This is a genomic window from Cohnella silvisoli, from assembly GCF_021190915.1.
Taxonomy (GTDB): Bacteria; Bacillota; Bacilli; order Paenibacillales; family Paenibacillaceae; genus Cohnella; species Cohnella silvisoli.
On sequence record NZ_JAIOAP010000003.1, the window covers coordinates 115,343 to 346,028 of the forward strand.

The 230,686-nt window shown below is 49.9% G+C and carries 170 protein-coding genes and 1 pseudogene (2 of these 171 cut by a window edge); 134 read left to right on the forward strand and 37 right to left on the reverse strand.

The window, feature by feature from the left end; all coding sequences use genetic code 11:
* Positions 1-828, forward strand: the 3' portion of a protein-coding gene (locus K7P76_RS07355) for a M24 family metallopeptidase (protein ID WP_232184577.1). It extends 345 nt beyond the left edge of the window; 828 of the gene's 1,173 nt are visible here — the last part of the coding sequence; its start codon lies off the left edge, out of view; the stop codon is at positions 826-828.
* A 31-nt stretch (positions 829-859) separates the two neighbouring features.
* Positions 860-2,359 (forward strand): M81 family metallopeptidase, encoded by a 1,500-nt coding sequence (locus tag K7P76_RS07360; protein ID WP_232184578.1) that lies wholly within the window; start codon positions 860-862, stop codon positions 2,357-2,359.
* 565 nt (positions 2,360-2,924) lie between these two features.
* Here the strand turns inward: K7P76_RS07360 and K7P76_RS07365 are convergent.
* Positions 2,925-3,851, reverse strand: coding sequence for a transposase (locus K7P76_RS07365; RefSeq protein WP_232184579.1), 927 nt, complete (start codon positions 3,849-3,851; stop codon positions 2,925-2,927).
* A 614-nt stretch (positions 3,852-4,465) separates the two neighbouring features.
* Here K7P76_RS07365 and K7P76_RS07370 point away from each other — a divergent pair.
* Entirely contained in the window at positions 4,466-5,494 is a 1,029-nt protein-coding gene (locus K7P76_RS07370; protein WP_232184580.1) for a LacI family DNA-binding transcriptional regulator, read from the forward strand.
* A 56-nt stretch (positions 5,495-5,550) separates the two neighbouring features.
* Positions 5,551-6,420 (forward strand): SMP-30/gluconolactonase/LRE family protein, encoded by an 870-nt coding sequence (locus tag K7P76_RS07375; RefSeq protein ID WP_232184960.1) that lies wholly within the window; start codon positions 5,551-5,553, stop codon positions 6,418-6,420.
* A 93-nt stretch (positions 6,421-6,513) separates the two neighbouring features.
* On the opposite strand, the gene K7P76_RS07380 is transcribed toward K7P76_RS07375, so the two are convergent.
* Positions 6,514-8,295: a PhoX family protein gene (locus K7P76_RS07380; protein WP_232184581.1), complete on the reverse strand. Its 1,782-nt coding sequence runs from the start codon at positions 8,293-8,295 to the stop codon at positions 6,514-6,516.
* 376 nt (positions 8,296-8,671) lie between these two features.
* Between K7P76_RS07380 and K7P76_RS07385 the strand changes: the two genes are divergently transcribed.
* Positions 8,672-10,225 (forward strand): bifunctional metallophosphatase/5'-nucleotidase, encoded by a 1,554-nt coding sequence (locus tag K7P76_RS07385; RefSeq protein WP_232184961.1) that lies wholly within the window; start codon positions 8,672-8,674, stop codon positions 10,223-10,225.
* Between the two features lie 497 nt (positions 10,226-10,722).
* Here the strand turns inward: K7P76_RS07385 and K7P76_RS07390 are convergent, their stop codons facing one another.
* Positions 10,723-11,079 carry a hypothetical protein gene (locus K7P76_RS07390; RefSeq protein WP_232184582.1) on the reverse strand — a complete coding sequence of 119 codons (357 nt, stop codon included), beginning with the start codon at positions 11,077-11,079 and terminating at the stop codon, positions 10,723-10,725.
* A 207-nt stretch (positions 11,080-11,286) separates the two neighbouring features.
* Here K7P76_RS07390 and K7P76_RS07395 point away from each other — a divergent pair, with 207 nt between their 5' ends.
* Both K7P76_RS07395 and K7P76_RS07400 read left to right on the forward strand, forming a co-directional pair.
* Positions 11,287-12,246 carry an alpha/beta fold hydrolase gene (locus K7P76_RS07395; protein ID WP_232184583.1) on the forward strand — a complete coding sequence of 320 codons (960 nt, stop codon included), beginning with the start codon at positions 11,287-11,289 and terminating at the stop codon, positions 12,244-12,246.
* Positions 12,247-12,294: 48 nt separating this feature from the next.
* The gene (locus K7P76_RS07400) at positions 12,295-12,885 is read left to right on the forward strand and encodes a Uma2 family endonuclease (protein ID WP_232184584.1); all 591 of its coding nucleotides are present in this window, start codon (positions 12,295-12,297) and stop codon (positions 12,883-12,885) included.
* Between the two features lie 81 nt (positions 12,886-12,966).
* Here K7P76_RS07400 and K7P76_RS07405 read toward each other — a convergent pair whose 3' ends face one another.
* The 3 genes from K7P76_RS07405 to K7P76_RS07415 form a co-directional block, all read right to left on the reverse strand.
* Complete coding sequence (locus K7P76_RS07405) at positions 12,967-15,498, reverse strand: discoidin domain-containing protein (protein ID WP_232184585.1); 2,532 nt, start codon at positions 15,496-15,498, stop codon at positions 12,967-12,969.
* Between the two features lie 29 nt (positions 15,499-15,527).
* Complete coding sequence (locus K7P76_RS07410) at positions 15,528-18,089, reverse strand: discoidin domain-containing protein (RefSeq protein ID WP_232184586.1); 2,562 nt, start codon at positions 18,087-18,089, stop codon at positions 15,528-15,530.
* Positions 18,090-18,165: 76 nt separating this feature from the next.
* Positions 18,166-19,080 (reverse strand): AraC family transcriptional regulator, encoded by a 915-nt coding sequence (locus K7P76_RS07415; protein ID WP_232184587.1) that lies wholly within the window; start codon positions 19,078-19,080, stop codon positions 18,166-18,168.
* A gap of 399 nt (positions 19,081-19,479) precedes the next feature.
* On the opposite strand from K7P76_RS07415, the gene K7P76_RS07420 reads away from it, so the two are divergent.
* Positions 19,480-21,096 carry a copper amine oxidase N-terminal domain-containing protein gene (locus K7P76_RS07420; RefSeq protein WP_232184588.1) on the forward strand — a complete coding sequence of 539 codons (1,617 nt, stop codon included), beginning with the start codon at positions 19,480-19,482 and terminating at the stop codon, positions 21,094-21,096.
* Positions 21,097-21,208: 112 nt separating this feature from the next.
* Here the strand turns inward: K7P76_RS07420 and K7P76_RS07425 are convergent, their stop codons facing one another.
* Positions 21,209-22,315: an aminotransferase class V-fold PLP-dependent enzyme gene (locus K7P76_RS07425; RefSeq protein ID WP_232184589.1), complete on the reverse strand. Its 1,107-nt coding sequence runs from the start codon at positions 22,313-22,315 to the stop codon at positions 21,209-21,211.
* A 142-nt stretch (positions 22,316-22,457) separates the two neighbouring features.
* Between K7P76_RS07425 and K7P76_RS07430 the strand changes: the two genes are divergently transcribed.
* The 6 genes from K7P76_RS07430 to K7P76_RS07455 all read left to right on the forward strand — a co-directional run bounded on the left by K7P76_RS07430 (position 22,458) and on the right by K7P76_RS07455 (position 31,630).
* Entirely contained in the window at positions 22,458-23,111 is a 654-nt protein-coding gene (locus tag K7P76_RS07430) for a GntR family transcriptional regulator (protein WP_232184591.1), read from the forward strand.
* Between the two features lie 103 nt (positions 23,112-23,214).
* The gene (locus K7P76_RS07435) at positions 23,215-23,982 is read left to right on the forward strand and encodes an SDR family NAD(P)-dependent oxidoreductase (RefSeq protein ID WP_232184592.1); all 768 of its coding nucleotides are present in this window, start codon (positions 23,215-23,217) and stop codon (positions 23,980-23,982) included.
* 35 nt (positions 23,983-24,017) lie between these two features.
* Entirely contained in the window at positions 24,018-25,115 is a 1,098-nt protein-coding gene (locus K7P76_RS07440; RefSeq protein ID WP_232184593.1) for a mandelate racemase/muconate lactonizing enzyme family protein, read from the forward strand.
* A 111-nt stretch (positions 25,116-25,226) separates the two neighbouring features.
* Positions 25,227-27,533: a glycoside hydrolase family 95 protein gene (locus K7P76_RS07445; RefSeq protein WP_232184594.1), complete on the forward strand. Its 2,307-nt coding sequence runs from the start codon at positions 25,227-25,229 to the stop codon at positions 27,531-27,533.
* Between the two features lie 142 nt (positions 27,534-27,675).
* Entirely contained in the window at positions 27,676-29,976 is a 2,301-nt protein-coding gene (locus tag K7P76_RS07450; protein WP_232184596.1) for a helix-turn-helix domain-containing protein, read from the forward strand.
* Positions 29,977-29,992: 16 nt separating this feature from the next.
* The gene (locus tag K7P76_RS07455; protein WP_232184597.1) at positions 29,993-31,630 is read left to right on the forward strand and encodes an extracellular solute-binding protein; all 1,638 of its coding nucleotides are present in this window, start codon (positions 29,993-29,995) and stop codon (positions 31,628-31,630) included.
* 447 nt (positions 31,631-32,077) lie between these two features.
* On the opposite strand, the gene K7P76_RS07460 is transcribed toward K7P76_RS07455, so the two are convergent.
* Positions 32,078-33,004 (reverse strand): transposase, encoded by a 927-nt coding sequence (locus tag K7P76_RS07460; protein WP_232184598.1) that lies wholly within the window; start codon positions 33,002-33,004, stop codon positions 32,078-32,080.
* A 557-nt stretch (positions 33,005-33,561) separates the two neighbouring features.
* Between K7P76_RS07460 and K7P76_RS07465 the strand changes: the two genes are divergently transcribed.
* From K7P76_RS07465 to K7P76_RS07585, 25 genes are all read left to right on the forward strand, one after another.
* A complete protein-coding gene (locus K7P76_RS07465) occupies positions 33,562-35,241 on the forward strand; it encodes an extracellular solute-binding protein (RefSeq protein WP_232184599.1) in 1,680 nt (559 codons plus the stop codon).
* Between the two features lie 238 nt (positions 35,242-35,479).
* Positions 35,480-36,433, forward strand: a complete 954-nt coding sequence (locus tag K7P76_RS07470; RefSeq protein WP_232184600.1) for an ABC transporter permease — start codon at positions 35,480-35,482, stop codon at positions 36,431-36,433.
* Between the two features lie 15 nt (positions 36,434-36,448).
* The gene (locus K7P76_RS07475) at positions 36,449-37,345 is read left to right on the forward strand and encodes a carbohydrate ABC transporter permease (protein WP_232184601.1); all 897 of its coding nucleotides are present in this window, start codon (positions 36,449-36,451) and stop codon (positions 37,343-37,345) included.
* 106 nt (positions 37,346-37,451) lie between these two features.
* Positions 37,452-39,137, forward strand: coding sequence for an extracellular solute-binding protein (locus tag K7P76_RS07480; protein WP_232184602.1), 1,686 nt, complete (start codon positions 37,452-37,454; stop codon positions 39,135-39,137).
* An 81-nt stretch (positions 39,138-39,218) separates the two neighbouring features.
* Positions 39,219-44,474 (forward strand): X2-like carbohydrate binding domain-containing protein, encoded by a 5,256-nt coding sequence (locus tag K7P76_RS07485; RefSeq protein ID WP_232184603.1) that lies wholly within the window; start codon positions 39,219-39,221, stop codon positions 44,472-44,474.
* Between the two features lie 121 nt (positions 44,475-44,595).
* Positions 44,596-45,429, forward strand: coding sequence for an amidohydrolase family protein (locus tag K7P76_RS07490; protein ID WP_232184605.1), 834 nt, complete (start codon positions 44,596-44,598; stop codon positions 45,427-45,429).
* A gap of 27 nt (positions 45,430-45,456) precedes the next feature.
* Positions 45,457-47,823 (forward strand): glycosyl hydrolase family 95 catalytic domain-containing protein, encoded by a 2,367-nt coding sequence (locus tag K7P76_RS07495; protein WP_232184607.1) that lies wholly within the window; start codon positions 45,457-45,459, stop codon positions 47,821-47,823.
* A 15-nt stretch (positions 47,824-47,838) separates the two neighbouring features.
* The gene (locus K7P76_RS07500; protein WP_232184608.1) at positions 47,839-50,289 is read left to right on the forward strand and encodes a glycoside hydrolase family 27 protein; all 2,451 of its coding nucleotides are present in this window, start codon (positions 47,839-47,841) and stop codon (positions 50,287-50,289) included.
* A 57-nt stretch (positions 50,290-50,346) separates the two neighbouring features.
* Positions 50,347-51,465, forward strand: a complete 1,119-nt coding sequence (locus K7P76_RS07505; RefSeq protein WP_232184610.1) for an SGNH/GDSL hydrolase family protein — start codon at positions 50,347-50,349, stop codon at positions 51,463-51,465.
* A gap of 158 nt (positions 51,466-51,623) precedes the next feature.
* Complete coding sequence (locus tag K7P76_RS07510) at positions 51,624-52,580, forward strand: ABC transporter permease (protein ID WP_373692346.1); 957 nt, start codon at positions 51,624-51,626, stop codon at positions 52,578-52,580.
* 15 nt (positions 52,581-52,595) lie between these two features.
* Positions 52,596-53,477, forward strand: coding sequence for a carbohydrate ABC transporter permease (locus K7P76_RS07515; protein WP_232184611.1), 882 nt, complete (start codon positions 52,596-52,598; stop codon positions 53,475-53,477).
* A 59-nt stretch (positions 53,478-53,536) separates the two neighbouring features.
* Complete coding sequence (locus K7P76_RS07520) at positions 53,537-55,147, forward strand: extracellular solute-binding protein (RefSeq protein ID WP_232184612.1); 1,611 nt, start codon at positions 53,537-53,539, stop codon at positions 55,145-55,147.
* A gap of 264 nt (positions 55,148-55,411) precedes the next feature.
* Positions 55,412-57,337 (forward strand): DUF4838 domain-containing protein, encoded by a 1,926-nt coding sequence (locus K7P76_RS07525; protein ID WP_232184613.1) that lies wholly within the window; start codon positions 55,412-55,414, stop codon positions 57,335-57,337.
* 28 nt (positions 57,338-57,365) lie between these two features.
* Positions 57,366-58,229: a sugar phosphate isomerase/epimerase family protein gene (locus tag K7P76_RS07530; RefSeq protein WP_232184614.1), complete on the forward strand. Its 864-nt coding sequence runs from the start codon at positions 57,366-57,368 to the stop codon at positions 58,227-58,229.
* A gap of 51 nt (positions 58,230-58,280) precedes the next feature.
* Positions 58,281-59,342 carry a Gfo/Idh/MocA family protein gene (locus K7P76_RS07535; protein WP_232184615.1) on the forward strand — a complete coding sequence of 354 codons (1,062 nt, stop codon included), beginning with the start codon at positions 58,281-58,283 and terminating at the stop codon, positions 59,340-59,342.
* Between the two features lie 65 nt (positions 59,343-59,407).
* Positions 59,408-60,604, forward strand: coding sequence for an N-acetylglucosamine-6-phosphate deacetylase (nagA, locus tag K7P76_RS07540; protein ID WP_232184616.1), 1,197 nt, complete (start codon positions 59,408-59,410; stop codon positions 60,602-60,604).
* 34 nt (positions 60,605-60,638) lie between these two features.
* Positions 60,639-62,372 (forward strand): sensor histidine kinase, encoded by a 1,734-nt coding sequence (locus K7P76_RS07545; protein WP_232184617.1) that lies wholly within the window; start codon positions 60,639-60,641, stop codon positions 62,370-62,372.
* Positions 62,365-63,975 (forward strand): response regulator transcription factor, encoded by a 1,611-nt coding sequence (locus tag K7P76_RS07550; RefSeq protein ID WP_232184618.1) that lies wholly within the window; start codon positions 62,365-62,367, stop codon positions 63,973-63,975. Before K7P76_RS07545 ends, K7P76_RS07550 begins: the two co-directional genes overlap by 8 nt.
* A gap of 156 nt (positions 63,976-64,131) precedes the next feature.
* Complete coding sequence (locus K7P76_RS33415; protein ID WP_232184619.1) at positions 64,132-68,715, forward strand: galactose-binding domain-containing protein; 4,584 nt, start codon at positions 64,132-64,134, stop codon at positions 68,713-68,715.
* A gap of 37 nt (positions 68,716-68,752) precedes the next feature.
* Entirely contained in the window at positions 68,753-68,965 is a 213-nt protein-coding gene (locus K7P76_RS07560) for a twin-arginine translocase TatA/TatE family subunit (RefSeq protein ID WP_232184620.1), read from the forward strand.
* A gap of 5 nt (positions 68,966-68,970) precedes the next feature.
* Positions 68,971-69,693, forward strand: coding sequence for a twin-arginine translocase subunit TatC (gene tatC, locus K7P76_RS07565; RefSeq protein WP_232184621.1), 723 nt, complete (start codon positions 68,971-68,973; stop codon positions 69,691-69,693).
* 29 nt (positions 69,694-69,722) lie between these two features.
* Positions 69,723-70,034, forward strand: coding sequence for a hypothetical protein (locus tag K7P76_RS07570; RefSeq protein ID WP_232184622.1), 312 nt, complete (start codon positions 69,723-69,725; stop codon positions 70,032-70,034).
* Positions 70,035-70,163: 129 nt separating this feature from the next.
* Entirely contained in the window at positions 70,164-70,742 is a 579-nt protein-coding gene (locus tag K7P76_RS07575) for a Uma2 family endonuclease (RefSeq protein ID WP_232184623.1), read from the forward strand.
* A gap of 35 nt (positions 70,743-70,777) precedes the next feature.
* Positions 70,778-70,942 carry a hypothetical protein gene (locus K7P76_RS07580; RefSeq protein WP_232184624.1) on the forward strand — a complete coding sequence of 55 codons (165 nt, stop codon included), beginning with the start codon at positions 70,778-70,780 and terminating at the stop codon, positions 70,940-70,942.
* 15 nt (positions 70,943-70,957) lie between these two features.
* Positions 70,958-71,380, forward strand: coding sequence for a Uma2 family endonuclease (locus K7P76_RS07585; protein ID WP_255678405.1), 423 nt, complete (start codon positions 70,958-70,960; stop codon positions 71,378-71,380).
* Positions 71,381-71,466: 86 nt separating this feature from the next.
* Here K7P76_RS07585 and K7P76_RS07590 read toward each other — a convergent pair whose 3' ends face one another.
* Positions 71,467-73,140, reverse strand: coding sequence for a glycoside hydrolase family protein (locus tag K7P76_RS07590; RefSeq protein WP_232184627.1), 1,674 nt, complete (start codon positions 73,138-73,140; stop codon positions 71,467-71,469).
* Between the two features lie 124 nt (positions 73,141-73,264).
* On the opposite strand from K7P76_RS07590, the gene K7P76_RS07595 reads away from it, so the two are divergent.
* From K7P76_RS07595 to K7P76_RS07800, 42 genes are all read left to right on the forward strand, one after another.
* Positions 73,265-74,161, forward strand: a complete 897-nt coding sequence (locus tag K7P76_RS07595; RefSeq protein ID WP_232184628.1) for a helix-turn-helix domain-containing protein — start codon at positions 73,265-73,267, stop codon at positions 74,159-74,161.
* Between the two features lie 4 nt (positions 74,162-74,165).
* Positions 74,166-75,917 carry a sensor histidine kinase gene (locus tag K7P76_RS07600; protein ID WP_232184629.1) on the forward strand — a complete coding sequence of 584 codons (1,752 nt, stop codon included), beginning with the start codon at positions 74,166-74,168 and terminating at the stop codon, positions 75,915-75,917.
* Positions 75,918-75,949: 32 nt separating this feature from the next.
* Entirely contained in the window at positions 75,950-77,569 is a 1,620-nt protein-coding gene (locus K7P76_RS07605; RefSeq protein WP_232184630.1) for a response regulator, read from the forward strand.
* Between the two features lie 140 nt (positions 77,570-77,709).
* Complete coding sequence (locus K7P76_RS07610) at positions 77,710-79,506, forward strand: type 2 periplasmic-binding domain-containing protein (RefSeq protein ID WP_232184631.1); 1,797 nt, start codon at positions 77,710-77,712, stop codon at positions 79,504-79,506.
* Positions 79,507-79,610: 104 nt separating this feature from the next.
* Positions 79,611-80,561 carry an ABC transporter permease gene (locus tag K7P76_RS07615; protein WP_232184632.1) on the forward strand — a complete coding sequence of 317 codons (951 nt, stop codon included), beginning with the start codon at positions 79,611-79,613 and terminating at the stop codon, positions 80,559-80,561.
* Between the two features lie 19 nt (positions 80,562-80,580).
* Positions 80,581-81,465: a carbohydrate ABC transporter permease gene (locus tag K7P76_RS07620; protein WP_232184633.1), complete on the forward strand. Its 885-nt coding sequence runs from the start codon at positions 80,581-80,583 to the stop codon at positions 81,463-81,465.
* Between the two features lie 37 nt (positions 81,466-81,502).
* The gene (locus K7P76_RS07625) at positions 81,503-82,597 is read left to right on the forward strand and encodes a hypothetical protein (RefSeq protein ID WP_232184634.1); all 1,095 of its coding nucleotides are present in this window, start codon (positions 81,503-81,505) and stop codon (positions 82,595-82,597) included.
* A gap of 46 nt (positions 82,598-82,643) precedes the next feature.
* Positions 82,644-85,094, forward strand: coding sequence for an FG-GAP-like repeat-containing protein (locus K7P76_RS07630; protein WP_232184635.1), 2,451 nt, complete (start codon positions 82,644-82,646; stop codon positions 85,092-85,094).
* Between the two features lie 189 nt (positions 85,095-85,283).
* Positions 85,284-89,882 (forward strand): glutamate synthase large subunit, encoded by a 4,599-nt coding sequence (gene gltB / locus K7P76_RS07635; RefSeq protein WP_232184637.1) that lies wholly within the window; start codon positions 85,284-85,286, stop codon positions 89,880-89,882.
* Between the two features lie 22 nt (positions 89,883-89,904).
* The gene (locus K7P76_RS07640; protein ID WP_232184638.1) at positions 89,905-91,389 is read left to right on the forward strand and encodes a glutamate synthase subunit beta; all 1,485 of its coding nucleotides are present in this window, start codon (positions 89,905-89,907) and stop codon (positions 91,387-91,389) included.
* A 783-nt stretch (positions 91,390-92,172) separates the two neighbouring features.
* Positions 92,173-93,147, forward strand: coding sequence for a glycoside hydrolase family 88 protein (locus K7P76_RS07645; RefSeq protein WP_232184639.1), 975 nt, complete (start codon positions 92,173-92,175; stop codon positions 93,145-93,147).
* Positions 93,144-94,112, forward strand: a complete 969-nt coding sequence (locus tag K7P76_RS07650) for a PfkB family carbohydrate kinase (protein ID WP_232184640.1) — start codon at positions 93,144-93,146, stop codon at positions 94,110-94,112. Before K7P76_RS07645 ends, K7P76_RS07650 begins: the two co-directional genes overlap by 4 nt.
* A gap of 22 nt (positions 94,113-94,134) precedes the next feature.
* Complete coding sequence (locus K7P76_RS07655; RefSeq protein WP_232184642.1) at positions 94,135-95,178, forward strand: zinc-dependent alcohol dehydrogenase; 1,044 nt, start codon at positions 94,135-94,137, stop codon at positions 95,176-95,178.
* Between the two features lie 58 nt (positions 95,179-95,236).
* Entirely contained in the window at positions 95,237-96,223 is a 987-nt protein-coding gene (locus tag K7P76_RS07660) for an SMP-30/gluconolactonase/LRE family protein (protein ID WP_232184643.1), read from the forward strand.
* Positions 96,224-96,235: 12 nt separating this feature from the next.
* The gene (locus K7P76_RS07665) at positions 96,236-97,222 is read left to right on the forward strand and encodes a phosphoglycerate dehydrogenase (protein WP_232184644.1); all 987 of its coding nucleotides are present in this window, start codon (positions 96,236-96,238) and stop codon (positions 97,220-97,222) included.
* Position 97,223: 1 nt separating this feature from the next.
* Complete coding sequence (locus tag K7P76_RS07670; protein ID WP_232184645.1) at positions 97,224-98,162, forward strand: shikimate dehydrogenase family protein; 939 nt, start codon at positions 97,224-97,226, stop codon at positions 98,160-98,162.
* Positions 98,163-98,203: 41 nt separating this feature from the next.
* Complete coding sequence (locus tag K7P76_RS07675; protein WP_232184646.1) at positions 98,204-98,815, forward strand: glucose-6-phosphate isomerase; 612 nt, start codon at positions 98,204-98,206, stop codon at positions 98,813-98,815.
* 12 nt (positions 98,816-98,827) lie between these two features.
* Positions 98,828-99,808, forward strand: coding sequence for an aldo/keto reductase (locus tag K7P76_RS07680; protein WP_232184647.1), 981 nt, complete (start codon positions 98,828-98,830; stop codon positions 99,806-99,808).
* Between the two features lie 152 nt (positions 99,809-99,960).
* Positions 99,961-101,739 (forward strand): cache domain-containing sensor histidine kinase, encoded by a 1,779-nt coding sequence (locus tag K7P76_RS07685; protein ID WP_232184648.1) that lies wholly within the window; start codon positions 99,961-99,963, stop codon positions 101,737-101,739.
* Positions 101,740-101,755: 16 nt separating this feature from the next.
* Positions 101,756-103,078: a response regulator gene (locus tag K7P76_RS07690; protein WP_232184649.1), complete on the forward strand. Its 1,323-nt coding sequence runs from the start codon at positions 101,756-101,758 to the stop codon at positions 103,076-103,078.
* Positions 103,079-103,087: 9 nt separating this feature from the next.
* Positions 103,088-103,381, forward strand: coding sequence for a helix-turn-helix transcriptional regulator (locus K7P76_RS07695; RefSeq protein WP_232184650.1), 294 nt, complete (start codon positions 103,088-103,090; stop codon positions 103,379-103,381).
* A 108-nt stretch (positions 103,382-103,489) separates the two neighbouring features.
* Positions 103,490-104,881: an ABC transporter substrate-binding protein gene (locus K7P76_RS07700; protein WP_232184651.1), complete on the forward strand. Its 1,392-nt coding sequence runs from the start codon at positions 103,490-103,492 to the stop codon at positions 104,879-104,881.
* Positions 104,882-104,959: 78 nt separating this feature from the next.
* A complete protein-coding gene (locus K7P76_RS07705) occupies positions 104,960-105,841 on the forward strand; it encodes a carbohydrate ABC transporter permease (protein WP_232184652.1) in 882 nt (293 codons plus the stop codon).
* Entirely contained in the window at positions 105,841-106,686 is an 846-nt protein-coding gene (locus K7P76_RS07710) for a carbohydrate ABC transporter permease (RefSeq protein WP_232184653.1), read from the forward strand. Before K7P76_RS07705 ends, K7P76_RS07710 begins: the two co-directional genes overlap by 1 nt.
* Positions 106,687-107,006: 320 nt before the next feature.
* The gene (locus tag K7P76_RS07715) at positions 107,007-108,116 is read left to right on the forward strand and encodes a glycoside hydrolase family 172 protein (protein ID WP_232184655.1); all 1,110 of its coding nucleotides are present in this window, start codon (positions 107,007-107,009) and stop codon (positions 108,114-108,116) included.
* Between the two features lie 32 nt (positions 108,117-108,148).
* Positions 108,149-109,270 carry a glycoside hydrolase family 183 protein gene (locus K7P76_RS07720; RefSeq protein ID WP_232184657.1) on the forward strand — a complete coding sequence of 374 codons (1,122 nt, stop codon included), beginning with the start codon at positions 108,149-108,151 and terminating at the stop codon, positions 109,268-109,270.
* A gap of 87 nt (positions 109,271-109,357) precedes the next feature.
* Positions 109,358-110,797: an ABC transporter substrate-binding protein gene (locus tag K7P76_RS07725; protein ID WP_232184658.1), complete on the forward strand. Its 1,440-nt coding sequence runs from the start codon at positions 109,358-109,360 to the stop codon at positions 110,795-110,797.
* Between the two features lie 74 nt (positions 110,798-110,871).
* Positions 110,872-111,759, forward strand: coding sequence for a carbohydrate ABC transporter permease (locus tag K7P76_RS07730; RefSeq protein WP_232184659.1), 888 nt, complete (start codon positions 110,872-110,874; stop codon positions 111,757-111,759).
* 23 nt (positions 111,760-111,782) lie between these two features.
* Complete coding sequence (locus tag K7P76_RS07735; protein ID WP_232184660.1) at positions 111,783-112,610, forward strand: carbohydrate ABC transporter permease; 828 nt, start codon at positions 111,783-111,785, stop codon at positions 112,608-112,610.
* A gap of 29 nt (positions 112,611-112,639) precedes the next feature.
* Positions 112,640-114,889: a DUF6259 domain-containing protein gene (locus K7P76_RS07740; RefSeq protein ID WP_232184661.1), complete on the forward strand. Its 2,250-nt coding sequence runs from the start codon at positions 112,640-112,642 to the stop codon at positions 114,887-114,889.
* A 67-nt stretch (positions 114,890-114,956) separates the two neighbouring features.
* Positions 114,957-115,949, forward strand: a complete 993-nt coding sequence (locus tag K7P76_RS07745) for a zinc-dependent alcohol dehydrogenase family protein (protein WP_232184662.1) — start codon at positions 114,957-114,959, stop codon at positions 115,947-115,949.
* Between the two features lie 147 nt (positions 115,950-116,096).
* Entirely contained in the window at positions 116,097-116,684 is a 588-nt protein-coding gene (locus K7P76_RS07750) for a Uma2 family endonuclease (RefSeq protein ID WP_232184663.1), read from the forward strand.
* Between the two features lie 107 nt (positions 116,685-116,791).
* Positions 116,792-116,944: a hypothetical protein gene (locus K7P76_RS07755; RefSeq protein WP_232184664.1), complete on the forward strand. Its 153-nt coding sequence runs from the start codon at positions 116,792-116,794 to the stop codon at positions 116,942-116,944.
* A 137-nt stretch (positions 116,945-117,081) separates the two neighbouring features.
* Positions 117,082-117,324, forward strand: coding sequence for a sugar phosphate isomerase family (locus K7P76_RS07760; protein WP_232184666.1), 243 nt, complete (start codon positions 117,082-117,084; stop codon positions 117,322-117,324).
* A gap of 258 nt (positions 117,325-117,582) precedes the next feature.
* A complete protein-coding gene (locus K7P76_RS07765; protein ID WP_232184667.1) occupies positions 117,583-118,599 on the forward strand; it encodes a LacI family DNA-binding transcriptional regulator in 1,017 nt (338 codons plus the stop codon).
* A 112-nt stretch (positions 118,600-118,711) separates the two neighbouring features.
* Entirely contained in the window at positions 118,712-119,299 is a 588-nt protein-coding gene (locus tag K7P76_RS07770; RefSeq protein ID WP_232184668.1) for a Uma2 family endonuclease, read from the forward strand.
* 88 nt (positions 119,300-119,387) lie between these two features.
* Positions 119,388-120,182, forward strand: a complete 795-nt coding sequence (locus K7P76_RS07775; RefSeq protein WP_232184669.1) for a phosphodiester glycosidase family protein — start codon at positions 119,388-119,390, stop codon at positions 120,180-120,182.
* Positions 120,183-120,828: 646 nt separating this feature from the next.
* The gene (locus K7P76_RS07780) at positions 120,829-122,604 is read left to right on the forward strand and encodes a sensor histidine kinase (RefSeq protein ID WP_232184670.1); all 1,776 of its coding nucleotides are present in this window, start codon (positions 120,829-120,831) and stop codon (positions 122,602-122,604) included.
* 33 nt (positions 122,605-122,637) lie between these two features.
* Positions 122,638-124,293, forward strand: coding sequence for a response regulator (locus tag K7P76_RS07785; RefSeq protein WP_232184671.1), 1,656 nt, complete (start codon positions 122,638-122,640; stop codon positions 124,291-124,293).
* Positions 124,294-124,400: 107 nt separating this feature from the next.
* A complete protein-coding gene (locus tag K7P76_RS07790; RefSeq protein ID WP_232184672.1) occupies positions 124,401-126,116 on the forward strand; it encodes an extracellular solute-binding protein in 1,716 nt (571 codons plus the stop codon).
* Positions 126,117-126,202: 86 nt separating this feature from the next.
* Positions 126,203-127,117 (forward strand): ABC transporter permease, encoded by a 915-nt coding sequence (locus K7P76_RS07795; protein WP_232184674.1) that lies wholly within the window; start codon positions 126,203-126,205, stop codon positions 127,115-127,117.
* Positions 127,118-127,134: 17 nt separating this feature from the next.
* Positions 127,135-128,022: a carbohydrate ABC transporter permease gene (locus K7P76_RS07800; protein WP_232184676.1), complete on the forward strand. Its 888-nt coding sequence runs from the start codon at positions 127,135-127,137 to the stop codon at positions 128,020-128,022.
* A 32-nt stretch (positions 128,023-128,054) separates the two neighbouring features.
* Here the strand turns inward: K7P76_RS07800 and K7P76_RS07805 are convergent, their stop codons facing one another.
* The 9 genes from K7P76_RS07805 to K7P76_RS07845 form a co-directional block, all read right to left on the reverse strand.
* Positions 128,055-128,390 (reverse strand): type II toxin-antitoxin system PemK/MazF family toxin, encoded by a 336-nt coding sequence (locus K7P76_RS07805; RefSeq protein WP_232184678.1) that lies wholly within the window; start codon positions 128,388-128,390, stop codon positions 128,055-128,057.
* On the reverse strand, positions 128,387-128,656 hold the full coding sequence (locus tag K7P76_RS07810; protein ID WP_309244738.1) for an AbrB/MazE/SpoVT family DNA-binding domain-containing protein: 270 nt from the start codon (positions 128,654-128,656) through the stop codon (positions 128,387-128,389). The genes K7P76_RS07805 and K7P76_RS07810 overlap by 4 nt, the downstream gene beginning before the upstream one ends.
* A 402-nt stretch (positions 128,657-129,058) precedes the next feature.
* Positions 129,059-129,901, reverse strand: coding sequence for a phytanoyl-CoA dioxygenase family protein (locus K7P76_RS07815; RefSeq protein WP_232184681.1), 843 nt, complete (start codon positions 129,899-129,901; stop codon positions 129,059-129,061).
* 63 nt (positions 129,902-129,964) lie between these two features.
* Positions 129,965-130,813 (reverse strand): phytanoyl-CoA dioxygenase family protein, encoded by an 849-nt coding sequence (locus K7P76_RS07820; RefSeq protein ID WP_232184682.1) that lies wholly within the window; start codon positions 130,811-130,813, stop codon positions 129,965-129,967.
* 27 nt (positions 130,814-130,840) lie between these two features.
* Positions 130,841-131,674, reverse strand: coding sequence for a carbohydrate ABC transporter permease (locus tag K7P76_RS07825; protein ID WP_232184683.1), 834 nt, complete (start codon positions 131,672-131,674; stop codon positions 130,841-130,843).
* Positions 131,675-131,679: 5 nt separating this feature from the next.
* Positions 131,680-132,570, reverse strand: coding sequence for a carbohydrate ABC transporter permease (locus tag K7P76_RS07830; RefSeq protein WP_232184684.1), 891 nt, complete (start codon positions 132,568-132,570; stop codon positions 131,680-131,682).
* 68 nt (positions 132,571-132,638) lie between these two features.
* Positions 132,639-133,952 carry an ABC transporter substrate-binding protein gene (locus tag K7P76_RS07835; RefSeq protein ID WP_232184685.1) on the reverse strand — a complete coding sequence of 438 codons (1,314 nt, stop codon included), beginning with the start codon at positions 133,950-133,952 and terminating at the stop codon, positions 132,639-132,641.
* A gap of 172 nt (positions 133,953-134,124) precedes the next feature.
* Positions 134,125-135,936: a cache domain-containing sensor histidine kinase gene (locus K7P76_RS07840; protein ID WP_232184686.1), complete on the reverse strand. Its 1,812-nt coding sequence runs from the start codon at positions 135,934-135,936 to the stop codon at positions 134,125-134,127.
* Positions 135,933-137,549, reverse strand: a complete 1,617-nt coding sequence (locus K7P76_RS07845; protein WP_232184687.1) for a response regulator — start codon at positions 137,547-137,549, stop codon at positions 135,933-135,935. Before K7P76_RS07845 ends, K7P76_RS07840 begins: the two co-directional genes overlap by 4 nt.
* Before the next feature lie 203 nt (positions 137,550-137,752).
* Between K7P76_RS07845 and K7P76_RS07850 the strand changes: the two genes are divergently transcribed.
* Positions 137,753-140,479 carry a discoidin domain-containing protein gene (locus tag K7P76_RS07850; RefSeq protein ID WP_232184689.1) on the forward strand — a complete coding sequence of 909 codons (2,727 nt, stop codon included), beginning with the start codon at positions 137,753-137,755 and terminating at the stop codon, positions 140,477-140,479.
* Between the two features lie 90 nt (positions 140,480-140,569).
* Entirely contained in the window at positions 140,570-141,529 is a 960-nt protein-coding gene (locus tag K7P76_RS07855) for a helix-turn-helix transcriptional regulator (protein WP_232184691.1), read from the forward strand.
* Here K7P76_RS07855 and K7P76_RS07860 read toward each other — a convergent pair.
* Positions 141,526-142,509 carry an NAD-dependent epimerase/dehydratase family protein gene (locus K7P76_RS07860; RefSeq protein WP_232184693.1) on the reverse strand — a complete coding sequence of 328 codons (984 nt, stop codon included), beginning with the start codon at positions 142,507-142,509 and terminating at the stop codon, positions 141,526-141,528. The genes K7P76_RS07855 and K7P76_RS07860 overlap by 4 nt on opposite strands.
* A gap of 117 nt (positions 142,510-142,626) precedes the next feature.
* Here K7P76_RS07860 and K7P76_RS07865 point away from each other — a divergent pair, with 117 nt between their 5' ends.
* From K7P76_RS07865 to K7P76_RS07905, 9 genes are all read left to right on the forward strand, one after another.
* A complete protein-coding gene (locus K7P76_RS07865) occupies positions 142,627-142,824 on the forward strand; it encodes a hypothetical protein (protein WP_232184694.1) in 198 nt (65 codons plus the stop codon).
* 443 nt (positions 142,825-143,267) lie between these two features.
* Positions 143,268-145,070, forward strand: coding sequence for a cache domain-containing sensor histidine kinase (locus tag K7P76_RS07870; protein ID WP_232184695.1), 1,803 nt, complete (start codon positions 143,268-143,270; stop codon positions 145,068-145,070).
* 31 nt (positions 145,071-145,101) lie between these two features.
* Positions 145,102-146,172 (forward strand): response regulator, encoded by a 1,071-nt coding sequence (locus K7P76_RS07875; RefSeq protein WP_232184696.1) that lies wholly within the window; start codon positions 145,102-145,104, stop codon positions 146,170-146,172.
* A 43-nt stretch (positions 146,173-146,215) separates the two neighbouring features.
* Positions 146,216-146,617: a helix-turn-helix domain-containing protein gene (locus tag K7P76_RS07880; RefSeq protein WP_232184697.1), complete on the forward strand. Its 402-nt coding sequence runs from the start codon at positions 146,216-146,218 to the stop codon at positions 146,615-146,617.
* 100 nt (positions 146,618-146,717) lie between these two features.
* Entirely contained in the window at positions 146,718-148,016 is a 1,299-nt protein-coding gene (locus K7P76_RS07885) for an ABC transporter substrate-binding protein (RefSeq protein ID WP_232184698.1), read from the forward strand.
* 62 nt (positions 148,017-148,078) lie between these two features.
* Positions 148,079-148,963, forward strand: coding sequence for a carbohydrate ABC transporter permease (locus tag K7P76_RS07890; RefSeq protein ID WP_232184699.1), 885 nt, complete (start codon positions 148,079-148,081; stop codon positions 148,961-148,963).
* On the forward strand, positions 148,960-149,784 hold the full coding sequence (locus tag K7P76_RS07895; protein ID WP_232184700.1) for a carbohydrate ABC transporter permease: 825 nt from the start codon (positions 148,960-148,962) through the stop codon (positions 149,782-149,784). The genes K7P76_RS07890 and K7P76_RS07895 overlap by 4 nt, the downstream gene beginning before the upstream one ends.
* Before the next feature lie 12 nt (positions 149,785-149,796).
* Positions 149,797-150,735 (forward strand): glycoside hydrolase family protein, encoded by a 939-nt coding sequence (locus K7P76_RS07900; protein WP_232184701.1) that lies wholly within the window; start codon positions 149,797-149,799, stop codon positions 150,733-150,735.
* 563 nt (positions 150,736-151,298) lie between these two features.
* Entirely contained in the window at positions 151,299-152,534 is a 1,236-nt protein-coding gene (locus K7P76_RS07905; protein WP_232184702.1) for an IS110 family RNA-guided transposase, read from the forward strand.
* 152 nt (positions 152,535-152,686) lie between these two features.
* On the opposite strand, the gene K7P76_RS07910 is transcribed toward K7P76_RS07905, so the two are convergent.
* The gene (locus K7P76_RS07910) at positions 152,687-153,898 is read right to left on the reverse strand and encodes an MFS transporter (RefSeq protein ID WP_232184703.1); all 1,212 of its coding nucleotides are present in this window, start codon (positions 153,896-153,898) and stop codon (positions 152,687-152,689) included.
* A 24-nt stretch (positions 153,899-153,922) separates the two neighbouring features.
* On the reverse strand, positions 153,923-154,612 hold the full coding sequence (locus K7P76_RS07915) for a response regulator transcription factor (RefSeq protein WP_232184704.1): 690 nt from the start codon (positions 154,610-154,612) through the stop codon (positions 153,923-153,925).
* 154 nt (positions 154,613-154,766) lie between these two features.
* Between K7P76_RS07915 and K7P76_RS07920 the strand changes: the two genes are divergently transcribed.
* The 9 genes from K7P76_RS07920 (at position 154,767) to K7P76_RS07960 (ending at position 176,292) form a co-directional block, all read left to right on the forward strand.
* On the forward strand, positions 154,767-155,807 hold the full coding sequence (locus K7P76_RS07920) for a hypothetical protein (protein WP_232184706.1): 1,041 nt from the start codon (positions 154,767-154,769) through the stop codon (positions 155,805-155,807).
* 94 nt (positions 155,808-155,901) lie between these two features.
* Positions 155,902-156,489: a hypothetical protein gene (locus K7P76_RS07925; RefSeq protein ID WP_232184707.1), complete on the forward strand. Its 588-nt coding sequence runs from the start codon at positions 155,902-155,904 to the stop codon at positions 156,487-156,489.
* Positions 156,490-156,791: 302 nt separating this feature from the next.
* On the forward strand, positions 156,792-157,886 hold the full coding sequence (locus K7P76_RS07930) for a substrate-binding domain-containing protein (protein WP_232184708.1): 1,095 nt from the start codon (positions 156,792-156,794) through the stop codon (positions 157,884-157,886).
* A gap of 128 nt (positions 157,887-158,014) precedes the next feature.
* The gene (locus tag K7P76_RS07935) at positions 158,015-159,700 is read left to right on the forward strand and encodes an ABC transporter substrate-binding protein (protein ID WP_232184709.1); all 1,686 of its coding nucleotides are present in this window, start codon (positions 158,015-158,017) and stop codon (positions 159,698-159,700) included.
* 70 nt (positions 159,701-159,770) lie between these two features.
* Positions 159,771-161,690: an ABC transporter permease subunit gene (locus tag K7P76_RS07940; protein WP_232184710.1), complete on the forward strand. Its 1,920-nt coding sequence runs from the start codon at positions 159,771-159,773 to the stop codon at positions 161,688-161,690.
* Positions 161,691-161,705: 15 nt separating this feature from the next.
* Positions 161,706-162,563, forward strand: a complete 858-nt coding sequence (locus K7P76_RS07945) for a carbohydrate ABC transporter permease (protein WP_232184711.1) — start codon at positions 161,706-161,708, stop codon at positions 162,561-162,563.
* Positions 162,564-162,575: 12 nt separating this feature from the next.
* Complete coding sequence (locus K7P76_RS07950; protein ID WP_232184712.1) at positions 162,576-165,788, forward strand: glycosyl hydrolase; 3,213 nt, start codon at positions 162,576-162,578, stop codon at positions 165,786-165,788.
* A 348-nt stretch (positions 165,789-166,136) separates the two neighbouring features.
* The gene (locus K7P76_RS07955; protein WP_232184713.1) at positions 166,137-173,399 is read left to right on the forward strand and encodes a DUF5722 domain-containing protein; all 7,263 of its coding nucleotides are present in this window, start codon (positions 166,137-166,139) and stop codon (positions 173,397-173,399) included.
* A gap of 211 nt (positions 173,400-173,610) precedes the next feature.
* Complete coding sequence (locus K7P76_RS07960) at positions 173,611-176,292, forward strand: DUF5722 domain-containing protein (RefSeq protein ID WP_232184714.1); 2,682 nt, start codon at positions 173,611-173,613, stop codon at positions 176,290-176,292.
* A gap of 122 nt (positions 176,293-176,414) precedes the next feature.
* Here K7P76_RS07960 and K7P76_RS07965 read toward each other — a convergent pair whose 3' ends face one another.
* The gene (locus tag K7P76_RS07965) at positions 176,415-177,272 is read right to left on the reverse strand and encodes a sugar phosphate isomerase/epimerase family protein (protein ID WP_232184715.1); all 858 of its coding nucleotides are present in this window, start codon (positions 177,270-177,272) and stop codon (positions 176,415-176,417) included.
* Between the two features lie 2 nt (positions 177,273-177,274).
* Positions 177,275-178,075: a PPK2 family polyphosphate kinase gene (locus K7P76_RS07970; RefSeq protein WP_232184717.1), complete on the reverse strand. Its 801-nt coding sequence runs from the start codon at positions 178,073-178,075 to the stop codon at positions 177,275-177,277.
* 155 nt (positions 178,076-178,230) lie between these two features.
* Between K7P76_RS07970 and K7P76_RS07975 the strand changes: the two genes are divergently transcribed.
* The 3 genes from K7P76_RS07975 to K7P76_RS07985 all read left to right on the forward strand — a co-directional run bounded on the left by K7P76_RS07975 (position 178,231) and on the right by K7P76_RS07985 (position 181,574).
* Entirely contained in the window at positions 178,231-179,184 is a 954-nt protein-coding gene (locus tag K7P76_RS07975) for a TRM11 family SAM-dependent methyltransferase (RefSeq protein ID WP_232184718.1), read from the forward strand.
* A gap of 75 nt (positions 179,185-179,259) precedes the next feature.
* The gene (gene thrC / locus K7P76_RS07980) at positions 179,260-180,663 is read left to right on the forward strand and encodes a threonine synthase (RefSeq protein ID WP_232184719.1); all 1,404 of its coding nucleotides are present in this window, start codon (positions 179,260-179,262) and stop codon (positions 180,661-180,663) included.
* 29 nt (positions 180,664-180,692) lie between these two features.
* Positions 180,693-181,574: an ROK family protein gene (locus tag K7P76_RS07985; RefSeq protein ID WP_232184720.1), complete on the forward strand. Its 882-nt coding sequence runs from the start codon at positions 180,693-180,695 to the stop codon at positions 181,572-181,574.
* A 241-nt stretch (positions 181,575-181,815) separates the two neighbouring features.
* Here K7P76_RS07985 and K7P76_RS07990 read toward each other — a convergent pair whose 3' ends face one another.
* Genes K7P76_RS07990 through K7P76_RS08005 form a run of 4 tightly spaced genes read right to left on the reverse strand, consistent with a single transcriptional unit; the run spans position 181,816 to position 184,720 of the window.
* Entirely contained in the window at positions 181,816-182,550 is a 735-nt protein-coding gene (locus K7P76_RS07990; RefSeq protein ID WP_373692362.1) for a GTP cyclohydrolase II, read from the reverse strand.
* Positions 182,551-182,589: 39 nt separating this feature from the next.
* Positions 182,590-182,967, reverse strand: a complete 378-nt coding sequence (locus K7P76_RS07995; RefSeq protein ID WP_232184721.1) for a 6-pyruvoyl trahydropterin synthase family protein — start codon at positions 182,965-182,967, stop codon at positions 182,590-182,592.
* Between the two features lie 24 nt (positions 182,968-182,991).
* Positions 182,992-184,020 (reverse strand): zinc-dependent alcohol dehydrogenase, encoded by a 1,029-nt coding sequence (locus K7P76_RS08000; protein WP_232184722.1) that lies wholly within the window; start codon positions 184,018-184,020, stop codon positions 182,992-182,994.
* A complete protein-coding gene (locus tag K7P76_RS08005; protein WP_232184963.1) occupies positions 184,010-184,720 on the reverse strand; it encodes a RibD family protein in 711 nt (236 codons plus the stop codon). Before K7P76_RS08005 ends, K7P76_RS08000 begins: the two co-directional genes overlap by 11 nt.
* Before the next feature lie 102 nt (positions 184,721-184,822).
* Between K7P76_RS08005 and K7P76_RS08010 the strand changes: the two genes are divergently transcribed.
* Together K7P76_RS08010 and K7P76_RS08015 are read left to right on the forward strand one after the other, a co-directional pair.
* Complete coding sequence (locus tag K7P76_RS08010) at positions 184,823-186,130, forward strand: condensation domain-containing protein (RefSeq protein WP_232184723.1); 1,308 nt, start codon at positions 184,823-184,825, stop codon at positions 186,128-186,130.
* 635 nt (positions 186,131-186,765) lie between these two features.
* Positions 186,766-187,095 carry a class I SAM-dependent methyltransferase gene (locus K7P76_RS08015; protein ID WP_232184724.1) on the forward strand — a complete coding sequence of 110 codons (330 nt, stop codon included), beginning with the start codon at positions 186,766-186,768 and terminating at the stop codon, positions 187,093-187,095.
* Positions 187,096-187,441: 346 nt separating this feature from the next.
* Here K7P76_RS08015 and K7P76_RS08020 read toward each other — a convergent pair whose 3' ends face one another.
* The gene (locus K7P76_RS08020; RefSeq protein WP_232184725.1) at positions 187,442-188,611 is read right to left on the reverse strand and encodes an RNA-guided endonuclease InsQ/TnpB family protein; all 1,170 of its coding nucleotides are present in this window, start codon (positions 188,609-188,611) and stop codon (positions 187,442-187,444) included.
* A gap of 333 nt (positions 188,612-188,944) precedes the next feature.
* Here K7P76_RS08020 and K7P76_RS08025 point away from each other — a divergent pair, with 333 nt between their 5' ends.
* The 7 genes from K7P76_RS08025 (at position 188,945) to K7P76_RS08060 (ending at position 198,499) form a co-directional block, all read left to right on the forward strand.
* Positions 188,945-189,826, forward strand: coding sequence for a glycerophosphodiester phosphodiesterase (locus K7P76_RS08025; RefSeq protein WP_232184726.1), 882 nt, complete (start codon positions 188,945-188,947; stop codon positions 189,824-189,826).
* Between the two features lie 13 nt (positions 189,827-189,839).
* Entirely contained in the window at positions 189,840-190,094 is a 255-nt protein-coding gene (locus tag K7P76_RS08030) for a PIG-L deacetylase family protein (RefSeq protein WP_232184727.1), read from the forward strand.
* A 27-nt stretch (positions 190,095-190,121) separates the two neighbouring features.
* The gene (locus K7P76_RS08035; protein WP_232184728.1) at positions 190,122-190,490 is read left to right on the forward strand and encodes a PIG-L deacetylase family protein; all 369 of its coding nucleotides are present in this window, start codon (positions 190,122-190,124) and stop codon (positions 190,488-190,490) included.
* Positions 190,491-190,506: 16 nt separating this feature from the next.
* Positions 190,507-190,788, forward strand: coding sequence for a YqkE family protein (locus K7P76_RS08040; protein WP_232184729.1), 282 nt, complete (start codon positions 190,507-190,509; stop codon positions 190,786-190,788).
* 326 nt (positions 190,789-191,114) lie between these two features.
* On the forward strand, positions 191,115-191,366 hold the full coding sequence (locus K7P76_RS08050) for a GlsB/YeaQ/YmgE family stress response membrane protein (RefSeq protein ID WP_232184731.1): 252 nt from the start codon (positions 191,115-191,117) through the stop codon (positions 191,364-191,366).
* 204 nt (positions 191,367-191,570) lie between these two features.
* Positions 191,571-192,755 (forward strand): hybrid sensor histidine kinase/response regulator, encoded by a 1,185-nt coding sequence (locus K7P76_RS08055; protein ID WP_232184732.1) that lies wholly within the window; start codon positions 191,571-191,573, stop codon positions 192,753-192,755.
* Between the two features lie 38 nt (positions 192,756-192,793).
* Positions 192,794-198,499, forward strand: a complete 5,706-nt coding sequence (locus tag K7P76_RS08060) for a HAMP domain-containing protein (RefSeq protein WP_232184733.1) — start codon at positions 192,794-192,796, stop codon at positions 198,497-198,499.
* Positions 198,500-199,022: 523 nt separating this feature from the next.
* Here K7P76_RS08060 and K7P76_RS08065 read toward each other — a convergent pair.
* A complete protein-coding gene (locus tag K7P76_RS08065) occupies positions 199,023-199,736 on the reverse strand; it encodes a hypothetical protein (protein ID WP_232184735.1) in 714 nt (237 codons plus the stop codon).
* 36 nt (positions 199,737-199,772) lie between these two features.
* Positions 199,773-199,877: pseudogene (locus K7P76_RS33640) on the reverse strand (transposase); the annotation flags it as partial.
* 669 nt (positions 199,878-200,546) lie between these two features.
* On the opposite strand from K7P76_RS33640, the gene K7P76_RS08070 reads away from it, so the two are divergent.
* Genes K7P76_RS08070 through K7P76_RS08090 form a run of 5 tightly spaced genes read left to right on the forward strand, consistent with a single transcriptional unit; the run spans position 200,547 to position 204,750 of the window.
* Positions 200,547-201,212 (forward strand): Crp/Fnr family transcriptional regulator, encoded by a 666-nt coding sequence (locus K7P76_RS08070; RefSeq protein WP_232184736.1) that lies wholly within the window; start codon positions 200,547-200,549, stop codon positions 201,210-201,212.
* Between the two features lie 26 nt (positions 201,213-201,238).
* On the forward strand, positions 201,239-202,078 hold the full coding sequence (locus K7P76_RS08075; RefSeq protein WP_232184737.1) for an ABC transporter ATP-binding protein: 840 nt from the start codon (positions 201,239-201,241) through the stop codon (positions 202,076-202,078).
* Entirely contained in the window at positions 202,011-202,766 is a 756-nt protein-coding gene (locus tag K7P76_RS08080; RefSeq protein ID WP_232184738.1) for an ABC transporter permease, read from the forward strand. The genes K7P76_RS08075 and K7P76_RS08080 overlap by 68 nt, the downstream gene beginning before the upstream one ends.
* Positions 202,767-202,779: 13 nt before the next feature.
* Positions 202,780-203,811, forward strand: coding sequence for an ABC transporter substrate-binding protein (locus tag K7P76_RS08085; protein ID WP_232184739.1), 1,032 nt, complete (start codon positions 202,780-202,782; stop codon positions 203,809-203,811).
* A gap of 21 nt (positions 203,812-203,832) precedes the next feature.
* Complete coding sequence (locus tag K7P76_RS08090; RefSeq protein WP_232184740.1) at positions 203,833-204,750, forward strand: MBL fold metallo-hydrolase; 918 nt, start codon at positions 203,833-203,835, stop codon at positions 204,748-204,750.
* A 28-nt stretch (positions 204,751-204,778) separates the two neighbouring features.
* Here the strand turns inward: K7P76_RS08090 and K7P76_RS08095 are convergent, their stop codons facing one another.
* Entirely contained in the window at positions 204,779-205,693 is a 915-nt protein-coding gene (locus tag K7P76_RS08095) for a serine hydrolase domain-containing protein (RefSeq protein ID WP_232184741.1), read from the reverse strand.
* A gap of 32 nt (positions 205,694-205,725) precedes the next feature.
* Complete coding sequence (locus K7P76_RS08100; RefSeq protein WP_232184742.1) at positions 205,726-206,238, reverse strand: hypothetical protein; 513 nt, start codon at positions 206,236-206,238, stop codon at positions 205,726-205,728.
* A gap of 147 nt (positions 206,239-206,385) precedes the next feature.
* Between K7P76_RS08100 and K7P76_RS08105 the strand changes: the two genes are divergently transcribed.
* From K7P76_RS08105 to K7P76_RS08135, 7 genes are all read left to right on the forward strand, one after another.
* The gene (locus K7P76_RS08105; protein ID WP_232184743.1) at positions 206,386-206,910 is read left to right on the forward strand and encodes an ADP-heptose synthase; all 525 of its coding nucleotides are present in this window, start codon (positions 206,386-206,388) and stop codon (positions 206,908-206,910) included.
* A 51-nt stretch (positions 206,911-206,961) separates the two neighbouring features.
* A complete protein-coding gene (locus tag K7P76_RS08110; protein ID WP_232184744.1) occupies positions 206,962-208,926 on the forward strand; it encodes a tetratricopeptide repeat protein in 1,965 nt (654 codons plus the stop codon).
* A 69-nt stretch (positions 208,927-208,995) separates the two neighbouring features.
* Positions 208,996-209,313 carry a YbjQ family protein gene (locus tag K7P76_RS08115; protein ID WP_232184745.1) on the forward strand — a complete coding sequence of 106 codons (318 nt, stop codon included), beginning with the start codon at positions 208,996-208,998 and terminating at the stop codon, positions 209,311-209,313.
* A gap of 18 nt (positions 209,314-209,331) precedes the next feature.
* Positions 209,332-210,243, forward strand: coding sequence for an aldo/keto reductase (locus tag K7P76_RS08120; protein ID WP_232184746.1), 912 nt, complete (start codon positions 209,332-209,334; stop codon positions 210,241-210,243).
* 120 nt (positions 210,244-210,363) lie between these two features.
* Positions 210,364-211,254, forward strand: a complete 891-nt coding sequence (locus tag K7P76_RS08125) for a sigma-70 family RNA polymerase sigma factor (protein ID WP_232184747.1) — start codon at positions 210,364-210,366, stop codon at positions 211,252-211,254.
* Positions 211,255-211,303: 49 nt separating this feature from the next.
* A complete protein-coding gene (locus tag K7P76_RS08130) occupies positions 211,304-211,747 on the forward strand; it encodes a carboxymuconolactone decarboxylase family protein (RefSeq protein WP_232184748.1) in 444 nt (147 codons plus the stop codon).
* Between the two features lie 19 nt (positions 211,748-211,766).
* Positions 211,767-212,774: a CobW family GTP-binding protein gene (locus K7P76_RS08135; RefSeq protein ID WP_232184749.1), complete on the forward strand. Its 1,008-nt coding sequence runs from the start codon at positions 211,767-211,769 to the stop codon at positions 212,772-212,774.
* 14 nt (positions 212,775-212,788) lie between these two features.
* Here the strand turns inward: K7P76_RS08135 and K7P76_RS08140 are convergent, their stop codons facing one another.
* Genes K7P76_RS08140 through K7P76_RS08150 form a run of 3 tightly spaced genes read right to left on the reverse strand, consistent with a single transcriptional unit; the run spans position 212,789 to position 216,586 of the window.
* Positions 212,789-213,949, reverse strand: coding sequence for a Ger(x)C family spore germination protein (locus K7P76_RS08140; protein ID WP_232184750.1), 1,161 nt, complete (start codon positions 213,947-213,949; stop codon positions 212,789-212,791).
* Positions 213,949-215,505 carry a spore germination protein gene (locus K7P76_RS08145; RefSeq protein ID WP_232184751.1) on the reverse strand — a complete coding sequence of 519 codons (1,557 nt, stop codon included), beginning with the start codon at positions 215,503-215,505 and terminating at the stop codon, positions 213,949-213,951. Before K7P76_RS08145 ends, K7P76_RS08140 begins: the two co-directional genes overlap by 1 nt.
* On the reverse strand, positions 215,492-216,586 hold the full coding sequence (locus tag K7P76_RS08150; protein ID WP_232184752.1) for an endospore germination permease: 1,095 nt from the start codon (positions 216,584-216,586) through the stop codon (positions 215,492-215,494). Before K7P76_RS08150 ends, K7P76_RS08145 begins: the two co-directional genes overlap by 14 nt.
* Positions 216,587-216,661: 75 nt before the next feature.
* On the opposite strand from K7P76_RS08150, the gene K7P76_RS08155 reads away from it, so the two are divergent.
* On the forward strand, positions 216,662-217,108 hold the full coding sequence (locus K7P76_RS08155; RefSeq protein WP_232184753.1) for a GNAT family N-acetyltransferase: 447 nt from the start codon (positions 216,662-216,664) through the stop codon (positions 217,106-217,108).
* A gap of 155 nt (positions 217,109-217,263) precedes the next feature.
* Positions 217,264-219,252, forward strand: coding sequence for a stalk domain-containing protein (locus tag K7P76_RS08160; protein WP_232184754.1), 1,989 nt, complete (start codon positions 217,264-217,266; stop codon positions 219,250-219,252).
* Positions 219,253-219,261: 9 nt separating this feature from the next.
* Here the strand turns inward: K7P76_RS08160 and K7P76_RS08165 are convergent, their stop codons facing one another.
* Positions 219,262-220,704, reverse strand: a complete 1,443-nt coding sequence (locus tag K7P76_RS08165; RefSeq protein ID WP_232184755.1) for a sensor histidine kinase — start codon at positions 220,702-220,704, stop codon at positions 219,262-219,264.
* Positions 220,701-221,384, reverse strand: coding sequence for a response regulator transcription factor (locus K7P76_RS08170; protein ID WP_232184964.1), 684 nt, complete (start codon positions 221,382-221,384; stop codon positions 220,701-220,703). Before K7P76_RS08170 ends, K7P76_RS08165 begins: the two co-directional genes overlap by 4 nt.
* Positions 221,385-221,622: 238 nt before the next feature.
* Here K7P76_RS08170 and K7P76_RS08175 point away from each other — a divergent pair, with 238 nt between their 5' ends.
* The 7 genes from K7P76_RS08175 to K7P76_RS08205 all read left to right on the forward strand — a co-directional run.
* Complete coding sequence (locus tag K7P76_RS08175; RefSeq protein WP_232184756.1) at positions 221,623-223,065, forward strand: efflux RND transporter periplasmic adaptor subunit; 1,443 nt, start codon at positions 221,623-221,625, stop codon at positions 223,063-223,065.
* Positions 223,065-223,784, forward strand: coding sequence for an ABC transporter ATP-binding protein (locus K7P76_RS08180; RefSeq protein ID WP_255678407.1), 720 nt, complete (start codon positions 223,065-223,067; stop codon positions 223,782-223,784). The genes K7P76_RS08175 and K7P76_RS08180 overlap by 1 nt, the downstream gene beginning before the upstream one ends.
* Complete coding sequence (locus K7P76_RS08185) at positions 223,762-224,937, forward strand: ABC transporter permease (protein WP_232184757.1); 1,176 nt, start codon at positions 223,762-223,764, stop codon at positions 224,935-224,937. Before K7P76_RS08180 ends, K7P76_RS08185 begins: the two co-directional genes overlap by 23 nt.
* 48 nt (positions 224,938-224,985) lie before the next feature.
* Positions 224,986-225,549 (forward strand): RNA polymerase sigma factor, encoded by a 564-nt coding sequence (locus K7P76_RS08190; RefSeq protein ID WP_232184758.1) that lies wholly within the window; start codon positions 224,986-224,988, stop codon positions 225,547-225,549.
* Between the two features lie 68 nt (positions 225,550-225,617).
* Positions 225,618-226,295, forward strand: a complete 678-nt coding sequence (locus tag K7P76_RS08195; RefSeq protein ID WP_232184759.1) for a response regulator transcription factor — start codon at positions 225,618-225,620, stop codon at positions 226,293-226,295.
* On the forward strand, positions 226,292-227,668 hold the full coding sequence (locus tag K7P76_RS08200) for a sensor histidine kinase (protein ID WP_232184760.1): 1,377 nt from the start codon (positions 226,292-226,294) through the stop codon (positions 227,666-227,668). The genes K7P76_RS08195 and K7P76_RS08200 overlap by 4 nt, the downstream gene beginning before the upstream one ends.
* Before the next feature lie 314 nt (positions 227,669-227,982).
* Positions 227,983-230,686, forward strand: the 5' portion of a protein-coding gene (locus K7P76_RS08205; RefSeq protein WP_232184761.1) for an efflux RND transporter permease subunit. The gene runs 395 nt beyond the window's last position; the window shows 2,704 of its 3,099 coding nt (coding positions 1-2,704); the start codon lies at positions 227,983-227,985; the stop codon falls past the right edge of the window.

The following is a 230,686-nucleotide window of genomic DNA, read 5'->3' on the forward strand; positions in this document are numbered from 1 at the left end:
TTAGGCGTTAACGGCTCGAAGCTCAGGATCGGCGTTGCCAGCTTCCTGGATACGACAGTGATCATGATGGAAGGCCTGAAAAATAGCTTTCCGGATGCTGAGATCGTACGCGCGGATCCGATCATGGTGAAGTTGCGTTCGATTAAATCCGAGAATGAGCTCAACTGTATGCGCGAAGGCTTCCGCATAACGGAGCTTGCGACGCGTGAAGTCATCCGCACGATTCGTCCCGGCATGACGGAGTGCCAGATGGTCGGCGTAGCCCAACGAGTTATTTATGAAAACGGAGCGGAGTACGAAGGGCTGCCGATGTATATTTTCAGCGAGAAATCGACGCGCCATGCGATCTCCCGCTCATCTCACCGCATAATTAACAAGGGCGATATCGTGCAACTGAATTTGTCCGCGAAGGTGGACGGGTATTCTCCGAGTATCGGCATGCCGATCAGTTTGGGTAAACTGACAGCCGAGCGCCGGGAAATCATCGAGTTTGGGCTGAAGGCTCATGAGTGGACCCAGGCTAACCTGAAAGCAGGCGTATTGTCCAGTTCCGTTGCCGAAGGATTTCTGCAATTTTATAAGGATAACGGGTATGAGAAAAATTATTTGTACGGACCTTGCCATGGAACGGGCATGATCGAAGTTGAGGCCCCTTGGATGGAAACCTCCTCTAACTATATCCTTCAGCCTAATATGACCTTCCAAGTCGATACATTCGTAACGACGGATACGTTCGGAATTCGTTGGGAGAAGGGCGTCGTCATTCGAGAAGGCGGATGCGAAGTGCTCTGCAGCCCGATCGGCCAAATTCATGAGCTTGAATTCTAATCCGCAACTAGATTGATGGGAGAGCGACCGAATGTCTTCAAGGAAGCGGAAAATTGCCGTCGGAGGTATTTTCCATGAAACGAATACGTTTGCGCCGGGATTGACGGAGCTTGATGCATTCCGGGGTGAATGGATCAGTGGAATGGATGCTTTTCTAGAGCGTTATGAGGGTACAAGAACCTCAATGGGCGGTGTTATTGAAGCGGTCGCCGCTCTCGGAGCCGAGTTGGCTCCGGGTCTTTACGCGGCGGCAACGCCAAGCGGTATGGTCGCTTCGGCAGCAGCCGAACAGCTCTTGGTTGAGTTTATTGACTCTATCGATGCGGAGGCCGACGGTTTAGTCATCATCATGCATGGGGCTATGGTAGCGGAAGGTTATCCGGATCTGGAGGGCGAGTGTCTGCGGCGACTGCGCGCCCGGTTCGGGGACGGCTTTCCCATAGCGATGACATTGGACTTGCATGGCAATATTAGTCCGGACATGGCGGAACTTGCCGATTTTATCGTGGGCTACGATACTTATCCTCATATCGATATGTTCGAGCGGGCAGTTGATGCAGTGGGATTGCTTGTTCATTTAATAGAAGGCGACATTGCTCCGGTCCGATCTTACGTGCATACGGGGATGCTGATTACTCCGCAAGCGATGCTGACGACGGACGGTTTTATGAAGGAGCTCATGGAGGCCGCGTTTTCTTTGAAATCGGATCCACGCGTATTAAACGTTACGGTGGTGGGAGGGTTTCCGTACAGCGATGTCGCCGACGCCGGCATGACGTTCGTCGTGACAACAGACGGCGATCCGGATTTGGCTGAACGGTGCGCATCTAAGTTGGCAGGGATGGCGATTGGGCGTAAAGACGAGTTTAAGGTCGATTATCTGCCTCCTAATGAAGCCATCCAGGCTGCCCTTGCCTTTGAAGAAGGCCGCGTTATTCTCGCCGAAGGCTCCGATAATGTAGGAGGCGGCGCGCCTGCGGATGCGACGCACGTGCTCGCGCTGCTAGTCGGAGTTCCCAAGCAAGCACTGATCGTCATTCGGGATGCCGATGCGATCAACTCAGCAATTACGGCGGGAATCGGCGGGCAATTCAGCAAAACGATCGGCGGTAAAAGCGGACATATGCACGGTGAGCCGGTAGCGGTGCAGGGTATTGTACGTCATTTGTTTGACGGCAACTATCGTCATCGGGGAGCTTACATGACCGGACATCAAGCGTTCATGGGGCGGACCGCGGTCATCGAATGCGGTAAGCTTACGATCATATTAACCGAGAAGCGTGTCGCACCATGGGATCCGGGCCATATTTTATCGGTCGGGCTTGATCCTAAGGATTTCCATTTGATCGTCGTTAAGTCGGCGATTGCTTGGCAGACGGCGTTCGGTACCTATCCGCGGAAAGTTATTCACGTGGATTCGCCCGGTTGCTGCAGCGCGAATTTGAGCCATTTTCAGTACGGAAATATTCTGAGGCCGATCTATCCGTTCGATTCGGAGCCGCTTCCCAGATACCGCGTCTATGAATCTTGAGTTCAAGGCAATCAGAGTACGACAAGCCGAAGTATCCTTACTGGACTTCGGTTTTTTTTACACGCTAGAAAGTATAGAATCCCAGCAACCCGGTAACTCGGCAGCCCCAGCGTTTTATTATTCTAAGCGGGAAACAAGGCGTTAGTTTATAGGATAAAATCATCTTTTCCCGTCTAGGTGGAAGCTCTACTTAGTAGTCAACATGGCCCCCAACCCCACCAAACATGCCCCTAGGCACCTACACATCTGGGGAAAATAGGGAAAACCGGACCTAGTTTCCGTGCCATTTCGGAGAAATCGTACCATTATCCCCTTGCCTCAGAAGTGTGTTGCCCATCAGAGGATATTCGAACGCCATGATTTGAGAGAAAGTTGCAATCAACGGATTTTCGAATGTCATGACTTGAGTAGGCAGTTGCCAATCAGTGGATATTCGAATGCCATGACTTGAGTGGGGAGTTGCGATCAACGGATTCCCGGATACCACGCACAAATTTGCCGTTTCGTGAATTGAATTGGGATGGAACGGATTATCGGCAACTTAAAAAAGCAGGCATCCCAAGCATCAAGCGTTCCATAGGGTGAGATATTTTCCTTTCCACTTCGCTTTGCTCCCCCAGACCACCCAGGGAACGGTGAGAACCGGTTTGCTGCGGGTCAGATCTTTGTAAGTCAAGGTTGGCGTCACAGCGCACCAATGGAGCAGTTGGCTGAAGACGGGGATATTGCGGAGTTTTAAGTTCAACCGGAAACAAAACTCGTCTAAATAAGCCTGCAAATGTTTGGCTCCGATGCCTTGAAACGTATTGTTTAGCCACTGGGTCACCTTCCACTTGATGGGGTTCAAAGCAGGGTGAAGTTTGCCGCGCCCCAAAACGGTCACTGCCTGTCCATCTATATGATTGTCAACGAACGCTTGGACGCCAGGTTTTTCAATCCACCTCAACGCGTTATTCACATGGCTGGGATCTGGTTGTTTGATTTTGACTTGCTTAGGCTCGTCTCGCTCGTCGAGGGATCCGCCGATCAACAGCGGCTGCTGGGCCTCGCTATAATACGTATAACCGTAAGAGATAGGGTCAACTCGCACAACACCCGTGAGCGGGTCGGCTTCATCGGCTTGTTGCAGGGCATGGCGGATTTTTCTTGCGATGAGCCACGCGGTCTTATAGGTGACCTGAATCACTTGGGACAGGCGGGAGGCGCTGATGCCGGAGGGCCGGGAGATGAGAAACATCGCTTGGAACCAGCGGGTCAACAAAGTGGAGCTACCTTCCATGATGGTGCCGGCGATGACAGACGTCTGATGGCGACAGGAGCGGCATTCGTAGAGAGGCAGTCTGCGCGTTTGGATAAGATAAAAGTGAGGATGACGACAAGTCGGGCAACGGAAGCCGTCCGGCCATCTGGCTTCGAACAGCGCCTCGGCGCAAGTCTGCTCAGAGTTGAACTGCTGGCAAAATGCCTCGAAGGTCAGATGATCTGGAAACATAGACTTCCCTCCCGAAATAGAACGCTTGTTCGTATTCATATCATACCAAACATACGTTCTATTTTCAAGAGATATCGGGTAAAATTTCAACGTTTCAGGTTTGTTTTCAAAAGCATGAACAAGGATTCCTCCCCCTCCCCCCTGATCGGAAGGGATAATGGTACGTTTTCGCGAAAAGGAGGTAGGGAAGATGCGGTGGTCCTATTCTCCTTCTGATGCGAGGGGATAATGGTTCGTTTCGCGGAAAGGAGGTAGGGAAAGCTGCGATGGGCCTATTCTGCTTCTGATGCGAAGGGATAATGATACGTTTTCGCGAACAGCGCTGGCATGCACAGGAATGTCGGACCGGTCGACCTCCATAGTAACAAGGGAGTTCATGGGTACGATTGCTTTATTACGGAAATCCGCTAAAAGAATGAGGGGTAGATTTCCGTAATAAAGCATAGGCTTCGCGCGTATCCGCTCCTGAATTGACAATCCTAATAGGCAAGAATATACTTTGAGAAAACGTTGTACCCACTTAATACCGCTATTTGAGTCGATAAATTTAGTAGAATTACTTCATATAAAGAATACAGATGAGAAAACGTTATTTCTTGATATAACAGGGGGTTATGACGATTCAACTCAAGGATATCGCAAAGCAATTGAACGTATCTGTGTCCACGGTGTCCAAAACCATTAATGGTACCGGCAGGGTGGGAAAGGAGACACGAGAACGTATATTGGCCGCAATCAAGGAGTCGGGTTATCAGCCGAATGAGGTCGCCCGGAGCCTAAAGCGCAAGAGCACCCGTTCGTTGGGTGTTATTGTAGCGGATATTTCCAATAGCTTCTACGCCAAGGTTATTAAAGGCGTGGAGAAGGTAGCCAGCGCAAACGATCATAATGTGTTCGTCTGTAACACGGACGAGAAGATAGGTAAAGAAGAGGAATACGTGCGGGTTCTGCTGCAGAATCAGGTGAGCGGACTGGTGATTGCCACCGTTGGCGGGGATCCCAACCTGTTTCAGCCCTATATTAAATCGGGAATCCCCTTCGTCTTTATTGATAACTTGCCGGACACGGATGACAACTTCGATCTGGTCACGATCGACAATGCCAAAGCGAGCCACAGCATTGCTCAGCACCTTATCGATCAGGGGCATCGCAAGCTGGCGCTTATTACGGGACCGCTGAATCAATCAACGGCTTCGGAACGGAAAAAAGGCTTTCAGAAATGCCTCGAGGACAATGGCATTCCGCTGCAGGATGAATGGATCGGAGTCGGCGAGTTCAAAAGCGAAAGCGGTTATCAGATCATGACGGAATGGCTAAAGCGGGATGAGCGGCCATCCGCCTTGTTCGCCGCCAACGATTTTCTGTTGTACGGAGCAATCAAGGCAATCTATGAGAAGGGGTTAAAGATTCCCGAAGACATTGCCGTAGCCTGCTTCGATGCGCACGACGAAACGGGGCTTCTTCGGCCTAGAATCACCTCTATCATACAGCCCGCCTTTGAAATCGGTTCGATCGCCGCCGAGATTATTATGCGCAAGGAGCGAAACAAAGAGCGGAAGCTTTTCGAGAAAATCGTGCTGGAGCCGACCTTATTAATGAACGAATCGAGCCTTGGCGTTGTAGACAAGGATGAGAGCTTTTAGATAGTATAAAGGGGAGAAAGTTTGGAGAAACGATTGGGGGCAAAAGAGTGATCGAGATGCAAGCCGAATTGGCGGTAGATTGCACGTGTGAATTGGGAGAAGGACCGGTTTGGGACGCTGCCGAAGGTTCTCTTATTTGGGTGGACATAGATGGACGCGCCATCTATCGGTATTGGCCGGACAGCGGAAAAGTTCATAAAGCCGAAACACGCGTTTCTATTGGAGCGTTTGCTTTGCGCGAGCAAGGAGGGGCTGTCGCAGCGGGAGCTGGAGGGTTTTACTTCCTGGATATCGACACAGGAGAACTGCAGCCGATCGCGGATCCCGAAGCCCATCTGCAGCATAATCGGTTTAACGACGGGAAATGCGATCCTGCCGGGCGGTTCCTTGCGGGAACGTTATCTAAGCGAGATGAGCCGGAAGCGGCTTTCTACACGCTTGACCCGGATCTTCACGTTCGAAAAAATTTCGATCAGGTCAAGTGCTCCAACGGGATCGCTTGGTCACCGGATGGCCGTACGATGTACTATATCGATTCAATGACACGTAAGGTTGCAGCATACGATTACGACATGGCAACCGGCGAATTATCGGCACAGCGGATAGTCATACATTTCGAGGATGGCCCTGAGCTGCCGGACGGAATGACTGTGGATCGGGAAGGCATGCTGTGGATTGCGGAATGGGACGGATGGGGCGTCTCCCGCTGGAACCCGAACACGGGAAAACGCTTGGCTAGAATCAAAGTGCCTTCACAATTCGTGACCTCTTGCGCTTTTGCCGGGGAAGGTTCCGACCTGCTCTACATTACAACCGCGCGCCAAGGCTTGTCCGGAAGCGAACTATCCGAACAGCCGCACAGCGGCGGGCTGTTTCGCGTGAGAACCGGCGTTGAAGGTACGGCTTCTTTCTTATTTCGCGGCTAATACTTAGTAAAATAATAGGACAAAAAGCGCCCGGCTGCCGATTCAAAGGCGGACGGGCGCTTTTTGCGTTCATTTGTCCATAATTACTTGCATTTACTTCTTCACGTCATTCGAAACTGCGGGAATACCAGCCAAATAACCGACATAGCCGGGGTTTTGCGCGCTTAGCATCAAGTAGGCATATCCCTCTACATTTTCCAGCACCTGCAGGCCGGTCGCTTCACCGCCGCCCGGAACGGAAACGAGACGAGACAGCTTATGTGTGTCGATGTTGTACGCCCAAGTATAACAATTTTTATGAAGGCTGGAATCTTCCGCAATAAAGATCGTTCGCATTCCTTCCGAATAAACGACGTTGTCGGCATTGGCGATTTTGTTCACATTGGCTTTATTGCCGTCGGCATCGGGAACCGCCAAATCTTCGCCCATCAGCATGCCGGCCATCGATACCGGAACGTAATGGCTCTCGATTTTTTCGCCGTCTCTCGTTTTCCGGTTCGGCTGGAAGTTCACCTCGTAAATGCCGCCCGCGCTAATTTGTGGAAGCTGAATGTCGTCGGCGGGAGCACCAGGTTCGGCGAGCATCGTGTTCTCGAGATAGGAAATGACAACATAGGCCTTATTGTCTTTCTCGTTGAAATCGAGTCCTTCCATCTTGTTGAATTCAACCGTCGCGCCGACGTAAGCCGCATAACGGTGCGTTTCCAAGAAGGCGGCCGCTTTTTCCATCCCCGGTTTCACTTTCAGCCACTCGACTTTTTTGCCGTTAGCAGGCGTTTTCACCGGTGTGTAGCCTTCGGCTTTCCCTTTGACCGCATCGTTAGTAGAATCGAAAATATCGCTGAATTTGAGCGTGTCCGCCAATTGCCCGATTTCCGCATCCGTGGCATGGCCGAGCTTGATCCATTCGAGATTGGCCGACCCGCCGTCTGTCGTACCGGTCTGAATCCATTTGGCTGCGTAGAGTGTTCCGGCGGACAAATCGCCGGCCCGATCTGCGACGTAAATGAAGAAGCCGCCGGGATTGCTGTCAACGCCGTAAATGACGGTTTTATTGTCAGGCATCACTTTCGCGATTTCGAAAGCCATACGCCCCATGCTGTAATGTTTGACGACCTGGGTCGAACCGTCCGCGTTTACCGAGACTTCGGGTACATGGCCATAATAATAAGGGTTGCCGATCAATGTCGGGTCTTGATAGTAGTTTCTCATGAATTTCGTCGTGGCTGATGTTTCTGGATTCGCTTCATGCGCTCTTGCGTCAGGATCGGTTTCCTCCGAGCCGAGATGTGTGTTCCACGGCGACAGAGTGCCGGCGCAAGGTTTCCAAATGCCATGCACGGCGGAGAAATCGATCGGTTTCACGTCGGTTGCGGTAAGCTTGCCCGCAGCGGGATCCAATACGACTGTGCTGAGGCCCATCGAGCCGGGATTATCCGCGCCGTTTTCGTTTTTCGGGAAAGATTCGTAATGGTTAATCAAATAGTAAGTGTGATCCGGCATGCCCGGCACGCGGAGCAGACTGTTCATATCTGGAGCGGAGGACACGTAGGGGGTTCCGTTCGATTTCGTCACCACGTTTCCGTTGGCGTATGTCGTCACAGCCGTCGTCTTGCCCCCGATTATGTCGCCGGGGCGGTAGAGCGTTTCATAGCTCAGGGGGAACATTTGTTTGCTGTTATTGTTGTAAGTGATTTCCACAGATGCCGTCGAATACATCAGATTGTTTTTCTGCTCAGGAGTTTGCGGCGCGTCCATCCCGAAAAACTCCACCGACTTTACCTTAACTTTGTCATTACCGGCTGCAACCACTGGGGTTACCACCGAAAACAGCAGGGATACGGCAACGACGGGGGCTGTCCACTTTTTCATCATCCATCACTCCATCATTCAGATTTTTGAATCACTTAGACACTACAAAACGATTGTTTGCCGAACGTCAGCGCTGGGATCATCATTTGTAAAAAAGGCAGAGATGAATAGAAATGGTCATATGGATGCAGGATCAGACGCCTAATTCGACATCATCCCAATAGGCTCATGGTCGCGAAAATTGGATTTTAAGGAGGCTTTATAGAGATTTAATATAGTTTTAATGAAGAAATGACATACCGGCGCTAATCTACGAGTGGCAAGTCCAATCTAAATCGATAAGAGGAGGAAATGGATGATGATCAAAATTAGATGGTGGAGCAAGCTGAGGAAAGTCGGGCCTTCCGTCGCGTTGGCGGTTACTTTGCCTTTTGGATGCATGGCGGCGGCACAGCCTGCAGAACCGGACGTTTCCGCAAAAAACGGCGCTTATCAGAACCGCTATATCGATGTTCAGCTTCTAGGCGTCAACGACCTGCACGGACAGCTTAACGTCACAAGAAAAGTCGCCGGACAGGATGTGGGGCGCGCAGATTATTTGGCTGCCTATTTGAAACAAAGGGAAGCGGACAACAAAAATACACTGCTCGTGCATGCCGGAGACATGGTGGGAGCAAGCGCGCCGGTGTCGGCCTTGCTGCAGGACGAGCCCACAATCGAAATTCTGAACGAGCTCGGCTTCGACGTGGGAGCACCGGGGAATCACGAATTCGACGAAGGCGTGGATGAAATGCTCCGTCTCATTAATGGGGGCTATCACCCCGTTACCGGCGATTTTGAAGGCGCCGATTTCCCGTATGTTTCTGCCAATGTAATTGACAAGGAAACCGGTAAGCCTGTGCTAAAGCCGTATATCGTGAAAAAAGTAAACGGAATGCCGATCGGTTTTATCGGGGTGACGCTCTCCGATACGCCGAGCATCGTGATGCCGAGCGGCGTTGCATCCGTAATGTTCATCGACGAAGTGGAAGCGATCAACCAAGCGGCTGCGGAATTGAAAGTGCAGGGCGTAAAAGCGATCGTCGTCCTTGCGCACAATCCGGCCTCATCCAAAACGGACGGAACGAATGCAAGCGGTGAACTGGTCGAGATCGCGAAAGCAGTCGACGACGAAGTGGATGTGCTGATCGGCGGTCATAACCACGGTTATCTAAACGCCACGGTTGACGGAAAGCTGCTGGTCGAATCTTATTCGTACGGGACGGCTTTTTCCGATATCGATCTGAAAATCGACCCGCGGACGAAAGATATCGTTTCGAAGAAAGCGGAAATTGTCACGACTTATCATAACGGCATTGAACCGGATGCCACGATTAAAGCCATGATCGATAAATACGAAGCGAAAGTCGCGCCTATTGTGAACGCGGTGGTCGGAACGGCGGCGAATGACATTGCTGCGGCACAAAACGCCAGCGGGGAATCGGAAATGGGGAATTTGATCGCCGATGCCCAACGTGCAGCCATGGAAACCAATTTTGCGTTCATGAATCCGGGCGGGATACGGGCGGATCTCGAGCGCGGGGAAGTGACATGGGGCGAACTGTATACGGTGCAGCCTTTTAGCAACGATCTCGTGAAAATGACGCTGACCGGCGAACAGATCCGCCGTTTGCTGAACCAGCAATGGGACAAACAGCCGTATCCCCGTATATTGCAAATATCCGGACTGAAATACACATGGGACGGCAATCGTCCTGCCAATGACCGAGTGGTGGACATTTTCCTCCCGGACGGATCGATTATCGATCCAGGCACGGACTATACCGTTACCGTAAATAGTTTTATCGCTTCGGGAGGCGACAATTTTTCGGTATTGCTAGATGGCAGAAATCCGGAGACCGGTTCGTCCGATATCGAGGCGCTTGTCGATTACGTGAAGCAGATTCCACAACCGTTTAACTCTTCTATCGAAGGACGTATTACATCACTTTAGTAATCTTGTTAACTGAGTTAATAAAAGTGTTTAACTCAGTTAACAGCTGGTTAATATAAAAGTAGAGGAGCTCTTCACTATACAATGGTTTTACTCAGTTTCAGGCGTTAAGAGGGTGAAAAGGACGTTCACCGACGGTGGACATTTCACCAATAGCTTAGCTATTCGCCTTAAACTGATTAAAATAAATTCCATGACGGAAGGGGATAGTCCATTGGAATAGGTTAGCGAAGCATGCCGGAAGCAGCTTACAACCAAGAAAAAGCGGGTGACAACTTTTTCGTAGACTGCGGGTATGCGGGAACTCACCGGCAAGGAAAGTGAAACACGATTAGAAACATGAAGAGAAATACTAGAAATACCGATTAATATAGCATTGTGAAAGGGTAGGGAAGTTCTTAAATGAATAGCCGAAGTCGAAAATAGCCTCCGTTTATAACGCACATAAACGGGGGCTATTTATTTGCACGGAAGTTCGGGTGTTTGCCCACGGATCGTTACTTGATTCTTCTCAGTTCCGCAATGTCGGCCTCATGTGAGATCGAACGCACGGATAGGCGCTCCAGAATCTTCTGTTGTTCCTGCTGAATGTTGAGTATGGTCTGCTGATTCGTTTTGAGGATGTTAACATCTTCCTTTACGATAGACAGATCATCCTTGACCTGCTGCACGTCTTCCTTTACGATAGACAGTTCATCCTTGACCTGCTGCACGTCTTCTGTTAGTTCCTCCAGCTTGGCATTAGTTGCTCCGACAATCTGAATGAGTTGCTGGATATGTTCGCCTTGGCTGTTTTGAAGAGCCTCCATCGTATCTAACTTCTTCAATATGAGATCCATTTTTTTGTCGCTCATGATTGTCCATCCTTTCCAAGGTCAACCCACGTTCGTTTAATTTGAGTATACTTTGCACTTTGCAAATTGTGAATAAAACAAAATCAATACAAAATCAATTCTTTGCAAAATGCGTTGAAAAAAGCATGATTCTATTGCTTTCCGATGTGGTACGATGAGGATGCGTCTTTCTGTTTTCTAAATTACTTTCGAAAGGAATGTTAGTTAATGCCGTTAGTCGATATGCCGCTTGAGAAGTTGAAGGAGTATCAGGGAATTAACCCGCGTCCAGCCGATTTCGATGCTTATTGGGATCGGGCGATCGCGGAAATGCGCGCGGTGGACCCGAAAGTCGAGCTTGTGCCTAGCTCCTTCCAAACTCCGCAAGCCGAATGCTTCGATCTTTATTTTACCGGGGTACGCGGGGCACGCATTCATGCGAAATACGTTCGTCCGAAAAATGTACCAGAGCCGCATCCCGCAGTCGTGCTATTCCACGGCTATTCGGGTAATGCAGGCGATTGGAGCGACAAACTGGCTTACGCTTCACTAGGCTTCTCGGTATTGGCTATGGACTGCCGCGGCCAAGCCGGTACATCCGAAGATTCGGGAAATGTGAAAGGAAATACGCTTAACGGTCATATTATCCGCGGTTTGGATGACCATCCGGATAACCTGTTGTTCCGGCATATATTCCTGGACACGGCCCAATTGGCAGGAATCGCGCTAGAACTTCCCGAAGTCGATTCGGAACGCGTTTACGCGGCTGGCGGCTCGCAGGGCGGTGCTTTAACGATTTCTTGCGCGGCGCTTGAGCCTAGAGTGAAGAAGCTTGCGCCGGTCTTTCCTTTTCTATGCGACTATAAGAGGGTATGGGAGATAGACTTGGCGAAGGATGCGTATCAAGAATTGCGTACATACTTCCGTAATTTCGATCCCCTGCATGAGCGCGAGGATGAAATCTTCGAGACACTCGGTTATATCGACCTGCAACATCTTGCGAACAGGATCCGCGGAGACGTATTAATGTTCGTTGGCCTAATGGATACCGTTTGTCCGCCTTCCACGCAGTTCGCAGCGTATAACAAGATAACCTCTCCGAAGCAGCTCGCCATCTATCCGGACTTCGGTCATGAGGGTTTGCCCGGCTCGACGGATCGGACTCTTCAATTTTTCTTGGAGTCTTAAAATATTTTTGATAAATTTGAAGAAATCGACTTGGTAGGAGGAGACGGCTTGAAGAAAGCGCGCGAGGATCAACCCATCATTCGGGAACAGCCAGTCACTTATAACGAATATGCGCGGCTGCCTGATGACGGCATGCGTTACGAGGTGGCCGACGGCGTGCTGGAATTGATGTCTCCCGCTCCGTCTCCCAAGCACCAAGTGATTAGCAATCAAATACAAAACCTGCTTACGAACAGCTGCCAATCGGAGTATATCATAATTGCATCTCCGGTTGACCTTATATTGTCTGCGACAGAAGTCCGTCAACCGGATCTCGTTATGGTTCATCGCAGCAGAATGGAAATCATCACACGCAGAGGGATTGAAGGAATTCCTGATCTGGTAGCGGAAATTTTATCGCCCCATTCCGTCAAACGGGATAAACAAAAGAAGCTGAAAGCCTACGCCGCTTATCATATTCCCGAGTATTGGATTGTCGATCCCGCCAATGAAGCCTTGGAACAATTTATTTTGACAGACGGCAGGTATGAGCTTTTTAATCTCTATGACAGAGAGGAGCAGGTCCGATCAGACCGACTCCCGTGCGTGTCCTTCACCATGGGACAAATCGTTGATGCTGCTGCCGATTTGCCAGGGTAACTATCTTTAGTTAAATGAAAAATGGTTGAGCAGCGGACTTGGCTGCTCAACCATTTTTGCTTTAATAGTTAGAAAGCGGCTTTACCTCCATATCGTAATCTTCGTGCCATTCGTTAACGCTTCTGTGACGGTCAGCGTACCGCTTGCGCTGCTGGTCGCGGTCCGCGACATCGTCGTACCGGCCGAGATGTTCAGCTTGTCGATCGTATAGGTCGTATTGGCCGCCAGATTGCCGATCAAATAGGTCACCGTCGGGGTGCCCGCATTCGGCGTCGTAATTTCCACGCGATCGTCCCATACCTGAATCGTATAATCCCGGCCTTTGTAAGCCAGCGTGCTGACGGTCGCCGTCGTCATTCCGGTCGGAATGCTAGGCGCGATCGTCAAGCCGTCCTTCGAGGCGTCGATGCCCGCTACCGTGTACAGGAACGCTGCCGGGACAAGGCCTGATTCGGGGAATTCGCCGGTTACCCCGATTCGCCATGCCGCGCCGTACGAATTTGCCGGATCGCGGCGCAGCTCGTCTATGGCGAATTCGCCGGCTACCGTCTTCATCCTCGCATAGGCGTTGTCGATTCCCTTATATGCCGCGCGCGCCAGGATGTCGTAGAACTCCGTGTAGAAAATAAACCCGCCGTTCTCCAGATGCTGATCCCAGCTGGCCGATCCGGTTACGGATATGCCGCCCGGATCCTGCCACCAGTACGGACTGCCGGTGCTCTCGATCGCGAGCGTATTCGCCCGGGGAGCGACCGTATAGTAATAAATATCGCTGCCCGTCGATGTATCGCCGCTTATCGTCCGTGTACCGTCGAGCCAGTCTATAATGTCGTTCGCCTTCGTCGTTGTGTCGGCCAAGCCATAGGCGAGCGCCTCGAGATTAAGGAAGGCGAGGCCGAAGTCGCGAGAAACATTATTAATGTCGATCGTCGTTTTGTACCGTTTTTTCGTGCTGTCCCAGAACGTGGTATTGAAGTTGGTCTTAACCGTAGCCGCCAGCGTGGCGTAGTTGACCGCTTCGGTCGCGTTCCCTTTCATCGCGTAAAGCTCGCTCATCGCTTTGCAAGCCGCGTAGAAATACAAGTTCGTGTAAGGATCCTTGTAGCCGAATCGCAGATTGTCCCAATAGTTCGTCGGATGGCCGGTCGTCGGGGACGTCGTGCCGTCGCTTTCCCCGTTATTGATGACAATAAGCCCATTGGCGCCGTTCATGCTCGCCGACTTCAGGAAGGTCATCGCGTCTTGCACTTTCTGCCATACCGTCTTGCCGTTCGAGATGTCGCCGCCGGCATAGTTTGCATTGCTGTCTACGGCATCGAGGAAGCCGGCGTCATCCCATACCGCGATTCGCCATGCGGCCAAAATGTACAGCGGGTTGTTGGCGATATGCAGAGAGTTGCCGCTCGGCCAGCGGGGATTGTCGGCCCAAGACCATAGGAAACCGTCCGAGCTTTGGGCATGATCGCGAACTTTCGTTTTCAAATCGTTCTTGTAAGCGGACTCGTTGCTCCACATGATTTTGCGTGCCATCCACTCGAAATAGGTCGGTTCGTTGCCAAACTTATAGACGGCATCCGTGCCGTCGTCGACCGCCCCGAATTGCAGCCACATGTTGTTCCAGTTCTGATCGAAGTCGCCGCCGGCGTCCGTCGTGAACGGCGATCCGGAATAGCCGGCCGCTTCCGCCAGCTGGAAGTAATAGTTGCCGAAGTCGTCGGGACCGAGCTTCGTCGCGATTACCCGCAAGGCCTTGGCCTTCAGCGGGGCAAACGTAAATGTCCGCACCGATGAACCCGGATTCGGGTAGCTCGTGTAGCTGTGGCCGGGAATATCGCTGAACGTCGTACCGTTGGCGCTGTACTGGAGCTTGAAGTCTACCGGGAACGATAGTCCGCCGGCTCGCGGCGTCAGCACCAGCTTCGTGAACGTGAACTTCTTGGCGTAGTTCAAAGTGAAGCTCTCGGTAAACCCATTCGTCGCATGAACGCTCGAAGACCAGAAATCCGTCGCCAAGTTGTTGGCCAGCTTCGCCGATTCAAGACCCGACAGTTGGCTCGAAGCCGAAGCCGAGCTTGGCGTTACCCGCTGATCGTTCGCCGTCGTCGCCTGTTCGGCTGCCATCTCCGCAACTTGAAGGTAATAATTGCCGAAGTCGTCTGGACTGAGCTTCGTCGCGTTCAGCCGAATATAGCGGGCATCGACAGCCGAGGAGAAGTCGAGCACGACCTGCTTGAAGCCGGGGTTGGAGAAAGCCGTCTTCGAAGTTGCTGGCGCCGTCGTCCAAGGTCCGCTGCTCGAGTCGCTGTATTGAATGCTGAAATCGACGGGGAAGCCGAATCCCTTTTCTCGCGGGTAGATTCTGACGCGATTAATGCCATATTGCTTCTGTCCAAGGTCAAGGGTTAAAGATTCGGTATAATTCGGTCCCGTATGAGCGGCGCTGGAGAAGAAGTTGAAAATATTGCCGTCCACCGCATTGCCGGCCTGAAGACTCGTCGCAGCGAAGCTGGAAGAACTTGCTGAAGCTGCGCGCGTCTTCATCGCGCCGGCGGCAGGAGAGAACAGGGAAACCAGCAAGCAGGCGACGAGCAAAGCGCACCCTTGTCTAATCATAACAACCCTCCGTTCTTCGAAATCGTTCTTTAACGGTCGGCGATGAATTCACCCAACTGCATGTAATAATTTCCGAAATCGTCCGCGCTCAGCTTGGTGGAGTAAAGCCGGAAATATCTCGCCGAGACGAGGCTGCTGAACGGAAACACTTGCGTCGTGCTTCCCGGATTGTAGTAATCGACGTAATCGTGTCCGGTAATATCGGTCCAATTCACGCCGTCCGTGCTCGATTGCAGTTTGAAGGTGACTGGGAAGCAGTAGCCCGGACGCGGTATGATGCGCAATCCGCTCCAATTCTGAGTACTGCCCGTATCGATCGACACCCACTCTGTACTCGCGGCGGAGCCATGGGCGGTGCTGGACCAATAGGTGTTGCTCTGTCCATCGGCAACCTTCGCAGTCTCCCAACCGCTGATCGAGGTGGAAGCCGAAGCGGTGCGTTTCGGTAACCTATCCGGCTTCATTTCGGCGATTTGCATATAGTAATTGCCAAAGCTGTCCGCGCTAAGTTTGGTGGCATACATTCGAATATAGCGGGCATTGACGGTGCTGCCGAATTTAAACGATTGAGTAGCGGAACCGGGATTGGCATAGGCGGTGTAAGAGGCTCCGGAAATGTCCGTCCATGTCGAGCCGTCGTTGCTGGACTGGAATTTGAAATCGACCGGGAAGCAGACGCCCGCTTGCCGCGGCGTTATTTTAACCGCATCTATGCTGTTAACCGCGCCTGTATCGATGGATACCCATTCGGTGGAAACCGCCGATCCGTGGCCATTGCTGGACCATGCCGTCGTCTGATTATCATCCAGCACTTTGTAGCCGTCCCAGCCCGGTATGACCGAGGATTGGCTGGTGCCGTAAGGAATTTCTTCGATTTTCACATCCCCAAGCTGCATAATATAGCTCCAAGGTTGGTTCTCGTCATGGCCGAGCTCAGTAGCGTAGATCCGCACATAGCGTCCGTAGATCGGATCATTGAAGTCGTAAACGAACTGCGTCGGAGACTCGATTCTATACTGCCGGATGTCATAGTCTGCGTTGATCCAAGTGGAATTGTCCGTGCTCACCTGAATGTTGAATTTGCTAGGGAATGAAAATTCGTTCGGCTGCCTTGGCGTCAGTGTCACCCTCTGAACCATCCGGTTGCCGCCGGTATCGACGGTAATCCATTCCGTGCTATTGTTGGCGGAATGGCCTGTGCTCGACCACGTCGTGTTCAAGTCTGCGTCTATCGCCTTAGACGCTTCCCATCCACTAAGCTGGGTGGAAGCGGAAACGCTGCTGCGCGGGCTCGCGGTCAGGTTCAGCGGCGTAGCGCTCACCTGCTGGGAGTTGCCGCTGTCCCCGTTAGCGTTGCTGGCGGCTACGACGAAATAATATGGCGTGCCGTTCGTCAAACCGGTTACCGTATAAGGACTAGACGTAATGCCGGTAAGCGTGGACGAATAGCTGCCGCTTGCCGTGCCGTATTTGACCTTGTATGTTTCTCCCGCAACGCCGGAAGTACGAAAATGCAGCGTCACCTGTCCGTTGCCTTCGATTGCCGCTTTGACGATCGGCACGGCCGGTAAATTCGTATCCGTCAGCGATATCGGATTCATCGCGGTGTACCAGTACGCCCAAATCGTGCCGTAGGCATAGGCGACCCGATTATTTTTCGTCGTGTCGAAATGCCCGAGCTCGTCGCCGGTAATACCCGCATTGTGGGCCGCTACGTTGATGTAGTTTTTCGGCAAAGTGGCGGGCTTGTACGTCAGGCCGTCCGTCGATTCGTACATCTTGATATAGGCGAACGGACCAAACCGTTTGGCCGTACCGATCGCGATAAATTTATTCATCGACGTCACGTATTTGTGGTCGGTTGAATCGTCGCCGTCCATATCCCGGTTGATGGCCACGCCCTGATAAGTCGTGCTGCCGGGCCAATTGGCGTTCGAAGTGGAGACCGTCCGCACGCGCGTTTGATTAACCGGTTTGCCCGTTACGGGGTCGCGGCTCATCCACGTGTAATAAATGTACAGCGTCGTATCCTTAACGACGAAGCTTGGTTCGCCAGCACCGTAAGTATCGATCGGCGCGTCGTCATACACGATAAAAGGCTGCGGACTGGAGCCGCCCCAACCGCTGCCGTTCCACTTGCTCCACGGTCCGGTGACGCTCGTGGCGCGCGCAACGTAAATGTCATTGTCGGTACCGTTGACGTTTTCCGTCGACGTATAACCCATATAATAATAACCTCCGAATTTCACCACACCCGGATCGCAAGTCGAGTAGGCATCCCTTGCGCCGGCTGTCGGCTGAAGCGCAACGGATTCGGTTCCCCAAGTCGCGCCGTTATCAGGAGAATGCTTATAGCGAATGTAATCCCACGCGCCAGAAGCGCCCGGCGAGCACGTCCACATGTCGATGCTGTTGTCGGCGTTCAGGATCATGGACGGTCCGTACCTATACGCCCCGCCGGCAGAAGGATCGAATACGTTCCAACCGGCCGATGTCGATCCCGTAACGACGGCAAAAGCGTTGGCCGGGAAAGCGATGAGTAAAATGAGGGCGACGATTATCCAACGAAAACCCGTTAATTTTTGAATCACATAAACTCCTCCTTTGATTTTAAAATCCAAAACCTAATGCCAAGCGGCATCACCCCCCTGGAGTTGATAAACTTTGCTACACCTTCTCGAATTGCATTTCCTCCCGGTATTTACCCGGAGAGCATTTCACTTTGCGTATGAATAGCTTCGTAAAGAAGGACGTATCCTCGTATCCGACCTTGGCGGCGATATCCACGACCTTGTCATTGGTATGCATTAAAAGCTGTTTGGCTCTTTCGATGCGGACGTAATGAAGCATTTCCATGACGGTTTTGCCGGTATCCTGCTTAAAGAGCCGGTTCAAGTGCCGGGAGCTGACGCCTAACAGGCTTGCCAGTTGATCGATGCAATGCTTTTGCTCCGAATTTTCCGCTAGAAATTGATGAATTTTGCGAATGGTTACCATCCTGAAGTCGTTAGGCTGCGAGTTCGCCAGTTTTTCTTTTTGGTATACCTCATCCTGAAGCCTGATCATTAAATGAAATAGCTCGAACAGCTTCAAGCGGATAACCGTCTTGACGAACGCTTTGTTCTGCGCCTGCTCCTCCAGCATTTCTTCGAGCAGTTTCTCTATTCGTCTCGCATCCGCAAGCTCCATCGATATACGCGGGTGAAATTCATCTTCTCTTTTGATGAAAGGGTGCAGCAGAAAGGCTTCAATATGGTCTTGAGGGTCGATCGCATTCCTCCATTCGCGTTCTAACAGATCCGGCAAAAACAGGCAGTTGATCAACTCGAAGGAGGTCCCTTCGTCTAGCACGTAGGTGTGGAATTGCCCAGGTTGGATGAGGATCATGTCCCCTGCGTGGAGGGGATAATACTTATTCTCGAAATAATGAGCGGCATGTCCATGAACGATGTAGACAAGCTCGTAAAATTCGTGGTCGTGGACAGGGGGGAGGTCAACGTTGCGGTGAACTTTGCGTTCGACGTAGATCGGTAAAGCCTTGGGATCCTTAAGGTACAAACTGGATTGAAAAGTACGCATCATATGCTTTCATCCCTTCATAGGACGCCATTTTCATTCCTTATTATACAATGTAAGCGTATACTAAACCACGTCGATAAGGACAGGTTTTACGTTGGATTCTATTTTCGCGACGATCTGATTCGGGACAAGGAGGTTCATTCATCTTCTTCCAAATAAGTGATTCAAACGGCACGCCCTTTCGTACAAGTTTCCTTGAAAATTGCTTATCAAGACAAGGTATATGGCTTATATGGACGCAAATGTCAATAGAAGTCAACTAAAGTTAAAACTGTGCAAGCTGAAAGGTCCTTAGAACTACCTGAAATTATTTGATTCGATCTTCTAATTGGAAAGGTAAGGAAGGTTTACCGTCGAATACATATATCGACAGGATACATCATTCAAAAGGGAGACTGTTTAATGAGGAAGTTGCTATGTTTTATTTTATTTTTCCTAGTAGCAGGAAGTACTTTATTACCCGCAAAAACGAATGCGCAAAGCGGAATTCAAGTAAACTTGAACGGCACAGTGATGGGCTTCGTGAATAAGCCGATTTTAAAGAACAACACGGTAATGGTTCCATTTAGAGAGCTTTTTGATTCAATGGGAATTATCGTGAATTACGATGCCAAAACAAAAACCATTCGAGGAAGACAGGATGAAGGTTCAATAACCGAGGTTGCATTGACGATAGGTGAAACGATAGCATTCATTAACGAAAATCCCATTGCTCTGCACGCCGGTCCGGAAGTGCTTAACAATGTCACTTACATTCCGTTAAGGTTCGTGGGGGAAGCAACAGGGGCCATAGTCACCTGGAGTTCGATAACGCAAACGGTAACGATTAAAGAAAGACCAGATATCCTGCTGGAGAGGTTATGCAAGCAAGGGAATTTAGACGGTGTCATGAAGGTTCTGAATGAAAACCGCGGAATGGATTTAAACCATAATTCCGGCACTTATTTATTGCACGCCATTTTATATGGAAAGAAAATCGGGGTAATGCAAGCTTTAGTAAATGCCGGAGCAGACGTAAACGTACGCACGTATATTGATGCGACACCTTTAATGTTGGCTAGCAACTATACTACCGAGTGGGTGCAGTGGTTGTTGGATCACGGCGCGGATCCCAGAATGACTGACAAGGATGGAAGGAACGTATTGGAACAAATGGCTATTATCAATGATGAAAGAAAGAAAATAGCCGAGATTTTAAGCAGAGCGCTGAATGTTGAGTCAATTACCTTAGGATATGGCGTGGTTGAAATGAGGCAGCTCCCTTATGATGTCAATTTACCAAAACAGAACTTCCTAGTTACGATAGAGAGCTTGAGCGAGAATGAATTGGGATACATCGTTCGCGTGAAAATTATGAATAACTCTCTTGAAAAAAGCTTGAATTCAATTAAAGTAGAACTGATATCCAATGAATCTACGTTAAAAAGAGTGAATTACTCCCGGATTTCCGGAAATGAGACGTTCGGTAAAGGCAGCGCGATTTATGAATATGTATTTGAGAAAACGATTGAAACTCCCAATAATTTAGTCATAGCCCTTCAAGACGGTTATGGGGGCCATTATGAATTGGTAGGGGTAAAATCGAGCAGCCTATCACAAAGCTCCATGTCCTTTCAACAGCTGCAACCCTATTTAATTAAGAAGTACTCCAAAGTCATGACAGACAGCGGAGTCGCCGAGTTTAAGATTTCCGTATATTCTTGGAATTACAGAGCATACCGGATTGAGGTACAATATGATACTACTTTCTTCTGGCATAAAGATATCATGACGGCTGCTGTACAGGAACAATTACGCACGCACATGAGAACCATAGCTGCAGACGTCATTCAAAGGTTCCCCAATATGGAATTTGTAGGCACTTATCATTATAGCTGGTATAAGTATCCCAATATTAGAGTAGATCTACAAACGTCGGATCACATGACTTGGGATACGAACGGAGCAGGACAGGAACCCGGAATGCCCGCTAGGTTCCAATGGACGCCGTCTAAAGATGATACATTAATCTTATTTTGAGAAACAACGATAAGTCCTGATGTTCCAATGATCTTGGAACGTCGGGACTTTTATTTATGCGGGGTTAGGGGAATATGCTGATCCGTAGGATCGTGAAGCAAGACGGTTATCTTTATCTCTTAGTTAGAGCTTCAAACTGCGCCAGCACCATTTCAATCTCGTCTTCCTGCAGATGCAGAGGATTGACGAGCAAGGAAGCGCCGTCTTCGGAGATGCCGACCCATATGGCGGGGTCGGCCGATTTCAGCCAAGCTTGCACATCTTCTGCCTGTTTGCCGGTTGTGCCCATAGCGACTTTGACTATAGCGTAATCTTGGCCGGTTGGACCCGGATACTCACGCGCCGCAGCGTAGCCTAGTGAATTGAGTCGCTGACATATCGTTGCCACCGCCATCTCGTTACGTTCCTTCTCCGCTTCGTGATCCAGTCCCGCATACCGCTCCACAGCTGCAAGAAGCCCAACCATTTCTTCTTTGCCTACTTTCATCGGCCGCCCAATGCTGACGTGGGGACTACCGTTCATTCGGCAAGCGGCAATCCAAGCTTTCTGGCCGACGATAAACCCGCTGCTTTGCGGTCCCCGAAGGGTTTTCCCGCCGGAGAATATAACCATGGCTGCACCCGCCTGGGTATAGGCCCACAAATTATCGATCGGCGGAAGCTGCGCTGCCGCATCCACTATAACAGGTACGCGATGCTTATCCGCTATGGCGATAACGCGATCCAACGGCACCGCTCCCTTCTCGTAGCGGATGCCCGCAAAATAAACAATCGCCGCGGTACGCTCGCTTATGGCATTTTCCAGATCGGCCTCGCTTGTCCCATTCGCTTGTCCGATCTCAATCAACTCTGCTCCCGCCTGAACAATGGCGTTCTCGAAGCCGTTGCGCTGAGATTTATGAATGATAATCTCCCTGCGCTTATGACCGACTATCGGCAAGCTCTGCGCTTGTTCCGCGTTTATTCCTGCCAGACATGCAGCCGCCGTGATCGCAAGGCCGGCGGCCGCGCCGTTCGTCACCATCGCCGCTTCATTGCGGGTCAGCAAGGCGATTCGTTCCCCCACCCGGTCGTGCAGTTCTTCGATGCCCACAAAAAACTTCCCCGCCTCTGACATAGCTGCCATGACTTCCGCGGGCATTCGCGAACCTCCGATTATCGTATAAGAATCGGCTGCGTTTATTAGGGTTTTAACATTGAGTTGGTCATAGATCGACATAGGGTCAGCCTCCAGTTGAAACATCTTCTTGAAGATTAGTTTGCTAGGCATGTCTCGGTCTGTCAAGGAGCTGGTTTGCGCTATTTTTCATGTTTCATACATGATAAGATAGTTACCAAATAACAAGAGCAGGGTGAGCCCGTTGACCGACAAACAATTAAGCCGTTATGTACTAACGGATCAGCTATATCTACTAATCAAAAACCAAATTCTATCGCACGCCATGTCCGCGGGTGACAAGATCAATATCGACAAATTAGCGAGAGATCTCGGAGTCAGCAACATTCCGATCCGGGAATCCCTTTCCCGTCTTGCATCGGAAGGCTTAGTTACCATCGTTCCGTTTAAGGGAATGTTCGTCGCCGAGATGAGCTTGAAGGATATCGACGAAATTTTCGAAATTCGCCAGTCTCTGGAGGAGCTTTCCATTCGCAAAGCGGCAAAGCGCGTACCGAAGGAACTGCTGCAGCAGCTCCTCCAAGAAATTCATGCGGAAGAAGACGCGGCGGGAGAGCTTGGCAAAGAGGACGCGATCTCAAGGATGAACGAGGGGCTGCACGGTACGATCCTTAAATTCGCCAAAAACGAAAATCTCAGACAAACGGTGACGTTCCTCATTGAGCGCATTCACCGCTATTTGAATTTGCACCATTACCCCATCATGATTCGCGCCGAGAAACAAGAACACGAGGCGATCATCCGGGCGCTGCTTGAGGAAAATACGGAGAGTGCCGTTCAAGCGATGCGGATTCACCTGCAAAATTCGCATCAACGGCTGAGAGAGCATTTCGATTAAGTTGCAATCTAATTCATTTACACAATAAATCGTGTATGATAATATCAAAATCATACACGATTTATTGTTTGGAGGTCGAATATAGAGGGGAGTGAGGGTGCGAATGCTGCTGAAAGGCAAAGTATGCATCGTTACCGGCGGAGGCTCAGGAATCGGCGAGGTGACGGCCAAACGTTTCGCGGATGAGGGCGCAACCGTCAGCGTCGTCGATATTGACGATCAAGAAGCTAGGCGAGTGGCTAATGAGATAACGGAGAAACACGGCTTGGAGTCCGCCCATGCCATGATCGCCGACGTATCGTCCGAACAGCATGTGCGGGAACTGATCGCTGCGCTTACCGATCGCGTCGGACGTATCGACGTCTTATTCAATAACGCGGCAACGATATTGCCGAAGGCGCTGGAAGAAGTAGAGGAACACGAATGGACGAGGCTGCTGGACGTTAACCTGAAGAGTGTCTACCTGATGACGAAGCATACGATTGCCTGGCTGCGCAGAACGCAAGGCAATATCGTCAATATGTCTTCTTTGAACGGACTTGTCGGCCAGAGGCAGAATGCGGCTTATGCGGCAACCAAAGGAGCGATCATCGCAATGACGAAATCTTTAGCGCTCGATTATGCGGTCGACGGCGTCAGGGTCAACTGCATCTGTCCGGCAGGCGTGATGACGCCGCTCTTGGAGAAATGGATATTGGAACAGGATAATCCAGAAGCAACGCGTACGATCCTGAACGATATGCATGCGCTGGGCAGGCCCGCGGAAGCGGGCGAAATAGCAGAAGCGGCGTTATTCCTAGCTTGCGGCAACGCGCGCTTCATGACCGGAGTGGCTCTGCCGGTAGATGGCGGAGCTTCTTTAGGCTATTAATCATTAACCATACCAATTAATTGGAGGCATAATCCATGAAAATCACGAGCGCCGAAAGTTTTATTCTTCACGTTCCCATCACCCCGCCGATCACCGACGCCATTAACGTCGCTACTCATTGGGGCGTAACGGGAATTCGCATTCACACGGACGAAGGGATTACGGGATACGGATATACCGGTACTTGCGCGAACGGCGACGAGATGATTGCTCAGACGATCGACCGGTATTATGCGCCTGCGCTGATCGGCAAAGATCCTTTCATGGTCAAGCAGATATGGGATGAGCTGCGCTTCGGGCCGATGCATTGGATCGGCAGAGCGGGCATTACGCATATGGCGCTGGCTGCCGTCGATATCGCCCTGTGGGACATCATGTCCAAATCTGCGAACAAGCCGCTCTGGCAATATCTCGGAGGACATAAGCCGGATAAAATCAAGGCATACAATACGAACGGCGGTTGGCTGAACTGGAGCAAGGACAGGTTGATCGCGGATATGAGCGCCATTCTCGAGCAGGGCTTCTCTGCGGTAAAGATGAAAGTGGGCAAGCCTGACCCGCGCGAGGATTTCGATCGGGTTCAAGCCGTGCGCCGCGCAATCGGCGACGATGTCGGATTAATGATCGACGTTAACCAGCAGTGGAACATTACGACGGCAATGACTTGGGGCAAGAAGCTGGAGCAATTCGACCTGATCTGGCTTGAGGAGCCGCTTAATCCGGATGATATCGGCAACCACCGCAAGCTGGCCGACGAGTTGAACGTGCCGATCGCGCTTGGTGAGCACGTCTATAACAAGTATGCCTTCCGGGATTATATCGAAAAAGGCGCCGTCGAATACGTCCAAGTAGATGTGACCCGAGTTGCAGGCGTAACCGAATGGCTGCAGGTAGCCGGACTCGCCGCCGCTTACGATTTGCCAATATGTCCGCACGTTGGCGACATGGGGCAAATTCACCAGCATCTCGTCGCCGCAACTCCGAACGCGATCATGCTGGAATATATTCCATGGATTCGCCATATTTTCGAAGAACCGGCAACGGTAAAGGACGGCTATTATGTACTTCCCCAGCAGCCTGGGGCTTCAACGACCGTCATCCCGCGTTTTTTTGATGAGTACCGGGTCAAATAAAAGGAGAATCGTACGCTTTATACCGTAAATGTACCTTTACGCGAAAACGGTAAATCCGGTACATTTTATTAGAAAGCGCTAACATGATTTATGACTACGGGATGGTGTATCGTGAACGGATTGAAATTGCGGTATTCACGTCCTGCGACGGGCTGGTCGCAAGGACTTCCCATAGGGAACGGAAGACTGGGAGCCGTCATCCAAGGCGGGATAGAAACCGAGACATGGAATTTAACGGAAATCACGTATTGGTCGGGTCAGCCGGAAGAGGTCAACAATAATGCTCAAGCCAAAGTTGATCTAAACCGGATGAGGGAACAATTTTTCACAGGGGACTATCGCCTAGGAGAGCGTTTGGCACAGCAAGCTCTCCAGCCTGCCAAGAAGAACTTCGGTACCCACTTGTCGCTATGCGACCTAACGTTAAGCTTCGATACACAGGGTGAAGAATTCGAGCGCGAGCTCAATCTAGATGACGCTATCGTACATCATTCTTACAAGAACAATGGGCAAAGCCTTACCCGGGAAGTGTTCGCTTCCCACGCGGACGGCATCGTCGCTTCCCGGATACGGAGCGAACGAGCCGGAGGTATTTCCTTCGTTCTCGGACTTCAAGGAAGGACGCCGTATTTCACGACTACGGTTTCGGATGACGGATCGATCATCTTCGCGGGTAAAGCGACGGAAAACATGCACAGCGACGGAAGCTGTGGCGTCTTCTGCCGGGGGATGGTCAAAGTGGTCGCCAAAGGCGGAACGATCGTCGGCGAAGCGGGGACCCTGTCCGTCACGAACGCCGATGAAGCGATCATATACTTCGCCGTGGCGACCGATTACGGGAAAAGCGGAGACGACTGGACCCGGGAAAGCGGTCGGCAGTTGGAATATGCGATAACTAAAGGGTATGAGCGCCTCAGGGAGGATCATATCGCCGACTACCGTAAGCTTTATACTCGCGTGAATATCGATCTTGGGGTTTCCGAGCGCACGGCCCTTCCGACCGACGAAAGAATCCGGCTGCTCATGGACGGTCAAGGGGAAGACCCTCAATTGTTCGCACTATTTTACCAATACGGCCGTTATCTAATGATTGCTGGGTCTCGGGAGGATTCTCCCTTGCCCATGAATTTGCAGGGAATATGGAACGACGGCGAAGCGAACCGCATGCAATGGAGCTGTGACTACCATCTAGACGTCAATACGCAGATGAACTATTTTCCGACCGAAACTGGTAATTTGGCGGAAAGCCACGTCCCATTGATGGCTTTCGTCGAGAAGTTGTCCGTTGCGGGCAAATCGGCGGCAAGCGCCTTTTACGGCTGCGAGGGATGGGTGGCGCATGTGTTCACCAATTCGTGGGGATTCGCGTCACCGGGCTGGGAAACCTCATGGGGGTTAAACGTCTCGGGCGGCTTATGGATAGCCACTCATCTCAGAGAACACTATGAGTTCAGCCAGGACAGGGAATTCCTAAGGGAGACGGCTTATCCCATTCTGAAAGAAGCGGCGATTTTCTTCCTGGACTACATGACGGTGCATCCGAAGTATGGCTGGTTAGTTACCGGACCTTCCAATTCGCCGGAAAACAGCTTCTACATCGGCAGCAACGAGAGCGACACTTATCAACTCTCGATGGGGTCAACGATGGATCAGATGCTCGTGCGGGACTTGTTCGAATTTTGTCTAACCTCAGCGGAAGAGTTGGATACGGACCCGGAGTTCCGAGAGAAGCTGAGACATTCCATTTCCTTGCTGCCGCCTTTGCAAATAGGCAAGAGGGGACAGTTGCAGGAATGGCTAGAGGATTATGGGGAAGCCCAACCTGATCACAGGCATTTATCGCACTTGTTCGGCCTTTATCCAGGCAATCAGGTGACGCCGTACGGAACCCCCGACTTGAGCGCAGCCGCGAGAATGACACTTGAGAACCGTATGGGCCGCGCCGATCTGGAAGACGTGGAATTCACGCTTGCGATGATCGCGGCGAGCTTCGCCAGGTTAAGGGATGGAGCGAATGCGCGCAAGCAATTAACGTACTTAATCGGTCGGTTATGCTTCGACAACCTATTTACTTATTCCAAAGCAGGGATCGCGGGAGCGGAGACGAATATTTTCGTAGCGGACGGCAATTTCGGCGGAACGGCGGCTATCGCGGAGATGCTTCTGCAGAGCCATGCGGGAGAAATCGATCTCCTGCCCGCGCTTCCCGGAGAGTGGCATACGGGCAAGGTATCCGGATTGCGGGCCAAAGGAAACGCGGAAGTGGATATCGCATGGGAGAACGGCCACTTAGTTGAAGCAACGGTTAAAGCTTTTTCGAATGGAAGGACTTCGTTACGGTATGGGGATCGGACGGTTCAGCTCAATCTTGAATCGGGTCGCGTATACAGGATAGATAGCAATTTGCGCCTCATGTAGCAATATTTATCGAAAGACGAATCCAACAATTAGCAACTACGGTGAGTTCCTTATCGGCAGTTGCTTTTTTCTACGCAAACTATTGCAGAATTGGTTTTGATCGGTTATGATAACGCTCTCAATCGAGAAGGGAGGTTTGTTCGTGCCTAGGTATTCCAGGGTGTTCAGGAGATTTCTGATCTCCTATATCGTCATTCTGATCATCCCAAGCATTGCCGGATACATGTCTTATCGCACTTCGATTTCAGTCACCCAATCCGTCTCGATCGAGAACAGCGTGACCCAGCTTCAGAAAAGCAAAGAAATTCTAGAGCGAAGAATGGCCGAAGTAGAAGGGTTTACGAGACAGCTGGCGATTAACCAAGACTTGAGCATCTTGATGAACGAGAAGAGCTCCAACGATAGATCCAACGTATTCGGCATTTGGAAAATGATGAGGAACGTTCTGACTTTCGGTCAGACAAACGATTTTCTTCAACATTTTTTCGTCTATCTTAACAATTACAATGTCGTGCTAACGCCCGGGTCCGCTTATTTCCGTCCCGAGCATTATTACGAGAATTATCATTATAGCGACCTTTCCTTCTCGGAGTGGAAACGAACGATACTCGGGAAGACGCACAGAAGCGAGATCATGCCGCTCAGCCCGTTCGTAAATAAAGGTACGGAAACCTCCGTCGTTACTTACATGCAATCTCTTCCGCTAGACTCCTTCGACGGTTCGTCCCCGGCCATCGTGGTCGTAATCATCGATGAAAAAACGATCTCAAGACTTCTGTCGGGCATAACGGACAGGTACGGCGGATGGGCCCACATTACTGACGCTAAAGGCCATACCGTCGGGTTGCATGGGATCGATGAGAAAGATGCCGAGAAATTGTCCGCTGATAAACGCTTCGACAAGGAAAAGGTCAGTCAATTTTACGGGGACGATCTGGTCATTACGATCCGTTCCAGTACGAACGATTGGGTATACCAGGCAGGTATCCCAAGGCAAGTCTTGTTGGAAAACGCGAATAAGATCAAGTACATCACTTGGTCCGTGACCGGTATCGCGCTGCTGATCGGCCTGCTCGTCGGCTTGCTGCTTTCTTACCGGAACAGCGCCCCGATCAATCGGTTGGTAGGCGTCATGAAAGAGCAATTCGGTCAAGACGGGAATACCGGACGCAACGAGTACGATTTCTTGCACGGTAACATTTCCGAGATGATCACGAATAATAAGCGGCTGGAGTCCGAGCTTCATCGTCAGGTTCCGCTCGTTAGGGATGCCTTTCTCAAGCGGCTTATCGCGGGCGAATTCCAATCGAGGGAAGAAATCATTGCCTCCGCGGTCCAAGCGAACGCCGGATTGAACGGGAATGCGGGTTATGTGGGAATTCTGCAAGTAAACGGATATTCCCTAATGGATAGCGTGGAAATTCTTAACGAATTGAACGCGGCGCGGTTGATCCTGAAGCAAGCATTGATCGATTCCGGAAGCTCTGTCCGCATGACGGATATCGGATCCGACAAGATCGCGTCCTTGTTCGCGTTCACGGACGCAACGACGGCGGTTCAGATCGGCAAGGAAGAAATCTCGAAGACGTTGAATCGGATTTCCCAGCTCGTATTCGACGAGTATCGGATATCCGTGACCGCGGCTATGGGGGACCTGTTCGATGCGGTAACGGAAGTTAGCCATTCTTTCGAACAAGCCAAGCAGGCGTTGGAGCATGCGGTACATCTGAACAAGAAGGGAATAACTTGGTTCGAGGAGACGAGAACGGAGAGCGCTACTTATTATTATCCGCTCGATACCGAGCTGCGGCTGATCGGCACGATCCGGGCGGGGGAAATCGAGGAAGCCAAGCGAATCGTCCAATCCATCATCTCGCAAAACACGGAGCACAGGGAGCTTTCTTTCGAGATGAAGCATCAACTGGTCGGGGAAATGAAAGGAACTTTCCTCAAGCTGCTCGATCAGAAAACTTTCATGGAATCGGAGCTTTTCGAAAGCGTCAAAAACAGGATTATCGAAATTCAAGCGACGGAAACGTTCGAATTTATCCAAGAGGAAATTCGTGATATCATGGAAGCGTTATGCGGGCTGATCATGAGCAAGAAAAACGATAGTCATACGAGAACCGTCGAACAGATCAAGGAGTATATCAAGACGACTTACGCGGAATCAGACCTTACCCTGTATCGGGTCGCCGAGCAAGTGGAAAGACCCGAGAAATACATTTCGCAACTGTTCAAAGAAGTAACCGGAATGAATCTATCCGACCATCTGGAGAAAGTCAGAATGGATCACGCGGTATTGCTGCTTAAAGATAACGAGTACACGGTCGATGAGATCGCTTCGCGGGTCGGATATAACAGCTCGCATTCGTTTCGGAGAGCGTTCAAACGGGTAACGGGCATTTCCCCAAGCTCTTACAGACAATCCGTCGAAGATTAAGGAGGTTGGGAGAAAATTGAAAAGAAGCGCGATTCTAACGGCTGCAGTCATCGTTTTTCAATTGATCCTAACAGCCTGCATGTCGTCTTCGAAACCCGACGGCGCAAACTCGGCCGTAATAAGTATTAGAGTTTTTGCTCAACAGGACGCCTCGATAAATCTCGAAACGAACGATTTCACGAAAAACCTCGAAAAACGGTTTAACGTAAAGTTCGACTGGAACATCGTTCCGTATGACGGTGCCAAAGAGCAGCGTCAAATATCGCTGGCCAGCGGCAAATATGCCGATGCCTATATTCTCACGACTTATATTGACCAATTTTCGCAGGCGGATGTTCTTCGGTACGGCAAGCAGGGAGTTTTCGTTCCTTTGAACGAACTGATCGATAAGTACGCGCCCCATGTCAAAGCGGCGATGGAGAACAATGCAACCTTAAAGGCTTTCAATACGGCGCCGGATGGGAATATCTACGGGCTGGTGGCGTATAGCGAGTGCTTTCATTGCTCATACCCCAATAAGATGTGGCTAAACACGAAGTGGTTGAAGCAATTGAACCTGGACATGCCGAGAACGACGGACGAGTTCAAGAAAGTATTGGAAGCTTTCAAAACCCGTGATCCGAACGGCAATGGCAAAGCGGACGAAGTTCCGCTGAGCGGATCGACGGAAGATTTCGGAGTGCGTCTTATTCCTTACCTTATGAACGGCTTCATCTATGACGACGACAGAAACTACCTTAGCCTGACTAAAGGGAAAGTGGATACGGTAGCCGACAAACCGGAATGGAAAGAGGGTTTGGCTTATATAAAGACCCTTTACGATGAGAGTCTAATCGATCCGGGAGCCTTTACCCAGAATGCCGATGCTTTCAGGAAGATCGGCGATAATGCGGACGCGCAGATTTTAGGAGCGGGAGCCGCCATGCACCCCTTGATTTTCGTGGATACGGGACCGGACAACAGCCGAGGGAGCGATTATAACCCGGTACCGCCGTTAATCGGTACGCATTCCTCTTATGCGGTGCATAATACGATCGGAGTGACTCCGGGAGCCAAATTCGTTATTACGGACAAAGCTAGCAAGGAAGCTCGGATCGCTTTGATCAAAATGGTCGATTACATGTTCACTCCCGAAGGGCAGGCAAACGCCGAAGTAGGCAAGGAGGGGTTGGATTGGAGAAGGCCAATCGAGGGAGAAAAGGCGCTAGGCTCTAATGTAAGTCCTGCGTTCACGAGAATTCCCGTCAAAGAGGGAGATAAGCCCAATAATGCCGGATGGGGCGGAATGGGGCATTTCTATATGCCGAAGGAATACCGGGACAGCTGGGTTCAAGGCACGGACATTTACGCTCCCGACGGTTATGAGCGAAGGCTTTACGAAGCTACGTTGATTTATGAAGGAAAAGAGCCGAAGGAGTTATTCCCGATTTGGTCGGTATGGATCGATTCGAGGGAAGCGGAGGAAGCAAGCTTCCTGCAGTCCAGCCTCAAAAATTACATTGAAGAAAGCGCTCTTCAATTCATTACGGGCAACAAAAATTTGAATGAGGATTGGGATTCCTACGTACGGGGATTGACCGATATGAAGATTGGTCGTTACATCGCAATTATGCAAAAAGCATACGATGTTTCGATAAAAACGGATAACAGGTAAGCTTAAAAATCCTAGGCGCCGCCGCGTCCAGGATTTTTTTTGAATTATCAGTAAGCATAAGTTTTATGGACATCAGCTCATCTAGGCTTCATATGTTTTTCTTCGTATGTACCAATATCCCGCAGCGTCAGAAAAGTAGGAAAATAGATCGGCACCTAATTTCCGTGCCATTTCGGAGAAATCGTACCATTATCCCCTTGCCTCAGAAGTGAGTTGCCCATCAGCGGAAATTCGAACGCCATGATTTGAGAGAAAGTTGCAATCAACGGATTTTCTAATGGCATGACTTGAGTAGGCAGTTGCCAATCAGCGGATATTCGAATGCCATGATTTGAGAGGGAGTTGCAATCAACGAATTCCCGAATATCACGCATAAGTTTGCCGTTTCGTGAATTGAATTAGAATGGAACGGGTTATCGACAACTCAAAAAGCAGGTATCCCAAGCATCAAGCGTTCCATAGGGTGAGATATTTTCCTTTCCACTTCGCTTTGCTTCCCCAGACCACCCAGGGAACGGTGAGAACCGATTTGCTGCGGGTCAGATCTTTGTAAGTCAAAGTTGGTGTCGTGGCGCACCAATGGAGCAGTTGGCTGAAAACCGGGACACGGCGGAGCTTTAAGTTCAACCGGAAACAAAACTCGTCTAAATAAGCCTGCAAATGTTTGGCCCCGATGCCATTAAACGTATTGTTCAGCCACGCGGTCACCTTCCACTTGATGGGGTTGAAAGCAGGGTGAAGTTTGCCGCGCCCCAAAACGGTCACGGCCTGTTCATCGATATGATCTTTTACGAACGCTTGGACACCAGGTTTTTCAATCCACCTCAACGCGTTATTCACATGGCTGGGATCCGGTTGTTTGATTTTGACTTGCTTAGGCTCGTCTCGCTCGTCGAGGGATCCGCCGATCAACAGCGGCTGCTGGGCCTCGCTATAATACGTGTAACCGTAAGAGATAGGGTCTACTCGCACAACACCCGTGAGCGGGTCGCCTTCATCGGCTTGTTGCAAGGCATGGCGGATTTTTCTTGCGATGAGCCACGCGGTCTTATAGGTGACCTGAATCACTTGGGACAGGCGGGAGGCGCTGATGCCGGAAGGCCGGGAGATGAGAAACATCGCTTGGAACCAGCGGGTCAACAAAGTGGGGCTGCCTTCCATGATGGTGCCGGCGATGACAGACGTCTGATGGCGACAGGAGCGGCATTCGTAGAGAGGCAGTCTGCGCGTTTGGATGAGATAAAAGTGAGAATGACGACAAGTCGGGCAACGGAAGCCGTCCGGCCATCTGGCTTCGAACAGCGCCTCGGCGCAAGTCTGCTCGGAGTTGAACTGCTGGCAAAATGCCTCGAAGGTCAGATGATCCAGAAACATACACACCCTCCTCAAATAGAACATTTGTTCTTATTTTCATAATACCAAACATACGTTCTATTTTCAAGAGATATCGGGTAAAATTTCAGCGTTCCGGGTTTATTTTCAACTGTATGAACCAAGTGTTTTCCCTCTGACCGGATGGGATAAAGGTGCATTTCGCGGAGAGGAGGTAGGGGAGGCTGCGGTGTTGCTATTCTCCTTCTGATGCGGGGGGATAATGGTACGTTTTCGCAAATTGCGCAGGCATGAAGAGGAGTATCGGACCGATCGACCCCCAGAGTTACAAGGGAGTTCATGGGTAAGATTGCTTTATTACGGATATTCGCCAAAAGTAAAAGGACCGGAAGCAGAGCCCCGGTTCTTCTTAATGACTTTTTGTTACTGGGATGGAGATTTGGACGCGGGCATGTAAATTTGCCCCTTTGGAGCAGGGAGTACTGTACGTAAAACGACCCAAATGTACCTATTCCGATTCCGGTAAATTCCAATATGATCAATCGTGTGGTAAGCGCTACCATCGTATAAATAAACTGAATAGAAGAGGGAGCAAAAAAATGAAAAGGAAAATATCGGCTTTGTTTGCGGTAGTGATCATCATCGGAATGGTATTGTCGGCGTGCTCGAAAAGCAAAGAAAGCTCGGATCCCACGACGGGAGCTTCGGCTTCGCAGCAAGGGAATGGAACGGCGGCTTCCGCATCGGCCGAGCCGGTGGAAATCGATGTTTTCGCCGTGCAGGAGAACGGGATCGATTTGCCGACTAACGGATTCACGAAGCTCCTCGAAGAAAAGTTCAACGCGAAATTCAAGTTTCAAACGGTTCCATCGGACGGAGCGAAAGAGAAGCGCCAAATTTCTTTGGCGAGCGGCGATTACCCGGACGCGTACATTTTGACGGCGTATATTGACCAGTTCTCGCAAGCGGATGTTCTCAAATACGGCCAGCAAGGCGTATTCGTGCCGTTAAACGATCTTATCGACAAATATGCGCCCAATATTAAAGCCGTCATCAAGAAGGATCCTACGTTCAAAGCTTTTAATACGGCTCCGGATGGAAGCATCTACGGGCTGGCGGCTTATGCGGAATGCTACCATTGCTCATATCCGAACAAAATGTGGGTCAATACGAAGTGGTTGAAGAAGCTGAACATTGAAATGCCGACGACAACCGAACAATTCAAGAAGATGTTGCAGGCATTCAAGAACGACGATCCTAACGGCAACGGCAAGAAAGACGAACTGGCGCTCAGCGGCTCGACGGAAGATTACGGAGTTCGTCTTATTCCCTACTTCATGAACGGCTTTATTTACGATGACGATCGCAATTATTTGAATCTAACGAACGGTAAAGTCGATACGGCCGCCAATAAGCCGGAATGGAAGGAAGGACTGACGTTTATCAAGTCGCTTTACGACGAAGGTTTGATCGATCCGGGCGCTTTCACGCAAAACGCCGAGGCGTATAAGAAAATCGGGGAAAACGCGGACGCACAAATTCTTGGAGCGGCGGCGGGGATGCATCCTGCAATCTTCGTCAATATAGACGCCGGAAACAAATTCTCCGCCGATTATGATGCCGTTCCGCCGCTAGCTGGACCCCATGGCTCCTTTGCCACTCATGATGCCGGGGGAATCTCGGCCGGAGCTAAGTTCGTCATCACGAACAAGGCAAGCGAAGAAGCGCGAATCGCGTTGATCAAAATGGTCGATTATATGTATACCCCGGAAGGCCAAACCAATAGCGCCTCGGGTTTGGAAGGGGTGACTTGGAGAAAGCCGAATCCGGATGAAAAGGCGCTTGGCAAGGATGTTGAAGCTAAATTCGCTTATATACCCGCGAAAGATGGAGATGCTCCTTCCAATTCGGGCTGGAGCGGAATGGGTCATTTCTACATGCCTAAGGAATATTACGACAGCTTTGTTTCGGCTACGGATATCTACACTCCGGAAGGTTACGTGCGCAGGTTGAATGAAGCGACGGATTTGTATCTCGGTCATGAACCGAAGGAGCTGTTCCCGCTCTGGGCGGTCTGGATCGATCCCAAAGAAGCGGACGAAGCGAGCATCCTTCAGACGAACATCAAAAACTACGTGGAGCAGAACGCGCTTCAATTCATAACCGGAAGCAAGGATCTGAACAAGGATTGGGATTCTTACGTGAAAGGGCTTGAAGATCTTAACGTTGGCCGTTATCTCGAAATTTTGCAGAAAGCTTACGATGCAACCTCCAAATAAGAGGCACATGAATCCCGGCTGCGCTAGCAGTCGGGATTTTTGCGAGCGTTTCCAAGGCCGACGGAAAAATGTACGCGCAGACGGGGATTTGCACCCTTCGAAATCTGGGGAACTGTACGGGAAAACACCCAAATGTACCTATCCGAATAGAGCAATATCCATATAAAATCAGTCGTGTAGAAAGCGCTATCATGCAGCTGAGGCAATTGACCGAGGAGGGATCGTTCTGGAGAAAGAGATGGTATTAAACCGTAAGACAGTGACGCGCGGCATCAAGCGAGGAATATCTCAAGAGGCCAAAATAAGCTTCAGGAAACATTGGCAATTATATGTGCTCATCATTCCGCCTGTGTTGTTTTTTCTTATTTTTAAGTACTACCCGATGTTGAATGCCGTCCTAGCCTTTAAGGATTATAACGTCATTAAGGGGATATGGGGGAGCCCGTGGGTAGGGTTTAAGAACTTCAACTTATTTTTCGATAATCCCATGTTCTTGACTTTGATCAAGAACACGGTTTATGTGAGCGGTTACCTATTGCTGGCAGGTTTTCCTATTCCAATCCTGCTTGCATTAATGCTGAACGAAGTTCGCAATGCCCGGTTCAAGCGGCTCGTTCAATTGGTATCGTTCGCGCCGTATTTCATTTCCACCGTCGTCATGGTATCCATCATTATGCTTTTTCTGGCTCCAAGGCTGGGATTCGTGAATGTCGCCTTGAATTACCTAGGATTCGAATCCGTCAATTTCCTAGGGGAACCGGGATTGTTCCGATCCATCTATGTTTGGTCCGATATTTGGCAGACGGCCGGTTATTCCGCGGTCATCTATTTGGCAGCTCTTGCCGGCGTGGATCCAACGTTGTATGAGGCTGCTAAAGTGGACGGAGCTTCGCGCTTCCAGAAAATCGTTAACGTAGATCTGCCCGGTATTTTGCCGACGATCGTTATTATTCTCATTCTGAACGTAGGCAACGTTATGGCGATCGGTTTCGAGAAAATCTATTTGCTACAAAACCCGCTCAATTTAAGTACTTCCGAAATCATAGCCACCTATGTCTACGATATTGGTCTCCGAAACGCCAATTATAGCTTCGCGACCGCGGTCGGTTTGTTTAATTCCGTCATTAATCTCGTTCTGCTGTTCGGAGTTAATAGTCTAGCCAAACGATTCTCAAACAATAGCATTTGGTAAATGGGGGGTGCTTCCATGGCATCGAAGAATAAACCGATTAAAGATTCTACCGGCGATAAAGTGTTTCTCATTTCGATTTATGTCATATTGAGCCTCGTATTTATCGTCGTGCTATATCCGCTCATCTATATTGTCAGCAGTTCGTTCAGCAGTCCGGCGGCGGTAACTTCCGGTCGGGTATGGTTATGGCCGGTTGACCTGTCGATAAACGGATACGAAAGGCTGTTTAACACGCCGAAAATCATGACGGGGTATGCGAACTCCTTGTTCTACACGGCAGCCGGAACGGTAATCAGCGTGATTCTTACCATCATGATTGCTTATCCGCTCTCGCGAAAAACGTTTTTCGGCAAAAATGCTTTAATGATGATGATTACTTTCACCATGTTATTTAGCGGGGGCCTGATTCCAACTTATATGGTCGTCAGGGAAGTAGGGCTGATCGATACAAGATGGGCGTTATTGATTCCGAACGCGATATGGGTATGGCAGGTCATTATCGCGAGATCGTTTTTCCAAACCTCCATTCCGGATGAATTGATCGATTCCAGCGAAATGGACGGTTGCAGCGATTTTCGTTTTATGAGAAGCGTGGTCATTCCCCTATCCAAACCGATCATTGCCGTGCTCGTCCTTATGTACGCAGTGGGTCAATGGAACGCCTATTTCGATGCGCTCATTTATCTCAAAACCGCAAACCTATTTCCTCTGCAGTTGATTCTGAGGAGCATCATCATCGAAAACAACAGCTCCGGCGTTATGGACGCCATGAAGCTCGTCGAAAGACAGCAGCTTGCGGAGTCGTTGAAATATTCGCTAATCGTGGTTGCGACATTGCCGGTGCTTATCATCTATCCGTTCGTTCAGCGATACTTCGTGCAAGGGATGCTGGTCGGTTCCGTTAAAGGCTGATCGAATAGGATTGAGAGGAGTGATCGATATGTAGCGGTCGAACAAGCAATGAATTCAAATGAAATTCAAATCAAACCATTCCACATTAGAAAAGGGAGCGAAAAAATTGAAAAAAAGCGTCTTAAGTTTGTTGGCCTGCCTATTGGCGTTCAGCGTGGTGATTGCTGCATGTTCGAAAAAAGAGAATACAACCGAACCGAGTTCCAGCGCATCCGCATCGCAACCGGCGGCACAATCGTCGTCAGCCGCCCCGGAATCGACCGCACCGGTTGAAATCAGCGTTTTTGCCGTACAGGAACCGAACATCGACCTAGCTACGAATAAATTCACGAAACACGTGGAAGAAAAATTCAACATCAAATTCAAGTGGGATGTTTCCCAGCAAGATGGCGCTAAAGAGAAACGCCAAATTTCGCTGGCAAGCGGCGACTATCCGGATGCCTACTTTTTGACCGCTTGGATTGACCAATTCACGCAAGCGGATCTTGTTAAGTACGGGAAACAAGGAGTATTAATACCGTTAAACGATCTCATCGATCAATATGCGCCCCACGTTAAACAGGCAATGGTAGATCACCCTGATTTGAAGTCGTTGATTACGGCTCCGGACGGCAATATTTACGGGCTCGTGTCCTATACGCAATGTTTCCATTGTTCCTATCCGAACAAGCTGTGGCTGAATACCGAATGGTTGAAAAAATTGAATCTTGAAATGCCGAAAACGACCGAAGAATTCAAAAAAGTGCTTGAAGCGTTCAAGAACGACGATCCGAACGGCAACGGTAAAAAGGACGAAGTTCCGCTTAGCGGATCGATCGAAGACTACGGCGTACGCATTATCCCTTATCTTATGAACGGCTTCGTATATGACGACGACCGTAATTACCTGAATCTGACGGGCGGGAAAGTCGAATCCGCTGCCATTAAGCCGGAGTGGAAAGAGGGCTTAACCTATATCAAGTCCCTGTATGATGAAAAGCTGATCGATCCGGGCGCGTTTACGCAAAACTCCGAAGCTTACAAGAAAATCGGAGAAAACGGAGATACGGAAATCTTAGGCGCCGGTGCGGGTATGCATCCTGCAATCTTCGTCAGCATCGACAAAGGAAACCTGCATTCGGCCCATTACAATCCGCTTCCACCGCTTACGGGTCCTCACGCTTCATACGCTACGCATGATGGAGGCGGCGTAAACCCGGGCGGAAGATTCGCTATTACGAACAAAGCGAGCAAAGAAGCGCAAATCGCATTGATCAAGTTCGTTGATTATATGTACACGCCGGAAGGACAAACGAACGGCGCGGCGGGAATGAAAGGCATTGACTGGGAAGATCCGGCCCCAGGCGACGTTGCGCTTGGAGAAGGCGTCACTCCTATGGTCAAAACGATTCCTGCCGTAGAAGGCGAAGCTCCTCGCAACGCCGGCTGGAGCGGAACGGCCCATTTCTACCAACCAGCGGAATACAGAGACAGCTTCGTTCAAGGCACGGACATTTACGACTCTGCCAACTATGAGCGCAGACTGTACCAAGCAACGCAATTGTACAAAGGTCATGAGCCGCAAGAACTGTTCCCGATCTGGTCGATCTGGATCGATCCGTCTGAGATCGACGAAGCGAGCATCCTGCAAACGAATCTGAAAAATTACATCGAGCAAAACGCGCTGCAATTCGTTACCGGCAACAAAGACTTGAACAAGGATTGGGACTCTTATGTTAAAGGCCTGAAAGATTTGAAATTGGATCGTTACCTGGAGATCCTGCAAAAAGCGTACGACGCATCCGCTAAATAATAAAGTTCGAAGAAAATCAGGTGCTTTATTGCGAAATAGAGCACCTGATTTTTAATTCCAATAACTAAGGGGATGGATGATGTGGTTAACGCGGTAAAAAAAGCTCGGATTTGGCTTCTTGCTTTCATTATGATCGCGGCGCAATTGGGATTTATCGTTCCTGTTACGAATGTTGCCAAGGCCGCCAACAACGGGTTGGGGCAGAAACCGTACATGGGTTGGAGCAGCTACAGCATGCAGGTTTATTCCGGCAATGGCCAATGGATCACCGCGGCCCAAATTAAAGCGCAATCGGATGCCATGCACGAGAAGCTGCAATCCCATGGCTACGAATATATCAACATCGACGCCGCGTGGAACGGGGGCATGGACGGTTATGGCCGCCCCATTCCGAGCACTACGCTATATCCTAACGGTTTTCAGGAAGTAATCGACTATGTGCATAACAACGGGCAGAAAATCGGGATTTATGGGATTCCGGGCTTATCCCCGCAAGCTTACGCCGCCGACCTGCCGATTTACGGAGCTCCCGGCTGTTCGATGCAGGATATTGCCGTCCAACCGTTGACTACGTCGGATTATTGGGGAATCGGATACAAAATCGACTTTTCCAACCCTTGCGCGCAGAGCTATATCAATTCCATTGCCGACGTATACGGAGAATGGGGAATCGATTTCCTGAAATTCGACAGCGTTACGCCAGGCTCGGGCCATGACGACACTTCCATTGATGCTAGAGACGACGTTAAAGCTTGGTCTCAAGCATTGGCCCCGCATCATATATGGCTTGAATTATCATGGGCGCTGGATATTAAGTATGCCGATACATGGAAACAGTACGCCAACGGATGGCGTGTGGATTGGGATGTCGAGTGTTATTGCCAGAATACCGCTTTAACCGCATGGGCGAATATCGCTCGTCTTTTTCCGAAAGCGGAACAGTGGTGGCGGCATGCCGGACCGGGCGGCTGGAACGATTTCGATTCCTTGGATATCGGCAACGGCGCCATGGATGGCATCACGCAGGACGAGCGTCGGACGGCTATGACGTTATGGTCGATTTCGTCGGCGCAATTATATACGGGCAATGATCTAACCAACCTGGACAGCTTTGGTCTAGAGTTATTGACGAACGATGAAGTGATCGCCGTCAATCAGGCGGGACGCCCCGCGCATCCCGTATCGACCGCCTCCGAACAGCAGGTTTGGTATGCCAACAACGGAGATGGAACTTACACCGTCGGTCTATTTAATCTTGGAAGTTCCGCCGCGACGGTTAACGTCAATTGGAGCGATATCGGATTGAACGGCCTCGCTTCCGTTCGGGATTTGTGGAGTCATACCGATCTTGGAACCTTCAACTCCGGCTATAGTTCTATTAATCTGGCTTCGCACGGATCGCGATTGTTCAAAGTAACTTCCCAGGGCGGCTCGGTTTCCCTCAATGATGACGATACCGGCATGAAATACGCGGGCTCCTGGAATCGAAACGGAGGCAAGGAATTTACGGAAGCAACGCAAAATTTCTTAGTCGCCATTCACGATGCTTCGGCACAGAACAGTACGATCAGCCCGACAACCGGAAGTTTTGATAAAAAGGGATCTGCCCAGGCTGACGTAACGACAACGATGACGCTTAACGGAAACGAATTAAGCAGCATTAAGAACGGCGTTACGCCGTTGACTCTAGGTACGGATTACACGGTTTCGGGCAACGAGGTAACCATCAAGAAGGAATACCTTGCGAATCGACCCGTCGGAATAACCCACCTGAACTTCACCTTCAGCGCGGGGGCAACGCAAATCTTAGACATTACTGTAAGCGATACAACTCCGCGGGACAGTAGAGTTACTCCGGCCGCGGTAAGCTTCGACCAGAAGGCAACGGCTCAGGCCGATGTAACGACGACAATAACATGGAACGGAAATGAATTGACCAGCATATCAAACGGTGAAACAACGCTCGCGCCAGGCACAGACTATACGGTATCGGGCGACGCGGTCACCATCAAGAAACAATTTCTTGCCGCCCGGCCAAGAGGAACAACGAATCTGATCTTCTCCTTTAATACAGGAGCAGCGCAAACCGTTGCCTTGATCGTCAAAGATTCTTCTATCGGCGGCTCGGTTTCCCTTAATGATGACGATGCCTCCATTTCTTACACGGGCGCGTGGAACCAAAGCACGAACAGGGGGCTCGGGGATTACAAAAACGACGTTCATTGGACCGAGACCAACAATGATTATTTTGAATACGCGTTTACGGGAACGGGAATCGAATTGATTACGGAAATGGATCCCTCCCAAGGCGCTATGGATATTTACGTGGACAACGTGTTCAAACAGACCGTAAGCACTTATAACCTAGGAAGGCTGGCCCAGCAAACCGTCTACAACATTACCGGATTGCCGAGCGGGGCCCATACGCTTAAGGTCGATAAGAAATCGGGGTACTTCATGCTGCTAGACAAATTGACGGTTGCCGTACCCGATCTGATTAGCCCTTCAACGGCAAGCTTCGATAAAGCGGTACCGGAACAGGCGGATGTATTGACAACGACGACAGTCGGCGGAAATGAATTGAGCAGCATAACAAACGATGGAGCAACGCTGGCGTCAGGTACCGACTATACGGTATCGGGCAACGAGGTCACCATCAAGAAGGAATACCTTGCGGCAAAGCCGATCGGAACAACCAACCTTATTTTCTCCTTTAATGGAGGAGCCACGCAGACTCTCGCTATCACGGTTAGCAACTCCGGGGCACAGAACAGTACGGTTTCCATTAACGATAACGATTCGGGCATTACTTACTCGGGTCCTTGGGGGCATAGTACGGGCAGGGGACTTGGGGATTATCAGGATGACGTTCACTACACCGAGGCAAACGACGCTTACTTCGAATACGCCTTTACGGGAACGGGAATCGATCTGATTACGGAAAAGGATTCTTCGCAGGGTGACGTCGACATCTACGTGGATAACGTATTCAAGCAAACGGTAAGCACTTATAACGATAGCAGATTAGTCCAACAAACCGTGTACGGTATTTCGGGACTGTCCAATGGCCCGCATACGATCAAGGCAGTCAAAAAATCGGGATCTTACATGCTGCTCGATAAATTCAGCGTCAGTGTGCCAGTCGCTGCCAACACGCCAAAGGCTTCTATCAACGATAACGATCCCGGCATTACGTACTCAGGCTCATGGGGACATAGCACGGGCAGGGGACTCGGGGATTATCAGGATGATGTTCACTACACCGAGGCAAACGACGCTTACTTTGAATACGCCTTTACGGGAACGGGAATCGATCTGATCACGGAAAAGGATTCCTCGCAGGGCGACATGGATATTTTCATAGATAATGTATTTAAGCAAACGGTGAACACCTATCACGATAGCAGATTAGTCCAACAAACCGTGTACGGCATTTCGGGACTGTCCAATGGTCCGCATACGATCAAGGCCGTGAAAAAATCGGGATCTTATATGCTGTTGGATAAATTCAGCGTTAGCGTACCTGTCGGGATCAACCCGGCAACGGGAACCTTCGATAAGAAGGTTGCAGCGCAAGCCGATGTCATGACAACGATGACGCTTTATGGAGACACGCTAAGCAGCATAGCTCAAAGCGGTACTCCTCTGGCGTTAGGCACCGATTACGCGGTTTCAGGCAACGAAGTCACCATCAAGAAGGAATACCTTGCAACCCGACCTGTCGGCACAACGAACCTGACTTTCACTTTTGGCTCGGGAGCTGTGCAGACCCTCGTCATTACGGTGAGCGATTCGACGCCGCAGAGCAGTACGATCAGCCCGTCCGTATTAAGCTTTGATCGGAAAGAAACGGCTCAAGCCGATATCACGACAACGGTAGCCCTCAACGGGAATGATTTGAACGGCATCGCGAACGGCGGAACCGCATTGGCGTCCGGTTCCGACTATACGGTATCCGGGAACCAGGTCACGATCAAGAAGGAATACCTTGCCACTCTGCCAACGGGTTCGGTCAATCTGACTTTCTCCTTCAGCGAAGGAGCGACGCAGAATCTTGCCGTTATCGTAAGCGACACGTCCAGAGGCCGGTATGTATTCGTCAACGACGACGATACCGGAATTTCCTACCATGGCGCTTGGCAGCATAACAGAAACAGGGGACTCGGAGATTACAAGGATGACGTGCATTTCACGGAGACGAATAACGATTATTATGAATTTACGTTTAAGGGCACGGGAATCGAAATCGTTACGGAAAAGGATTCTTCGCAGGGAGATATGGACATCTTCGTTGATAACGTGTTCAAGCAAACGATTAGCACTTACAACGTAAGCAAGCAAGCTCTGCAAACCGTGTACAACATTACCGGATTGTCCGATAGCGAACATACCCTCAAGGTCGTGAAGAAATCGGGCTATTATATGCTGCTCGATCAATTGAAATATAAAATAGCGGATCTGATCAGCCCGGATACGGCAAGCTTCGATAGGAATGCGCAGGCTGACGTAACGGCATCGTTGAATATCGACGGAAGCAACTTGCTCGGCATAACCAACGGTGGAACCCCTTTAGTGGCGGGCAGCGATTATACGCTGTCGGGCAACCTGGTCACCATCAAGAAGGAATACCTTGCAACCCGACCGGTGGGAATATCGGCACTGGCATTCTCCTTCCGCGGGGACTATCAGAATGACGTTCATTACACGGAGACGAACGGCGATTATTTCGAGTTTACTTTTACGGGGACGGGAATTGAATTGATTTCGCCTAAAGGTCCATCGCAAGGCAATATCACGATTTTCGTGGATGGTAAGCAAAAACAAACGGTGAATACCTATAATGCCACAAGACTTACCGGGCAACCCGTTTACGGCATTTCCGGGCTGACCAACGGTATTCATACCATTAAGGGAGTGAAAAAATCAGGAGACTCTATGCTGGTGGATAAGTTGACATTTACCGTACCTTCTACGGCTTTAATCAACGATTCGGACTCAGAAATCAAATATAAAGGCATATGGAATCACAGCGGCGGCAGAGGATTGGGAGATTATCAGGATGACGTCCATTATACGGAGAGAAACAACGATTCCTTTAAGTACAAATTTAAGGGAACGGGAATCGAACTCATTACGGAAATGGACTCTTCGCAGGGCAATATCGATATCTACGTGGATGACCAATTTAAGCAAACGGTAAGCACGTATAGCCCCGCTAGATTGATTGGGCAAACCGTGTACCGGATTTCCGGACTTTCCAAAGGTTCTCATACGATCAAAGCCGTAAAAAAATCCGGAGACTATATGCTCTTAGACTCAATAAGAGTCACTCCATAAGAGTCACTCCATAAGAGACCATAAGAGTCACAAACTAATTTCACTATCAAGCCCTCCTAAATGATTAGGAGGGCTTGATATCAACTAGTTCATCCGAGAGAAGAGGGGGGAGTAAACAGCGATGAGAGTGGATGCCCACCAGCATTTGTGGAATTTGGATATAGTGAAATATCCTTGGCTCGTCCCGGAGTACGGACCGATCTATCGGACTTTCGAGGCCGACGAGTTGGAACCGTTGCTTGCTGCATCGGGAGTAGAGAAAACGGTGATCGTTCAAGCGATGGATTCCTACGAAGACACGGACTATATGTTGGAAACCGCCTCCAGGTACGATTGGATCGCGGGCGTGGTGGGTTGGGTGCCGTTGAACAAACCGGATGAGGCCGCAAGGAAATTGGAGCTTTATTCAAGGAATCCTTTGTTCAAGGGAGTTCGTCATCTGATTCACGAGGAGAAAGACCCGGACTGGGTTGTCGGCGATAAGGTAATCGAAGGGCTTAAAGTGCTGGCCGCGTTCGGATTGTCCTTCGATGTCGTCGCCGTGTTTCCGAATCATCTTAAGCACATTCCTAAGCTGGCCGAGAGCGTGCCCGACTTACGGATAGTCATTGATCATCTAGCCAAACCGCAAATTAAAGAGAGTCTAATGGAGCCTTGGTCGAGTCAATTAAAAGCTGCGGCGTCTTATCCGCAAGTGTTTGCCAAAGTGTCTGGACTCAATACGGCCGCGAATTGGGAGAGTTGGTCCTCTGCCGATATCAAACCGTATATCGACTATGCGCTGGATGTATTCGGGGCTGAGCGGGTGATGTTCGGAAGCGATTGGCCGGTAGCGAATCTAGCCGGAGATTACGGCAAAGTATGGACGGAAACAAACATCGCGCTAGAAGAACGTTCGCGAGAAGAGGTCGACCTAGTGTTAGGCGGTACGGCCGCGTCATTCTACAGATTGTAAAAGAGGCACATCAAGGGGGCGGTAAAGTTGAATACAAAGGAACAGGCAAGCAAACACGCGATAAGTTACGACCGCCCGGCTTCGGGCTTTTTCGAAGGCGCTTTGCTCGGAAACGGAGGTTTGGGCGCTGTCGTGACGACGCGTCCCGACGCGGTTGTCATTCATTTCGGACATAACAACGTATGGGATATTCGAATTGCCGAGAATCATCAGGACAAGATCGGAACCTTCGAGGACTTATTCGCAAGGTTGAAGAAAATCCCCGCCGGTTATTCCTCGTTAAACGAGGAAGCTTGGTACCGGGAATACGTAGCGATGACTAGCGAAAATTACGACTTCCCGTATCCGCGCCCGATGCCTTGCGGCTCCATGCTGCTAGGCTTCGACCGGCGGACGACGGAAGTGCTCGGACATAAACTGCGAATAGAGAACGGATTGTGCGAAATTTACTTCAAAGTCGGGGATACCGCGGTTACGTTGCTCGTCTTCGTCGATCAGCATGTCGATCGGTTGTGGGCGACGCTTCAGGATTCGGATGGGTTATCGGCGAGAGCAAATATATTTAATCGGATAAAATTGATCCCCGACCCGAATACGCCGCCTGAGCTTCCCACGCTGGCGGCTTCGGTAGACGTTACGGGCAGTTGTCTTTCCTTTCGTCAAACTCTTCCCTACTCCCTGACTGAGGAGGGGCCGGCCGGCGATCGTTCCAAAGACAGGGCGTTCCGGTTATCGGCTCGAGTCTCTCGCGAAGCAGCCTTTCAAGAAAGTACCCAAGTACTTGAAGCCAAGCTTGGCGAGGGGGCCAACTTTACTGTCTGCATCGAGCTGAACGAAGGCTTGGACGCGAACGTTCCCTGGGAGATCCCAGTCATCGATTCCCCCGATCAAGAGTCGTTTTCCGCGGCATTGGATCTTTCCGATAAGAAATGGGAGGATTATTGGTCCCGCTCGGGCGTCATCTTGGAGGATGAATTTCTGGAGCGCGTATGGTATCGGAATCTCTATTTTTTCCAATGCTCCGTGAAACCGGAAGCGACGTGTCCGGGAATATTCGCCAATTGGAGCTATGGCAAGATCGGCTCGGAATGGCATGGAGACTACCATATGAACTACAATACGCAACAGCCTTTTTGGCTCGCGTTCTCGAGCAACCACGTGGATAAACACTTGGCTTACGTGAATATGGTCGATCACGTGCTTCCCGTCAGCCGCAAATGGGCTCAGGAATATTACGGTTTGCGCGGCGCTTATTACCCGCATTCCGCTTATCCCGTGGAAATGAACATGATGCCTTATCCCGTCCCCCATTGGGGCTGGGAAGTTTGCGAAACCCCGTGGACCGTGCAGAGCCTTTGGTGGCATTATCTGTACACGATGGATAAGGCGTTCTTGGCAGACCGCGCTTATACGCCGATCAAGGAAGCCGTCCTGTTCATGGTGGATTATATGAAAAGACCGGACGCGCATGGAGAAGCCTGGGGGGATGACCGGTATCATATTTTTCCGACGGTGGTACCGGAGCTGTACGAGCTTACGCCAGGTTTCAAGAAAAACAGCGATTGCATCGTCGACCTGACGCTGACGAAGTTCCTATTTCGCGCTTTCCTGGAAGCTTGCGAGGCGCTCGGGTTAAACAAAGCGGAAGCGGAATTGCTGGCCGAAGTCGGGGATATTCTTGGCAAATTTCCCGAGTATCCGACGGCGAAATCGCAGCGGGGAACCGTATTCGTGTCCGTCCCGGGCGAAGACCCGGAGGTGGTCTATAATGTGCCGAACGGGATCTCGACCGTATTCCCGGGGGAAGATCACGGCTTGCATTCGTCGCCGGAGCGCTATCAAATCGGGGTGAACTCTTATCTGAACCATCGCAACGAAGGCGGGAACGAGCTCGTTTTCCTTAATCTCGCCGGGGCGCGGTTGGGGCAGCTCGATCTGGAACGCTTCAAGCGCCAAATCGATTATTGCCTGCTTCCGAACGGTACTTGCACGGACAAATTGCTAGAATCCGGGGGTAGATATTCGGATACGACCCCGTTCGATTATATGGGGCCGATGGGCATATGGTTCGAGAATTTTGCTTTGCCCGTCGTCATCAACGAATGTCTGATGCAAAGCTACAACGGAATCATTCGCTTCTTCCCTAACTGGCCGCTTAATAGGCGCGCGGAATTCCGCACGCTCCGAGCGGTAGGCGGATTCCTCGTAAGCGCGATAGCCGATGCGGGGATGATCCAAGGGATAGAAATCTATAGCGAAGCCGGCTCGCCGCTTCGGGTTTACAACCCGTGGGGTAAAGCGCGGTGTATCCGGGGCCGAGAGGAGGAGACTCTGACAGGGGACATATTGGCATTGGAGACGGAAAAAGGAGAGAAAATCCGGCTGATACCCTAAGAGGAGATGAATGATGTGATTCAGAGGTCAGGCAACGTACGAGCTGGGCTGTTGCTGCTTATCTTCTTTATCGCGCAACTTGGTATTTTCATCCCGAACGCTTCGGTCGTTAAAGCCGCAAACAACGGATTGGCGCTTAAACCCCTGATGGGCTGGAGCAGCTATAGCCTGCAGGTGTACCACAACAACTCAAGCTGGATTAACGCAACGAATATCAAAGCTCAATCGGATGCCATGCACACGACCCTTCAATCCCACGGATATAACTACATCAACGTGGACGCAGGCTGGAACGGGGGCATCGACGGTTATGGGCGTCCGGTTCCTAGTACGACCTTATACCCTTTAGGCATCGTGGATCTGATCAACTACGTTCATGCCAACGGGCAGAAATTCGGACTTTACGGGATACCGGGTCTTTCCCCTCAAGCTTACAACGCGGATCTTCCGATCTACGGGGCACCGGGCTGTTCGATGCAGGATATTGCCGTCCAGCCTTTGACGACGTCGGATTATTGGGGGCTCGGGTATAAGATCGATTTTACGAACCCTTGCGCCCAAAGCTATATCGACTCCATTGCCGATCTATACGATTCATGGGGAGTCGACTTCCTGAAATTCGACAGCGTCACGCCGGGTTCCGGGCATAACGATACGACCATCGACGCACGGGGCGACGTCAAAGCGTGGTCCGATGCGCTGGCGCCGTATGGGATATGGCTGGAGCTGTCTTGGGCGCTCGACATCAACTATATCGACTATTGGAAACAGTACGCCAACGGCTGGCGAGTCGATTGGGATATCGAATGCTATTGCGGAACTAGCGGCTTGACGACTTGGGCGAACATCGCCCGAACATTCCCGAAGGCAGAGGAGTGGTGGCGGCACGGCAGTCCGGGAGGCTGGAACGATTTCGATTCTTTGGACGTCGGCAACGGCGCAATGGACGGCATAACCCAGGATGAGCGGCGGACGGCGATGACGTTATGGGCTATGTCGTCGGCGCAGCTCTATACCGGCAACGACTTGACTAATCTGGACAGCTTCGGAATCGGATTGTTGACGAACGACGAAGTGATCGCGGTCAATCAAGCGGGACGCCCGGCGCATCCCGTGTCCACGGCGACCAACCAGCAGGTCTGGTATGCGAATAACGGGGACGGCAGTTACACGGTCGGACTCGTCAATCTCGGGAGTTCCGCAGCTACTGTGACCGTGAACTGGAGCGATATCGGCCTCGGCGGCGCGGCTTCCGTTCGAGATCTGTGGACCCATACCGATCTCGGAACCTATAATACCGGATATAGCTCGGTCAGTCTCGCTTCCCATGCTTCGCGTCTGCTCAGGGTCGTTTCGCAGGGCGGTTCCCTAGCCGTTAACGACGACGATACCGGAATCAAGTACACCGGCAATTGGAGCCGTAGCTATAACAGGGGATTGGGAGATTTCAAGGACGATGTTCATTTCACCCAGACGAACAACGACTATTTCGAGTATACTTTTAACGGAACCGGAATCGACTTGATCACGGAGAAGGACTCCTCCCAAGGCAATATCGACATCTATGTGGACGGGGTTTTCAAACAGACGGTGAGCACTTATAACGCCACTCGGCAAGCTCAACAGAAAGTGTATGGCATAACCGGATTGGCTAACGGCTCCCATACGCTCAAAGCCGTGAAGAAAACGGGGACGTACATGCTCCTCGACAAATTAAGCTTCAGTGTAGCCTCGCCGATTCAAGTGAACGACACCGATGCCGGAATCTCGTATACCGGCACTTGGTCGCTCAGCAGCGCAAGAGGCTTCGGGGACTTCAAGGACGACGTGCATTACACGATGAACAACAACGACTATTTTCAATACACGTTCACGGGCACGGGAGTCGAACTGATTACGGAGAAGGATTCGTCACAGGGCAATATCGATATCTACGTGGACAACGTGTTCAAGGAAACGGTAAGCACGTACAACTCCACCCGGTTGGCCCAGCAAACCGTTTACAAAATATCGGGATTGACACCGGGCTCCCATACGATCAAGGCCGTCAAAAAGACGGGAACCTACATGCTGCTCGATAAACTGAGCTTTGTTAGCACGAAGGTTCAATACAACAATACAGATCCTGGCATTTCGTATACGGGTACCTGGTCGCTTAACGGTAGCAGGGGTTTCGGAGATTACAACGACGACGTCCATTTCACCCAGACGAACAACGATTACTTCCAATTCACGTTCACCGGCACGGGGATCGAATTGATCACTGAAAAAGAAGCCGGCCAGGGCGACGTCGACATCTACGTGGACAACGTATTCAAGCAAACGGTCAGCACTTATAACGCCACGAGGTTAACGAACCAAGTCGTGTACGGCATTTCCGGCTTGACGAGCGGCTCCCATACACTCAAGGCCGTGAAGAAAACGGGAACATTCATGCTTTTAGATTCGCTGAGAGTCACGCCTTGACCTAAGGGGCTCTCCCGAGCGATCGGGAGGGCTTGATATTGCAAAGGAGAGAAATCCGTGGCTAACCAAAGCTTTAACTTGCGAGGGGGATTACCTCATTTTAAAAATAAGCTCAGCCGGAATGAACCGGTTGTCGTCGCTTTTCTCGGAGGATCCATCACGGAAGGCGCCGGAGCGTCGGACCCGGACCTGACCAGTTGGCGGGCATTGACCGGCTGTTACCTGAAGGAGCGGTATTCCGAGGAACGGGTAACATGCATCAATGCGGGAGTCGGCGGTACGACTTCTACCTTCGGCGCTCATAGATTGCGGGAGCACGTACTCTCGCGCGGCGAGATCGCTCTGCTGTTCGTGGAATTCAGCGTGAACGACGGCGAAGACCGGGAACAATCGATCCGCGGGATGGAGGGAATTGTTCGGCAATGCCGGCGGGAATCTCCGCACACGGATATTTGTTTCGTCTATACCGCGGCGGATAAGAACTTGTCGGAGGGGCTTCCCTTCAACATAGCCGTCCATGAAGAAGTGGCCTCCCATTACGGCATACCATCCGTCAACTTCGCGGCTAGAATCCGGCAAAGGGAGTTAACGGGAGAAGGGGATTGGGGGGAGCTCGCGAACGATCGCGTCCATCCGAACGATGCGGGGCACGCGCTTTACGCGGAGTATATGCGGGAATACTTGCAGCTTGTCCTAATCGAGGGTTCACGGAACACGAGTGACGACCAAGGCAACGCTAGCCTGCCAGTGTCATTGATCAAGCCGAGTTATGAATATGCCTCCATGCCCGGTTTTGGGATCGCGAACAACTTGAACGGTTTTGCAGTCATTGACGCCTATCCGGGCCCGATGATGAATTGGCGTTACGAGATCGATCATCTGCGCGCGGATGAGCCGGGAGCTTCGCTGACTTTCTCTGTTACCGGACGGAGCGCGGGAATCTTGTTGCTGTGCGGTCCCGATAGCGGTATTTTCGAATATTCGCTGGACGGAGTCTCGTTCCAAGAGGTTAATCTATTCGACGAATGGTGTTTAATGGCCTATCGCCCGGTGATCGCGATGTTCCCGATCCAAGAGCATCGGACGGACATGCGCATAGTGGTGCGGAATACGGCTAAGAAGGACGATCGAAGTACGGGAACGGGATTAAGGATATTGAGGTTTTTGAGTAATTAATAGAATATCTGAACGGAATAGTACGGAAGACAGTTTGTTATGACTGTCTTCTTTTGTTTTTTTATTCGGCTTGGGATGTCACTATATTACAAAAAGTGCTCACCATTTTGATAGCGTGCGTTTCAAAAAAATCGCATACTGAGACAAAAGGAGAGTGAATGCAGGTGCAAGACACCATTTCCGATCAGCTAAGATTTCCTATGGCTCGAAGGCTGACATTGATCCAGAACATAAGCAAATATAAATACCTGTATTTAATCGGTGTCCCTGGTATGGTTTTCTTCCTCATATTCAAATATTTACCCATGCTTGGCATCGTCATCGCATTCGAGGATTATTCGCCTGTCAAAGGAGTATGGAGCAGCAATTGGGTTGGAATCAAGCACTTCGACTACTTGTTCGGCGATCCTAAGTTTTGGAGAATTTTGCGAAATACGTTATCGATCAGCGGGCTCAGTCTTCTTATCTTGTTTCCGGCACCTATTCTATTGGCTTTAATGATGAATGAAGTTCGCAACCAGATTTACAAACGGTTTATTCAAACGCTCGTCTTTTTTCCTCATTTTTTATCATGGGTCATCGTTATCAGCTTATCGTACTTTTTCCTGTCGTCTGAAGAAGGAATCATTAACAAATTAATCGCATCTCTTAACGGCACAAGAATCAGCTTTCTTCTGCAGGATGTATTTATTTACCCGATCCTGATGCTGCAGGGGCTGTGGAAAGAGGTAGGCTGGAACATTATTATTTATTTGGCGGCGATTGCCGGCATTAATCCGACCCTTTACGAAGCTGCAACGATCGACGGAGCGGGTAGGCTGGCGCAAATCCGGCATATCACGATTCCATCTATCATTCCAACCATTGTCATTCTATTCATTTTATCTCTCAGCAACATACTCGAAGTAAATTTCGAGCAAGTGTTGTTGATGCAAAACGCCGTAACCCTTCATATGACGGAAGTCATCGATACTTATGTGTACAAGATCGGCGTACGGGAAGGGAAGTTCAGCTATAGCACCGCCGTCGGGGTATTTAAATCGTTCGTTGGTTTGATCGCCGTGCTTGCGGCCAATCGATTGATCCGGCGCACGGGGCATGAAGGCATATGGTAAAGGAACGTGCGGAATATGTACAAAGCTAAATTTTATATGTACCAGGGAACGATTGGTTTCCTACTCGCTCTTATCGCGGCCATGATGGTTTTCCCGATCCTGTATGTATTGGCTGTCTCATTTACGGACGCGAGCGTATATGTGCCTGGGAAGTTTTACATTTGGCCGGAAAAATGGTCTCTGGAAGCCTACAAATATTTGCTTACGGGAGGCTCGTTCCTCTATGCGCTCAAGGCCTCCCTGTTCATAACGCTTGTCGGTACGCCATTGGCGTTGCTCATCTCCAGTACGATGGGCTATATGATTTCCAAATCGTACTTGCCGGGAAGGCAAATGATCCTGCTTCTTATCCTGTTTACGCTTTTATTTAATCCGGGCATGATCCCCAACTATTTGCTTATTTTCAAGTTGGGCTTGATCAACTCGTGGTGGGCCGTCATTATTCCCGGCGCAACGAATGCCTGGACGCTGCTTGTATTGAAAAGCTTCTTTCAAACCCTTCCGTCAGAACTGGAAGAATCGGCGAAGATCGACGGCTGCAACGACATCCAAATTTTTTATAAAATCATTCTTCCGCTTTGCAAAGCGCCGCTGGCCGCTTTTGCCCTGTTCTTCGCGGTTGGTTACTGGAACACTTATTTCCAAGCCGTTATTTACATCAATGACGCGCTTAAATGGCCGCTGCAAGTCATATTGCAGCAAATGGTGTTGGCGATGAACATGAACAATAGTATGAACGCCAATGTCGTTGCGGAGATGCTCGCGAAAAATGCAGTTCCTCCGGAGATGCTGAAGATGGCCACCGTCGTTATCGTTATGATTCCGATCGTTGCGGTTTACCCTTTTCTGCAGAAGTATTTTGCAAAAGGCGTACTGATCGGGTCCGTTAAATCCTGATTTCATTAAGGCTCATCGCGACCTTATGAAATAGATATTACAAAACATGGAGGGTACGTATGAAAAAGAATTCGGGGTTTAAAAAGACGTTCGTGCTGCTGATCGGAATTATGCTAATCTTCGCGGCGGCGTGCAGCAAAAACGGAAACGTTGCCGAACAGGAATCGAAGGCCGGATCGGCAAGCCCGTCGCCTTCCGGAAGCGCTTCCGCCACAGAGGAAGAAAAGCCGCTCGACATTACATGGCTGCGGATCAGCTGGAATCCCGTCAGTCCGGATTCCCAAGTGGAGAAGCTGTTAAGCAAACACACGAATGTAAACGTAAAATTCGAATTCGCGCCTCATGGCGAATATCCGGACAAGCTGAACGTCAGACTGGCTACCGGCGATTTGCCGGAGCTGTTCCTGCTGCGTCCCGACTCGCTTGTTACTTACCTGGACAGTATGGTGGGGGCCATCAATAACGGTTTGTTCAAAGATTTAACGCCGATCGTGGAAGCGCCCGATTTCTCGGACAAATATCCGAATTTGGCGAAAATCCCGAAATCGCTGTGGGATATGGCCAAATACAACGGCAAGATTTATTCCGTCCCGGCCAATATGTCACCGGAGGTTTGCTGCGGCTTCTGGATGAGAGGAGATCTGTTGGAAAAAAACAATATCCCTTTACCTACGAATACGGATGAATTAAAGGCCGCGCTTATCAAGCTGTCCGACGCTCCAAAGCGATATGGAACATCGCTCGATCAATATTTGACAAGCGAGCATCTTGCGCCTGCTTTTACCAATATCGACGGGTGGGCCGTGGACAAGGACGGGAACTGGCTTCAAGCTGAGTATTCGCCGGGCTACAGGGACTACTTGAAATATATGAACGAGTTGTACGAAGCCAAAGCGATCGATCCCGAATTTATGCTTGGCAAGTTGAATTTCTTCGAGCAGTTCACGAACGGGAAGTCCGCTTCGACATTCTTCCAATGGTTCACCTTTATTCCGTCGGAAACACCGGATCCCGTCTTTAAATTCAACGCCGAAGCAGGCGAAGGTGCGAAAGCGGTGCTGCTCAATCCGATCAAAGGACCGAAGGGCCACGGCATGATGACGTCCCGCTATGACGAATCGTTGGCCATCAACGCTAAGGTAAGCGATGGCGATACAGCCCGCATCCTGCATATGATCGACTGGATCATCAGCGAAGAGGCCCGCGGTATCGTCAAATACGGCGAAAACGGCGAATACCGGAACAAGAGCGACAATACGCAAACGAAAGAGCAGGAGGAGCTTGCCAAGAAACACCAGATGGATCTGCTGTCCTCGGACAGCCCGTACTTCGAGGATGATAAGACGCGTTATGAAACGATTAAACAGACTAAGAAGGTAACGCCCGAAGGCGATGCTATGGTCAACAGCTTCCTGGAAGCAGCTAAGAAAGTAATCGCCGAAGACCGCAACGGCCAATTGAATCCGATGTTCACCTATGCATCTTATTCAACGACTTACATGCAGAGATTCGGCGAAATGACAACGGATCTGAAAGATAATATGATCAAAGTCATTCTTGGCAAATCGAGTCTCGAGGATTGGGATAAATACGTCGCATCGGTGGTCAATTCCGAGCTGTACCAAAAGATGCTCGGGGAATTGAAGGCAGCCTATTTGGCTAACCAATAGTGAAAAGCTGAATGTAAAGCCATCCGAGCCTATCAGGTTCGGATGGCTTTTTATCGGTTGATTTTAATGTAAGCAAAGGGAGCTGGCAAAGCCAGAGTTTTCGGCAGGCATTGCCGGCTTCTCGCCGATAATTACTGTATATGTCACCAAAATGCAAGATTTGCTCACCATATTGATAGCGATCGGATCAATAAAAATTCATAATGATGCAAGAACGAATAGAGCGAATAATCCTGCACAGGGATGGATAAGGAGAGCGGAATCATGATGGAGATCGTAAGAGATGGAAGAGCGATGGCGTCTATCGTTGTCGAACAAGAGACGACGGCTTTATTCGCAGCTGAAGAGCTGCAAAAATACGTATTGGCCATTTCCGGCTGCGAACTGCCTGTCCGGAGCGCTGACCATGCACACGAAAGTGCTTCGATTTTCATTGGAAGTGTTACGTGGTGCAAGGAAGTTACGGCTTGCGATTTGAACGGCGAGCTGCTTACTTACGACGGTTTTATGCTTAAGAGCATTAATCGAGGATTGATCTTAGCCGGTCAATGCGGCCGAGGAATTCTGTACGCGGTATATGCCCTGTTGGAGCGATTGGGCTGCAGATGGTATTCAGCTGGCGAACGAGGGGCGGTTATTCCTTCTCGCAGCCGGATCGAACTCGAAGAGCTCGACGCGATCGAAAACCCTGATTTCGAAATCCGCAGCTTTACGGAGGATGCGTCCAAAGATTCCGCGGAAATGTGGATAGAAGAAATGATCGAAACGATAGACTGGTGCGGTAAAAATCGGATCAACTCGTTTCATGTCCATGCGAATCCTTCCAGTGAATTGAAAGCGTTCGAACCCGTCATCCGCGAAATCAAAAAACGCGGCATGAGATACGAGTTCGGAGGCCATGGAGTCGAGCGTTTGGTGGACCGGGAATGGTTTGAGCAAAAGCCTTATTTATTCATAGAGAAGAACGGTCAGCGCATAAAGAGCGGCAATGTTTGCGGCTCTAGCGACGAGGCACTGAATTTATTAACCGAAGGAGTCAAAGCCCTAATTGTAAGAAAGCCTTACGTCGATATGTTCCGCCTATGGTTTGCCGATGTAAACGATGGCAGTTGGTGCGAATGCCGTTTATGCAAAGACATGCCCCCCGCAACGCAGCAGTTGAACGTCATCAATCGCATCGCCGATGGAATCCGCGAACAAAACGCGGAGATGAAAATCGACATGCTGTTATATCATGACACGATCGATATGAACAACGTGATCAACGAACCGCGAAGCAATGTTTACGGTCTATTTGCCGCGAGGGAAAGATGTTATGCGCATAGCCTGGGAGATCCAAGCTGCGAGATGAACAGGCGCTATAACCAAATGCTGATCGAAACGTACCGCAAATTCGGAGTCAACACGTACGTATTCGATTATTACGCGGACATCATCTTATTTACGAAGATGAAGCTGAGCATGACAAAAGTGATCGTGGAAGATTTGCGTCATTATAAAGCGATGGGCATCCGAAATGCAGCCGCATTGATGTTCGGCCGATTCAGCTGGTGGGCGTACTCTTCCAACCTGTACGTGTTTGCGAAAGCGGCCTGGAACACGGATTTCAAAGCAGATGAGAGCTTAAGAGAGTTTTACGAAAGTTGCTATCCGGATAGCATCGAAGAGATGCTGGAATATGATTCGCTCATTGAACATGCTTCGTACGACATGCTGACCTTCTGCGGATATGAAGGTTTCATCGATGCGCTTAGAAACATCCCTCCACAGAATCATGAATTTCATCGCGAACATATCGAGCGAATCAAACGGAGCATCGATCTTTACGTGCAGGGCTTGGCCTTGCTGGAACGGTTGACAGAACACGCATCAGGCAAGCAGAAAGAGCGGTTGATCGATGAAAAAAACATTCTGCTCATCACATTGAAAGAAGCGGAAGCGATTTATTATCAGATGCAGGGAAGATACTTGTACGACATCGGCGGAATTTCCGATATTGAGCAATTCGAAGTCTATATGGACAAAGCGATCGAGCTGAAAAATGAGATGAAACAATTATTCGTCACCATTCCCGTCGAAGTAAAAGGCGCTGCCGAAGACAGGATCTTCCTGTCGCATCTATGCGACGATCAAATCCAGTTTTTGAACGATCTGAAAGAAAATCCGAAGCGGGTATTGATCTGGGATTAGGGTAAACGACAAACAAGGAGTGAAAGTCATGAAGCTGGGCGTTAGTTCATACAGCTTGCACCGCGCCATTCAAAGCGACGGTTTAACGATTCTCGATCTCGTTCAGTGGGTAGCCGATCACGGCGGAGAGCATATTGAAATTGTTCCGATCGGTTTCTCACTAGACGACAATCCGGATTTAATACGCCAGATACGTACGAAGGCGGAAAATGTCGGCATTGAAATTTCCAATTACGCGATAGGCGCCAACTTTATCCAACCAGATGAGCTCAGTTACCGAGCCGAGATCGAACGGGTAAAGAAGCAAGTGGATATCGCGCATGCTTTAGGCGCAAAGCACATGCGCCACGATGTCGCATACAGAGAAATCCCGGAGGCGACGATCCACAGCTTTCTGCAGGATCTTCCCGCGCTAGTGAAGGCATGCAGAGAGATCGCCGATTATGCGGATCAATATCATATTGTTACGAGCGTCGAGAACCACGGCTATTATATTCAGGCCAGCGACAGAGTTCAGGCGCTCGTGCGCGCCGTGGATCGCGGTAATTTCCGGACATTGCTGGATGTTGGCAATTTCATGTGCGCGGATGAAGATTCCGTAGTCGCCGTGAGAAAAAATCTTCCGATCGCTTCGATGATTCATCTGAAGGATTTTAGTCTTCGGTCGGGAATCCGCCAATATGGAGAGGGTTGGTACCCTACGGCGGGAGGGAATTCCATACGCTGCACGATTGTAGATCAAGGAGACGTTAATATTTACGAAATTCTCAAGATCATCAAGAATTCCGGGTATGACGGTTATATTTCTCTGGAGTTCGAAGGGAATGAACCTTGTCTTTACGGCACTAGAGTCGGATTGGACAATGCGAGAAGAATTTGGAACGAGGTATAACACAAGACGAGTTATGCGTTCTTAGCAACACATTTTAGGGAGGAATACGCTATGAGCAAGATTAATATTGGAGTTATCGGTACGGGCAGCATATCCAGTCTTCATCTCTCTTCCTATCAGAACAATCCGGATGCGCAGATTTATGCGATTTGCGACGTTAACTTAGGGCGGGCTGAAAAAACGGTCGAGCAATACAATGCGAAGAAGGCATACTCAGATTATCGGGAGTTGCTCCAAGATCCGGATATCGACGGGGTCAGTATTTGCACATGGAACAATACGCATGCCGAAATCGCGATAGCAGCCCTGAATGCGGGAAAACATGTGCTGGTAGAGAAGCCGCTATGCCGAACGGTCGAGGAAGCGTTGCGGATCGAGGAAAGCGTGCGGTTAAATGGGAAAATTTTTCAAGTCGGCTTCGTACGGAGGTTCGATCCCAATGCCCAATTGGCCAAACAGTTTCTTGATAACGGCGAATTGGGGGAAGTTTATTATGCCAAGGCATCCTGCTTGCGAAGACTTGGAAATCCGGGCGGTTGGTTCGCCGACAAGAGCCGTTCCGGAGGAGGGCCGTTAATCGACCTGGGCGTGCACATTATCGACTTGTGTTGGTACTTAATGGGGAAACCGAAAGTGAAGTCGGTTAACGGCGCCATTCATAGCAAGCTTGGAAACCGATCGCATGTGAAAGGATTGAATTTCTATAAGGCAGCCGATTATGACGCTCAGAAAAATAATGTGGAAGATCTAGCCGTAGCCTTCATTCGTTTCCACAACGGAGCCACGCTGGCCGTAGAAACAAGCTTTACTTTGCATGCCAAGAAAGACGAGATCAGCGTCAGGCTGTACGGGGATCTAGGAGGAGTCGAGATCGAACCGGAGTTTATGATTGTGTCCGAGAAATACGATACGATCATGAATCTCAACCCGCAGGTGAACCATCTTTCCATCGATGTTAATGGCTCGTTCCAGAACGAAATCGATCATTTCATTTCCAGCATTCAAACAGGCCATACGCCAATCGCATCGGTTCAAGACGGCGTGGAGATCATGAAGATATTGTGCGCCGTTTACCAATCTGGGGAGGAAGAAAGGGAAATTGTGTTCGACTGACCCAAAGCGGCAGCTGTCAATTATGATAGAATCAATCTAAGAGATTGTTGAAGGAGGGCGAGGACATGAACGCCCATTCTGACTGCATGACGATCATTTATAATGGGAAAATAGTCATGGAAAACGACGGTGTTATCGATAAGGGCACCATGGTTTGGCAGGGTGAACGGATTGTGTATGCGGGACACTCGGAACAATTCGATAGACGGAAATTCGAGCAAGGCCTTTCCGTTGTGGCAATTGACGCACAAGGAGGATGGGTGCTTCCGGGCTTTATCGATGTACATGTACATGGCGGTAACGGCCGCGATTTTATGGAAGCCGATGCCAAGGCGTATGATACGATAACGCGTTATCATGGCCGGCACGGCACGACGGGAATGTTGGCCACAACGGTTACCGCTCCGCAGGAAGCAATTAGCAGGGTGATCAGCGCTGCGGCCGCTTATCGGAGCGGGGGAGTACAATATGCCGAACTCGTAGGAGTCCATTTGGAAGGGCCGTTCATTAGCCCGCGATGGCCAGGCGCCCAAGATCCCCGGCATATTGTTCCTCCTCGGCTGGACTGGCTGGAAGGCTGGGTTAGCGAGTTTCCCGAACTCATCAAGATGCTTACGCTTGCGCCGGAGTTGGATGGATCCATGGCTGTTATTCAATGGTTAAGCGAGCACGGGATCGTCCCTACCTGCGGACATACCGATGCGACTTATGAATGCATTCTCGAAGCAGTTGGGCACGGGCTGCGTCATGCTGCGCATACGTATAATGCGATGAAAGGCTTGCACCATCGCGAACCGGGCACTTTAGGGGCAGTTCTTAGCGAAGATCGGATCAGCGCGGAAATTATTGCCGATGGCTATCATGTGCATCCTGCCTGTATTCGGCTCTTGTCGAGGGTTAAACCGGACGATCGGTTGATTCTGATCACCGACGCGATTCCCGCTTCCGGACTGAGCGATGGCTCCTATACGATCGCCGGACTCGATGTCATTGTGAAGGATTCCGTCTCCCGACTTAAAGAAGGAGGCAATTTGGCGGGCTGTACGTTGACCATGATCGAAGCGTTCCGGTTTATGGTCCGTGAAGTTGGGCTCAGCGTCGAACGGGTAAGCCGATTCGCAAGCGGCAATCCTGCCCGGCTTCTCGGTCTTGATGCCGAGATGGGGAGTCTTGCAACCGGCAAGCTTGCGAACGTATTGCTGCTATCCCCTGATTTAGCGATGCGCAACGTTTGGGTTCGAGGCCGTTCTATAAGTGGATGAGACTTGATAAAGGGACGGATTGGATGCGATGACGATGGATATGAAGAAAAGCTTGCGGGCCAAATTTATTATCAGCTTCGTCTTAATCATAACCCCTCTTGTTCTGTTCCTTTGGTACAGCATCTATTACGGCCGGGACCAAATTCGCATGCAAGCTTCGGAATCGAATCGGGAGCTCTTGTCTACTTCCATGAAGCAAATTGACGACCGTCTTGCCGATCTCGATTTATATCTTGTTAACTTGATGGTTCATAATGGGGACATTAAAGCCTTAAGCTCGTATCCGTACGGCAATAAAGATTATATTTACAGCAAATACGTGCTTCTGAAAAAACTGACCGGCGACAAAGGCTTCTTCCGAACGGTCAGCAACTTTTTTATTTACGTTAAAAGCAATGACGACTTCGTTCTCGGCGAATACACTAGCGGAGACAATCGGGAGTATCTTCACGAAAATATTAAAGATTTGCTGGAGAAGGGGGCGACGGACAGATGGCACTCGTTGGACGGTGATCCTTCTTCGATCGTCCGGCTGCAGGCCGGCTCCTCCGGCGTCTACGTCGGCGCAATCGTCAGCGTGCAGGATATGATCGAGACGTTGGGGGATTTGCGCCGGGACGTTAACGATTACGTTGGTCTCGTCAACGACAAAGGCGTCGATCTCCTGCATCGGCGGCAGGAGCCTCAGCAGATTGATGCGATCGGCAGGGCGTTGAAGTTAAACAGCACGGAGTATCAGGTTTTCCCCGATTTTTCGAATCAACGGGATTATGTTGCGGTTATCCAGCAATCGAGATTGTCCGACGTTGCCCTCGTCAAAGCGGTTCCGGAATCGAAAATGTTGAAACCGCTTGCTTTTTTCCAATTCATGCTTTACGCCATGCCCATACTTGTGATCCTCATTATCGGTCTGTACATTCTGGTTATGCAAAGAATGCTCATACGCCCCATGAATGCGCTAATCAAGGGAATGCGCGGCATGGCCAGGGGACGATTCGACCTGCGCATACCGCCCCGTTACCCCGGAGAGTTCTCGTTCGTGATCGATACTTTTAACGCAATGGCGCAGAAAATCGAGCATTTGACCATTAATATACTGGAACACCAATTGAAAATCAGGGAAGCGGACTACAGGCGGCTGCTCAGTCAAATCCGACCTCATTTTTATTTAAATTGCTTAAATATCGTATATCACTTGGCAGTCGTCAATAAGACCGAAACGATCAAGAAAATGTCCATGCATCTTGCGGCGCATTTTCGCTTTACGCTGCAGCAGGATCGATCGCTCGTGACCGTGGCGGAAGAATGGGAACACACCCGCAATTACTTGGAAATTCAGCAGCTTCGATTTCCGAATCATTTGTCCTTTGCCATCCATTGCGCAGACTCGTGCAGAGACCTGCTTGTCCCCCCGTTGACCGTCCAGACATTCGTGGAGAACAGTATACAGCACGGGTTTAAAGATATGAACCAGCCTTTCCGGTTAGACATCAGCGCAGAGCGCGAGGAGGATTCCGACACTTACCGCATTATCGTCCGCGATAGCGGCAGCGGATTTCCAGCTGATGAACTGGCTCAAATCAGTCGGCAGCCCGATATACTGTCGGATGGAGGCGAGCGGGTAGGAATCGGCAACGTCTATCAACGTTTCGTTCTATTATTCGGCGAGCAATTTACAATGATTTTATCCAATCGCGAGGAAGGCGGGGCAAGCGTTGAATTGATGCTTCCTGTTCAGATAGAGGAAGGGGGACCCGGGAATGTATAGCTTGCTGATTATTGACGATGAGCAGTATGCTCTCGACGGGATGGTAGAGGGGATCGATTGGGAAGGCATCGGTATTACTCGGGTATGGACGGCATTAAACGTCAATGATGCCCGGAAGCTTCTGGTCAGCCAATCCGTCGACGTCGTACTTGTCGATATCGAGATGCCCGGCGAAAACGGACTAAGCTTCTTAGAATGGCTAAACCAACAAGGGCTGCGCATAAAGTCTATCGTATTGACCGGACATGCCCGTTTTGATTACGCGCAACAGGCGATGAAGGCTGGCGGGCAAGATTATATGCTTAAACCGGTAGATTTGGAGGAACTGAAGCAGGCTGTACTTAAAGCTATCGTTTCGCTGCAGACAGAGAGAGAATACGAACAATTCGAACAGTTGTATGAATCTTATAAGCAGATGTGGAAGGTGGAACGCCCATTACTGGTGGAGCGCTTCTGGTGCAACGTGATCGATAACCGGATTTCGCCGACCGCCGCGCAGCTGAATACCGCCTTTACTTCCTATGGAATTCCCCTCACTGGGAACGATTCGGTCATTCCGATCTTGATCAGCGTGGAATTCTGGCACAAAGAATTGAATGCGCAGGATGAAGAGATTATGGAATATGCCCTTAAAAAAGCCGCAGAGGAAATCGTTCTGCAAGAGGAGGATGGCGATGTCATCCGCGATGGTACGGGTATACTCTTGTTGCTAGTATATCAATCGGCCAATAAACCGTTTAGATCGCAGGAATGGCGAGCACGCTGTGAAGCTTATATTCGATCGTGCAATGAATATTTCCATTGCGATCTCTCCTGTTATCTCGGCTGCAGCATTCCCCTATCCGAGCTGCCGACGGAATATAAACAATTGCTTGCGGTGGAGCGAAACAATTTGCAGCATATGAACGCCGTGCTCAGTACGGAGAGTTTGGGAGAACGGGCATTAAATACGCGCAACGTCGTTCCCTCCGTCGTGGAATGGATCCCGCTGTTGGAAATGAACAAGGAACGCGAAGTGCTGGGAAAGCTTGATAACTACTTGAGTCAAATGGAGGCTGAAGGCGGCGGATCGGATGCGCTGGAAACGTTGTACTTCGGCGTTGTATACATGCTGCTTAGCGTTCAAGTTAAAAAAGGGCTGTCGACTCAGATGTTGATGAATCTGATTTCGGAACAAAATAAAGCGATTCGTTCCGTGGAGCGGTTCAGGCAATGGGCACAACGGGCGGTGAAAGTTAGTATTCAGCTTAGGAACGCGGAGGGACTCATAACGGAGCCCTATTCCGACATTGTCCTTCATTCGATGGCTTTCATTCATGCCCATTTTGCCGAAGATATTAACAGGGGCATCATAGCCAACAGCGTATTCATCAATCCAGCGTACTTATCCCGATTGTTCAGGAAGGAGACGGGAAAGACGTTGACGGAATACGTGCAAAGCGTGAGAATGGACCATGCGCGAACGCTGCTGGATAACGATGGCAAGTCCGTATCGGAAGCATCCCTTCAAAGCGGGTTTCCGAATCTGCCGTATTTCTCGAAAGTGTTCAAGCAGTATTACGGAGTAACCCCGCAAGAATATCGAACCAAACGAATACGTTGACTTAACAACCACCGTTGGATTGCATTCCCGGTGGTTTTGTTGTGGGCGGTGATGTCACGATAATGCAAAAAGTGCGCACCATTTTGATAGCAATCCCGAGAATTGAATTCCATAATAAAATTATGAATACGCTTTCAAAATAGGGAGGGAATTGACGTGGCAGTAGAGTTGCTGGATGAGATGTTTTCTTTTCTTGACGGGAATTATTCCGGGGACCCTTCCGGAACCCACCAGAAAATCTCGGGTTGGGAAGTTGACAGCTCGGGCGGAACTTACAGCTTTAAGTATTACAATTCTTTCAAGGTGACGGCTGACAGCACGATAGCGGCAGTTACGATGAAAAAGCAGATTGCGAGCCAAACCACCGGCAAACTGACGCTGGAATTCAGATTCAAGCTGCTCGACCAGATGAACGGCGTCGAATGGCGGTTGGACGGCGAAGGAATACCCGCCGTGAAAATCGTGACTTCTTCGGGATACATTTGCTACGAGAACGCGTCGGGAAATGCGGTGACGCTTCAATCTTGCAGCGTGGACACGGAGTATGGAATAAAGGTCGTGGCGGATCTCGGCGCAAGCTCGGCCGACATCTATGTTAACGGGATTCTTAAGGCTCAAGGAGCCGCTTTTAGAAATTCGGTTCCGCAGATAAACGGCTTTTATTTCACGACGTCTGACGAAGCTACCGGGAGTCTCTTTTTTTACCCTGTTAAGATCCATACCGGTTATGCCGTTTACGAGAAGTTTATCGCGATCCCGGAAGGCAGCCTGCCGGATGATTGGACTGTTGGAGGTACCGGAGGCACGGCCGGCGTCTATTATTGGAACACGATATCCGGCTCCGAACCTTATAGCTTGAAATTGACCGATACGAGCTCGAGCGCCAACGTGACTTTTGGGAAAACGGTGTCCAACCTGACGGGGAGGACCGTTTGGGAGTATAAGTTTTTATTGCCCTCCAAATCGGACGGCATGGGGGCGGAGCTTCTGAACGGCAACACGACCGGCGTCAAAATCGTAACAAACGGCGGAAATATATGCTATGTGAATTCAGGAGGGAGCCCGGTATCGATATGGGACAACTACTATGCCAATCTATGGTACTCCATTAAAGTAGATGCGGATCCCGCAACCGATACGGCCGACATCTATGTCAACGGCAAGAAGCGAGCTTCAAACGTCGGGTTCAACAATGCCGTAAGCGGCTTCAACGCGCTGAAGTATTCTACCGGCATTGCTGCGCCAGGCGAATGGTGGTTGGACGATATTTTGTTATACGCCAAACCCCAGGAGCCCGTAGATTATGTTCCGGCACCGGTTCTGTGCGCAAGCGACAACCATTATATCGGCACGCAGCGATTCGCGGGATCGCGGGAAGGTTATCATTTGGGCTGGGAATGGCCCTATAAGTATCCCGAGCACGATTTGTATATGGGGTGGTTTGACGAAGGAAATCCGGAAGCCATGGATTGGGAGCTTAAGTACATGGCGGAACACGGGATAGACTTCTTCCTGGAATGCTGGTATTCGACGGAAATCGTTTTCCGCGGAGAGCCGATCCCGTTCAAGGATCCTCCCCTCGTCGTGAACTCGATCGAGAAGGCATACTTTAATAGTAAATACAGCAGCTACGTCGATTTTGCGCTTTTTTTCACGGACGCGCCGATGAGTTCTCTTTTCAGAAGCATCTATGTTCCCTACTGGATTGAACATTATTTCAAAGACACGCGCTATTTTACGATCGACAATAAGCCGGTGCTGGCGTTCGAAGCGGGAATGTGGTTATCGAAATACGAAACGGCCGCAGCCGTCAAAGTCGAAATGGATTACTTGAGGCAGCAGCTCGTTAATCTGGGGTTTGCCGGGGGAATATTTCTGGCAAGGATCGACACCAATCCGGACTGGTACTTTTTGGAGAAGTGTTACGAGATGGGCTTCGACTACGGTTACGCCTACTCTTTTTTCACTAGCAATACGGCGAGCATGAAAAGCACGATGACAGCGCAGAAAAATGCAGGCAGCAATCTGGGCATTCTTCCTACGATTTCGGTCGGCTGGAGTACGGAGGGATGGGACGGGCCGTATTCCGGCAGAGTATCGGTATCCGATTTTCTGGACCTGTGCGGCTGGGCGAAAAATACGTTCATGCCGTCGCTGCCGTCAGGTCAGTTGGGGAAACAACTGGCCATCGTGGACAACTGGTCGGAATACGGCGAAGGCCACTGGATTAACCCCGGCAAGCTAGGCGGTTTCGGTTACGTGGATGCGCTGCGGTCAACGTTCACCGGCAATCCGGCCCATACGGATACGATTCCGACGGATGTCCAGAAGCTGCGGATGAACCTGCTGTTCCCGAAAGGTTGGATCGGCCGGTCCTGGAATTTTGACTCCAATTACAACAATACGGAGGGGTGGACCGCAAGCGGGATCGACTGGTTCGGCACGAACGGGAAAGGTTATCTAAACGGTACCATTAGGTCAAACGATCCTTCCATTACATCTCCGGATCAATTGAACATTGCGATAGGAAGCAATCGTTATATCCGAATTAAAATGAAAAACGGAGGTCCGTGCAACGGCGCGAAAATCTTTTTCGCGACGACGACAAGCGCGATGAGCCCCGCGAACGCCAAGTCGTTCGCGATCAAACCGAATGATCCCGGCTATACCGAATACATCGTGGATATGTCGACGGTTTCCGGATGGACGGGGACGCTCAAGCAACTGCGGATCGACCCGGCGGATGACGAACCGTCAAGCGGACTCTTCAGCATCGATTATATTTTGCTGACCCATCAATATCCGTCAGGGTATACGTATCCATCGGTTACCCCGAGCACCAATCTGGCGCTTAACAAAACCGCCTATATGCTGAACGGATCTCCTTATGCCACGACTGGACCGGAGAAGGCGGCGGATGGCGATAAGAGTACGTACGCGCAGTCGAATACAAGATCATCATGGGATTTTAAAGTCGATTTGGGCGTCGTAACGACCATCAATCAAGTCGTTCTGGCATGCGGGACAGACAATTACCCTATTGACTATACGATCCAAGTATCGACTGACAATACGAACTGGATAACGGTCAAAATCGTAAACGGCGCAACTTCCGGCAACAAGCTTTACAATTTCCCGGATATCGTGGCCAGATACGTGCTCCTCGATGTGTCTGGCGCATTTTACAGCGCTTCGGGAACGTGGGGATGGGCGCTTAACGAGTTCCAGGTTTACAACACAGGCATCCCATTTGCGGGAATATGGAACTTCGATGCGGCCTACAACAACACGGAAGATTGGAAGGCAACCGGAATCGATGTCTTCGGCACGGACGGCAAGGGTTTCCTGAACGGGACGATCCGTTTCAACGATCCTTCGATCTTGTCGGCCGATCAATTGAACATCGCGATCGGAAGCAAGCGTTATATGAGAATTAAAATGAAAAACGATGGTCCGTGCGGCAATGCGAAAATTTATTTTGCGACGACGACAAGCGCGATTAGCGAAACGAACGCCAAGTCGTTCGCGATCAAGCCGAATGACCCGAGTTATTCGGAGTATATTGTCGATATGTCCACGCTTTCCGGTTGGACGGGCATCTTGAAACAGCTGCGTATCGATCCGGTAAATGACGAACCGTCAAGCGGATCGTTCAGTATCGATTATATCGTCCTAAGCGATAAGTACCCGGCCGGGTACGCTTATCCGGCGGCAACGCCAAGCGCCAACCTTGCGCTTAACAAATCCGCATTCATGTTGAACGGCACTCCCCCTGCGGCTACAGGTCCGGAGAAGGCGGTAGACGGCAACAAGAGCACGTTCGCGCAGTCGAACGCGAGGGTGCCATGGGATTTCAAGGTTGATCTTGGGAGTATCGTATCCATAAATCAGGCCGTTATCGCCTGCGGGACGGACGATTACCCGACGGATTACACGATACGAACATCGACGGACAATACAAATTGGATAACGGTTCGGACGGTAACCGGCGCGACTTCCGGCAACAAGCTTTATAACTTCCCGGATATTACGGCAAGATATGTGCTGCTCGATGTTGCCGCCGCCTATTACGGCAATTCCGGCACTTTGGGCTGGGCACTTGACGAGTTCCAAGTCTATGATACGGGACGGGCTCCGAAACCGGCATGCGATTGGAAGTTGGCGAACAATGCCAACGATTCCGCGGGCACTAACAACGGCACGGCATACGGGGGTGTGGTGTTCTTCTACGGCTACGCGAATTTCGACGGAGTGGACGACTATATCAGCGTCGCCGACAACCCCAATTTGGACGCTGTAAACGGATTTACATTGTCGGCATGGGTTAATCTGTTCGAGCTGCCGTCAAGCGGAAGCAACTATGCCCTATTGGAGAAGAGCAACAGCTATCGGTTTAACGTAGGTTCGACTGGCGCCTGTCACGTACAGATCGCCACGGCCAACAACGGCTGGTATACCGCCGGAACGACCGCCAGTTGCAGCACCGTTTTGCAAACCGACAAATGGTACAATATCGCCGCCGTCTATGACGGGAGCTACGTAAAAGTATATTTAAACGGCGTATTGGAAGGCACCGGTTCGCAGGTAATATCCGGGAATGTCGCGATCAACGGCAACGCGCTCACATTCGGTCATAAGACCGCGCCGAATATCGCTTGGTATCATGGCAAGATCAGGGGAGTCAATGTTTTTAACCGAGCGCTTACCGCGTCCGAAATCGGCAACATGTACAAAGCATAACCTTGAATCAACTAAAATCCCGAGGGAGATGAATCGAATGCCTCATTTCAGCGCTTCAACGATTGTATTAATTATTATTGCGGCTTTACTGTTGTTTGGACCGCAAAGGCTTCCCGAGTTAGGCCGTGCCGTAGGTAGAACGTTCAGAGAACTAAAAAGCGGTGCCAAAGAGATTGTAGGAGGGGATGAGGAACCGCAAGCCTCATCGCAGTCCCGCAAAGAGATTCGTTCCGACGAAACCGGCAGGTGACATCTATGCTCAAAGATTCGTTGGCGCTTGGCGAACATTTGGGTGAGCTGCGCAGAAGGCTTGTATGGATTTTGCTTATGCTGGCCGCAACGATGATTGCAGGTTTTTTCATAGCGGGGCCGATCTTGGAATATTTCAAACAGGCTGAACCTGCGTCACGAATCACTTGGAATGCGTTTACTCCATGGGACGGATTGCGGGTTTACTTGCAAGTTGCGTTCCTGATTTCATTAGTCGTTACGGTTCCGTTTACTCTTTATCACCTCTGGTCATTCGTTAAGCCAGGGCTAAGGGAGCTAGAGCAAAAGGCCGCATTGCGATATATTCCGTATTCCGTTGTATTGTTTTTCGTCGGACTTGGTTTCGCCTATTTCATCGTATTTCCGAATGTATTTAAATTTACCTCGACCTTTAACGAGGACTTGGATTTGGTCGAAACCTATGGGATTGCCCAGTATTTTTCATTCATGTTCAATATATTGCTGCCGTTATCGCTGTTATTCGAATTGCCCGTCATTATTATGTTTTTAACTAGACTTCGTCTGTTGAAGCCCATGCTGCTCAGAAAATGGCGGCGTTACTCTTATATGCTATTACTGATTACAGCTACGTTCGTCACCCCTCCGGATGTCATTTCCGTGCTTATGGTGGCGATCCCGTTAATCGTTCTTTATGAAGCAAGCGTGATTCTATCCGGATACATTTACAGTAGACAAGAGCATTCATAAACTATATTTGTTGATAAGGCGGGAAGGTAATGGAGATGGAACAATTACGCAGCAACCTTTATGTTGAATCGGACTCGCGCCGCCATTTTATCCGGGGTTCAATCCTTACGATTATGGCGGCTGTTCTGGGACCTTCTTTCTATCCTTATCTCAAGAACGCGTTCGTCCCTAATATAAGCGTACTAGAACAACAGAACGTGTTCGCCCCCGATGGGGTGGAATCCTTGAAACCGCAGGCAGGGAAAGGCGCATTCGGACATTATTCCAGTTCCGACTGGATTTCGAGAATGCATTCCAGTCAAGCCGCATTTCTCAAGGTAGGAGAACCTTATCAGAATTAAGCGAAATTGACAGAAGAAGCGTGCATGCGCATAATAGAGTAATAGCAAACGGGGAAGCACCTCACAAAGCCAAACACAATACGTGTTGCTTTGAGGGGTGCTATTTTTGTATAGGAGGCATGTGCATCTATGACTAAGAACAAGAATGACGATGATCGGATCAAAGAGCAGCAGATGACATATGACGTCTATGCGGCGATGCCGGATGACGGACAACGCTATGAAATTATCGAGGGGGCTATGGAGATGATGTCTCCGAGTCCGTCAGTAACGCACCAAGCGGTTAGCAGGGAACTGGAATTTGTACTCATGCAAAGCTGCAGGACGGATTATGAAATTTTTCATGCACCTCTCGATGTAATCTTGAGCCAAACGAATGTGCTGCAGCCGGATATTCTGATGATTCACCGCAGTCGAATGCATATTGTATCAGCCCGAGGGATTGAAGGACCGCCGGATTTGGTGGTGGAAATTGTTTCTCCCCATTCCCGCAAAAGGGATAAAGTAGTCAAGGCGAATATATATGCTAAATATAACGTCCCGGAGTATTGGATAGTCGACTCTGAAACGCGTACGCTGGAGCTATATCGGCTTCTTGGCGAGGTTTATGAGCTATACAATTTATTCGAAGACGATGATCGGGTAACTTCGGACAAGCTGCCTTGCGTTTCTTTTGTAATTAGCGACATCTTTAAGGAAATGCTTTGAGTGGTGCTATTTTTGTTTAGGAGGCATGTACGCCTATGACGGAGAACAAGAAAGACGATGACCGGATCAAAGAGCAGCAGATGACTTATGACGTCTATGCGGCGATGCCGGATGACGGACAACGCTATGAAATTATCGAGGGGGCTATGGAGATGATGTCTCCGAGTCCGTCAGTAGCGCACCAAGCGGTTAGCAGCTAACTGGAATTTGTACTCATGCAAAGCTGCAGATCGGATTATGAAATTTTTCATGCACCTCTCGATGTAATCTTGAGCCAAACGAATGTGCTGCAGCCGGATATTCTGATGATTCACCGCAGTCGAATGCATATTGTATCAGCCCGAGGGATTGAAGGACCGCCGGATTTGGTGGTGGAAATTGTTTCTCCCCATTCCCGCAAAAGGGATAAAGTAGTCAAGGCGAAGATATACGCAAAATATAACGTCCCAGAGTATTGGGTCGTAAACTCGGATACGGAAACGCTTGAGCAATATCGGATTGTTGGTGAGACTTATGAGCTTTTTAATTTATTTGAAGGCGATGACCGGGTAACTTCGGACAAGCTCCCGTGTGTTTCTTTTGTTATTGGCGACATCTTTAGGGAAATTCAAATACGGAATCTTTCGTCATCAAATTAAGGTTTGGCGAGGGAAGCGAAGAAATTAATTAAGCCGCATTTTACGCAAGGTTAAACAACCGACGCGTAAAATACGGCTTTGTCCGTTTATTCCATCCGGAACAACACCTGCCGGCGGTCGGCAACCGCTTGTTCCATCGATAACTCCAGCATGTCGCGGATCGGCCGCAGACTCACATTTCGATCCCGAGCCACATAGCTCGCGCCAGCGACGTGTTCAAGATTCAGCGGATCAAGCGAATCTAGCTGCAATCCTGCACCTGCGTCTTCCGTCCCGAGCATCAGCGCCCCGTGAAAGAGGCTGCTGCGGTCAGCCAGCGAATGGATGTTCAGTTGGTTGCCCAAGCGAAGCCCGATCGGGAAACGCAGCTCCAGCGTCAAACCAACGCACGGTGTTCCCGTCCATTCGACGAATCCGTCAGCGATAGTCGCGGCTATCTCACTGCCATCTACGCGAAACACAAGGTCCGTTCGCGCCACCCAAGAGGGTACGAAGATCCTCACCATTACTGTCTTCTCTATGTCTGAATCCGCCACCTCAAGCCGTATGCTTCCCTCAATCGGATACGCCGTCGTCTGCTTAAGCGTCAGACGCCCCGAGGCGAGTCGAATCTCGGCCTCGCTCTCCCGCAGGAAAGGAACGGTCACTGTATTCCGTTCGGCATCCGCGAAATAGCCGTATTCAATCGCGCGGGACAAGCCGTCGCCGCCGCGCATCGTACAGCACCAGTAAGCTTCGAACAACCCTTCCTTAGGATGAAGCAAGTCATCATGCGCTCCCGAGCAGCAATCGCAGCCGAAGCCGCCGTTCGGACGCTGCCCGTACCCCAGGCCGTTGTACAAGATGCCGTGCGCAATCTCAAGATAAGACGCTTCTCCCGTGTGCTTCCACAGTTCGACCGCGACGATGAACGAATCGACTACGGCGCAGGGCTCCGTCCATTCCGGCCGGCCGAACCAGTTGTAGTTGGCGTAATTTTCCGTTATCCCTTCCCGGTTGTACAGGGCGAAGACGTCTCGCGCCAAGTCAAGCAAACCATCATCCCCGGTCGTCTCGTAATGACGAAGTATGCCCCGAAGAGCGGACAGCGTCGCATGCGTTTGGAAGGACAGCCCGGTTAGATCGATCGTCCGGAACTTGCCGATCATCTCGTCCAGCAGCGCACCGAGTTCCGGCCACTTTAACAATTGGTAAGCGTGGGTCGCGCCATCCAGCATAATGAAGGCGCAGCCGACATCCGTGGACAGGAGCCAATCGCCCACTTTCCGTTCAAACAGGCTGCCGATCGCTTCTCCGGACGGCTTACGGTCTTCCGGCTCGACAGGATACTTCTCATATAAGCCGCGGGCAGGCAGAAGCAAATGGCGGGTTATGTCCTCAATTATGCGAAGGGAGAGGTCGTCGCCTTTCCACAGATGGTATTCCGCCATCGCTCTTAGAAACCAACTATGCCCGGAAAGCTGCTGCTCGTCCACTGTGCCTTGCGCATGGATCATTCCGAAATAGCCTTGTGCATTCAGACGTTCGGGCAGTCGGGCCATGATCTCTTCCAGATAGACGGGTTCCCGGTTCGTCGCTTGCGCCAGCATGGTCAAAGCGAGAATCGTCCGTCCTTCCCAATCGCCCGGCCATGAATAGCCGCCTTCCCGGTAGATCGTCGGAAACCGGTACTCCTCTGTCTCCAGCCTGTCGTAATTCAGCATCGCCCTCCGATATAAATCTCCTCCGACCTTCTGGTCGGCATATGGAATGGGATCCATCTTAAATCCTCCTCGTGAATATTGATCCTATTAGATTGCTGTTAATTATTCCATTTCTCTACCTATCATAGTGAATCGGTTGTATGATATATATAGAAAATATATGAATGGGAGTGTAACAATATTGCTCTTAAACCCAACGATAACGAAGCCGCAGACAATCGGATTTCATTATGTTGATCGTTTCAACGTCTCTATTCGTCTCGAGGGGATCGGTTGGGAGAAGGCGGAGTCCGCATCCTATCGCTGGAACGGGCTCAGCCGCGGGCAAGAGGGCGCCGCGATTTTCCAATACACCTTATCCGGCCGAGGTGAGCTTAGAATAGGCGAGAAGATCCATTCGCTTCCTAAGCATCACGCGTTTATGTGCAAGGTGCCGGGAGATCACGAATATTATTTGCCGGAGGGAGAGACGCATTGGGAGTATTTCTTCGTCACCATCCACGGGGAAGACGCTTTGCGGCATTGGTCCGCTTTAGAGGGGAAAATAGGGCCGGTGTTCGAGCTCCCGCCGAAATCCGCGCCTCTGGGCATTCTGTCAGAGCTGTACGCCGATATCGTCCAGGCTCCGCTTGCCGATCAGTACGATATTGCGGCGTCGCTGTATCGGTTCATTCTCGAAATGCATCGGTATGCCGACGCGTCCAGCTTGGTCAGGACAGGCGACATTCCCGAACCGCTCTTGCATGCGATTTCACTCATCCGCCAGCGTTATCGCGAAGACTTGTCCCTGGACGAACTGGCCAAAGCATCGGGTTTGACCAAGTACCACTTCTGCCGTTTATTCCAGAAGAAGCTTGGAATTAAACCGATGCAGTATATAAACAAAGTAAGAATCGAACGCGCTGTCTGGCTGCTGAGGTATACGGATCTGAAGATCGCTCAGGTCGGTGAAGCCTGCGGCTTTACTCATGCGAGTTATTTCATCAAGACTTTCCGTGGAATAATCGGATCAACCCCCGGGGATTACCGGTCGTTACCCAAGCATCCCGACTTCGATCAGCTGAAGGTGGAGATCTAAGACGATGCCGATAAAAGGACGATTAACCGTATACCTGATTCTGTTTTCCGTCATTCCGTTGATTACCGTAAGCGTTTTCTTGTATTATCAGGCTTCCAACGTAGTCAAGATGCAAGCGGAAAAGTACGCCGGCACGGTTCTATCGCAGACGACTTCAACCATTAACCAATTGATGGACGATGTGGTGAACGCCAGCGTGAAGGTGGTTACCGATCCGAATGTTCAGAACGACGATATTTTCAATCAGGGCGAGTTCGACCGAAACGTGAGGTATCGGACGATAGAGAAGCTGATGACCAACGTCATGATGGCTCAGCCGGAGGTTTCCTCCATGTATCTCTGTCTTAACAATGCGGACCTGATCAGCGTGGGCTCCCAGAATCTTGCAAATCACCCGGATTGCCGCAGCAATAAGTCTTATCAAGCGGCACTGGACAACAATCTGATGCCGTTGTGGATCGGGATGCATGAGAACGAATTCGATGAAGGGACGGTGTCTCGCAATCGCTACGTTATGACGCTGGCGCGGACCGTCTACAGCTTCGATACCTACAAACCCCTCGGCGTCCTGCTGATCAACATTGCGGACCAGACGATCAACAACAACTTTCAGGCCGGCTTCGATGGGGAACCTGCCATTTTTCACGTCACGGACATGCACAAAAACGCGATATATGTTAAGGATCCTGCCAAATACGGCACGAAACTGGATGCCCCCTATCTGGACAAAGTCATCGATATGAAGACTTCGGGAGGATTCGTGTGGAGAGGGGACAGCGGTCCGAAGTACATCAGCTTCGTCTACTCGACGAAATCGGATTGGATATTTGTAGTCGAGCTTTCAATAGACTATATAACCCGTAATTCCAATCTCATATACAAAGCGATGATAGCGATCGTAACCGCCTGCTTCATCCTATCGATCATGGCCGCTTACTTTCTAGCGCGGAAGTTCACCGATCCGATCAAAAATCTTCTGTCGTCGATACGCCGGGTTAAGGATGGTCAGCTGAATCAGACGATCCATTCCAAACGGAAAGACGAGATCGGTGTCCTTACTCAGAGCTACAACAGCATGATTCAGGAAATCCGAGAGCTGCTCGTTCGGCTCGACACGGAAAATGTCATGAAGCGCCGCGCGGAACTGGATGCGCTTCAAGCGCAAATCACGCCTCATTTTTTGTACAATTCGCTGAATTCGATCAAGTCGATGGCCCGCCTGAACGGGCAGGATCTCATCTATCGGACCACGACGAGCTTGATTGGGTTGCTGCAGTTAAGCATCAGCAAGAACACGGTATTCATTCCACTGTCAGAAGAACTGGAGATGGTAAAGCATTATCTGGAGCTGCAGAACGTCCGATATCCGAATCGGATCAAGGCGTTATTCGAGATCGAGGACGGCTTGTCCGATTGCCTGACGGTCAAGCTGATTTTGCAGCCGCTTGTGGAGAATGCCATCTTGCATGGGCTGGATCTGAAAGACAAGGGAGGCATAATTGTCATCCGCATGTATCGTGAAGGTGCCGACATCGTCATGCAGGTCGAGGACAACGGCAAAGGGATGGAGGAAGCCGCTCTCCGCCTAATATTGACGGGGAAGCCTAAGGAGGATGGGCGCCGGTTCGGCGGACTCGGGCTTCGCAACGTAAACGAACGTCTCAAGCTGCATTACGGGGAAGACTACGGCATTTCGTTCCATAGCCTGCACGGCGTTTCTTTTGTAAGCACCGTTCGCATTCCTTATCGGATATAAGAATGAATCCCCAATATGGAGGCTGATCGCGCATGTACAAGGTTATGATCGTAGACGATGAATATTACGTGCGGATGGATATCCGGACGATGATTGATTGGGAGAAGCGCGGCTTTCAATTGACCGAGGATGCGGTCGACGGGAATGACGCACTGGACAAAATCGGCGAGTACAAGCCCGACATCGTGCTGCTTGATATCGGGATGCCTGGAATGAACGGGATTACGTTAATGTCTCGGCTGAAGGAAACGGCTTTTCCGGGTAAAATCATGATTCTAAGCTGCCATGACGAATTCGATTACGTAAAGGATGCGCTGCTTCTGGGGGCGCAAGATTATTTGATAAAGCATAAGCTTGAGCCTGAAATATTGGAGAATGCGCTTAGCGGGCTCATCGTTAAACTGGAGGGGGAACGGCAGCAGAACGAGCAATTGATTAAATGGAAAGCGATTGCGGCACAATCGCTTCAGATGCAGCGAAGCCGCTTCTTCCAGCAGCTATTGCGCGGCTATATGACCAATCCGAAGGTCATAGCGGAAAGCGTAGAGCAACTGGAACTGTATTTCTCAATCAAGCACAGCGTTGTCATGATCGTTAAGTTTCATGATCACAATGGCGGGAAGCCGCAACCCGGAAACCGCTCGTCCGAGCAATTAAAAGCGCGGATTGCCGATGAAATCAACCTCGAAATCGTGAATGCCTCCACCGGCTACTGTTATGCGGCGGACAACGAAGAAATACTTCTATTGCTCGGCTTTGAGTCGGTTCCCAGCTTCTTGTACCTGCAAAATCTGCTGCATGATTTGTCCAACCGAGTGCTTTCCCTAATTCAACAACGTTTCGGTCTGGGCGCTTCTGTCGGGGTGAGCAACCACTGCTCCTCTGTTGCGCATATTTCCGACTATTATCGTCAGGCGCAGGCTTCGATCGCCGGAGTCTATTTCTTCGGAAAGAACAGGATCATTCATTATTCGGAAGTGAGCGATTATACGCGAAAGCCGATCAGGGGCTTTAAGGAGTTTGAGGAAACGCTTTTGCTTGCGCTGACCGACGCTGCGAGAATCACCGAGGTCATCACGGAAATGTACAGGGAAATAGCCGAGCAGAGGGTTTCGCTGGAAGAAGCGCACACCTTTAATTTTGAATTCATCTCATTTATCAAGAAACAGCAGCGCGACCACGGAATCGCCGAACAGGACCTTTTCGAATCGGGGCACTCCCCTTACGAGGCCGTTAATTTGTTGGAAACGGCGGAAGAAGTGAAAGGTTACTTGGTCGGGGTCATGCTCCGGTTGAGCGAGCTGCTGCTGACAAGCTCAAGAGGCAAATATCGGCCTGAAATCGCCAAGGCCATAAGCTATATGAGGGACAACTATGCCGGCAACTTGTCGTTGGAAATCGTCGCTTCGGTCGTAAACAAGAACAGCGCTTACTTCTCCGATCTGTTCAAAAGGGAAACCGATGAGAATTTCGTTGTTTTTCTCCAGAAGATACGAATAGAAAAAGCCAAGACTCTGCTGAGGACAACCCATGATAAAGTGTACGACATCGCCTCGCAGGTGGGCATAGACAATTATCATTATTTTTGCAAAATCTTTAAGCAATTGACCGGAATGACTCCGATTCAGTATCGCACAAAAAAAATGCAATGAACGCTAAAAATAGTGCACATAGGGGCTATAAAAACTGCAACTTTGTCTAAAGGATGTGAATTAGAAAGCGATTACAATCGGGCTATAATGAGTTGCCATCCTATAAGGGCACTTATCAATTGAGCAGGGGGACAATAGGCATGAGGGGTAAATGGGAAAAAAGGTTGATCAGAACGTTGTCGTTAAGTTTGGCGGTCGTTCTCACGGTTGCGTTATTAGCCGGATGCGCTAAGAATAAGGATGCCGATAAGCCGTCGGCTTCTCAGGCGTCATCGCCATCCGCTTCATCTGCATCGTCAGAGCCGTCGGACGCACCTCAAGAACTGCTGGAGTACAGCTTCTATCAAGAAAATGATTCGCCTCCGCAATTTGCGGACAATCCGAACGATGTTCTGACGCCGATCGTCGAGTCCAAGTTTAACGTAAAAGTAAGCAAAGTGTTGTACAACCAAGGCTCCACGTTTAAGGAAAGATTCAATATGCTTCTGGCGACGAACGATTTGCCGGATGTCATCTATGCCCAGTCCAACGCGTCGATTGTCGCCAACAGCGGACAGTATGCGGAACTGGGGGATTTGATTAAACAGTACATGCCGAATTTGTTGAAGTACGGTTCGATAGATTCGTGGCGGGATTCTTTCTTTAATGGGAAATTGTATTCGATCCCCTCGTTGTGGGTCGATACTTCCTTGCCGCAATTCAATGATATTTATAGTATGCCGGGCGCCAACTGGGGCCTCGTAATCAGGGAAGACATTCTCGATAAATTGGGCTACAAATACACTCCGTTGAAAGAAATCGAGAAAAAAATTAACGAAACCCAACAAAAGCCGACATATGACGACTTTAAGATCGAACCGGAAATCAAAACGCCTGAAGATCTTTACGAATTTCTGAAAAAAGTAAAAGCATTGAATCTGAAGGTCGGAAACAAGGATGTTATTCCGATGTCGATTCCATGGTGGGCGCAGCATCACCTGGCGAACATGTTCGGCGTCAGCAGCTCCTGGCAATATCACGCAGACGACAATACCGTATCCGGCACGCCGTTCGGAGACAAAGACGGCAAGGAATATTTCCAATTCCTGAATAAGCTCTACAACGAGAAGCTGCTCGATCCCGATTTCGCCATACAGAAGGATGAGCAGTTGAAAGAGAAGCAAGCTAGCGGTCAAGTGGCTGTAGCTCTCGTACTGATGGATGCGCCAAGCGCCAATGCAGCCGTAGACAAGATTGCTCCGGGGAAAATGTTCCACCACATTACGATGCCCAAGAAAGAAGGGCTCGTACGTAACGGGATCGACGCGTTCAACCCTGCTGCGTTTCAGTATTTCGTGAAGAAGGACTTTAAGGACATTCCTCGTCTGCTTAAATACTTCGACTGGTTCTACTCGGACGAAGCGATGGATCTAATCATCTGGGGACCGGAAAGCCTTGGTCTGTGGGAAATGAAGGACAACAAAAAAGTATTCAAGGATGAAGCGCTGCACCAGGCCTTGCTCGAGAATAAGGATGGCAGCATCGCCGATGAGCAATATTACAAAAAAGGTCTTGGACGCAAGGGCCTTCCTAAGCAATATTCCAAGGCGTTCAGTGCCGCGCCGGGATTAATCGGCTACAATCCGTTCGACTGGCCGCGCAGCTATCCTTATAAAGTAGCGGATATCTTTGAAATGTCTTCCAGTTATGTGACGACAAGCGCATTGGAGCGGGATGGCAAACTGCTCGCAGGCGTTGACGATCTGACGAATGGCCCCGGCAACTGGTTATGGTCGGATTTCTACAACAATAAATCAGCCAAACTATACGCGGTTAAGCCAGATAAATTCGATAAAAACTGGGAAGATTTGAAGACGGAGTTTATGAAAAAAACGAAATATGCCGAAGCTCAGGTGGAAATGGAGAAAGTCTTCAAGGAACGCGGGCTCATGAAATAAACGAAGTTCGGTCAACAAGAGCCGCGGATCGAAAGATTCGCGGCTCTATCATTCGGACTATAATGGGTCATACAAATCAGCTTAGACATAGAAGGAGCGGTAAGATGAAACAGCAAAGAGCGGGTGGTTTCCTAAGGACATTATCCCAGCAAAAAGTGCTGCTATTGTTTTTGTTGCCGGCCATGGGATTGGTGCTCGTATTCAACTATATTCCGATGTTCGGACTTGTCATGGCGTTTCAAGATTACAAAATCTTGGAAGGATACTTCCACAGCGATTTTGTAGGGCTTGCGAATTTCAAGGAGTTTTTCGCCTCGCCGGATTTCTATCAGGCGCTTCGCAATACGATTGCGATTAATTTAATTTGTCTCGTCGTCGTTTTTCCGATGCCGATCATCTTTTCCGTTTTGTTAAACGAACTGGTCAGCGCAAAACTCAAAAAAACGATCCAAACGATAACATACCTGCCTTACTTCATTTCCTGGGTCGTCGTCGGGGGGCTCTTCTATAAGCTGCTGGAAAGTAAATCGGGGGTCGTCAACGTTCTGCTTCATTCGCTAGGGATGGAGGATATCCCTTTCTTCCGCGAGGCGCAATATTTCTGGCCGATTATTATATTCGCGACGATCTGGAAGGGGATCGGCTGGAATTCGATTCTGTACTTGTCGGCCATCAACTCCATTGATCCTCATTTGTATGAGGCGGCGGAAGTCGACGGAGCCAACCGGTTTCAGCGCATCTGGAACATTACCCTTCCGGGAATCGCGGGCACCGCGGTATTTCTGTTCGTTCTGACGGTGGGGAGCTTGATGAATGGCAGCGGCGGAGCCAGCGGGTCGCTCGCGCCGAACTTTGAAGCGCTCTGGAACTTCAGGAACGCGCTGGTAGCCGGCAAATCCGATGTTCTGGATATTTATGCCTACCAGCAAGGCGTCCAAGGCGCGCAATATGCATATGCGGCGGCGATAGGCGTATTCCAGTCCCTGATGTCTCTCGTCCTCCTATTCAGCTGTAATTTCTTGATCAAAAAATGGCGAGGCGAAGCTTTATTCTAATCGCAAAAGGAGCTGTACCATGGCAACAAGATTGAATTTCCGCTGGTTCGACATTACGGTGGGCGCTCTATTTATTTTATTGTGCTTTTTGACCATCTATCCGTTCCTGTATGCATTGTCGTACTCCCTCAGCAACGGCCAATCCGTATTGACCCAGAACATGTATGTGTGGCCCATAGATTTTACGTTTGACAACTACAAAACGGTTTTCGCCAACAATTCGATTCTCAGCGCTTTCTATATATCCGTCTTGAAGACCGTTCTGGGAACGGCGCTTTCCTTGATAGTGATTGCCACGGCTGCCTATTCCGTCTCGAAAAAACATCTGATTCTCAAAAAATCGATTTTATCTTTTTTCGTTATTCCCATGTATATTTCGGGCGGGCTGCTTCCTTTCTATATTCTGATCTTTAATCTGGGGCTCATGAACAAATTCCTCGTATATTTGCTGCCCGGCGCTTTCAGCGGGATGTTCATGTTCCTTATCAAGGTCTATTACGAGACGCTTCCCGGGGAAGTGGAAGAATCGGCGAAGATAGACGGCGCCGGGGATTTCCGGGTATTCGCCAGTATTTTCGTTCCCTTATCGTTCCCCGTCTATGCCACCGTAGCATTGTTCGTAGGGGTGGCGCAGTGGAATGCGTGGTTCGATGCCATGCTGTTCATGAGCAATACCGATCTGCACCCACTCCAGCTTCTGCTGCAAAACATATTGCGGGAAGCGGAAGTGACGACCTTCTCCCAGGTAGCGGCATTAAGCGGTCCTCAAGGGATCAAACGAACGTCCGTGGAGACGCTGCGGATGGCCACGTTGATGGTAACTACGTTTCCGATTCTGTTTATTTATCCGTTCTTCCAGAAGTATTTTATCAAAGGGGTGGTGTTGGGAGCCGTTAAGGGGTAGGGTTGGCACATAATCGATCGATCGGGAGGAATGGCGCGTGACGAAATCGCTTACGGATGAGAGATGGACAGTTTCCACGACCGAGCTTACGCAATTCACAAATGCCAACGGGGTGTATCAGGATGGTAATGTGGCTATGTGTCGGGATAAGGACGGTGTTTTATGGGCGCTGGTCGGGCACAACAATTTAGGCGAAATCACGTTGTGGAGGGGCACATGCGTCGAAGATTTGACGAAGCAATTCGCCATTGAGTACGAATTCGAGATGGGTAGAGCGGGAGCGGCGTTTCATGGCATCCCCTATCCGGACGGGCCGCGTTCCAGGGGGAAAATATGGCCGAATGGACTCTGGATCGATCCGGAGGACGGTCGTTTCTACTGTTACGTGCACAATGAGACGGCTTGGGGAGCGGAGGATACGTCTTATACCGCTTACGGCCTTCAGGAGGGGGAGCCGGATTTCCGGCATATCGGACTGATGACTTCCGGCAATCAAGGCAAGTCGTGGGATTTCACGGGATGGGTGGTGACTTCCTCGTTGCCTTGCTGGACGGAGCTCTATCGGCCGGACGGCATGGAAGGCGGTCAATCCGCCGAAAGTTTCGTGCTGGGAGCGGGGGATTTCTGCTTCTATCCGAACGAGCGGGACGGTTACTTCTATATTTTCTATTCGCAAATTACGGTTGATCAGGCGAACGAGGTAAAGGGCGACCATATCTATGCGGCTAGGGCGCCGATGGCGGGCAGAGGCTTGCCTGGGCAGTGGCGCAAGCTCTATGACGGGGAGTTCGCGGAGCCGGGGAACGGGGGGAGGGAAACGGCAGTCGTCCATTCGGGGAATGTTCCGTTTCTCTCTTATAATCGCCACCTAGAGCAATATATGCTGACAAGCTATCGCAGGGAATTGTGGGTCCAAGGCCTTGGAGCCTGCCAAGTTTCTTTCAGCCGCGATTTGATCCATTGGAGCGAACCCGTACCTCTGGCGATCGAACGCCAGGACTTGTCGCGACCTTATTTCACGGTATGCAATACCAATAAAGAAGGGCTCATTCAGGATACGGGACGGACTTTCCGGCTATTGATCGAGACCAATGGCACAGACGTCTATTGGGCGGATGTCCGGTTGCCCTAAAGAGGTTAGCGTGTTTATATTACGAAAATTACAAGGAGGCAGACTTATGAAAAAATCAATCGGCTTGCTCCTTTCGTGCGTATTGCTCGCCGGCGTCATTTTTCCCGCCGGAGGCGCAAGCGCGACCACGAATACGGATGTTGGGATTTGGTACAGCACCTGGTATTCGAAGGTGTCGGACGTGCGCGGCGATTGGCTGACGGGCTTCGGCGCTTCGAGTCTGAACCAGTTCGTCGGGGACGTGAACGGGGATGGGAAGGCGGATGCGGTAACCTTCAACTCCGGTGGAATATGGAATGTTGCACTTTCTAATGGGAGCGGTTTCAATACGCCGGCACAATGGGTTAGCGGGCACGGCTCGGGTTCCCAAGAGCAGTTTTTGTCCGACGTGAACGGGGATGGGAAGGCGGATGCCGTCGTCTTCTTCAACAGCGATGTGAATGGGGACAGCTTGGCTGGCGATTGGTATATTTCGCTATCGAGCGGAAGCGGATTTCTGTCCTATTCGCTTTGGAAATCCGGAGCGGGTTATAATGCGACCCGGCGTTTACTGGGAGATGTAGACGGAGACGGAAAGGAGGACTTGATCGCGTTCTTCGCTGCCGATTCCGGCGGCAAGTGGGCGGTGGCCTTGTCGAACGGCAGCTCGTTCGGCACGTTTAACGTATGGAAAACGAATTTCGGGGGTGCATCCAGCAACCAGTTCGTCGCCGATACGAACAAGGACGGGAAGGCGGATGCCATCGTTTACTCCTCGGATGGCAACTGGTTTAACGCCAATTCGAATGGTACGGCATTCGGAACGGTTGTTGCATGGACGGCGGGGCATGGCTATGGTTCGGCGGCACAATACGCCTATGACGGCAACGGCGACGGGTACGCCGATGCTTACGTGTATTTCAATGCCGATGTTGTAAGCCCGGATGGCAAGGTGGGAGATTTGATAGGCCGTGAATACGAGCGTTCGGAGAAAGTTGTATGGCCGGGCGACATCGTGCTTAATTCCGGGTTCGGTTATCAGGCGACCAAATTCATGAACGGCAATGTCACCGGCGATCCCTATGGGTGGAAAGCAAACGTAGCGTTCTATGCCGGCACGAATGGGGGCAGTTGGAAAGTCGAGCGGTATCGGCAGAACGATAGCGTGTCCACAGATACATGGCTCGGCTTTACTCCGAAGCCGGCGATTAACTACAGGCCGTTGACGCTCGGCTCCTATCAGACTTATGACAGCGGCAATACCGCAGTTATCGACGAGCACCTGTCCACGATGGCGGCAGCGCAAATCGATTGGCTGCTCCTTGACGAAACGAACGGGCTGAACAACGTCAGCGGAGCGATTCTGAATCGGGCCGCGCGGCTGGCGGGACGTCTCAAGAACTGGAACGACAATCCCTCGAACCGGGACATCCGGTACGCCTTTGCCATCGGCCGAGCGCAATGGACGCAAGATCCGCTGACGATCGAGAAGGAAGCCGGGCAAGTGTGGGACGAGTTTGCGAACAATGCTTCCTATGGCGGATCGAACTATTATTACGAGTTGAACGGCAAACCGCTGCTCGTCGTCTATATTCCGGCTTCCGTGCAAACGGCGTGGCACAATTATACGGGGAGCAAGGCGAACACGAATCATTTTACCGTTCGCTTCGCAAGCAATGCGGCGGCGGGCGAATACGGCTGGCAATTGCCGCAGACGGGCGCGGTCGATAACGACGAGGTCATGAACGTCATGCCCGGTTGGGACAACCATGTCGGGAACCTGCCGCCGGTAGCCCGAAACAAAGGCGTCTATTACAGCCAGCTCACTTGGGAGAAGGTGCTAAACCGGCCGGTTAAGCCGAGTATCGTTCTGATCAACTCCTTCAATGAATTCGCGGAGGACACGGGGGTTCAGATTTCAGATACGAGCGGGCTAGCAGCCAGTTCGGAGAAGTGGTACAACAGCGACGGCGTTCTAGACCCCGCATTGTACTGGAATATGACGAAGAACTATATCCGGCAACTGCAGACCCCTGCTTCCACCTCGAAAGCGTCGTCCGGCTTCTCCAGCACGCAAGGCGTAAACAGGTGGTCATACGAGGAATGGCAGTATAGCGGCGCGACGCGCACCCTTGTTCCGATGACGTGGGATGCGGTTAACGGAAGATGGAAGGGGGCTGCTGCCTACGCGCTGATCGGCAACAACTGGCAGCATCCGGACGTTAACCGCCAATCCGTTCGCGTCTTTACGGTGCCATCCTCCGGCTCCGTTACGCTGACTGGCAATATCGCCAAACAATCCGCGAGCGGCAATGGCGTCCGGGTCAAGATTAAGAAGAACGATCAGGACTTCTGGCCGAGCGGCGGCGGATATGCCGTCGTCACCGATACGGGCGGAATCACTCCGTTTCTGACCGCAACGGTGGCCGCAGGCGACAAATTCCAGTTCATCGTCGACAGCAATGGCGCGATCGATTATGACGGAACGAATTGGAATCCTACGGTGACCTATAACTAACCCTGTGCTGTGAGTCCATTCGCAAGAGAGACCGTTAGGATGAAACTATCCTGACGGTCCTTTTTTTTAGCGTTAAAGTATGTTTCCGTTTTACTAAAAAAGGTATATCGACAGAAAAATAGAATTATCAATAGATATCAGTCAGCTAGTGTCAGTACCCTTAAACTACGAATAGAAAGGTTGCACACTATGATGCGGAATGGATTGCCTGCAAAACAGGGTCTATATGATCCACAGTTCGAACACGATGCTTGCGGGATGGGGTTTGTCGCTAATATCAAAGGCCGCAAGTCGCATGAAATCGTTCGTCAGGCGTTAACGGTTCTTGGGAATCTGGACCACCGCGGCGGGCAAGGCTGCGAAGCGAACACGGGGGATGGAGCGGGAATTCTGCTGCAAGTCCCGCATGCTTTTTTTCGGCGAGAGTTGAACAAGGAAGGCATTACGCTGCCCGGTGACGGTGAGTATGGGGTCGGGATGCTGTTCTTGCCTCAGGATGCGGAGAAACGCAAAACATTCGAGAAACTGCTGGAAAGTATCGTACGTGAAGAGGGGCAAACGTTGATCGGTTGGAGAACGGTGCCGACCGATGACGGGAAACTCGGCGATACCGCGAAATCGGTTCAGCCTTATGTTCGTCAGGTGTTTATCGGGCAGCAAGGAAGTTTTGGCGACGAGCTTGGCTTCGAACGCAAATTATATGTCATTCGCAAGCGCGCGGAACAGGCGATTCGCTATTCCGGCATCGAAGGCGGAGAAGCCTTCTATTTCTCGAGTCTTTCTAGCAAGACTATTGTGTATAAAGGGATGCTTATACCGGAGCAGGTGGACTCGTACTATATTGAACTGCAAGATCCGGCGGTCGAAACGGCGCTTGCGCTAGTCCACTCGCGGTTCAGCACCAATACTTTCCCGAGTTGGGAGCGCGCCCATCCTTACCGCTTCGTAATCCATAATGGGGAAATCAATACGCTGCGCGGCAACGTGAACTGGATGCATGCCCGTCAAGCGCTGGCCGAAACCGAGCTATTCGGCGGGGACATGAGTAAGGTGAAGCCGGTAATCGACAATGACGGCAGCGATACGGCCATGTTCGATAATTCGCTGGAATTCCTTTATTTGTCCGGACGTTCTCTGCCGCATGCCGCCATGATGATGGTGCCGGAGCCTTGGTCCAATCACGAAAGCATGACAGAGGAAATGAAAGCGTTTTATGAATTTCACAGCACGTTGATGGAACCTTGGGACGGTCCTGCTGCGATGGCGTTTACGGATGGCACGCAGATTGGCGCTTTTCTAGATCGCAACGGGCTTCGCCCGGCGCGTTATTATGTCACGACCGATGATTTGATCATTCTTTCTTCTGAGGTAGGCGTTCTGGATGTGCCGCCGGAAAACGTAGTTTATAAGGAACGGCTTCGTCCCGGACGGATACTGCTGGTGGATACGAAGGAAGGCCGAATCATTTCCGATGAGGAAGTCAAGCTCGGCATCGCGAGGGAACAGCCTTATCAAGCTTGGCTGAAGGAGCATTTGATCAGCTTGGAGGATTTGCCGGACGCGCATGAAGTGCCGCAGCCCGATCATTCGACTGTTTTCCAGCGTCAGCGTGCATTCGGTTATACGTTCGAGGAGCTGCGCAAGGTGTTCGAGCCGATGGCCCAAAGCGGAGTCGAACCGATCGGGTCGATGGGTTATGACGCGCCAGTTGCCGTTCTTTCGAAAAGACCGCAGCGGCTATACAACTATTTTAAGCAGCTATTCGCGCAGGTAACCAATCCGCCGATCGATGCGATTCGCGAAGAGATCATTACGGCAACCGGGACGACGATCGGACCGGAACGCAATTTGCTGCGTCCGGAGCCGGAAAGCTGCCGTCAGATCAAGGTGAAATCGCCGATACTCTCGAATGAGGACTTCGCCAAGTTTCGCCATATTCGCAGGCCGGGCTTCAAATCCATCACGCTGCCGATTTTCTTCAAAGTGTCGGATGGCGCGCAAGGCTTGGAAGCTTCGCTCGATGAGTTGTGCGAGGCGGCCGATCGCGTCATTGCCCACGGCCATAATATTTTGATTTTATCGGATCGCGGAATAGATCGTGATAATGCGGCAATACCGGCATTGTTGGCCGTGTCTTGTTTGCATCATCATTTGATCCGGGAAGGCACGCGTACGAAAGTGAGCTTGCTGCTGGAGTCGGGCGATCCTCGGGAGGTTCATCATTTCGCGCTGCTGCTCGGATACGGGGTAAGCGCGATTAACCCGTACCTGGCGCTGGAATCTCTGGACGACATGATTAGACAGGGCCTATTGGTCAACATTTCGCATGAGAAGGCCGTCCAAAATTATATTAAAGCTTCTACTAAGGGCGTTATTAAAGTGTTGTCCAAAATGGGCATATCCACGATCCAAAGCTACCGAGGCGCGCAGATTTTCGAGGCTTTGGGCTTGGAGCAAGCTTTTATCGATAAATATTTTACATGGACACCATCGAGAATCGGCGGCGTCGGGCTGGAAGTCATCGCCCGCGAAGCGCTGATTCCACACGAAAAAGCTTATGCCGAGCAGGAGAGAGACGAGCTTGTACTCCCTTCCGGCGGCGAATATCAATGGCGCAGAGACGGCGAGGAGCATATCTACCAGGCACATACGATTCATGCGCTTCAGCAAGCGTGCCGGAACAATGACTATAACCTGTTCAAGAAATTTACCGAAGCGGTTAACGGTCAGCAGGAGAAGCTGTATACGCTGCGCGGATTGCTAGATTTCAACATTGACGGTGCCGGCGTCCCCATCGAAGAAGTAGAGCCGGTCGACGATATCGTCAAACGATTCAAGTCGGGTGCGATGTCCTATGGTTCAATCAGCAAGGAAGCGCACGAAAGCATGGCAATCGCGATGAACCGCATCGGCGGGAAAAGCAACACCGGCGAGGGCGGGGAAGACCCGGCCCGGCTCATACCGGATGCCAATGGCGATTCCCGGCGCAGCGCGATTAAACAAGTTGCATCGGGAAGGTTCGGCGTCACGAGCAACTATCTCGTTAGCGCCGATGAAATTCAGATCAAGATGGCGCAGGGTGCAAAGCCGGGAGAAGGCGGGCAGCTTCCGGGACGCAAAGTTTATCCCTGGATTGCCGAGGTACGCGGTTCAACTCCGGGAGTGGGTTTGATCTCACCGCCGCCGCACCACGACATTTACTCGATCGAGGATTTAGCGGAGCTGATTCATGATTTGAAGAACGCGAACCCTCGCGCGAGAATCAACGTAAAGCTCGTATCCGAAGTCGGGGTAGGCACGATCGCCGCCGGCGTTGCCAAAGGCCGTGCCGACGTCGTGCTGATTAGCGGGTACGATGGAGGAACGGGCGCATCGCCGCAGACGAGCATTCGCCATGCGGGTTTGCCATGGGAGCTCGGTCTTGCGGAAACGCATCAGACGCTCGTGCTTAATAACCTGCGCGACCGCATTGTCGTCGAAACCGACGGGAAGCTGATGACCGGCCGCGATCTTGCCATCGCCGCCATGCTCGGCGCGGAAGAATTCGGCTTCGCCACTTCGCCGCTTATCGTGCTTGGCTGCGTCATGATGCGCGTTTGCCACTTGGACACTTGCCCCGTAGGGGTCGCGACGCAAAATCCGGATTTGCGCCAGAAGTTTAATGGCGACCCGCAGCATGTGGTGCATTTCATGCGGTTCGTCGCTCAAGAGCTGCGCGAAGTGATGGCATCTCTTGGCTTCCGCACGATCAACGAGATGATCGGACGGACCGACAAGTTGAACAGCCGCAAAGCGATTGCGCATTGGAAAGCGAAGGGCATCGATCTATCGGCGCTCTTGTACCAGCCGGAAGTCGGTTCGGAGATTGGCCGTTATTGCAGCACATCGCAAGATCATGGTCTTGAGAAGTCGCTGGATAGAATGGAACTCATGAAGATTGCCAAACCGGCATTGGAATCGAAAGAGCCGGTGACGGCAATCGTCCCGATCCGCAACACGAATCGGGTTGTCGGGACGATACTGGGCAGCGAAGTAACGAGACGTTACGGCGCGGCGGGGCTGCCGGAGGATACGATTCGTTTTCATTTCATTGGCTCCGCAGGGCAAAGCTTCGGCGCATTCGTTCCAAAAGGAATTACCCTTAAGCTGGAAGGGGATTCCAATGATTACGTCGGCAAAGGGCTTTCGGGCGGGAAAATCATCGTAACGCCGTCGGATAAAGCGACCTTTAAGAAGGAAGAGAACATCATTATCGGGAACGTTGGTTTCTACGGCGCGACGGCTGGGGAAGCGTATATCCGCGGAATTGCGGGCGAGCGTTTCTGCGTACGGAACAGCGGTGTGAACGCGGTCGTCGAAGGCGTCGGCGACCATGGCTGCGAATACATGACGGGCGGACGCGTCGTTATTCTCGGCAAGACGGGACGCAACTTTGCAGCCGGGATGTCCGGCGGTATCGCGTATGTTCTTGACGCGGATGGCAGCTTCATCAACCGATGCAACCTGGAAATGGTTCTTCTCGAGCGAGTGGAGCAGCAGGCGGAAGCGGAGCAATTGAAAGCGATGATTGAGCGGCATGTTGTTTTCACGAGGAGCGCATGGGCTCAATCGATTTTGGACGACTGGAGCAATAAGCTGCCGAAATTCGTTAAAGTCATTCCGAAGGATTACAAGCGGATGCTCGATGCGATGGATCGATTAACGGCAGAAGGAATGAGCGGGGAAGATGCCGTTATGGCAGCTTTTGAAGCGAATATGAAAGATTTTTCCCGCGTGAGCGGCAACTAATTCCGATGATGGAGGGGAAACGATGGGGAAATCAACCGGTTTTATGGAGTTTAAGCGGGAACTGCCTCCCGAAGCTGATCCTTTAGAACGCATCCATCATTGGGAGGAATTTCAGCGCAAAGCAGCGGAAGAACAATTAAGGGAGCAAGGCGCTCGCTGCATGGACTGCGGAATCCCATTCTGCCATACCGGACAGATCATCAACGGAATGGCCGCCGGCTGCCCGGTCAACAATTTGATTCCGGAATGGAACGATCTCGTATATCGCGGATTATGGCGCCAAGCGCTGGAACGTCTGCACCAAACGAACAACTTTCCGGAGTTTACCGGAAGGGTTTGCCCGGCTCCTTGCGAAGGCTCATGCACGGTCGGTTTATACGATCCGCCGGTTACGATTAAGAACATCGAGAAGGCGATCGTCGACAAAGGGTTCGCGGAAGGCTGGATCGTGCCCGAGCCTCCGGAAGTCCGTACCGGTAAAAAGGTTGCCGTCATCGGCTCCGGACCATCCGGTTTGGCCTGCGCGGCGCAACTGAACAAAGCGGGTCACTTAGTAACCGTATACGAACGGGCAGACCGGATCGGCGGCCTGCTTATGTACGGAATTCCGAACATGAAGCTGGATAAGAAAACAGTCGAACGTCGAGCAGAGTTGATGAGACAAGAAGGGATTACGTTTGTGACGGGGACGGAGATCGGTAAGGATATTCCGGCCGCGCAGCTGCTCGAAGAGTTCGATGCCATCGTCATGTGCGGCGGCGCAACGAAAGGCCGCGATTTGCCTATCGAAGGCCGCGAATTGAAAGGCATTCATCTCGCGATTGAGTTCCTGCATAAGAACACCAAGAGTTTGCTGGATTCCGAGCATGCCGACGGCCAGTATATTTCGGCCGAAGGCAAAGACGTCATCGTCATCGGCGGCGGAGACACCGGCACGGACTGCGTAGGCACTTCGTTGCGCCACGGCTGCAACAGCATCACGCAGTTTGAGATTATGGCGAAGCCTCCGGAATCCCGTGCCGCCAATAATCCGTGGCCGCAATATCCGCGCGTATACAAGCTGGATTACGGTCAAGAAGAAGCCAAAGCGCTGTACGGAAGCGATCCTCGGCAATACTTAATTTCGACGAAACGTTTTGTCGGAGATGAGGAGGGCAACCTGAAGGAACTGCACACCGTCGGCATGGAGTGGAAGGTGGACGAGAATGGCCGATTCGGACCGGTGGAAGTCCCGGGTACGGAGCAGGTGTGGCCGGCACAGCTGGTCATGCTGGCGATGGGTTTCTTAGGACCGGAAAGCACGGTGCTCGATCAACTCGGCGTGGAAAAGGATGAGCGGTCCAATGCCAAAGCAGAATACGGCAAATATGCGACGAACGTTGCGGGTGTGTTCGCCGCAGGCGACATGCGCCGCGGACAAAGCCTAGTCGTATGGGCCATCAACGAAGGCCGCGAAGCCGCCCGCGAATGCGACCGTTATTTGATGGGGGATACTTTGCTGCCTTAAATAGAAATTCCACTAGACGCTTCCCCAAATAAGGAGTTTTTCGGAGAAATAGCGACCCCCCGGGGTCGCTATTCTCTCTTGTAGGGGGATGCCGCAGGGGAACATGGACTCATATAGTCGCACGGAGCAGTAAAACCACCACCACCACCACCACCACCAATAGGTTCAGAATCTGGACTTACAGCAACTCAGACCCTTGCCACGCGCGAATTACTCGAATATTTAGAACAACTCCCCGCCACAAGCCCCGACCACGTACGAATTACTCGAATATTTAGAACAACTCCCCGTCACAAGCCCCGCCACGCACGAATTACTCGAATATTTAGAACAACTCCCCGCCACAAGTCCCTGCCCGCACGAATTACTCGAATATTTAGCACAACTCCCCGTCACAAGCCCCGGCCCGTACGAATTACTCGAATATTTAGAACAACTCCCCGTCACAAGCCCCGATCACGCACGAATTACTCTAATATTTAGAACAACTCCCCGCCGTAGAGCACCAAAACTACCAATAGGTTCAGAATCTGGACTCACTGAGTCGCACGGAGCATCAGAAGTGCGCGGAATTGGATCAGTAAGGAGAAATCAGTGAACGCCTCCTTATGAACAGCATATGGACAGAATGCGTAAGGCTTATCGGATTCGGGGAAAATCGAACATCTAATAAACGTACAGGTATTGCGAAAGATGTAGGGTGCCATCTAACGCCGCATATCTTTATCATGAATGGTATAACGGGTGAGACCGCCTTTCATACGGGAGTGTGATGGATAGCAAATGGGATATGGAAAAAAAGATGACGATACGGTCATGCGCAGAGTGAAAATGGCTCTATTAAGCATGCAACGATACTCATGGGAGCAAGGAGTCGCCGCTCAGGCCATGCTGGAATCGGGCGACTCGGAAACGGCGTTCTTGCTGGCACGGGACGCGGTCATCCGGCAAGACGCTTCGGGTAAACTAGGTGTCATGAACGACGGTTACTCCGTCACGGATTCCGCGGCGAACGGGGAAGCGGTGCTCCGATTCGCAACAACGACGGAAGATCCGCTCTTCGTTCAGGGAGCGGCTAATATGCTGGATTGGCTGCTTCATCAAGCGCCGCGATCGGACGACGGCGCGTTATACCATGTCGTCAATAAGCCGGAAATTTGGGTGGACTCTTTCTATATGGCCCCGCCGTTCCTAGCGATAGCCGGCTATTGCGATCAAGCGGTGCTGCAAATCGAAGGGTATCGTAAACGTCTATGGAATCCGAAGGCCAAGCTGTTCTCGCATATTTGGGACGAAGGGGCACAGGTTTTCGTTCGCCAAGCCCATTGGGGCGTTGGCAACGGTTGGGCGGCTGCAGGTATGGTAAGAGTATTAGCCGCGTTGCCCGATTCGATGCAAGAGGATAAAAGCACAATTTCCGGATACGTAAAGGAAACGATCGATGGATGCCTTGTTCATATTCGGGAGGACGGACTGTTTCACGACGTGGTGGACGACAAAGATACTTTCGTGGAGACGAACGCGGCGCAGATGCTGAGCTACTCGATCTATCGCGCTGTCGATTTGGGCGTATTGGACGGGAACTATTTGGAGTACGCCGAACGGATGAGACAAGCGGCGCAAGAGAAAGTGGACGACCATGGATTGGTGCAGGGCGTATGCGCGGCTCCGTTATTCGACAGGTCCGGGACGGCTCCGGAAGGCCAAGCCTTTTATTTGCTCATGGAAAGCGCCGCGCGTGGGAGGGTGAGGACATGACGCTTGACGTGATCTGTTTGGGAGAGCTATTGATCGATTTTGTTTCCACCAGCAAGAACGAGACTTTAGTCGACAGTCCCGGGTTTGTGAAAGCCCCAGGCGGGGCGCCTGCCAACGTCGCGGTAGGGGTCGTAAAGCTGGGAGGCCAAGCCGGATTCATCGGTAAAGTCGGACTCGACCCGTTCGGGACCTACTTGAAGCAGGTTCTTGACCAACTGAGCGTGGATACCTCCTATTTGGCTTTCGATAAAGAGGCGAGGACGACTCTTTCTTTCGTGGCCCAGAATCCGGACGGAAACCGGGACTGCATGTTTTTCCGTCATCCGGGGGCGGATATGCGCCTGAAGCCGGAGGATATCGCTGAAGACTATATAAGCCGCGGGAAGATCTTTCATTACGGGTCGATCAGCCTGGGAAGCCCAAGCAGCAAAGCCGCCACGCTTAAGGCATTGGAATATGCGCGGGCACATCAGTTGTTTACCTCCTATGATCCGAATCTCCGCATAGATTTATGGAGCGATCCCGAGCAAGCCCGCAAAGAGATTAACGATGGATTCCGGTATGCGGACTTCGTGAAAATCAGCGAGGAAGAGTATGAATTTATTACTGGCTGCCGAAGCGTAGAGGAATGCGGACGTTACATTCTTGGCAAAGGCGCCAAGCTTGTCGTTGTCACTCTCGGCAAGAAAGGCTGTTATTATTCGAACGGACGCATAAGCGGCTACGTCAACGGATTTCATGCGAACGTCGTGGAGACGACGGGAGCGGGCGATGCTTTCGTAGCCGCGATGCTCATGAATATCGCAAATTTAATTAAGGATGGCGATTTAGATAAATTAGCCGATGAAGAACATTTGCGAGGTCTATTGCGGTTTGCGAATGCGGCCGGGGCTTTAGCGACGACGGGAATCGGAGCGATTCCTTCGCTGCCTTTCGCGAAGGACGTCGAAGCTTTGCTCGTTTAATCCCGTTAAGGAGCTGTGGGCGATGAGAAGCTTGATCGTGGACAAGGAAGGAAACTTATCGGTTCAAGAGATAACCAAGCCGACCTTCGGGGAATATCAGGCTTTGGTGCAGATGGTTAGCTGCGGAATTTGCCGCGGCACCGATACGAAGCTGATTCACAGGGAATTCAAGGGGTTCGATAAGTACCCGGCGGCGCTCGGGCATGAGGGCGTCGGACGCGTCGTGGAAAAAGGAGCCCGGGCGCGCCATCTCCAGATTGGGGATCTGGTGCTGCTGCCATTCCTTGAAGGTAATATTGATGGCGTTCATTCCGGCTGGGGAGCGTTCTCCGAATACGCGGTCGTAGCGGATAGCCGGGCAATGGTCGAGGACGGCAAAGGGCCGGGCGACCCGGCCTTTTCCGAGGCGTATTTCGCCCAGCAAGTACTGCCCGCCGACATCGACACCGTCACGGCGCCGATGATCGTTACGTTCCGTGAAGTGCTGAGCGCGTGCAAGCGATTCGGTTTCCGGTCAAACGCAAGTCTCATCGTGTACGGAGCGGGGCCGGTCGGCTTAACGTTCTTGACGTTCGCCAAGCTGCTCGGCATGGGCCCGGTTATCGCTTCGGTCACGAGCGACGCCAAGGTGGAAGAAGCTCTGCAAGCCGGGGCGGATTATGCCTTCAACAGCAAGAAATGCGACATCCTCGCGGAAGTTAGGAAAGTGTGCGGGAACGGCGTCGATTTCTCCGTCGACGCGGTCGGCAAGAACGAAATCATCAATCAGAGTATGGAACTGCTCGCCCCCTACGGGCACATTTGCTGTTACGGTATTTCGGCGGAAACGCAGATGACGCTTGACTGGAGCAAAGCCCCCTATAACTGGCATCTGGATTTCATTCAATGGCCGTCGAAGCTTGAGGAATCGGAGAGCCACCGTCAAGTGATGAACTGGATCTCCAGCGGCGTGCTGAAGCCAGAGGCTTTCGTTTCCTCCGTCTTCGGCTTCGACCGGATTCTCGAAGCATTCGAGCTTGCCGGCCAAGGCAGCGGGTTAAGGAAAACCATCATTACTTTCGAATGATCGAATCGAAACGAAGAGAAGCGCGCGGCGCTTATATCCGATAAGGAGGAATCATCTCATGCCAACGTCAAGACTATTCGCTATTTTGCCGGAACAATACGTCACGACGCCGGACGCGATGGCCATCCATTCCGACGGCGACTTGATCGTGTCTTGTCCGAATTTCGCCGATCACTCCCGTCCCGGCTGCCTCATCAAGATCGATCGCGATCAAAGGGTCCGTAAATGGATCGAGGTACCCGTTCACGAGGATACCGGCATCGCTTGTCCGATGGGCATCGCTTTCGGCCCGGACGGCGATCTCTACATTTGCGATAACCAAGGATGGTCGGGCTCCGAGAAGGGCCGCTTTAAAGGCCGGATCCTGCGGCTGCGCATCGAAGGAGACAGAGTCGTTCGCACGACGGTCGTCGCCGAAGGAATGGAGCATCCAAACGGCATTCGCGTCCGCGGTTCTCATCTATACGTAACGCAAAGCGTGCTGACGCTAGTGAAAGATCCGACAGGTCTGCTGCGGAGTTGCGTCTATAAATTCGGCTTGGACGATGAAGGCATCCAAATCACGAACACGTTGGATGATCCGCACATGCTCACGACTTTCCTCACTTTGAACGAGAACGACCAATACGGTGCGGACGGAATCGAGTTCGACCCGGAAGGCAATCTGTACGTAGGCAATTTCGGCGACGGAGCGGTTCATAAGATCACTTTTAACGCCGACGGCAGCGTAAAGGACAATGTCGTATGGGCAAAAAACCAGGAGCAGTTGCAGACGACGGACGGCATGATCATGGACGACGCAGGCAACCTGTATATCGCGGACTTCTCCGCGAACGCGATCGCCAAAGTTTATCCCGACGCCACGGTTGAAAGATACGCTTCAAGCCCGGATTCGAATGGGCTGAAGGGTGAGCTTAACCAGCCTAGCGAACCGATTATCTGGAACGGCAAACTCGTTATTTCCTGCTTCGATCTCGTGACCGGTCCCGGCAAGGTGAACTCGGGGCACGAGCTGCCAGCGACGCTGTCGGAATTGGATTTGTAAGGGAGCCTTAAGATGACAACGGCAAAAGGAAAAGCAAAGTCAAAGCCAAAGGTGCTTATCACGCCCAAATCGTTTGCCAATTATAAAGATACAATCTATCCGATCATAGAAGCGCAAGGCTATGAGATTATCGAGAATCGGCTCGGAAGAACGATGACCGAAGAGGAAATCATCGGGATCGCATCACTAGGAGTCGTCGGCATTATTATCGGAATCGATCCGCTGCCGGCTAACGTTCTGGAACGCTGCGTCGATCTTCGCGCGATTTCCAAGTACGGTATGGGCATGGACAACATCGATCTGGATAAAGCACGAGAGCTGAACATCGAAGTCCGCAACGCGGCGGGGACGAACAACGTATCCGTGGCGGAGCACGCGATCGGCCTTCTATTCGCGGCAGCCCGCAGAATTTCGCAGAACGTGGCCGATGTCAAGCGGGGCAATTGGCAAAGAGTGATGGGAATCGAGCTGACGGGCAAGACGATCGGTCTAGTCGGCGGCGGCCAGATCGGCCGGGAGGTTGCCCTCAGGGCGAAAGGAATCGGCATGCAGGTCATGCTCTACGACCCGTTCCTGCGGGACGAGGCATACTTGACGGACAACGGCATTCGCCGCGCGGAGCAACTTGAAACGCTGTTGGAACAATCCGACGTCGTATCGCTCCATCTTCCCTACACGGCCGATACGAAACATCTGATCAACGAGCGGACGATAAGCCGCATGAAAAGGTCGGCGCTGTTGATCAACACGTCCCGCGGCGAGCTCGTCAATGAAGACGCGTTATACGAAGCGTTGGCCAGTAATCGCATAGCCGTAGCCGCACAGGACGTATTCTCGGTAGAACCCCCCGAAGCTGGCAACAAGCTGCTTGGGCTCGATAACTTCTTGCTGACTTCGCATACCGGGGCATTCACGAAGGAAGCCGTCGAAAGAATGGCCACCGTGTCTACGCGAAATTTGCTGGAAATGCTCGCAGGGGCTAACGAAGGGAGCAACTAAGATGTTATCGCTAAGCAAAGCAGACCGGCCTACGCTTTATTTTATCGGCGTGACGACGGGCCAATCCTCGATCATGAAGCTGTTTCCGCTCTGGGCGGAAGCGCTCGGTCTTCAAGATGCCGTCATTCGCGGCATAGATATCGGCATTCATGCCGATCCGGCGGTTTACCGGCAAGCCGTGGAATTCATCAAGAACGATGAGTTGTCCCTTGGAGCGCTTGTGACGACTCATAAAATCGATTTGTACCATGCGGCCAAAGATTTGTTCGACTATCTGGATCCATATACCGAGATGTTCGGAGAGCTGTCGTGCATATCCAAGAAGGACGGGAGGCTGGAAGGCTACGCCAAAGACCCGATCTCAAGCGGATTGGCGCTTGAGGCGTTCGTCCCGGACAATTATTGGAACAATTATAGCGGCGAACTGTTCGTCATGGGCGCGGGAGGCAGCGCGATCGCCATCTCCGCTTATTTGCTTGATCCGTGCAAAGCAAGCCGGCCGACCAAGCTTATCGTCTCCAACCGGAGCAAGCATCGGCTTGACGAGATTCAGCGGATTATGGGAGACGTCGCTCCGAATATCGATGCGGAATATCATCTGACGCCGAAGCCGACGGACAACGATGCGATCCTGAGACAGGTCAAACCGTACTCTCTCGTTGTTAACGCTACCGGGCTTGGCAAAGACCAACCTGGCTCTCCGATTACGGACGACGGGCGATTCCCGCAGAACGGTTTGGTATGGGAGCTGAATTACCGGGGGGCGCTCGATTTCCTACATCAGGCCAAAGCCCGGGAGGAAGCCGATCGTCTTTACGTCGAGGACGGCTGGATTTATTTTATACATGGCTGGACGCAAGTCATCGCCGAAGTTTTCCATCTAGGCATCCCGGAACACAAATTCGCCGAGCTTGAGCGTATCGCGGGCAGTCTGCGTTAGTAGATTGCTTATGGCATCAAGGCCAGAGGGGAGTGTTATTCATGAGTATGAGCAACAGCAACGGCAACGGCAGCGACATCACCACTATTCCATTCTCCGCTCATTTCGATCTGTTAAGCGGCTTATCCAAGGACTACGCTTCCACGAAACGGCCGCTGTCTCGCATGGCGGGTATGTACGAGGATGCCGACGCATTCAGCAAACAAGTCGCCGAGGGCGATCCCGATATCTACGAATTTTACGAGCTTTCGATGCCGGAATCGCCAAACGAATTGCTGTTCGGCACCAGTATCGTATACCCCGGTAAAGTCGGTCGGGAATATTACATGACTAAAGGCCATTTTCACACGATTCTGGATACGCCCGAAGTTTACTATTGTCTTAGCGGCAGAGGGTACATGCTGATGGAAAATCCGGAAGGCGAATGGAAGGCGGAGCGGTTTGAGCCGGGCCAAGCCGTATACGTGCCGCCGCGATATGCGCATCGCAGCATCAATGTCGGCGATGAGCCGCTCGTCACTTTCTTCGTCTACCGGGCCGATTCCGGGCACGATTACGGGACGATCGAGACGAAGGGTTTTCGCAAGCTGATCGTCGACGTGAACGGGGGAGCGGAGATCGTGGACAATCCTAAGTGGAGCCAAGAAGGATAGGAGGCGTTGGAGATGGAATATACGTATTTGGGACGTACCGGAATGAAGGTCAGCCGGCTTTGTCTAGGTACGATGAACTTCGGCGTATTGACCAACGAGAAGGAAGCTTTCCGAATCATGGATGAGGCGCTCGACGCTGGGATTAACTTCTTCGATACGGCGAACATATACGGCTGGGGAGAAAATGCGGGCGCTACGGAGAAAATCATCGGCCGATGGTTCGCGCAAGGAGGCCATCGTCGGGAACGCGTCGTGCTGGCGACAAAGGCGTACGAGAAAATAAGCAATCCGTTGGACGGTCCGAACGACGAGAAAGGGTTATCCCTTTATAAGATTCGCCGTCACCTGGAAGGCTCCCTGAAAAGACTTCAAACCGATCATGTGGAGCTATACTTCATGCATCATATCGATTGGCGTACCCCATGGGAAGAATTATGGGAAGCGCTGGAGGGAGCCGTCAGGCAAGGCAAGGCGGATTACATCGGCTCAAGCAATTTCGCCGGCTGGCATTTGGTCAAGGCGCAAGCCGCCGCCAAAGAACGGAAGTTCATGGGGCTGGTCGTCGAGCAGCACATATACAGCCTGCTTAACCGTACCCCCGAGCTCGAAGTTCTGCCTGCGGCAAGCGACCTCGGCCTCGGCGTCGTCGCATGGAGCCCGCTTGCCGGAGGCGTTCTCGCCGGCAACGCGTTGAATCCGAACATAAGCAACCGGACAGCCCAGCAAGCGCATGTTATCGGCAAGCATCGGTCGAGCCTTGAAGGCTTTTCGGCGTTATGCCGGGAACTGGGCGAGAAGGAATCCAACGTCGCGCTCGCTTGGGTGCTCGCCAACCCGGCGCTTACCGGACCGATCATCGGTCCGCGCACGGTCGAGCAGCTCCGGGATGCGCTCCGCGCCGTCGAAATCAAGCTCGACGAACCGACGCTGCAGCGCTTGGACGAATTGTTCCCCGGTCCCGGCGGACCCGCGCCGGAATCGTATTCTTGGTAAAAGCGGTCCACAGCGGCGCGCAAAACGAATTAACCGTTCCAGATGATCCAAGCCCGTTTCCTTCGCCGGAACCGGGCTCTTGCTTCTTTTTGTCCCGGCGGCGAAACTAGAACTATAATGGAATGAACTCATGACGATCGGGAGGAACGGTTATGTTTGCAAGCTTGAAAAACTGGTACTTGGAGATGCCGATCCGGTCGAAATTCCAGCTATGGTTCCTTCCGCTGCTCATCGTCACATCGGGAAGCATTGGGTTTTTCTCCTATAAGACCGCTTCAGACCAGGTGCTGCAGAAAGTCGCCCAAGCGCAGGACAACATTTCCTCCCAGACGATCTCTCACCTCGACTATTTGGCCAAGGACATCTACGACATTTACAATTATTTATCGCTTTCTTTGGAATTGCACGAGTTGCTGTCGCCCGAGCCTTCCTTTAATTCCGCAATCGTCGTCAACAATATGATCAATCGGCTGCTGAGCACGAGGCAATTTTTCCAATCGTTGCTCATCTTCTCGGAAGGGCATCAGACGATCAAGTTCAATAGCCTGAACAACAACGAAATTATCAGTTTCGAGGAATACAAGAAAAGCAAGATCTACAAGGACACCGTGAACGCGGTCATCAAAGGAGCTTGGGGAGTAGAGGAAGGCCCGCTCAAGCTGTTCATCGGCGACCAAAGGCGCAAAGTGTTCTATAGCAAAGTTCTCGTGAATCCGGGCAATTTCGAGAAGGAAGGCCTTCTCGTCATCGGGATGACCGAGGCGGATTTCCGCCAATCGTTCGGCCGCGCCAAAGATAACGTGGAAATCGTCGTCGTAAACGGCGACGGGACGATCCTGTCGGATTCCGCGGGCAAGTGGAGCGGGAAATCGTTCTCGGACCTCCCTTATTACAATCATGATTCCATCGGCAATGTCGATTGGTCCGCCCATGACAACAAGTGGCTGATCTCGCACTCGTCATCCGAAGTGACGGGCTGGCACGTACTTGTCATACAGCCTCGAACGGAAGAATTAAGACAGTTGAATACGATTCGCTGGCTCACGTTCGGGTTCGTGCTGCTCATTCTGCTCATTAACGCTCCAATCAGCTGGACGATATCATGGTTGTTCTTGAAGCCGCTCAAGCGAATATTGAAATCGATGCGCGAAGTGCAGGCCGGCGACTTCAGCCAGCAAGTCGAGGTCACCCTGCGAGATGAAATCGGCCAGTTAGGCAAAGGCTATAATATTATGATCACGAAGATCAGAGAGCTCATCCAGGACGTATACGAATCCGAATTGTCCAAGAAGGAAGCGGAGCTCAGGCTGCTGCAATCGCAGATCAACCCTCATTTTCTATACAACACCTTAAACTCAATAGCTTGGATGTCCTACCGCGAAGGAGCGGAGAAAACCGCGGATATGATCCAGAAGCTGTCCGTCTTCTTCCGTTACAACCTTAGCCAAGGGGCCGATGTCATTACCCTCGAGAAGGAGCTGACGATCGTTGAGAATTATTTATATCTCAGCAACGTTCGATTCGCGGATAAGCTGACTTATTCCGTCGAGGTCGATGAGCATCTGTCGGATCTTCTGATTCCGAAGCTTATTCTGCAACCGCTAGTAGAGAACGCGGTCGTCCATGGCATCGAGCAGATCGAGGAGCAAGGCTTCGTCCACGTTACGGTACGGGATATTGAAGGCACGCTGCATATCGAGGTCACCGATAACGGCATTGGCATCGATCCCGAGACGCTCGACCGATTGCGCGCGGCCTTACGCTCGGAGAAGCGGTTCGTCTCTGCCGATGATACCGGCGGCTTCGCGCTCCTGAACGTACGAGATCGATTGCTTAATCATTTCGGAGATAGGATAACGATCGAAATAACGAGCAAGCAAAGCGTCGGCACGACGGTTAAACTGATTATCCGCTTAGGCGAACCGGTGTAAACAAGGAGTAATGTCCATGTATAAGCTGTTGATCGTGGAAGACGAGCCTTCTTTCCGCGAAGGCATTCTGACGATGATAGATTGGGAATCGGAAGGCATTCGCGTCATAGGCACCGCATCGAACGGGCGCAAGGCTCTGGAGATGATGGATTCGGAGATGCCGGACATTCTGCTGACCGATATTCGGATGCCCCAGATGTCGGGATTGGAGTTAATCGAGGAAACGCAGAAACGCGAGATCGATTTAATTCCGGTGCTGCTGACGGGCTATAGCGAATTCGAGTACGCCCAGAAAGCATTGAAGCTAGGCGTATTCGATTATATTCTCAAGCCCTGCAACCCTAAGCAGGTGCGCGAGGTCATCCTGAAGGTAAAGGACGAATTGGTTCGGAAAAGGAGCCAGGCGAGCCAAGTCAATCGGCTGGAGCGCCAATGGATGGCCAACGCAAGAACGATCAAGGAAGACAAGCTGACGAAATGGCTCAAGTCTGCGCCCCGCAACCCCGAAGAACGGATCGCGGAAATAGCGGAATACGGCATCCGGATTACGAATAAGCCGGCGATGGTTATCGTCTTCCGATTCGATTCCAAGGAATTGAACGCGCTTGCTTACGAGGAGAATGACCTTCACCTGATCCGATATGCCGCCTCCAACATTATGGAAGAAAGCATCGGGGACCGGTTCACCGGCCGGCATGAGCTATTGACGCTGGAGGATCAATTCATCTTGCTCGCCAACGTGCCTGGTGAGGCGATTCATTCAGACATTCAATACAGCCTTGAATCCGTGCAGCGCAATCTATCCGCATTCTTGAAAGTCAGCGTGAGCATCGGGGTTGGGTCCATGACTACCCTGCTGGAGCTGCATCGCTCCTACAAGGAGGCTCTGGGGGCGCTTTCGAGGCGGTTTTTCTACGGGGGGAGCGGACTGTTCGTCGCCACGGAGGCAACGGAAGAGCCTTCTATCGCGACGGAATCCTCCAAGTTCCAGCATGATTTCGCCGAATTGGAGCGACAAATTCGCGGGTTTATCGCGGAAAGCAATTACGCCGATTTCGTCAGCGGGGTGGAGGAGTGGCTGGATAGCTTCAGGGAGCGAGGGTTGTCGATATCGCGAATCCATTTGCATACGTACTCCCTCATAGACGGGCTGATCAAGGAAATCAGCTCAAGCCCGCAAGAGAACATGAAAGAAGCGATCGAACAATTCGAGTCCTACGCGGGGCTTGTGCAGCGACTGGAAACGTTCGAGGAGCTGTCCACGATGATGACCGTCGTCATCCAGAAATTCGTCGAGCTTAAGAACGCCAAGAAACCCTTGCACAAGACGATTCATTAAGTTATCGAATTGATCAACGAGAAGTACGACACGAACTTAACGCTCAAATCGATCGCCGAAGAGGTGTTCATGTCGCCCTCCCATCTGTCTACGCTGTTCCGCCAAGAGATGGGCATTAATTTTCTGGACTACCTGCACCAGCACCGGATCGAAAAAGCCAAGCAATTGCTGAGGGAAAATAACGAGAAGATTTATGCGGTTGCCCGTCAGGTTGGATATTATGATGAAGCGCATTTCGTTCGTTTCTTCAAGAAATGGACGGGGATGCTGCCTTCCCAATATAAAAAACAGAAAGGGTTCTAATAAACGTACAGCTTTACAGAAGAATGTCGGGTTATGCCTTGGAAACGCCTAATTTATACTTAAAAATGTAGCACGAATTCACAATACAATTAGGTGGAGGGGTTCGTTTTGAGAAAGCTTATTAGCATGTTGGCTATTATTATGGTTTGTGCCCTGGTTGTATCGGCTTGCGGAAATTCGAACAAGAACTCGGGTTCGAGCAACGCGGGAACGAGCAGCGAATCCGCATCGGCTAGCCCGTCCCCATCGGCCAGCCCGTCCGGCGAGCCCGGCAAGCAAGTGGAATTCAAGTTTTTCAGCAATAACCCTGACCGTACAGGCGGACAAGGCCTTGCGGAGCAGAAGCTGATCGATCAGTACATGAGCGAGAACCCGAACGTGAAGATCACGGTCGAAACGTTGTCTCCCGATCCGCAGTTCCAAGACAAACTCAAAATCTATAACGCTTCCGACAAGCTTCCGGACGTGACGATGATGTGGGGACAGAAGCGCTACCTCGAGCCATTGGTGAAAAATAACGCGTTGGTTGCGTTCACGAAGGAAGATTTCGCGGGCCAAGGCTTCATCGACGCCGCATTCGACGCGTTCACGATGGACGGCAAAATCTACGGGATTCCGAAAAATACCGACTTCCTAGTTCTCTACGCGAACAAGAAGCTGCTAGCCGACAACGGCTTGGAGCTGCCGAAGACGGAAGCCGACCTGTTCAAAATCACGGAAAAGCTCAAAAGCGCGGGCATCGTTCCGATCGCGCTCGACGGAAGGGATTCTTGGCCGCTGGCCTTGCTATTCGACGCCGTCGTAGCTCGTAAATCCGGAGGATTCGATCTGTATCACAAGGCGATCGATCGCACGGGCTCGTTCAATAACCCGGACGTTATCGCTTCCGCGAAAAAGATCCAGGACATGGTGAAGTCCGGAATGTTCGGCGACGGATTCCTGAACTTGGATTATGGCGGAGCAAGAAACTTATTCGGTCAAGGTAAAGCCGCTATGTATCTGATGGGCGAGTGGGAAATGGGCATCTCTTCCGACGCCAACTTCCCTGAGGACGTGCGCAACAACTTCATAGCCATCCCTTGGCCGGCTTCCGATGACGGCAAAGGCAAAACGACGGACCTGCTCGCTTGGTTTGGCGGCGGTTACAGCGTGTCGGCTAAATCGGAGAACACGGCGGAAGCGAAGAAGTTCGCGATCTGGCTGTTCCAGAAGCAAAACTGGGCCAAAACGGTGTGGGAAAACGGCATTACGTTCCCTGCGCAAAACTATGACGAGTTCAAAACAGGCAAAGAAACGCAAGTACAAAACGATCTCACAAGCATTCTTAGCACATCAACCGTATTCAGCGGCGCGAACTCGCAGGATTTATTCTCCACTTCCACCGCGAAGAGTTACCTGGACGCGATTACCGAGATGATGGCTTCCAAGACGACGCCTGAGAAGTTCGCCGAGAAAATCGACGGCATAGCCGAGAAATCGCACAAAGAAATGAACCCATAAGACTATCGAGCAGAAAAATGGAGCAAAACGGGAAAGCGTGTTTTGCTCCATTTTTCAAAACGAAACGGAATGGTGAGCATGAACAAACTTTGGATGGAAAAACGGAATATCGCTCTGCTGATTGCTCCCGGGTTGGTGTTCATTCTCGGATTGATCTTATTGCCGACGGCCGTTGCCCTTTATTTAAGCTTTACGAACTACGACGGAGTCGATTACCATTCCGTCGGAATAAGCAATTACGCCGAAATCTTTTTCCATGATCCGATTTTCTGGAAATCGCTTCGCAACGCCGTATTACTCGGGATCGCTTTTATCGCTTTGCAGCATCCTCTCGCTATCTTCATGGCGATTTTGACTACCTATACGGGCAAATGGGAACGCCCATTGCGAATTATTATTTTCATCCCGTCGATCATCTCGACTTTCGTCACTTCGCAGATGTGGGTCAGTTTGCTGAACGTACAGTTCGGACTCTTAAATAGAATGCTAACGGCGGTCGGCCTCTCCTCATGGAAACAGGATTGGCTCGGTAACCCCGATATCGCGATATATTCGATTATTTTCGTCGCCATGTGGCAAGGCTTCGGTTATGCGTATTTGCTCTACTACGCAGGAATTAAAGGCATTCCGTCCGAGCTTTACGAAGCGGCAATCGTCGACGGGGCGAGCAAGTGGCGCTACAACAAAAGCATCGTGCTTCCGCTCTTGTCGCCTGTTATCCGCATAAACTTCGTGCTCGCGATCGTCTCAGGGTTCAAACAGATGGAAACGGTATTCCTGATGACGGGCGGCGGACCGGCCAACAGCACGCAGTTTCTGGGAACCTACTTGTATTCCAAGGCATTCCGCGACGGCATGTTCGGCTATGGGAACGCGATTTCCATTCTGTTCATTATTTTCTGCCTCGTGGTGACTTTGATCATGAACCGCTTGCTCAAGAAAGACATAGGTGAATTCTGATGGGAACAACAACGAAACTCAGCGCGCGTTTATCTAGAATGGTCCTTTTCCTTGGGTTAGCGGTCGTCGTGATTTTGCAAATTTTCCCGCTCGTATGGATGATCAACTTCTCTCTCCTGAAGAGCGGCGATTTCTTCGGCGACGCCCTACTGAAGTGGCCCGATTCGTTCCAATGGGTGAACTACAAGAACGCTTTCACGCTTGGCCACGTACCCGCGTACTTGCTCAATAGCGCCATCGTCGCGGTTGTTGTCATCGTCGTTACTGTAATCGTATCGCTTATGTTAAGCTACGTCATCGCGCGGATCGATTGGAAATGGAACGTTTATTTGTCGGGGTTGGTCATGGTGTGCTTGATCGTTCCGATCTATTCGACGCTGCTGCCGAATTTCTTCATCTTCAATAAAATCCATTTGATCGACAACTATTTCTCGCTGATTTTGCCGAATATCGCATTTCTGATTCCGCTCAGCGTGTTCATCTTCATCGGCTTTCTTCAGACGACGCCGCGGGCGATCGAGGAAGCGGCCGTTATTGACGGACTGAGCCTGATCGGAGTCGTTTTCCGGATCATTATGCCGATTTCGAAACCCGTGATCGCTTCCGTGGCCGTGCTTGCTTTCTTGAACACGTGGAACGAGTTCATTATGGCGATCACGTACATTAACTCGGACAAATACAAGACGCTTCCGTTCTCTCTTATCCAATTTACCGGTCAATACGCATCCAACTACGGAGCGCAATTCGCGGTCATGACCTTGATCGCCCTGCCTTCCGTCATTCTATACATGCTTTTCACCGACCAGATCACGAACAGCTTGACGGCGGGTGCCGTTAAAGGTTAAGCCGGATGAGGCAAATATACGAGGCAGCGTGGAAAATTATCCTGCGTTGTCTCTTTAGCGTCGGCGTTCAACGTTCCCGAAGTCCGCTAAAAAAGCGAAATATTTTTGATTCGGAGCCGTTGACAACAAAAAATAATAGCTATAATATGATTGTGTAATCGATTACACAATTGAAGCGTTAAACAAAGAGTACAGCAAGCTGTACGAATATTTAGACAGCGGTGGCAACGATATTATAAAAAGGTTGAAGGAAATCATATCAGGTTTATCATGATCAATGTGCAATCGATTGCAGATTTCGACAAAAGGAGCTCTCGTACATGGACATTCAACAAAATCTATCCTCCTTAAGCCTTGCCAGATCGGGCAAAAGAAAACGGGAATCCAGTTACGACCGCACGGGGGGGAATAAAGACTTTTACACGATATTGCCAGGCGAGAACAAACAAATATGCCGAATTCAAGGCTCGGGAGCCATTACGCACATATGGATGACGATGGCAACGGACGGTCCTAGGGAAGAAGAGTTTTTACCTCGTAAAATCGTTATGAGAATGTACTGGGACAACGAAACGGAACCAAGCGTGGAAGCGCCGATCGGGGATTTCTTCGGAATGGGCCACGGGCTGACGAAAAATTATACGTCTGCGGCGTTGATGATGAGCCCCGAAGACGGCAAAGCCTTTAGTAGTTTTTTCCGTATGCCGTATGCAATCGATGCCAGAATTGAAATCGAAAGCGAAGCGGAAACGCCGATCAAATTTTATTTCTATATCGATTACGAGGAGTACGACAAGCTGCCGGAAGGCGAGCTCCGGTTCCATGCCCAATGGCATAGGGAATGTCCTACGGAAGGCATATCCGAACAAGGGGTCGACAACGCTCACTACGAATTCGGCGGAAAGAACACGAGCGGAGAAGGGAATTACGTCATTCTGAACGCTGTGGGCAAAGGCCATTACATCGGTTGCAATTTCAACGTTCATAACTTGCGCGAAACCCGCGAATGGAATTGGTACGGAGAAGGGGACGACATGATTTTCATCGATGGGGAATCGTGGCCGCCTACCTTGCATGGAACCGGCATGGAGGACTATTTCAATACCGCATGGTGCCCCCAGCAGGAAGTATGCACGCCTTACCACGGCATCATTATGGGCGGCGGTCCGAATTGGAGCGGGAAAATCTCGACTTACCGTTACCATATTCTCGATCCCATCATGTTCGACAAGAGCATCAAAGTCACGATCGAGCATGGCCACAACAACCATAGGAGCGACGATGTTTCCTCGACGGCTTATTGGTACCAAGAGGAGCCGCATCAAGCGTTCGCTCCACTGCCGAAAGTCGAGCGGCGCTTGCCGCTTCCCGACATCAAGCCATTCGATCAGGCTAGCTTAAACAAAATTTTCGGCCATTCGAACCCGTAACCCATACCGGCAACAGGAGAGGGGGAAACTTTTTGAAAATCAAAATCGGAATTACGGCTGCTGCTCTTATCCTATTATTGACAGGGTGTACGGGCGGCGGGGCTAAAGTCAATCCGATGCTGGAAGCGAAGGGTAAGGAATTCGTCCTGAATGGTATAACGGGTCTTCAGCAGGTGGCGCAACTAACGGGGGCGGATTCCCCGAACAAGACGGACCGCTATACCGTGTACGGCACTGACCTTGGGTCTATGATCAACGCGGGCGACCGAACTTATTTCGTCTTCGGAGATACGTTCGGCGAACGTCCTCCGGATATGACCGGCGGCGGGGGCAGCTTCTGGCGCTCCAACACGATAGCATACTCGACCGACAAAGATCCGGCAAACGGCATTACCTTCGACGGAATGATAACGGACGAAATCGGCATCGCCAAGGAACTGATTCCTTCCGCCAAGATCGATTATAACGAGATGACCACGATTCCGACGCACGGCTTGTACGCTAACGGGGCTTTGTATTTATACTACATGTCGGTTAATCACTGGGGAGATCCCGGCAAATGGGACGCCAATTACGCGAGCGCGGCCAAATCTACGGACCAGGGACAGAACTGGACGAAGATGGACAACTTGAAATGGCCGGGGGACAGCAACTTCATTCAGGTAAGCCCTTTCAAAGTGGAAATCGACGACGAGAACTCGGAAATATATTTCTGGTGCATTCCTTCCGGACGTTACGGCGGCGTGCAATTGATGAAAGTAAGCGAGGCAAATGTGGAAAATATGGCCGAATATCGGTATTTCACGGGTTTAGACGATAAGGGGGCTCCGGTATGGGGTGCCGACATGACCAAAGCCAAGACGGTAGTGGAGGATTCGGTGGGTGAATTGTCCGTCGTATGGAATTCCTATCTGGAAAGATGGCTGTTGACTTATTTGAACGAAGGCAAAGGGGTTGTCATTCGCGAGGGGCTCACGCCTTGGGGGCCGTGGGGCGAGGCGATCGATCTAGTGAAGGCTGCGGACCATCCCGGCTTGTACGCCCCTTTCATGAACGACCGGTTTACGGGCGATGGCGGTAAAACCATCTACTTCACTCTGTCGTTGTGGGATCCCTATAACGTCTTTTGGTTCAGAGCTTCATTGAATAAATGAAAGCGGATTCAAATCGTGAAAACCATTCATTCGGTTTAAGCGCTTAGCGTTTAAATAGCATGATCACAAAAAAGGGAGGATTCACACATGCAAGCAAAATGGGGAAAGTCCAAGTCATGGACGGTACTGTTATCGGTTTTGATTATTCTAGCGCTAGTTGTTTCAGCATGCGGCGGTTCAAACAACAAGGGTTCAAGTTCTAGTCCTTCAGCTAGTGCTAGTTCTAGCAGTCCAAGCAGCTCGCCAAGCGCGAGCGGCGAGCCCGAGCCTTCGGCATCCGAAAGCTCGGCTCCGGCCGAGAAAGTGACGATCGAGTTCTGGCAGAGGTCATTCGAAGAAACGACGAACAAGTGGTTTAAGAAGTATGTCGACGAATTCAATAAATCACAGGACCAAATCCAAATCAAGTACACGCTCGTCCCCGGCGAAGCTTGGGATCAGAAGATGAAAGCCTCCCAGGCAGCAGGAAAAGCTCCGGAAGTCTATACGATGAACTATGGTGGAATCGCGAATGCCGCGAAGCTGGGACAGATTTTGCCGCTTAACGATCTGATGGACCCGGTCAAATTCGACGACATCTACGACAACGTCAAAGAATTCATTACGGCAGGCGGCAAGTATTACGCGTATCCGAAGCTGGTCGAGCCGTCCGCGGTGCTCTACTATCGCAAAGACCTGTTCCAGGCAGCGGGTCTCGATCCGGAGAAACCACCGACCACGTGGGCGGAACTGCTCGAAGACGCCAAGAAGCTGACCGGCAAAGGCGTATTCGGCTTCTCGACGGCACAAGTCGCGGGGGATTTGGGCTGGTCCAGCTGGGGCCTTCAGTTCGGCACGTCCGGCCATGAGGCGCTGACGAGCGACTGGTCCAAAGCCGATATCAACAACGACGCTTACAAAGCGGTATTCAAATTCTATCAAGACGCTTACCAATCGGGCGTCATGCCGAAACAGGCGCTGGCTCCGTACCCGGACATGAAGCCGTACGGCGAAGGCAAAGTTGCGATGCAAGTGAACGGTTCCTGGGCGATTGGCCAGCTCCGCAACTCCTACAAAGATAAATTGGAAAAAACAGGAATCGCCCCGATGCCGTCCCAAAGCGGCGACCCGGCAAGCGCGACGGCAACGCTCGGCGGTTGGACGCTTGTCGTGGACGGCAAAGCCAAACATCCGCATCAAGCCGCGGACTTTATCTCTTACCTGCTCGCAGGCGACCCGGCCATCATGATCGATTTCTTCAAGACGTCCGGCTTCTCGAAGTTCTCTGCGCGCAAGTCGGTAGACGAAGCGATGAAGAGCGATCCGGACGCATCGAAGGACGCATGGCGAGCGCTCATCGCCGAGAAGATCATTCCGAACTCCAAGGCGGAGCCGATCTACCCGTGGGATGTCAGCATGGCTGTCTCTACCGGCATCGAGTCCGCGATGAAGGGCACGTCGGTCGACAAGGCGATTGAGAAAGCCGAGAAGACGATTAACGACTTCATCGCCAATAACAAGCTTGCCGGCACGAACCCGAAACAATAATGCCGATCATAGCGTCCGGGGACGAACGCCGTCCCCGGATGTTTTGCCGGAACCTGTAACCGGAGGTGAACCAGATGTTCAAAAAGAACTTTCGCCACGACAACTTGGCGGCATACGCCATGTTGACGCCAATCCTTCTCGGGTCGACCATTTTCATCATCGTTCCGTTCGCGTACGCGATTTATATCAGCTTCTACGAATGGGGTTTCTATCAAGCGCCCGTGTTCGTCGGCTTCAAAAATTTCTATGTCAACCTGACGGACGAATTGTTCACAAAAGCGATATGGACCGGGCTTAAATTTACGCTGTACGTTCTACCGACCCAACTCGTGCTCGGCTTCCTGTTCGCCAACCTCGTCAAGGGGCTGAAAGGCAAGTTTGCCAGCTTCGTGAAGGCGGCCATTTACATCCCGACCGTCATCGGCCTTATCCTTGCAGGCGTCATTTTCCTCTTTATTTATGATTACCTCGGCGGATTGGCCAATTATGTCGTCGGTTGGTTCGGCTTGGAACCGATCGCGTGGCTCGCGGAAGTAAGGACCGCGCTGCCGGCCATTACCGTTCCGGCTATCTGGACCGGCTTCGGGATCACGACGCTCATCATGCTGGCAGGCTTGCTTGACATTTCGGAATCGTACTACGAAGCGGCCGAGATCGAAGGCGCCGGTACGTTCGGCAAAATGCGGCACATTACGCTGCCGCTCATGCGCAACATCATCCTGTTCCTGCTCGTGACCGGCTTCACGGCCCAAATCTCCCAATTCGAGCTGCCGTGGGTCATCACGAACGGGGGTCCGGTCAACGAGACGGCAACGCCGAACTTCTACATTCTGCAGCATTTCCTGAACGACGTCCTGATCGGCAGATCGATCGCAGCGGCCCTCATGTTCTTCGTCGTACTCGGTGCTATTTCGCTCGTCATTTTCAAAGTATTGAATTCCGAAAAAGCGGTCGACGGTTAAACGGACGGGAGGAGGTAAACGCAATGCGAAAGTCAACGTGGACATGGAGCCGAATTTTCACCACCATCCTATCACTGGTCGTCACGGGCATTACCATTTTCCCGCTCGTCTGGATGGGGCTCGCCGGATTCAAGTCGCAGGAAGAAGTGCTGGCGGCTCCTTTAAAGTTTTTTCCGACCGTATGGCACTTCGAAAATTATACGAGCATCTTACACGATCCGCTGTTTCAGAAGGCGATGGGCACCACCTTCCTCGGCGCCATTACTTTCATGATTCTGAGCGTGGCGGTCAACGCGGCCGCCGCTTATGCTTTTTCAAGACTGGAGTTCAGTTTCAAGAAGTTCTGGTGGGTTTACGTCATGACCACGTATTTTATTCCGGGATTCGCGATCACGATTACGTCTTTCGTAGTCGTATCGAAGCTGGGCATGCTTGACAAGCTGGCGGTTCTCATCCTGCCGGGCGTTGCGTCCGCTTACAGCATGTTCTTCATCCGGCAGTTTTACTTGAATATTCCGCTGGCCCTCGAAGAAGCGGCGCTCATCGACGGGGCGAACCGGTTCCAAATCTTCACCCGCATCTTCCTGCCGATGTCGCTGCCTCCGTTCGTCATTATCGGGATCGGCGCTTACCTGGGGTACTGGAACGCTTTCGTTTGGCCGGTGATGACGATGACGAACGAGAACTGGTTCCAGATTGGCCAATACATTTTCAACTTCCGTTCTGGCCGGGTCGCCGAGATGCATCTGCTGATGGCGAGTTCCTTCCTGGCGGCGCTCCCGACGGTCATTCTGTTCCTGATCTTCCAGAAGTACATCGTCGCGAATCTCAAGATGTCGGGCTTGAAATAAACGAAATCGGGATTGGAGGCCGTAAAAGCATGATCGTACTGCATAACGGGCGAATCCGGCTGGAGTTGAACGCAGCCGACGGTTCGATCCGCAGCCTTCGCGATTTGCGTAAAGGCATTGCGTATTCGGAGGATTCGGCGGGCGGTGAACCGTTCCGCCTGGAAACGGACGGAGGCTTCAGCGGTTCGTTCGAGGCTTTCGAATGGCGGGAGGACCGGATGGAATCCGGGATCCAAACCGTTTCGCTGACATGGCGCACGCCGAGTGGCGTTACCGTTCGGGCCGAAGTATCCCTTGCGGCCGAAGCAGACGAGGCCCTGTTTCGATGCTCCGCGGACAACGGCTCGGATGAACGTCTGCTTAGTCTGGAATATCCGATTATTCCGGATCTTCGCACGATTACCGAAGACGGGAAAGATGATTACATTGCGCATCCGTTCGCGACCGGGTTCAAGGTTCGCAATCCGATGAAACTTTTCGTTCATGACGGGCTCGGTCAGCGATTCATGCCTTATCCGGAAAGCTTCTCCGGAGCTTCGATGCAGTTTTTCGCTTATTACGGGATGAACAAGGGTGGGCTCTACTTCGCGGCAATGGACGGTGAAGGATACGTCAAATGGCTCAATTTCTATAAGAACGCAAATGGGCTATTGGAAGCTTCCTTCATTCATGGGTGCGAAGATATGGGAGCGGGCAAGGGGATCTATCCCGATTACGCGGTTCAAGTTGCCCTGCTAGAAGGTAGAGATTGGTACGAAGCGGCGGATTTGTACAAGGGCTGGGCGGAACGGCAAGAATGGTGCAAACGGGGTAAACTCGCAGAACGCGGCGGTGACGTTGCGGGGAAGTGGCTTCATGAAGAGATGGGCGTTGCGACTTTCGGCATTAATGCGGGTGCGGATAGAACGCCATGGCTGCGCAAGTACCATGAGTTTATCCGGACACCGATGTTCCACATCCTCGGCCCGGACTGGACCCATGCGCCGCAAACGTTTTACAAAGGGGTTCCCGGCGGCTTCGACGACTGGTTCCCGACGAAATTCAACCCGGACAACATCGCTTGCATGAAGGAATACGGTGATCGTTTTGCTCCGTTCGAATTCGATTATCTCTATCATTTCGAAGGTGCAGACGGTGAATTAGGGAAAGCCGCCGCTCAGAAGTTTCCGGAAAACAAAAAAAGCATAGACGCTTATGCTTTTCCCTTTCTTTGTCCCGCCCATCCGTATGCGCATGAGTTTCACGTACGCCGCGACGAAACGCTTCAACGGACGGACGACGTGGATGCCATCTATTACGACATTTCCGCGAACAACATCTTGAAAATATGCATGGACGATACGCATGGACATCCCATTGGAGCGGGCAAAACGATCGAGGACGCCTATCGCCGGAATTTCGCCGATACGAAAGCGGCGATGGCCGCCGTCGCTGGACGGTATGTGCCGATGGGAACGGAAATGATGAACGAGACGCTGCTCGATCTGATCGATTATTACCAGGCGCGGGCCGGAGGACAGCCTGCCGCCCCGTTGGAAGGATGGCCAATCCGCGATCTGCTCAAGACGGGCGATGCTGAGCTTATTCCGATGTTCTCCTACGTTTATCACGAGTATGGCGCTATGAGAATGGACGGCTGGGGCAAACTGGTCGAAGAAATCGGCGAGCTCTATTACTTTACGGTTGCCCGAACCTATTTGTGGGGTGGTCTATACGAACTGAATTACGAATATAGTCCGATGGAAGCGTTGGACGGGCATGAGAATACAATAGGTAATGCATTGGAAAACGCATCGGAGGAGCATTATTATCCGTTCGAGCCGCGGGGTTACGCATTTTCAGCGGAGCGAGCGCGATATTTGGCCATGTTTGCCGGTTTGCGAGTCGGTTCAGCCAACAAGTATTGGGCTTACGGACGGATGCTGCGTCCGCTTGAATTCGAAAACCCGCGAATCCGCATGGATTGGTTCCATTATAATCACGGCAAAGAGACGAAGGAATATAATGATTCCGGTAAAATGACGGTCGATGCCATCGTCCATTCGGCTTGGCGATATAAGGATGAAAGTGTTGGTTTGTTTTTCGCCAATGTGAGTGAAGAAGGGTGCAAGGTAAGCGTGCGACTTGATCCGGTGAAGTTCGGGATGAGCGAGGCGAGCGCCCTGTTGTTCATTGGTGATAGGGGCCATGCGGATAACTTCGAGCTGTCCCGGTCACCATCCGGCGAAGCCGAGTTTCATATTCCGGCCAGAAGCGTCGTTATGCTTGAATTGACGTAACGGCGGATGCGACCGCACCACGAGAGACGAGATCATAGTTTAATCAACAGGGGAGAGGTGCTGTGAAATGAAAGCGCTGGTTATGGAAAAACCGCATCATGCGGTCGTTAAAGAAGTGCCCGATCCGAAACCGAAGCCGGGAGAAGTGGTCATTCAGGTGGCGCAGGTCGGCATTTGCGGAACGGATTTTCATATATTCGAAGGAGAGTTTCTGTCGCCGTATCCCCTTATTCCAGGGCACGAATTTTCGGGGACAATTTATGAAGTGGGTGAAGGGGTTGAAGGCTTCCGCGTCGGTGACCGGGTGACGGCCGATCCGTCGCTGTTCTGCGGACGATGTGTCTATTGCCTGACTAATCGTGGAAATCAGTGCGCCGATTGGGGAGCTCTCGGGAACACGGTGAACGGAAGCATGGCGGAATACGTGGCAGTACCTGCCCGCAACGTCGTGAAGATTCCGGATGCGATGTCCTTTGCGACAGCGGCGTTTATCGAGCCGATCGCCTGTGTCGTGCATGCGATGAATCGGCTTCAGCTGCAAGTCGGGCAATCCGTTCTTCTTTTCGGCGCGGGGGCGATGGGGCAGCAGCTTGTACAGGCGTTGTCCCGGGCGGGCGCATCGCGGCTTGCGGTCGTCGACGTTTCCGAGAGCAAGTTGGAGCTGGCTCGAGTTTTGGGTGCAACAGATACAGTGAACGTTAAAGAAATGGGGAAGCTTGACAGGGAAACGTTCGACGTGGTCGTGGATGCGACGGGTATTCCTTCGGTGATCGAGCAAGCGATGAAATATATGGGCAAGACGGCGAAATACCTGCAATTCGGAGTAACGCCGAAAACCGCGCAAATCCGGTTGAATCCGTTCGACCTTTACCATAAGGACTGGACGATACTGGGCTCGATGGCGATCAATCATACGTTCCTGCCCGCTTTCGATTGGGTCAAGGAAGGACGAATTAAGATGGAACCTCTCGTATCCAAAGTCATTTTTCTGGAAGAAGTCCCGGAATTCCTGGCGAAGTCCAAGGACCCGGAATTGCTGAAGGTGCAAATTAAAATATGAAAGCTCGGTTCCTAAAAGAAGGGGCTCCCGCAGGTAATTTCGCCTGACCCCGGACTCGTGCAGGCAATAAACCTTGCCGAATCCGAACATACCCAATCCGACGGCTTTGAACTATAATGGAGGTATCGTGAAGGGGGAGGACGGGCTATGAGCGAAGAAGAAAAGGGCAAGCGGAAAGAAGCCGTGAAGGAGCAGCAGGCCAACTATTTGATTGAGGAGAGATATGAGATTATTGAGGGAGTGCGCTACGACTTCCTCTCATCGCCGAGAGTATCGCATCAAATACTGGTCACGGAACTGAACGCTTCAATCCGTTCGACATGCCACGCCAACGGTATCGTGCTGGTGGCGCCGATGGACGTCCATTTTGACGAGAACAACATTGTGCAGCCGGATCTCATCTTTATCGCTAACGAAAATTTGCATATTATCAAAGACGGATGGGTTAAGGGCGTTCCGGATTTGCTTGTGGAAATCCTGTCCCCGAGCACCGGCTCCAAGGATAAGGTGCGAAAGAAAATCATTTACGAGCGGTTTGGCGTTAAAGAATACTGGATTGTCGATCCGGTATACTCCACTATCGATCAGTTGGTGCTCGTTGACGGCAAATATCAGCTGGAAGCCTCTTACGGAGATGAAGACACACTCACGTCCCCGAATCTGTCCTGTATTTCAATTGATTTGCGTCAGCTGTTTCAAGAGGCTATGCGCTTCAATGTGCAGCCAACCGAATGAAGGCATCCGAATGCAGCACGTTCAATCTGTCAAACGGATGATAACCGATTCATTAAACAAAAAGAGGCTCCCCGGCGCGGTTTGCGCCTTAGGGAGCCTTTTTTAGGTTGAGGCAGCAGCGGATCCTAACCGATCGTTCCTCCGCAGCGCTTCTTAATGAAGAAACCGGATCCGCGGCTCACGTACGTGAAGTCGCCCAAAAGGAACTGGATCATTTCTGGTCGGAAGTCAGAAAAGTGGAACAGAGAGGGTTGAACTAATTGTCCTCTGACAACCGGAATCTATGAGGAGTTTATCAGCAGGGAATCGAAGGGAAGGCTAAGATTCGGCTCATCGGTGTTCATTAATCCGGACGAACAAATCGGCATCGGCCAAGCCATGAAGCATCGATTGGCAATTGATGGAGATCGGCATCAACGGGTACATCTGCTTTATCGAACCGGCCCGATCCATCCCGGCGGCTTGTTACGTGACGGAGATCGCCGAGGTCAATCGGGAGCTGTATGCGAAGGATTTTGGCTCCCTGAATGACGTCCCCACGCATGCGATCACCTTCGGTTTGGGAACCGTGCTGAGCTCCCGGGAGCTATGTCTAGTGGCGGTTGGGCGGCATAAAGCGGATATTGTAGCCACTGCTTAGATGGGGGGCGTCTCATCCGAATTGCTCGCCTCGATCATGCAGCTTCATCCGAATGCGAGAACGTCATTCTCGACTCGGAGTCTGCGTCCAAGCTGCCGGAAGCCGAGCTAAGCCGCCGGGGTTGGGATTTAGTCAAAGGTGCAAGCTTGTGGAACAAAAGATTTGTTGCAGATTAGAATTGATAAGAATCACATAGAATGATACTCTTAACATATGAAACCGATTGCATAATATTCGCTGCAAGTTCTGGAGGATTATATGAATAAGAGTACGATTTACCATATTGCCGAGCAGGTTGGCGTGTCGCCTGCCACCGTATCGAGAGCGCTCTCGGGAAGAGGGTACTGCGGCGAGAAAACAAAGGAAAAGATACTTAAGATCGCCAAGGAATTGAATTACGCTCCCGACCAAGCGGCCAAAATGCTGAAGACGAGAAAGACGAAAAAAATTATTTTTGCCGTACCCGATATTTGCAACCCGTTTTACTTCGATATGATTAACGGCATCAATCAGGTGTTGGAGTCCTATGGCTATTTGCTGATTCTTTTCTACACCAAACACAGCTTAAAGGAAGAACTGAAAGCGATCCAGAACGTGAGGGAAAAAGTGGCTGACGGCATGATCATGGTGTCCTTCCATTTTTGCGAGGAAAACATTAAGGCCATTAACTCGCTCCATGCCCCGGTCGTATTAACGAATAAATACGTATCGGCGGAGGGCGGCGACAAGTTTGATTACGTATATGTAGACACCTATGAAGGCGTCAAACTGGGAACAGAGCACCTTATCAAGCAGGGAATCGAGAAAATCGCTTTCATCGGCGGCAATATGAGCGAGCAAACCGGCTTTCAACGGTATTGCGGCTATCGAGATGCTTTGCTCGACGCGAACTTGAACCTAGATGAATCGTTGGTTATCCCATCGAATTATACAGAAAGCGGCGGCTATTTGGCGGCCCAGTCGCTGCTTGAGCGATCGGAGCGGCCTCAAGCCGTTGTCGCGGCCAACGATTTAATGGCGATCGGCGTCATGAAAGCATGCGAGGAAGCGGGGCTTTCCATACCGGATGATATAGCCGTGGTGGGAATGGACAATTTGGATATCGCATCGCGTGTGTATCCGAAACTGACCTCCGTGGCTTTATTGCAGGAGGAAATTGGGCGAAATGCTGCGCAAATTCTAATGGATCGTCTGCACGGGAATTTAAGCTCGGATGGCGAAATCAAGCTTCTCCCGCGTCTCGTCGTCCGGAAGTCCAGCATGCGATTCGGTTGAATCGACAGAAGAGGCTCCCGGGCGTCATTTCTCCTGCGGGAGCGATCCGAATCATACCCAATCCGACGGCTTTGAACTATAATGGAGGTATTGTGAAAGGGGAGGACGGACCATGAGCGAAGAAGAAAAGGACAAGCGGAAAGAAGCCGTGAAGGAGCAGCAGGCCAACTATTGGATCGAGGAGAGATATGAGATTATTGAGGGAGTGCGTTACGACTTCCTCTCATCGCCGAGAGTAACGCATCAAATGCTGGTCACCGAACTTTACGCATCCATCCGTTCGACATGCCACGCCAACGGTATCGTGCTGGTGGCGCCGATGGACGTCCATTTTGACGAGAACAACATTGTGCAGCCCGATCTCATCTTTATCGCAAACGAAAATTTGCATATTATCAAAGACGGATGGGTTAAAGGCGTTCCGGATTTGCTTGTGGAAATACTGTCCCCGAGCACCGGCTCCAAGGATAAGGTGCGAAAGAAAATCATATATGAGCGGTTTGGCGTAAAAGAATACTGGATTGTCGATCCTTTATACTCCACTATCGATCAGTTGGTGCTCGTTGACGGCAAATATCGGCTGGAAGCCTCCTACGGAGACGAAGACACATTCACGTCTCCGAATCTGACCTGTATTTCAATTGATTTGCGTCAGCTGTTTCAAGAGGCTATGCGCTTCAATGAGCATACGGCTGAATGAAGGCATCCGGGCGGATGATAACCGATTCATTCACGGGAATTTAAGCTCAGATGGAGAATCGGCTGCCGTATATTGATATAATGGGAGAATGGAAAAACAAACCTTATTTAAGCTAAAAACCGTTGGGATACTTCTGCCCGCGCTGGCAGCTATATTCGTAACTCTCTTTATTTTCTCCAACAACAATGAACGCCAAGACGATGAGCTTAATATGCCTCGCGATTATGTGTATGGCACGGCCGTCGCTGCGAACGGCATGGAGCTGCATTATTTGCGAACGCGACCGTCTAATGTTGCGCTGGAATCTATTCACAATAATGTAACGGCGGCCCCCTACTACGGCATTAATGGAGGGTTCTTCTATCAAGACGCTTTGCTCAGCATCGCCGTCGTCAACGATCTGTCTGTCAACGAAGCGGAAAGCCAATACGGTACGGGTGAAACCAATGCCAAATACGCGAGAGGCACTTTAGTATGGGATGGAAACCTGGACCGGCTTAGCGTGCAGGTTGTAAGTCGGGCATCCGAGCTCTCGGTTACGGATCGCACGCGTTTCTGGGCGCAGGGGGGCATCAGCATGAGCCTCGACCGTAACGATCATTGGTTAGAGCAAGCCGCGTTTGAAAATGCCCCTTTGCCGGATGATTATTGCTTGCGTTCAGCGGCGGTATACGATCTCGACGGGAGCTTGTACCTGATCGTCAGCACCACGAAGGGATCGCTGGCCTCATTCCGCGAAGCGATCTTGGAACAAATCGGAGATGGGAAGCTCATAAATGGCATCTTCCTGGATGGAGACGGTTCGTCGCAGCTCCGCAGCCGCGAAGCGAAGCTGATAGGAGACGGCCGACCGGTCGTTCAGATGCTTCGCCTATTGAAGTGATGGATTATGCGAAGGCACGAGCACAACGCGCTCGCCCCTAAGAGAGGCAGAGGCGTTTCTTTGCGTTGAGAACAAACTGTAAAAAGCGCAGGTTGATTCGCCAAAAACGGTTTTTTGAACCGTTTAACTGCAAAATGTGCAGGTAATCGGGGCTAGTTTGAGTCATTCTAGCTGATTTGGTCCAAACACCTGTAGAAAATGCAGGTTGATAGGCGAATATCCCGTTTTTAGACGATTTTAACTGTAGTAAATACAGGTTCCTCCGATTAACAGTAAAGATTTTGTTGCAGCGAAGGGGCTGTCCCATAAAGTCTGAAAAAGACTTGAGGGACAGCCCCTGTTTCTTCGTGCAATTCTTTCAGAATACATTTCAGCCAGTCTTCATGAAGAGTTCAGGTACAGGTCGCACAATGAGATTATATCGATACAATACGTCTGCGTAGATAGAGGAGTGGAAGTGAGCATGAGCAAGTTGAAGAGCAAACAATACGATAAAAGAGATTATGGCTAACCTTGTTGTTCCAAGGATAAGCTTTGTAATGACTATCGAGATCAAATGAGCGTATACTGGAGGATGAAAATTAGCTGCCATTAGTTGCGGAATTCGATTGGTCAATGTCACTTGCGAAATGGGGAGGTTACCGACATGGTACTTATGAAAGAGCTATTTAAAGAAAAGTGGAAAATGTCTATTTTCGGCAGATTGGTCATTACGTTTCTTCTCATTATTTTCCCCATCTACGTTCTTAGTATCGAAATCTATCAATGGGCCATACAAACCCAAAAACAGGATATTTCCAATACGATGCTCTCCCAGGTCAATTTTTATATGGAGAATCTTGAAAAAGAAATACAAAGAATAAAACTGCTACAGTATTACAGCACGGACGACGTGAATTTGCATCAACTTGCTTTCGTTCCTGAGTCTCTCGATGACTATGGGAAAGCGCAAACGATTTTACAACTGCAACAGCATTTGAAAGCGATAGCCAGCAGCAGTTCTTATATCACAAGTGCAAACGCTTACATTCCTTCTATTAACAGGGTTGTATCTTCATCGACTTTTGAAAGCTCCATCCCTAAGGAGGAATTTAATATCTTGGATACGAATTCCTACAATTCTAAAGACGCACAAACGATTTATTGGAATAATCGTCTTTTTCTAAGCATCTCCAATTTATCGAATACCCCTATTGATACCAAAAACAAAGTGAAAAAGAAACCTGCTTACATTATTGCCGTCGAACTGAACCTGAGTGTATTGGAAGACGCACTAAAGCAGTTCAATACTTACAAAAACGGAGGGGCTTTGTTAATAGACCTTCAGAACGATTTCATATTGACGAGTACGAATAATACGGAAGAAAATTCAAGGGTTGCGGAATTTGTAAAGGAGGCCGTAAAAACCGCGAAAAGCGGCTCCGAGAATATAAAAGTTATGGACAAGGCCTATTGGGCGATTTACACGAGCTCCGATTATCTTGGTTTTACGTTGTCTAAGTATATACCCGAAAGCGAAGTCCTTAAAGCCTTCAAGAAATACTCCAACTGGTTCTGGATTTTTACTGCGACAGCCATTCTGCTTATTCTTTTATACTCCTTTTCCACGTACCGTTTGATTTACAAACCTCTGTCGTTGCTAGTAAAATCCTTCCGCAAGATGGAGAAAGGCGACTTGAATATATCCATTGCACATAAAACCGACAACGAATTCAGATACCTATACGGCGCTTTCAATAAAATGGTCGATAAGTTCGGTACTTTAATCGAGCAGGTCTATAAACAGAAAATACTTGCGCAGAATGCGCAATTGAAGCAGCTTCAGACGCAAATCGTCCCGCACTTTCTTTACAATAGCTACTTCATTCTGCACAGGATGGTGTTGGATGAAGATAACGAAAATGCGGCCCGTTTCTCGGAACAGCTTGGAAATTATCTCAAATTCATCACGCGGAGCGCAGGGGACGAGGTAACATTAGCCAGTGAAATTGAGCATGCACGGATATATACGGAAATATTGAGCATGCGTTTTGCCAGCAGGATGAAAATCGAATTCGAAGAAACACCGGAACAATGCAGTCCTATTAGGGTGCCCCGTCTTATTATTCAGCCTATTATCGAGAATGCGCTTGAGCATGGTCTTGAGAATAAGGCCAGCGGCGGAATACTGATCATCTCTTTCGTAAAGTCGGAAGAAGTTCTGGATATTGTAGTTGAAGATAACGGAAATAGTTTGAATAACGAGGAATTAGAGGCTCTGCAGAAGTCTCTTGTCGAAAAGGATCATATTGACGAGGTGGAAATGACCGGAATTAAAAATATACATAGAAGGCTTCAATATAGTTTCGGAAACGACAGTGGATTGATATTTTCCAGAAGCGGCTTGGGTGGGTTAAAGGTGGTTATTAGAATTGTAGGTTAGCCTCTCGGAATGATTAATTAAAGGAGTGAGACGATGTATAAACTGTTGATTGTGGATGATGAACAGATGATCGTGGATTGGCTTTATCGACTTTTTAGCGGTTTACAGCAACTCGAACTGGATATATACAAAGCCTATAGGGGAGATCAAGCCATGAGTTGGCTGAACAGGACAAAAATCGATATTGTGCTGACGGATATCCATATGCCTGAAATGAACGGAATACAGCTGCTTGAGAACATAAAGAACAGATGGCCAGACTGCAAAGTTATATTTTTAACCGGATACAACCAATTCGATTATGTGTATACGGCAATCAAGCATGAAGGCGTAAGTTATTTGCTGAAAACGGAAAACGACTCTGAAATCATTAAGACGGTAGAAAAAGCCATCGGCGAAATCGAGCATAGTTATAGAAATACGGAACTGATCAGCAGGGGGAGACAGCAAGTAAGCAAGGCGCTGCCGCTGCTTCAGAAGGAATATCTTACTACGCTGCTCCAAGGGGAGAAGTCCGTACTCCCGGTTACACAGCAACAGCTGGATGAAATGGAAATCTCTCTGAACTCCGAGCTTCCGGTATTAATGCTGATTGGAACAATGGACAATCTATCCAAAAAGCTTGTCCAGGCTGAAAAGACCCGTCTGATCTATACAGTTAAGAACATCGTGGAAGAGTATTTGTTTGAGAACATCCATTCCGCCTATATTTTTTATGAAGAATCGTACTCCGTTTGGTTAATTCAGCCCGCGGATTCTCAGTCCGACTGGGAAAGAACCGGCTTGTTCATTAAGGAAATGCTGGAAACCGCCCAGAGAGCTTGTATGGAATCCCTTCAGGTAAGCATGTCTTTCGCGCTTGCTAAAGATTTAAGCAGCTGGGATACGGTTTCCGAAAAGTACTACGGTTTAAAGCAGCTGCTCAACTATCGTATTGGCTCTAAAAGCGGCATTATCATAACAGAGAATGAATCCGACCCCGTTGTACAGGATCAAGCATTAAGTACAAATCGGTATGACGGAAACATACACGCTCAACTGAATAAGATCGGTAAATTGGAGAGCTGTTTAGATCGAGGCCAGAAGCAGGATTTTTTCGAAATATTTTCCGAGATAACGGGGTTTCTGAAAAGTATTCCTAGTATGCATTACATACCTGCATTGGAAATCTATTTTTCATTATCAATAAAGCTGTTGTCTTACATCAATCGGAGAGGGCTTGCCGCGAAACGGGTTTTCCATACGAGCATAAACAAGCTTACCCGTATAGATGAATTCGATAGTTGGGCAGATGCCGCCGAATATTTGCAACAGACTGCAGACGACATCTTTAAATTGCAGGAACGTGATCAGGAAAAGCGGGAAAAGGATATTATCATGCTCGTGCAGCAATATATTTTCGAACATTTATCGGAGGACATATCGCTAGTAAAGCTAGGCGAGTTAACCTATTTCAACCCTTCTTACTTATCGCGGCTATTTAAACAGATAACCGGCACTAATATTTCAGACCATATTCATCTTGCGCGGATTAACAAGGCAAAGGAGCTTTTGAGCGGGACCGGAATGAAAATACATGAAGTTGCTATCTCTATCGGCTTTGATTCTCCCGCTTACTTTGCTAAGTTTTTCAAAAAATCGACAAGCATGACGCCGCAGGAGTACCGCGATTCTTTGTTCATGAAGTAAACGGAAAGCTCAAAAGTAAAAAATGTCATATATTAAACGCTTTCATTCGCTGACTATAATAAATTAGAGGCCTCGCTTAAACCAAACAAAAAAAACGGAGGGTTTACATGAAACATCGAAGGTTCGCTAAGCTCATTTCTTTAGTGCTTGTGGCTTCTATGATTTTAGTAGCGACTGCTTGCAATTCTTCGAAAAATACACAGAACGAAGCGACATCCGGATCTGTTAGTTCGTCAGCCAGCACCTCGTCATCTCCGGAAAAATCAGAAGATTCAGAAAAATCTCCTATGGCCAAATATGATCCTCCAATTACGCTTACAAGCGTACGAGCGGATCTTGGCACAAACTATAAATATGATGAAGGCGAAACCATTGACAACAATGTCTGGACAAAAACGTATGAAGAGGATCTGGGAATTAAGATCAAATATAATTGGGTTGTTCCTGGAGACCAATATGCGCAAAAATTCGGTGTAGCCATTGCTTCAAACGATTTACCCGACGTATTTGATGTCGATATGAAAAATCTCAAGCTGTTGATCGACAATGATGTCATTGCCGATTTAACAAGCGTATACGACCAGTATGCCACGCCGTTAACCAAAAGCGTTATTGAAGGGGACGGCGGCTTGATGCTCGGAACGGCCAGATTCGACGGAAAGCTGATGGCTATTCCGGAGACTCAATCGATGTTGGACAATATTGAAATGATCTGGATACGCAACGACTGGCTCAAAAAATTGAATTTGCCGACACCTAAGACAATGGATGAATTGGTAAAAACGGCAGAGGCGTTCGTCTCGCAGGATCCTGATGGAAACGGGAAGGCCGATACGCTTGGCTTTGCAATCAATAAGGATGCGGTAAGCGGCGGAGTTACCGGTTGGGCTGATATTGCTCCGATATTCTATGCCTATCATGCGTATCCGGGCGGATGGATCAAGGATGCTTCTGGCAATCTGGTCTTCGGCACCATACAACCCGAAGTAAAGACAGCATTGGCTGCTTTACAAGATATGTACAGCAAAAACCTGATCGATCGGGAATTTGGCGTTAAGGACGGTACAAAAGTGGCGGAGTCCACTACGGCGGGCAAAATTGGAATCGCTTACGGAGCTATGTGGAATTCGATTTGGCCTCTCAATTCAAGCAAGGAAAACGATAAAGACCCTGGCGACTGGATACCGATTCCGTTGGTTTCTTCAGACGATAAGCCGGTACTGTCTTTGGTCTCGTCACCTGTTGGGGGTTACCATGTCGTAAACAAAAATTTCGAGCATCCTGAGGCACTTATCAAAATAGTAAACGAATGGGTAGAGAAGACAGTCGGCCCTAATGCAGATAACAACAAGTATGGTACTACGCTTGAGGGCAAGGAAGTATTCAAGATGTCCCTGTTCCGCGTATGGAAGCCCAAGCAGAATCTAGAAAGTTACCAGGCAGTTCAAGCGGCATTCCAAAGCAAGGATCCTTCGCAGCTGAATACTACAGACAAATCCAACTATGACAAGACTCTCGCATATCAAGGCGGAGATCTCAAGAGCTGGGGTTATGCAGCCGTATTCGGACCGGGCGGCTCGCAATCCTTATTAGAGCAAATTGATAAAAACAACCAATGGGTCTTCAATGAATACTACGGCGCTCCTACGCAAACGCAGTCGGACAAGGGAGCTACTCTTGCCAAAATACAGAACGAAACATTCCTCAAGATTATTATGGGGAAAGCGCCAATCGATGAATTCGACAAATTTGTGGATCAATGGAAAAAGCTTGGCGGGGATCAAATTACTAAGGAAGTCAACGACTGGTACAAATCTAAATAACGATCGGGTGTGAAAAGGAAAAAGGAAGTTGGCGGAACCAACTTCCTTTTTCTGAAATCGAAATGCAATACGACGGAGGAATAAGCATGGAGGCTCTAAGATCGAAGGGGAAAAAATGGATTCGGGAATCGCCCTTGCATCTGATGATGGTACCCGGGATCATTCTGCTGCTGATATTCAGCTATGGACCTATGGTGGGAATCGTAATGGCATTCGAAAGGTTCAATGTGACCAAAGGATTCTTCGGATCGGAATGGATAGGACTCGATAATTTCGAGTTCATCTTGCAAATACCCGATGTACGTCAAGTGTTCTGGAATACGATTTTTATCGCCCTAATGAAAATTGTCGCAAGTTTGATCGTACCTGTCGGACTAGCGCTTCTGTTAAATGAATTACGTGCAAAGTATGTGAAAAGAGGCATACAAACGATAATATACCTCCCGTACTTTTTATCATGGGTTCTCTTGGCAGGGATTTTAATCGACATCCTATCTCCCTCCAGCGGTATCGTAAATCAATTTTTAGGAATATTCGGAATCAAGCCTATATTTTTTCTAGGGAATGAAAAGATGTTTCCGTATTTGCTTGTCGTTACGCATGTGTGGAAGGAAGCTGGATTTGGAACAATCATCTATCTGGCAGCGTTGACAGGAATAGATCCGACGCTGTATGAGGCAGCTATCGTGGATGGAGCTAACCGCTGGAGGCAAACCTGGCATATTACCTTGCCCGGGTTGACCCCTATCGTGATCCTTATGACTGTATTGAGCCTTGGCGGTATTCTAAATGCAGGGTTCGATCAGGTTTTCAATTTATACAACCCTCTCGTATACAGTACCGGAGATATCGTAGATACGATGGTTTACAGGATGGGGTTGATCGATAACCAATACAGCATCGCGACAGCTGTCGGCCTATTCAAATCGGTTGTTTCCGTTATTCTTATATTGGTTTCATACAGACTGGCAGATAAATTTGCAGGATATAAAGTTTTATAATCCGTTGGAGGAATGGTATGAAGGTTAATACTTCATTTGGAAAAATGCTTTTTCCTATTTTCAATTATACGGTTCTTATTGCGTTTGCCTTGCTGTGTTTGCTGCCAATGATCCACGTGCTGGCCATTTCATTCAGCAGCGGTACGGCAGCCGCAGCAGGTTATGTGACTTTGTGGCCTATTAACTTCACATTCAAAGCCTATGAGTTTGTTGCCAATAAACCGGAATTTATCAGGTCCATGATTGTTTCTTTTAAGAGAGTATTAATTGGCGTGCCTATCGATATGCTCTTGATCATACTGATTGCTTATCCACTCTCCAAAGATGAAAGAATGCTTTCATTCCGCAAGGCGTATATTGTATTTTTTATGATTACGATCCTCTTTGGAGGCGGATTGATTCCTTGGTATATGGTCATCAAAATGACCGGGCTGATAGATTCCATTTTCGCGCTGATTTTACCGGGTGCCGTTCCTGTCTTTAGCGTGATCATTCTGCTTAATTTCTTCAGGAATTTGCCCAAGGAGATCGAAGAGGCGGCTTTTATAGACGGTGCCAGCCATTGGTATACGTTGTGGAAAATATACGTGCCGCTTTCTATGCCAGCCATTGCCACGTTGATATTGTTTTCTTCCGTAGGTCACTGGAATAGCTGGTTTGACGGCATTATCCTGATGAACAGGACAGAACATTATCCTTTGCAAAGTTATCTTCAAACTGTTGTGGTACAGCAGGGGCTGCTCAAGATGGTTACCATTCAGGACACCCAAACGTTCCTCGAAGTATCCAATAGGACGAACAAGGCGGCGCAGATTTTTATCGGAGCATTACCGATTCTGTTGGTTTATCCTTTCCTGCAAAGGTATTTCATGAGCGGAATCGTACTGGGGAGCGTTAAGGGATGACGTGAGAGTAGGGAGCGGAAGATATCAGGGCTTTACGCCAAGATGGAACGGGTGTTACGGAGAATATCTTTCATTACATCGGAATCAACCGGAACGCTGGCAACGACTTTGATTTTACGTTTTCTCACGTCCAGGCTCTTTAATTGATCCGTTAGAACGACACCAGTGAATGGGAGTCCTTCCGGAAGCGGAACTTCAAAAGCATAGTCCTTTGCTTGGTTTGTGATTGGACACACGACCGCAAAGCCGGTCAAGTCGTTAAATTCTAATTCAGATAATACGATGGCGGGACGGCGACCAGCTTGTTCCCGCCCGGCTTGCGGATCGAAGTCCAGCCAAACCAGATCGCCTCGTGCTGGAATGGTCAAATCAGTTCGTCTCCTTCAATACCGAGGTCGATTTCTTCATGGCGCGGTGAATCCGGATTGACTTTCGCAAGAAGTTTCTTCATATGAGCGCGTAATTCCTCGTTCGTCTCTTGCGGTTTTACCACGGGACGAAGCAGAATATCGTTCTCCGGCGTTAACATGATCTGCAACTCGGCGCCTTCTTCTAAGTTAAGGCGTTTTAACAATTGGTTCGGAATACGGATAGCGCTGCTATTGCCCCATTTACTGAGAGTTGCACTCGTCATTAGGATCATGTCCCTTCCCTTATTATGATCCAATTATAACTCACCCTCTTTAGGAAGTATATCCATATGATATACAATGGTTACGATATCGATACCCATATTTATTAAAAAGAAGCAAGGCGGCCGTTTTATATTGGCGCCTTGCTTGAAAAATTCGGTTTAGAGGTCAGTCATCGCCTAGGGGCAGTTTTTTGGCCTTGGCGAAGTCACAACGCTGCGTTTCAAGGTGGTGAAGGCAGTTTTTTAGCCTTGGCGAAGTCACAACGCTGCGTTTCAAGGTGGTGAAGGCAGTTTTTTGGTCTTGGCGAAGTCACAACGTTGAGCTCCCGGGTGATGTAGGCAGTTTTTTGGCCTTCGAACCATAGTACAGAGGCGGAAGGGTTAATGACGGGAACAGGGAGTTCAACCCACCGTCAGGGGAGCCAGCAAAGGGAAATATTCATTGGCGAAAAGCTGCCCTTGACGTGGTCTGGGACCGAGCAAACGGATGTTGTCGACGTTCTGCCCTTTGTTCTCATAAGCCATGTCGCTCGGCATCAGATGAGAAACGACCGACAGGCGCGGGGCATCGGACAAGTTAGGTCCCGATGCATGGAATGCCAGGGAATGGTGAAAGCTCGCTTGGCCTGCTTTTAAGGTCATGGGAACTTCCCGCCACTCCCGCCCATCCCGGGCGAATTGATTCTTCAAGGAATCGAGATCTTGATTAAAGAAGGAATCGCTGGTCGGCACAAGCCCCCAACGGTGGGAGCCGGGAACAACCATCATGCATCCGTTCGAGAGATCGGTGTCCTGGAGGGCGATCCACGCCGTCACCAAGTTGTCGCTGTTCGTGCATTGCCAGTAGGCATAATCCTGATGCCAGCCGACATTGCCGGAGGACACATTCTGCTTATTTCCCGTACCCGGTTTATAGATGACTTGGTCATACCATACACGGACGGCATCCGTATCCATCAATTCCGCCGCCATCTGTCCGAGCAGCGGATTCGTAATGGCGTCCTTGATTACATCGTTGACCCACCAGGCATTATCCATCTTGCGCAACTGCAGGGGATTGCCGTTCGATTCCCATTCCGACAAGGGAAACCCGTCTCCGTCGTAATCGCGTGCCCAGATCCTGTCATGGGCTTGGCGCAGTCGCGCTAACTGGTCATCATCGAAAATCCGGGGGCTGATCCAGTAGCCATTATCTTGATAAAACCGTACATCCTCATTGGTTACGACACGTTTGTTCAATTTCATTTTACCAACTCCTTCTGCACATTAAACCTCTTACCTCACACCTTGCGCCTGGAATCCAACAACTCAATTTTGCGGCGACGGCTCCCACGGCATTCTGACCGGATAGCCGATTCGTTCGTTGCGGAACAGCTTCTTCGCCCGGTCGCTCAACCCGTTGTAGACGTCGCGGGGGATCTGGATCTCAAATCCGCTTCCGTACCAGGCGCGATTATAGATGAGGGCAATGTTCGTGCGGCGCGCGTTCGAACGGTTCGGCGTGCCCCGATGCCACATCCGCAGGTCGCGAATGACGATGGAGCCGGCCGACATATACACTTTCTCGGACAGCATGTGCTCGGCGGCGCGAACAATATGAAGGTGAGGATTCACTGAGCCGTCCAGCGTGTCGTGATTAGCGTAATCCGGATTCATATGCGTGCCTCCCGGCCATACTTCCAACGGTCCGTTCTCTTCCGTCGTATCGACTAGAGGGATATTCACTACCAAGCTGAAGGCGGGAAGAGGAACCGAAAGCTCCGGGAATAACGGCATCGTATCGCTGTGCACATTCTGGTAATCCGACCCTGGCATAGGGGTATCCGAAGCGAAATAAGTGCATTTGCAGTCGTGGCCGAGAATTTGTTCGACGATCGACAGGGCGATCGGATGATTGATAATGCGCTCATCGTTATACGGAGCCATGAACGGCAAGTGCATCTGTGCCCGGTTGGTTCCGGTATTGTAGCCTTTGCGGCTAATATAATCGTCGAACAGAGGATCGAACGAAGCCCGCAGCTCGCGGATGAACGCTTCATCCAGCACTTTCTCGAACACGATATAACCGTTTGCTTTCACCTGTTCGACCGCAAGGGCCAACGTTTCCGGTGCTAGTATCCCTGTGGACAACTCTTCTGGAGTTAAATGGATTTTCATAGTAAACAGCCTCCTGTAATCAAGTCGTTATTCTTTCAAAGCGCCCATCGTCAAACCCGTAATGATTTTTCGTTGGAAAAGGATATAAGTTAAAATCGTCGGAATCGCCGAGATGATCGCCGAGGTGGCAACCATGCTGTAGTCCATCGTAAATTTCGTGCGAAAATAATTGAGCCCCACCGGCAAGGTGAGCAAATCCTGATTACGGATCAGTATGGTCGGCAGCATGAAGTTGTTCCACGTGCCCAGTACCGCGAAGATCGCCGCCGCCACCACAACCGGAGTCATGAGCGGCATGATGATGTAGATCAAATTTTTGAATTCAGTCGATCCGTCCATTCGGGCCGACTCCAGCAACGAAGCGGATATGTCCTTCATGAATCCGCGGAAGAGGAATACGGTAAATGGCACGCTCAAAGCGATTTGCGGCATAATAATCGCCCACCGGGTGTTCAGCAGCGATATGGATTTCAAGTTGAAGAAAAGCGGGATAATAATGAGCTCGATCGGGATAATCAACCCCAACACGATGAGCAAAAACAACATTTCCTTGCCGATAAACTTCAGATAGGCGAAAGCATATGCCGCCATGATCGAGATAACCAAAGAAACGACGACTACGATGAGGGTGACGATGACGCTGTTCTTGAAGTACGTGCTGAAGTTGCCGACCTTCCAGATGTGTACGTAATTATTCCAGGCCCAAGCGGAAGGCAAAGCCAACGGGCCGTTCTTGATCACTTCCTTGGTCGTTCGCAGCGAGGTGTTCAGAACGAGAATGAACGGTCCGGCCGTAAACAAAGCGACTATCGTTAGAAACACGTACATTTGCGTCTTTTTCAAACCTTCCAAGCTTCTCATTCCGATCACCTGTCCCTTTCCCTGACATAGATGATCAGGCGCGTGACGACGAGCACGAATACGGTCAGAATGATCGAAGCCGCCGCACCGAAGCCTACCCGGTTTTGTATAAAGCCCTGGTAATAGACGTAATACGAAATGACGTAGGAGCTGTAGCCCGGACCGCCGTTTGTCGTCGTCATGACCAGATCGAAAATGCTGAACGAGCCAACCGTCATAAGTACCACCACGCTTGTGATCGCCTGATGAATACCCGGAATCGTAATGTAGCGGAATTGTCCCGCGGATCCGCAGCCATCCATTTTCGCCGCTTCGTACAGATGGGGATCGACCCCCTGAATAGCCGCGGTGAAGATGATGACGCAAAATCCGTACGTTTGCCACAGATAAATGATGAACAAAGCGAACATGACGATTTTGGGATCTCCGAGCCATCCCGTTGCCCATGCATCCAGCCCTATTGAACGCAGGATGACATTTAACGGACCGAATGTCGGGTCGTAGATCCATTTCCAGATAACCGCCGCGATGACCATCGAGATAACCTGCGGGAGGAAGAAAATCAGCTGGAACCCTTTGCCGAACCGGGCTTTGCCGCGGACAAGCATGCTGGATACGACAAGGCCGAGCCATACCGGGAGAGTAGCGGAAGCAAGCACCCACAGCAGCGTATTTCGGAGCGCGATCCAGAACGTCGGCTCTACGGAGAACAGATCGATGTAATTTTGGAAGCCGACGAAAGTTTTGGGGCCGATTCCGTCCCATTCGGTTAAGCTCGTATAGAACGTTTGCAAAGCCGGCCAGCCGACAAAATAAAGGTAGAAGAAAAAGGCGGGCAGCAGAAAAAGATAAGCGACCGTAGACTTGCGCAAGGTTGATCTTATAAGCGGTTTCAAAGGTTGATTCACCTCGCATTGGAAACGAGCAGCCGCCCCATTAATTCATACGGCTGCTCGTTATTTCGTTATTTGGCCTGGGCTTGAGCTTTCAGCTTCTCGTACTCGGTTTTTATGGCGTCCCAGCACTCTTGCGGAGTGGATTCCTTGAGCATCATTTTTTGCGTCTCTTTCACGACAACGTCGGTGAAGCCCGGCAGCGAGCCATCCAAATAGAAACCGATGTTCGTCTTGCTGATGGCCTCGTTCAGCTCCTGCTTAAGCGGCGGCAAGTTAAAGGTCGAAGAGTCCACTGTAATGCTGGAAGTAAGACCGCCTTCGGACCAGATTTTCACCACTTCGGGATCCATGAAGATATCGATGAAGTCGAGCGCCGCTTCTTTCTTCTCCGGTGTCAGTTTCGCGTTAAGCGCCCAGGCGCCGTCCGTCGAATTGACGATGGTGTTCGGCAGCTTGCTGTCCGTAACCGGGAAGGCGAATACGCCGACAGGGAAGTCCAAATCCTTGTAAGCAGGCAGGTTCCAGTCACCGTCCACGACCATTGCGGTTTCTCCTTTGGCGAACAAAGTCGGAATCGCATTGTAATCGATCGAGGACATATCTTTCCGGTAGTAGCCTTTGTTAACCCAATCGTTCACGGTAGTGAGGGAGGAGACCATCGCATCCTCCAGCGGCTTGCTGACGCCCTTCAAATAATAGAAGTCGTTGACGTTCTTCATGTCCACTTGCCCATACAGCAGGGAGAATACGCTCCACATAAGGTTGAAATTGTTCAGGCCCGCATTTTCCATCGGAATTTTGCCTGCTGTCTTAACCTTTTCCAGAATGGCGTTATATTGTTCGACGGAAGTCGGCGGCGTGAGATTCAGTTCCTCGAACATTTTTTTGTTGTAAAACACGACGACAGGCGCCATCAGGAACGGCACGCTGTAGTAGGTGTCAGGCGTTCTTAAGTTGTTGTATTCGATGGCTCCGGACACTTGCTTATCCAGCCAGCCCCGACTTTTTACATCTTCCGTAATATCCATCAGGTAGTTGTTCTTTTGCAGCATCTGCTGCTTGGCATCGTCCACATACACGATATCCTGACCTTCGCCGGAGGAAAATGCCAGCTTCAGGCTTTGTTCGTAATTGCCGCCATCGGCGCTGTGCTGGATCGTGACATTCGGGTGTTTCTTGTTGAAAATGGCGATCGTCTGATCCATCATCTTGATGCGCTCTTCGCTGTTCAGATAGGATGTGACGGTCAGGGTAATGTTCTTTTCCGCATTCGTTGCGCTTGCGCTCTCGGAACTGCCATTGTTTGAAGTACCGGAGCTGCAGCCGATCAGACCGGTTACGAAGGCAGCTAACAAGGACAACAAGACGATTTTTCTGCTCATCTTATGAACGAACCCCTTTCTGTGCAGAACTCTGATTGATAAGACATGATTATTGTAGCGCCCCGGGCAACCCTCTGAAATGCAAAAAACAACGGGTTCACCGCGGTCCCCGTTGTTTTGTCCCAGTAGCCGCAACGTGCGCGGTCAGGACGATCTTATTCCTGGTACTATTCTACGATTTTGGGACTGCAGGCAGCCGAAGCGTTACGCAAGTTCCTGCTTGTCCGCTTTGGATCTCGATACCGTAACGCAATCCATAATGCAATTGCAGTCGCTGGTGAACGTTGGATAGGCCAACATTGTCTCGCTCTTCCGGGTCTTCCAGCTTAAGGCGAAGCGCCGTTAGCTTGTCCTCGGGGATTCCGCAGCCGTTGTCGCGGACATGCAGCAGCATATCGCCATCGGTGCGGGCGCCTTCGATCCGGATTTCTCCCCGAAAACGGGTCGGCTCCAAGCCATGCAGCAGCGCGTTCTCGATGAGAGGCTGAACGATAAGCCGCGGAACCGTAATGTCGAGAAGGGCTTCCTCGATATTCACGATTAAATGTATCCCGTCACCGTAGCGGGTATTCATGATTTTCAAATAATCTTGGACATAATCGAGCTCTTCCCGCAAGGGCACGATCGGGACGGTGCTCTTGTATATCGGGCGGATCAAGTTTCCCAGTGAAGTGATCGTTTCCATAATGTTCGTGGCGCGGATGGAGATAGCCATCCATTTAATCGTATTTAGCGTATTAAACAGGAAATGAGGGTTGATCTGGGATTGCAGCACCTTGATTTCGGCAAGCTTCTTGCCGCGTTCGATCCGGTTGTTCTCCTCGACGAGTTCGCTGATGCTATGCGACATCCGGTTAAATTCTTCCACGACGATGCCGAGTTCGTTCGAAGGTCTGTGCGCGATCTGTGTACCGAGATGTCCTTGCTTCAAATTTCTCATCCCGGCAAGCAGCGTGTAGATAGGCCCGGTCAGCTTTCTCGTCCACCAGAACGAAAACGCGCCGCCAATAATGAGGCTGATCAATAACACAACCATTAGCGTCCAACGCAGAGTATAGATATCGGACATAAACACGGATAGCGGCATTTCCATGCCGAGCAGCCAGCCCGTTTCCGATAATCGGTAATAAATGAACTGCCGTTTCTGATCGTCCATATTGGTAATAAAGCTGCCGTATTGGCCAGTCATTTGATCCAAATCGGAACGGCGCTGCCCCAAGCCTGCCTTGTCGTTGGAGGAAATAATGGTCCCATTCGCATCGAGCAGCACCATGCGGGTGTCCGGATCGTCCGTTAAATCCCCGAATGTGTCGTAAACGGAAGACTCCAGCAGGTTGAAAACCAATGTCCCGCCTGGAACGGACTGATAGAAGGTTTTCACTGCGCGCGCGGCGGATATGATCGGCACGTCCGCGCCGGGCTGCTTTCTTTCCGCCACGCTTGTTTCAAACGGACCGGATCGTCCTCCCCCTGCCCAGACGAGACGCGGATAACGCTCCACGGCTTCCAGATTCATCGGGGATTGTTGGAAGGGGCGGGGCGTCGGCTGCAGCGAAGCGTAGCTCGTTGACGACGTTACCCCGATGGTTTTGCCATCCTTGGTAATAATGAAGATCGAGTGCAGGAACGGATAATTTCTCACGTCCGCCGCCATTGTCTGCATGATGGAGCGAACCAATTGGATGCGGCGATATTCGTTTTTCTCGGTGTCGTTCAGGAAAGTTTCGAAGTCTGAATTTAGAAAATACGATTTCGAAAGGCTGTCCGTCTTCGTCTGGAAATCCAGCAGATTGCGTTCCACCTGCCGGAAGCTCCGGACAGTCGATTCCTCATTCCGATGTTGGAGAATTTCCAGCAAATTCACATACAGGAAAACAGAACCGAGCCCAAGAATGAGCAGACTGGACAACAAGAAGGTCAGCAGCAGCTGCGTCCGCAGCATGAGCGCACCGAATTTGCGTCGGAGAGAGGATAGGGCGCTCATGGCCTGTTTCCTTGCGCCAGAACGGAGTCACGGCGTTTGCGGTATTCCGTCGGGTTCAGCCCAGTTTCCTTTCGGAATACCCGGCTGAAGTAGCTGTGATCGGAGAAGCCGACCAGATGGGCGATTTCGTAAGTTTTCATCATCGTCGTGTTCATAAGTTCCATAGATTTGGCGATTCTATAGCTGTTCGTATAATCGACGACGCTTAGGCCGGTTTCTTTTCTAAATAACGTCCCGAAATAATTCGTGCTCATAGACACCTGCGCGGCAAGGTCGGAACTGGAAAGCTCCTCATTGTAATGGAGGTGAATGATCTCGATGGCGTCGGCAACCGCCTTGCTGAATGTTTGGCGGGACTTGATCCGACTGGCCAACCGATCCATCGCATCGATTATAGCGGAGACCGCTTCTTCCAGCGATTCGCTGCTTGCCAGCTTCTCGTGGGCCGCAAATGCGATTTGATCGGCTTCAGATCCCGTCAGCGCGAAATACACTACTGGCAGCTGCAGAAGCTGGGTCATCAGCGCGTTTAATGCATTCCGGTCATGCGGATTGTCGCGCTGCAGGTACGCCTTTATTTTGGAATCCCATTGTTTCTGAAATTTTTCATCGCCGAAGAGAGCGCTATGTTTCGTCAGCTTATCCAACTTTGACTCCACAAGGTCATTTACCGCATCTATCCGAACTTCCGCCTTGTGGATCAGCCGGTCTCCGCCTAGCACGAATTTGTAAGCCAGTGCTTCCAAGCATTCCGCATATTGCTTTGGAATATGCTGAAATCCGTTGCGCATGGGGCTGACTCCGAATGTGACGGTAACATTGAAAAAGGTGTTCATTACTTTCTGAATGTGCCCGGCCATCTCTGCGATGAGCTGCTGAATTTTTAATTCGCTGTGGAGATCGTGCATACTCAGCAGGAGCATATAACGCCAAGGTTCTATATGAATGACAAGTCCTCGGTTGTACATCATCAGAACTTCATTTAGCACATTAAGCAACGAGGACTTGATCAAATCGCCGTTCTCATCGTTGAAGCGCTTCTGGAGCACGTGGAAATGATCCACATCAACGACCATCATAAGCAGCTTCTGATCCGGCAGCTGTTTATTCGTCTGTTTCAGAAGCTCGGTAAACTCCGGAGTGCTGTATAATTGGCGGAACATGAAGTCTTTGATCAGATTTTCCAGCCATACTTGTTCATTCAAGGGAGGAATGGCCGAAGTACGTCTTTGCTGCTCAACCATCTTTTCTTTCACTTTGAGCAGCACATTCTCCATTTGATCCGGCGTCATCGTTAGCTTAAGCATATAATCGGTTACTCCGAGGGAAATCGCTTGGCGAACCAGATCGAATTCTTCAAGGGCAGTCAAGATGACGATTTTGGTATGCTCGTCCTTCTCCCGAATTTGCTGAATCAGCTTCATCCCGTCCATAATGGGCATCTTTATATCCGTGATGATGATGTCCGGTTTTTCTTTCACGTAGACGTCCCATGCTTCCGCGCCGTCCGCCACCGCGGCGATGACTTCCATCCCCAGCTTTGCCCAATCGATCGAATTGCGCAGCCCGACCCGGACCAGAATCTCATCTTCGGCAATTAGTACTCGGTACATGGCGGTCACGCTCCTTCAATCATCCTGTTACCACACAATATAGTCTATCCTGACAAGCGAGACAAGCGTGTTCGGAAGACGTTCTATCGGAAAAGAGCTGAGAATAGTGAAAAGAAATCAAAGGATATGGTAAATCAACCGTACAATAATCCGCTTAGTATTGTAAATGAAGGCGTTTACATTTTATGCGGAGGTGTCGGTTCATGAGCACTAGGCTTGCAATGAGGTTTATATTTTTGACATTCCTGCTCGTCCTGCTGGCAGGACAGAGCGCATTTGCATCATACACTTTTACGTCGGACGGAATTATTATCGCAAGGGATGACGGTTCGGGTTTCTCCTATGATTACGCTCCTTCCGTGATCGTTGACGGGACGACGACCAAAATTTGGTGGTGCGGCCGAGGGCTGAACGGCGGCGACAGCATTTTCTATTCTTCGAAAGTAGGCAGCGGTTCCTTCTCCACACCGCAAATCGTCCTGTCTCCGACGGCCGCGTGGGAGACAACCCATACATGCGACCCTTCGGTCATTAAGGGAAACTGGACGGTCGGAAGTTCCGGCTACACTTATGCGATGTACTACGGGGCGGCAGCCGAAGTGAACGTTGGCATTACCAGCACGAAAATCGGAGTTGCCTTCTCCAACGACGGAGTGACTTGGACGAAGTATGCCGGCAATCCCATTTTGACCAACCCGGACTCTAATTACGATTACGGCGTGGGCATGATGTCCGCCTATAGCACCGGCGGATCGAACGTCACTTTAGCGTACTACGATCACAGAAAAAACAGCGCAACGATCGTGCGTACGTCTACGGACGGGGTAGCTTTCAGCAATCCGTACAGGTTGCCCTTCTCCGGATTGGATACGACCGGCGATCTGGCCTACTCCTCCACTGAAAACAAATGGTATTTGACGACCAAAAATCAGGAAGCCGATAATATCGACGGGGTAGAGCGGTCGGACAGAGAGATGCACGTTTTCCGGACAAACGGAAGCTCATTGTACAACAATGACTGGTCCTATATCGGTCATATCGGCCAGTCCCTTACGGGGTATTATAAAAATCACAATCCGGGATGGTACAGGGACGTTTCCGGAAATTTGCATGAAGCGTCGGGCAGCCGGTTTATCGGATTCGGAGCGCAGACGGCTAACTGGGGCACAACCGATCCCAACAGTTGGGATTTGGCGCGGGTAACGATGTCCGGGACTCCCGACTCCGTTTCGTCGCCGGGCTCCTTCCAATTGAGCTCTCCCTCCAATGGTTCGCTTGCGCTGGATCCACAGAACGTTACGTTTAATTGGCAGTCATCGTCGAATGCCAACAATTACATTCTCACGGTTTCCGAAAGCTCGTCGCTTAGTCAGTACGATTCGGGAATTTCCACCCCGATCGTAACTTCCATTCATGCAACCTCGTACCGGGCAATTCAGACTTCATTTAACACTTGGAACTACGGCATGGTTCTGGAGCCCGATAAAACCTATTACTGGACGGTCAAGGCCGTGAACAGTCAGGGAGACGTCGTGGCTTCCAACGGCCCGTATTCCTTCACGACGAGGAAAAACTTGAATTGGGACTTCAATGGTATCAATCACCAAAAGTGGTTTTGGCAAAACGGAGTGACACCGACAAGCGTAGGGGCCGGTCGGGCGATATTCGATTTAACGGGAACGGACAACCTAATCTCCAACGGCAGAACATACGGTCCCATCAGTCTGGATCTATCGGCTAAAGATAAAGTAATCGTAAGAATGAAAAACAAGTCTTCGGCAAATACGCTGAGAGTGCACTATGCTTTAATGGATGACAGTTATTGCGGGGACAACAATGCCGGCTGCTATCGATATAAAGACTTCAAAATCGTGCCGAGCGACACCGTGTATCGGGAATACGTATTGGATATGTCGGGAAGTACGGGGTGGAATACTTCGGGTAAGAGACTGGCGCTCGTTAAATTGAATTTTAACGGTACCGGAGTCGTGGAATTGGATAACATTATGATCGCGGGCAGCGATTTCGCCAGAACGAATATCGATGATCGGGTGCTTCGGTTCGGTGCAAGTGCAAGCAGCCATTTCGACACCGCGAACTTCCCCGTCTCCAACATCATGGACAATCATTCCGGGTCCATGTGGGTCAGCGCGGGTCACCCGGGCGAGAATTATACGGAATCGGTCGTCCTCGATACGGGAAAAAGCGATAAAATCACCAAGATCATATTCACTCCCCGCAGCGACGGGTTGGCCGTCCCGAAAGATTTCAATGTGTACGTCAGCGATAATCAAAGCAGCTGGGGAACGGCCGTCGTATCCGTAACGAATAACCCAGCCGGCACGACTGAGCAAGTTTTCACGCTCGGTACGCCCAAAGCGGGAAGGTACGTGAAATTCGAGGCGACCAAGCTAAGGACGGACGGGAGCTCGACTTATTTTCTTCAAATCCCCGAATTGCATGCCGATCGCGATATTACGAATCTCGCAACGGTTCCCAATGCGGATTTCGAAAGCGAGGTCGTGAACTGGTCGAAGTGGGCTAGCAATGGCGACCCAACGATTCTTTTTACGGGAACCCGTAATATTACTGGCGTTGCTGCCGTGAATGGTTCCCAGAACTACGCCACCGTATTCGATGCGGTCGGTACGGCAGGTCGATTGTACCGGACAATCTCGGGGCTTCAGGCAGGCGCAACCTACAAAATTACGGTTTGGGCGCAAGCTTCGGGAAGAAATGCCAAGCTAGAAGTGAAAAATTACGGCGGGGCGGACGTATCTGCAACGACGACGAGCAGCACCTGGGTTCCGATCTCGGTGAACGTCACGCTGGGCGGTGCGAATACGTCGCTCGAAATCCATTTGTACGGCGAAGCGGGCAGCGCATGGTCCTACGCTAACTTTGACAATTTGGAAATCTTCAAGACATAATCAATGAAGTAGACGCAGTGAACCGTCGGGCGATGGGAGGATTCCAGCCCGGCGGTTTTGTCGGCTGACAACATGATGGGGGTTAAGCGGATGTCAGAACCTGTGCATATGAAGAGTGAACTCATCGACAAGTTGAGTATGATGATTCCGATCATTCACCACGTAGGTTGGGAAGTGCGGGATCACAAATGGGCTTGTCCGACCCAGGCAAGCAAACACGAACCTTGTTTGGAATACGATGAGACGCAGCGCTCCTATTTTCGGGCCATTCCCTATCACTGGATGATGATGGTTATTGAAGGACAGGTAGAAGTCATTCTGAAAGACGGGAAATACAAGGTAGAGAAGGACATGCTCGTCAATTTGCCGCCTCATTGTCTTCATCGGTTGCGGGTCGATAAAATGGCCAAGTATGTATGGGTGCACTATAACGTCAATATTTCGGATGTACGGGAAGAAGCTCATGGCTATGCCGATTTCGAGAGAGAACAGGAGCGGCTTACGGGGGCAGCAAATTATCGCCGGGCGCAAGTCGATCTGCCGGTTCTGAACGTTGTCCAGAATCCCCAAATGATCCGCAAGGTATTTGTCGCTGTGACCGAGGAGTTCATGCTGGAGGAACCGGGCTACTTGCTTGCTTCCCGGGCCAACATGCAGTTATTGTTGACCTTGCTGTACCGGAACGAGTATCAAGAAAAAGAAAACCGTCATTCGATCGGAATTTCGGACCCCTATATTGCCCAAACGGTCGAGCATATCCACCAGTTTTTCGCCCACAAGCTTACCGTTCCCCAGTTGGCCAAATCCATCAATTTGAGTCCCAATTATTTTACGTCCAGATTCGGCGAATTAACGGGCTTCAGTCCGGTTGAATACATTCAAAGGCTGCGGATCAACCATGCCAAAAAACTGATGAGGGCAACCAACTATACGCTGACCGAAATCGCCGACTTGCTCGGCTTCGACAGCATCTCCCATTTCAGCCGGACGTTTCACAAATTCGAGGGAATCTCTCCGAAAGCTTATCGGATAACGATCCCCCGCTACTAGGATCCGAAGGCTTCGCGGTGGGCTTGAATAATCGCATCCTCCCACGTTTCGAGGCTGGAGTCGGGGATATGTCCTTGTTGATCCATGTATTCAATCACTTGGCGCATGCCATCATCCAGAGAAACGGCGGGAACGAATTCCGGAACGTCGCGAAAAATTTTGTCCGAGCTGTAATAGTCGTTGTGTGCAAAGATTTCGCTGCAAATACTGAATCTTTCCTTGTCGAGAGAGAGCAGCGTTTGCAAGGAGATGCCAACAAGCTCCACTTCCCTGCCCAATACCTTCATGGCGGTACGATGGTAGTTCTCCCAAGTGGTAAAACCGCGATTGACGAGGTTATACGTCTGGCCGATGCAGCGCTGTTTGCCGATGACGCCTGCGAAACCTTTGGCGGCATCATCTACATGAAGGAATGAATGAAGCGCTTTTCCGTCCCAGCAGACGATTATCGGTTTTCCCCTGCGGATACGATCTATCCAGGAGAAATCCCAGGCAACTTGACGGAGCAAACCCCCTTTCGGTCCGTAAGTTGTCGAAGGCTTGATGATCGTAACGGGAAACCCTTCCCTGTGATAGGCTTCCAGCAACAGATGATCCGCATCCGCTTTGCCTCTTCCATAATCCGTAATGGGCCTTAAAGGATGATCCTCGGATACGGGGAGCCAGTCATAATCGACTCCATAAGTACAGACCGTCGAGCATTGGATGAACTGCCCGATCTCCGGAAAGGCCGCAATACTGCTGGCCGCATCTTCCTTCGTAAAGCTGATCATGTCTATGGCTACGTCAAACTTCTCTTTGCGCATCGTCTTCTCGAACGTTTCCCTATCCTTACGATCACCGATAATGATCCGTGTTTCCTTCAAAGCCTCGGCGTGGTTACCTCTGTTGTAACAAGTAACTTCGTGCCCTTGCTTCAGCAGCAGCCTGACAATACTCGTGCTGATATTCCCCGTGCCTCCCAGAATAACAACCTTCATCCTCATTCTCCCCGTTCCTAGTGATTTGAAGAAATTATAAGCTTATATGAGCTATAAATCCACAGGGTGTCAATAAAGGAAACGAGGTTTCCTTTATTTTTTGCGATTGGGAGTACAATGGCGAAGCCTAGCTTAAACGTTGATCAACTTGTATCGTCCAAAGATGCTTCGAAGAAGTTCGGGGAAATTCGGAAGAAAGCGCAAGAAAGCGCAAGAAAGCGCAAGAAAGCGCAAGAAAGCGCAAGAAAGCGCAAGAAAGCGCAAGAAGTTTCGCAGTTTGTCATGGATAACGGTTCTGGCTGGTCAAGTCCATAATTGAAGCATCTACAGTTGAATAGAGCGGATTATCCGCTTTAAATCGGCTAAAGAGGCTCCGTGGGTAGGAATAGAGCGGATTATCCGCTTTAAATCGGCCGAAGAGGCACTGTGGGTAGGATTAGAGCGGATTATCCGCTTTAAATCGGCTAAAGAGACATCGCAAGAACGCCCTTTTATACCGGAATAACGTTCTACCATAACGCTATTGGTTGAACGTCACGATGGGAAAGTAATTGGATTTGTCCCGTTATTATGAAGGTAATCGGTGGGTATGGGCTAAAACGAGAGGAAGCACAAGGAGTTATCCATTAAATTCGGAAAAACATCGCCAATTCAATCTAATTAACGGGAGTTTTCCATTTATTCATTCTTCTTCAGAATTATAAGTATCACTTGTGTCTCGTCATTTGTTAAAGTTAAATGGACGGGGGGAGTCGAATATGGTAGCGAAGTACATGTTTCGTCAGCTCTGGAAAAGATCCATTATTCGAAATATGCTGTTTTCCTACCTGGGTATCAATCTGTTGCTACTGTTCCTCCTTGGTATCGTGTCGATCCGGGATTCGACGGACACGATGACGAAGGAGATTACGGACTCAAGCTACAAAGTAATGGAACAGGCGGCACGCGGATTTAATTTTAGCCTTGAGGAAGCCAAAAGACCCCTCGTTCAGTTTGCGGGGAATTATTCCGTTGTTGCGCTTATGACGCCTGATAATAAAGTCAGCGTAGAGGAACGAATCCAACATGAACGCAATATTGGCGTTCTTGCTGCGGGAGTGACTTCTTTCCAATCTTTAATAAGCGACGTCTTGATTTTAGGCTACAACGGTTATCTGAATAATCTGGACGGCCGCAAAACGCTTTTGTGGGATTATCCCTTTGTTGAGCAACTCTGGTTCAAGAAAGCAGTATCCGCTAACCCGAACAAAGGTTTTATTACCTTAAATCTTCATAAACAGGATTACTACATCCGTACTAATGTATCCAAATACAACCAATTCACGTTTTCTATCGCCTTGCCTGTTAAAGATTTCAACCAGCACACAATCGGTGCGGTTGTCGCGAATTTGGATCTGAGCAAAATAAACGGTTTGTTTGAACTTACATCGGATCAGAATGACGAAAATATTTTCATGATTGACGAGGACGGAACGGTCGTTGTTCATCAGGACAAAACAAGCATTGGCTACAAAATGAATTTTGAGGGAATCCAACGAATATTCGAGAAAGACTCGGGCAGCTTTGTATCCAATATAGAGGGCAGAGAACGGCTCGTTATTTTCCATCCGACGGCGGTTCAGGGCTTAAGGCTCGTTTCAACGATTCCGATGGCGGAAATCCGCGGACAATCGGACTCACTGAGGGCTAACTTGAGAAGTATTTTATATTTGTGTCTCATTCTAAACACTCTTTTGTCGGTTATCATCACCCTCCGTATTTCCAGACCCTTCAGCCGACTGTTGATAACCATCGATAATATGGGAGACAAAAGCTTATACGTGGTTCCCAAAAACTATAAATACCGCGAACTGAATCTGATAGGCGATAGATTCAAAGAACTGGTTGGGCGAATCGAGCAGTTGGTTAAACAAAACTATGTTTCGCAAATCGCCCTGCAGGAAATACAGCTAAAGACGCTGCAGTCGCAGATCCATCCGCACTTTCTGTTTAACACGCTTCAATTGGTTCAGACGGAAATCGTTTGCGGGAACGCCGAAGATTCCAATCATTTGTTGCTGTCATTAAGCAGCTTGCTTCGCTATTCCATGAAGGGCTCCAAGGAAACGGTTGAGCTTGGACGCGAACTGCAGAACGTTAAGGATTATCTTTTTATCGTAAACAAGAAGTTTGCCGGCCGCATTGATATTGAGTATGTCGTTCCCGATCCGGAAGTGCTGCGATCCAAAACGATTAAACTAATGCTTCAGCCGATAGTCGAAAATGCCATTGTTCACGGTTTTGAAGAAAATCCGAAATTCGCTCGCATTAGGATCCATATTCTGACCGTCAAAAAAGGGATTCTTATTTCGATCGTCGATAATGGGGTAGGTATGAGCAAGGAAAGACGGGAATGGCTGATTAGCCAATTGCGCCTGACGGACATTCCACTCGATAATATCGGGCTCTGCAATGTGGATCAAAGAATAAAACTGAAATACGGCGATGAATACGGAATTCGAATCAGAAGCCATGCCGGAATAGGAACGAGAGTATATGTATTGTTGCCTAGGCAGTCTTAATGCGATGTGATGAGAGGAAAGGATGGAATACATGAAGCTGCTCATAGCGGATGATCAAATGTCTTTGCATACTTATTTGGATAAAATAATAGATTGGCAGTTATTGGGGATTACGAATGTCATACATGCCTATAACGGTAAAGAAGCTGCGGATATTGCTAGGGACTTCTTGCCTGATTTGCTGATTATCGATATTCGGATGCCTGAGTTAAATGGAATCGATGCGCTAAGGAACATTCAGACACTCCCCAAAAAACCGAAAACCGTCATCTTGAGTGCTTTCGACGAATTCGAATATGCCCGAGATGCGTTGCGGCTTAGCGTCGCCCACTATCTGTTAAAGCCTGTGGACGGTCAATTGCTTATCGAGACGATTCGTGAACTCATTCGGGAAATCAGATCCGATTTGCAATCGGCAGTGGTGCGGGAGCTCGAAAAAGCAGGGCATACGAATGATTTTTCAGAGAGTTGTTTAGGCGTGTTAAGGGGAGCTTTCGCGACGTATGGAATCGTAAGTTATGCGGTATCGACAATTAGCGGAAATTTACCTGCGGGTTTGACGTCGGAGCTTCTAGCATGGGGAAGTGATAATAGGATTCCTTACTCATTCTTGCTGCGAGAGAGTAACGGGGAGTATGTTTTTCTGCTAGGAATGACAGTAGAGATGTTGCATGAGGAGTGGCGGGATTGGTGCGAAAATAAGGTTGGTGCCTGGAGAGCGCTTCGGCCGGAGTGGGCGGTATCAATGGGAATAAGCCGAATAGAAACTCAATTGGATGCTCTCCCGAGGCGAATGGCCGAAAGCATCAACTCCTCCAAGCTCTCTTTTTATTTGCCTGAAGCCGTATTGGAATACAGTGAACCTTCTTTTGCGGAGAATAGCCATCTATGGGCCATTCATGAATTGGAAAAAACTTTCGAACAGAAAGTAAGAGGCGGGTATAGTCCCGAATCCATAGGAAGCAGCATGAACGAATTGCTTGATCAGCTGCGGATGAAGAGGGCGGATCCGGATTTTGTCTATGGAGTTTGCCATCGTTTATTATTCATTTTCCTTCATGCCGATACCGGTATAGCCCCAAAGAGCCCCATCGGTTCTTGAACTGAGAAGCTCATACCGGTTATTCGACGATTTGCAGCGTTATATGAATGACCAGGTTGATGTTTTCCTATTTTCTGCTGGAAGTCCGAACAAGTCGGTCGAGGTGATCCGTCGAATCAAGAGTTATATCGACGCTCATTGCGAAGCGGATTTATCTTTGCAGACCGTGGCGGATCAGTTCGGCATCGATAAATATCGGCTGAGCCGGGAGTTTAAGCAAGAGTTCGATGAGAACTATTGGCACTGCGTTACCCGGATCCGTATGGAACAGGCTGCTTCATTCCTCAAGGAAACGAATTGGAAAAATAGCAAGATCGCGGAACGAACGGGTTACGCGGACGAAAGTCATTTCAGCCGGGCCTTCAAAAAGCACTATGGGATTTCGCCTAAAGACTACCGCACGACGAAGGATAAAATTCAAAAAGATGAAATACGCAACGATTGACAAGTTTTCACGCAACAAAATGAATTCATGCTCCTCCGAACAGAGATTATAATCAACTTTGAAAGGGCTTACAAAACAAAAAACAGGGGGAACAAACGAGATGAAGAAGTTTCTTTGGTTTGGCAGCGCTTTGCTGTTGTGCTTGTCGATGGTGCTTACGGCCTGCAGAGGCGGAAATAATGCGGAATCTTCTGGAAGCGTTAACAACACAGAGGGCTCTAAAGAGAGCTCCGATAAAAAAGTAAAGCTGAGTATTCTATCATGGAACAACGAAAAAGAAATGACGCCCGTAATGGAAGCGTTCACTAAGAAATATCCGAACATCTCATTCGACTTTCAGACCGCACCTCCGGTTAAGGATTATATCGCCAAACTGCAAACGATGCTGTTATCCGATTCCGCAACCGATATCTTCATCATAGCTGCGGAAAACCGCAATGAAGTTATTGACGGGGGTTATGCTCTGGATATAACCGATCAACCGTTCATGTCCGCGATGGTAGACGGAAATAAACCGATGCTGAGCAAGAACGGCAAAACGTATGCTTTTACGCAAACCGGATGGGCCGGAGGCTTATTCTACAACAAGGAATTATTCGAGAAAGCGGGCATCGCCGAAATTCCGAACACTTGGGATGAATTTATTCAGGATTGCTTAAAGCTGAAGGCAGCCGGAATTATCCCTCTCTACGACAACATGCAGGATGTCACGACGATTCACAACTCTTTATTCGCCAACCTGCAGCTATCTAAGGACAAGGATATCGATGCCAAGATATTCGCTGGAGAGACGACCTTCTCCAACACGTGGACGGAAGTATTCAAGATCTGGAAAAAGGATCTAATCGACAATAAAATCCTTACGCCGGACATGATTGGACTTTCGGGCGATCAGATCGTGAATGAATTCGCGCTTGGTAATGTAGCTATGTTCCCGGGCGGACCTTGGAACATCAATACGTTGGAACAGACGAACCCGGATTTGAAATTCGATATGATGCCTGTTCCCGGACCGGATCCGTCGGGCGGCAACTACTTTGCGGGAGCTCCGGGGGTTGGATTTGCCGTTAATGCCAAAACAAAATACAAAGATGAAGCCCTGCTCTTCCTGCAATTTTTGGCTTCGCCGGAAGGCTTGAAAGATTTCGAGACGGGTACGGGGGCGTTGATCACGGCGAATGGGTACGAAGGCAAAGTTCATCCGGCGATGATGAATGCCTATAAGAACGGGCTGATGGCCGGTAAAGTCTATTTGCCGATGGTCTCATGGCCGAGACATCAGGAAGCTCTAAGAAGCCAATTCGTCGTTTCGATGCAGGATTTGGCGGTAGGCAAGGTAAAGCCGGAAGAAGTGACGCAAGCTCTCGACAAGAAATTCAAGGAAATGGAAAATAAATAAAAGTAGGATAACGGAGGGCGAGGGATAACCCTCTACCCTCCCTTAACCGGAAGGAGGTCCATGTGGTCAGGCTAATGCGCCAACTGCAGTTTCAGATATTCATACTTCCGATCCTGATCGTCTACACGTTATTTAGTATTTATCCGCTCATTAAGTCATTCGTGCTGAGCTTTACGAATTTCGATGGGTATACGAAGGCTTACGACTTTGTCGGACTTAAAAATTATGATCTCATTTTCAGCGACGATGCCATCGTATCGGGTATGTCCTATACGCTTATATTCGCATTTTTTAGCACCATGCTGATTACTGCGCTTGCCATACCGCTTGCTTTGATACTTGACCAGAGATTTTATACGAGCAAGCTGCACCGGGCGATCTTCTTCTTCCCATCCATTCCAAGCGGTTTGCTTCTTGCTTATATTTGGGGATTCATTCTGGCTCCTATTTCCTCGGGCGTATTCAATAAAGTATTGAAGGAATTGTTTAATCTTGGACCACAGCCATGGCTTTCCGATCCCTTATTGGCTAAATTGTCTACGATCGTCGTAGCCGCCTGGGCATCGACGGGATGGCATGCGGTACTGTATCTTGCGTTCCTGCAATCGATTCCGAAGGATTATTATGAAGCGGCGGCAATTGATGGAGCAAACCGATGGCAGCAGATCCGTCATATCACGATCCCTTTGTTAGCGCCTGCGATGACGATTAGCGTCATGCTTCTGCTGACCGGCGGACTGAAAGTATTTGAAATTCCGTTCGCCTTAACGCGAGGCGGACCTGGATTCGAGACGCATACGATTACGCAGGTCATCGTGCTCCGGGGGATTTCCGAAACTCAGTACGGACTCGCCTCGGCCATGTCTATCGTATTCTTCTTAATCGTTTTGTTAATCGCGTATTTCCAAGTAACCTTCATGCAGAAGAGGGAGGAGCGTAACCGATGACCAGCGCTCCGAAACGGATTTGGATACTCGACGTGCTGATGCTTCCCGTTGGAATCGTTGTTTTTTTTCCGTTTTATTTAATTATCATTAATACGTTCAAGAGCTTGAAGGAGACGGCCTCGAGTCCGATGAGCCTGCCCAAGGAATGGATTTTCTCCAACTATGCCCATGTTATTCGGGAGACTCCGTTGCTTCGCAGTATGGGGAACAGCGCGACAATAACGATCTCGTCGGTTATCCTTATGGTATTGATCGGCGCGATGGCTGCTTACCCGGTTGTATTTAATAGCAACAAGCTGAATCGGGGCCTCACTGTTTACCTGCTTGCGGGCTTTATGATTCCGTTCCAGACGACTTTGATCCCGTTGTTTCAACTGATGACCGATTTAAGCTTGATCAATAAAATTTACGGTTTAGTTATCTTATATATGGGCGGAGCCGTATTCGTCTTTTTCCTAATGATGGGATACATGAAGACGATTCCTAAGGAACTGGTCGAAGCGGCGACGATCGATGGATGCAGCGTATGGGGCATCTTCTGGCGCATCATATTGCCGCTGCTTAAACCGATTACGGTAACGAGCATTATTTACCAAACGATGTGGATCTGGAACGACTTTCTGGCGCCGATGCTGTTTCTTAACTCTCAAAGCAAAGCGACGTTGGTATTGCAAATTTATAAAGCCAAAGGCGAATTTTCGGTGAATTGGCCGATGTTCATGACGTTAACGGTCATCTCGCTCGTTCCAATCTTTATTTTCTTTATTGTCATGCAAAAACAAATCGTCAAAGGCATCGTAGGCGGGGCTATTAAAGGTTAGGAGGAAACGAATATGAATGCACCGTTATTTCGAGATCCGATCTATGACGGAGCTGCGGATCCCGTGCTGATATGGAATCGGCAGGCCGCGGAGTGGTGGATGATTTACACGAACCGCAGGGCGACGGCGGAAGGACCCCGTTTCGCATGGGTTCATGGGACCGATTTGGGTGTCGCTTCTTCTTCAGATGGCGGTGCTAATTGGGTGTACCGGGGAACGCTAACCGGACTGGAATTCGAATGGGGCCGTAATACATTCTGGGCTCCCGAAATCATCTGGCACGGCGATCGTTATCACATGTACGTCAGCTACATCCAGGGCACTCCTCATGATTGGCCGGGACATAAGCGTGAAATCTATCATTATACGAGCCCCGATTTGCTGGAATGGACTTTCGTCTCGAAGCTTGAGCTCAGCTCTGATCGCGTTATCGATGCTTGCGTTTACCCATTGCCGGATGGGCGATTTCGCATGTGGTACAAGGATGAGGCGAATGGTTCCGCTACTTATGCGGCGGACAGCGACGACCTCTACGAATGGCGGGTCGTTGGACCCGTTATTGAAGGTCGTGGGCATGAGGGACCTAACGTTTTTCGCTTCAAAGGCACCTACTGGATGATTGTTGACGAATGGAGAGGGCAGGGGGTTTATCGTTCCGATGATTTGGAATCCTGGGAGCGCAACGGGATGATTCTTGATCGGCCGGGTACGAGGAAAGACGACGAAACGATCGGATTACATGCGGATGTGGTGGTACAGGGAGACAATGCTTATGTGTTCTATTTCACGCATCCGGGTCGCAAGGGGGCTTTGGATCAAGTCGAACAAGAGCAATCATATGCAACCCGAAGATCCTCCATTCAGGCAGCCCGGTTAGATGTAATAGATGGTTTTCTCGTATGTGATCGGGATGAATCTCTTGAATTGAAGCTTGATCCGGATACGGATTAGCAGAAAAAAGAGGCTTTCTCTTATGGGATTAACCCGGGAGAAAGTCTCTTTATTTGTTCGGAAAACCAAACACCGGCATTAAATTAAGAGCTATAAATCTACCGGCCATAAAAGCCTGGCTTTGTTACGCGCGGTTGGTGCGACCCACTGAGCCAGAGTTACTCGGTTTTTCCGTCTAACTCCCCGCTATTGGGCCTGCTGAGGTAGAATTACTCGGTTTTTCCGTCTAACTCCCCGCTATTGGGCCTGCTGAACCAGAATTACTCGGTTTTTTCGTCTAACTCCCCGCTATTGGGCCCTCTCCTGAGGAATTAATCGATTATTTCGCGTTACCGTCACCGCCATGAATGAAAATGGGCACGTACGCATGCTTTTATTCTTCTCGCAAACTGGGAAAAAAGAGAATAGAACAGAGCAAAAGACGGTGGAGTATTGGTTAATCCGTCGAGTAACCTGTCTTATTGCAGTTTCGAGAGCCGCCCATTGTCTGCCAAAGACGCGTATAAACTCTCCTAAATTTAGCTGCATGGTCTGTTCTAATTTTATGTTAGAAGGTGTTTGAGATGGATGCGGTTCGAAAAGTTTGTGCTGGCTTGGATGTGCATCAGAAGAATGTTGTTGCCTGTATTCTTACAGGACCCCTGGAGGGCAAACCAACTCCTATCATTCAGTCTTTCGGCACAACAACGCGTGAATTGCTGGAACTACAGGACTGGTTGGAGGAACACGAATGCCGGGATGTAGCGATGGAGAGCACAGGCGTACTGTGGAAACCCGTGTGGAACATCCTAGAGTCTACGTGTGAGCTAGTGCTTGCCAATCCACAGCATATCAAGAATTTGCCCGGTCGCAAAACCGATATCAGGGATGCACAGTGGATCGCACAACTCCACCGCTGTGGACTGATTGAACCGAGCATGGTTCCTCAGAGAGAAGTCCGTGAGCTTCGGGACAAGACCCGTTATCGCCGCAAACTAGTACAAAATGCAACCGCAGAGAAGAATCGGATTCATAAGATTCTTCAGGATGCCAACATCAAGCTTACTTCGTTCATCACCGATTTGTTCGGCGTATCCGGGCGTGCTTTGTTAAACAGGCTAATCGACGGTGAGGTGCTGGAGGAAGCGGAAGTACGCACGCTGGTGAAGGCCCGGCTTAAAGGTAAAGTCCCCCTACTAATGGATGCGCTGAACGGTAAACTGCTGAAACATCACCGCGAGATGATCCAGTATCACATGGAGCACCTGACCTTTCTCGAAGCAAAAATTGGGCGGCTTGAAGAGAACATTCAGGTACTTGTAGAGCCTTATCACGAAGAGGTGAGATTGTTAGACACGATTCCTGGCATCGAAGAAATCGGCGCGATAACGCTTCTGGCTGAAATTAGCCCAAATGTTGCCGAGAAGTTTCCATCTGATGCCAGGCTGGCATCCTGGGTTGGTGTATGTCCGGGCAACAATGAGAGTGCCGGAATAAAAAAAAATGCCAAATCACGTAATGGGAACAAACACGCTAAAAGCATCCTATGTCAAGCTGCCTGGGCCAACGCCAAGAGCAATAGTCGTATCGGGGAATATTTTAGACGAATACGAAAACGTCGAGGCGAACAAAAGGCCGCAGTCGCCACGTCGCATCTCATACTCAGAATCGCCTACGCAATGCTAAAGGATCGAATTGAGTATAAACACATCGAACCGTCTATTTTTCAAATCCCGACCGAAAAAATGACCGAGCGTTTAACGAACCAATTGAAACTGTTGGGATATGAAGTGGAGCTAAGGCCTACAGGCACCCATTAATTTTAAAAATTCTTAAAGTCAAATACAGAGAGCCCCCCCCTTTTTTTGCCTTCTCGCATCCTTCATTTTCGTATAAACTCCCGACTGCTTCCTACCTAGCTCATTTGTAAGATTGACCTTACTCCTAAGCAATAATTATCTAGAAACTCAACCTATGCTTTAGACGACGCAAGCAGCAAAGCTTTATTCCCTACCGCTATAATCGCGCATGTGGCATATAACGTCGCGGACACGGTGAGCGCATATTGAACGCCGAGAAGGTCGGTTAAGCCTGCCATAAGTAAGGATGAGATGCCGAAGGTGGCGAAAGCCAAAGTCCCTTTGGCCGAAAATACCTGAGGCAGCTTGCCCGGCTCGATCCATTTCTGGCATAGGGTACGCTGGGCGATATCGCGCAGCTGGAAAGCTGGCCCCATAAGGAAGTTGAGAATCAGAGCGGCTGACGGAATCGGAATCCAGGCGAAGCTGAACGTTAGCACGCAGAAGATCAGGGAGCCGAACATGATCGTATGGCCAAGCCAGCGATCAACGAACCTAGATAATAGGATACCGCCAAGTCCGCCGACTAACGTGCCGACAAGGAAGCTAGCGTTTATGAATCCCCACCAATCTTCGCCGCGGTGGAGGACATTCTTAACGTAGACGAGCATGACGGCTCCCGCGAAAATACCGCCTGCGAGACCTTCCAAGATCTCTAATGCGGAAATCACTCGCAGCACGGGCAAGCGCCATAGAATGACCCAGCCCTCTCGCAGCTTGTGCCAAGTCGATTGGAGTTCCGGTTGTTCAGGGTGCAGCGTAGCAGATAACCGTATGCGAGTCATCGCAACCGCGGAGAGTGCGAAGAGAGCAAAGGTCAGCCACAAGACGGGCAACGCGCCAAGCCATACGAATACCGCCGCCCCCAAAGACCAGCCGGCAAGCCGGACTCCCTGATCAACGGTAGCGAGCAAACCATTCGCTTTGACAAGCTGATTTTCGTCGACGAGTCTGGGTACGATGGCATTTTTGGCGGGTGAAATCCAGGCTTCGAGAATGGAGATCAAGATCACGAATCCGAGTATGATGGGAGGGGATACGGGATATTGCGCGAAGTAGAGAACGACTAAACCTAACAGCAATGTGGCTTGCCCGAATTGGGCGTAAACGAGCAGAGAGCGAAGCGGGAACCGATCCAAGATCAACGGAGCAAAAAACCCGCTAATGAGATTGGCTAAGCAGCGCAGGAAAGCGACCATCGCGGTGTACGTGGCCGAACCGGTTGCCGCGTACAGCAGGGTGATCAAAGCGACGAGGTACAGGACGTCGGCAAGGCTGGCGAAGGATTGGCCAATCCAAAGAAACCGGAACGAGTATTTATTCATGGTAAATAACCCCCTGTTTCCCGTTCAACCGCCTTGGCTGGCATAAAATTGGTATCCCGTTCCTCGCAGCGTTCTGATTTCTCCTTCTTCGGGAGGCCAGTGCAGCAGTATTTTGCGCAGCCGTTTGATTGCCAGATCTACCGCACGGTCGCTGCCCTCATAGTCGATTCCCCATACTCTCTCGATTAACTGCTCACGATGGAAAATTTGATTCGGATGCTCCGCAAGGAACAAGAAGAGGCCCAAATCCCTTGGATTAATCGTCAAGCTTGCCCCGTTTAGGTAAACGGCTCGCGATTTAAAGTCGATTTTCATGCTTCCGGAATGCTTGTATCCCTCGGTGACGTAGGATTGCGTTGGCCTTCTTAGCACGGCTTGGATCCGGGCAATCACTTCTTCAGGCTCGAAAGGCTTCGAAATATAATCATCAGCCCCTTCGTTCAACCCATGCAAGCGATCGCTAATATCGCTTTTGGCGGTTAGCATAATAACGGGACAAGAGCTTAAACGGCGAATTTCGCTTAATACATCCCAGCCATTCATTGTCGGCAGCATGACGTCGAGGAGAACGAGCGCGGGTTGAACAACTTTGAACTGTTCCAAAGCTTCTTGGCCATCTGCGCATATGACGCAATGAAATGAGGCTTTCCTTATATATGCGGCTAAAACGCGGGAAATCGCGGGTTCATCTTCGACGATCAGAATCGTTTTCATGATCCATCCTCCAAGTAAGAGGCTCAGTGTATCCAATCCTCTAAATTATACCAATATAAATCGCCAGTGTGTCAGGCAGATGTCTGCTCCGGACATCTTCTTGACTTATTGTTAGAATAAATTAACCTCATTAGGGATTAGGAGTGGGGAGAAAATGATGAAATTGAAGTTGGCGGCGTTAATCGGAATCATCGTTCTTGGAGTTTTGTACTATTACATTGACCCGCTGAAAGAGCAATCGGCGACGACGGGTTCTCAATCGACAAAGTCCCCGCAATCGAATTCATCCTCGAAATCGCCCCCCTCCGCAACGGGTAATTTACAAGGAGTAAGATTCACGAAAGGTCTCGCGAAGGTGACGAATCCGGGAATTGTAAGCTGTAAAGGCGGACGGGTGAGCGCATTGGGGGAAATAACATCGGAGGACGGATCGAAGTGGGTCGTGCCTTCGAATGTGAACTTGTCTTTGAACGATGCTTCGGATTTATCGAATCGCTGTACGGGAGTTGAGTACAAAAACATTGCGGACGTCGATTTGTATTCCATTCCAGTGGTTGAGATCGACTCGGACGGCGTGATCATCACCGGTTATATTTTTGCGGACAATTATTTCGAGTTATACGTGAACGGTAAGCCAGTGGCTAAGGACCCCGTTCCCTTCACGCCATTCAACGCTTCAATCGTGCGGTTCAAGGCTAAATATCCAATGACTTACGCGATAAAAGCGGTAGATTGGGAGGAAAACCTGGGTGTCGGTACGGAGGATAACCGCGGGAATAAGTACCACTTCGGCGATGCAGGTTTCGTTGGCGTTTTTAGCGACGGAACCGTAACGGATGAAAGCTGGAAAGCGCAAAATTATTACATTGCACCGTTAATGAGCAAAGAGGATGTCGTCATTGAGATTAAAGACGGGAAAGAGGTGCGCGCCGCTTCGAACTATTCCGAGCCTCCAGCTTGCGATGCAAATTGTTATGCGGCCCACTTCGCCATTCCGGACAATTGGTTTGCCGTGGATTTCGATGACTCGACCTGGCCGAACGCGTGGACTTACTCGGAAGATGCCGTCGGAGTAGATAACAAGAGCGAATATACGAATTTCCGCGATGAGTTCGGCAAAGGGAAATTCATATGGACGAACAATCTCAATCTAGATAACGAGATTCTGCTTCGTCATACGGTCCAGGGGAAGTAGGATGATACAATCGGGTGAAGGAATACATTTTTGCAACATATTGGTGGATATTTCCGTTAAGTAGATAAAATAAACCCTACTAGCGGAGGGACTCATGAAAAGCTTGTTGTGTTTAATATGCGCTGTACTCATCTTGACTGGCTGTAATTCCGTCCAAAACGTCGGTGACACGCAATCGATTCCAACGGTTGAATCGGCGAAAGTGAATGCAATGCCTTCATCAAGTCCGGTAGAAGGATTAGAGGCGATTCAGCAAACGATAAACGAGCATTGGAAAGAAATCGGACGCCGACAGTCCATTGCGCTCCAATCGTCCGGTGCCGGGAAAGACTCGATTGAGATAGTCATCCGCAGTTTCGGAGACTTCGAGCGCATATTATCGAAGGCGGATATCGGGGCTTTTAAGAAGTCGCTATTCGAGCTTGCGGGCAAGGAGTTCCCTTTAGAGCTTTCCGTCTTGGAGTGCTGCACGGGAAAACCCAACGTTACGGGAAAGATTACCGATGTGGACACGGAGGAAAATCGGATTTTAGTCATTAACGAGAAGGAGAAAAACGGGGATTCGGACGATCCGGTCGCGGATTGGGTCGGTCTAACGGAGGACGGCAAAGTATTCGCGGATGGACTAGAAATATCGTCGATTTTTGATTCCTCGCTTATCGGCAAAGAGGTGAAGGCATAGACGACCGGTCTCGTGCTTACTTCGTATCCAGGTCAAGTGTCGGCCATTAAAGTAGTTTTGAATGAGCCCGGGAGTTAGCTTCAACGAATTTATAAGGTGACAGAGTACGTGGATTGGGGAGATAGGCTCCTTGTTCACGTACTTTTGCGTTCATTAGGAGGAATGTTTTAGAGAAGCCCTACTATTTTCCTATCATCTCAACAAAAATCGACGGGATAGCTTTGCAAAAGTTGAGTTCATAAAGTATACTTTGAGTGTAACGGGGGGGAGCGATCATCGTCATTAAAATCGATAAACGTCCTATGTACCAATATATCGTGGATGATTTCAAAGAGAAAATCATGAAGGGTGAAATATCCGGCGAAGAGCCGATCCCTTCTCAGCTCGAACTCGCCAAACTATACCAAACGAGCGAGATTACGTCTCGTCGCGCGTTGACGGAACTGGCCAGCGAAGGGCTGATCTACCGTGTGAGGGGCAAAGGCTCCTTCATCAACAAAGATTATATGGACCGAGCAAACGCTAAGGAATCAAAGATTCATACGATTTATTTGGTGTACCATACCATCCCCATAGAGCTATTCAATCATGGCTTTTTCGGCGATTTACTGCGCGGTCTCCATGAGAAATGCGAGGAAAATCAGGTCGCTTTCCAGATGTGGGACATTGAGAAGAAGGGGGGCTTGCCGCCGGATGCCGATCATTCCGGATGGGTGCTGTTGCCGACTCCGATTGAAACGGAATACGTATCGGCCGACATCGTCGCGGGCTGGAAGCAGGAAAACCGCAGATTCGTAACCGCCCATTTCTACTTCCCGCATCTTCAAATCCCTTATGTCATTGTGGATAATATGACGGGCGGCTACTTGGCGACCCAGCATCTGCTGTCCATCGGCCACAGACGCATAGGCATCGTCCTGACGGGGAATTCCCCTGTGGAGATTAACCAAGAATTTTCGCTTCGTCTCCAAGGCTACAAGCTTGCCCTCTCGCAGTACAAAGTAGGCTTCGATCCGTCTCTAGTCGTCGTCATCGAAGGCGTTAAGGAGGATTCCGAATCGGGGGCGCAAGGTTTCGATCGGCTTATGGATCTGGACGAGCCTCCGACCGCAGTATTCATGAGCAGTGATTTCAAGGCGATAGGAGCTTTGCATGCCGCGGAACGAAGAGGGCTGGATGTTCCGGGTGACGTCAGCCTCGTTGGGTACGATGACTTGTTCGTCAGCAGCTTTGTCCATCCCGGACTCACTACCGTCAATCAGAACACGTATTTGGTTGGAAAAAGAGCTGTCGAGTTGTTATTGGATTGGGAAAACGGGGGAGCATCCGGCTTCAAGAAGGATGAAATCGTGCCTAGCTTGATCATCCGGGACAGCACGGCGGAATGGATTCCGTAAATTTGATGTCGCCTGATTTGGCGAAGGGGTGCGAGCAATCGCGCTTCTTTTTATTTTTCTCTTGAACATTCCCTGATCAAAGTATATATTATATAGTGTAAGTATACTTTTAATAGAGGAGAGGTCAGATGAAAGTCTCAAAAAAATGGCTAGCCGTCTTATGCCTGTCACTTGTTTTCTCTTTGGTAGCAGCATGCTCCAAAGGAAACGGCAATGCTTCGTCGTCACCTGCTGATAGCGCTTCCAAGGAGCCTTCGCCAGCGCCTTCCGTATCGGAATCGGCATCGCCGTCCGAGTCGGCCTCGGCCGCTCCCGATCTGTCGGGCACGCTCAAGATTTCGCTGCCGAACGCGTCCGCATCGGTGTGGAACGCGGTAGCGGAAGCCTACATGAACAAACATCCGAACGTGAAAGTGACCGTTGACAACAAGCCGGCTGAAGGGTACAAAGAATGGCTGACCTCGCAGTTCGCCGCCGGAACGCCGGACGTGGACCTTGCGGTCATCAACGAAGTGGCCGGCTTGCAGAATGACCGTAAATTCGTCGATTACTTGCCTTGGTTCGAGAAGACTAATCCTTACTCCGGCAAGGCATGGAAAGAGACTCTCGACCTTGGCACGATGGGAGTCAACCTTGATGCCATGGGAGAAAACGACCACCTGTACACGCTCAACTTCGAGTCGGTGCAGATCGTATGGCTCTATAACAAGGAAATTTTCGCGAAGGTGGGCGTTACCGAGGCTCCGACCACCTTTAACCAATTGATCGAAGCGTTCAAGAAAATCAAGGAAGCGGGCTTCGTACCGCTTGCGCTCGCCGGCAATTCCAATTCCATGTGGAGCGGGGAAGCAGGATGGCTCGTCCGCGTATACGGCGACCAATATATGAGGGATTCGGTCAATGTTGTCCGATCTCAGCCTAGCGATTATAACTTTGTAGCGGATTTGGACGACAAATGGAAATTTGACCCGACGGATCCTTATAACGACTCGAACAGCCAAGTCACCAAGAACGACGTCCGCGTGTGGAAAGCGATCAAGGAGAAGACGGGACCGTTCAAGATCGAAGGAAACCCGCAATGGAAAGGGTTCATGGAAAATTTGAAAACACTTTTCCAATACACGGAACCGGGTTTCTTCGGAGTCAACTCCGAGCAGGCTTACAGCTTGTTCCTAACGGGCAAAGCGGCAACAATGCTCAGCACCCCGGGGTCCTACTGGCAGTTGCCCAAGGATTTGGCGGACGAGAAGAAATCGGGTACGAAGGGCGGCGCCAAAGCATTCGAATACGGATTTTTCAACATGCCTTCGATGGAAGGGCCTGAAGTCATGGCGCCAGCCCGTACGATTCAAATTCCGATCGGATTCTACGGGCTCGTGTCCAAGGATGCGAAACAGACGGAGCTGGGCATCGATTTCATGATGTACTTGACTAGTCCGGAAGGTTACAAAGTATACGTAACGGCCATTCAGAACAGCAAGGATGCTTCCATTGCCGGCTCTCCGGCGCTGAAAGATATCGAGCTTCCCGAAGAAATGGCCAAAGCGTTCGCGAACTTCAAGCCGATCGGAAATACGGAAGGCTTCCCAAGCGCGAACAACTCGCTCGCCCGCGGCATATGGGACTTCCAGCCGTCCGTTCAGGAGTGGGTCGGCCTCATCCAGCAATATTTCGGAAACAAAATCACGATCGATCAATATTTGACGAAGTACCAGGCTTCGGTCGACAAGCATTTCCCGGCCGCATTGAAGGATAAGAAACTCGAGCCGGCTGATCTGGATACACCGGAACGCAAACCGCCGGAGAGAAAATAAACCCAAGGTCTGCACGGGCGTCAGAAGTCCGTGCAGACCTCCGTTTCAGACAGGAAAGGGGGATGACCGCATGAGGAACGGATGGAAACTCGGTTTGGCGTCGCTCGGACTGTTCGTGTTATTAGCGCCAATGAACGTGTCCGCGCAGGAGAATTGGACGCTCGATCAAGGGAAAGCTGTCACGTCCCTATCGTTGTCGGCGGATGGATCGAAGCTTGCCGTCGGCAGCTATGACGCCCATGCTTACGTGTTCGACCAAGAGGGAAAGAAAATAGCGGATATCGAAGCGAAGAACGTTGTGACCGGCGTAAGTGTCATCGGGAACGAGAAGCTGCTCGTCTCGTCGGACGATCGCCGCCTGTATGCCTATGATCTGAATGGAAACCCGCTATGGGAATTGAATCTTAAAAAGCGAGTAGAAGGGGTGTCGGCTTCGACGGATGGATCGATCGCCGCCGTCACCGTTCAGAATAGCCCGGATCTCCTGCTCATCGATACGGCTAGCGGGAAAGTAAAGGGCAAGACGGAGCTTGGGTTCCGCGTCGAGGACGCAGCCGTAGCCCCGAACGGCAAGTTTATCGCGGTCGGCGGCAAAGACCAGAACGCCTATTTGATGGATGGACAAGGCAACCTCCTCTACAAGATCGGCATCGACGGAACGATCAGCAGCATCGCGGTTACTGGCGAAGGGGAAATCGTCGTCGGGCTTACGACGCCCAGATTGATCGTCCTGAACGCTAAAGGCGAAGTCGTACGAACGGTCGATGTACTGGATTCCGTCAAGGACGTGGACGTAACCGCAGATGGCAGGACGATCGGTGCGGCCGATTACTCGGGCAACTTTTACTTAATATCGGATAAAGGCAAGGTGCTCTGGAAAACCCAGGTAAACGCCCCTGCGACTCAGCTTGCCTTCGATTCCGAAGCCGGCAACCTTTACGGGGGAACGGAGAACGGGCAAATTCACCACTATTCCGTGGAGTCCGTCGTGAAGGGGGCCGAGTCCGCCGCCCGCAAAGCTCTGTACGTGAACGCGTCAATCGCGGCGGGTTTGCTTATTGCCTTGGCGGTCTTGCTCCTTGTGCTGAAGAAATACGATCGCCTCTCCGTGTTCCGAAGAATCTGGAAAGCGAAGTGGATTTACCTCTCCTTGTTTCCGGCTTTCTTCCTGTTGATCGGATTTCTGTACGTACCCGCTTTTTCGGGACTCTATCATTCCTTGTACGATTGGAATCCCGGGGGCCGCTCAACTTATGTCGGCCTGGCGAATTTCCGCAGGATGCTGGAGGACGAATACGTAACCAAAGGGATCGCCAACCTCGGCATTCTGATTGTGACGGGGCTGATCAAGGCTATCGTTCCGCCGTTTATCGTGGCCGAATTGATCTATCACCTGAAAAGCAAGCGGCTTCAATATTATTTCCGGACGGCATTCGTCGCGTCGATGGTCATTCCCATCGTGGCCATGCTGCTGATCTGGCAAAACCTGTACGACCCCAACGTCGGTCTCATCAATCATTTTCTGGATGCGATAGGTCTTGGAAGCTTGAGTCATGCCTGGCTCGGCGATCCGAAAACAGCCCTATGGTCCGTTCTCTTCATCGGTTTTCCTTTCGTTGGCATTCTACAACTGCTGGTGCTCTATTCCGGCCTGCTTGGCATATCCGAGGAACTGGTCGAGGCGGCGAAGATGGACGGGGCTAAGTTCAGGCGTATCGTGTGGTCTATTCATCTCCCGCTTTTGTCGGGGCAGTTCAAATTTCTGATCATCCTTACCCTGATCGGGGTTATCCAGGATTTCAACGCAATCTTGATCGTGACGGGCGGCGGGCCGATGGATTCCACCTACGTGCCGGCTCTGCAGATGTACTACGCCGCTACCAAGTTCGACCAGCTTGGTTACGCTTCTGCCTTGGGAGTGTCGATGTTCTTCGTTATTCTGCTTATTACGGTAATCAACATGAAGTTCCTGCGAAGTTCGCGGGATTAGGGGGTTAAAATGGCCATGACTACTTCGAAGCCATCCGGGGGCGCGATGTTCAGCCGAGCTTCCTTCAGGCAGCTCATCCTGATCCTGTGCCTTGCGCTGCTGGTTGTTCTTACTTTGGTTCCGATTTTGTTCATGTTCTACAGCTCTTTGAAGAGCAATTCTCAGATACTGGGCAGTTTCTGGTCGCTGCCTTCGCCCCCGCAGTGGGAAAATTACGCGGAGGCTTTCTCCAGTATTTGGCGGTATGTGGTCAACACAATTCTGTATTCGGCTGGCGCGAGCACGACAGTGGTGTGCCTGTCCGCTGTATCGGGGTATCTTTTTGCCAAGAAGGAGTTTCCGGGTAAAGAGTTCCTGTTCATTCTCCTGCTGGCCATGATGATGGTTCCTGCCGTTCTTACGCTCATTCCTGCCTACGTCTGGTACGAGAAGCTCGGGCTGACCAACACTCCGCTGGCCATCATTATCGCTCATGCCGCAGGGGGGCAAATTTTTGGAACGTTCTTGTGCCGTACATCGATGGAAGGGGTGCCGAGCTCGCTGTTCGAAGCTGCGCGCATCGATGGGGCGAAGGAGTGGACGGTGTTCGCGCGTATCGTGCTTCCTCTTTCGGTCCCGATTCTCGCCACGATTTTCATCATGCAGGCCGTCGGCACTTATAACGATTACGTATGGCCCTTGCTCACGATCAGGGACAGCAGCATGCAGATGGTCGGGGTAGGGCTTACTCAGTTTACGAAGCAGTTCGGGATTACGGACAAAGGAGTGCAGTTCGCCGCATATACGATTTCTTCCTTGCCGTTGATCCTCGTATTTTCATTCGGCATGAAATATTACATCCAGGGAATGGCGCAAGGCGCCCTGAAAATGTAGGAGGGTTCACAGATGGATACAGGCCCATACGAGTGGCTTAAAGAATACAAAGATCCAACGGCGAAGTATCGGCCCGTGCCCTTCTGGGTACTTAACGGAGAACATGACGAGCAACAAATCAGGGAGCAGCTCGCGCACCTGCAAACGATGGGGATGGGAGGAGGGTTCTTTCACCCCCGGCCCGGTCTCGTTAACGAGTACCTTGGCGAGGAATGGTTCGGCTTGTTCAAGGCAGCTTTGGATGAAGCGGAAAAGCTCGGACTTCACTTGTATATCTACGACGAGAATTCGTATCCGTCCGGTTTCGGCGGCGGGCACGTGTCCGCGGAGCTTCCCGACTGTTTGAGCCGCGCCGCTGCGCAGACGCTTTACGAGAACGTGGACGCCCGAGATCTTCCTTACGCGAACGAACATTTCTTGGCCAGTCCGGGACATCCTATCGCGGCTTACGCTTTCGAACGAACGCCGGAAGGCGGAATCCGCCTGACGAAATCGCTCTCCGGGCTGCCGGTGCGCGAATGGGGAAGCTTCGGCCGATCGTTCGCCGTGTACGACTGGCGGCCGGCAGAAACGAATTCGTGGCTAGGAGGCTTCGCGTACGTGGATTTGTTGCGGCCGGAAGTGGCCCGCGTGTTTATCTCGAACACCCATGAACGCTACAAGGACCGGTTCGGCGACCGGTTCGGGACGACGATTCCGGCCGTCTTTACCGACGAACCGGAAATTTCGCCCGGCAACCTGTTTCGTCCGGACGAGGTGGCCATTCCGTTCTCCTACTGGTTCGCGGCGCAATTCGCGGACCGGACCGGCTACGATCTGATCGAGCACTTGCCGCTGCTCTTCCAGGAGATCGAAGATGCGACGGGAAGTTTGCGTGAAGCGAGAGAGGTTCGCTATGACTATTACCAAGTCATGTACGAACTGTGGAAAGAAAATTACGTCGTTCCCCTATCCAAGTGGTGCGAGTCTAACGGCTTGGCGTTCACAGGGCATTACCTTGAGCATCAATGGCCGATTCCGTGGGTGCGATTCTCTCCCAACGTCATGTCGCTCTATGAATATATGGATTGGCCGGGCATCGACTTCCTGACTTGCTCTCCATTGGAGAAGGACGGGACGGATACGCTTCTCGTCACGGTGCGAGAGGCAGCCAGCGTTTCGCATCAACTCGGTAAACATCGAACGTTATGCGAGGCATTCGGCGCGGGAGGCTTCGATTCATCGACGCAGGATTACAAGCGGATTGGGGACTGGCTGCTCGTTCACGGCATCAACTTTATCAATCCGCATCTGACGGCAGGATCGCTCGCGGGAGCGAGGAAGCGCGATCATCCTCAATCCTTTGACTGGCGCCTGCCTTGGCAGTACGAGCTGCGCCAGATGAACGATTATTTCGCCCGTGCGCAGCTGGCGCTGACGCAGGGTAAGCCCGATCGTCGGGTTCTCCTCCTGCACCCGACCCAAACGTCGTTCCTTTACCCGGCGACGGCATCGTGGAATTCGGCCGGACAGCCTTTCGAAGAGATGGTGGCAGCCTATAAAGATCTTCTGCAGCAGCTTTTGGATGCCGGAATCGACTACGACTTGGGTGATGAGGAGATCATGGCAAATCACGGGAGGATAGCGGACGGCAAGTGGACGGTCGGCCTTGCTTCTTACGACGAAGTCGTGCTTCCGGCAGGTATGGAAACCGTGAAGGCATCAACTGTAAAGCTGTTAGCTGAGTATGTCAAAGCGGGCGGTATCGTTTGGGTCCTAGGCGACAGTCTGCCGGGTTACGTGGACGGCAAGAGGAACATGGCAGTCCGAGAGTTGGCGGATCGGGAACCAGCGGCTTGGGAGAGCACGAACGTTGCTGCCCTCCTCGAGAGGTGGGGCGGGGAGAGCCGGAGACGCTGCGGATACGCCTTGCGCGAAATTGGCACTGAAATCGGAGATGCAGCCGCTGCTCCGGCAATGGCGGTAGTTCGAGGTCTAGCGGTTCAGTCGCGGGTGTTGTCAAACGGTGATCGGATGTTGTTCATGACCTATAGCGCGCCGGAACCGAAGATGGTTTCGCTAGTTTTATTCGAAAATGCAGCTGTACGGTTGGATCTTCTGCGAGGCACGGCGAATGAGGTAACCGGCGAGCAACAGTTGTTGTTAGAGCAGGGCAACTCGTACTTCTTCTTGCTCACGAATGGCGCGTCTTCGGTTGGCGACATAGGCGAGTGGCTGACTCTCGATGCCGCGGCGGGGCCATCCCCGAACGCGCGAAACGAAGAGCATCGCAGCCTAGCGTTCCGTCGCATAACTCCGCTTAATGAGAATGCGCTCATTCTCGATTACGCGGACGTGCGCAGCCGTCATAAGGAGTTGAAGGGCGTTTCCGTTCAGCGCGCCTGCCACTTCTTGTTCCAGGAAAATGGATTCGACACGAATCCTTGGGACAACAGCGTGCAATACAAGCGAAGAGTACTGGATCGGGCGTTAAGCCAACGTACCGATGGATTCAACGCGGTGTTCCGGCTTGAAGCCGCCTCTGTTCCGTCCCGCGCGAGATTGGCTGTGGAAAGAGCCGAATTTTACCGGCTGGAAGTTAACGGAGTGCAAATAGACTTTTCCGAATCGGAAAGCTGGATGGACCGTGTCTTTGGCGTCTTCGACCTCACCGGCAAGCTGGCCATCGGAGTTAACGAAATTGCGCTTCGCGCGCCCGCATTCCATCCGTTGCTTGAACTAGAGCCTATCTATTTGCTCGGCGATTTCGGGGTGGAGCCTGTCGAATCCGGCTTCCGCATCCATGCGGAGATGCCCGCCCTCGAAGCCGGCGATTGGACGGTTCAAGGCTTGCCGTTTTACGGCGGCCAAACGGAATACGAGCTGGAGGCGGTCGTCGTGGAAGAAGGGGATCTTTCGTCTACTCGTTACTATTTGCGGATGGAAGGGCTGCAAGGCTCAGCTGCTCACGTTCGGGTGAACGACGGCGCACAGGCGGTGCTTCACATGGGGGGAGCCCATACGGATATAACGGCCAGCCTATCGCCGGGCATCAACCAGCTTTCCGTGATCGTGTCCGCCACGCAGCAGAACGTGTGGGGACCTCACCATGCGGGCGAACCCTGCAAATTGGCATCCCCTTATATGTGGAAGATCGGACCGGCCGAAGGCCCACCGCCTGGACATCGCTATTCCGTCGCGAAGTGCGGCTTGGACGGGGTTGAACTGATTACCGTCTTTCGTTAAACAGATGGAAGTCTATTTAAATTTTAACAAGAGCAAGCCGCATTCTAGTCTTGATGTTGCTTACTCTTTTTATATACAAATCCGGCTATCAAGTTAATTGCCGTTATTCAAAGAATTCTTAATGATTTCGAGGCATAATTGGATCGATAGCGGCAATCGCTGCCGTTATCCTTGTGAAAAATGATATTTGTGATGAGATAGCGGCAAATCCTGCCGTTAAATCAAGTAAGCGGTCTCAATATTCTTGGTCGACTGTATACGTTTGTATCCTGATCATTCGATTCCCGTCCGCCTGAGCTAAATTGATAGCCATATATAGAAATGACCATTTAAGGAGGTTTACATTTAATGTTCAGAAGAAAAAACTTTATTTCCCTTGTTGTAATCGCTTCCATTTTGCTGCAATTGCTAACTCCTCCAATCCATGTGTTTGCCGGACCCTACGATCCAACACTTACGGTCAAGAATTCATATACAGGAAGCACAATCTATCCGCAGCAAGTGATCAATGATTTCAATACATCGGATCAGGCAGCCTTATGGACTGTCGGGACCCATGTAGACGAGATTAACAATGTGACTACACTCCTCAATTCTCCGGGTTCTCCCTATGAAGGCGTGGGAGCGTTGGAAATCGTACCTCAACAAGTGAAGGCATACGAATGGAGAACGATATACCGGACATTCGATTCTCCTCTTGACCTTTCAGATGCAAATTTTGTTGCGGTCGCTGCGGATGTATGGGGCTGGAAACTGGACGACTTCTATATCAAAATGACACTCACCAGCGGTGCAGATACTTATGAAGCCATCTCTACCATGACCGCAAACAGATGGAATGTGATTTATTTTGATATCCATAATTGGGCGAATAAAAACAGTATTAATAAAATAGAAGTCTCCTACATGAAAAATTATAACCTTGAAGGGATGTCTCCAGGAGACCCTGGATATGATTTCTGGGATGGCAGACTGCAACTGGACTATCTGAGTGCTACCCGGATTGCTAACCTTGATTTCAATGTTGAAGGCAGTACCGAAGGGTTTTCAGCAGTGGGAGGAACGGCTGCGGTATCTGTAACAGCCAACAATCATTCCCTTCAATATACGGTTACGGATACGGCAAATACCTATCTCGAATCATCCAGCTTGAAGCTGGATGCATCAAAACGCAATGTTATCAACATCCGTATGAAGAACAATACGGGAGCTGCCAAGGTGAAAATGGCATGGATTACCGATCAGGACCAGACCTGGGATGAAGAAAAGTCCATGCAGTTCAATATAGCGGATGCTTTGGTCTTCACCGATTATGATTTTGGAATGACCAGCCCTTTATGGCGCGACAAGATCGATAAAATTCGGATTTCACCCATGACAGCAACTGAAGCAGATACGATGCTGGATATTGATAAGATCAATTTTTCGCTGCAAAACCTGGAATCCTATACGTATCAGGGGAAGGTCGACAGCCTTGCGGTTGATAGCGATAAAACTACGATTGCTATCAGCGGCAGTGTGAAGTCCGATTATCTGAGCAGCAACCCGGGTGCGGAAGTCATGGTCTTTGAACTGCCGGTATATGCGGATGAAAAGATCATAGATTATGCCCCGATGGCAGCTCTTACGACAGGTGTGGCTGCCGGGAGCTTTAGCCTGAGCTTTAATGTGGTTGAGAATGATGTCAGTCGAATTTACTCCAAATTCGTAGTTGTATTGAAAAATGGCAACGGTGAGTATGTATTGGCGGATACCCCAAAATACGTGACCAATCCGGAGATTATTGCCACGAATGCAGATCCCTACACGACCACTAAAAGCATCAAGGGCCTGCAGGTACAGCTTCCTGCAGATGCCGAACGTCTGGGGGTTCAGCATGGCGCCATCAACATTGCTTATGACCAACTGCTGACCTTGAGCGATCATGGTGCCGGCTCCATTCCTTATGAATTTGAAGGGAAAACCTTTTATTTTAGAAAGGATTCTATCAGCCACCTAGACAACCAGATCAAATCCATGACGGATAACGGAATGGCGGTAACAGCAATTCTGATCATGTACAGGACTGGAATGGATGATCCGGACTCTCCCAACAAAGATATTATCCATCCCGATAGCACTCCAGAGGGTACGGTGTTTGCCCCTAACATCACCAATGAAGCGGGTGTGAACTACTACAAAGCGATTACCAGCTTCCTGGCTGAGCGCTATTCCAGAGCTGACAAAGCCTATGGAAGAGTCATGGGGTATATTGTTGGAAACGAAGTAGGACAGAACAAGGTATGGAACAACATGGGCCCCAAACTGCTGGGCGACTATGTCACACAGTATGAGCGTACCGTACGTTTGACCTATAACATTGTCAGGAGCATAAGTGCAAATAACAGGGTTTATATCTCTCTGGATCATTTCTGGAATGATGGTCAATCGCCGGATTCTCAGTGGATTTATAGCAACAAGGCCGTCGTGGATACCCTGAACAAGTTGGCCAAGGAAGGTGGAGACTATGCATGGAATGTCGCTTTCCATCCTTATCCGGAAGACCTTTTTAATCCTAAGACCTGGGCGGATACAACCGCAACCGACACCTTCGATACCTACCGCATTACCTTCAAGAATCTACAGGTGCTGACAAACTACTTGCAGCAGACACACATAACCTATAACGGATCCCAGCGGCATGTGATTCTCTCGGAGCAGGGCTTTCACAGCGGCGGGAACACGTTGGAAGAGCAGGAGGTACAGGCAGCAGCCTATGCTTACGCCTATTATAAGGTGAAATCCCTGTCTGGAATTGATGCCTTCATTCTCCACCGGCATGTAGACCATGCGGGAGAAGGCGGCTTGAATCTAGGGCTGTGGACTACCATGGCGGGCCAGATGTTTGAGGCTGGAGAGGAAAAGGCGATATATGACGTTTTCAAAAAAATCGATACAGTAGACTCTCTTGCCGCAACGGATTTTGCCAAGAGTATTATTGGTGTGAGCAGCTGGCAGGAGGCTATTCCGGGGTTTGACCTGGCAAAGCTGGAGACAAGACCTGCCCAGGCACATATTCCTATGGGGATTGCTTCTGCGATAACGGGAGAGGTTCAGCTTAGTAACTTTGAAGATGATATGAATGGCTGGTTTGCTACGGACAACGTTTCCAGCGTCTCCCTGGATACTACCGACAAGGCGGAAGGAGAAAGAAGCTTAAAGGCCCCCGTTGCCGGCTCGTACCGCAAGGACTTTAAGGGTGTGACTAAAGTATTTGATACACCTCGGAATCTGACTGCCACACCTATAATCAAAGCTTCTGTCAAGGCTAGCGGTATCGGCGCAGAAGAAAAGGCGGAATTCATGATCCGTGTATACAGCGGGGACAAGGTTAGCGAAGGCTCTGTCATCGCAGAGGCAGAAACCTGGAATGAAGTAGCCCTGGATCTCACAGGATTGGACGGTATCGACAGTGTAGATCGCATTAAAGTATGGGCTCAACCTGAGAAACCGGTTGCCTGGACAACCGGAGCTATTCAGGTGGATGATGTGTCTTTGGCTGCCTCTGCTGTCCTCACAAATTTGACGGTTTCATTGGATCGTGATGAAGTGGTAGATGTAGGCGATACATTGACGATTCATATTCAAAATAAGGGTAACCAGAGTTTTACAGGAACTGTGGGCTTAGCCGGATTGAATGGCATTACTCTGGATAAGAACGACAGTGTTGTTACAATTGGTTCCAGCGAACAGAAAATCGTTGAGACAATGATTACAGGGATAAATTTGGTCAATTATCAAAGCGGCAAACTAGAGGTTACGGTGGGCGATCAGAAATTCACATTTAAACTGACGGATGCTCATGTGCCTGACTATACAAATGATAACGGAGATTTGGTTTTTGGCGATTTTGAAGGTGGATTCACGGATGGTTGGGCTGCCGGAAGCAGCACTTCATCTGTGGCCGCTGTGCAAAAAGATTCTACGCACCAACTATATCCTTCCGCTGCAAAGCATGGGTCTTATATGCTAGAGATTGCAAAAGCACCTAAAGTAGCTACCACGGAGAGTATAGCAGTAAAAACCTTTAAGACACCTGTGGATCTAAGCTTTTATGATAATATCAAATTTGATATATACGGGTGGGGTGGAACTTCTTCGGCATATCTGGCCAAGATTAAGCTGATAGCGGCTGATGGAGCAACTTTCGACTTTGAACAACAAATTGGCGCCAATACGTGGGTTACCGTATCTGCTGATATTTCAACATTTGCAGGTAAGAACAATGTAAAAACCATTGAAATTTCCTACAGAGGCAAGGATACTGCTTACTATTCAGGGCCCTGGGGAGGATTCTTCTATATTGATAATGTAAGATCAACCCAAGCTTCCCAGCTGACAGGCATTATTCCGGATAAGACAACGGAGACTCTTGCATTGGATGGAGGCAAAATGCAGTTGGTGATCCGCGGTAGTAAGTCTGACGGAACAAGCAAAGACGTCAGCGCTGCAGCTGAAGGAACCACCTACATGGGGTATAATGCAAATCTCATTGATGTCGGTGTGAATGGGCTTGTTACGGCTGTTGCAGCCGGAACCACGGCCATCACTGTCAGCAATAGCGGGTATACCGCTAGAGTTTCCATTACCGTAGCGGCCGATCATCCCAAAGTTGTTTACGGCTTTGAGACCGGTCTTGAAGGGTGGGGCAAGTCTAATCCTGCAGATAGCAACATTGGTAGTGTCAGCGCAGCTATATCTAGCGGCGGAACTCCCAAGGAAGGCGGCATACCCGGAGCGCAAAATGGTGGGAAAATGCTGCAGGTAGATATGACAGGCGTTTCCCCTGCAGTCGCGAAAATGGTAGGCGTTAGTTATGAGACCCCTCAGAGCTTCAGTAATGTAGATGCTGTAAAATATTACATTTATAGCTGGGGCGGTTTGACCGGACCTGTAAAATATAACACCATTTTCAGATTGACCTCGGACACAGGAGAAACTTTTGAGAAAATCAATCAATTCCCATCGGATTCCTGGACGCCTATTACTGTTGACATCGGCGAATGCACTTTCAAGAGCCGGATTGTAAAAATCGAGATCGGACATCGTGCAGACGATTCTGATATACCTGCATGGGCCGGCAAGTTCTTTATCGACAACATCTCTAGTGTACTGAAATCAGATCAATCGGTCGCATTGAGCAGCATCTCACCTGTTAAGAGCACCGAAACCCTTGCTCTACTGGGCGGAAAAATGCAACTTGTGATCCGTGGAACCATGTCTGATAGCAGTGTTAATGATATTACGGCAGCATCCGAAGGCACGACTTATGAGGGCTATGATAATAGAATTATTTCGGTTAGCTCCGATGGATTTGTGGAAGCAAAAGCTGCAGGTGCTACTACGGTTATCGTAAAAAATGAGAAACAAACAACGTCGATAGGCATCACTGTATCGGCAGACATGCCTGAATTCATGTACAGCTTCGAGACCGGACTTGAAGGCTGGGGCAAATCTGACCCGACAGACCTTAGCATCACGGGTGTGAATTCCGTCTTGTCCAGCGGGGGTACGCCAAAAATTGTCGGAATCCCTGGATCTCAGAATGGCGGCAAGCTGCTGCAGGTGGACATGGCTGGTGTATCTCCGGAAATACAGAAGATGGTGGGGATCAACTATGAGACACCCATGGATTTGAGTCATGTGACAGACATCTCTTACGCCATTTTCAGCTGGGGAGGGGTTCCGGGAATACCAGGACCTGATGGTCAAGTCGGAACAGGAGATGATATCGCTGTTTCCTATATAACCACATTCAAATTGACTTCAACCACGGGAGAAACATTCATACGGGAAACTACTCTATCACCTGATTCCTGGGTGCCCGTTAAGGTAGATATTACCGAATGTACTTTCAGGAAAAGCATTGCCAAGATGGAAATCGGTCAGCGGATGGAAAATGCGGGGATACCAGCTTGGCAGGGTAAGTTCTTTATTGACAGCGTCTCGAAAGTGAATGCTCCTGTGGATGCAAATGGTCCGGTAGTTGCATCCACAGCACCAGTTAATAATGCTGCCGGTGTGGCTCTTGGTAAGATCGCAGTCAATTTCAACGAGAACATTTTTGCAGGAAGTACCATCGGTGATATTACATTGAAAAAAGGAAATCAAGCAATAAGCTTTACTTACAGTATTGTAGATAACCAACTGGTAATCACGCCTGATGAAAACCTTGATTACAGCAGCACCTATACGGTAGTCATTCCGGCAGGAGCGGTTGAGGATTCGGCAGGCAATAGCCTGTCTGCGGAGTATGAACTTAGATTCACAACCACGGCAAACCCAGATAGCAACAACGGCAACAACAATGGAAACAACGGCAACAATAATGGAAACAACGGCAACAATAATGGAAACAACGGCAACAATAATGATCATGAAGGCTATGTGACGATTCCGTTAGGCAGGGGAAATGAAAGTGCCACAGCAACAAATGATAAGAACACCGGCAGCCTTACGGTAGATCTGGCAACCCATTTGCTGAACCAGGCATTTGCCGCTGAGAAAGCCAATGCAAACGGAATCAAGACAGTAACGATTGAAATCCCCAAAGCAGGGGGGGCCGACTCTTATACGCTGATGTTTTCCGCCGATTTCCTTAACACTGGGAAAGCCAACCGAGTATTGAATGTGATAACAGACCTGGGTGCTATCGGCGTACCAGACAACATGTTGCAGAAGTCCGAAATCAAAGGATCCAGCAACGTATCAATCAGGATAGAGAAGGGGGACAAGTCTACTTTAAGCCAGGAGGCGAAAGAGCTTGTCGGAAACAGAGAGCCCATCAAGTTGAATCTGTTGGTCGACGGAAAGCAGGTAGATTGGAACAACCCCAATGCCCACGTGACTGTGTCCATACCCTACACGCCGACTGCAGAAGAACTAAAGGATCCCGACCATATTGTCGTGGTTTATCTGGATGGTAAGGGGAATGCGATCCAGGTCCCTAGCGGGAAGTATGTTAGCAAGACCGGATCGGTAATCTTTACGACCACGCATTTTTCACAATATGCCGTAGCTTTTGTGAAAAAGAGCTTTGACGATCTCGGGAGCCTCCCCTGGGCACGAACCATCATTGAAGCACTGGCATCAAAAGGTGTTTTCGAAGGAACCGCCAGTACTACTTTCTCTCCGGGAAGAGCCATTACCCGGGGGGAATATCTAGTCATGCTGGTAAACACCCTGGGGCTTTCAGCGGAATTTACTGCAAATTATGATGATGTGAACCCGACGGTTTTCTATTATCAAGCGGTTGGTATCTGCAAGGAATTGGGCATTACAGAAGGGGCTGGAAACAACAACTTCAACCCAAAGGCTGCCATATCCAGACAGGACATGATGGTGTTGACGGAGAGAGCTTTGCTGCTGGTTAACAAACTGAACGCTAATCAGAACAGTGATCTGAGCCGCTTTAAAGATGAGGGACAGGTGGCAGGTTATGCCAGAAACAGTATTGCAAACCTTATCAGATTGGGACTGATAGAAGGCTATAATGGCCTGATCGATCCAATCGGTAAGACAACCAGGGCCGAAGCAGCAGTCCTTCTTTACAGGATATATAAGAGTATTTGATGTGGTGTGAATCGAACCGGTTTGGCGTTCCCCGCCTCCCGGACGAAGTTACTCCGTAGCGAAGTGCGGACTGGACGGCGTTGAACTCGTGACAGTCCATTGTTGAACAAACACGTTGATAGTCAGTCTCAAACAAGAGCAAGCTGCATTTAAGTTTCGATGTAGCTTGCTCTTTTTATATAAAAAAAAACGCTATTTGAGGAGGATAATTATGAAGATCGTTAATCGTTGGATGGTGGCATTGATCTGCCTCGCGGTATTTGTTCCGTTCATTCCGGGATCGGTTCCGGCAGCGGCGGCCGTGCTCGAGACGGACATCGGCAACTTCGAAACGGGCACCGATAATTGGCAATGGGGCAGCAACGTAACAGGTCTCTCGCACGTGACGAGCAGCCTAAACGGCCCAACGACTCCTTATGCCGGCAACCGGATGGGAGAGTTGTCGACTGCGGCGATACCGGGCACGACATGGAGGGCGATTTACAAAAACTTCTCCCCAGCCCTAAACGTTTCCGCTACCCACTATTTTCATGGTGCTTTCAACACGTACGGCATCGATGCCACTCATACTCAGTTTGAGGTGAGAATCACTTTCTACAGCAACAGCCAAACCCTCGTTTCTACCCAGAGCATTGCGGGCAACCAGTGGAACGAGCTAAGCGTGGATCTGAGCGGATGGAGCTATCGGAACAACATCACGAAGATTGAAGTCGCTTACCGCTCCGTGACTTATTCGACCAACTGGACCGGGAAACACCAACTGGATAACATCGGTTTCTCCGCCTATCCTCCTTCATATCCGGGCGCCGTGAGTCAGGTTTCCGCCGGTTCCTCGCAGATTACGGCACAAGGAACATATACGACCGCTTCATCCGCACAACTGGATCTCATTGAGCTTCAGCCTTACGAGAAGTACGACATTACTGCAACGTATACGGCTCAGGCCACTCAGACCTTCAGTCCGAGCGGGGGAGTCGCAAGCTTTGCGTTGAGTACGCCCCGGTATGCATCCTCTCGAGACAAGGTTTATTCCAAGTTTGTCGTCGTGGATCATGCGACGAAGAAACTAATAGCGAGTCCTGCGTACGTGAGCCAATTAACGGCTTCCGTGAATACGTATGATTTTCCAACCGCGAGAACGATGAAAGGGCTGCAAGTACAAAACGTGGACGATGCGCAGAAACTCGGAATCGGGCATGCGGCGCTCAACGTATCCTTCAATGAGCTGTTCCAGACGGATCCGACGAATGCAATTCCGTTCGTTATGGACGGCGCAACCTACTACTTAAGGCAGGATTACGTAAATCGGTTGGATCATGACATCAAGACGTTATCGGACGACGATGTCATCGTTACTCTTATTCTGATTATGTACAACAGGCCTGGCTCGATAAACGCGTTGCTCGTTCATCCCGACTATTCCGGCAACGGTACGGTAGCGGCGATCAATGCGACGAACGCCGACGGCGTCCGGTACTGGAAAGCGGGCGTGGAGTTCCTCGCCAGCCGGTACACGAGAAGCGACGAGCTCTATGGTCGGGCGGTCAATTACATTGTCGGCAATGAGGTGAACTCCCAGTATTACTGGTACGACATGGGCAACAAGGCGCTGCAGGATTTCGTCGAGCAGTACGCCAGAGCCTACCGAATCGCGGAAACAGCGGTGAAGAAATATTACTCCAACGGCAGAACGTACATCTCCCTCGACCATTTCTGGAACGGCAGTGCCGGGACGGATGCGTTGAAAACCTATAAAGGGAAAGCATTGATGGATGAATTCAACAAACGGATAACGGCCGAAGGGAACATCCCCTGGAACATCGCTTACCACCCATACCCGGAGGACTTATTCGATCCAACGATCTGGAACGACACGACCGTTACGAACGATGCTAACTCCGTCCGGATCAACTTCAAGAACTTGCAGGTGCTGACCAATTACATCGGAGCTTCCAATTATCTTTATAACGGAAATAAAAGAAGAATCATCCTATCCGAGCAAGGCTTTCATTCGCTCAGCAATTCTTTGGCAGATCAGAAGACCCAGGCGGCAGCTTACGCTTATTCTTACTACAAAGCCAAGTTCCTCGGCGGGATCGATTCCTTTATTCTGCACCGGCACGTCGATCATGGCGAGGAAGGCGGCCTGAATCTCGGGTTATGGACGAGAGACGCAGCTAAGTCGGTCCCGTACGCGCCCCAAGATCCCAAGTACATTTACGACGTGTTTCAAAAAATAGATACGAGCGAGTCCGTCGCAGTGACGGAATTCGCGAAGCCCATTATCGGCATTACGAACTGGTCATCCGTCATCCCCGGCTACGATTCGTCCCAGCTCGCGGATCGGACGCCTCCCGTCGTCGGCAGCCTGTCGTCGGTATCGTCGATCGCTCCGACGGTGGGCGTCTCCGGCTTCGAGACTTCGACGGACGGATGGGCGATCTCGGAATATTCCCAATCGGCAGCTGAGGTAACAAGCTTCGCGAACGGTCCGGGTACCCCTTACGCAGGTTCCAAGGCGCTCGAAGTTAATATCAATAACAGCCTGACGGGCGATGGAGAAGGCGGGGCGAGAGCCGAGAAGGGAATTACCAAAGTGTTCTCTTCCCCGATCAGCGCCGCAAGTGTGCCGAAGTTCCAATTCGCCATCGACTCTTACGGGGCTTGTCCGAACGCGACCCAATATAACGTAACGGTGCGCATCTACAGCGGCATCAACATCATCGAAGGCAAAGCGCAGATGACTCCAAATACTTGGAACAAGTTCTCGATGGATGTAAGCGGGTGGGCTTACAAAGGCAGCATCGATAAAATCAAGATTTGGTTCAGCACGAATTCAACGTCCCTTTGGGACGCGAGGTACCAGGTCGATCAGATCGGGTTCGGGGCGTGACTACTAGCGTTTAATCGTTTGCCATGCAAATAAAAGTACGTGAGCAGGGGGCGTAATCCCCTGTTCACGTACTTTTATTACTGAAAGTTGCGCCAACTGTCCCATTCAATTATGCGATTCCACTAGTTGGACGCTTGCGGCGGAGTCCCTCTGGCAATGTAAGGTTCTACAATTCGTTTGATCCGGTCAAGCCCGTCCCACATGTTTCCGGGGCCGTCGTAGATAAGGACAAATGCGCCATTATAGCCTGCAGCCTCTACAGCCTCAAGGCAGCGCATGAATTCGGCTTCGTCGGGATAGCCGGATTCGTCGTAAGCTGCTTTCGCGTGAATGGACACGCTATACGGGACGGTCATGGCGATTTCCTCGTATTTGGCTTGCCCGGCGAAGTTTCCGAAGTCCGTTATCATGGAGACTGAGCCTTCCGTGAGAGCAAGCAACTTCAAACAGCTTTCCCCCTTGGAGGTAAGCGCCTTAAAGTTCTCGGTAATCACGCGCACGTTCCGGGAGTCCCCATACTTGGACAACTCCACTAGAGCTGCGGCAGATCGCTTGATCGCGGCCTCATCCGCAGGCCTCGCTTCCCCCGCAATCAATCGGATTTGCTTGGCACCGCACAAGGAAGCAATATCGATCCATTCCTTGTACAGTTTCATATCTTCGATGGCTCTGTTATCATCCGTTGAAGTCAAATCACCGTAATCCAGCAGAAGCGTATCCAAGGAAACGCCCGCATCCGAGAAAGCATTGCGAAGCTGCCCTAGATAGGCGGCGTCCGTAAACGGAAAATGAAAATGGCAAACCTCGACAGCTTGATATCCTCGTCCCGAGGCTTCTGAAGGCAACTCAAGCAGGGTTAGTAGTTGCGGCTGTTCTTGTACGCTCGTTCTGTGCGTGCCGGCCTCGGCATCCCAGATCGTCCAGTGCAGTGGACCGAGTAGTCGATGCAAGCTCCAAGTGCTCACTGATAAATAGGACACGGTTATTCCTGCCTTTGCGTTTGTGGAATATCCACTTGCGGATATTCCAGTTTAAGCTTGTTTAGGGTGGAGACGATAATCTTAAGCACGAGATAATCGCGGAACCATCTATTGTTGGCGGGAACGATAAACCACGGATTATGTTTGGTAGCGGACGCCTTAAAGGCATCCGAGTAAGCTTTCATATACTGACCCCAATAATGGCGTTCCTCGAGATCGCTAGGATCGAATTTCCACATCTTCTCGGGGTTTTCCATGCGTTCGTTTATTTTCTTCAGTTGAAAGTCCTGGGAGATGTGAAGGAAAATCTTGATCACGACGATTCCGTTGTCCGCGAGAAGTTTCTCGAAATGCTGAATATGCTTAAGGCGATTGTTCGCGACTTTCTTGTCGATGAGTTCGTGCACGCGAGTGATGAGCACGTCTTCGTAATAAGAACGGTTAAAGGAAGTGATGTAACCTTTGGCTGGCGTTACTTTGTGAGTGCGCCATAGGAAATCGTGGGCCGCTTCGTCGCTTGTCGGCTGCTTGAAGCTTTCCGCCCGGAAGCCTTGAGGATTAAGGCCGGAGAGTACTTTTTTGACAACCCCGTCCTTGCCGCTGCAGTCCATTCCTTGGAAAATAATAAGAACCCCGTGAGTTTTGGAAGCGTACAACCGTTCTTGGATGTCCTGCAGTTGTTCCTTCAATTGCTCGAAGCCCTCTGCGACTTCTTCCTTGTCCTTAAAGCTCGCCGTGTCATCGGGATCATAGTCTTGCAGGGACGCCTTCTGCTTGCCATCCAAACGATATTTGTCCAACATGCGGATCCTCCTCTTCAATTGCTCGGGATTTTGCTTCTCTTCCATAGTAGTCTATTTAACCAACCTTTTCTAATTTTTATTGTACTATTGTTGTAGTGTTTTTTGTCCTGGCGAATGTTATCGTAAAATAAGGATAGGAAAGCGGCGGGTAAAGGATGGATCGCAAATTGAGTACATATATATATGTTGTTGCCGCAAACGAAGAAGAACGATCGTTGTGCATGCTGGAGATGCGCTCGTTATTCGGTATTGAGCCCACGTTCAATCTCTTGGAGAGTCCGATTCGTATCGACCCAAGCCGAAGCCCCTTCATTAAGACGAGGATAGAGGTGCTGTTCGATGGTAGCGGCGTTGAGGAAATCGGGGAACTTGTGCAAAAGATTCAGCTGGATGGGGCGACCTTCAAAGTCGTTGCGATAGATTACGATAATCCGTACGATGATACGAAAATAGAGTATGAAGAGAAACGCGCCGTTGAGCGTGAGATTGGTCTGCATATTAAGGGTAAAGCGGAAATGCGAATGCCTGACAGGGTATTCGGCGTCGTGCGGATGGGTGGACGTTGGCGATTCGGCGAATGCGCGATGGGAGAGGCGATATGGCTCAAGCATAACGATAAACCGCGGAAATATTCGACCGCGCTAAGCACCCGGGTCGCTCGGGCAATCGTGAATATTGCCGTTCCGCAGACGGCGGGAGTTACGGTCATTGATCCCTGCTGCGGAATCGGCACCGTATTGGTGGAAGCATTATCGATGGGGATCGACATCGTTGGGCGCGAGATTAATCCGCTTGCGGCTATCGGAGCAAGAGAAAATGTTGCTTTTTTCGGGTTCGAAGCGGAAGTCGTGCTAGGGGATATGCGAGAGATTTCGGAGAGGTATGACGTTGCGATAATCGACATGCCTTATAATCTTTGCTCGGTTATAAGCCCCGAGGAGAAGCTTGAGATGCTAAGCAGCGCTTGGAGATTCGCCAGTAGAGCGATTATCGTAACGATAGAATCGATCGATTCGATTATCGAGCAATCGGGGTTTGAGATTAAGGATCGCTGTACGGTGAACAAAGGGAAATTTACCCGCCATGTCATCGTTTGCGAGCGGCTTTAACGGAATTGTTGAAATTATGATCGCTTTCGTCCACAATGTATGGAGAACAATACCTAATGAGGAGAGAATTTGACCATGAAATATATAAGTACGAGAGGTAAAGTATCGCCGATCGGCTTTATCGATATGTTCCTAATGGGCCTTGGCGACGATGGCGGCTTGATCGTTCCGGAGACGATTCCGACGGTATCCGCTGCGCAGCTGGACGTATGGGCCAAGCTTTCTTATGAGGATTTGATGCTGGAAATTTTCTCGTTATTCACGAACAATGAAATTCCAGAGTCTGATCTGAAGACTCTTATTAAAGATAGCTATGCCGGATTTACAAGCCCGGACGTACTGCCGTTAACGACATTAAACGATTCTTTGCACGTGCTCGAGCTGTTTCACGGGCCGACCTTTGCGTTCAAGGATGTTGCCCTGCAGTTCATGGGCAATCTATACGCCTATGTGGCGAAGAAGCAGAACCAAGTCATTAACATATTGGGCGCGACTTCCGGGGACACGGGAGCATCGGCGATTAGCAGCGTTAGGGGCAAGGAAGGCATTCAGATTTGCATTCTCCATCCGAACGGCAAAGTGAGCCGCGTTCAGGAACTGCAGATGACGACCGTGCAGGACGATAACGTGCTGAACTTGTCGGTTAACGGAAACTTCGATGATTGCCAGCATATCATTAAGGAGCTGTTCGCGGACATTCCTTTTAAGACGAAGTACCATCTCCGGGCGATTAACTCCATTAACTTTGTCCGTATTTTGGCGCAGTCGGTTTATTATTTCTATGCTTATTTGCAATTGCCGGCAAAAGCTAGGGCGAATGGCGTCAGCTTCAGCATTCCTACCGGTAATTTCGGCAATATTTTCTCGGGTTACCTAGCTAAGAGAATGGGAGTACCGATCAAACAGCTGATCCTAGCTACGAATGAAAACAACATTCTTGAGCGGTTTATCAATGAAGGTGTCTATAAGCCGGAAGGATTCCGCAGCACGCATAGCCCTTCAATGGATATTCAGATTGCGAGCAACTTCGAGCGCTACTTGTACTACTTCAGCGGGGAGGATGCGAATGCCGTTGCCGCACGCATGGAGCAGTTTAAAGCGGAGGGACAGCTTACGTTCACGGAAGAGGAGTTAGCTCGTATTCAGCAGGATTTGACCGCTTATAGCGTTGGGAACGCGGAATGTCTGGAAACGATTCAGATCTATCAAGAGAGTTACGGATATTTGCTGGACCCGCACTCCGCGTGCGGAATCGCCGCTTATGAGGGAGCGGGCCGCAAAGAGAACGGGACGTTCATCTCGCTGGCTACGGCGCATCCGGCTAAATTCGACGAAGCGATTCGTCTGATCGGAATCGAGCAGAAATTTCCGGAGCGGATTCAAGAGCTGTTCGACAAGCCGCAGCGTCAAGTCGTGGTCGACAATGCGAAGGCGGAGATCGTCGCCCAGCTTGAAGGATTTTATCGGTTGGAACAGTAGATAAGGTTGAATGGGCAGGGGGAATTAAGTTGTTAATAGGTGCAGTCGAAGCTGGTGGAACGAAGTTCGTATGCGGGATAGGGAACGAGGCGGGCGAAGTATTGGATCGCGTCAGCTTTCCAACGGAACAGCCGGAGAAGACGCTGGCGCAGGTCGTCGCCTATTTCCGGGATAAGCAGGTGGAAGCCATCGGGATCGGCTCATTCGGTCCCATCAACATCGATCGCGGGAGTCCGTTGTATGGATATGTAACGACGACGCCAAAGCCGGGATGGGGGAACTACCCTGTATTGCCCGAGCTTCGGAAGGCGGTCGATGTTCCTATTGGCTGGGACACGGACGTGAACGCAGCAGCCCTTGGGGAAGCGACTTGGGGCGCTGCCAAAGGGTTGGACAGTTGTCTTTATTACACGATAGGCACGGGGATCGGGGTTGGCGTTTTTGCCGAAGGCAGCCTCGTTCATGGCTTGGTTCATCCCGAAGGCGGACATGTATTGACGCGCCGCCATCCTAACGATACCTATGAGGGCAAATGCCCCTATCATGGGGATTGTCTGGAGGGGATGGCGGCAGGTCCGGCGCTGGAAGCAAGGTGGAAGGTCAAAGGCGGCGATTTGCCCGCGGATCATCCGGCTTGGGAGATGGAAGCCTTCTATATCGGTCAAGCGCTGGCGAATGCAATTCTGCTTCTGTCCCCTAAGAGGATCATTCTAGGCGGGGGAGTTATGCATCAGGTGCAGCTATTCCCGTTAATCCGCGAGCAGGTGCGCAGCAACCTGAAAGGTTACGTGAGCGCAGCCGCGTTAGCGGACGGCATCGATGACTATATCGTGCCTCCGGGTCTCGGCGATAACGCCGGATTAAGCGGATCTATCGCACTTGGGTTAAGGGCGCTTCGAGAAGCGCAATAGGTGTCTTTTGTACTACTTAGATCTCCTATAATTTCTTTCTTTTAGATGGTGAGCGATAGCGGTAGTTTTACAGCTACAGCAATTTGATCCCCATTTGGAGTCAGCAGTAACCTCCATGCGACACTGTAAGTCCAGATTCCGAACCTATTTGCGATTAATCGCAGTAGGCTATGAATCTAAAAAGCTTGACCATTTAGGGGTTGGCTCGCAAGAGTCAACCTATTTGCGTTCTCCGCGTTACTTAAACCAACGATTCGAGAGTGTGGTTAAATCGGTGTTTTTTACTTTGCAGATAGGAACGATTAAAGTCCGATACGACGCCATGCAGGTTTTCCACACCGATAACAGGAACGCCATGCCTCCCAAGCGATTGGCGCTTTAACGGATTATTGCTGAGCAATAGGATTGGATTCGATCTTAACATGTTTAGAACGATGGCAACATCTTGATAGCTGCGATCATCGAGATTATGTCCAAGGCTTAAGTTAGCCTCAGCCGTATCAAAGCCATGCTCCTGAAGCGCATAGGTCAATGATTTGTTAAATAGTCCGATACCGCGCCCTTCATGATTTGCGACGTAGACGATCGCTCCGACTCCGAACTCGACGATTTGCTGAAAGGCGATATGCAGCTGGCTCCCGCAATCGCAGCGCTGACTGCCGAAAATATCGCCCGTGTGGCAAATGCTGTGGATACGTACCTTGGCCAATTCCGAATCGGAATAGTCTCCATACGTCAAAACCGAACTCTGCTGCAATTCGGCAAGGGGTAGCCGGTCTAGCATGTTAAGCAGCGATTCGGAATCCGCGGGCAGATCGGGATGCTTCAACCATGTATACCACTGAAAGGGAAAAGTTTCGCCATCGATTTGAATCGGCATTTGGACAGGGCCGAAGAGAAAGATCCGTTCCCCATCGGGGTTAACGGATTTTTTCAATTTGGAGAGCAGCATTTTTTTGAGCTCCGGCGTAAGAATATGCATATAAGGGGGACTCCTTCAGGCGTAGATAGTAAATTATTTCTTTAATTCGTAGGAAGCCCAAGCCTCTGGCGTTTCCCATAGCTTAAGAGTTAAAGCTTGTATATTGGGCGCAACAATACGTTCACTCAGTTTTAAGCAGAGAATTCTGGAAAAATGTTCGATGCTTGGGTTGATGCCGGCAAATTCGGGCAATTCATTCAGAGTGCGGTCGCGATAAGATTCCACGACCAAGTCGAAAGCCGCTTCGATATCCACGATATCGACTAAATAACCGTGCCGATCCAATTGTTCGCCATGCAATCGCAATTCCGCGATGAAATGGTGGGAATGCACGAAGTTTTCTTTTCCCCAATCCCCGCCAATTAAAAAGTGCTGCGCGATAAAATCCCGTTTAACCGATACTGTGTACATTTCAAATTCTCCTCTTTATTCGAATTATTCGTAAATAATGACGGCTTGAATGATTTGGTCAGATTGCTTGTCCAACATTTCGTAGGCTTCCGCTGCTTTATCCAGAGGGAAGCGGTGTGTGATGAACGAATCCGGACGAATCCGGCGAATCATTTGCCAGGCCACGTCGATTCTTCTCGCGTTATTCCATCTTCCTAGCAGATCGGGAGCTATCGTGCTGACTTGACTGCTGATTAACCTGATCCGGCTGCGATGAAAATGCGAACCTAAATCCAAGGAAGCACGCTTCAAACCATACCATGAGCCGACGATGATTCGACCGTCATATCCGGTCAAGGCCACGGCTTGATCCAACGCAGAAGGTGATCCGGATAATTCGTAGGTGAGATCGACACCGGCTTGGTTTCCGTATTTCGATAATAACGATTCGATTTGTTCTTGATAGTCAGGCGCTAACGGGTTCACGCTGTAATGGGCTCCGGCCGTTAACGAAACGTTTCTTCTAGCCGGATGCAAGTCAAAGCTTAGCAATTGGGAGACTGGCTGCAGAGCCAGCAAGGACACCGTCAACAATCCGACGATTCCTTGGCCGAATACGGCAACGCGCTCTCCGATCAACGGCCTGCCATCCAATAACAAGTTGACGGCCGTCTCCATGTTCGGCATGAAAATCGCTTCATCCAAGCTCAGATCCTCAGGAATGCAAATCAATGAATCGGGAGCGGCAAGGAAGTAGGAGGAATGGTGGTGAAACGCAAACACCTTTTTTTCGATCCAATCCGGATCCACATCGCGCCCGACCTCCACGACTCGTCCTATCATGCAATAGCCGTAGGGAAGGGGATAAGCCAAGGAGTGCGAGAGCGAAGAGATCGTCGAATCGGCGGGCATATGCTGCGGAGCTAGTCCGCGGTAGATTAACAGCTCGGTGCCTGAACTGATTCCCGATACCAACGCTTTTACAAGAACCGTTCCCGCGCCCGACTCCGGTATTGCGCTTTCGCGAATTTCCACTTGCCCGGGACCCGTAAAATATAAGGTTTTATTGTACATAGGAAGCCCACTCCAGATCCGAGGCCATCACCATATCGGCCCCCCATTGTTCATATACGGTTTGGCTTAATAGCGGATAACTGGAATCGGAAGATTTCATCCCCACTGGACGCAACCCTCCAACAAGCATCGGGCTTGTCGTAACGATCAATTGATTGCCTAATCGATGTTCAAGAAAACCGGCAATGACGCGCGCGCCGCCCTCGATCATTAAGCTCCGAATGCCCAGTTCTCCCAAGGTCCGCAATAAATGGGAGAGGTCTACTTGTCCGCTGTCGTTCTTTCGCAAGGGATAAACGCGCGCGCCCGATTGTTCCAGATTCGCTCTTCGGTTCTGGCAGATGTTATTCCCCGTCATCAGCCATGGCCTTTTGGGGTTGGACAGAATGCGCGCGTCCTCCGGAAAACGCAGATTCGTATCCAACACAACAGGCTGGGGATGCTCCCCGCTCACCAAGCGAACCGTTAATAAGGGATCGTCCGCCAGTACGGTCTCGATGCCTACAAGAATGGCATCGTGATTCGCCCGGAGAGAATGCGTCATCTTAAGAGATTCCATTCCGCTGATTGCCAACGCGCAACCGGCACCTGCTGCAATACTTCCATCGATACTCTGGGCATAAGTAATCGTGCAATAAGGCAAACCTGTCGTTCGATGGAAAGAAGCCGCATTTGCCAGTCGGTCTTTCACCCGTTCCATTATCAAAATAAACCCTCCAATGTTTGATATCCCCTGAGTTGACACTTTTCGCTAAAATGATTATTTTTGAGAGTAATAGTCTGGAAGCGGAGGGTATGCGTAATGAATCACGATGAGGGGCTTCAAACGACTTATCAACAAAAATTGCTGTGGCAGATCGTCGAGAACAAACCTGAACTGCCGTTCATGAATATCAATGTTCATCTCCAATTCGAGGGGCTGCTCGATTATTCGTCCATGTTGAACGCCATCGTGCAGTTGGTTAACGAAGAGGCCGCCTTAAGAACTTCATTTCATGAAAGCGACGGCGTGTTAAGACGGCGAATCCATGCTCAACCTGCGATCGAATTTGACTATGCAGATAAACGGAGCGAATCGCCTGAGCGGCAATACGATATCTTGCATTCCTACTTGGAGAGTATCTACTCCAATCCGATGCCAATGAAGTCGCCTTTGGCGATTCGCGGTTGCTTATTGCGACTAGGCGAAGAGGATTTTCGATTGATAGCGACCTTGAATCATATGGTTGCGGACGGACATGCCGCAGTATTGCTATTATTGCGTTTGGCAGAGATATATGGGGGAGATCGCAGTATGTCTCCACAGCCCCAAAATTTCGAAAGCTACTTGGAAGATCAGAACCGATTTCTGTCCGGCTCGCACGAACGGAGACAGATGGAATTTTGGCGACAATATTTGGACGGGTTCGATCCATCGGATTCTTACTCCTTGCCATCGGCGCCCGAGAAATTGGTTCTTTACCGATCGCAGCTTCCGCCGGATACAATGCGGAAATTAGCCGGAGCTGGCGAGGGGACGCTGGGCCATGCCCAAATCGTTCTGAAAGCCGCTTACTTGGCATTGCTAGCAAAGGCTTTCGAATTAAAAGATATCGGAATGTTCTCGATTCTTGCCAACCGTTCAAGAGATTACCGTACTACGATTGGATACTTGGCCAACATCGTCATTTATCGAACCTCGATAAGCGATGAGCTTGCTCTTCAAGACTTAATAGCTCTTGCCAAATCAACGCTGCACCAGGTTTCCCGAAACGCGAAACTTCCTTACTCGAAAATATGGCGCGAGATCTTCGACGAGGACGCGAACCGCATTCCCCGTTTTTATTTTAACCTGATCCCCGTGCCGGACAAGTCGCAAAATTTTGGCCTTGCAGCCGCCCAACCCGTGCCCGGATTGAATGATTGGATCTATTGGAACGGCCTTGAGCATCATACGCTTGGATTAACCGTGTATACGGCCATGCCGCATTTTGCCGGAATCGAGTGGAGATACGACGGCCGCATCTTTAACGCGAAAGACGTTCAGAGATGGTCCGATTTCTATTTGAAAATCGTCGATGATCTCCTTGATTCGAAGAACGTCAAACTTTGCGAAATCGATTTTGCCTAGAATCCCGACGTTCGATTAACCCTCAACTACTAGAATATCATTTAATGGTAAAATACCGGTAAAATTTCGACATCATTTTGCATTTTTTTTGGATCTAGGGCTTCTATTTTCTTGATCTCTCTGCATGCTTTCGGCTGTCATAGAACGGAATAATCAATCACGCTCTTTTCCGAGGCGTACCCTTATAAAGGGTGCCTTGTTTGACGCGAATGAACTATTTGTTCATTTGCGTTTTTTTGTGCCCAAAAATCAATTGCGAAGGGGTATCAAGGAAATAGCGAATATTTTGACTACGGTATTGCCGGGGCTGGAACACGTACTACAGGATGAAATTCGGGTTAAAATAGCTGACGCAAACTGATACATCGATTTCGGGTCGGTCACCATAAGCTTCATCTAGACGATATCGAAAATGAAATTTCCAAACTGGACTCGTCTTGGGGATGCCTTAGGCGCTCCGGATTCATCAGCTATAAAGTCAACACCAGCCGAGTGGGGAAGCATACATATTCTCGTTTTGATGCGGCAGAAGCGGCAGCACGGGGGATTGCGAAGCGTGATTCCCGTTATCGGATCAGCACAGCTGGAATGCATGATATAGAGTTTCGGCTTGATATTCAGCTGTGGAAGCTTCCATGGAAAATATCGGACTCCATGATCATGTAAAGATCCAGCATTGGGATGCCCGCCATCTGCCTATCGATTCCGGCTATGTGGATAAAATGGTTAACAACTTGCCCTTTGGTCGGCAAATCGCTGCAGACGAAAATATTGCCGGGCTGTATTACGATGTTTTTAAGGAAATGAAACGGGTGTTGAAAAAGAACGGGTGCATTTATTGTTTAACGGATGCGGATGCAGCGTTGCAAACAGCCGCGGAGCGGGTTCAGTTCAGCTTCTCGAAGGAGATGACTCTCAGCTTAAAAGGGCTTCATCCGACCCTGTTCTCGCTCAAAAAGCAATAAACAACCGGACATGAAGAAGGCTGCTTTTTCCGTTGGATGGCAAATGCAGCCGAGCCGCAAACAACTATTAGGGTCTGGGGATTTTCTGACTAAGGTCGGTGGAAAAGTCTGGACCCGAGTAAGTTCTTGGAAAAATCCCCTCGCTGTACAATGAAGACGTCAAAGATGAACCTCCCCTACTTACGCTTCGCTAAGAAGTAGGGGTTTCTTACCAGCCATACCGGTACTTTCTGCAAGCAAATAGGTTGGCTACTTGCTTTCGCTGCTGGCAGCGGAAATCTAACGGTAGGGTTCAGTAAGCAACACTTTTGCAAGTGGGTGGGAACTCACCATCTACTACTTCTCGCTAAGCGATCCGTAGATACTTTATCGTTTGCGTTTCGCCCAAATATCGGATATCTCCATGCAGGTGCTTGGACAATATGCCTTTGCTGCCGTGAATATCCCGGTGTTCGCTATAGCCGCACGAACATTTGTAATTTCTTGTAGAAGTCTTTTTTCTTCTACCGCAACAAGGACATTGTTGACTGGTATAGCTCTCATCTATCGTTCTCACGCTTGTTCCCTGTTCTTCAAGCTTGTATGCCAGCTGCTTCTGAATTTTGCCAAAACTCCAATTGGATAGCTTTTGCGTGACGGTCTTTCTTTTCTTCTTTTTCGTGTTGCGCTGTACGCCTTCCACTTCGCCGACAACCACTTCTTTTACCTCATTTTCCTTACACCACTCTGCGAATTGCTTTGTTGTTTTGTGGATGACATCATTCAACTGGCGCTCGCTTTTACTGAGCATGTACATTTTGGCTCTTTTATACTTTTTCCACTGCCGACTGCCTTTTTTGCATTTGCTCATCAGCTTCTGAAGCTCGGCCAGCTTCTTGTTTCGGAGTCTGTGGATGCTTCTTGCTTTTCTTCCCGTGATTATGATCGCCTTGTTTTCGGTGGTCGTTGCTACGATCGAGTGGATTTCACCCAGATCAACGCCTGCAACTTGGTTGCCTTGATTTACTGAAACCGATCTTCCGTCATCATAGCTCATCGAAACCATGAGTTTTCGGTCAAATACAAGCTCAATTTCCTTAATGTCTGCTTCAGGCAAATCTGGAACGATGATTCTGATCGGCTGCAGGCGTTTGCCGTTCTGAATACCCAAACTTAAGGTTAGGGTGTTGCCCTCTAATTTGAACGATTGGTCTACCCATTTCGTGTTGAAGTGTTTTTTGTTCTTGTACGGGTATTTATTAGCCAAACCTTGGTTTTTGGCTTGTTTCGCGCTGTCTCTGGCAAACAGATATTTGTGGCACACCGCTTGAACAGATTGCGAGTGCAGAGGGAATTGGTTTTTCAATGCCGCTTGAAGATTCGTTTTTCCGATCCATTTGCCATCGTTCTGCAAAGCGTAATGCTTAGCGATGAGCAAACACTGGTTCCATATCTCTGCAGAAATCCGGTTGCACGCAAACAGCCGTTCCAGGTCGGCTTTTGAAGCTTGAAACGCTGTTTTAAGACATCGGATCATCTTGTTTTCGCCCCCTATCCGAAACCTATTCGCTAACTTCATTATACCAAACACTTGTTCTTATATCTAGATTTCCGAGCTCATTGTAAGATTTAAAGGTCATGACTTCGAGCACGAAGATTCTAGGCTTCGCCTAGCCGAAATTCATCCCCTCCCTATAGAGGAAGAGGACTTCTTTCGGATTGCCGTTAAACGAATCCTAATCGCATAGGGGGGCAGTCTTCTTGAACAGGCTGCCCTCTTTTTCAATTGGTGAAATGCTGTAAAAGTGGTATCATTTAATTCGCATCACTATGGACACCCTAAGAGCAGTACGTGCATCAGGAGGTCCATATGTGGAGGAAATTAGCCGTATCCAGAGGATATATTTACGCGATTCACGGTTTTCTGATTTGTTCTTTAACTGGGTTAATCATTTCAATATTGGAACGCGATATTAGGATAAACAATCTGTTGCCCGAAGAGCATAAGATAGCAATCGTTGCCCACCGCGGAAGCTCCGGTTATGCGCCCGAATGCACGTTATCTGCCTATCGCTTGGGCGTTAATATGAAAGCCGATTATATTGAAATCGATTTGCGGCAAACGCTGGACGGCGAGCTCATCGCTATGCACGACGAAACGGTTAACCGAACTACGAACGGCAGCGGTGCCGTTAAGAACATGACACTGGCTGAGATTAAGGCGCTGGACGCCGGCTCCTGGTATAACGAAACCGAATTCGTTGACGAGAAAGTACCTACTTTACGGGAAATATTCGAGGCTTTCGGGAAAGACACACATTATATGTTGGAAACGAAGGCTCCTGAAGAAAATTCGGGGCTGGAGGAGAAAGTGTGGGCATTGGTCAAGGAATTCGAGTTGACCGATCATGTCGCGATTCAGTCGTTTAGCAAGGAAAGCTTGCTGAAATTTCGCGAGCGGAGCAACAATGTCCCGCTATTCCAATTGTTCTGGTATGATAGGCCTGCTCAAATATCGGAAGCTTTGTTAGAGGAAATCAGCGCGTACGCGAATGGAATCGGCGCTAACTTCTTGCGGATCAATGAAAATTACGTACGCAAAGTCAAGCAGGCCGGCTTGCTTATGTATCCTTACACGGTAAACCATAAAGCCAACATGACCAAAGCAGTGAGATGGGGAGTAGACGGCGTTCATACCGACTACCCGGATCGTTTCAAAGAAGTCGTGGATAAAATGATTATCATTAGATAAGGAGTGAGCGCGCTTGTTGCCTAATGGACGCGTTGGATTTATATACGCACATCCCGATGACGAGACTTTTCTGAGCGGCTGCCTTATCCGGCAGTTGGCTGACGAAGGAGGCAAACCTGTCCTTCTCTTAGCGACAAGGGGAGATGCAGGCTTTAAGAACGGAGATTATAGCCATGTTACGCGTGAGGAATTAGGGGGCATACGCGACGAGGAAATTGCGGCAGCCTCATCATTGCTAGGTTTGGATGCAGTTGAACAGCTTGGCTAATCCGACGGAAAACTAAAGGAAACGGATATGAATCGGCTGGCGGAACAAATCGTCCAATTCGCCAATCGCCATTCCGTCACTTCGCTGTTTACTTTTCCGCCTGACGGAGGAAACGGGCATCCCGACCACGTGGCGATATCGCTGGCAACGACGATGGCATACAGATCTGGACTTTGCAACACCGTAAGTAGCTTGTACTATACTTTATCACCAGCGATGGCTGCCGATGGAAGATCACCGGATTTGACCGTCGATGTCGCGAAGCATTGGACCGTTAAAGCGGCTGCCTTGCGAGCCCATGATTCGCAGAAGTACGCGATTGTACGGTACTTCGGCGAGTTGCTTGATGAGGCGCGCGAGGATCGGCGCTTTGAACATTTCGTGATCGAGAACTGAGTGGAGGAGATAGAGAATGGCAACCAACAAGAAAAATCAGAGGCGGCAAAGGCAATTGCCTTCAGCGACATCGGATTCCTCCGATAAACCCGTGACGTTAAAGGATATGTTGGGTGCGGGGACTGTCGCTAAGCTGAAGCAGCACGCCGAGGCGTTAAAGCAGGAGGAAGCGAAGCAGCAGGAGGAGAAACGGCTTAAAGAGGAAGCAGCCCGCCAAGCGCAGCAGAAGCTTAAGGAAAACGACTTCGAATATTTGCTGAACAACAGCGGGATGGATTGGAAGAAGTTCAAATCATGAATCGCCTTCAGGGAGCTCTCAAGCCATCCTTTGGTTCGAAGTTCATGCAGGGTTTACCGGAGGAAGATAGAACGGTTAAGCTAGGCATACTATGCGATTTGAAGCCGAACGCTTTGCACCCTTTAGGAAATTTCGGATCCCAGGTTACATAGAAATAGCGGCATTTCATGCAATCGACTCTCTGAGCTTCGGACATTGCGACCCCTCTTATTCATAGGATAGAATCATTATACCTTAAGGTTTATCCTTTTGCTGTCGCGGGTATTATAACTTAAGTTCATCTTTAATTATTATTCGCGAAGCAGCATAAAAAGGAGGACGAAAATATGCATTTACTTTGGGTGTTAATAATCGGCGGCGTGATTGGTTGGTTAGGCGGTTTAATCGTTGGGAGAGACGTCCCCGGCGGAATCATCGGCAATATCGTAGCAGGACTTGTCGGCGCCTGGCTCGGAGGTTTGCTGCTAGGCAGCTTTGGACCAATCGTAGCCGACTTCGCCATCGTTCCGGCTATACTGGGAGCAATCGTAGTCGTTCTTATTCTAAGAGCGATCCTCAGAGGCACTCGCAGAGCATAAGATTCCTCGACCGCGAGAAGAGGGTTTGACGATTAGCCGAAACGATTAAGAACAAATATGACTTACCGAAAGCTGCGACGATATTGTCGCGGCTTATTCTGTTTTTCCTGTTAAGAGTTTCAATGAACGGAAGGATGGGTATATAAACCTGAGTATTTCATTGAATCTAAATTATGCAGAAATTTACCATAAAGGAGTCGTGGCATGGATTATCCCGTCAACATTCTTATCGTCGACGATCATCCGGAGAATCTGGTAGCCATCGAGGCGGTGCTGACCGGAGAACCTTACCGCTTAGTAAGAGCGTATTCCGGTATGGAAGCATTGCGGTGTCTTCTAGAGGATGAATTTGCCGTTATCGTCATGGATGTACACATGCCGGATATGGACGGATTCGAGACGGCAAGCATTATTAGAACCCGTGAGAAGACGAAGGTTGTGCCGATCATGTTCTTGTCGGCAACGAATAACAAGATGGAGCATTTCTTTACGGGTTATTCGGTCGGCGCGATCGATTATATGACCAAACCGTTTATTCCCCATATTTTCAAGTCGAAGATCGAAGGTTATGTCGGCATGTACGAAGCTAACCACGCGATGCAGGTTCAAAGCGAACTCCTTCAGAAACAAGCCAAACAATTGGAGAAAACGAATCAAGCTCTTATCCAAGCCAAAAACACGGCCGAAATTGCTTCAAGGGTGAAATCGGAATTTCTGGCTATGATGAGTCATGAAATCAGAACCCCGTTAAACGGCATTATCGGGATGTCGGATTTGCTTCTTGCCTCCGATTTGCCCGAGGAATATTCCGAGATGGCCAAGATCATTCATAAGAGCGGGAACGCGCTGCTTTCCGTAATCAATCATATTCTGGACTTCTCCAAGATCGAGTCGGGGAAGATGGACTTGGAAGACGAGCCGTTTCTCTTGCAATATTGCCTGGAAGAAACGGTCGATTTATTCGCGGTTGAAACGCGGGAACGTAAATTGGAAATGATCGTGACCTTGGATCCTGCCCTGCCCGTTTACATTAGGGGAGATATGAATCGCCTGCGGCAGGTGCTGATTAATTTAGTTGGCAATGCCTTGAAGTTCACGCAAGCGGGCGGTGTCTACATCCATGTAAACATGCTAGATGAGAACGAGGATAGGCTAACGATCGAATTCGTGATCAAGGACACGGGGATCGGAATCGCGCCCAACAAAATGGATCAATTGTTCCAGCCTTTCGCCCAATTGGATGCCTCCACCAACCGTAAATACGGCGGTACGGGACTGGGATTATCGATATGCAAATCATTGGTGGAATTAATGGGCGGAGCCATTCGGGCAGAACCGTCTGACGAGGCTGGCGCTCAGTTTATTTTTACGATTCAAGCTGGCAAATAAGCAAAAGTAAATAAATCTCAAGACGGAAGGTTGAGACTATGGCTGAGCAAGAACGTAAGCACGTCATCGAAGATGAACCGCTTCAAGCGGGGGAATTATTGAATGCACTAATGGCGCTGAAAAGAGGGGACTTCAAGTTCCGGATGGCTTACGATCATACAGGCATAGCCGGCAAGGTTGCCGATACGTTCAACGAGATCATGGACATGCACGAAAGCTTGGCGTACGAGGTCCAGGCGGTATCGAAGGTCGTGGGGAAAGAGGGGAACCTCTCCAGGAGATTCGTCCATAAAAATAATGGAGGCTCATGGGAGACGGTAATCGATTCTTTGAACGGCCTCGTTATCGATCTGATCCAACCGACCAGTGAGATGGTTCGCGTTATCAATGCGGTAGCGAAGGGGGATTTGTCGCAGAAGGTAGAGTTGGAGTTCGAAGGCCGAGCTCTAACCGGCGAATTCCAAAGAACCGCCAGCAACATCAACATGATGGTTAACCAGCTCAGCACGTTCGCCTCCGAGGTTACTCGCGTGGCGCGCGAAGTAGGTACGGACGGCAAGTTGGGCGGTCAAGCGGACGTTAAAGGCGTATCAGGCACATGGAAGGACTTGACGGATAGCGTAAATAACATGGCGAGCAATCTGACCGATCAGGTCCGTAATATCGCGGCCGTGACGACCGCCGTCGCGAACGGGGATCTCTCGAAGCAAATCACGGTTAATGCCAAGGGAGAAATCCAAGAGCTGAAGAACACGATTAACACGATGGTGGACCAGTTGTCGATGTTCTCGTCGGAAGTTACGCGGGTAGCTCGCGAGGTAGGCACCGAAGGCAAGCTGGGCGGGCAAGCGGACGTTAAAGGCGTATCCGGAACGTGGAGAGATTTGACGGAAAGCGTTAACTACATGGCTTCCAATCTGACGAACCAAGTGCGCAATATCGCGGTCGTTACGACAGCGGTTGCGAACGGAGATCTTTCGAAGAAAATTACGGCCGACGTTCAGGGGGAAATACTCGAGCTTAAGAATACGATCAACACGATGGTGGATCAGCTGTCGACGTTCGCGTCCGAGGTAACGAGGATGGCCCGAGAGGTAGGCACGGAAGGGATACTCGGCGGTCAAGCCGAGGTAAGCGGAGTTGCCGGAACTTGGCGCGACTTGACGGAAAGCGTTAACTACATGGCTTCGAATTTAACGAACCAAGTGCGCAACATTGCGGAGGTTACGACGGCGGTAGCTAAAGGCGATTTGTCCAAGACGATTACGGTCGACGCGAAGGGAGAAATCCTGGAACTGAAGAGTACGATCAATACGATGGTCGACCAGCTTAGCAATTTCGCTTCCGAGGTTACTCGGGTAGCAAGAGAGGTTTCCACGGAAGGGAAGCTGGGCGGGCAGGCCGACGTTAAAGACGTATCCGGTACTTGGAAAGACTTGACCGACAGCGTTAATTTTATGGCGGGTACATTAACCGACCAAGTGCGCAATATCGCCGAAGTGACTACGGCCGTCGCCAAAGGGGATCTGTCCAAACAGATTACCGTTAATGCGACCGGCGAGATTCTGGAGCTTAAAAATACGATCAATACGATGGTGGAGCAGCTTTCTACCTTTGCATCCGAGGTTACGAGGGTTGCGCGAGAGGTTGGAACCGAGGGGATGCTGGGAGGACAAGCCCAGGTTAAAGGCGTTGCGGGAACGTGGCGCGACTTGACCGAGAGCGTTAACTACATGGCCTCGAACTTGACTAACCAAGTGCGTAACATCGCCGTCGTTACGACAGCGGTAGCGAACGGAGACTTGTCGAAAAAAATTACGGCGGACGTGCAAGGGGAAATACTGGAGCTCAAGAACACGATCAATACGATGGTGGACCAGTTGTCCATGTTCTCTTCGGAGGTTACGAGGGTCGCTCGCGAAGTAGGTACGGACGGCAAACTAGGCGGGCAAGCCCAAGTTAAAGGGGTAGGCGGAACGTGGAAAGACTTGACGGAAAGCGTTAATAACATGGCGCGCAATCTGACAGACCAAGTGCGCAATATCGCTGACGTGACAACTGCGGTCGCAAAAGGGGATTTGTCCAAGAAGATCACCGTTGACGTCAAGGGAGAAATTCTCGAGCTTAAGAATACGATGAATACAATGGTAGACCAGCTTAGTAACTTCGCATCGGAGGTTACCCGGGTTGCGCGCGAAGTAGGCACGGAAGGGAATCTGGGCGCACAAGCGGAAGTGAAGGACGTTTCCGGGACATGGAAGGATTTAACGGATACCGTTAACTATATGGCCAGCAATCTTACGATTCAGATGCGCAACATCGCAGGCGTTACGACTGCGGTAGCAAACGGGGATCTATCCAAGAAAATTACCGTAGACGTTAAGGGTGAATTGCTGGAACTTAAAAATACGATTAATACGATGGTGGACCAGCTTAATTCTTTTGCTTCCGAGGTTACGCGGGTGGCGCGCGAGGTCGGTACGGACGGGAAATTAGGCGGTCAAGCTCAAGTCCGTGGCGTCGGCGGGACGTGGAAAGACTTAACCGATAACGTTAATATTATGGCGACGAACTTGACGGATCAAGTGCGCGGGATCGCCAAGGTCGTTACGGCGGTAGCGAAAGGGAATTTGAAACAGAAGCTGACCGTGGAAGCCAAAGGTGAAATCGCGGAGCTGACGGATACGATCAACAATATGATCGATACTCTTGCTACCTTCGCCGATCAGGTTACGACAGTAGCTCGCGAAGTAGGAGCGGAAGGAAAGCTGGGCGGACAAGCGAGCGTTCCGGGCGCTGCCGGCACGTGGCGCGATCTTACCGACAACGTTAACTATATGGCGAGCACGTTGACTACTCAGGTGCGGGCGATCACGAACGTTGCGACGGCGGTTACGAACGGCGATCTGTCCCGGGCCATCGACGTCGCCGCCGCAGGCGAAGTCGAAACGCTTAAAGACAACATCAACGAAATGATTCGCAACCTTAAGGAAACGACCCGTATCAATACGGAACAAGATTGGCTCAAGACAAACCTGGCGAAAATCTCCCGTTTGCTGCAAGGTCAAAGAGACTTGTATGCGGTCAGCAGGATGATTCTGTCCGAATTGGCTCCGCTCGTATCAATGCAGCATGGCGTATTCTATATCAACGAACCCGCTGGCGGCGAACAAGTCCTTAAGCTGTTCGCGAGTTATGCTTACCAGAATCGCAAGCATCTGTCGAACGAGTTCCGAGCCGGGCAAGGGCTGGTCGGCCAATGCTTAATAGAGAAGCAGCGCATATTGCTCACGAATGTTCCTGGGGATTACGTCGTTATTTCATCGGCGCTTGGGGAAGCAACTCCGCTGAATATCGTTTTGCTGCCAATTATTTTCGAAGATCAGGTTCTTGCAGTATTGGAGCTTGCTTCCTTCCGCGCTTTCAGCGGGATCGATCTTGCTTTCCTGGATCAATTGACGGAATCGATCGGTATCGTCATTAATACGATGCAGGCGAATCAGCGGACGGAGGAATTGCTCATCCAATCCCAGTCCTTGACCGAGGAACTTCAGAAGCAGCAGATGGAACTGCAAAATACGAACGATGAGTTGGAGGATAAAGCCAAGCTGCTTGTCATTCAGAAAGCCGAAGTGGAGAGCAAGAACAACGAAGTCGAGGTTGCCAAACGTTTTCTCGAGGAGAAAGCCGAACAACTCGCGTTGACGTCCAAGTATAAATCCGAGTTTCTCGCGAACATGTCCCATGAGCTGCGTACTCCGCTTAACTCCTTGCTGTTGTTGGCGGAACAGCTTGCCGAGAATCCGGACGAGAACTTAACGGATCATCAGGTCAAATTCGCCAAGACGATCCAAGACTCGGGCTTCGAATTGCTTAACCTCATTAATGATATTTTGGATCTGTCGAAAGTCGAGTCAGGCACCATTACTCCCGATTACGGTGAGCTTTCTCTAATGGAACTGACGGACGGGTTGGACCGGACATTCCGCCATATGGTCGATGAGAAAAAGCTGGATTACCGGATCAAGATCGAACCGGATGTCCCGGGAACCATGATTACGGATGCGAAGCGGCTGCAGCAAATCTTGAAAAACTTGCTGTCGAACGCGTTTAAGTTCACGGAAAAAGGACAGATCATGCTTCTCATCCGCAGAGCCAAGGATGGGTGGAGTTCGAACAACGATACGTTGAATCGCGCCAAACGGGTAATATGTTTCTCCGTAAGCGATACGGGGATCGGCATTCCTCAGGAAAAGCAGCAGATTATATTCGAAGCTTTCCAGCAGGCGGACGGAAGCACGAACCGTGAATATGGAGGAACGGGCTTGGGTCTTGCGATTTCCAGGGAAATCGCGGAGATGCTTGGCGGCGAGATTACGCTTTTCAGCGAAGTGGACAGCGGAAGCGTGTTTAACCTGTACTTGCCGACGGAAGCGGATTTTCCCGAGATTGAGCAAAGAACTAAACACGTTCCCGAAGTTATAGACGTAACGCCTCCAAAGCGTACGCGCAGCCTTGCGAACCAAGCGGACGAAGAGACGATGGACGACCGGAACAATATTCAGCCTGGAGACCGCGTGTTTCTCATTATCGAGGACGATAGGAAGTTTAATGAAATCATAATGGATGTTTTACGGAAAAAAGGCATCAAAGCCGTTATTACAGCCAAGGGGCTAAACACGCTTGAGCTTGTGCATAAATACAATCCGGTCGCGATCACTTTGGATTTACATCTTGAGGATACGGATGGATGGCTTGTCATCGAACATTTGAAGAACGACATTAACGTACGGCATATTCCCGTGTGCGTCATGACCGTGGATGAAGACGAAATTGAATTGATGAAGAAGGGTGTTTACGATTATTTCTGTAAGCCGGTGACGAACGAGGATCTGGAGAACGCGCTCGATAAGCTTAATCGTTATGCCGATAAAGCTGTCCATCAATTGCTTGTCGTCGATAACGATGAAACGCGGAGCAAAGAAACAGTGGCAATGCTCGATAATAAGGATGTCAAGATTATTGCCGTGGATACAGGACGCAAAGCCTTGAACCAGTTAAACTCCAAGCCGATCGACTGCGTACTTGTGGATTTCGAATTGCCGGATATGAACGTGTTTCATTTTATCCGCGAAATACAGAAGAACGGCAAGAACAAATATATGCCGGTCGTGATTCATCCAAGCAAGAAACTAACACCTCAAGAGGAGAAAGATTTAGACGAAATCATGAAATCGGCGATCGTTAAAGTCGTGAAGTCGCCTGTCCAGATGATGGACGAAACGACTTTGTTCCTTCACAGGAAGGCGGAGAGTCTTCCGGCTGAATCCAGGGAAGCGCTTGAGAAGCTTCATCAATCGGACGATATGATCGAATATAAGAAAGTACTTGTCGTCGATGACGACATCCGGAACATTTTTGCATTGACGTCGATCTTGGAACGTCATTATATGAAAGTACTTCCGGCGGAGAACGGTCATGACGCGATCACCATCCTGGAACAAACACCGGACATAGAGATCGTCCTCATGGATATTATGATGCCGGTCATGGATGGCTACGAGACGACTCGCGCCATTCGCCAAATTCCGGAATTCAAAGAACTTCCCATCATCGCGTTAACCGCTAAGGCTATGCAGGGAGACCGCGAGCTGTGTTTGGAAGCAGGGGCTTCCGACTATATTACGAAACCGGTGAACAGCGCGCAGTTGCTCTCCATGATTCGCGTTTGGTTGGATCGTTAGGCGGCTTTTGCTTGCTATTATCCAACATAAATCGGGGACGAAGGGCATAGAGATGATATTGGGAGACGAATAAGAGGCTCGAGAGGGTCGTAATGATCATCGCGCTGGTTAACAAAGCAGAGAAATAAGTTTTTTCATGGACGGACCGGAACGCTCATTTGGGCGCTTCCGGTTTTTTGTTGTACGATCAGTAAGTTTTGGACACCTACTCATCTGGAAAATGTAGGAAAAAACCGGCACCTAATTTCAGTGCCATTTCGGAGAAATGGTACCATTATCCCCTTGCTTCAGAAGTGAGTTGCCAATCAGCGGATATTCGAATGTCATGATTTAAGAGGGAGTTGCCAATCAGCGGATTTACGAATGTCGTGACTTGAGTGGGGAGTTATAATCAGCGAGTTGCATGATTGAGTGGGAGTTGCAATCAACGGATTCCCGGATATCACGCACAAGTTTGCCGTTTCTTGAATTGGAATGGAACTGAACGGGTTATCGGCAACTTAAAAAGCAGTCATCCCAAGCATCAAGCATTCCATAAGGTGAGATATTTTCCTTTCCACTTCGCTTTGCTTCCCCAGATCACCCAGGGAACGGTGAGAACCGATTTGCTGCGGGTCAGATCTTTGTAAGTCAAGGTTGGTGTCACAGCGCACCAATGGAGCAGTTGGCTGAAGACCGGGGCATGGCGGAGTTTTAAGTTCAACCGGAAACAAAACTCGTCTAAATAAGCCTGCAAATGTTTGGCCCCGATGCCATTAAACGTATTGTTCAGCCACGCGGTCACCTTCCACTTGATTAGGTTCAAAGCTGGGTGAAGTTTGCCGCGCCCCAAAACGGTCACAGCCTGTCCATCTATATGATCTTTTACGAACGCTTGGACACCAGACTTTTCAATCCACCTCAACGCGTTATTCACATGGCTGGGATCCGGTTGTTTGATTTTGACCTGCTGAGGCTCGTCTCGCTCGTTGAGGGAGACGCCGATCAACAGCGGCTGCTGGGCCTCGCTATAATACGTATAACCGTAAGAGATCGGGTCAACTCGCACAACACCCGTGAGCGGGTCGCCTTCATCGGCTTGTTGCAGGGCATGGCGGATTTTTCTTGCGATGAGCCACGCAGTCTTATAGGTGACTTGAATCACTTGGGATAGGCGGGAGGCGCTGATGCCGGAAGGCCGGGAGATGAGAAACATCGCTTGGAACCAGCGGGTCAACAAAGTGAAGCTGCCTTCCATGATGGTGCCGGCGATGACAGACGTCTGATGGCGACAGGAGCAGCATTCGTATAGAGGCAGTCTGCGCGTAGAAATGAGATAAAAATGAGTATGATGACAAGTCGGGCAACGGAAGTCGTCCGGCCATCTGGCTTCGAACAGCGCCTAGGCGCAAGCCTGCTCGGAGTTGAACTGCTGGCAAAATGCCTCGAAGGTCAGATGATCCGGAAACATAGACGACTCCCCTTTTACAACGAAATAGAACATTTGTTCTTATTTTCATCATACCAAACATGCGTTCTATTTTCAAGAGATATCGGGTAAAATTTCAACGTTCCGGGTTTATTTTCAACTGTATGAACCAAGTGTTTTCCCCCTTATCGGATGGGATAATGGTACGTTTTCGGGGGAAGGAGGTAGGGAAGGCTGCGGTGGGCTTATTCTCTTTCTGATGCGAGGGGATAATGGTACGTTTTCGCGGAAAGGAGGTAGGGAAGGCTGCGGTGGGCTTATTCTTTTTCTGATGTGAGGGGATAATGGTACATTTCGCGGAAGGAGGTGGGAGCCGTTGCGGTAGTCCTATTCTCCTTCTGATGCGAAGGGCTAAAGGTACGTTTTCGCGAACAGCCGCAGGCATGAATGGGTACGATTGCTACGGCCGGAGGTCAAGCCTCCGGTTTTTCTTAAATAAAATTTTTGAGCGCATTTATCTCATTTGTCAGCTATACGACATTATGAGCGCCGTTTTTATGATAATATTAATATATCCAATCGGAATACTGTAGTTTAGCCGACTATGTTTGAAACGGAATTAGAAGAGGTGATCTTACCGTGGATATAATTAATGACCAATTAGAATTCGGCGAAAAGGATAGCGTTATGGACGTCATCGTCGATGCTTTTCACAAATTCGGCGTCCAAAGAACGTTCAAAAAAAATGAATTCGTTTTTCTCGAGAACGATCTGCCTAACGCCGCCTATTACGTGGATTCGGGTTTAATTAAAATTTCCCAATCTTCTCAGGAGGGTCAAGGGATCACTTTATTCCTGCGCTACGCAGGAGAAATATTCGGCAATGCGGAGATTTTATCGAATCTAAAGCGACAAAGATATGCTCGGTGTTTAAGCGATAGCGAAATGATCACGTTAGATGCCCGAAAGTTTCTGGAATTAGCCCGGGAGAATTCCGATTTCGCTTATTCATTAGCCGTCTTAGGCGCGCGCAGATTGTTGCAGACGCAAAAAGTCGTTGAAACGTTAATTAGCCGTCCCGTTTCGTGGAGGCTTGCTTGGTTTCTGGTACAGATGGGAAAGCCAATGGACGAAAGACTTGAGATCCTGCTGCAGCTAAGCCATGAGGAAATTTCCTATGTCATTGGATGCAGCAGGCAAACGATTACCGAAACTCTGAATAAATGGAGCGAGAAAAAACTAATCGATTACACGAAGAAGAAAATCATCATTTATAATTCAAGCCGTTTTTTAGCGGACATCTAAAGAGAATAAGGCATGGGGGTGGAAAAATGATTGAAATCAGCAATGTGGGTAAGTCTTTTGCGGAGCGAAATAGAGAGCATTATATCGCGCTGGATCAAGTTTCTTTTGCCGTGAAAAAGGGGGAATTCGTTTCATTGGTTGGACCCTCCGGTTGTGGTAAATCGACTCTATTGAATATGATCGCCGGATTTGAAAAAGCGGAGACCGGAATTATCGAAGTAAACGGGCACAAGGTGAAAGGTCCGGGTCCCGATCGCGTTGTCGTATTTCAAGAACACGGATTGTTTCCGTGGTTAACCGTTCTTGATAATGTAGCGTTCGGCTTAAAGCAAAGGGGGTTGAGCAAAAAAGAACGACATTCAATTGCCCTAGAGCAAATAAAAGCCGTTCACCTAAGTAAATTTATCGATCGTTATCCTCATCAGCTATCCGGCGGAATGAAGCAGAGGGTCGCTATCGCTAGAGCTTTAGCGATGGACCCGGATATTTTGCTGATGGACGAACCTTTTGCCGCTTTGGATGAGCAAACGAGGTCCATTTTGCAAAAGGATCTAGAGGAAATTTGGGTGAAGACGCAAAAAACGATTTTGTTTATCACCCACAATATCCGCGAGGCCGTTATGTTGTCCGATCGCGTTCTGGTGATGTCCACGCAGCCCGGCAAAATAAAGAAAGAGTTTATCGTCCAAGCGGCAAGGCCGCACAGCATCGGAGATCCGTTGATCCATCACCTAGAAAGTAAAATAACCGAAGAGCTTGCAGACGAGCTTGAGAAGGTCGTAAGGGAGGAAATGGGGGATGAATATCGCATTAAGAAGAACACTTTTTCTATTCCTTCTGTTGATAGCATGGGATTTGGGATATAGGTATCTTCACTGGGGTTGGAAGTTCCCTTCTCCGCTTCAGACGTATCAAGCCTTTGTTGACGGATTCACTCAAGGTCATCTGTGGGGTTCTATCTCTGCGAGTCTCAGGCGTTTGCTGATCTCTTTCGTAATCTCGATTGCCATCGGAACGACTCTGGGCTTTTTATTCGCCCGCTTTCGTTTTTTCGACCAAACTTTCGGATTTCTCGTCGTCGCTCTTCAAACCGTTCCAAGTATCGCCTGGTTGCCGTTCGCCATTATCTGGTTTGGGCTGAATGACACAGCCGTCATTTTCATCACGACCATTGGGGCCACTTGGACAATGTCCATGGCGAGCCGCACCGGAATTATGAACATATCAACGTTGCACATAAGAGCAGCACAGATGATGGGGACAGGAAACGGATTCCGCATGTTTTTCCAAGTGATGATTCCTGCGGCTTTTCCTCATTTGATGACGGGGATACGCGTAGCGTGGGCTTTCGCATGGAGAGCGCTTGTAGCGGGGGAACTGGTTGCCAAGGGAGTGGGACTGGGACAAATGCTTCAAGATAGCCGCGATATCGGGGATACGGCCTCGATCTTGTGCGTCGTCATTATAATCGCGATCATCGGGACGATATCCGATCACCTTTGCTTTAAACGGCTGGAGGACAAAATTATGCTTCGCTTCGGCTATATCAAATAATGGGGGAATGGAAATGAGGAAATTTACTTGGACTATCAGCGTCATCGTATTCATCGCAATTATGGTTTCGGCATGCGGGCAAAAAAACGAAGCAGCTTCGTCAAATGAAAATTTAACGGTAAAAATCGGGTTGTTGAAAAACGTTACGCACGCTCCGGCGTTTATCGCGATCCAAAACGGCTATTTTCAAAAAGAGTTCGGCAGCAACGTAAAAATCGAAGTAACCGCATTCGACAACGGTTCCGACTTCTCAACGGCAATCGCTACCCATCAAATCGATCTAGGTTTCGTCGGTCCTGGACCCGCGATCAACCAATATCTCAAAAGCAAAAACTTCCGTATTATTTCGGGTTCCAACAATGGCGGTGCCGTTTTGATCGTGCGAACAGGGGCGGGCATTAAATCGGTGAAGGATTTGGCCGGCAAAACGGTCGCGATTCCGACTAAAGGAAGCACAAACGAAATATCCCTTCGCTTGTTGTTAGAGCAGGAAGGACTGAAAGTAACGACGGACTCGTCCGGGGTGCAGCTCATCACTCGTAAGCCGGCCGATACTTTGGTTGCCATGCGTCAGAAAGAAGTCGATGCCACGCTCATTCCCGAGCCTTGGGGCTCCCAAATGGTTCAAGAAGGAACCGGAGAGGTGTTAGTGGATTGGGACCGAATTCCTCCTAATAACGGAGATTACCCGTTAACTCTTCTAACGGCAAACGATCAATTTCTTAAAGAGCATCGGGATTTAGCTATTAAAGCGATTAAAGCCAATATCCAAGGCATCGACTTTATTACACAAGATCCGAGCAAGTCGTACGATTTAATTAGTCAGGAGCTTAAAGAGTTAACGGGCAAAGGAATGAAACCCGAACTTATTAAAGCCGCGCTGGATCATCTTAAGCTAACGCATGAGGTTCAGCCGGATGCGATTAACGTTATGGCGAAGGTTTCGTTTGACGCTGGATACATCAAAGGAATCAAGGAAAACGAACTGGATTTAAGTCCGTTTATCGATCTGTCTTTATTGGATGAAGCGGTAAACAATAAGTAACGTTGCATGGAGGTTTTGAAAGTGCGCATTCAATCACAGGAAAAATGTTTGGCGGAATTCCACGATAGCTTAAAAGTTGTTTTATTGGGAACGGGTACGCCGCGGGCTTTCTACGATAGAGCAAAGCCGGCTGTTGTTGTTCTGGCTGCTGACCAAGCGTTTCTGGTGGATTGCGGGGCTGGGACGGTCAATCAATTAATTAAGGCGGGGGTTATGCCGCAGAGGATCTCCAACATTTTATTTACCCACCACCACAGCGATCATAACTCCGGATTTTTCGATGTATTTATCTCAAGCTGGCGGACGCATGTGATCCCTGATCGCGTGTTCGAGGGGCGAGCCGTTCCGATGAACGTATATGGACCGACCAACACGCAAGAGATTATCGGTAAAATGAGGGATTCCTTCGCTTTCGATGTTAATCTGAGGGTGAATTATAATCTGTCCGCCGATGCTGGAGCTGAAATTCATTATTATGAAAGAAATGAAGGCGAAGTGTACAACAAGGACGGAATCAAGATTACAGCCTTTGAAGTGGATCACAGACCGGTGTATCCCGCCATTGCCTATAAATTCGAATATAATGGCAAATCGTTAGTCATTTCGGGAGACACGGTACCTGTTGAAAATATGGTTAAATACAGCAGAGGCGTTGATCTTCTCGTACACGAATCGTATAACAAAACATGGTTGGACGCGCTCATTGCGAAATTCCCGGACCAGGCAAATGGGCTGGCTAATCCGGCTAAGTATCATTCGACAACTCTCGAGGTTGCCGAAATCGCAAAACAAGCTGGAGTGCCGCACCTTGTTTTAACCCATCATATTCCTGCGCCTGCCGCGAATGAAGAAGCGGAAGAGGAATATATACAAGGGATGCGGGATATTTATCCAGGTAAAATCACGGTAGGCCGAGATTTAATGGAATTCGAGCTTTAACCGCACATCATATATTTAATCAGGTTAACTATTCCGCCAATAACTCTTTAAACAGCCGATAGGGCAGAAATGTTTGTTTATACAAAGTGCTTGCAAATGTAACGACCAACTCGCGTTCGGGAACGACGAAGATATACTGGCCGCCATATCCCATCGCAAAGAAGGGTTGAGGCGCCGCCGGTTCTTCGCCGTTAGGGCGCATGATCCACCAATGATAGCCGTAGGATCCGATATGATCGTAGGTATGGAAGCGTGGTTTAACGCTTTGTTCGATCCAGGCCTCGGAAACAACCTCCGTCCCGGTACCCGCGCGCCCTTTCCCCAGCATAAGCTTTCCTAATTTATGAAGGTCGGGAGCTTTAAGCTCGAGACCGAACCCTCCGATCACGATACCTTTGGGATCGGAATACCAACGGTATTCGTCTATCCCCAAAGGCTTAAATAAGTGTTTCTCCGCATACTCGGCCGTCGTCATCCCGGTAACCTTTTGCAGAATTGCGCTAAGCAAGTGTGAACTTCCGGAATTATAAATCATGCGAGTGCCCGGATTGTGCTTGAAGGGGCGGGACAGAATGTACTTCAACCAATCCGAACTATTGATCATCGCCATCGGACGCCCGCCCCAATCCTCCATCTCGGGCCAATCCCAGCCTGTCGTCATCGTAAGCAGGTGCTCCACCGTTAGCGGATATTCTACATCGCGCAGACTAGGAAAATAATCGGATAGGGGAGTATGGACGCTATGGAGATGCTTGCGATCTAGAGCTATTCCGATTAATAAGGAGACGACGCTTTTGGTAATGGAGTTGATTTTGTGCAGCTTGTGCGGTGATTGGGAGTTCCGGGCATGGGTAAAGACGACCTGGTTGCCAACGGAAACCTCGGAATAGTCGATCTTGGTTTTGGTCGCTTGCTGCAGCAAATTATCGAGTTTATCATTCATAGGCGTGAGTGCTCCAATGGGATGCGAAGAGTCTAGCTGTCCGGGAAAATCGAAGCTTCCTTGCGGCCATAGGCGAGCAGCAGCTCGGTCACTTTCTGCAGGCGCAAGCATTCGTGAGGCTTGAGATCGCGCTGGAAGTAGCCGTACATATAAGCCGCTTCCAGAAAAGCGAGACTGGGATAACAGACAACCGGCTGATGAGTATAGGGGTTGTCGATCAATACCTGCCATTCTCCGTCTCTTCCGGATGGTGGAATCGCCGACAAAGCTTCATTTTTATAATTGAAAATGATGTCGAACTCCTCCCATAAGGTGCTCCAAGATGGGCTAAATTGCTCCGGTGTCGGGAAGAGAGCTCGAGCACGGATAAGCTTATATCTATAATGGATAATATCGGCATCGGAATAGCGTTTTAACCCATTGCGGAAATCTTCCGCGAATTTATAAAAAGAAAAATAACCTGCAGCTTCCATCGCGGATTTGAACGCTTGTTCCGATTCCTCCTGAGCGATTTGCATATAATGATGAAAGGTCAACTCAGACATCCCAGACAACCCCTTAACTGTCATGATTAATCGCAATAATCTTTGAATATTATACCGCACGGTGTGGCATTGCGCCCCGCTTTTTATGATATAATGAGAAACAATGCGCAAGACCGCGGAAAGCTTTATGGGAGGGACATACAAAAGATGAGTCGGCGTTTTGTCATCGAGGCTGTAATGATCGCTATCTATGGGCAGCTGCTTCTGCCGAAACGACCTGTCGAATACAGGATTCCTTATACATCGGTAATGGAGCTCTATGATATGAAGGATAGTCCCGAACCGGTTATGCCGGAAGCGGATGACGATGCTCACGTTAAATTAAAGATTGCCGAAATGATTAGTTACTTCGAGGATCCGTTTAATAAGAAGAAGCTGGAGCGTGCGCTTATGGCGCCGTGGCGAGAAAGTCCGCCTTTACCGATCAACGAGAATGTCACCTTCGTTATCGTTAATGCAGCGGAGAACATGCAGTACGGAGAGCTATTCGATCCGATCGAGACGGAAGTCATTCTAATGTCTCTTCGCTTAGAATGTCCGGTATTAACCGATCAAATCGAATTTCAGGATAAAGTGGTGCAAAATTCCGTCCCGGTTCAATTGTTCGACATCGATGATTTTGAATTCGCGGTCGAAGAAGGTTTATTATCTACGGACGAGAACACGCAATAACGAAGCTGCCGAGAGTCTCGGCAGCTTTTGCGTCAACTGGAGGGAATGCCTATGGTTAAATCATTTGCCAGATGGATGGCTAAGAGGCTGCATAAACAGCAGAAGCTTCAGCAATCTCTCCGTTGGTACGATAGATGGGGAAGCGATAAGATGACCGCGGATGAACGGGTCGATTATGCGGGACTCCTTCATGACGTCGGTAAATCCGAACAGGCGGTCGACGTGCTGACGGCGATGCTGCAGAAAGTCGCGCACTCTCATGCTTACGAGCGTAGAGCTCATATCTACAATGAGCTTGGCAAAGATGAAGAAGCGATTGCGGATTTAAACGAAGCGATTAGGCTGGATCCGGGGCCTTATATTTATTGGTATACGAGGGCAATCTCCCATCATGATCGGGGCGAGTTCGATCTGGCCGTGCAAGATTTCAAAGAGGCGCTCAAACGCAGGGAAGATTCGAAAGCGTCGACCTATTACGAATTAGGCAATGTATATATGAAAATCGGGAATTTTACCGAGGCGGAAGCTTGTTATCGTCAAGCATGCGCCAATCCGGACAAAGCGATTTCACACTATTACTACCGACAGGCGCAAGCTTTGGAACAGTTGAATCGACTAGAGGATGCCCAGTCCGTCTTATTAGAAGGCATCAAGCTGCAGGACCGTTGGGCTAAGCTTGCCGACCGGGGGGCAGCCATGCTGAAGGAACGGACGAATTATTCCCATGCCGCAGTCGCAAGCTTCATCAAAGGAGCGCAAGAGGAGTTCGGCTTCCGATTATATGAATCCAGATTATTCGAAACCAGGGGGGAGCTTGCCGATTCACTCGCTTCCATCGATAAGGCGTTGCAATTTTATCCAAACGCGGCGGAGTTGCAACTGCGTAAAGGAAACTTGCTGAGGCAGCTTGAACGTAATAAGGAAGCTGTGGAAGTATTGATTCGCTTGAAAGACAATAACCCTGTCTGGTTGCCTGCGTATATGGAGCTAAGTACCACTTACCGTATGAAGAGGTTGTACGCGGAAGCGGTCGAAGTTCTGCAGGAAGCCAAGAAACATTTTCCAAGCCATACGGTTGTACGTTTCTGGTTAGCGGATGCTTACCGGGAGGCCGGAAAAGCAGAGGAAGCGCGCAAGGAAAACGAGGAATTGACGGACATGGAGCCCGAGGATCCGTTGAACTGGAAACAACGCGCGGAGCTGGCAATTGATGAAGAACAATACGAGGAAGCCGATAAAGCGTACACGCAGGCGTTGCAGCTTGATGAAACGGCTGATTTCTTCATGCGTCGCAGCTACTCCCGTTATATGGCGGACCGTTATGAAGAAGCGATGATGGATATTCAATCGGCGGTTAAGCTGGATGAAAGCCTTATGAAGGAAAGCAAAACGGCTTATGCTCTAGGTGAGCTATACGTCGGCATGGGTAACTGGGAACTGGCGGAAGCCGAATATTCCCGTGCATTGGCGCTTGAGCCGGATAATTCACAAATCTATGATCGGCGCGCGCGTTGCAGATTCGCGGATGATCGTCTTGGGGACGCGTTAGAGGATTGCAACCGGGGACTTCAGCTTGATCCGAGCAATGCCCGGCTAACCTGGTTAAGGGGCCTTATTCAATATCGCTTGGATGATCATGAAGCGGCACTAATCGACTCGCTGACGTATTCCGATTTATTGCCGGGCGATTCCCAAGGGCATTATAACTTAGGATTGATCTACAATCACCTTGATCGGCACGATGAAGCGATTGCCGCTTTCACGAAAGTGATTGAGCTTAATCCTTTCGAGGCGCAGGCGTATTTGGAACGGGCGTCGTTATGGTATCACCATTCCTTCGACCGCGTGCGCGCGACGGATGATTTGGCGCAATGGCTTCTTTACGCCGGCGGGGAGACACTGGAGGGCGATCGGTTCGAGCTCTTAAACGAAGTTCGGGGTTTCGATGATGAGATGCGCGAACGGGCAAAGGAACAATTCCTTCTTATTTACGGCAACAGCAGATATTTGTCTTAGCAGTTTGGTTCGTTCATGCCCCTATGGTAAAATAAGGGGGCACTTAACGATCCGAAGGAGGAATTACGAATGTTGATCACGACAACGCCTAACGTGGAAGGTTACCGGATTACGGCTTATTATGGATTGGTTACCGGCGAAACAATTATGGGGGCGAACATTGTTCGGGATTTTCTAGCTACGATTACAGATGTTGTTGGCGGGAGATCGGGTGCTTACGAGAGCAAGCTGAAGGAAGCGCGCGATGTTGCGATTGGGGAAATGACAAGCCAAGCACACAGTCTTGGAGCCAATGCGATCGTTGGCGTGGATGTTGATTACGAAGTCATCAGGGATGGCATGCTCATGGTTGCGGTTACGGGAACCGCGGTTCGTGTAGAAAATTAATCAGAGGACGGAATCCACATGAAATATAGAATGCTGGGTAAATCGGGATTGCGAGTGTCCGTCGTCGGAGTCGGAACATGGCAATTCGGCGGGGAATGGGGCAGAACCTATGAACAGCATGAGGTTAACGCGATTCTGGGTACAGCCAAGGAGCTCGGCATCAATCTCATAGATACCGCTGAATGTTACGGCGATCACCTCTCGGAATCGCTTATCGGCGAGTCCATCCAAGGGAGCCGGAACGATTGGATCGTAGCAACGAAGTTCGGCCATCATTTCCATCGGCCGTTCGAACGTACGGACGTATACGACGCCAAGGATGTCGTGAAGCAACTGGAGCTTTCCCTTCAAGCGCTAAAGACGGATTATATCGACCTGTACCAGTTTCATTCCGGGCCGAATTCCTCCTTCGATCAGGATGAACTGTGGGACACGCTTCAAGAACAGGTTAAAGCGGGTAAAATACGTCATCTCGGCATATCCATAGGCTCTAACGAAAACATACATCAAACCTCTCGTGCGTCGGATGTTAAGGCGGAAGCTATTCAAGTGGTGTACAATCGCTTGGATCGCAATCCGGAGAAGGAAGTATTTCCTTCTTGCGCGGAGCAGAATTTGGGCGTACTCGCACGCGTGCCGCTAGCCAGCGGTTTCCTAAGCGGCAAATACAAGCCGGGAACGCAGTTTGCCGCCAACGACGTGAGATCGAGATGGGATACGGCGAAGCTCGATTCCTATGCGAACGAGGTCGAGGCCATTAAACGCGAAGAAGTTCCGCAAGGAACCGATATGGCGGCTTGGGCGCTCGCTTGGTGCTTGAAGCATCCTGCGGTGACAACGGTTATTCCGGGCTGTAAAGATGCTGCGCAGGTCAAAGCGAATGCTGCGGCAGTCGAGCTTGTCGATGAAGGGCATCCTCAAGAGGCGTAGCTTTTGTCGACTATTATATTGTTCTTATAATGCCTCTCCAAACTTTTGGGGAGGCTTTGTTGTTGGATGAATGCGGGCAATGTAAAATAGAAAATACGATGAGGAGGGGTCAAGCTGCAATTGGAGCAATTGTATTCCTTGTACCGGACGGATTTGTTCAAGCTGGCCTACCGTATGCTTGGCTCCGTGACGGAAGCAGAGGATGTCATTCAAGATTTATTCGTAACCTTGCAAACTCAAGAAAACAGAAACGATATCGCGAATTGGAAAGCTTATTTACTGAAAATGACAACGAACAGGTGCATTAACGTGCTTCGTTCCGCTCGCCGGTTGAGGGTATCGTACCCGGGAACATGGCTGCCTGAGCCTTTATACGAATCGAATGATCAGCCTCAACATATTATCGAGCGCCAGGAAGGGTTGAGTTATGCGCTGCTCGTTCTAATGGAACGGTTGACGCCATCGGAACGCGCTGTTTACGTGTTGCGTACGGCATTCGATTTCCCTCATCCGCAAATTGCCGAGTTCCTTGGGAAAACGGAAGCGAGTTGCCGTAAAATGTATAGCAGGGCAGCTGCGAAACTTAATCTCACGGATGGATCCGAGACGTCAACGTTGCGTTTAGATACCCGAGTGACGGAAGCTTTCGTCCAATCGGTCGAATCGGGAAACTACCGGAAGCTGGTTGAACTCTTGATGGAGGAAGTTACGTTGTGGTCGGATGGCGGAGGTGTCGTCAGATCCGCATTCAATCCGATCCTAGGCTTATCGCGGGCAATAGCGTTCTTCGAAGGCGTGGCGAAGAAAAACGTCGCGCTTGTAGGGAATTTTCGCCAAGTCTTATTGAATGGAGAGCCAGCGCTTATTTTGTATCAAGGCGGAATTCCATCGCTCGTACTATGTTTCGATTACGAACAGCGCGAAGGAAAAGTCCGCAATGTTTACTGGATACGAAATCCGCACAAATTAAGTCATTTACCCAAGCTTATTTCAGAGGATGTCACACTATGACGATCTCGATTGTCTTATAGGGTGAAATAACATTCAGGAGGCGATTGGCATGGAAGTAAGGATGAATCATGGAGCGGTACAACCGGAAGTATTAAAGAAAATGTTGCAACTGGAACAATTCATGAGCGAGTGCGGATTGGAAAAGACGCTTTATGAATTAATCAAGCTGCGGGCTTCGCAAATCAATGGCTGCGCTTATTGCATGGATATGCATAGCCGGGATTTGCGTAAAATGGGAGAGCCCGAGGAACGGATTTATTTGCTCAGCGTATGGCGGGAAACTCCGATCTATAGCGATCGCGAGAAAGCCGTGTTAGCATTAACCGAAGCCGTGACCCTGATCGCCCAAGACGGCTTGCCGAATGAGATTTACGAGCAAGTGAGAGTTCACTTCGACGAACGAGAATTCATGAACATGATTATGGCCATTAACGTCATTAATTCATGGAACCGAATCGCGATCTCGACAAGGATGTTTCCAGGTTGTTTCTAGAATGGAGGAGCATGACCGCATGAACGCCACAGTCATACCGGTGTACGTCCTGACCGGATTTCTCGGAAGCGGCAAAACAACGTTGTTGAATCGCATATTGGAAGAGGCCAAAGCTCGAGGCATAAAACCCGCTATCCTGCTGAACGAAGTCGGGGATGTGAACGTAGAAGGTCAACTCATCGAGAAGGACATTCCCATGTCAGAGGTTCTTGGAGGGTGCATTTGCTGCACGAGTCGCGGAGATCTAGGGCTGGAGCTGGTGCAGCTAGCACAGGAGCATCAGCCCGACGTCATATGGATTGAATCGACGGGGGTGGCGCAGCCGCTCGAGATCATGGATGGCGTAACGGAAGCTTCGCTCTATGCCAAGTTGGAACTTAAGAACGTCGTTACGGTCGTGGACGCGCGTCATTTGCTAGACAGGCTTCGCATTGGATCGGGGAAAACCTTCAAGCTCATGAAGGAGCAAATTCAGGCAGCCAACTTGCTCGTGTTAAACAAAATCGACCTTGTGAGCGAGGAAGACCTCTCAGAGGTGCACGATTCGATTACGGATTGGAATCCTTATGCGGAAGTGGTCAAGACGGTGAGAAGCGAGCTCGATCCCGCGATTCTATACGCTGAGCACGATAAGCTCAATTACTGTGAACATAGCGATAAGGACCATGTACACGATGAGTTTTGCGGGCATGATCATACACACGAACATGAGCATGAGCATCCTCATGTGCATCACTCGTTGCATGATCATGTAAATGTCGTGACCTATTACTTCAAAGGCAATGTCGACAGCAATGCCTTTGAAGCATTCCTTAAACAGCTCCCGGATGAGATTTACCGCGCGAAGGGAATCGTAGCCTTTCAAGATACGGTAAGCTTGTTTTTGTTCCAATATGCCTACCGGGAAATTGATTTTCTGCGCATTACCCCGCAGAAGTCGGTGAACCATGTAGCCGTGTTTATTGGCGAAGGGTTCTCGCAATCGGAATTGATTTCACAACTTGAGCAATTGGATGTTCTAGCTTAGGGTTAGGTTCAGATTTAATGAGGTGTCATCTTCCTTTTCAACTTGTACATGCCGGATTGGACGACTTTGATTTTCACCGTAACTTCGCCAAGTTTTATGGGATGGAGAGCCACTTTGCCATTTGAGGTTAGTTTCTTCCACAACTTAAACTTTTTGCGATATAGAACATGTTCCAGCCGAAGCAGATCGATTTGACGTTTCATTCCATTTTGAAATGTGGATCTGATTTCTTCGGCGATTAGTTTGTTTGCCAAATTTTCTAATTCCTTCTCCGATGTTTGTGTCCAAAGTTCCAATAATATTGCCGCAGCACTCACCTCGATATTAAAAACGGGTTCGCCGTTTGAAATATTGATCCGAATTTTGGACTTGGGTTTCGCTATCTTGAGCGTAGCTACGTTCGAGTTGTTCTTGCGTAGAAAGATTCTTGAGGTTAGCGTTCTATTTTTGAACCATCTAAGTCCGGTTAAGTCCTTATAATCAACCCAACTCTTGAATGAATCATCGTGCATGGCGAAGACCCCGTCGACCTCAAGCTTTGGATCGGGCTTCTTATTCGCTGTCCATGTTCCGTCCGAAATGCTGAGGGAAGGAAGAAAAACCATTTTACCTGGTTCCCTCAAGTCTCTAATAAATTGAGATGTGCGCATAGGAGTTATGATGGGACGTTGATTATAATTCGTTTCCGGCGAATACAGTATGGAGTTCAAAGGGGATAAGTTAAAGAACGGCTTAGTTGTAAGCAGTTCGCGCATATCTTTCTTTGACCCATAAATCCAAGGGGTGTATCGGATTTCAGGACTGCGCATCAAGGCATCGAATACGGCGAGCAAATTTCCATGCTTCAACACGTCTTCCGATAAAATGATCGAGGATAGATGCCCCCAGAATACCGTTTGTTGAGTTGTTTGATAGAGCTCGATAACGGCTTGGGATATTGATTCTCCTTCGGCATGACCTACCCATACTTCCGCAGGTGTGCTCAATTTTCCGCCTTCCGTTTTGGCTACGCTGGAGAAGTTCAACTGCTGGATATAGATTTGATATTTATTGTTTTTATAATCGATGCCTATCCCCGTGAAATAGTTAACATCCTGCAACGATTTAATATCCCAACAGCTTGTCAGGATGAGGGCAAACAAAAGGGATATCAAGCCCATAAGGAAACGTTTCATCAGGAGTTCTCCTCTTGACGGTTAGTATCTTGAGGCGCGTAGATCTTCGGTCTCTTCTTATCTAATTTCCAAGGGAAGGCGAAGACCGAAAACAATAAATCTCTGTACCGGATTGGGGATAAGGGGCTAAGAAACGGAATGCCGAAAGAAGTGAGCGATGACATGTAAATAACGACCATAAACATGGCAAGGAAAAATCCCAGCATGCCGAATAGACAGCTTAAGGAGAGGACGAAAAATCGGATAACCGTAACCGAGCCGCTGAGCGACTGATTAACGAGTGTAAATGTAGAAACGGCTGTAATGGCTGAAACGACTAACGTGGTCGGACCGGTAATGCCTGCGGAAATAGCGGCCTCTCCGACAATTAACCCTCCAACGACGGCAACCGTTTGCCCTACGGCCTTAGGAAGCCGCATGCCTGCTTCGCGAAATAGTTCGAATAAACCGATCATTAAGAAAAGATCGACAGGTCCGGATAAAGGGAGACCAAGCCTCGAAATGACAACAGTAGCAAGCAAGGGGAACGGGATTTGATCCAAGTTAAAAGCGGATATGGAAACCCAGAAACCAGGAAAGAAAATCGCGACAATTAAACCCAGCATTCGAAGTAAACGCTCAAGAACGACGTAGTAGAAGGGCAGGTGGATATCTTCCGGAGATTTAATTAATGACATTAAGTTAGAGGGACCAATAAGCACCATCGGCGAGCCGTCGACAACGATCGCGAATCTCCCCTGAAGTAGACTGTCCGCGATATAATCGGGGCGGCCCATGTATTCCAACAAAGGGAACATTGAATAAGAGGAATCAGACAAGCCATCCTCTAATTGTTGACTGGACAATACGCCATCGACATCTATTTTCTGGATCCGTTCCCGTACTTCATGAAGGATGTCCTTATTCGTAATATCGGTCATATATAACAAGGCGATTTGCGTTTTGCTTCTGCGGCCTAATTGGAATTTTTCAATGCCGAGAGTCGTTGTTTTCAGACGCTTGCGGATTAATGCGACATTCGTATCAATAGCTTCGGTAAAACCGTCGCGAGGTCCCTTAATGGATATTTCCGTGTTGGATTCGCTTGGCGCGCGTTGGGGAGGACTCGCCATCTGAATGACATAGATGCAGCGTAACTCCTCGAAATACAATACCAGATTGCCTGATAATACTTGCTGAATCATATTCTCGACGGCATGTGGTTCTTCAATCCTATAGATGTTTTGGTTATCGAGCGGCGTAACCGTCAAGGGCGAACTATCGGCGGAAGGTGGAATTGTCAGAAGCTTTCTTAATTGCATGTATAGAAAATCGTTTAATTGTTTAGGATCGATCATGCCGTCGCAATAAACCAATAGCGGATTGGGTAAACCTTCTTCGCTGACGGTGAAATAGGAGTGAATATTAACATCCGATGAGTCTTTGAATAATTCAATTAATCTTGACTGATCAAGCTCTGCTAAAGAAAGATGCGGAGGTTGATCTCGTTCCTGATTATTTTCCGGGTTCCGGTGATCGAAATAAAACGCTTTGCGGAATGTATTATGTAAATTCATGATGGGCTTTACCTCGTTTCATAAGGATCAGAAGGAGAAGCAGAAAAGGGAAAAAGTAAAAAAACGAAAGAGTGTAAGGGAAATAGTAACGTTGCAGAAATTCGAAAAATATGGCGTCGCTTAGATTTAATCGGGTTACCATTACGATAAGAGCGACACAAGTAATGAACATCCAAATCCATTTTTTTCGATGGTGAGTCATATGCAGGAGATCGAATAACAAAAAAAGCGCCAGAGATATACGTACTAACGATCCGGAAAGCCATTGATAAATAGACAGGAAATCCAAATGCGAAATGAACTTGCCGATTAAAACCATTCGCCACTGTTCGTAAGACGGATACCTCTGGTCAGCAGCCTCATAGGGACCGAATATAGCGATAGAGGCAATTACCGGACCGAATATTAAGCAGGTAACGGCTAAGGTCATCAGGATTAACGTTGAAAATCTCATTTTCTTGCTCAGATGTTGCTGTACGCTAAGAAGCAGTATAAATTCAACTAATCCTCCCAATACGTAAATCGTACCTTTTAATGCGGGAGCATACCCGTTCGTGAAGACCGGCAGCAGATAGGAGTAATCCTTGAATTGGTAGTTGACGCTCATCACGAAAAAGCCGAACATAATGACTGCCGGAAATAAAATTCCTGCTGCTATAGTGATCGTTCTAAGGCCGGTTAGAGCGGCGATAAACCCGGCAAACACATATAGACCGACAATAACGGGAAAGGGTGTCTTGGGTAAGTAGGTAATTTTGGTCCATGCGGTCGTATCGCGTATCGTAACGAACAGAATTAAAAAGACAAACAAGATGATCGGCGCGATGACTAACGATGCGACTAAGGGATTGTAATGGGTCTTGAACCAAATGTATAATGACTTCTGTTTCGTTAACTTCATAATCAAAAATAAGATTGTGGTCCACAACAGTAGCGGCGGTAAAGCAATAAGGGGACTGATCCATGAGTCCCTAAGAGCGGAGTTAAGAATCAGCGGAACGATGATGACGTGATTCGTAATTCCGACGGCAAGGGCAAACAGAAATACGGCTTGAACGACGTTTATTTTCTGGTTCTGCATCCGCTCACTCCAATGATCCAAATTTATCCTTATTATGGTTGTTAGTTCGAGAAACTATTCACACCGAACGAGAGGATGGACGCTATGAAAGTGTTGCCGATAGTTACGGATGAAATGCTCCAACAGGCTTTCGACATTCGCGTTAAAGTGTTTGTTGAAGAGCAAGGCGTGCCAAGAGCGCTGGAGATGGACGAATATGATGCAAGCCCGGACGCCTGTCATCATTACCTCGTTGTGAAGGGCGAAGAGCCGATCGCTACGGGTCGTTGGAAGGAATATGAGGCTGGAGTCGTCAAGATGCAACGAATAGCCGTCCTAAAGCCTTATCGGGGTTTGGGAGTGGGTAAATTGCTGCTGGAAGGTATGGAACAGGATGCCGCGCGATTGGGTTATCAAGCATCTCTATTGGATGCTCAGTGCACGGCAGAAGCTTTCTATTCGAAGCTTGGTTACCTCACGGAATCGACTGAGCCTTTTATGGATGCAGACATCCTGCACGTACGAATGCGCAAACGCCTGTAAAGAAATGTAAGCGACTGTAAGCCCTTGAGAATCCTGTCTCAGGGCCTTTTTATTTTAAATTCTATTAATATAGCAACCTTTGCCTGGAAATCTCGTTAATACATATGATTTAATAAACGGATGTACCCAAACAACGAGACTAGAAGGAGACAATCATGCAGAAAAGGTTTACGCAATTATTGTTAGTCGTTTTATTGTTATGTTCGATCCCTATTCCGGTACAGGCCGCCGGAAGCGCGGACGGACTGGAAAAACTCGTGCTCATTCAAGGTTCGAAACAAATGATCCATAACGGAACGAATGTGATGGCCTTACAGCCGCTTACCGCAACGAAAGGCGTTACTTATGTGGCCGCCAGGTCTCTATTAAACGAAGTTTATGGCAAGATTGCTTACGAGACGAAAACGAAACAATATGTACTTAGCAATGGGATTAACGAACTCAGGTTTACTGCCGGGAAAACGCCTTACTTATTAAACGGAGTATCTCAGAAAGATGGATTAGGCGCACCTTACGTGCTTAAGGGCACGTTGATGATACCGCTGCGTACAGTCGCCTTTCATTTCGGGTTAACGTTAACGGCTTTCCCGAAAGACAAGAAAGTGGAATTGACTTGGTCCTCCAAACCAATCGCCAAGTTCACCGTATCTAACGTGAACCCTTACGCTCAGCAAACGCAAATCGATTATACGGATTTGTCCTATCATCCAAGGGGGCTAGCGATCGTAGATCAGCGCTGGGAAAATAACTTGAACCTGTTCGAGGAAGCGGGAACATATGTTGTTACGCACTGGGTACAAGACGAAAGTGGAGCTTGGAGCGATCCGTATTCGGTAACGATAACGGTTAAGCCGCCGAACCAACCTCCGGTTGCCGCTTTCACTACGGACAAAGATACATACAAAATGGGAGAGTTCATCACTTATAGCGATCAGAGCACCGACGATGAAAATCGGATCACCAGCCGGTTGTGGACGAACAATGGCCGCGGATATTTCGAGCCGGGGCAGCAAACCATTACCCTCAAGGTTACCGATGCTAACGGCGCCGTTAACGAATTCTCCAAAACGATTACGATAACGAATGAAACGCTCTATTCGAAAGAAGAGTTTTACCTGCTCTATACGGAAATCGGCGAGAAGTTCCCGATCAACGGGTCCGATGTGCTCAATTTCCCGACTATGAATTATGACATTAATAAAACGCAACCTCAAACGTTGATTCGCGCGAACAGTCCGGAAACAATCGTTGACGAAGGGATCTATTACGAGGATGTCGTTACTGGAAACGTACGGTTTCTTGTTCACAATTACAACAGTCGGTCGACGCCGGTGAAAGTATACGTAATCGCTACGAACGAGGTCAACAACGGAGTTGCTAACGTACAAATTGGTCCGGTTGGAATCGGTGGACCCAATCCTGCCGTCCCTTCGGTTGGACGTGCGGTTACCGGTAGATACCTGGAATCGCGTCTTAATCCGAAAATTACGAATGTACAAATACCTGCTGGACAAAGCCGAATCCTAGTCCAGGAATACAGCGATAAAGTCGTAAAACCTGGAGATGCCTATTCCATGTTCGCGGACGTGGTGATGGACAAACAGTTGAAAGTGCAAGTCGTTGTCGTGGATGCATCCCGTAACGTATTTAGTACTCTTCCTTATCTCAGCATCCTGCCAAGCAATGATAGGCATATCCGCGGCACATTCGAAGACGCTAACCGTACAATGATCGTGAATCAAACGATCGGTGACATTAAGAGTCGGATGATCCTCGCGGATAACGTTGTAGATACCCGGCTTCCCGGAGTCGACAAGACGACGAATACCCCGGTATTGAACATGGGTAATTATGGGACGTTGTATACGATCAAAATCAATAACGTACAGCCCCATACCGCGATTGTCGTAAATCCCCGAGGCGGCCATTACGGTGGAGCGTTTACCGTGAACGGTACAGTCGTCTATACGACCAATACGAGCATACTCGTTAATCCTAATGAAGTAGGGATGCTGTACAAGACTGGGGATTCCGTAGAATCCGTAACTATCGTGTTCACGCCTGCTTCCGGCAGCAATTTGCCTATTAATCTCTTATTCATGCCGATGCCAGGTCCTCCTCCGATTGTCGGTTCCTTTGAATAAAGTATGGAATCATAGCGAGTCAGGAATATAGACTCGGAACAAGCTGCCCTCATCAGGGCAGCTTTCTACGTTTAAAGACCCTCCATGAAGTTCGACGAGAGAGCGGGTGATGGACAATCCGAGGCCTGAGCCTCCATACTTGCGGGCACGAGACGAATCGATGCGGTAGAAGCGATCGAACAAACGGGGCAAATGCTCGGATGATATGCCCGAACCGTTATCTCTAACGGTGAGCTCTGTACCCCTGTCTCGTTTATTGACGGCAACTTGAATTTCACCTTGAAGAGGGTCAGTATGCTGGACGGCATTCTGAAACAAGTTCAGCAGCACTTGTTTTATTTTGTCGCGGTCAAGCCGCAGCGGAGTGAATGAATTTAGATCGAAAGATACTTTGCGTTCCTCCGCAAGGATCAGCAGTTGCGGTTCCATTTCTTTAACGAGTTCGGACAAATCGCACGGCTCCAAACGTGCCTCAGGAGCTCGGTCAAGCTTTGCGAGCAGAAGTAAATCGTACACTAATTTGTTGATTCTCTCCGATTCTCCGTGCATGCTCTTAAGCGCTTTAGTTAGTTGTTCAGGGTCTGATGCAGCACCGCGCAGCAATACCTCGAGAAATCCATGAATCGAAGTAAGCGGAGTTCGCAACTCATGAGAAGCATCGGCGACGAAACGGCGCATTTGCTCTTTCGCTTCCTGTTCCGCAAGGAAGGAGCTTTCAAGACGTTCCAGCATGCGGTTAAAGGAATGCGATAAACGGTCAATTTCCATCGGCTGTACCTTCTCGGGCAGACGTTCATTTAACTTGCCGGAATCAATCTGTTCGACTGTCGTTACCATCCGGGATAGAGGCGTCAACGTTCTTCGTATGGCGGGTAAGAAGGTCAACAATCCTCCAATCAAGGCTGCGAAAGCGAGAGCCAGGAACAGCTTTAATTGACGATAAAGCTCATCCCTGAGCGGCTTAGTGCTTGTGCTGACTTGAACGACACCGCCGATCCCATTAAATGTTCTCACGGCTTGAAGAACGACCAGTTGTTCGCCTTCCGTGTTGTTGTTCACGATTTTATATAATGGCTTTCCCATGCGCGGTCGACTTAAAGCATCTGAGTAGGCCCGATCATCTAGACGGGGTATAGAATCCGACGATGTATTTAGCCGGGATAATACGGTCAATTTGCCTTCATTGTTTATGAAAGCAACCGAAGAAGAGGGGAAGAAAATAAAAGACTCAGCCGGACCTCTGCGTTTATTCGGATTAAATCGCTCCCACATTTCCCCGGGGACCGATTGGATTTGCCTTTGTATGCTTGAAGCCTTGTTCTGGTAAAGGAAACGCTCCATGAATACATATTGAAACAAGCCGATAACGATCAACAATCCCGCCAGGATCAGGAGAATGCGCGATAACAGTTGATAACGAAGGGAACGGGGGAAAAATAGATTTCGTATCATAACAAGTCCACCCGGTAACCTGCGCCTCGAATGGTCCGTATTACCCGATGCTCGCGATCTTGCAATTTGTCTCGCAAGGAACGGATGTACACTTCCACGATATTTTCTTCTCCGCCGAAATCATAACCCCACACCTGATCGAGAATAACGCTTTTGCTAAGCACCTGAAGATGATTAAGAACCAAATGTTTCAGCAATTCGAATTCCGTCGGGGATAAATCCAACGCGCGATCGCGATATTTTATTTCCTTGCGGGCAGCATCTATCGTGAACGGGCCGACCGATACTTCGCTGAGAAGGTGAGGGAATTGGTTGCGGACTCTGGCTTGAATTCGCGCGAGAAGCTCCCCGAAGCCGAATGGCTTGGACATGTAATCATCCGCGCCGAGAGTTAGGCCTTTGACCCGATCGTCGATTTCTTCTTTGGCAGTGAGCATGATGACCGCCACGGGCTTCATGTCCTTTAACGTTTGACAAACCTCGTAACCGTCCATTCCCGGCATCATCACATCGAGAATGACGACATGAGGGTTGAATTGTTCCGCGAGAACGATTGCTTCCGGCCCATCTTGCGCGGTTTTCACTTGATAACCTTCGTTTGCTAGGCCGAGCTCCAGAAATTGCAGTATATTCGGTTCGTCATCGACGACAAGAATTTTAATGCCTTTGCCTTGCTGCACCATGCTGATTCCCCCGCTATGCCCATAATTTCCTATTATGAGGGATCAAGCTTAAGTTTGGCTGAGTGAAAACTGAAGGAAAGCTGAAAGGGACGTTCAGAAAACATTCAGCGCGCGCTCATGTTGAACTAAGGTTTGCCTAGCATAATGTGCCCAAGACCCTATTGGGCGAGGACAAATTATGGTAAGAAAATTTCGGGCACAAGGTGCATTGCCGAAGGAAGGGTGAAGGTCAAACATGTCACGGAAAAAATGGTGGATTGTCGGGCTGGCGGTTGTTCTCGCAGCGGGAAGCTGGGGAGGGTATCGGTACTTCAAGAAAGACGATAAGCAATTGGCGGCAAGTTACGTGACGACCCAAGTTCGTAAAGGCACGTTAGAGGTTAAGATCAGCGGAACGGGAAGTATTCAGCCATCGGCGCGTGCGACCCTTAAAGCAAGCACGGTCGGAACGGCGCTTAAAGTGAACTTCAAACAGGGAGACACGGTAAAAAAGGGCGACGTTCTGATTTCTTACGAGGAAGAGGACGTCTCGGATCAAGTCAGCAGCAAGGAAATCGATGTAAAGAAGAAAAAGCTGGAGCTGACGGACCTGCAAACAAAGTACAAAGAAGCAGCGGATGATGCAGCGCGCGAGTCTCTTATGCTTAGTATTCAAAAGCAGCAGCTCGATATCGAGATGGCTCAGCAAGATATATCATCCCTCAAGACTAGCAAAAGCATCGATCCGATCGTAGCGCCAATCGACGGAATATTGTCGACGTTCGATGTACATGCTGGGGATTCTCTTAATCCTAACGGGGAACTCGGAGAGATAGTCAACTTCTCGCAGCTGCAAATGGTTGTCGGGGTAGATGAACTGGATATACCGAAGGTGAAGCTTGCGCAGGAGTCGCAAATTTTAGTCGAAGCGTTGCCTAATGAAACTTTTACCGGGAAAGTCGTTGCGATAGCGGATGAAGGTACGACGAATAATGGCGTCGCTTCGTTCGACGTTACGATTCAATTAGCGGAGACGAAAAATCTTAAAGTAGGCATGTCCGCGGAAGCAAGCATTATGACGGATAAGAAAACGGATGCGTTATATGTTCCCGTTGAAGCCGTTCAGTCCTTCCAAGGAAAATATTTCGTTATGGTTCCTAGCACCGGTACAGGAACGAGCGCGGGCGGGGGGACTAATGCGGCGGCTCAAGCTGCAGAGGGGAATGCTGCGGCTTCTCCTCAATCCGGGCAAGGCGGTCAGGCAGCGCAAGGTCAAACCGGACAGGGGACGCAAGGCCAAACCGGTCAAAACAGAAATTCCTCCAGGTTTCAGAACATGACCGATGAGGAAAGAGCGGCGATGCGCGAGCAATTCGCAGCAAATAGGGGTACGGGAGGCGCGAACGCGAGTACGGGCACGGGAACGAACACGGCAGCGACTACAACCCGGGTAGCCGTTGAAGTCGGAATCAACAATGAAGACAGCATCGAGATCCTTTCCGGAGTAAAAGAAGGCGATGCCGTCGTACTTCCTACAGTCGTGAGTTCGAGCTCTAAATCGAACGCACAAACCGGAGGTTTCCCAGGGTTAGGCGGAGCAGGCATACCTGGCGGGGGCGGAGGTTTCGCGGGCGGAGGCGGATTTTCCGGCCGACAATCTACCGGCGGAGGCAGCGGTTCGACGGGCGGTGGGCGTTAATGACGACGATAGCCGAACCGGTGATCCGCATCGAACTGCTAAGCAAACAATACCGAATGGGCGGGGAGCTTCTAAAGGCTTTGGATGAAGTATCGTTAACGGTTAATCATGGAGATTTTCTAGCGATTATCGGTCCTTCAGGCTCCGGTAAATCCACTCTTATGAACGTCATCGGGTGCTTGGATGCCCCAACTTCGGGAAAGTATTGGTTAGACGGAGAAGAGGTTAGCCGGTTAAAGGAAAATAAGCAGGCGGAAATTCGCAACCAGAAAATCGGCTTTATTTTCCAAGGATTCAATTTGCTCTCGCGTCTGACGGCTATCGAGAACGTGGAACTCCCGCTTATCTATCGGGGAGTTCCGGCGAAAGCGCGCAGGGAACTTGCGATTGCTGCGTTGGCCAAAGTCGGGCTTGAGGAAAGGATTCATCACCGCCCGGTCGAACTGTCCGGCGGTCAGCAGCAGCGGGTCGCGATTGCCAGAGCGTTGGCAGGAAACCCTCCGATCTTGCTTGCCGACGAACCGACGGGCGCGCTCGATACGAAAACGGGCAAAGAAGTCATGGGTTTCATCAAAGAATTGAACACGCTCGGGCATACGATCGTACTCATCACTCATGATCCGATCATTTCCGAGCAGGCGAAACGGATCGTTAAAATTATGGACGGGAAACTGAACGAAGAGGGAGGAGGACGGCTTGAACTTCATTCAGGGATTTAAGATGGCCATCAAAAGCATTCTGTCCAATAAACTCCGTTCGCTCCTGACGATGCTCGGCATTATTATCGGGGTTACTGCCGTCATTGCGTTAGTGGCGTTGGGACAGGGCGCGACGAAATCCGTCAAAGAGCAGGTTCAGAGCTTGGGAACGAACCTGCTGACGGTTAACATCTTGGGTCGGGGTTCCACGAATACGTTAAGCGGCACCGATGCGATAGCCATCGGCGGTAAAGTTAATGGTATTAAATATACAGCGCCAGCAAGCACTCAAAGTACGTCGGTTAAATTCAATACGACAAGCGTCGATGTTAACGTCGTTGGCACGAACGCAGATTATGCGTTGGTCAAGGATTATAAAGTGTCTTCCGGACGTTTTCTCGTGCAGATCGATTTGGACGTGTACCAGAAGGTTGCGGTAATCGGTTCAAGCACGGCAACGGAATTGTTCGGGTTCACGAGCCCGATCGGCGAGTACATTCTCATCCAGGGCACCCGATATAAAGTCGTTGGCGTATTGGCCGAGAAAGGCAGCTCGACGACGGGCTCCAATGACGAAGTCGTCATGATCCCTCTCACTTCGGCTGAGCGGCTGTTCAAATCCAAAGGCGTCAGGACGATCTACGTGCAGGTGGAAACGACCGAACAGATCGACAATGTCGTTACCGGGCTGGAGAAGGAGCTTAGCAGTCATTTTCGCGGAAATACGGATAGTTATCGCGTGTTTAACCAAAGCGATGCTTTGTCCACTTTAACATCGGTATCCGATACTTTAACGCTCGCTTTGGCAGGTATTGCCGGTATTTCTCTGCTCGTCGGCGGTATCGGAATTATGAACATTATGCTCGTATCCGTAACGGAGAGGACGCGGGAAATCGGGATACGCAAAGCGATCGGCGCCAAAAAACGGGATATTCTCATTCAGTTTCTGATCGAATCGATGGTGCTGAGCGGATTGGGCGGCGTGCTTGGCATAGGCATTGGAGTCGGCGCTGCTCAGGGTGCGTCCAAGGCTTTTAACATGGACATTGTTTTCTCAGCCAATATTATTCTCGTCGCCTTTTTCTTCTCCGTAGCGATCGGCGTTTTATTCGGGATGTTCCCGGCGAACAAAGCCGCCAAATTGAAGCCGATCGAAGCGCTGCGCTTCGAGTAAAGCGGACAATGACATGAGCGACATACGAGGGGGAAGGAGGAGTACCGCATGGTTGTCAGCCCGGATTATGAAACATTGGTTACTCCGCACCTGGACGACATGCGGAAATATTGCTTCTATTTAACGAAGTCCAAGTGGGATGGGGAGGATTTGTTCCAGGAAACTTTACTGAAGTCGCTTGTCTTTTTCCTGCATACGGAGCCGTATTTGGACGTGAAGCCCTTCTTAATGCGAGTTGCGCGGAATTTGTGGATCGACGATTGCCGGAAAAGACGGAGAAGGCGTATGGCAAAATTAGATCCTCCGAAAGTTTACTATACCGACAACGACTACGTGGAAGTCCGCGGCACGTTAGAATGGATGGCTGAACATTTTCCGAAGCGGAACATCGAGATGTGGCTGCTGTTCCACTATTTTGGCTACACAATGCAGGAGATCGCAGATGATATGAGTTGTTCGATATCTGCGGTCAAATCCGTTCTTTTCCGAACACGGGAATGGCTTCGCAATCGTCACAGTCTGACCGAGCATCGCAAAGTGATCTATCTGGACGTGGAACGCTGGTCACGCGCCGTCATGCAGGATCGGCCGCAAGAGATAGTAAAACATTAAGATGGGAACCCCATTCCATTAACTTCCGTAGTACAATTGGAATACAAGCTTACGGGAGGCATATGGATATGGCGCACATCCTGATCGTCGATGACGACCCGGACATTTTAGAACTTATAAGGTTTTATTTGTCAAGAGAAGGCTTTAAAATAACGGTTGCACACGATGGCGTAGAGGCAGTTGGCATCGCGGAGCGCGTCAAAATCGATCTTGCGATCGTGGACGTCATGATGCCGGAAATGGATGGATGGGATCTGTGCCGGCACCTGAAGGACGGGTTCCCGGAAATGCCGCTGCTCATGGTCACCGCTAAAGGCGAGACTAACCATAAAATTAAAGGCTTTAACCTTGGGGCCGACGACTATCTCGTCAAGCCATTCGATCCGCTCGAACTGTCGGTTAGGGTTAAATCTCTCCTCAAGAGATATCGGATTCAGGCATCGATGAAGGTTCAGATCGGCAATATGGTGTTGGACAAGCATCGTTATGAAGCGGTCATAGAGGATGTACAGATTTCGCTGCCGCTGAGGGAGTTTGATCTCTTATTCAAGCTGGCAAGTTTTCCCGGTCAAATCTTTACCCGGAACGACTTGATCGAACAAGTATGGGGCGCCGATTTCATAGGGGATGACCGGACGGTGGACGTGCATGTCAAACGTCTGAGAGATCGGTTCTCCGACATCGGATGCGCGTTTACGATCGATACCAAACGAGGGCTCGGATATAAGCTTGAGGTCCTCGAATGATAAGAACGTTATACGTTCGCGTGGTGCTCACTTACATGGCCGCAGTTATACTGGGACTGATCTGTACGTATTATTTGACGTTATTTCTGCTGACGGTAGCGGGGGAACGTTATTTGGGTAAAATGAAAAATGAATTGGAAGCGGACGCACCGCACATTATGGAAATTTATCAACAAAACGGGCTTGATGGAGCCGATTCTGTTTTCGAACGAACGCCATACAAGGAGCAATACAAGGTCAGGCTGTATAACCGCGAAATGGAACAACTGAACAGTAAAGACCAAAATGAGCTTGCGAACAGCTTCTCCATCTCCAATCGGGTTATCCGGTCGGTTTTGGCCGGCGAGACGTACCATGGCTCCGATAAAGACATCGAACAACTGGTTTTTGGTTTGCCGTATGAGCAATCAGGTGAGCATTATGCCCTTTTCATTCAAATATCGGATAAAAAACTAGATTCGATCAACCAGATATTGCTTCTATACGCCTTGCTTATCAATTTATTGGTAGGGAGCTTATTCATTTTCGTTGCCGCCCGTTATTTGGTTAAACCGCTGCGTAAAATGAAAGAAGCCGCGGAACGGATGGCTAAAGGCGAATTCGATATCGAGCTGAAGTGGGGAAAGAGAAAGGACGAGCTAGGCCAACTTGCGCAAAGCTTCAATTACATGGCCGGTCAATTGAAGCAGTTCGAAACGATGAGACAAAATTTCGTATCCAATGTTTCCCATGAGATCCAATCTCCGCTGACGTCTATATCCGGGTTTTCAAGCGCGTTGCTGCAAAGCGGCGTACCGGAGGAGGATAAAGTCAGATATTTGACCATTATCCAAGCCGAAAGCGAAAGGCTGTCCAGGCTAAGCGACAATTTATTGCAGTTGGCTTCGCTGGACTCTCAACGGCATCCGTTCGAACCGCATGTTTACGACTTGGATGAGCAGCTTCGCAAATCCGTCGTCGCATGCGAGCCGCAATGGTCCGCCAAATCGCTCGATTGGGATTTAGATTTGCCAAGGGCGAAAATAAACGCGGATGAAGACCAGCTTAGCCAAGTATGGATCAATTTACTGAGCAATAGCATTAAATTTACGCCGGATGGCGGAAAAATCAGCATAACCATCGTTAAACATACCAATTTGATCGAAATTAGAGTAACGGACACCGGAATCGGTATTCCGGAAGAAGACCTCGGTAAAGTGTTTGAAAGGTTCTATAAAGCGGACAAATCGCACAACAAAAAACAGTCCGGGAGCGGTTTAGGGCTAGCTATAGTCAAAAAAATCATTACTCGGCATCGCGGCACTATCGTATTGAGCAGCAAGCAAGGCGTTGGAACGACCGTTACCGTTACCCTACCTCATCGAACAGCATAATTGAGAATGAAGCCAATGAAAAAACGGGATTGTCCTATTCCCACTTTCGTTGGCTTCTTTTTTATAACTTTCAGAGGGATTATTTAGAATTTCTTTAGATTTATATCCACCTGTGCTTTAGAAATTTTCTGTAACCTACATGACAGAACAATAAGGAGATGAATTTGATTAATAGACAGTTTGAGATATTTGAAATTAATCGATCATGTCATAGTTTGTTCATATTCGTGTTATAAATTGGTACTTAGCGCACAGGAAAGCTTTCCCAAGAGGATGAGGGAAATAGCGAATTAACTTTATTGGAGGGTAACCTGTTGAAAGGATTAATAAACTTTTCCATGAACAAAGTAGCTGCCATGCTGATTTTGATCGCGATTTTACTTGGGGGAGGCATTTACTCAGGAAATTCGTTGAAAGTGGAAAATATGCCGAACGTTTCGTTTCCCTACGTGATCATCACGACTCCCTTTCAGGCTTCACCGAAGGACGTGATGAACCTCGTAACAAAGCCGATCGAGGATAAGATTTCGAACGTCGAAGACCTGGAAATTCTTTTCTCTAACTCAAGCGACAGCATGTCCATGATTACCGTTCAGTTCAAGCAGGGGGTTAACATCGATAAGAAGAAGCTGGATCTGGATAGCTTGGTTCAGGACGTGAATCTGCCGAGCGGAGCGCTCCGGCCGAAGGTTTCTACGATTGGATTCGCCTCTATTCCGGCTTATTATTTGGCCGTTTACGCCAAAGACGGAATGACTCAAACCGAACTTGACCAGCTTTATGAGAAAGAGCTGAAGCCGGAGTTCCAATCCATTAGTGGTCTCGATCATATCGATTCCATCGGGGTTCGTTCATCATCGCTGGATATTCAGTTGGATGCCGGCGCTCTAATGGCCTACGGTCTTTCTCCCGTTTCGGTCACAGCTTCTATACAGGCGGCGCTTACGAACGGTTCGGTCGGAATGGTCAAATTTAACGGCAATACCCAGATTGCCCGGGTAACGGGAGAGATTAATAGCCTGTACAACCTGGAAAATCTGGAGATAACGGCACCGGCCGGACAGACGTTGCTGCTGAAAGACGTGGCGGATATTAAAGCCGTCAGCGAATCCAACTTCGTCGCCCGGTTGGACGACAAGCCGGCTATCGGCATTCATTTGTACAAGTCGAGCACGGCAAACGCAGTCGATTTCTCTAAACAAACGAACAAGCTCATAGCGGAATGGGAACAATCCCATCCGGAGATCACCTTTAAGAAAGTGTTCAACAGTGCCGACGAAGTGAATCAATCGATCAGCGGATTGCTTCGCGAAGGCATGATTGGGATCGTGCTGGCCTCGTTAATGATATTGCTTTTTCTTCGCAACCTTAGGATGACGCTTATTGTGGTAGTGTCGATTCCTCTTTCAATTCTGATGACTTTAATGATGATGAATTATATGGACATCACGTTAAACATCATGTCGTTAGGCGGTATGTTTATCGCCGTCGGCCGCATCGTGGACGACAGTATCGTCGTCATTGAAAGCATCTACACCAACCTGCAAAAAGCGCAGGAGAAAAATCAATCGGTCATTTTACTGGCTGTACGACAGGTAGCCATGGCTATTAGTTCGTCAACGTTCGTAACGGCTGGCGTGTTTTTGCCCATCGCCTTCGTAGGCGGCATCATCGGCGGGTTTTTCCGGCCATTCGCGGTTTCAGTCGTATGCGCGTTACTGGCTTCCCTGCTGGTAGCATTGACTGTCATTCCTATGATGGCGAAGCTTATGGTGCTGAGAAGTGCCAAACAACCTAATGAGGAAACTCACACCGAAGGCAAAATGGTCACTTTCTACGAAAGAATTTTGGTTTGGATCTTATCGAACCGAATCAAGACGTTGCTTCTCTCTGGTGTACTGCTGGTGTTGACGATTGCGATTACCGTGCCGAATTTGGCTATCGGCTTTCTGCCGGACACCAAACCCGGTAAGCAAATGAATTATACGATCAAGCTTCCGTATGAGACGACCTTCAACACCTCGAACCTGCAGGCTAAGCAGATTGAGGCGCTGTTGCGCGAAGCCAAGGACGATGCCGCCCAGCCGATGTTTACTTTCGTGGAGGCGCTGGTCGGTTACGGCGGGGGCGACGAGCGGGTTCCTTATGTGATAGAGATCATAACGGAAGTGAACAGTGACGTAGATCCAGAGACGGTCATGAGACAGTATAACAAGCTAATAACGGCCCAGCTCCCCCGGGGGTCCGAGGTATTTCCCGGCTCGCTTGAGGGCGGCGGCAGTGATTCTTCGCCCCAGTTTTCTTATGTGCTGTACGGGGAAGACCAGCAGATGCTGGAACAGGCGGCCGCGCTTGTTAAGAAGAAGCTGCAGGAATTCCCGGAGTTGAAGGATGTCAATGACAATTTGGGAGATGCGAAGATGGAGGTGCAAATAACCGTCAATCCATCCAAAGCCAGACAATTCGGTCTTAATGTCTCGCAAGTTCATGATTTGATCGGAGCATGGATTGCCAGACAGGAGCTTGGCAATCTCCGATTAGATAACACTGTATACAGGACAGCCGTCGAACTCTCGCCGGAGCATAAAAACTCGCTTCAGCAGCTCGGACGGATGCCGTTACAGGATGCTTCCGGCAACACGGTTTATTTGAACGAAGTGGCCAAGCTCCAGGAAGTTGAAGCTCCAGTGTCGCTGCAGCGGGAAAGCCAAAAACTGATGGTTCAGGTGACCGCGAAAATCAACTCTGCCAATAAAGCGGCGATCAGCGACAAAGTATCGGGTGCGCTCGGCGAGCTCGAACTTCCTTCAGGCGTCACGACGACCGTTAAGGGGGTCAACTCAGATATTAACTCTGGCTTCTCGCAATTATTCCTCGCCATGGGTGCAGCTATCGCCATCGTCTATTTGATTATGGTGCTCTGCTTCGGAAATGCGGGAACTCCGTTTGCCATCTTGTTCTCCTTGCCATTGGCCGTCATTGGAGGCTTGCTCGGGTTATGGATAGCCAACGAGGCGA

Coding starts and splice junctions, on each gene's coding strand:
- K7P76_RS07360 (WP_232184578.1), top strand. CDS start 860: ATGTCTTCAAGGAAGCGGAAAATTGCCGTCGGAGGTATTTTCCATGAA.
- K7P76_RS07365 (WP_232184579.1), bottom strand. CDS start 3,851: ATGTTTCCAGATCATCTGACCTTCGAGGCATTTTGCCAGCAGTTCAAC.
- K7P76_RS07370 (WP_232184580.1), top strand. CDS start 4,466: ATGACGATTCAACTCAAGGATATCGCAAAGCAATTGAACGTATCTGTG.
- K7P76_RS07375 (WP_232184960.1), top strand. CDS start 5,551: ATGCAAGCCGAATTGGCGGTAGATTGCACGTGTGAATTGGGAGAAGGA.
- K7P76_RS07380 (WP_232184581.1), bottom strand. CDS start 8,295: ATGATGAAAAAGTGGACAGCCCCCGTCGTTGCCGTATCCCTGCTGTTT.
- K7P76_RS07385 (WP_232184961.1), top strand. CDS start 8,672: ATGGCGGCGGCACAGCCTGCAGAACCGGACGTTTCCGCAAAAAACGGC.
- K7P76_RS07390 (WP_232184582.1), bottom strand. CDS start 11,079: ATGAGCGACAAAAAAATGGATCTCATATTGAAGAAGTTAGATACGATG.
- K7P76_RS07395 (WP_232184583.1), top strand. CDS start 11,287: ATGCCGTTAGTCGATATGCCGCTTGAGAAGTTGAAGGAGTATCAGGGA.
- K7P76_RS07405 (WP_232184585.1), bottom strand. CDS start 15,498: ATGATTAGACAAGGGTGCGCTTTGCTCGTCGCCTGCTTGCTGGTTTCC.
- K7P76_RS07415 (WP_232184587.1), bottom strand. CDS start 19,080: ATGATGCGTACTTTTCAATCCAGTTTGTACCTTAAGGATCCCAAGGCT.
- K7P76_RS07420 (WP_232184588.1), top strand. CDS start 19,480: ATGAGGAAGTTGCTATGTTTTATTTTATTTTTCCTAGTAGCAGGAAGT.
- K7P76_RS07425 (WP_232184589.1), bottom strand. CDS start 22,315: ATGTCGATCTATGACCAACTCAATGTTAAAACCCTAATAAACGCAGCC.
- K7P76_RS07435 (WP_232184592.1), top strand. CDS start 23,215: ATGCTGCTGAAAGGCAAAGTATGCATCGTTACCGGCGGAGGCTCAGGA.
- K7P76_RS07440 (WP_232184593.1), top strand. CDS start 24,018: ATGAAAATCACGAGCGCCGAAAGTTTTATTCTTCACGTTCCCATCACC.
- K7P76_RS07460 (WP_232184598.1), bottom strand. CDS start 33,004: ATGTTTCTGGATCATCTGACCTTCGAGGCATTTTGCCAGCAGTTCAAC.
- K7P76_RS07465 (WP_232184599.1), top strand. CDS start 33,562: ATGAAAAGGAAAATATCGGCTTTGTTTGCGGTAGTGATCATCATCGGA.
- K7P76_RS07470 (WP_232184600.1), top strand. CDS start 35,480: ATGGTATTAAACCGTAAGACAGTGACGCGCGGCATCAAGCGAGGAATA.
- K7P76_RS07475 (WP_232184601.1), top strand. CDS start 36,449: ATGGCATCGAAGAATAAACCGATTAAAGATTCTACCGGCGATAAAGTG.
- K7P76_RS07490 (WP_232184605.1), top strand. CDS start 44,596: ATGAGAGTGGATGCCCACCAGCATTTGTGGAATTTGGATATAGTGAAA.
- K7P76_RS07510 (WP_373692346.1), top strand. CDS start 51,624: ATGCAGGTGCAAGACACCATTTCCGATCAGCTAAGATTTCCTATGGCT.
- K7P76_RS07515 (WP_232184611.1), top strand. CDS start 52,596: ATGTACAAAGCTAAATTTTATATGTACCAGGGAACGATTGGTTTCCTA.
- K7P76_RS07520 (WP_232184612.1), top strand. CDS start 53,537: ATGAAAAAGAATTCGGGGTTTAAAAAGACGTTCGTGCTGCTGATCGGA.
- K7P76_RS07525 (WP_232184613.1), top strand. CDS start 55,412: ATGATGGAGATCGTAAGAGATGGAAGAGCGATGGCGTCTATCGTTGTC.
- K7P76_RS07530 (WP_232184614.1), top strand. CDS start 57,366: ATGAAGCTGGGCGTTAGTTCATACAGCTTGCACCGCGCCATTCAAAGC.
- K7P76_RS07535 (WP_232184615.1), top strand. CDS start 58,281: ATGAGCAAGATTAATATTGGAGTTATCGGTACGGGCAGCATATCCAGT.
- nagA (WP_232184616.1), top strand. CDS start 59,408: ATGAACGCCCATTCTGACTGCATGACGATCATTTATAATGGGAAAATA.
- K7P76_RS07545 (WP_232184617.1), top strand. CDS start 60,639: ATGGATATGAAGAAAAGCTTGCGGGCCAAATTTATTATCAGCTTCGTC.
- K7P76_RS07550 (WP_232184618.1), top strand. CDS start 62,365: ATGTATAGCTTGCTGATTATTGACGATGAGCAGTATGCTCTCGACGGG.
- K7P76_RS07560 (WP_232184620.1), top strand. CDS start 68,753: ATGCCTCATTTCAGCGCTTCAACGATTGTATTAATTATTATTGCGGCT.
- tatC (WP_232184621.1), top strand. CDS start 68,971: ATGCTCAAAGATTCGTTGGCGCTTGGCGAACATTTGGGTGAGCTGCGC.
- K7P76_RS07570 (WP_232184622.1), top strand. CDS start 69,723: ATGGAGATGGAACAATTACGCAGCAACCTTTATGTTGAATCGGACTCG.
- K7P76_RS07575 (WP_232184623.1), top strand. CDS start 70,164: ATGACTAAGAACAAGAATGACGATGATCGGATCAAAGAGCAGCAGATG.
- K7P76_RS07580 (WP_232184624.1), top strand. CDS start 70,778: ATGACGGAGAACAAGAAAGACGATGACCGGATCAAAGAGCAGCAGATG.
- K7P76_RS07585 (WP_255678405.1), top strand. CDS start 70,958: ATGCAAAGCTGCAGATCGGATTATGAAATTTTTCATGCACCTCTCGAT.
- K7P76_RS07590 (WP_232184627.1), bottom strand. CDS start 73,140: ATGGATCCCATTCCATATGCCGACCAGAAGGTCGGAGGAGATTTATAT.
- K7P76_RS07600 (WP_232184629.1), top strand. CDS start 74,166: ATGCCGATAAAAGGACGATTAACCGTATACCTGATTCTGTTTTCCGTC.
- K7P76_RS07605 (WP_232184630.1), top strand. CDS start 75,950: ATGTACAAGGTTATGATCGTAGACGATGAATATTACGTGCGGATGGAT.
- K7P76_RS07610 (WP_232184631.1), top strand. CDS start 77,710: ATGAGGGGTAAATGGGAAAAAAGGTTGATCAGAACGTTGTCGTTAAGT.
- K7P76_RS07615 (WP_232184632.1), top strand. CDS start 79,611: ATGAAACAGCAAAGAGCGGGTGGTTTCCTAAGGACATTATCCCAGCAA.
- K7P76_RS07620 (WP_232184633.1), top strand. CDS start 80,581: ATGGCAACAAGATTGAATTTCCGCTGGTTCGACATTACGGTGGGCGCT.
- K7P76_RS07630 (WP_232184635.1), top strand. CDS start 82,644: ATGAAAAAATCAATCGGCTTGCTCCTTTCGTGCGTATTGCTCGCCGGC.
- gltB (WP_232184637.1), top strand. CDS start 85,284: ATGATGCGGAATGGATTGCCTGCAAAACAGGGTCTATATGATCCACAG.
- K7P76_RS07640 (WP_232184638.1), top strand. CDS start 89,905: ATGGGGAAATCAACCGGTTTTATGGAGTTTAAGCGGGAACTGCCTCCC.
- K7P76_RS07645 (WP_232184639.1), top strand. CDS start 92,173: ATGGGATATGGAAAAAAAGATGACGATACGGTCATGCGCAGAGTGAAA.
- K7P76_RS07650 (WP_232184640.1), top strand. CDS start 93,144: ATGACGCTTGACGTGATCTGTTTGGGAGAGCTATTGATCGATTTTGTT.
- K7P76_RS07655 (WP_232184642.1), top strand. CDS start 94,135: ATGAGAAGCTTGATCGTGGACAAGGAAGGAAACTTATCGGTTCAAGAG.
- K7P76_RS07660 (WP_232184643.1), top strand. CDS start 95,237: ATGCCAACGTCAAGACTATTCGCTATTTTGCCGGAACAATACGTCACG.
- K7P76_RS07665 (WP_232184644.1), top strand. CDS start 96,236: ATGACAACGGCAAAAGGAAAAGCAAAGTCAAAGCCAAAGGTGCTTATC.
- K7P76_RS07670 (WP_232184645.1), top strand. CDS start 97,224: ATGTTATCGCTAAGCAAAGCAGACCGGCCTACGCTTTATTTTATCGGC.
- K7P76_RS07675 (WP_232184646.1), top strand. CDS start 98,204: ATGAGTATGAGCAACAGCAACGGCAACGGCAGCGACATCACCACTATT.
- K7P76_RS07680 (WP_232184647.1), top strand. CDS start 98,828: ATGGAATATACGTATTTGGGACGTACCGGAATGAAGGTCAGCCGGCTT.
- K7P76_RS07685 (WP_232184648.1), top strand. CDS start 99,961: ATGTTTGCAAGCTTGAAAAACTGGTACTTGGAGATGCCGATCCGGTCG.
- K7P76_RS07690 (WP_232184649.1), top strand. CDS start 101,756: ATGTATAAGCTGTTGATCGTGGAAGACGAGCCTTCTTTCCGCGAAGGC.
- K7P76_RS07705 (WP_232184652.1), top strand. CDS start 104,960: ATGAACAAACTTTGGATGGAAAAACGGAATATCGCTCTGCTGATTGCT.
- K7P76_RS07710 (WP_232184653.1), top strand. CDS start 105,841: ATGGGAACAACAACGAAACTCAGCGCGCGTTTATCTAGAATGGTCCTT.
- K7P76_RS07715 (WP_232184655.1), top strand. CDS start 107,007: ATGGACATTCAACAAAATCTATCCTCCTTAAGCCTTGCCAGATCGGGC.
- K7P76_RS07725 (WP_232184658.1), top strand. CDS start 109,358: ATGCAAGCAAAATGGGGAAAGTCCAAGTCATGGACGGTACTGTTATCG.
- K7P76_RS07730 (WP_232184659.1), top strand. CDS start 110,872: ATGTTCAAAAAGAACTTTCGCCACGACAACTTGGCGGCATACGCCATG.
- K7P76_RS07735 (WP_232184660.1), top strand. CDS start 111,783: ATGCGAAAGTCAACGTGGACATGGAGCCGAATTTTCACCACCATCCTA.
- K7P76_RS07740 (WP_232184661.1), top strand. CDS start 112,640: ATGATCGTACTGCATAACGGGCGAATCCGGCTGGAGTTGAACGCAGCC.
- K7P76_RS07745 (WP_232184662.1), top strand. CDS start 114,957: ATGAAAGCGCTGGTTATGGAAAAACCGCATCATGCGGTCGTTAAAGAA.
- K7P76_RS07750 (WP_232184663.1), top strand. CDS start 116,097: ATGAGCGAAGAAGAAAAGGGCAAGCGGAAAGAAGCCGTGAAGGAGCAG.
- K7P76_RS07765 (WP_232184667.1), top strand. CDS start 117,583: ATGAATAAGAGTACGATTTACCATATTGCCGAGCAGGTTGGCGTGTCG.
- K7P76_RS07770 (WP_232184668.1), top strand. CDS start 118,712: ATGAGCGAAGAAGAAAAGGACAAGCGGAAAGAAGCCGTGAAGGAGCAG.
- K7P76_RS07775 (WP_232184669.1), top strand. CDS start 119,388: ATGGAAAAACAAACCTTATTTAAGCTAAAAACCGTTGGGATACTTCTG.
- K7P76_RS07780 (WP_232184670.1), top strand. CDS start 120,829: ATGGTACTTATGAAAGAGCTATTTAAAGAAAAGTGGAAAATGTCTATT.
- K7P76_RS07785 (WP_232184671.1), top strand. CDS start 122,638: ATGTATAAACTGTTGATTGTGGATGATGAACAGATGATCGTGGATTGG.
- K7P76_RS07790 (WP_232184672.1), top strand. CDS start 124,401: ATGAAACATCGAAGGTTCGCTAAGCTCATTTCTTTAGTGCTTGTGGCT.
- K7P76_RS07795 (WP_232184674.1), top strand. CDS start 126,203: ATGGAGGCTCTAAGATCGAAGGGGAAAAAATGGATTCGGGAATCGCCC.
- K7P76_RS07800 (WP_232184676.1), top strand. CDS start 127,135: ATGAAGGTTAATACTTCATTTGGAAAAATGCTTTTTCCTATTTTCAAT.
- K7P76_RS07810 (WP_309244738.1), bottom strand. CDS start 128,656: ATGACGAGTGCAACTCTCAGTAAATGGGGCAATAGCAGCGCTATCCGT.
- K7P76_RS07815 (WP_232184681.1), bottom strand. CDS start 129,901: ATGAAATTGAACAAACGTGTCGTAACCAATGAGGATGTACGGTTTTAT.
- K7P76_RS07820 (WP_232184682.1), bottom strand. CDS start 130,813: ATGAAAATCCATTTAACTCCAGAAGAGTTGTCCACAGGGATACTAGCA.
- K7P76_RS07825 (WP_232184683.1), bottom strand. CDS start 131,674: ATGAGAAGCTTGGAAGGTTTGAAAAAGACGCAAATGTACGTGTTTCTA.
- K7P76_RS07835 (WP_232184685.1), bottom strand. CDS start 133,952: ATGAGCAGAAAAATCGTCTTGTTGTCCTTGTTAGCTGCCTTCGTAACC.
- K7P76_RS07840 (WP_232184686.1), bottom strand. CDS start 135,936: ATGAGCGCCCTATCCTCTCTCCGACGCAAATTCGGTGCGCTCATGCTG.
- K7P76_RS07845 (WP_232184687.1), bottom strand. CDS start 137,549: ATGTACCGAGTACTAATTGCCGAAGATGAGATTCTGGTCCGGGTCGGG.
- K7P76_RS07850 (WP_232184689.1), top strand. CDS start 137,753: ATGAGCACTAGGCTTGCAATGAGGTTTATATTTTTGACATTCCTGCTC.
- K7P76_RS07855 (WP_232184691.1), top strand. CDS start 140,570: ATGTCAGAACCTGTGCATATGAAGAGTGAACTCATCGACAAGTTGAGT.
- K7P76_RS07860 (WP_232184693.1), bottom strand. CDS start 142,509: ATGAAGGTTGTTATTCTGGGAGGCACGGGGAATATCAGCACGAGTATT.
- K7P76_RS07865 (WP_232184694.1), top strand. CDS start 142,627: ATGGCGAAGCCTAGCTTAAACGTTGATCAACTTGTATCGTCCAAAGAT.
- K7P76_RS07870 (WP_232184695.1), top strand. CDS start 143,268: ATGGTAGCGAAGTACATGTTTCGTCAGCTCTGGAAAAGATCCATTATT.
- K7P76_RS07875 (WP_232184696.1), top strand. CDS start 145,102: ATGAAGCTGCTCATAGCGGATGATCAAATGTCTTTGCATACTTATTTG.
- K7P76_RS07880 (WP_232184697.1), top strand. CDS start 146,216: ATGAATGACCAGGTTGATGTTTTCCTATTTTCTGCTGGAAGTCCGAAC.
- K7P76_RS07885 (WP_232184698.1), top strand. CDS start 146,718: ATGAAGAAGTTTCTTTGGTTTGGCAGCGCTTTGCTGTTGTGCTTGTCG.
- K7P76_RS07895 (WP_232184700.1), top strand. CDS start 148,960: ATGACCAGCGCTCCGAAACGGATTTGGATACTCGACGTGCTGATGCTT.
- K7P76_RS07900 (WP_232184701.1), top strand. CDS start 149,797: ATGAATGCACCGTTATTTCGAGATCCGATCTATGACGGAGCTGCGGAT.
- K7P76_RS07905 (WP_232184702.1), top strand. CDS start 151,299: ATGGATGCGGTTCGAAAAGTTTGTGCTGGCTTGGATGTGCATCAGAAG.
- K7P76_RS07910 (WP_232184703.1), bottom strand. CDS start 153,898: ATGAATAAATACTCGTTCCGGTTTCTTTGGATTGGCCAATCCTTCGCC.
- K7P76_RS07915 (WP_232184704.1), bottom strand. CDS start 154,612: ATGAAAACGATTCTGATCGTCGAAGATGAACCCGCGATTTCCCGCGTT.
- K7P76_RS07920 (WP_232184706.1), top strand. CDS start 154,767: ATGATGAAATTGAAGTTGGCGGCGTTAATCGGAATCATCGTTCTTGGA.
- K7P76_RS07925 (WP_232184707.1), top strand. CDS start 155,902: ATGAAAAGCTTGTTGTGTTTAATATGCGCTGTACTCATCTTGACTGGC.
- K7P76_RS07930 (WP_232184708.1), top strand. CDS start 156,792: ATGTACCAATATATCGTGGATGATTTCAAAGAGAAAATCATGAAGGGT.
- K7P76_RS07935 (WP_232184709.1), top strand. CDS start 158,015: ATGAAAGTCTCAAAAAAATGGCTAGCCGTCTTATGCCTGTCACTTGTT.
- K7P76_RS07940 (WP_232184710.1), top strand. CDS start 159,771: ATGAGGAACGGATGGAAACTCGGTTTGGCGTCGCTCGGACTGTTCGTG.
- K7P76_RS07945 (WP_232184711.1), top strand. CDS start 161,706: ATGACTACTTCGAAGCCATCCGGGGGCGCGATGTTCAGCCGAGCTTCC.
- K7P76_RS07950 (WP_232184712.1), top strand. CDS start 162,576: ATGGATACAGGCCCATACGAGTGGCTTAAAGAATACAAAGATCCAACG.
- K7P76_RS07955 (WP_232184713.1), top strand. CDS start 166,137: ATGTTCAGAAGAAAAAACTTTATTTCCCTTGTTGTAATCGCTTCCATT.
- K7P76_RS07960 (WP_232184714.1), top strand. CDS start 173,611: ATGAAGATCGTTAATCGTTGGATGGTGGCATTGATCTGCCTCGCGGTA.
- K7P76_RS07970 (WP_232184717.1), bottom strand. CDS start 178,075: ATGTTGGACAAATATCGTTTGGATGGCAAGCAGAAGGCGTCCCTGCAA.
- K7P76_RS07975 (WP_232184718.1), top strand. CDS start 178,231: ATGGATCGCAAATTGAGTACATATATATATGTTGTTGCCGCAAACGAA.
- thrC (WP_232184719.1), top strand. CDS start 179,260: ATGAAATATATAAGTACGAGAGGTAAAGTATCGCCGATCGGCTTTATC.
- K7P76_RS07995 (WP_232184721.1), bottom strand. CDS start 182,967: ATGTACACAGTATCGGTTAAACGGGATTTTATCGCGCAGCACTTTTTA.
- K7P76_RS08000 (WP_232184722.1), bottom strand. CDS start 184,020: ATGTACAATAAAACCTTATATTTTACGGGTCCCGGGCAAGTGGAAATT.
- K7P76_RS08005 (WP_232184963.1), bottom strand. CDS start 184,720: ATGGAACGGGTGAAAGACCGACTGGCAAATGCGGCTTCTTTCCATCGA.
- K7P76_RS08010 (WP_232184723.1), top strand. CDS start 184,823: ATGAATCACGATGAGGGGCTTCAAACGACTTATCAACAAAAATTGCTG.
- K7P76_RS08015 (WP_232184724.1), top strand. CDS start 186,766: ATGGAAAATATCGGACTCCATGATCATGTAAAGATCCAGCATTGGGAT.
- K7P76_RS08020 (WP_232184725.1), bottom strand. CDS start 188,611: ATGATCCGATGTCTTAAAACAGCGTTTCAAGCTTCAAAAGCCGACCTG.
- K7P76_RS08025 (WP_232184726.1), top strand. CDS start 188,945: ATGTGGAGGAAATTAGCCGTATCCAGAGGATATATTTACGCGATTCAC.
- K7P76_RS08035 (WP_232184728.1), top strand. CDS start 190,122: ATGAATCGGCTGGCGGAACAAATCGTCCAATTCGCCAATCGCCATTCC.
- K7P76_RS08040 (WP_232184729.1), top strand. CDS start 190,507: ATGGCAACCAACAAGAAAAATCAGAGGCGGCAAAGGCAATTGCCTTCA.
- K7P76_RS08050 (WP_232184731.1), top strand. CDS start 191,115: ATGCATTTACTTTGGGTGTTAATAATCGGCGGCGTGATTGGTTGGTTA.
- K7P76_RS08055 (WP_232184732.1), top strand. CDS start 191,571: ATGGATTATCCCGTCAACATTCTTATCGTCGACGATCATCCGGAGAAT.
- K7P76_RS08060 (WP_232184733.1), top strand. CDS start 192,794: ATGGCTGAGCAAGAACGTAAGCACGTCATCGAAGATGAACCGCTTCAA.
- K7P76_RS08065 (WP_232184735.1), bottom strand. CDS start 199,736: ATGGAAGGCAGCTTCACTTTGTTGACCCGCTGGTTCCAAGCGATGTTT.
- K7P76_RS08075 (WP_232184737.1), top strand. CDS start 201,239: ATGATTGAAATCAGCAATGTGGGTAAGTCTTTTGCGGAGCGAAATAGA.
- K7P76_RS08080 (WP_232184738.1), top strand. CDS start 202,011: ATGAATATCGCATTAAGAAGAACACTTTTTCTATTCCTTCTGTTGATA.
- K7P76_RS08085 (WP_232184739.1), top strand. CDS start 202,780: ATGAGGAAATTTACTTGGACTATCAGCGTCATCGTATTCATCGCAATT.
- K7P76_RS08095 (WP_232184741.1), bottom strand. CDS start 205,693: ATGAATGATAAACTCGATAATTTGCTGCAGCAAGCGACCAAAACCAAG.
- K7P76_RS08100 (WP_232184742.1), bottom strand. CDS start 206,238: ATGTCTGAGTTGACCTTTCATCATTATATGCAAATCGCTCAGGAGGAA.
- K7P76_RS08105 (WP_232184743.1), top strand. CDS start 206,386: ATGAGTCGGCGTTTTGTCATCGAGGCTGTAATGATCGCTATCTATGGG.
- K7P76_RS08110 (WP_232184744.1), top strand. CDS start 206,962: ATGGTTAAATCATTTGCCAGATGGATGGCTAAGAGGCTGCATAAACAG.
- K7P76_RS08115 (WP_232184745.1), top strand. CDS start 208,996: ATGTTGATCACGACAACGCCTAACGTGGAAGGTTACCGGATTACGGCT.
- K7P76_RS08120 (WP_232184746.1), top strand. CDS start 209,332: ATGAAATATAGAATGCTGGGTAAATCGGGATTGCGAGTGTCCGTCGTC.
- K7P76_RS08130 (WP_232184748.1), top strand. CDS start 211,304: ATGGAAGTAAGGATGAATCATGGAGCGGTACAACCGGAAGTATTAAAG.
- K7P76_RS08135 (WP_232184749.1), top strand. CDS start 211,767: ATGAACGCCACAGTCATACCGGTGTACGTCCTGACCGGATTTCTCGGA.
- K7P76_RS08140 (WP_232184750.1), bottom strand. CDS start 213,949: ATGAAACGTTTCCTTATGGGCTTGATATCCCTTTTGTTTGCCCTCATC.
- K7P76_RS08145 (WP_232184751.1), bottom strand. CDS start 215,505: ATGAATTTACATAATACATTCCGCAAAGCGTTTTATTTCGATCACCGG.
- K7P76_RS08150 (WP_232184752.1), bottom strand. CDS start 216,586: ATGCAGAACCAGAAAATAAACGTCGTTCAAGCCGTATTTCTGTTTGCC.
- K7P76_RS08155 (WP_232184753.1), top strand. CDS start 216,662: ATGGACGCTATGAAAGTGTTGCCGATAGTTACGGATGAAATGCTCCAA.
- K7P76_RS08160 (WP_232184754.1), top strand. CDS start 217,264: ATGCAGAAAAGGTTTACGCAATTATTGTTAGTCGTTTTATTGTTATGT.
- K7P76_RS08165 (WP_232184755.1), bottom strand. CDS start 220,704: ATGATACGAAATCTATTTTTCCCCCGTTCCCTTCGTTATCAACTGTTA.
- K7P76_RS08175 (WP_232184756.1), top strand. CDS start 221,623: ATGTCACGGAAAAAATGGTGGATTGTCGGGCTGGCGGTTGTTCTCGCA.
- K7P76_RS08180 (WP_255678407.1), top strand. CDS start 223,065: ATGACGACGATAGCCGAACCGGTGATCCGCATCGAACTGCTAAGCAAA.
- K7P76_RS08190 (WP_232184758.1), top strand. CDS start 224,986: ATGGTTGTCAGCCCGGATTATGAAACATTGGTTACTCCGCACCTGGAC.
- K7P76_RS08195 (WP_232184759.1), top strand. CDS start 225,618: ATGGCGCACATCCTGATCGTCGATGACGACCCGGACATTTTAGAACTT.
- K7P76_RS08200 (WP_232184760.1), top strand. CDS start 226,292: ATGATAAGAACGTTATACGTTCGCGTGGTGCTCACTTACATGGCCGCA.